The following is a 224,813-nucleotide window of genomic DNA, read 5'->3' as shown; positions in this document are numbered from 1 at the left end:
CGGGGGCGCGCCTCCCACCGGGGACTGTGCGGGCTGGCTGCTTTTGTGGGAGGCCCGACCTCGGGGCGAGGCTTTTGCTCTTCTGGCAGGCCTCACGGCCTGCTATCGCCGCGAGGGCGCGCCCACAGGGGACTGTGCGGGCTGGCTGCTTTTGTGGGAGGCCCGCCCTCGGGGCGAGGCTTTTGGCTTTTGAGGCAGGCCTCGCGGCCTGCTATCGCCGCGAAGGCGCGCCTCCCACAGGGACTGTGCGGGCTAGCTGCTTTTGTGGGAGGCCCGACCTCGGGGCGAGGCTTTTCGAGGCATTCTGTGAGGAGATTCATTTCCATTAGGCACGAGGTCGTACAGGCTTCGACCAAAGGTCAAGGGGATAAAAATGGGAACGGAAACTCATCCCACATCGAACCGGCTGCGCCTGGGGCGCTGGTCGGCGGTCGAACAGATTTACCTGATCACCACGGTCACCCGGCATAGAGCCAAAGTATTCGAGGAGTTCAGCGCAGCCCGCATGCTGATTCACACGATGCAAGAAGACGCACGACGCGGCTCGCATCTGACTTTGGCTTTCGTCGTGATGCCTGATCATTTGCACTGGCTTGTACAACTACGCCAGGGGGCGCTGTCGGGGCTGGTCGGAAGAGTCAAATCGATATCAGCCAAGCGTTTGGGCCGAAAAATCTGGCAGGACGGTTTCCATGACCATGCATTGCGTCATGAGGAAGATCTGGTGACAGTTGCTCGATACGTTGTTGCCAATCCGTTACGTGCAGGGCTGGTAAGGCGGATTGGGGACTACCCACACTGGGATGCTGTTTGGCTGTAGGCCGGAAGCAGGCCTGCGGCCTGCAATCGCCGCGAGGGCGTGCCCACAGGGGACTGTGCGGGCTGGCTGCTTTTGTGGGAGGCCCGACCTCGGGGCGAGGCTTTTGGCTTTTGAGGCAGGCCTCGCGGCCTGCTATCGCCGCGGGGGCGCGCCTCCCACAGGGAACTGTGCGGGGCTCGCTGCTTTTCGTGGGAGGCCCGACCTCGGGGCGAGGCTTTTGGTCTTCTGGCAGGCCTGCGGCCTGCATCGCCGCGGGGGCGCGCCTCCCACAGGGAACTGTGCGGGGCTCGCTGCTTTTCGTGGGAGGCCCGACCTCGGGGCGAGGCTTTTGGCTAAAAAAAAAGCGGGCTATCAAGCCCGCCTTCTTGTTACCCGCCTACCGATCAGTCTTCGCGATAGCGGCGCAGCTTGAGCTGTTTGCCACCGACGCGAGTGTCCTTGAGCTTGCCGAGCAGGCGATCGAGGCCATCTTCAGGCAGTTCGACCAGGCTGAAGCTGTCGCGCACCTGGATGCGGCCGATGGCTTCGCGGGCCAGGCCGCCTTCGTTGAGGATGGCGCCGAGCAGGTTGCGGGCGGCGATGCCGTCGCGCGCACCCAGCGGCGTACGGCAGCGGGCACGACCTTCGGCCAGCGGCATCGGCGCACGGCGCTCGCGGTCACCGCTGCGCTCCGAACGATCGGAGCGCTCACGCGGGCCACCGACCGGCACCAGCGGCTGCTCTTTTTCCACCTCGGCCAGGGTCAGCGCCTGGCCATTGGTGGCCTTGCGCAGCAGTGCGGCGGCCAGGGCGCGCGGGCTGCAGCCAATGTCGGCGACGAGCTTGTCGAGCAGTTCGCCATGGCTGGTTTCAGCATCGGCCACCAGCGGCGCGAGGCTGTTGGTGAGCTTCTTGATACGCGCATCCAGCACCTGCTGGGCGTTGGGCAGGCGCGCCTCGGCGACCTTCTGGTTGGTCACGCGCTCGATGACCTGCAGCATGCGGCGCTCGCGCGGGGTGACCAGCAGCAGGGCGCGGCCTTCACGGCCGGCGCGGCCGGTACGGCCGATACGATGCACGTAGGATTCCGGATCGTAGGGCATGTCCACGTTGAATACGTGGGTGATGCGTGCCACGTCCAGGCCGCGAGCGGCGACGTCGGTAGCGACGACGATGTCCAGGCGGCCATCCTTGAGCGATTCGATGACGCGCTCACGCTGGTTCTGGGCGATGTCACCGTTCAGCGCGGCGGCCTTGTAGCCCTTGGCTTCCAACGCCGCAGCCAGGTCCAGGGTGGCCTGCTTGGTGCGCACGAAGGCGATCAGCGCGTCGAAGTCCTCGACTTCCAGCAGGCGCAGCACGGCCGGGATCTTCTGGTCGGCATGCACCATCAGGTGTGCCTGCTCGATGCGGGCGACGGTCTGGGTCTTGGCCGCGATCTTGATGTGCTGCGGCTCGCGCAGGTGCTTTTCGGCAATGGCGCGGATGGAGTGCGGCAGCGTGGCGGAGAACAGCACGCTCTGGCGGCTCTCGGGCATGGCCTCGAAGATCACTTCCAGGTCGTCCATGAAGCCCAGCTTGAGCATTTCGTCGGCTTCGTCGAGCACCAGGAACTGGATGGTCGACAGCAGCGTGCTGTTGCGGCTCAGGTGATCGACCAGGCGGCCCGGGGTGGCAACGATGATCTGCGCGCCCTGGCGAATGGCCTTGAGCTGCGGGCCCATCGGCGCGCCACCGTAGATGGCGACGACGCCAACGCCGGGCAGCAGCTTGGAGTAGGTTTCGAAGGCCGTGGCGACCTGCAGGGCCAGCTCGCGGGTCGGCGCGAGGATCAGCGCCTGCGGCTCGCGCCGGGCGGGGTCGATCTTCGACAGGATCGGCAGCGCGAAGGCGGCGGTCTTGCCGGTACCGGTCTGGGCCTGGCCGATCATGTCGTGGCCACCGAGGATCACCGGGATCGCCTGGGCCTGGATGGGGGATGGTTCTTCGTAGCCGACTGCGCTGATGGCAGCCAGAACAGCGGAGTGAATACCGAGTGCGGCGAAGCCGCCGATTTCCTGGGTCATGGGTCTTGTCTCTGATGCTCCGCAAGACCCATTGTTCCGAAGCTGCGCATGCCGTGCAAAACCCGAAGGTCACCCTGGCAGCCTGGTCGGCGGGGTTGCGAAAACGTATGGATGATGAATCGTCAAGGATAGCCCGCTCGAAGCGGACAGCAGCCGAAGCGGTGCTTCGTGTATTGCAGTACCTGAACGCAGGCTGGGTTTCAGCCGGCGCGTACTATACCGGAATAACGTGAGCCTGTGCGCGTATTTTGCATATGCGACTGTAAGCACTGCTTTGGCTCCTCGGGCAGGCCTCGCGGCCTGCTATCGCCGCGGGGGCGCGCCTCCCACAGGGGGCTGTGCGGGACTTGTTGCTTTTGTGGGAGGCCCGACCTCGGGGCGATGCTTTTGCTTTTTGAGGCAGGCCTCGCGGCCTGCTATCGCCGCGGGGGCGCGCCTCCCACAGGGGGCTGTGCGGGACTTGTTGCTTTTGTGGGAGGCCCGACCTCGGGGCGATGCTTTTGGTTTTTGAGGCAGGCCTCGCGGCCTGCTATCGCCGCGGGGGCGCGCCTCCCACAGGGGGGCTGTGCAGGACTTGTTGCTTTTGTGGGAGGCCCGACCTCGGGGCGATGCTTTTGCTTTTTGAGGCAGGCCTCGCGGCCTGCTATCGCCGCGGGGGCGCGCCTCCCACAGGGGGCTGTGCAGGACTTGTTGCTTTTGTGGGAGGCCCGACCTCGGGGCGAGGCTTTTGGTCTTCTGGCAGCCCTCGTGGCCTGCGCCTCCCACAGGGGACTGTGCGGGGCTCGCTGCTTTTGTGGGAGGCCCGACCTCGGGGCGATGCTTTTGGCTTTTTAGGCAGGCCTCGCGGCCTGCTATCGCCGCGGGGGCGCGCCTCCCACAGGAGGTTCAGAGTGCACCGGCTGCTTTCGTGGGAGGCCCGACCTCGGGGCGATGCTTTTGAGCCTCGGGCAGTCCTGCGGCCTGCTATCGCCGCGAGGGCGCGCCTCCCACAGGGGCTGTGCGGGGCTTGTTGCTTTTATGGGAGGCCCGACCTCGGGGCGATGCTTATGGCTTTTGAGGCAGCCTCCCACAGATCCGGGGTTATTCAGGCAGCCTCGCCGTTGACGGCGCTGACGCGGAAACGCCCTACCAGTTGATGCAGTTTGCCGGCGGTGTGCCGGACCCGCTCGGCGCTGTCCTGCAGCACGCCCAGCGTCTGGCCCATTTCGCTGGAAGCCTGGTCGACGCCGCGAATGGTCTGGCCGTAGTGCAGGCTGCGTTCGTTCAGCTGCTTGATGATGTCGAACATGCGCTCGACGGTTCGATGCAGGTGCACGTTCTCCGAGGAGGCCTCTTCGGTCAGGCGCAAGCTGCTGTCGACGTTCTGCACGCCCCCCTCCATGAAGGACACCGCCTGGCGGGTCTCGGCCTGCAGGCTTTCGACCTTGTGCCGGATATCCTCGGCCGCCTTGGCGGTGCGCTGGGCCAGCGAGCGCACCTCGCCGGCGACCACGGCGAAACCGCGACCATGGTCGCCGGCGCGGGCGGCCTCGATCGCGGCATTCAGCGCCAGCAGGTTGGTCTGGGTGGTGATGTCGCTGATCAGGCCGACGATCTCGTCGATCTCGCCCATACGGCTGTCGAGCAACTGCACGCTCTGGGCGGAACGCTGCACCACGTCGCGGATGGATTCGGTGCCTTCGCGCACGGTGTCGAAACGTTCGCGGGCGCGGCTCATCACCTCGTCCATGGCAGCCTTCATTTCCTCGGCCGTCATCGACGCCTGCTGGATTTCGCCCAGTTGCTCCTCCACCAGCAGCAACAGCTGGTGGATCGATTCGGCGACGTCGCTGGTGGTCTGCCCCGCTTCGCTGCTGCGCGCGAGCATCAGCTCGTTGTCCTGACGGACATGCTTCGAGACCTGGATGACCTGGCCGACCACGCCATCCAGGCTGTCGATGAAGCTGTTGATCCAGCGGCCCATGTCCCCCGTCTCGTCACGCTGCATGGTGCTGGTGTCGACGCGCTGGCGCAGGTTGCCCTCGCCTTCGGCCAGGGTCCGGATCACCTCGGTCATTTCCTGCATCCGCGCCGCCAGCCGCCGCGGACCGAACGAGGCGAAGGACCAGGCACCGAGTACCAGCAGCAGGCCATTGAGCCCGTACTGCAGCGTTTGCGACAGGCCGCTAAACGCCTGCAGCAGGCTGCCCATGAGGAACAGCGTGGTCACGGTGAGCAGATAGGTCTTCATCAACCCCACGCTCAGCGAGCGGCGCCGATAGACCTCCTCCAGATCGGCTTCGCACATCATGCCCCAGCGATCCGGCGAGCCCTGCAGCTGGAAGGTGACGCCCTTGCCGATGACCGGAATATGCCGGTAATCGGAATAACCGGGATAGGTGACGAACAGGTTCGAGCCCTTGGCGATGGTCTCGCGCACGCCCGGGTGCAGCTGGCCGGTGGCCGGATCGGTGAAACGCAGCTCCAGCTCGGTGTGCTGCTGCACGCGCACCGTGCCCCAGCGGGTGTGCACGCCGTTCTTGAGGTTCTCGCCGTGGCTGAAGGTGGAATCCTCGAAGCGCGAGCGCGACAGGGCCGTGCCGGGCTGGATGGCGCTGTCGAAACGCGACTCGACCATGAACAGGTAGTTGTCGCCCGATTCGGGATAGACGTGCCCGGCCTCGCGCTGGATCAGGTCGCCGAGCACATCGTTGGGCACCCGCGCGCAGACGCAACCGAGGGTTTTCCCAGCCACCTGCACGGGCTGGTAGAACATCAGTGTCACCGCATCGTGGAAGCGCGAGGTGGTCGCGCCCAGGCGCTGGGTCAGCGGATCGCGATAAGGGCCATGCAGGAACGGCCTGAGCAGGCCCTGCGCCACGGCCTTGCCGTCGAGGTCCTGTTGCCCGACATGGGCGGCACAAGTGGAGGCCAGCACCCGGCCCTGCGGGTCGATGACGAACAGCTCGGACAGGTCCGGCAGCTGGATGCGCTTCTTCTCCAGGGTGTCGACGTCGACATGCGCGAGGCTCTCGCCCAGACTGTCGGCCAGGTCGGCGAGATGGTCCCAATGGGCGCCCACCCAGTTCTGCAGGATCCGCGCGCGGGATTGCGCGACGCCTTCGAAGACCTGCTCGATGACCGGATACACACCGCGATTCAGCCAGCATGACCAACGCATCGCCAGCTTGCCGGTCCCGCCGAACCAGGGGAGCCAAGCGCGCTCACGGGCGGAGAGGTGCATCTGTTTGCTTTGAAGATGGGTCACGGGCGATTCCTTACTGCCGACAAACATACTGGCCAAGTGCAATTAGCAGACCAGTGCAGCAGCCGTGCACCAATAATTTCCACGCGCAGCGCAATAGCCTTCGCGTCAGTGAAATCGTCCGTGCCGGGAAAAACAGAAAGCATCGCCCCGAGGGCGGGGCTCCCACAAAAACCACCAGCTCCACCAAACCCCGTGGGAGGCGCGCCCTCGCGGCGATTGCAGGCCGCAGGACTGCCTAAAAGACCAAAAGCATCGCCCGAGGGCGGGGCTCCCACAAAAGCCGCCAGCTCCACCAAACCCCGTGGGAGGCGCGCCCTCGCGGCGATTGCAGGCCACAGGACTGCCTAAAAGACCAAAAGCATCGCCCGAGGGCGGGGCTCCCACAAAAACCACCAACTCCACCAAACCCGGTGGGAGGCGCGCCCTCGCGGCGATAGCAGGCCGTAGGACTGCCGTCGGCCAAATCCTTATCAAATAGACGACGGCCTTATAGCGCGCACCAATTCGGAACACATGAAAGTCAACCGGCAGCAGACGCGCACCATTAGAGCGCAACACTCAGCTGGCTGGTCGCAGCGCGCCAATCAGCGAGTCGAGTGAATAGCCCAGGCACGGCGCCAGCGCTTCCGCGCGCCGGCGCAACCCGATCTCGTCCAGGTCCTGCTCGAGATCCGCCGGCACCAGCAGCACCACGTTGCCCTCCTTCACCGGGCATTCCCAGTAATGCCGGTGATACAGCCCACGTAGCAGCGCGGCGCCCAGCGGCTTGTCGTCGGAGGTGCCCCACTGGTTGATGACCAGCCAGCCGCCCGGGTTGAGCTTTTCCTGGCAGCGCTTGAGAAAACTCCAGGCCAGGTGGGCGGCGTCCGGCCCGGCATCGTTGTACAGGTCGACGAAGATCAGGTCGGAACGCTCGGCGGTCTCCAGCAGTTCGGCGGCGTCGCCGATGCGGATATACAGTCGCGGGTCGTTCTGCAGCCCCAGGTAGCGCATCGCCAACTCCGGCACCGCCGGGCGCAGCTCGATGACCTCGATATCCTCCAGGGGCAGGAACCGCAGGCAGGCCTGGGTCAGGTTGCCCGCCCCCAGGCCGAGGAACAACGCCGTCTCCGGCGCAGGGTGGCAGAGGCCACCCAGCAGCATGGCGCGGGTGTAGTCGTACTCCAGCCAGCTGGGGTCGGCCGTGAATACGCAGCTCTGCTCGACGGCCGCGCCGAATTCGAGAAAGCGGTAGTCGCCGACCTGCAAGACGCGAATCAGCCCGAACTCGTCGCGCACCTCGGCCAGCAGTTGCTCCTCTCGCTCCATCAAGACTCTCCGAAAATGGGCCCGGCTCCGCGATACCGGCAAGGGCGCATCTTAACAGGCCGATAGGTCATCGCTATCGGCGGCGCCAGAGCGCTTCGGGTAAAATCACCGCACTTTCTCGGAAATGGAACGGCCATGAACCACGCCTGGAGCCCCGCGAGCTGGAGAGACAAACCGATTCAGCAACAGCCTGAATATCCTGACGCCGCACATCTCGAGCACGTCGAGAAGACCCTCGCCGGTCTGCCGCCGCTGGTCTTCGCCGGGGAGGCGCGTGCGCTGCGCCGGCAATTCGCCGAGGTCACCCAGGGCCGTGCCTTCCTGCTGCAGGGTGGCGACTGCGCGGAGAGCTTCGCCGAGTTCTCGGCCACCAAGATTCGCGACACCTTCAAGGTGCTGCTGCAGATGGCCATCGTGATGACCTTCGCCGCCGGCTGCCCGGTGGTGAAGGTCGGGCGCATGGCCGGGCAGTTCGCCAAGCCGCGCTCGGCCGGCGACGAAACCATCGATGGCGTGACCCTGCCCGCCTACCGTGGCGATATCGTCAACGGCATCGACTTCAATGGCAAAAGCCGCGTGCCGGACCCGGAGCGCCTGCTGCAGGCCTACCACCAGTCCACCGCCAGCCTCAACCTGCTGCGCGCTTTCGCCCAGGGCGGTTTCGCCGACCTGCACCAGGTCCATCAGTGGAACCTGGATTTCATCGCCAATTCGCTCTTGGCCGAGAAATACCACCAGCTCGGCGCACGCATCGACGAGACGCTGCGCTTCATGCGTGCCTGCGGCCTGGACGGCGCGCCGCAATTGCGCGAGACCAGTTTCTTCACCGCCCATGAAGCCCTGCTGCTCAACTACGAACAGGCCTTCGTTCGCCAGGACAGCCTCAGCGGCGGCTGGTACGACTGCTCCGCGCATATGCTCTGGATCGGCGATCGCACCCGTCAGCTGGACGGCGCCCATGTGGAATTCCTGCGCGGCGTGGGCAACCCCATCGGCGTCAAGGTCGGCCCGAGCATGGACAGCGAAGAGCTGATCCGCCTGATCGACATCCTCAACCCGGAGAACGACCCGGGCCGCCTCAACCTGATCGTGCGCATGGGCGCCGACAAGGTGGAAGCCGGTCTGCCGCGCCTCGTGCGCGCGGTGCAGAACGAAGGCCGCCAGGTGCTGTGGAGTTCCGACCCGATGCACGGCAACACCATGAAGGCCTCCAGCGGCTACAAGACGCGGGATTTCGAGCGGGTACTGGCCGAAGTGCGGCAGTTCTTCGACGTGCACCGCGCCGAGGGCAGCTATCCGGGCGGCATCCACATCGAAATGACCGGGCAGAACGTCACCGAATGCATCGGCGGCTCGCGACCGATCACCGAAGCCAGCCTCAGCGATCGCTACCACACCCATTGCGACCCCCGGCTCAATGCCGATCAATCGCTGGAGATGGCTTTCATGATCGCCGAGACGCTGAAGCAATTGCGACCGAGCTGAAAAGCGCCGCCACCCCTCGTAGGGTGGATAACGCCGCCCTGCGGCTTATCCACCACGGGCCCAGCATGCCAATCAGACCAGACGACAGAAGGCCGACACGACGACGGGCCCTGCTGTCTAACCTTGCATTCCGGTTCGATGAAGCGGCCTTGAATAGCGCGCTAACAATTAGCAACAGCATTAATTCGTCAGCTAACTAATGACTGCTAGAATGCGCGCCGCGTTGGTCCGGCGCCCCTAACATCCTCTCGCGGCCGGGCCATGGTATAGAGGAAAACACGCCGTATGACCGACTCACCACAGAATAAAGGAGCCGCCCTGGCGGCCTCCATCGGCCTGATTCTCGGGCCACTGCTCTTGCTGTTGTGCATCCTCACCGACCCGCCGGCCGGTCTTTCGGAAACCGCCTGGCTGACGGTCGGCATGGCGGCACTGATGGCCGTCTGGTGGTCGACCGAAGCGATTCCGATCCCGGCCACTTCCTTGTTGCCGATTCTGCTGATCCCGATCCTGGGCATCGACACCCTGGCCAAGGCCACCGCCCCCTACGCCAATCCGACGATCTTCCTGTTCCTCGGTGGCTTCCTGCTCGGGCTGGCGATGCAACGCTGGAACCTGCACAAGCGCATCGCCCTGGCGACACTGCTGGCGGTGGGCAATGCACCGAGCCGGCAGGTCGCCGGATTCATGATCGCCACCGCCTTCATCAGCATGTGGGTGAGCAACACCGCCACCAGCATCATGATGCTGCCGATCGGCCTGTCGGTAATCAGCCTGCTGGTGGCGGGCAGCGACGAACGTGAAAGCGAGCGCTTCGCCGTCGCCCTGCTGCTCGGCATCGCCTACGCCGCCAGCGTCGGCGGTATCGCCACGCTGATCGGTACGCCGCCCAACGCGCTGCTGGCGGCCTTCCTGCGCGAGAACTACGACGTGCATATTGGCTTCGGTCAGTGGATGCTGCTCGGCCTGCCGGTCAGCATCGGCATGCTGCTGTTCATCTGGTGGTGGCTGACGCGCAGCGGCTTCACGTTGTCCGGCGGCGACAGCCGCGCCATGCTGGAAAAGGAAATGGCCGCGCTCGGGCCAATGTCCAAGGCCGAGAAGATGGTCGCGGTGGTGTTCGCCCTGGCCGCACTGGCCTGGATCTTCCAGCCGCTGCTGGCCAGCCATGTCGACGGCGTGAACGACACCAGCATCGCCATGGCGGCCGCGCTGTCGCTGTTCCTGATTCCGGTGAACCTGCGCCAGCGGGTCTTCCTGATGGATTGGGAACAGGCCAACAAGGCGCCCTGGGGCGTGCTGCTGCTGTTCGGCGGTGGCCTGTCGCTGGCCGGCGTGATCGGCGCGTCCGGCCTGGCCCAGTGGATCGCGCAGAACCTGGGTGCCTTCGGCGTGCTGCCGCTGATCCTGATGATCGGCCTGGTGGCGCTGGTGATCACCTTCCTCACCGAGATCACCTCCAATACCGCGACCGCCGCCGCCTTTCTGCCGCTGCTGGGGGCGCTGGCCGTCGCCCAGGGATTGCCTCCGGAAATGCTCGCGATTCCCGCCGCCATCGCCGCCAGTTGCGCCTTCATGATGCCGGTCGCGACGCCGCCGAACGCCATCGTCTTCGGCACCGGACAGATGCATATCCAGTCGATGATCAAGGCAGGATTTGCCATCAACCTGTTCGGTGTGGTGCTGGTAACCCTGCTCAGCTACCTGCTGATCGGCTGGATCTGGGTGAATTGAGCGCCGAGGCACAAGGTGCGACATGCACTGCCGGGGCGGCCTGAAAAGCATCGCCCCGAGGTCGGGCCTCCCACAAAAGCAGCAAGCCCCACCAAACCTGTGGGAGGCGCGCCCCCGCGGCGATAGCAGGCCGCGAGACCTGCCTCAAAAGCCAAAAGCATCGCCCCGTGGTCGGGCCTCCCACAAAAGCAACAAGCCCCACCAAACCTGTGGGAGGCGCGACCTCGCGGCGATTGCAGGCCGCGAGGCCTGCCTCAAAAGCCAAAAGCATCGCCCCGTGGTCGGGCCTCCCACAAAAGCAGCGAGCCCCACCAAACCTGTGGGAGGCGCGACCTCGCGACGATAGCAGGCCGCGAGGCCTGCCTCAAAAGCCAAAAGCATCGCCCCGTGGTCGGGCCTCCCACAAAAGCAACAAGCCCCACCAAACCTGTGGGAGGCGCGCCCTCGCGGCGATAGCAGGCCGCGAGGCCTGCCTCAAAAGCCAAAAGCATCGCCCCGTGGTCGGGCCTCCCACAAAAGCAGCAAGCCCCACCAAACCTGTGGCGCGCCCCCGCGGCGACTGCAGGCCGTAGGGCCTGCTACCGGCAAACCGTTACCGAGTGACTGAAGCGCCCCGGCAGCGGTCGCTGGATTAGCGGCGAAGCATGAGCACCCACCAAAGAAAAGCCCGGCATTAGGCCGGGCTTTTCTTTGTCAGTCTGCGAAACGGCTATCAGGCCTTGACGCGGGACTTGTACTCGCCGGTGCGGGTGTCGATCTCGATCGAGTCGCCAATTTCGCAGAAGGCGGAAACCTGCAGTTCGGCGCCGTTCTTCAGGCGGGCGGTCTTCATGACCTTGCCGGAAGTATCGCCACGCACGGACGGCTCGGTGTAGACGATTTCACGAACGATGGTGGTCGGCAGTTCGACCGAGATCACCTTGTCGTTGTAGAACACGGCTTCACAGACGTCGGTCATGCCGTCCTCGATGAAGGTCATCACGCCTTCGAGGTCGCCCTTCTCGATTTCGTACTGGTTGAACTCGTCGTCCATGAAGACGTACAGCGGGTCGGCGAAGTAGGAGTAGGTCACTTCCTTGCGCTCGAGAATTACCGGCTCCAGCTTGTCGTCGGCCTTGTACACGGTCTCGGTAGCGGAACCGTTGAGCAGGTTCTTCAGCTTCATCTTGACCACGGCACTGTTGCGGCCGGACTTGTTGAACTCGGCTTTCTGGATGACCCAGGGTGCGCCGTTGATGATGGCCACCTGGCCGGCACGGAACTCTTGTGCGGTTTTCATACGAATATCCGAAATGGAATGTGAGACAAAAAAACAGGCCGCGTATCATAGCCAATCTGTGTAAAAAAACACCAGCTTTCCGGCCAGATCGCCATTGGCGACCTGCCTGTGCGTCCAGGCTTCGGCATGCTCGAGCAATGCCGGATATTGGCCCAGCAAGGCCCTCCAGGCCTCGCCCGCCCCCTCCCCCGCATTCCAGGCGCGCCAGAAATCGCGCAGCGCGGTATTGCCCGCAGGCGCCAGGTCGTGGGTATAGAGGTCGAGGAAAGCATCGAGCTTGTCCCAGTGGGCGTCGTCTTCCTGAGGATAGATATGCCACACGAGCGGCCGCCCGGCCCACTGCGCACGGATGAAGGACTCCTCGCCACGTACGGCGTTGAAGTCGCAGCTCCATAACAGCAGGTCGTATTCGTCCTGGGTCATGAACGGCACGACCACCACCTGCAGGCTGCCGCGCTGATGATGGTCACCCACTCGCAGCGCCGGCACGTCCAACCAGGCGGCGACATCACCCAGCACCCGCCCCTCCGGCACCAGCAACTGGTTGGCACGGGCATCGTCCGCCAGGGCATTCAGCCAACCGGCCACCGCCGGATTCTCGTAGGCGAACAGCGAGAGCAGGCGCGCGCCGGGCTGACGCACCACGCCAAGCGTGGCGAGAAAATCCGCCTGGTGCGCGGCATCGCCCTGGTAAGCCGCGCGGCGCAGCAACAGATCGGCTTCGCGGATGAGGCCGCCGGTTTGCGCCTCGAAGCCGGGGAAGAAGAAATACTTCTGCAAGCCATTGGCCTGCAGCGAGGGCAAGGCATGGCAGCCGACGATCCAGTCCTCGGCGCTGAGGTATTCGAGGTTGAGCCAGAGAATGCGCCGCCCGCTCGCGGCCATGGCATTTATATAAGGCCGTGGCAGTTCGCAGGCGAACGCCTCGATGACCACGTCGGCAGGCTCCGCGCCAGGCCACTCCCTGGGCCAGCGCCGCACCTCCACCCCCTGATGCATCTGCTGCTCGGCATTGGCGCTGGCGGCAGGACAAAGCCGGGCAAAGGTCTCCAGGTCGTCCACCCACAGCCGTACCCGTTGCCCATGCTCGGCCACCAGCTGGCGCGCCAGACGCCAGGTCACGCCGATGTCGCCGAAGTTGTCCACGACGGCGCAGAAAATGTCCCAGCTTGCTTTGACAGACAAAACCCATGCTCCTTGAACGAGGTATCCCGGCCATTGCTGGCCGCGGGAATGCTTGCGCAGGATACAGGTTACCGGCCGGCCTTTTGGTATGCGGTCGCCGCAGACATGCCGTGGCAGGCACATGCATTCGCCGGAGCCCCGTCGGGAACCCGTGCGGCCGGAAACGAAGATAAAGGAGAGAAAAACAGAAGGTCGTTATGGAGGTGAACCCTACCAGCCACACCCCGGCACACAATGTCACCGCTGCGGCTGCTCCCTTCCGGGCCTGACCGGGTTCACGGCTGATCGTTGCGGGGGGACCGGCAGGGCCCACCATAACAAACCCGCCTGGTGGCGAGCGGCGCCATTGTACCGGCTTATCAGCAACTTACAACCATCGGTTGAGAACACGCTCGTGCTCGAAAAGCGGCAAGATGATTGCAGTGTATTTGCTGGGCGGGCACAAGGTTGACCGCCGACTACCGCCGGTCAGCAATATCGGCATCCGGGCACCCATTCGCCACATTGCGTCGAATCGGCCCTAGCCAAAGCCAGCAGTCTGTTCGAGGATGAAAGTAGATCGATAGCATCGAACGCTTGTCATGAAATTATGCTGCGCGACGCCGAACGGCCTGCGCAGTCGATGGCACCAGCATACGAGGTAATCATGAGCAAGGCTCCAATCGCCATCATCGGTACCGGTATCGCCGGGCTTTGCGCGGCCCGAACCCTCCATGACGCCGGACAGCCCGTGCATCTGTTCGACAAGAGTCGCGGCAGTGGCGGCCGCATGGCCAGCAAGCGCAGCGAGGCCGGCTCGCTCGACATGGGCACGCAATATTTCACCACCCGCGACCGCCGCTTCACCGAGGTCGTACGCCAGTGGCAGGCCGAAGGCTGGGCCGAACAATGGTCGCCCAACCTGTTCCAGGCCCGCGACGGCCAGCTGTCTCCCTCCGCCGACGAACAGGTGCGCTGGGTCGGCACCCCGACCATGGGGGCGATCGCCCATGGCTTGCTCGGCGAGCTGCCGGTCACCTTCAGTTGCCGCATCACCGAGGTTTTCCGGGGCGAGGAATACTGGACCCTGGTCGATGCCAGCGGGGCCAGCCACGGACCGTTCAGCCAGGTGATCATCGCCGTTCCCGCGCCGCAGGCCGCGGCACTGCTGGCCACCGCCCCCAAGCTGGCCGCCGTGGCCGCCAGCGTGGCGATGGAACCGACCTGGGCGGTCGCCCTGGGCTTCGCCACGCCGCTGAGCACCACGCTGGAAGCCTGTTTCGTGCAGGACGATGCGCTGGACTGGATCGCCCGCGACCGCAGCAAGCCAGGACGCGACGGTGTCCTCGACAGCTGGGTATTGCACGCCACCAGCAGTTGGAGCCGCCAGCATCTGGATCTTTCCAAGGAAGCCGTCTCCGAACACCTGCATGGCGCCTTCGCCGAGCTGATCGACTGCGTGGTCCCGGCACCGGAATTCACCCTGGCGCATCGCTGGCTGTATGCCCGGCCAACCCAGGCGCACGAATGGAGCGCCCTGGCCGACGCGCGGCTGGGCCTGTACGCATGTGGCGACTGGTGCCTGTCCGGTCGCGTGGAAGGCGCCTGGCTCAGCGGCCAGGAAGCCGCACGCAAGCTGCTGGAGAATCTCTGAGCGAGGGCGGCGGGCAGCACGCCCGCTTCGGGTCTTCCCGTCGATGGCTGCCGGGCGCGATAGCCAGGTGCTATCATCGCGCGCTTCCAAGCATCGCCATGAAACGGAGTTTCGATGAATCCTTCAACCCTGATCGGCATTATCGCGAGCATCGGGCTGTTGACCGTCGTGATGCTGTTCGCCGCGGAAGATCCATCACTGTTCATCGACCTGCCCAGCCTCGGCATCGTCCTGGTCGGCACCCTGGCCGCGACGTTCATCAGCTACCCGCTGCGGGAGGTCATGCGGGTGTTCGGGCTGATCTGGACCGTGCTACGCAACGAGCGGCTGTACACCCGCCAGGACCTCGAAGAACTGGTGCAGATTTCCCGGCTGTGGATCAGCGGCGACCTTCAGGCGGTCGAGCGCGCAGTGGAAAAGGTCAGCAATCCGTTCCTGCGCACCGGGGTGCAATTGGTGATCGACAACACCCCGGAAGAGGACATCCTCGACCTGCTGCAATGGCGCATCGCCCGGCTGCGCGCGCGGGAGAACGCCGAAGCGCAACTGTTCCGCGCCATGGCCAGCTATGCCCCGGCGTTCGGCATGATCGGCACCCTGGTCGGGCTGATCAACCTGATGTTCATGCTCGGCAGCGGTGACATGGAGCTGATCGGCCGCAGCCTCGCCGTGGCCCTGATGACCACCTTCTACGGCGTGCTGCTGGCCAACCTGATCCTCAAGCCCGTGGCGGTGAAACTCGAGCGCCGCACCGAACAGCGCGTCGCGCTGATGAATCTGGTGATGCAGGGCATCTCGATGATGTGCAACCGCCGCAGCCCGGCGTACATGCGCGAGACGCTGAAGTCCTTCATCGCCCACCACGATGACGAGATCCGCGACGGCAGCAACGGCGCCGCGCAGCGCATCAAGCCGCAGGACGCCTGAGATGAACGGCCAGGCGTCGCAGGGCGGCCACTTCGCCAAGTGGCATATCGAACCGCGCCAGGAAGAGGAACAGGAAGCCTGGCTGCTGACCTATCTCGACATGCTCACCCTGCTGCTGGTGATGCTGGTGGTCATGCTCGCCCTGGCCGGCAAGGGCGACGGCCAGAGCAACCAGCCCGCCGCCACCGACAGCATCGTCCAGACCTTCGGCGACATTTCACTGGAACCGGCGACACCGACCCAGCCGATCCCGCCGATCGTCGCCGAGGCAGCGATGAATACGCCGGCCGAAGCGGATACGCACGATACGCCGACGATGGACCTGGGAAAGGATATCGAGGTGATCGTCAACGATGGCAGCATCAGCTTTCGCATCAGCAGCGAGATTCTCTTCGGCTCTGGCCAGGCCGAGCTGGAAAATGCCGGCCTGGACGTGATCGACCGCCTGATTCCAACCCTGGCGGCGAACCATTACCGGATCCTCGTCGAGGGCCACACCGACAACCTGCCGATCCAGACCGAGCGTTTCCCATCCAACTGGGAGCTCTCGGCCAGCCGCGCCAGCAGCGTGGTGCGCTACCTGCAGCTCGCCGGCATCGACGCGACGCGCATGAGCGCCACCGGCTACGCCGACACCCGGCCGCTCGGCGACAATGCCAGCGACCAGGGCCGTGCCAGCAACCGTCGCGTCGAGTTGATCATGCAAACCCAACCGGACAAGCCGTAAGCGGAAGCTTGAAGCCAAAAGCATCGCCCCGGGGTCGGGCCTCCCACGAAAAGCACTTGGCGACACCGAACCCGTGGGAGGCGCGACCTCGCGGCGATTGCTGGCCGCAGGCCTACCAGAAGAGCCAAAAGCATCGCCCCGGGGTCGGGCCTCCCACGAAAAGCAGCTGGCGACACCGAACCCGTGGGAGGCGCGACCTCGCGGCGACTGCTGGCCGCGGGCCTGCCAGAAGATCCAAAAGCATCGCCCCGGGGTCGGGCCCCACGAAAAGCAGTTGGCGACACCGAACCCGTGGGAGGCGCGACCTCGCGGCGACTGCTGGCCGCAGGCCTGCCAGAAGTTCCAGAAGCATCGCCCGGGGGCGGGCCCCACGAAAAGCAGTTAGCGACACCGAACCCGTGGGAGGCGCGACCTCGCGGCGACTGCTGGCCGCAGGCCTGCCAGAAGCCCCGCCAGCGCACCGTCAGCCCAGCGCGGTATCCAGGAACATCATCACCGCGAACCCCACCATCAGGCCCAGCGTGGCAGGCGTCTGGTGACCGTTGCGGTGGGTTTCCGGGATGACTTCATGGGATACCACGAAGATCATCGCACCCGCCGCCAACCCCAGGCTGACCGGATAGGCGACGGCAAAACCGCTGGACATGCCAATCCCCACCAGCGCACCAACCGGCTCCATGAGCCCGGATGCCGCGGCCACCAGTGCCGAAGCCAGCGCGGACAGGCCGGTGGTCCGCAGCGCCAGCGCAACCGCCAGCCCTTCCGGGATGTCCTGGAGGGAAATGGCGGTGGTCAGCGGCAGCCCGACGCTCATGTCGCCATTGGCGAAGCTCACACCGATCGCCATCCCCTCCGGGATGTTGTGCAGGGCGATTGCCAGCACGAACAGCCATACTCGGTTGAGCCGCTCGCAGTCAGGGCCGCAAGGGCCGGTGCTCGCATGCTCGTGCGGGGTGAAATAATCCAGGCCGAGCATCAGCAGCACGCCGATTCCGAGCCCGACCACCACGGTCAAGGCCGCCGCCGGACCGTTGCCGAAGATCTCGCGACCGGCTTCCAGGCCGGGCAGAATCAGCGAGAACGCACTGGCCGCCAGCATCATGCCGGCAGCGAAGCCGAGCATGCTGTCCTGGGTGCGCGTGGAAATGTTGCGCAGGCCAATGGCCAGGAAAGCGCCGACGGTCGTGGCGATAAAACCGGCACTGCCACCCAGCATCGCATAGCGGATGTTGCCTGCCTGAGCGCCCTGGAAGGCGCTGACGCTGCCGACGACGAGCAACAGCACGACGATCAATGCCGTTGCAGCCAGCCCCAGGGCGATCCCGGGATAGGTCTGCGCCTGGGCGAGCCAGGCGGAGCGCAGGTTGACGACAGGACTTTGAGCGGTAGTAGCCATGGGTCGGGATCCGGAAAGCGGGCCACCATTGTACCCCGCCGCCGGCCAGGCCGAAGCTATGGCCCCGATAGATCGGAGCCATGGCCAGGCTCGCCGGCCCAACCGCGACGAAATGCCCACGCTGTACCATTGCCGAGTGTTTGTTCGTAAGCTTGAAAGCGTGTCGATGGCCGTCACGGGCCGTATCAGGGAGTGGTCCGTCTTGCCTGCCGCCAAATCTTTCCGCTCGCTGCTGTTGCTCGCCCTGCCGTTAGCGCTCGGTGCCTGGCTGCTCTGGCACCGCTGGCAGGGCCCCGAGCTGCCCGGCTATCGGCTGGAGGCACGGCCGCTGGTGCAGCGCGTGGTCGCCAGCGGCGAGGTCGACCACCTGTCGATCGCCCAGGTCGGCAGTGAGCTCACCGGTGTCGTCGCCATGCGGCATGTTCGCGAAGGTGACGCGGTGAAGGCCGGCGACCTGCTGCTGGAATTGCGTGACGAGGAACCGCGCGCCCGCCTCGGTGAAGCCGAAGCCGCCCTGCGCCAGCTGGCCGAATCCAGCCGGCCACAAGCCGAGGCGACCCTGCGTGATGCGCAGAGCGACTTCGAACAGGCCACGCGCGAACTGAAGCGGCGCGAAACGCTGTTCGAGCGCAAGCTGCTGGCCTCCGAGGCGCTCGAGCAGGCCCGACGAGCCGAACTGGCCGCGCGCGTGGTACGGGACCGCGCGCGCCTCGCTGCGGCCGCGCTGGCCGCTGGCGGCAGCGAGGAGCAGGTGTTGCGCCAGCGCCTGGAAGCAGCCCGCGCCGCGCTGGCGAAAACCCGTATTCATGCCCAGGTCGACGGCATCGTGCAGACACGCAACGTCGAGCCTGGCGACCTGGTCCAGCCGGGCCGCACGCTCCTGGAAATCGCCCGCTCGGGCAGCAGCGAGATCCTGCTGCCGCTGGACGAGAAGAACCTGGCGCCGGTCGAACTGGGGCAAGCGGCGCGGATCATCGCCGATGCCTACCCCGATCGCCTGCTGGAGGCCCGGGTCAGCTTCATCGCCCCCAGCGTCGATACATCACGCGGCACCATCGATGTCCATCTCGACCTGCTCGAGCCGGCCGACTTCCTGCGCCAAGGGATGACCGTCTCGGTGAATATCGAGACCGGCCGCCGCGACCGGGCGCTGGTGCTGCCCAACGACGCCTTGCGTGCGCGCAATGGCCAACGGGCCCAGGTGTTGCGCGTGCGCGACGGCATGGCCGAGCGCGTGGATATCCGCCTGGGCCTGCTCGGCACTGCGCTGAGCGAGGTGGTGGACGGCCTGCGGGCCGGTGACCGGGTGCTGATCGGCGAAGCTGAGGATGGCCAGCGGGTGCGCATGCGCGAGCAGCCGATTCCCAGCGGCATCCAGGACTGAACCCGATGCGCCTGGCCGATTCGCTGTGGACCGAATGGAAGATCGCACTGCGCTTCCTGCTGGACAATCGCATGCAGACCCTGCTGATCATCTTCGGCATCGCCGTCGGCTCGGCCGTGATCGTCTTCATCACCGCCCTGATCACCGGCCTGCAGGCCAACGTGATCGAGCGCACCCTGGGTACCCAGGCGCACATTCGTATTCTCCCGCCCGATGAGGTCAACCGGACGTTGCCGACGGACGGCGAGACGCTTGCACTCGTGCTGGAAAGCCCGCGCGCGCAGCGCCTGCGCTCGATCATCAACTGGCAGGATGTACGCGACGTTCTCGACGAGGACCCGCAGATCCTCGCCGTATCGCCGGTGGTCAGCGGCCCGGCGCTGGCCCGCCGCGGCGTTGCACGTGCCTCGGTGGCACTGCTCGGCATCGACCCGCAGCGCTATCAGCGCATCATTCCCCTGGCCCGGGACCTGATCGACGGCCGGTTGCTGGTCGGCGCCAGCCATGCGGTGATCGGCAAGGAGCTGGCCCGGGACCTGGGACTCGGCATCGGCGACAAGCTGCGCCTGGATGCCGGCGAGGGCCGCGAAGCGGTTGTCGACATCTCCGGCATCTTCGAACTGGGCGTACGCGAACTGGATGCGCGCTATGTATACCTCGACCTGAAACAGGCGCAGACGCTGCTCGACCTGCCCGGCGGCATCACCGTCATCGACACGACCGTGGCCGAAATCTTCCAGGCCGACCGCATCGCCCGGCGCCTGGCGCGGCTCACCGGCCTGCGCGCGGAAAGCTGGATGGAAACCAACGGCCAGTTGCTCAATGCCCTCAGCTCGCAGAGCATGACCACCGAGATGATCCGCGTATTCGTCGGCATCTCGGTGGCCTTCGGTATCGCCAGCGTGCTGGCGGTGAGCGTGGTCCAGCGAACCCGCGAGATCGGCATCCTGCGCGCCATGGGCAGCCCGCGCGGGCAGATCCTGCGGGTTTTCCTGCTGCAGGGCGGCCTGCTCGGGCTCCTCGGCTCGACCTGCGGAAGCGCCGCCGGCTGGGGGCTGGTGCAGGTCTTCAATACCCTGGGGCCAGGCTTGTTCTACATTCCCGTCGACCCGAGGCTGGTACCGCTGGCAATGCTGGTGGCGACCATCACCGGGGTCCTGGCCGCGGCGCTGCCGGCGCGGCGGGCAGCCCGTTACGACCCGGCGGTGGCGATCCGCTATGTCTGAATCCATTCCCTTCCAGGATGCCACCGAAGTACTGCGCCTGGATCAGGTGCGCAAGACGTTCAACACCGGCACCCCGCTGGAAACCGAGGTGCTGCACGGCATCGACCTGCGCCTGTGTCGCGGCGAGCTGGCCGCCCTGGTCGGCCCGTCCGGCTCCGGCAAGAGCACCCTGCTCAATATCATCGGCCTGCTCGACACGCCCAGCGCCGGCGAGCTGTATCTGCTCGGCCAGCCGACTCGCAACGGCGACGATGCGACACGCACCCACTTGCGCAACCAGGCCATCGGCTTCGTCTTCCAGTTCCATCACCTGATCTCCGCGTTCAGCGTGCTGGAGAACGTGCTGATGCCGTTGATGATCCGCCACGGCAAGCCTTCCGGCGACGACGTCGAACGGGCCCGCAACCTGCTCGAAGAAGTCGGCCTGGGCCCCTTCGCCGACAAGAAGCCGACCCAGATCTCCGGCGGCCAGCAACAGCGCGTCGCCATCGCCCGGGCACTGGTCACCCGCCCGCCGCTGCTGCTGGCCGACGAGCCGACCGGCAATCTCGACAGCCGCACGGCGCAAAGCGTGTTCGAGCTGTTCCACCGCATCAACGCCCAGTTCGGTTGCGCGGTGCTGGTGGTGACCCATGACCCGCGGCTGGCCGCCGATTGCGCACGTACCATTCAGTTGGTGGATGGCCGCATCGTCAGCGACGAAAGCAACCCGGCCGGAACCTGAATCCTCCCGCGCGCCATTCGCCCTCCCTGGTGGAGCGGTCGGCGAAGTGGTTCGGCATCGCTAATAACTATAAATTCTAAGCATATAACCAAAATCAGAGCTAAGATCGACTTGGAGCATACCCCCATGGGTATTAAACCCACCGACCAAGGAGTCGCCCATGAACGCCCATGTTGAAGCCTTCTTCGATCCCGCGACCTTCACCTATAGCTATGTGGTGAGCGATCCCGAAACACGCCAGTGCGCGCTGATCGACTCGGTGCTGGACTATGATCCGGCGTCCGGCCGCACATCCCATGCGACCGCCGAACGCCTGGTCGACTACGTGCGCCAGCATGACCTCAAGGTGCAATGGCTGCTGGAAACCCACGTCCATGCCGACCACCTGAGCGCCGCACCGTACCTGAAGCAACGGCTGGGCGGCCAGTTGGCCATCGGCGACCAGGTCACCGTGGTGCAGGACACCTTCGGCAAGCTGTTCAATGCCGGTGCCGGCTTCGCCACCGACGGGCGCCAGTTCGATCACCTGTTCCACGACGGCGATACCTTCCAGGTCGGCAGCGTCCAGGCGCGCGCCATCCACACCCCGGGCCATACGCCAGCCTGCATGACCTATGTGATCGGCGATGCCGCCTTCGTCGGCGACACCCTGTTCATGCCCGACTACGGCACCGCCCGCTGCGATTTCCCTGGCGGCGATGCGCGCACGCTGTACCGGTCGATCCAGAAACTGTTCGCGCTGCCGGACGAGACGCGTGTGTTCATGTGCCACGACTACAAGGCACCCGGCCGCGAGGAGTTCCTCTACGAAACCAGCATCGCAGCCGAACGCGAACACAACGTGCACGTACACGGCGGCATCGACGAAGAGCGCTTCGTCGCCATGCGCACCGCCCGGGACGCCACGCTGGCGATGCCTACCCTGATCCTGCCCTCGGTGCAGGTCAACATGCGCGGCGGTGAACTGCCCGAGCCGGAGAGCAATGGCATGCGCTATCTGAAGATCCCCCTGGACGTGCTGTAAACCCACTGAGTGGAGGATGTCCCATGCAAACAATAAAAAACCTGACCCCCTTCATCTCGGTCGCCGCACAGTTGCAACCGGCGGACATGGCGTCACTGGCCGCCAGCGGCTTTCGCTGCGTCATCAACAACCGCCCGGACAACGAAGGCGAAGGTCAGCCATCCAGCGCGGCGATGCGCACGGCCGCCGAAACATCCGGGCTCGACTACCATCACCTGCCGGTGGTCTCCGGGCAGATCAGCGACGCCGACGTCGCCGCCTTCCGGGCCCTGCTGGAGCGGATCAAGGGCCCGGCGCTGGCGTTCTGCCGGACCGGCACGCGTTCTGCCTCCCTCTGGGCGCTGGCCGAGGCGCACCACCTGGACCCGCAGGTGCTGCTGCGCACCGCCGGGCAGGCAAACTACGACCTGGGCGCCCTGCTGCCGCGCCTGCAGCAATACTGGCAAGCCACGGCCGATGAGCCACTGAGCCCAGCGCCCCGCTTCGCCGTCACGCCACGCTACGACGTCCTGGTGATCGGCGCAGGTGCGGCCGGTTGCGCGGTGACTGCCAGCCTGCTCAAGCGCGACCCGGGGCTGCGCATCGGGATCATCGAGCCGCGCGAGCAGCACTACTACCAGCCGGGCTGGACCCTGGTGGGCGCCGGGGTGTTCGAACGCACCGAGACCGAACGCGCCATGAGCCGCTGCATCCCGGCCAAGGCCCAATGGATACGCGCCGCCGCCGAGGCCTTCGAGCCGGAGCACCAGCAGGTGGTTTTGGAAGACGGCAGCCGCATCGGCTATCGGGCACTGGTGGTCTGCCCCGGGCTGAGCCTCGACTGGGATGCCATCGAAGGCGTGCGCGACAGCCTCGGCAAGTTCGGCGTGACCTCCAACTATGCCTTCGAACTGGCGCCCTATACCTGGCAACTGGTGCAGGGGCTACGCCGTGGCAAGGCCCTGTTCACCCAGCCACCGATGCCGATCAAGTGTGCCGGCGCACCGCAAAAGGCCATGTATCTGTCGTGCGACTACTGGCTCAGGCAGGGCGTACTGCCGGACATCCAGGTGGACTTCTGTTCCGCCGGCGCGGTGCTGTTCGGGGTGGCGGATTTCGTTCCCGGGCTGATGCGCTACGTCGAGCGCTACGGTGCCCAACTCGACTTCAACCACAGCCTGACCGCGGTCGACGGGCCAGCGCACAAGGCCTGGTTCAAGGTTACCGGCAGTGACGGCCAGAGCCGTACGGTCGAACGCGATTTCGACCTGCTGCACGTGGTACCGCCGCAGCATGCCCCGGACTTCATTCGCCAGAGCCCGCTGAGCAATGCCGACGGCTGGTTCGAAGCCGAGCATGAAACGCTGCGCCACCCGCGCTTCGGCAACATCTTCAGCCTCGGCGACGTCTGCTCCGCGCCCAACGCCAAGACCGCCGCTGCGGTGCGCAAGCAGGCGCCGGTGGTTGCCGAAAACGTCCTGAGCGTGCTGGGCGGCAGCGGGCCGCGCGCGATCTACGATGGCTACGGCTCCTGCCCGCTGACCGTCGAGCGCGGCAAGGTCATCCTTGCCGAGTTCGGTTATGGCGGCAAGCTGCTGCCGACCTTCCCCCTCGACCCCCGGGTGCCGAGGCGCCTGGCCTGGCAATTGAAGACCCAATGGATGCCGTCGATCTACTTCGACATGATGCTCAAGGGCCATGAATGGCTGGCCGAGCCGAAGCACCTGGACTTCGAACCGCGCCCGGCCGAGGCGCCGAACGCCTGCGATTTCACTCAGGAGAAGAAGTGATATGAAACAGCGGCTGGCCCGCTATCTGCCCTGCCTGGAATGGGCAAGCCGGTACGACCGCAGCGCCGCGGGGAAGGATGGCCTCGCGGCGCTGATCGTGACACTGATGCTGATCCCGCAGAGCCTGGCCTACGCCATGCTCGCGGGGCTGCCGCCGGTGACCGGCCTGTATGCCAGCATCCTGCCGCTCATCGCCTATACGCTCTTCGGCACCAGCCGCACCCTGGCGGTCGGGCCCGTCGCGGTGGTTTCGCTGATGACCGCCGCCGCCCTGGGCCCGCTGTTCGCGGCAGGCAGTGCCGAATATGCCGGCGCGGCGCTGCTTCTGGCGCTGCTCTCGGGCGCCGTATTGCTGCTGATGGCCCTGCTGCGCCTAGGCTTTCTCGCCAACTTCCTCAGCCATCCCGTCATCTCCGGCTTCATCAGCGCCTCGGGCATTCTCATCGCCCTCGGCCAGCTCAAGCACGTCCTCGGTATTTCGGTGGCCAGCGGCAACGCGCTCGAGTTGCTGCAAGGCCTGATCGCCGGCCTGCCGCAAACGCACCTGCCGACCCTGGCGATCGGCGCCTCCAGCCTGCTGTTTCTGTTCCTGGTGCGCAACCAGCTCAGCGGCTGGCTGGAACGACGCGGCGTCAGCCCGCTGCTCGCCGCCAACCTGACCAAGATCGGCCCGGTAGTCGCCCTGTTGCTGGCGGTCGCCGTGGTCAGCGCATTGCACCTGGCCGACAGCGGCGTCCGGGTGGTGGGCCAGGTACCCCAGGGGCTTCCATCATTCCGCCTGCCGCTGCTGGACCTGGCGCTGGCGCTGCAACTGCTACCCGCAGCGGTGCTGATCAGCCTGGTCGGCTTCGTCGAATCGGTATCGGTCGCGCAGACACTGGCGGCCAAGCGCCGCCAACGTATCGAACCAAATCAGGAACTGATCGCCCTAGGCAGCGCAAACGTCGCAGCCGCCCTGGGCGGCGGCTTTCCGGTGACCGGTGGCTTCGCCCGCTCGGTCGTCAACTTCGATGCCGGCGCGCAGACGCCGCTGGCCGGGGCGCTGACGGCCGTGGGCATCGCCATCACCGTCTTGTTCTTCACGCCCCTGTTCCACAACCTGCCGCATGCGGTGCTGGCGGCCACCATCATCGTCGCCGTGCTCAGCCTGGTGGACCTGGCCGCGCTCAAGCGGACCTGGCGCTACTCTCGCCAGGATGCCGCGGCAATGGCCGCGACCATGCTCGGCGTGCTGCTGATCGGCGTGGAAAGCGGGATCATCCTGGGCGTCGGTCTGTCGCTGCTGCTGTTCCTCTGGCGCACCAGCCAGCCGCATATCGCGGTGGTCGGCCAACTGCCCGGCAGCGAACACTTCCGCAACATCGAACGCTTCGCCGTCATACAGAGCCCCAGGGTACTGTCGGTTCGCGTCGATGAGAGCCTGTATTTCCCCAACGCCCGCTATCTCGAGGACCGCGTCGCCGAGCTGATCGGCTGGCACCCGCAGGCCGAGCACCTGGTGCTGATGTGCCCGGGTGTCAACCTGATCGATGCCAGCGCGCTGGAAAGCCTCGAAGCCATCACCACGCGCCTGCATGCCGCCGGCGTCCAGCTGCATCTGTCCGAGGTGAAGGGGCCGGTGATGGATCAGCTACGGCGCGCCGAGTTTCTCGATCATTTCGGCGGGCAGGTATTCCTCAGCCAGTACGAAGCGCTGCTCGCGCTGGATCCACAGACCACCCGCCACGCCTTGGGGCGCCAGCGCGCCCACGCCTGAACACTCATTTCTTGACCATGACTCACAGGAAAACCATAGGATGAAAACCGCTCACGACCTCGTCGAACAGGCCAAATCGCATATCCAGGAAGTATCGATTGCCGACGCCGGGCCGGCGATTCAGGCAGCCGATGTACTGATCGACGTGCGCGAAGCCGACGAGTACCACGAGGGGCATATCGACGGCGCGCTGAACATTCCGCGCGGCCTGCTCGAATTCAAGCTCAGCAACACTCCCGAACTTGGCGCCCGCGACCTGAGCATCCTGCTCTATTGCAAGACCAGTGGCCGTGCGGCCCTGGCCGCGGTCTCGCTGAAGGAGATGGGCTACCTGCAGGTGAAATCCATCGCCGGAGGATTCGATGCCTGGAACGAGGCCGGATTGCCGGTGGTGAAACCGAGCCTGCCGAGTTTCGAATGAAGCAAACGGACCGCGCGAGCGCCTGTGGCGCGGCAGGAATGAAAAAGGCCGACATCACTGTCGGCCTTCTGCCGCCAGCCCTCCGGCCGGCGGCGCATTGCGCTGCCGTCAGGCCTTGTCGTTACAGGCCTTGCAGGTCTTGATCCCGAGTAGCGTGTAGGCTGGGCAGAAGCGAAAGATGCCGGTGGCCAGCGGCAGCAGGCCGATCCAGCCCCAGACGCCGATCACCCCGCCCAGGGTCAGGCCGATCAGCACCAGGCCGACGATAATTCGCAGAACACGATCGATTGTTCCAACATTGGCTTTCATAACGACCTCCCGGTCAGCAAGCGCGCCGGCGTTCCAGCGCGGAGAACAGCAACATCCCGCCGAGCATGGCGAGCACGAAAAGCGCGATCTGCCAGTGGCCACTGAGCAGCACCGCAACCGCGGGGCCCGGGCAGATGCCGGCGATGCCCCAACCGATACCGAACACCAGGCTGCCGCCGATCAGTCGTCCATCGAGCTCACGCTTGTGCGGCAGTTGCATCGGTGCATCCAGCAACGCGCGGCTGCGCCGCTTGGCCCAGGCGAACGGCACCAGCGCCGTCCCGATCGCGCCGGCCATCACCAGTGCGAGCGAAGGGTCCCAGGCCCCTGCCAGGTCGAGAAAACCGATCACCTTGGCGGGGTTGGCCATCCCCGAGAGCAATAGCCCCAGCCCGAACAACAAGCCGGCGGCAAACGAAGTCAGCTTGCGCATGTTCAGCCCCCCAGAAGATGACGCAGAACAAATACGGTGGCGAAGCCGGCCAGCATGAACGCCAACGTGGCGACGATGGAGCGTGGCGACAGGCGCGAGATACCGCACACACCATGACCGCTGGTGCAGCCGGCGCCATAGCGCGTACCGACACCGACCAGCAGCCCCGCGATCAGCAGCCCGGGCCAGCCGGTCTGGAACGTCATGGCCGGCAGCCCATCGAACAGCAGCCAGGACAGGGGCGCCAGGAGCACGCCGAGAATGAACAGAAACTTCTCACCCCGCCCTTCCCCTCCCGGCTCCAGCATGCTCGCGAGCAGGCCGCTGATTCCGGCGATACGGCCGTTGAGGACGACGAACAAGCTGGCAGCCGTGCCAATCAGCACGCCGCCGGCCAAGGCCGTCCAGGGTGTGAAATTGCCCCAGTCGATGGTCATTGCGGGCCCCTCTCGCAAAACAGCCGATACAGGGTGGTAATCACCGCCAGGGCCTCCGGGCTGCTGATCCGGTAGTAGATCTGCTTGCCGTCGCGCCGGGTTTCCACCAGCCCCTCGCGTCGCAGCACCGCCAGTTGCTGCGACAGCGTCGGTTGCTGGATCCCCAGCAATGCCTCGAGTTCGCTGACGTTGCGTTCACCCTGGGATAGCTGGCAAAGCAGCAACAGGCGATCGGGATTGGCCAGCGTCTTGAGCAGCGCCCCGGCCGAAGCCGCATTGGCCCGCAGTTGCTGGATATCCAGCTCGGGAGGATTCGCGTTCATGCGTCACGCCGATAGTTAAGATATAAACAATATATTTATTTGTATATTGTCTTGCAAGCCATCGGTAGAAAGAATGTGGTCATCCGCTTTGCGCCCCGTTAGCATGCCCCTACCCGTATATCGAACAGGCGAATCCTGCCACCGGCCAAGTCGGGGCTGTTTGCCTATTCCCCCTGAGATCGAGGTAGCGCATGGACAACCAGACCACTCCCGTCGCCACGGACCTGCAGCATCAGCAGCAGGCCATGCTGAAACGGCTGGCGAGAGTCGAAGGACAGGTGCGCGGCATCCAGGCCATGATCAAGCGCGGCGAGGATTGCGAAGCGATTGCCCAGCAGTTCTCCGCGGCCCGCAGCGCACTGGACAAGGCCTATCGGCTGATGCTGACCTGCCTGCTGGAGGAGGCCCTGTACGATCACGAACAGGATACCGGCGAGGCGCTGGAGCGGGTCCGCGCCATCTTCACCAAGTACACCTGAAGCCTGTTCGGCGCGGGGGAAGCGTTGACCGGGCGCGCCGAATCGGCAGCCATCAGCGAATGAACAGTTTCAGGATCAGCCGCTGGATCGCCGTGCCGTAGGGCGGATAGATCAGTCGCGCGGCGTTGAAGCGCGACTTGATCAGCACGCCCTTGGCCTTGCTGAAGGCGAGGAAACCTTCATGCCCGTGGTAGTGGCCCATCCCCGAAGGCCCGATGCCACCGAACGGCATGTCGTCCTGCGCCACGTGCAGCAGGGTGTCGTTCAGGCACACGCCGCCCGAATGGGTCTCGTGCAGCACGCGTCGCTGCTCGCCCTTGTCGTAGCCGAAGTAGTACAGCGCCAGCGGGCGTGGACGCTCGTTGACATAGGCCAGGGCGTCGTCCAGACGCCGGTAAGGCACCACCGGCAGCAGCGGGCCGAAGATCTCCTCCTGCATCAGCTTCATCTCGTCGGTGACGTCCAGCACCAGGCTGTGGGCCAGGCGCCGTCCCTGGTCGCCGGGAAACAGCGGGACCAGCCGCGCGCCCCTGCTCTCGGCGTCGGCGATGTAGCCCCGGAGGCGGTTCAACTGGCGCTCGTTGATGATCGCGGTGTAGTCCGGGTTGTCTTCCAGGCCGGGATAGAAGCGCTGTACGGCGGCACGGTAGGCGGCGACGAATTCCTCGACCCGCGCCTCAGGCACCAGCACGTAGTCCGGCGCCACGCAGGTCTGCCCGGCATTCAGGGTCTTGCCGAAGGCGATGCGCTCGGCGGCGTCCGCCAGCGGTACGTCCGCCGAGACGATGGCCGGCGATTTGCCCCCCAGTTCCAGCGTCACCGGCACCAGGTTGTCGGCGGCGGCGCGCATCACCTGCTTGCCGATGCTGGTGGCGCCGGTGAACAGCAGATGATCGAAGGGCAGGCGCGAGAAGGCCTGGCCGACCTCCGCCTCACCCAGCACCACAGCCACCAGGTCCTCGGGGAAAACCCTGGCCAGCAGCTCCTTGACCAGCTGCGAGGTGACCGGGGTCGATTCGCTCATCTTGATCATCACCCGGTTGCCGGCGGCCAGTGCGCCGATCAGCGGACCGAAGGCCAGGTACAGCGGGTAATTCCACGGCACGATGATGCCGATCACGCCGAGCGGCTGGTACAGCACGTGCGCCGAAGCCGGCTGGAAGGCCAGGCCGACGCGGCGCCGCGATGGTTTCATCCACCGGTGCAAGCGCTTGGCGGCATGGTCGATGCCATGCAGGCTGGGCATGATCTCCGCCAGCAAGGTCTCGCTGTGGGCGCGATTGCCGAAATCGCTGGATACCGCTTCGACCAGCGCCTGCTTCTCGTCGAGGATCGCTTGGCGCAACGCCCGGAGCCAGGTGCGGCGTTGGTCGGCAGAGGGCATGGGATCGGCACGACAGGCGACGCGCTGGGCGGCCAGCAGCGGTTGCAGTGCATCGACCTCTCGTTGGCTTTGTGGGAGACAGGCGATATCGGCGACCATGGGTGGGCATTCTCTCGGGAAGCGATGGATAGACAGGAATGACTTCTAGAGCAATTACTCTAAATCGTCAAACGAGATGTGTGGCGGTCGTCAGGCTGGATGCTTCCCTGTACTTTCGCCCCTTTCCCGCGTGTTGAACCGAACCATGGCCCCGAAGAACAAGACCCGCGTACGCATCGTCGAAGCCAGCCTGGAGCTGTTCAATAGCCAGGGCGAGCGCAGCGTGACCACCAATCACATCGCCGCCCACCTGGGCATCTCGCCGGGCAACCTGTACTACCACTTCCGCAACAAGCAGGCGATCGTCGCCGAGCTGTTCGCCCAGTACGAGGATCGGGTCGGCGCCTTCCTGCGTCTGCCCGAGGGCCGCGCCTTGACGCTGGCGGACAAGACCTTCTACCTGGAAGCGCTGCTGGCAGCCATGTGGCACTACCGCTTCCTGCACCGCGACCTGGAACATCTGCTGGAAAGCGACAGCGAGCTGGCCGGGCGCTACCGGACCTTTGCCCAGCGCTGTCTGCGCGCCGCGGAGGATATCTATCGCGGCTTCGTCGCCGCCGGCATCCTGGCCATGGACGAGCGGCAGATCGAAGCGCTGGCGCTCAACAGCTGGATCGTCCTCACCTCCTGGGCGCGCTTCCTCTGCTCCGTCCGCGACAGCCCCGGCGACATCAGCGAGGAGCTGATGCGCCGCGGCGTATACCAGATCCTGGCGCTGGAGAGCGGCTACGTCACCGAGCAGGCACGCAACGCCGTTCAGGAGCTGCTGCAGCGCCTGTACGCGCCGATGGCCTAGTTTCGATCGAAGCACCCATGGCTCTGGGTAGCGAGGTTCGCGCTCTACGCAAAAGCTCCGTGTAGGAGCCGGCTTGCCGGCGATGGGACACGCCAGACACCCTGATCGCGAGCAAGCTCGCTCCTACGGAGAGGTGTTCCGGCTGACGCTAATCCCCACCCCGCTCCCGCCGCCACTGGGCCGGTGTGCGCCCCGTCCAACGCTTGAAGGCGCGCCAGAAGGTGCTCGGTTCCGCGAAGCCCAGGGACTGGCCGATATCGGCAAGCGAATGTTCGCCATGCGTCAGCGCATGCAGGGCGGCTTCATGCCGGACCTCGTCCACCAACCTCGAGAAATCCGACTGCTGGGCCTGCAGCCGTCGCGCCAGGGTCCGCGAACTCAGGCCGAAGGCCTGTGCGGCCTCGGTCCGGCTGGGCACCTGGCCATGCATCCGCGAGGCGATCCAGCGGCGTAGATCCTGCACCAGGGTGTCGACCGGGGAAAGCGCCGCCAGGCGTGCGGTCGCATGCTGCTGATGCAGCCTGGCCAGTTGCGCGTCGGCCTGTGGCAGCGGCGTATCCAGGATCGCATTGTCCAGCAGCAACCCGCTGAAGGCCTGCTCGAACTCGACCGGGCAGGCAAAGACCGCCTGGTAGCCCTCGGAAGGCCCCAGCGCCGGTTGGTTGAACTGCACTTTCAGGGGCTGCACGAGCGCTCCCGTAAGCCAGTGCGCGATGGCCATCACCGCAGCCAACACCGCCTCGATCTGGTGCGGGCTGAAGGGCAGCTCTCCTTGCCGGGGGTGATAGACCAGCCAACTCGCTCCGCTTCCGGCGATCATCTGCAAGCGCCCGCCGTCGCTGACCAGGCGCTGGTACTTCAGCACCACCGCGATGGACTCGCGCAGCGTCGGCGCTGATTGCAGCATGAAACCCACCAGATTCAGTCCGGCCGGCACCGCCAGCCTGCCGACCTTCAGGCCGAAGCCGGGGTCCGCGGTGAGCCGCGCGGCGGCCCACCACAGCCGGGTGATGTGATCGATCGGCCAGCGCTCCCGCTGCAACTCGGCTTCGGCCATGCCCGCGGCCGCCAGCAGGGTGGCGGTCTCCACACCCTGGCGTTGGGCCGCCAGCAGGACGGTATTCACCCAACTCATGGAAACGCTGGCCTGCAAAGTCAATCTTCCGTGGCCTCCTGGGTCAATCATGGCGCGATGGTATGCGGCTATGGTTCAGCTCTACAAGACGGGCGAAGCATACGCCCGCATGCACAAGGAGAATCCCGTTGACCACGGCAACCGTGCAATCCGACGTACTGGTGGCGGGGGGCGGCCTGGCCGGTCTCGTCACCGCCCTCGAAGCCCTGCGCGCAGGCAAGTGCGTGACCCTGGTCGACCGCGACACGCCCGAACGCCTAGGGGGCCTGGCCTTGTGGGCGTTCGGCGGCATGACCTTGGTCGGCACGCCCCTGCAGGCGCGGATGAAGATTCCGGACACGCCGGAAACGGCGCTGCGCGACTGGCTGCGCTTCGGCGAACTCGCACCGGATGACGAGCACGCGCGGCAGTGGGCCCGCTACTATGTCGAACGCAGCCGTGCCGAGGTCCACGACTGGTTGCTGGAACTGGGCGTGAAATTCATGCCCGCGGTGAACTGGGTGGAACGCGGCCGTTACGGCGAGGGCAACAGCCTGCCGCGCTATCACATCGTCTGGGGCACCGGCCGCGAACTCGTGCGGCGCCTGATCGCCGCCCTGCACGCCGCCGACAGCGGCGGTCGCCTGCAACTGCTGCACCAGCACCGCATCATCGGGCTCGACCGCCAGGCCGGACGGATCGATGGCGCCACGGCGATCTGCGAGCGGAGCGGCGCTCAGGTACGTCTGCAGGCGCCGGTAGTGGTGCTCGCCATGGGCGGTATCAACGGCAGCCACGAGCAGGTACGCGCCAACTGGCCCAAGGACCGGCCGATGCCGGCCGGCATGCTCAATGGCGCGCACCCCTTCGCCGATGGCCGGCTTCATCGGTGGGTGGCCAACGAGCTGGGCGGGCAGATCAGCCATGCCGGCGAGATGTGGAACTATGCCGCCGGCTTCCCCCACCCCTACCCACATTTCGCCGGGCACGGGCTTTCCACCATCCCCTGCAAATCCGCCCTGTGGCTCGATCACCGCGGTCGGCGCATCGGCCCCGAACCGCTGGTCACCGGCTTCGACACCCACTGGTTGTGTCAGCGGGTGGCGGAGCAGGAAAAACCCTGGACCTGGCATCTGCTCAACTGGCGGATCGCGGCCAAGGAATTCGCCCTGTCCGGGGCCGAACACAACCTGCGCATTCGCGACATGCAGTTTCCCGGCTTCCTCAAGGAAACCCTGCTGGGCAATCACCGCCTCGTACGCCAGATGCAGCGGGAAAGCCCGCATTTCCTGGTGGACGAAACCCTGGCCGGGCTGGCGGCGAAGATGAACGCGCTGACCTGCTCGCTGGACGTCGATCCCGCCGTGCTGCAGGCCACCGCGGATGCCTTCGATGCCAATTTCGTCCGCGGCGCGCGGCTGCACAACGACGAGCAGCTGCGGCGCATCCTGCACGCACGGCAATGGGGGCCGGACCGCCTGCGCACGTGCAAGCCGGCGCCCCTGCAGAAGCCCGGCGCCGGGCCGTTCATCGCCATCCAGGTCCAGCTGATCACCCGCAAGAGCCTGGGCGGACTGCGCACCGACCTGCACAGCCGGGCCCTGGATATCGCCGGGCGTCCTATCGACGGGCTCTACTGCGTGGGCGAAGCCGCCGGCTTCGGCGGTGGCGGTGCCAGTGGCAAGCGCTCGCTGGAAGGCACCTTCCTGCCCGGCTGCGTACTCACCGCGCGCGCCGCCGCCCGCTCGATCGACATCGGCTGACCGACAAGACCCAATAAAAAAGGAGAACCGCCATGGCCAATGGCGCCCAAGCCCTGATGAAAACCCTGGCCGATGCCGGCATCGAAGTCTGCTTCAGCAACCCGGGCACGAGCGAAATGCACTTCGTCGCCGCGCTCGACAGCGAGCCGCGCATGCGCGCCGTGCTGGCGCTGTTCGAGGGCGTGGCCACCGGCGCGGCCGATGGCTACGCGCGCATGGCCGGCAAACCGGCCGCCACCCTGCTGCATCTGGGCTGCGGCCTGGGCAATGGCCTGGCCAACCTGCACAACGCACGCAAGGGCAAGGTTCCCGTGGTCAACATCGTCGGCGATCATGCGACCTACCACACCCGCTACGACGCCCAGCTGCAGTCGGATATCGAGTCCGTGGCGCGCAACGTTTCCCCGGACTTCGTGCGCACCTCCGAAAGCACCGCACAGCTGTGCCAGGACGCGGTCGACGCCATTGCCGCCGCCCGCGGCTATCCGGGACGGGTCGCCACGCTGATCCTGCCGGCGGATGTCTCCTGGGGCGACGGCGGCATGCCCTGCCCACCGCCACCGGCGCCGGCCCCCGAATGCGCCGATGACGCCCGCGTGGCGGCCATCGCCGAGGCGATCCGCTCGGGGCGCAAGACCGCGCTCCTGCTGGGCGGGCGCGCGCTGCGCGAAGCGGACCTGCTGGCCGCCGCGCGTATCGCGGCGCATTGCGGCGTCAGGCTGCTGGCCGAGGTCTTCCCCACCCGCCTGCAACGCGGGGCCGGCCTGCCGGCGGTCGAGCGCATCGCCTACATGGCGGAAATGGCCGGAGTGCAGCTGGGGCAAATCGAGGAATTGATCCTGGTGGACGCCAAGGCGCCGGTGTCCTTCTTCGCCTATCCGGGCAAGCGGAGCGACCTGGTTCCCGACGGCTGCAACCTGCACGTCCTCGCCAGCCCGGCCGAGGACACCACCGCCAGTCTGGAAAAGCTCTGCGCCGCGCTCGGCGCGGAACAGGCCCAGCCCCTGTTGCAACCTGCCCTACGCCCCAACCGCCCGCGCGGCAAACTCACGGCCGCCAAGGTGTGCAAGGCCCTGGGCCATCTGCTGCCGGAAAATGCAATTCTGATCGACGAAGCCATCACCTCGGGGCTGATGCTCTCGGCCCTGACCGCCGGCGTCCCGAGGCACGACCTGCTCACCCTGACCGGCGGCGCCATCGGCCAAGGGCTGCCCAACGCCGTCGGCGCGGCCATCGCTTGCCCCGATCGCCCGGTGCTGGCACTGATCGGCGACGGTTCCGCGATGTACACCTTCCAGGCGCTCTGGACCATGGCTCGGGAGCGGCTCGATGTCACCTCGATCATCTTCAACAACGCGTCCTACTCGGTGCTCAATGTCGAGCTGGAGCGGGTCGGGGCCGAAGAGGCCGGGCCGAAGGCCAGGTCACAGCTGGATCTCAGCGATCCGGTGTTGAATTTTTCCCGCCTGGCCCAGGGCATGGGCGTTCACGCCGTGCGCGTGGAGACTGCCGAGGAATTGCTGCAGGCCATGGAATACGCCCTGGCCAACCCGGGTCCGCACCTGATCGAGGCGCTGGTTCCAGAGGCCCTGAACGCCACCAAGCGCAGGCTGCTGCCCTGGCTGCTGCGCGCCCTGCCCAACCTTCCCCCTTCGCTGGCCGGCGCCGTGAAGCGGAAAATCGCCCCCTGAGCGGCAAGGGACGCGTCCGATAGAATGCGTTTTCCTGAAGGAGACGGCGACTCTTCAGCCATATCGTGGAAAACGAACACGAGGCCGCAGACGATGGCAGGTAGTAGGGCTGTCGGGAACGGGGGAAGCAAATCAAATAAGGAAAAACGAAAAAAGGACCTTTCGGTCCTTTTTTCGATGATTCGCAAACCTCGATAAAGGTCTGCAAACCGACATTTGGAGCGGGAAACGAGACTCGAACTCGCGACCCCGACCTTGGCAAGGTCGTGCTCTACCAACTGAGCTATTCCCGCAAATATTGGCGTCCCCTAGGGGACTCGAACCCCTGTTACCGCCGTGAAAGGGCGGTGTCCTAGGCCACTAGACGAAGGGGACGCTGCCCGGAAACTACAGCTTTCTTCCGGCTTCCAGCGTTTCGCTTTGTGCTTCACGCTGCAAGTGGCGCGCATTCTATGGAGGCCTTCGGGAGCCGTCAAGCATTGATTCGAAAAAAGTTTTGCACGCGCTCGCCGGCGGCGGACAGAGCTATCGGTCGAACGGTCGAGCCACTACACTCAGGCCAAAACCAGCGGCTCGAGAGGTACAGTGAGTGTCTCCACTTATGATCACAGGATTGATCCTGGCCGGTGTGTTCCTCCTGGTCATCATCGTCTACACCATCCAGATCGTCGAAAAGAACAACCTGGAAAAGGCCCGCCGGCGTGCGGATCTCAATGATCGCTGCCGACGCTGTGCCGAGCTGTCGGACGGCCTTCCCGGCCAGATGATGACTCCCGCCCTCAAGCTGTTGCTCACCGGGCTCGAACTGAACCTGAGCGAACGTCTGCTGCCGCTCGACAAGGGCAACGACAAACTGGCAGCGCGCATCCACGCCTTGCGCACCGGGCTGGCCAAAGGCGAAGCGATCGAGGTGCGCAACCCGCCACGCCAGATCCTTACCGAAGCGCAGGCCAAGGAAGCCCGCTTCATGCTGGAGGATCTGCATGCGCAGATCGTTCGCGCCACCAAGGACGGTCAGCTGCAACAAGCCGAGGCCAAGCGCTGGCTCCAGGACATCCAGCGCATGCTGGCGATACTGCATATCGAGTTCTTCACCAGCCTGGGCAGGCAGGCATTGCAGCAGAACCTGCCACAACGTGCGCGCCTGGCCTTCGAGCGCGGCATCCAGCACATCCGCAAACAGGCTGCGCCCGCCAACTACCAGGCGCAGTTGAAGCAGCTCCAGGCCCTGCTGGATCATGCCAACAGCCTGGTGCTGAAAAACGAGCGGCCGCAAGTCGAAGAACCCAGCGAGCTGACCGAAGGCATGAAGGCCTTCGACGACGAAGACTTGTGGAAGAAGAAGAACGTCTACTGACGTGACGATACCGGGGCCATCCGGCTCCGGCTGCAACCAACTGTCCCGGCGGAGAACAACAATGAGCCTGACCGTTTATGGCGTGCCCCTTTCCCCTTTCGTACGCAAGGTGCGCCTGTGCCTGCTCGAGAAAGGCCTTGAGTATCAACTCGAAACCGTCATGCCCTTCACGCCACCGGAGTGGTACCTGCAATTGAACCCGCTCGGCCGCATCCCGGCGTTCAAGGACGATGATTGCACCCTCGCCGACTCCAGCGTGATCTGCCAGTACCTCGAAGAAGCCTATGCCGAAACGCCGGCCCTCTATGCCGAAGAAGCACGGCAACGCGGACGCGTCCGCTGGCTGGAAAAATACGCGGACTACGAGCTGGCGCCGCTGACCACCTTCACCATCTTCCGCAATCGCATCCTCAAGCCTTCCGCAGGCCACCCCTGCAACGAAGAAGCCGTGCGCGCAGCGCTGGAGGAGAAATTGCCGGCGCACTTCGATTACCTCGAAGCACAACTGGGGCAGCAGGAATACTTCGTCGGCGATGAGCTGTCCATGGCGGACATCGCCATCACCTCCCAGCTGATCAACATGGCACACGGCGGCGAGCAGGTCGACGCTCGGCGCTGGCCCGCGCTGGCAGCCCACTACCAGCGCATCCTCGTACGCCCCTCGGTTGCCAGCCTGTTGCCAGGGGAACAGCGAATGAATGCCAAGCTGCAGGAAATGGGCAAGGCCGCCACTGCCTGAGTAGCGGCTTACCCGGCAGGCCTGCGGCCCGCATCGCCGCGAGGGCGCCCCCCACCGATCCGGTACAGGCTGGGCTGCTTTTGTGGGAGGCCCGACCTCGGGGCGATGCTTCTCAGCTTCTGGCAGGCCAGTGGCCTGCATCGCCGCGAGGGCGCGCCTTGGGTTCGGGTGGGGCCTGCTGCCTTTGGCCCGCCCCGAGGCCTGAAAAATCAGGTCGCGGGCGCTCAGCGATGCACCTCCAGCAGGCGCCGACCGACCCACTGGCGGGCATATTGATAAGCACAACGGCCGTTGCGATTGCCGCGGCCGGGCGAGGGCGCGCTCCCACCGATCCGGTGCGGGCCGGGCTGCTTTTGTGGGAGGCCCGACCTCGGGGCGATGCTTTTCAGCTTCTGGCAGGCCAGTGGCCTGCATCGCCGCGAGGGCTCGCCTCCACTGGGTTCGGTGGGGCCTGCTGCCTTTGGCCCGCCCCGAGGCCTGAATAATCAGGTCGCGGGCGTTCAGCGATACGCCTCCAGCAGGCGCCGACCGACCCACTGGCGGGCATATTGATAAGCACAACGGCCGTTGCGATTGCCGCGGCCGGGCGAGGGCGCGCTCCCACCGATCCGGTGCGGGCCGGGCTGCTTTTGTGGGAGGCCCGACCTCGGGGCGATGCTTTTCAGCTTCTGGCAGGCCAGTGGCCCGCATCGCCGCGAGGGCTCGCCTCCACTGGGTTCGGTGGGGCCTGCTGCCTTTGGCCCGCCCCGAGGCCTGAAAAATCAGGTCGCGGGCGTTCGGCGATGCGCCTCCAGCAGGCGCCGACCGACCCACTGGCGGGCATATTGATAAGCACAACGACCGTTGCGATTGCCGCGGCCGGTAGCCCAGCGAATCGCATCCTTCTCCAGTTCCTCGTCCCAGCCCCACTCCAACCCGGCGCGCCGCGCCAGCGATGCGATCCAGTGGCGCACCACGCTGAGGTAATGCTGCTGGCTGAAGGGATAGAACGACAGCCACAGGCCGAAGCGGTCCGACAGGGCGATCTTGTCCTCCACGGCTTCGTTCGGATGCAGTTCGCCGTCGACCATCTGCCAGTTCTCGTTGTCGCTCTGGCGCTCCGGCACCAGATGCCGGCGGTTCGAGGTGGCGTACAGCAGCACGTTTTCCGGTGCGCGCTCCAGCGAGCCGTCGAGCACGCTCTTGAGCACGCGATAGTCGCCCTCCCCGGCCTCGAACGACAGGTCGTCGCAGAACAGCACGAACGCCTGCGGCAAGCCGACGAGCTGTTCGACCACCCGCGGCAGGTCGGCCAGATGGTCGCGCTCGATCTCGATCAGCCGCAGCCCGGACGGCGCGTACTCGGCCAGCAGCGCACGAATCAGCGACGACTTGCCGGTACCCCGCGCGCCCCACAGCAAGGTGTGGTTGGCCGGTAGACCGTCGACGAACTGGCGGGTGTTGGCCGCCAGCAGATCACGTTGGCGGTCGACACCGATCAGGTCGTCCAGGCTCAGGTCGAGGCTGACTTCGAGCGGCGCCAGATAGCCCGAGCGCGCATCGCGCTGCCAGCGTGCGGCCAGGGCCCGCCCCCAGTCGATGACCGGGGGCTGCTCCGGCAGCAGCGGTTCGATACGCGCCAGCAGACCCTCGGCACGCTGCAGAAAGGCTTTCAGCTCGACATCCATGAACGACTCCAGATACGAAGAAAAGCCCGGCCAACGCCGGGCATGAACCGAAAATGAACACGCGGGCCGATCATCCCGGGGGGGGAGCGGCGTGGCGGGCGCACCAGCCGCCACTCATAGCAGGGCTTCGATCTCGCCTGCAAGCGCCTGCGGCGCGGTGCTGGAGGAATAGCGCTTCACCTTGCGCCCCTGCTCGGCGATGAGAAACTTGGTGAAGTTCCACTTGATCGCCTTGCTGCCCAGCAGCCCCGGCGCGCGCTTCTTCAGCTCGACGAACAGCGGATGCGCGTCCCCGCCGTTGACCTCGACCTTGGCGAACAACGGAAAACTGACACCGAAGCGGCGCTCGCAGAACGCGGCGATCTGCTCCTCGCTGTCCGGCTCCTGCTTGCCAAACTGGTTGCAGGGAAAACCGAGCACCACCAGGCCGCGCTCGCCATAACGCTGCCACAGCTCCTCCAATCCCTTGTACTGCGGCGTGAAACCACATTGGCTGGCGGTATTGACCACCAACAGCACCTTGGCCGGATAGGCGGCGAGCGTCTTGCGCTGCCCGTCGATGGTGACGCAGGGGATGTCGAAAAGCGGATCGTGCATGCACGGCTCCTTGCGGCGCGGGTCAGGCCTCGCGCGGCACCAGATTGAGAGAGGCCGAATTGATGCAGTAGCGCAGCCCGGTCGGTCGAGGGCCATCGGGAAACACATGCCCCAGATGCGCATCGCAGCGCGCGCACCTGACCTCGATGCGGTGCATGCCATGACTGAAGTCGTCCAGGCTGGCGATCGCCGTGTCGCTGACCGGCTGGAAATAACTGGGCCAGCCGCAGCCGGAATCGAACTTGGCATCCGAGTCGAACAGCGGCGCGTTGCAACAGGCGCAATGGTAGATGCCCGGTGTCTTGGTGTCGTTGTACTTGCCGCTGAAGGGACGCTCGGTGGCGCCGAGCCTGCAGACCTGGAATTGCTCGTCGGAAAGCTCCTCGCGCCAGACGTCCAGCGGTTTTTCCAGCTTGTCCATCGATACACCTCCTCAGGGTCTGTTGCCGTTTCGTTGCGAACGCAGGAGAGAGGAACAGACCCCCTCTAAAAAAGGCCGATCTGTACCTTTCCCGGTGGTCGGGGCGCACGTATCATGCCTCCCTCTTCGACGCCTAGTCTGGCAGCGGGGTTTCCGACTGCCAAGGCGCCCGGGTTCATGCCAGGCGTGACCAGCCATTCCAGCGCTGGTGCGCTTTCACTTCGGGACACTCAGGATCATGCAGGTCAGTAAATCGAACAAGCTCGCCAATGTCTGCTACGACATCCGCGGGCCCGTGCTGCGGCACGCCAAACGCCTGGAAGAGGAAGGCCATCGCATCCTCAAGCTGAACATCGGCAACCCGGCACCGTTCGGTTTCGAGGCCCCGGAGGAGATCCTCCAGGACGTGATCCGCAACCTGCCCACCGCCCAGGGCTACAGCGACTCGAAAGGCCTGTTCAGCGCCCGCAAGGCGATCATGCAGTACTACCAGCAGAAGCAGGTGGAAGGCGTCGGCATCGAGGACATCTACCTCGGCAACGGCGTGTCCGAGCTGATCGTGATGTCCATGCAGGCGTTGCTCAATAACGGCGACGAGGTGCTGATCCCGGCGCCGGACTATCCGCTGTGGACCGCCGCAGTGAGCCTGGCTGGCGGCAAGCCGGTGCACTACCTGTGCGACGAGCAGGCCAACTGGTGGCCGGACCTGGCCGACATCAAGGCCAAGATCACGCCGAACACCAAGGCGCTGGTGCTGATCAACCCGAACAACCCCACCGGCGCGGTCTACCCGAAGGAAGTGCTGGAAGGCATGGTCGAGCTGGCACGCCAGCACCGGCTGGTGCTGTTCTCCGACGAGATCTACGACAAGATTCTCTACGACGACGCCGTGCATGTGTCCACCGCCTCGCTGGCGCCGGACGTGCTCTGCCTGACCTTCAACGGCCTGTCGAAGTCCTACCGCGTCGCCGGTTTCCGTTCCGGCTGGGTGGCGATCTCCGGTCCGAAGCAGAAGGCGCAGAGCTATATCGAAGGCCTGGATATCCTCGCCAACATGCGCCTGTGCGCCAACGTACCGGCGCAGCATGCCATCCAGACCGCGCTGGGCGGCTACCAGAGCATCAATGACCTGATATTGCCGCCAGGCCGCCTGCTCGAGCAGCGCAACCGCAGTTGGGAGCTGCTCAACGATATCCCCGGCATCAGCTGCGTCAAGCCGATGGGCGCGCTGTATGCATTCCCGCGGATCGACCCGAAGGTCTGCCCGATCCACAACGACGAGAAGTTCGTGCTCGACCTGCTGCTGGCCGAGAAACTGCTGATCGTCCAGGGCACCGCCTTCAACTGGCCCTGGCCGGATCATTTCCGCGTGGTCACCCTGCCCCGCGTCGACGATCTGGAGCAGGCCATCGGGCGTATCGGCAACTTCCTCAAGACGTACCAGCAGTAAACCGATGGACCTGCAGATCGACGACTTCTACAAGGATGCAGCCGGCGCCCTGCTGATGCTCTATCAGGCCTTCCCGCGCAGGATCGCACTGTACGTCGAGGACCTGATCGGGCATGAGGAGCCAGACGAATTCGGCCTGCCCAGCAAGCGCCACCAGAGCTGTCTCGGCGCCCTGCTCTGGCTGGCCGAGGAAGGCTACCTGCGCTTCGAGAGCACCATCCAGTTCCAGGCGCTGGACCAGGCGGTGCTCAGCGAAAAAGGTTTCCTGCGCCTGACCCGCGGCGTGCCCGGATCTCTCGACGGCGACCCGGGCCTGCCACCCAGCGTGCAGCGTATCCATGCCAGCCTTGCCCACCAGCTCCGCGAGGCATTGAAGAGCGGCCATGGCGAGCGCATCGCCCGCCTGACCCGCCTGCTATTCGAGAACGAGTCGGGCGCAGCGTTGCGCGACAGCCTGGCCGGGCAGGCGACATAGCTTGAAATAGTCGCTCGGTTGAATAGCTCAAGGGCGAGCCTTATATAGCCTATCGTTCTTCAATTCCTACCCTGGAGTCTGCCGCAACATGATGCGCATTTTCTTGTTCCTGGCCACCAACCTTGCGGTACTGGTCATCGCCAGCATCACCCTCAAGCTGCTCGGGGTCGATCGCTATACCGGCCAGAACTACGGCAGCCTGCTGGTCTTCTGCGCGGTCTTCGGTTTCGCCGGCTCGCTGGTGTCGCTGTTCATCTCCAAGTGGATGGCGAAGATGAGCACCCGCACCGAAATCATCAGCCAGCCGCGCACCCGCCACGAGCAATGGCTGCTGCAGACCGTCGAGCAGTTGTCGCGCGATGCCGGCATCAAGATGCCGGAAGTCGGCATCTTCCCCGCTTACGAAGCCAACGCCTTCGCCACCGGCTGGAATCGCAACGATGCTCTGGTCGCCGTCAGCCAGGGATTGCTGGAGCGCTTCTCGCCGGATGAAGTGAAGGCGGTCCTGGCCCACGAGATCGGCCACGTGGCCAATGGCGACATGGTCACCCTGGCACTGATCCAGGGCGTGGTGAACACCTTCGTGATGTTCTTCGCGCGGATCTTCGGCAATTTCGTCGACAAGGCGATCCTCAAGAACGAGGAAGGCCACGGCATCGGTTACTTCGTCGCGACCATCTTCGCCGAACTGGTACTGGGCATCCTCGCCAGCATCATCGTCATGTGGTTCTCGCGCAAACGCGAATACCGCGCCGACGAAGCCGGCGCCCAGCTGGCCGGCACCAGCGCCATGATCGGCGCCCTGCAGCGCCTGCGCGCCGAGCAGGGCCTGCCGGTGCACATGCCCGACAGCCTCAAGGCGTTCGGCATCAATGGCTCGCTGAAGCACGGCCTGGCCGGATTGCTCATGAGCCACCCGCCGCTGGAAGACCGTATCGAGGCGCTGCGCCAGCGCGGCTAAGCGGATACCGAGACAGCAAGGGCGACGCAAGTCGCCCTTTTCGTTTGTCTATGCTTTCGACTGCCCCGCATACAAGGAATAGCCATGCGCCGACTCATTCTCACCTGCTGCGCCCTGCTCGCCCTCGGCGGTTGCCAGAGTACCTATTACTCGGCGCTGGAAAAAGCCGGCATCCACAAGCGCGACATTCTCGTCGACCGGGTCGAGGATGCCCGCGATGCCCAGCAGGAGGCCAAGGAGCAGTTCAAGGATGCCCTGGAGCGTTATCGCAGCGTCGTCGAGGTACAGGGCGGCGATCTGGAGAAGCGCTACGATGCGCTCGATCGCGAATACGAGGCCAGCATGGCCAGCGCCCGCAACGTGCGCAGCCGCATCGAAGCGGTGGAGGATGTCGCCGACGCCCTGTTCAAGGAATGGGAAGGCGAGCTCAAGCAGTACAGCAACGCCAGCCTGAAGGCCGCCAGCGCCAAGGAACTGAGCCGCACCCGCGCCGAATACCGCACCCTGCTGCAACGCATGAAGGCCGCCGAACAGCGTATCGAGCCGGTGCTCAGCGTGCTGCGCGATCAGGTGCTGTTCCTCAAGCACAACCTCAACGCCCGCGCCATCGGCGCACTGCACGGCGAATACCGCGCGCTACAGAGCAACGTCGACCAGTTGGTGGCCGACATGCAACGCGCCATCGACGAGGCGGACATTTTCATCCGCCGCCTGCAGGCCGAAGGCTGATCGGCTTATCCACGTAGGTTGGGCTGAACGAAGCGAAGCCCAACGAGCGATACGCGAGGCCATCGCGCGGCCCGGGCTTCGATGAGACGGTGGGCTTCGCCGCTGAGCGGCTCAACCCAACCTACCGCCGCAGCCGGTAAAACCGCTCTTCCAGCCGCTGCAGCCCCCGCTCGCGCATCTTCGGGTTGCGCTCCAGGACCTCCTTGGCTTCGAGCTGCTCCACTTGCCAGCTGGGTGCATACAGCGCCTTCACTTCGGCCTCAGCGACGGCAAAAGGCGGCCCGTCCATCTGCTGCTGGTCGTAATCCAGGGTGACCAGCAACTGCTGGCAATCGGCCGGAAGGATCGTCGACAGGTGCGTCGCATAACGGCGGCGCATCGGCGGCGGTAGCGCGATCAGGGCCGCGCGGTCGTAGACGCCCTGGCAGGTCGCGACATCGGCGGCGCCAAGCGCGAAGAAATCGCCGCAACGAATCTCCAGGGCGCCCGAACGATAGACCCGGAAGGCGCCGGCCTGGGAAACCTCGGCTTCGAGCTGCTGCTCGGCGAAGAACGCCTCGACCGCCTTCTCGCTCAACTCCACGCCCAGCACGTTGAAGCCCTGCCCCGCGAGCCAGGCCAGATCCAGGCTCTTGCCGCACAGCGGCACCAGCACCCCAGCACCCTCCGGGAGCTCCAGCCGAGGCCAGTGACGGCGCAGCCCGGGATGGACCTGTTCGAGATGAAAACCGATTTCGTTACGGGCCCAACGCCCCTGCCAGAAGCCTGCATCCACTTTGGATTCTCCATCGTCGTGACGGCAGGCAGCTTAGCAGACCGGGCACGCGCCCAGGCGGGCTCAGCCGGCGTAGAGCGAAGCCTCCACGTCCATCCCGGCATCGCGCATCTGCGCCAGCTTGTAGCGCAGCGTGCGGGCACTGATACCCAGGCGGTCGGCAGTCTCCTTGCGCCGACCACGCTCGGCACGCAGGGTATCGATGATCAGCTGGAACTCGCGGCGCCGCAGGTCCTCGCCCAGCACCCCGCCCGCCTCGGCTATCGGTGCAGCCGGCATGGTCGCCGCAGGGGCTGGCGGCATGACCGTGGCCGGCATGCTCGCCAGGCCGATCGACGCGCCCAGGCAGAGGTCATGCGGCTGGATCTGGCCGCCCTGCTGGAGAATCAGCGCCCGCTGGATGGCATTGTCCAACTCACGCACATTACCGGGCCAGGCATGCTCCAGCAGGCAACGTTGCGCCTCGCTGGAAAGCCGTGGCGCAATCTGATGCATCTTCCTGGCGTGGCTGGCCAGCAGGCGCTCGGCCAGCGGCAGGATATCGGCCGGACGCTGGCGCAGCGGCGACCAGGCCAGGGGGAAGACGGAAAGACGGTAGAACAGATCCTCGCGGAAACGCCCGGCGGCCACCTCCCCGGCCAGATCGCGATTGGTGGTGGCCAGTACGCGGATGTCCAGCGTGATCGGTTTGCGCGCGCCAACCCGCTCGACTTCCCTCTCCTGCAATACGCGCAGCAACTTGGCCTGCAATGCCAGCGGCATCTCGGAAATCTCGTCGAGCAGCAGCGTGCCGCCGTCGGCCAGCTCGAACTTGCCCGGCTGGCTGGCGATGGCGCCGGTGAAGGCGCCCTTCTCGTGGCCGAACAGCGTGGCCTCCAGCATGTTGTCCGGGATCGCGGCACAGTTGATGGCGATGAACGGCCTGGCGGCTCGCGGCGACTGCTGGTGGATGTAGCGTGCCAGCACTTCCTTGCCGGTACCCGACTCGCCGGAAATCAGCACCGTCGAATCGCTTTGCGCAACGCGTGCGGCAAGGCCGAGCAACTGCTGGCTGGCCGGTTCACAGGCCACCGGCCCCTCCGGCTCGCCAGCGCCGAGGCGGCCATTGACATGCTGCGCGAGAAGATCGAGCAGGGTTTTCGGCTCGAACGGCTTGACCAGATAATCCGCGGCACCCTGGCGCATCGCGTCGACGGCCCTGGCCACCGCGCCGAAAGCGGTCATCAGCAGCACCGGCAGTTGCGGATGGCGCTGCCGGATCACCCCCAGCAGCGCATGGCCGTCCATGCCGGGCATGTTCACGTCGCTGATGACCAGGCCGAACGGTTCTTGCTGCAAGGCGGCCAGCGCCGCCTCGGCGCAATCGACGGCACGGTGCTCGTAGCCGCCCAGTTGCAGGGTGTCACCCAGGGCTTCGCGCAGCGAGCGGTCGTCTTCGACCAGCAGTATCTTGGCGGTCATGCAGGTCACTCCGGCTTCCGTTCGACGGTGATCAGTGGCAGCGTCAGCAAGGCGCAGGTCCCGCGGCCCGGGCGCGAGAACAGTTGCAATTCGCCTCGATGGGCCCTTGCCACCGCCTTGACCACTGCCAGCCCCAGCCCGGTGCCGGTGGCCTTGGTGGTGAAGAACGGCTCGCCGAGACGCGCCAGCGTGGCGCTATCGATCCCCTGGCCGTTGTCGCTGATGCACAAGCGCAGCATGGAACCACGGCGATAGCCATGGATTTTCAGGCGCAGGTCGCTGCCGGCAGCCTGCTGCGCATTTTCGAGCAGATTCAGCAATGCGCCGACCAGGGTGTCGCGGTTGCAGAGTAGTTCGGCGCCATGCACGTCGCACTGCCAACGCAAGGCCACGCCCCGCAACTGCGGCTCCGCCGCGCTCCGCAGCGCCGCCAGCAGCGCCGCCGGACTCACACGATCATCCAGCGGCAGGTCGCCACGAGCGAAAATCAGCATGTCGCGTACCTGGTGCTCCAGCTCGTGCAGGCGATCCTTCAGTCGGCCGGCGAAACGCTGCTGCTGCTCATCGGTAAGGCCGCCCTGCTCCAGATGACTGGCATAGAGCAGCGCGGTCGATAGCGGCGTGCGGATCTGATGGGCCAGGGAAGCCACCATGCGCCCCAGCGACGACAAGCGCTCATGGCGCGCCAGCTGGTCCTGCAGGCGCCGTGTTTCGGTGAGATCGGTCAGCAGCACCAGTTGGCCGGGCTCGCCGCTGAGCGAGCGCGTGGCGATCGACAGGCGCCGGCCGTTGCGCAACGAGATCTCGTGGCCATCGTCCTTGCGCGGGGCGAAGCTGCGGGCGATGACGTCACGCCATAGGGCGCCCTCCAGCGGCTCGCCGAGCAGTTCCAGCGCCACCGGATTGGCCTCACGCACGACCCCGTGTCCATCGATCACGATGACGCCGCCGGGCAGCAGGTCCAACACGTTCTGCAGCCGCTGGGCCAGCCTTTCCTTTTCTTCGAGTTCCTGCCGGCGCTGCGCGCTGGCCTCGGCAAGCTGCCCCTGGAGTTCGGCGACATGGGCCTGCAACAGCCCCTGGGACTCGTCCAGTTGCCCGGACACCTGGCGGAACAGCTCGAGGGACTGGCTCAGCTCGAGCGCGCTGGCGGGATCGAACGGCTCTGCGGATCGGCTGGTGACGGAATTCACTGTCTCACTCACGCCTGTCAAAAGATGGTCGGTCCCGTGACCGGAGCAATCTTCGTGCCGTCGCCAGATGCATGGAAACGCGTGAAAGCCACTGCGGCATGCAGCGGCAAGGACAGAAGTGGAAACCGATACGAAGCGAGGCCGCCTTCATGGCGGCCTCGCTGCAGAATCACCGCGAGAGTTATTCGCCGTTATCGTCGTCGCGCCGATTCATGCCGTACTTGCGCATCTTCTCCACCAGTGTGGTACGACGGATACGCAGCCGCTCGGCAGCCCGCGCCACCACGCCACCGGCATCCTCCAGGGCCTGGTGAATGAGGCCCTGCTCGAGGTTGCCGAGGTACTCCTTGAGATCGAGCCCCTCGATCGGCAGCATCGCCTGGGCTTCGGGAACCGCCATCGGCGCGCTGATCGCGGCACGCTCTTCCATTTCGTCATGCAGGCTGCTGGCGTACTGCTCGTCATCGTCATCGACATGGCGGAACTTCTTCGGCAGCTCCATCACCCCGATGACGCCGTAGGGATGCATGATCGCCATGCGCTCGACGAGGTTGGCCAGCTCGCGCACGTTGCCCGGCCAGTCATGGCGGCAGAGCGACATGATGGCGGCCGAGTTGAAGCGAATCGAACCGCGCTTCTCGTGCTCCATGCGCGAGATCAGCTCGTTCATCAGCAGGGGGATGTCCTCGACCCGCTCGCGCAATGGCGCCATCTCGATGGGGAAGACGTTCAGGCGATAGTAGAGATCTTCGCGGAAGGTCCCTTCCTCGATCATCTTCTCGAGGTCCTTGTGGGTCGCCGCGATGATCCGCACGTCGGCATTCTGCGTACGGTTGCTGCCGACACGCTCGAAGGTGCGCTCCTGCAGCACGCGCAACAGCTTGACCTGCATCGGCAGTGGCATGTCGCCGATTTCGTCGAGGAACAGGGTGCCACCTTCGGCCAGCTCGAAACGTCCCGAACGCGCCGTGATCGCACCGGTGAAGGCGCCCTTCTCATGGCCGAAGAGTTCGCTTTCCAGCAACTCGGCCGGAATCGCACCGCAGTTGACCGGCACGAACGGGCCCTGGCGGCGCTTGGAATGGTAATGCAGGTTGCGCGCGACCACTTCCTTGCCCGTGCCGGACTCGCCGAGGATCAACACGCTGGCTTCGGTGTCGGCCACCTGCTGCATCATCTGCCGCACGTGCTGCACGGCGCGGCTGGTGCCGACCAGGCTGCGGAACAGGTTGGGCTCGCGCTGCCGGCCGCGCGACTTGGCCTGGTCGTACATCTCGCGATAGATCTGCGCCCGGTGCAGGGAATCGAGCAGCTTGTTGTAGCTGGGCGGCATTTCCAGGCTGGTCAGCACGCGACGGCGCACATCTTCCGGCCAATCCGCCGGAGCGGGTTCGCCGATCAGCATCAGCGGCACGTTCTCGTCCCACTTGCCCATCTGCTTGATCAATTCGACGGCACCGCCTTTGGCGGTGATTTCGCCCAGCATCACCCCGATGACGGCGCGACTGGACTCCAGGGGAGCGACGGCGTCCTGCCATTCATTACTGGAACAGGCCAGATGATCTTCACTGAGGAAATTCAGGATGACCGCCAGGTCGCGACGGCGGTCACTATCATCGTCTATCAACAAAATCTTGGTTTCACGCCACATCTTGTTTATAGGGCTCTAAATAGGCTGAAAGAAAGCCTGCGCTCGCATCCATGGAAGAGAGACGATCACACCAACGGCAGATAACGAGTAGGTTAATGAAAAAAAATGAACTGAGTCAAATTTATGACGTGAATTAACGACTAAAGAAGAAGCAAAAAACCAACATATTGCGACATGCTCCGCTATTTCAATTCATGCATTGACGAGCAGATGGACCAAAAGCACGGGTATCGGCTCCCGCAGCACTATCGGCACAAATGCACAACAGACTGATGGCGCAATAATGCCACACTTCCGGCGATGATTTAATGCCGAATGAGCGCATGCCGGATCGGCAGCGGCAGATCAATCGGGGGAGGATGCAGCCGCAAGGTAGCGGCCGCGATGGTAGCTGGCGGCGACGATCGCGCTGTGGTTACGGGATCAACCGAACAGCTGGTAGACCTTGGCGCTTTGGCGAGAATGATTCAGCTGCAGCAATTCGTCAGCGATACGCCGTTGTTCGGTCTGGCAGGTGGTCACCAGCTCGCGATAGAGCCCCAGCAATTCCTGCAGGCGCTGGCGAATCATGACTTCGTCACGCGAAGATTCCCGCATGGCCTCTTCGACGGCTTGGCGGCATTCGCGGTCGAGCAGGCTGATGGCAGCCCAGTCCTGCTGAGCCAACGCATCGCGCAATGCACTGCCGGTTTCTTCGAGGCGCTTGACGGAAGCATTCATGATCGACTCCGGGGCAGAGGCCCGTTGCGGCGGCTGTCGCCGGCCCAGCTGAAATACCGCAGCATCAGATGCTGCTGTTCCTGTATCGGCAATACCCCCTGGGCCTTTAGTCAAGAGCGCGAAAAACTTCGCGGCGCGGCCGATCGATGCGGGCCGGAGTCGACAGCAGAGCGACAGAAACAGCGGATGCGGCGGCCAAACAGGCCACTAGTAGCGTTCGCGCAGCCCCGGTGGAACGCTGGGCGGCGCAACCGGCTCCCAGGGGCCGTCAGGGCGTCCCGAGCAGTACCAGTCGCCATCCCAGCGGTAGTACAGGCGCTCGCGATAGAACAGGTCACGCCCTTCCACGACGTAAACGCCCAGGCGATTGTCCCAGTGCGCAGCCACATGAGGCGGCGGCGCGTAGCGTGGATGGCTCTTCTGGGTCGCAGGTGGTCGCGGCGCCGGCGGTGTCTGGATGGGCGGTGGCGCAATGACCGGCCCGCTGGGTTCCGGCACGCGAGGTATCGGTTTGGCCGGCGGGACTTGCCTTGAGGAATCATAGGGCGTGCCCGCACAGGCACCGAGCAGGAGCGCCAGCCCCAGCATCGCAAGCGCCTTGAGCGAAAGTGCAACAGCAGGGGCCTTCACGTTCATCCTCACGTCCGTCAGATGCCGGGTTGTCAGGGCGTATCGGCCCGGTCGATGGTCAAGCGCACTTCGGTCTGGTCGCCGGCGGTATCCAGCGTTCCGCTTTGACCCAGCCACTCGCCTTTGGTTGCGTTGCCTTCACGGGATACCCGTGCCACCAGGGTAATCTGCCCGAAGTTGGAAAGCTTCAGCGAGGGCATCATCGCATCGGCATCGCCCAGGCTGACACGGGCAGGCAGATCGGCAACCGTCAGGCGTTTGGCTGCCAGCGGAATCGCCGGTCCCGATACCGCTCGCGCGAAGACGAAGACGCTGTCCCCGGGCGAAACCTGCTTTGCGACCTCGGGATCCAGTGCAACCTCTACCTGCAGCGTGACCGCAGCGGATTCCGCTTCGGACTGCCGTGGCGAGGCGGCTGCCGGCTCGCCCATTTGCTCGCGCGCCCGGGCGATACCGCCGCGGATGGCGTCACGGGAAGGGTCTTCCTCGGGCAGGGCCGCGACCAGCCGCTCCCAGAAGCGAACGGCATCCTGATAACGCTGATCCTCGAAGGCCGCGATGCCCAGCAGCCCGAGGCTGGTCGCCTCCTGTGGGTCGCCTTTGAGCGCCTCGTCGGTGAGCGCCTGCAGTTCGGCGGTCCACTGGCGGTCGCGCGCGAAATACAGCGCTTGCGCCCACTGCCCAAGCAGTTCCGGCTGGCGCCCGGCAAGCCCGACGACGCGCTCGAAAGCCTTGGCCGCATCGGCCGGACGCTCCTGATTCATGTAGGTACGGCCGAGGAAGTACCAGGCTTCGGCAGAATCCGGCTGCGCCTGCACAGCCTTCTCGAGGCGCGCGGTCATCTCTTCGATCGTGCGCGGCTGCTCGCTGAACTGCCGCGCCAGTTCCAGCTTGTCGCTGGAACCCCAGTGCATATAGAGCCCATAGGCGATGATCGGCACCAGCACCGCCACGGCCACAGGCACACTGCGCCCGAGCCTGGCGACACGCGGGGTATCGCTGCCTTCGGTATCGTCCAGCAGTTCCCGCGCAGCGTCGGCACGCCCCGCCTCCATCAGCTCGGCGCTCAGCGTGCCGGCCGCATGCTGGGCCGCCAGTTCGGCCAGCCGCTCTTCGTACAGGGCCACGTTCAACGCAGTACGGTCTTCCTCTGCCTGGGCACGACGGCCATGCAGGATGGGCAACAGCAGAAAAGCCAAGGCCACCAGCAGCAGCGCGCCGGCAGCGATCCAGAAATCGATCATGAGTCTTTTTTATCCAGCAGCTTGGCGAGGCGTTCGCGCTCGGCCTCGGAAAGAGTGTTCGAAGCCGGGGCATTCTCGATGCGGCGACGTCGAACCAGGATCGCCACGAGAATGCCGAAGCCCAGTACCAACAGCCCCGCCGGGCCATACCAGAGCAGAAGGGTCTTGGTGTTCACAGGCGGCTTGTAACGAACGAAATCGCCATACCGCGCGACCAGGTAGTCGACGATCTGGTCGTTGCTCTGCCCTTCCTCGAGCATACGGAAGATTTCCTGGCGCAGGTCCATGGCGATCGGCGCATTGGAATCGGCGATGTTCTGGTTCTGGCACTTCGGACAGCGCAGCTCTTCGGTCAGGGTGCGATAGCGTTCGCGCTCGGCCTCGTCCTTGAACTCGTAGGTATCGATGGCGGCATGAGCAGTCGCAGCGAGGAACAAGCCGAGCAGCGCAGCACGGGTCAGTCGTTTCATTCGTCCACCAGTTGCTGATAGAGCGCAGCCAGTTGCTCGCGCCAGACGCGATCATCGATCACGCCGACGAACTTGTGGCGAATGATGCCCTGCTTGTCGATGAGGAAGGTTTCCGGCGCACCGTAGACCCCCAGGTCCAACCCGAGGGTGCCCTGCTCGTCACGGATATTCAGCTGGTAGGGATCATGGAATTCGCGCAGCCACTTCTGTGCCGCGGCGTTGTCGTCCTTGTAGTTGACGCCGTAAATCAGCACCCCCTGCTCCGCCAGCCGGTTCAACACCGGATGCTCCACCTTGCAGGCGACACACCAGGTAGCCCAGACATTGACCAGCGCCGGCTTGCCCTTCAGGTCAGCGTCGCCGATCAGGCGCTGCTCATCCTCTACCGACGGCAACGAGAATGCCGGCAGCGGCTTGCCGATCAGCGCCGAAGGCAGCTCCGACGGATCGAGGAACAGGCCTCGATAGAGAAACACCGCCACGACCAGGAAGATCGCCAGCGGCAGCAACATCAACACTCTTCTCACATCAGGCTCCTTGCGCTGCCAGGCCCAGCACTTCGCGCACCCGGGTTTTGACCTTGACTCGATAACGGCGATCGCTGGCCGCCAGCACCCCGCCCAGAGCCATCATCAGGCCGCCCAGCCAGATCCAGCGAACGAACGGCTTGATATGCACCCGCACGGCCCAGGCACCATCGCCCAGCGGCTCGCCGAGCGCGACATAGAGGTCGCGGGTGAAGCCGGGATCGATGCCAGCCTCGGTCATCGGCATCTGCTGTACGGTGTACAGGCGCTTCTCCGGATGCAGCACGGCAATCTGCCTGTCGCCATCGAGCACGCGGATGGTCGCCCTGTCGGATGTGAAGTTCGGCCCTTCGTGATGCGCCGCCCCCTCGAAGACGAAGTGGTAGCCGCCCAGCTCCAGCGACTCACCCGGCGCCAGACGCAGGTCGCGCTCGGCACTCTGGTGGCTGGTGAGTACCACCCCCATGGCGCAGGCGGCCAGGCCCAGGTGTGCCAGGTGCATGCCCCAGTAACTCGGCGCCAGGCTCCGCACGCCTTTGAGCAAGCCCTTGTGGCGGGCCTTGTCGAGCAGGTCGCGGACACTGGCGAGCACCACCCAGGCTGCCAACAGGCACACGGCCAGCACCGCCCAGTTGAAGTCGCCGAAAACCAGGGATCCGAGACCGCCAAGGATCACGCTGGTGATCAGCACCGGCGTGAGCATGCCGATCAGCCACTTCAACGGCGTGTCCTTCCAGCGCACCAGGATGCCGACGCCCAGCGCCAGCATCAGCGCCCCCATCAGCGGGACGAACATCGCGTTGAAGTACGGTGGTCCCACCGACAGCTTGGCGCCGGAGAGCGCATCGAGCAGCAATGGATAGAGCGTGCCGAGCAGAATCATCGCCGTGGCGACCATCAGCAGCAGGTTGTTCACCAGCAGCAGCGTCTCACGCGACCACAGGCCGAAGCCTACCTGGCTCTTGACCACCGGCGCCCGCAGCGCGAACAGGGTCAGCGAGCCCCCTACCACGATCAGCAGGAAGACCAGGATGAACACCCCGCGCGCGGGATCGGTGGCGAAGGCGTGCACCGAGGTCAGCACCCCGGAACGCACCAGGAAAGTACCGAGCAGGCTCAGCGAAAAAGCGGCGATCGCCAGCAGCACGGTCCAGCTCTTGAACACCCCGCGCTTCTCGGTGACGGCCAGCGAATGGACCAGCGCGGTGCCGACCAGCCAGGGCATGAAGGAGGCGTTTTCCACCGGGTCCCAGAACCACCAGCCGCCCCAGCCCAGCTCGTAATAGGCCCACCAGGAGCCCAGGGAGATGCCGATGCCGAGGAACGACCATGCCACCAGCGTCCACGGCCGCGACCAGCGTGCCCAGGCAGCATCCAGGCGGCCGCCGAGCAAGGCGGCGATGGCGAAGGCGAAGGCCACGGAGAAACCGACGTAGCCCATGTAGAGCATGGGCGGATGCACGACCAGGCCGAAATCCTGCAGCAGCGGATTCAGGTCGCGGCCATCCATCGGCGATTGCGGCAGCAAGCGGTCGAATGGATTGGACGTGACAATGAGAAACAGCAGGAAACCGACGCTGATCAGCCCCATCACGCCCAGCACGCGGGCCAGCATGTCCTCGGGCAGTTGCCGGGAGAAGATCGCCACGGCGAAAGTCCAGCCAGAGAGAATGAAAGCCCAGAGCAGCAGCGACCCCTCATGGGCGCCCCAGACCGCACTGAACTTGTAGTACCAGGGCAGCGCGCTGTTGGAGTTCTGCGCAACGTAGGCCACGGAGAAGTCATCGGCCATGAACGCATAGGTCAGGCAGGCGAAGGCGAAGCCGAGAAAGGCGAACTGGCCCCAGGCCGCTGGCTGGGCCACCCCCATCCACTGCCTGTCGCCGCGCCAGGCGCCGATCAGCGGAAGCGTGGCCTGGACCGCCGCCAGGCACAGCGCCAGGATCATCGCCAGATGGCCGAGCTCGGGAATCATTTCGCGTACTCCTGCTTGCCGCCCTCGTAGTGCTTCATCATGCCGCTCTTCTCGAGCGCCTGGCTGACTTCCGGCGGCATGTAGTTCTCATCGTGCTTGGCCAGCACTTCGTCGGCGACCAGCACGCCGTCGGCATTGACCCGCCCCAGCGCGACGATGCCCTGCCCTTCGCGGAACAGGTCCGGGAGAATGCCCTGGTAGGTGATGGTCACCGTCTCGGCACCATCGGTGACGCGGAAGGATACGTTCAGCGAATCGTTGCTGCGCTGCACCGAACCTTGTTCGACCAAGCCGCCCGCGCGGATCCGGGTGCCCTCGGGGGCTTCACCGGCGGCGATCTGGCTCGGCGTGTAGAACAGGTTGATGTTCTGCTGCAGGGCAGACAACGCCAGCGCCACGGCGATACCGACACCGGCGAGAATCGCCAGCACGATGAAAAGACGCTTCTTGCGCACCGGATTCACTTCAACTCCTCCCGGCGCAAACGACGCGCCTCATCTTGCAGGTAACGCCGGCGAGCCAGGATCGGCAGTGCGACGTTGAGAACCAGTACCGCCAGGCTGATGCCATAGGAGGTCCAGACATACACGCCATGATTGCCCATGGCGATGAAATCGGCGAAGGATGAAAAGTTCACGCGTTATTCCCCACCAGAGACTTGACCTCGCTCTTCACCCAGCTGGCGCGCGACTCGCGGCGCAGGACTTCCAGGCGCATGCGCATCAACAGCACGGCGGCGAAGAAACAGTAGAAGCCGATCACCATCACCAGCAGCGGCAACCACATTTCCACCGGCATCGCGGGCTTCTCGGTGACCTTGAAGGTGGCTGGCTGGTGCAGGGTGTTCCACCACTCCACCGAGTACTTGATGATCGGTATGTTCACCACGCCGACGATGGCCAGCACCGCACAGGCCTTGGCGGCGCTGTCACGGTTGCTGATCGCCTGGCCCAGCGCGATCACACCGAAATACAGGAACAGCAGGATCAGCATCGAGGTCAGGCGCGCGTCCCAGACCCACCAGGCACCCCAGGTCGGCTTGCCCCAGACCGCGCCGGTGAGCAGCGCGATGAAAGTCATCCAGGCGCCGATCGGCGCGGCCTGCTGCAGCGCGACGTCGGCGAGCTTCATCTTCCATACCAGGCCGACCACGCCGGCGATCGCCAGCATCACGTAGACCGATTGGGCGAGGAACGCCGCGGGGACGTGGATGTAGATGATCCGGAAGCTGTTGCCCTGCTGGTAGTCCTCGGGGGCGAAGGCCAGTGCCCAGACCACGCCGACACCGACCAGCAGCGCCGCCGCCCAGGCCAGCCACGGCAGCCAACGGCCGCTGATCTCGTAGAACCACTTGGGGGAGCCCAGCTTGTGAAACCATGTCCAGTTCATCGGATGACTCATCATTCAGCGAAACCCGGCACGCCAGGCCTCGACGATCACTTCACCAGCCGGATGTGTTCCCCGGCCATCGTTATGTACCGCTACTCGCCAACGCTGATCTTCAGCCCGGCGGCTATCGCAAAAGGCGTAAGCGTAACCGCCAAAGCGGTCAGGCTGGCCAGCCATAATAGATGACCGGTCGCCGGCAGTCCCTGCAACGCTGCCTGCAGTGCTCCGCTGCCAAGGATGAGTACCGGGATGTAGAGCGGCAGGATCAACAGCGCCAGTAGCAGACCACCGCGTTTGAGCCCCACCGTCAGGGCTGCGCCGACCGCTCCCAGCAGACTCAGAATCGGTGTCCCCAGCAGCAGCGAGATCAGTAGCACCGGCAGGGTGCCCAGCGGCAGGCCGAGCATCAGCCCCAGCAACGGCGCCAGCAGAACCAGCGCCAGGCCGGAGAAAGCCCAGTGTGCCAGCACCTTGGCGAGCACCAGAAGCGCGAGGGGGTGCGGCGAAACGACCCACTGTTCGAGCGAGCCGTCCTCGAAATCACTGCGGAAAAGCCCGTCCAGCGAGAGCAGCACGGCCAGCAGCGCCGCCACCCAGACCAGCCCCGGGGAAATGGTTTGCAACAGTTTGCTTTCCGGCCCCACCGCCAACGGAAACAAAGCGATGACGATGGCGAAGAACACCAGCGGGTTGGCCAGTTCGGCCGGCCGGCGGAACAGCAGGCGCGCTTCACGTGCCAGCAAGAGAGTGAACACGCTGCTCATGCGGCCCGTTGTCCCAGATCCAGTTCACGATAGCCGGCGGGCTTTTCCGTCAGGCTGTGATGTGTGGTCAACACCACCAGGCCACCCTGTTCGCAATGGACGGCCAGGTGATGCTCCAGTTGGGCGACGCCATGCTTGTCGAGTGCGGTGAACGGCTCGTCGAGAATCCACAGCGGCGGCGGCGAGAGATAAAGGCGCGCCAGGCCGACGCGACGCTGCTGGCCGGCGGAGAGCGTATGGCACGGCACATCCTCGAAACCGCGCAGGCCTACGGCAGCGAGGGCCTGCCAGATGGCTTCGCGGCTGGCCGGCTGATGCAGCGCGCAGAGCCAGGTGAGGTTCTCCTCCGCGGTCAGCAGGCCCTTGATGCCCGCGGCATGGCCGATCCACAACAGGTTGCGTGCCAGTTCGCTGCGCTGGGCCTCGAGCGGCTGTCCCTTGAGCAGCACGTCGCCGGCGGTCGGCTGCATCAAGCCGGAAAGCAGGCGCAGCAGGCTGGTCTTGCCGCTGCCGTTGGGTCCGGCGATCTGCAGCATCTCCCCAGGATCGAGGCGCAGATCGAGCTTGTCGAAGAGCAGGCGCCAGTCCCGCTCGCAGGCGAGCGCCACAGCTTCGAGAAAGGGAGTTGACACGCTGGCGACACCTCAAGATGAAAAGAGCCCGGCCGCTATACTCAGCGACAGCACCGGGCGGGCGGAATTATACATGGCAACCCTTGCCGCCAAAGGCCGCAAACGCGAAAGGTTGTAAGAGCATTTGAGGAAAGATGACCGAGATCAAGAGTGCGCAACCTCTGCCCCCGGCCAGCGCGCCGCGCCAAACCGTCGCGGCCAGCGAGCTGGCGCTGAAGCTGCTGCAGCCCATGCAGGGGTTGCTCAGCGCCGGCGAGAGCGCCGAGGCCGAGATCGTCAGCTTCAAGGAGGCCAGCCAGGCATTCCAGCTGGTGCTGCGCCTGACCCTGGGCAACGGGCGCCAGGCCACGTTGGAGGCCAGCAGCAGCAAGGCGTTGGCACCCGGCACCACGTATGCCATCACCGCCCTCTCCGATAGCCGCCTGCTGGCCTCGCCGCAGCCAGCCGCACGCCAACCGGTTTCCTCGCTCGACCTGCAGCAACTGCCGATTGGCAGCGTGATCCAGGGCCGGGTGGTCGCAACCAGCCAACAGGCCGGGAGCGACGGCCAGGCAGTGTTCAAGGTCGTGCTCAGCCTGCTCAATTCGCCATTGGCGGGGCAGAAGCTGAACATCGAGTCGAACAACCCACTGCCCCTCGGCAGCCTGCTCACCGCCCAGGTCAAGGGCAGCCAGTCGCTGGCCTTCCTGCCGCTGAGCGGACGCCTCGACCAACTGCACCTCAGCGAGCAGCTCGGCGCCCAGCAGAACCGCCAGGCGTCTCTGGAAGGCGTGTTCAAAGCGCTGCTGGGTGCCGGCGGCACGTTACCCGAAGGGCTGCGCGGCGCCGCCGAGAAGCTGCTCGGCCTGATCCCGGACATGCAGCAACTGGGCGACGCCAAGAACCTGGCCGCCGCCCTGGCCAAGAGCGGAGTGTTTTTCGAAGCCCGCCTGCTCGCCGGGCAGACCGAGAGCCTGCATGGCGACCTGAAGGCGGCGCTGCTGCGCCTGCTGGCACAGATGCCCAACCTGCCCGGCAGCACACCACTGGCCAGCGCGCAAGCGGGTGGCGCCATCGGCCAGGCGTTGCCGGCCTTCGCCCGCAACGCCCTGGGCGCGCTGGGCCAGGGCGGCCCGCGGCAATTGGCGGTCGGCTTCCCCTTGCCCAGCAAACTACCGCCCGGCCTGGAAGACGAGGCCGACCTCGAACTCCTGCTCAAACTCGCCGCTGCGGCCGTGTCGCGGCTGCAGACCCACCAATTGTCCAGCCTGGCCCAGACCCAGGTCGGCCCGGACGGCGCCCTGCTCACCACCTGGCAACTGGAACTGCCGATGCGCGACCAGCACGATATCGTGCCGCTGCAGATCAAGCTGCAGCGCGAGGATCAACCCGCCCGGCAGGACAGGGAACCACCCGAAACCCTCTGGAAGATCGAGCTGGCCTTCGATGTATCCCCGCTCGGCCCGCTTCAGGTGCAGGCACAGCTGCTGCGCGGCACCCTGTCCAGCCAGCTATGGGCGGAGCGCGGCGCCACCGCCGAACTGATCTCGAGCGAACTCCCGCACCTGCGTGACCGCCTCCAGGCCGCCGGGCTCGACGTCGGCGAACTGAGCTGTCGCCAGGGTGTTCCGCCACAGGGGCCGCGCACGACGCTGGAACAACGTTTCGTGGATGAAACCGCATGAACGACCAGAACCCGCGCCAGGCAATCGCCCTCAGCTACGATGGCGTGAGCGCGCCAAGCCTGACCGCCAAGGGCGACGACGAGTTGGCCGAAGCCATCCTCGCCATCGCCCGCGAACACGAGGTACCGATCTACGAGAATGCCGAGCTGGTGAAACTGCTCGCGCGCCTGGAGCTGGGCGATGAAATTCCCGAGACGCTGTACCGGACCATCGCGGAGATCATCGCCTTCGCCTGGTATCTCAAGGGCAAATGCCCGCCCGGGTTCGACGCTGGCGGCGATACGTCGGTGGCGCCGTCGCTGCCCCTGCTCAATGGGCCCGGGCGTTGAGCGTGGTGAACGTGGTATCCGCCGCCGTCACCTGAGGGAAATCGTGCAGCTGCCAGGCGAAGTAGCCTTCGCGGAAATAGAACACCCGCTGATAACCCCAGGCAACGGCCATCCGCGCCGCCTGCGCGCTGCGCGGACAGACTTCGCTGTCGCAGTAGATCACCAACGGTAGCTCGCGCGGCCATTGCGCGTCGGCCAGGCTGGCGAAATCGCTGGCCAGGTCGAAGTGCACCGCGCCTTCGACGTGCCCCCACAACCATTCGCGGCCGGGACGCACGTCGATGAACACGGCCCCCAGCTCATGCAAGCGCTTGGCCTGGAAGACATTGACGGTCAACGCGCCGTCGACGTCCCGCGGCGCTTCCCCGGCCTGCAGCCCAAGCGGAACGATGAAAAGCATCAGGATCAGAACGCGCCGCATATCGCCCTCCTCGCCCCAAGGCGGAACCGGTCGGGCCCGGCGACGTCCGGTCCCTACTGGTTGGAAGGTGACAGCTGGCGGAGGTTCCGGCCGCAGGGGCCTGGATGGGCATTTTTGCGACGGAGCCGACAGCGGCTCGACGAGAGGCTCAGGGCTTCTTGCGCGCCTGGTGCAGCTTGCTCATCAGTTCGGCCTCCGATTGCGAGAGGCCGCAGGATTGCGTCAGATCGTCGACGCTGGCGCCCAGGCCCACCAGCTTGGCGGCCTGGGAAAAGGAGAAATTGTTGGGATCGCGCTGCTCCAGCAGGCTGAGCTTGTCCGGCAGCGGCGCGACCAGACGGCCCAGCTCGCGCAGCTCGTCGCCCATGCGCACGCTGCCTTCGAGATAGGTGTCCAGCCGGTTGCTTAGCTCCTTGAGGCGTTTGTCACGCACGGCATCGCGCTGGCTCTGCTGCTCCGCCAGCAACCGCTGCCGCTTGAGCAGCCACAGGCAGAAGCCCAGCAGCCCAAGGCAGCAGAAGGCCAGCGCAACCAGCGATGCGACCAGCGACGCGATCAGCATGTATCAGATGCTCTCAAGTTCCGCCCATTCTTCTTCGCTCATCATCTTGTCGAGTTCGACCAGAATCAGCAGCTCGCCGTTCTTGTTGCACACACCCTGGATGAACTTGGCCGACTCGTCGTTACCGACGTTCGGTGCGGTCTCGATCTCCGACTGACGAAGATAGACCACCTCGGCCACGCTATCGACCATGATGCCGACCACCTGGCGATCCGCCTCGATGATCACGATGCGGGTGTTGTCCGATACCGGCGCCGGCGCCAGGCCGAAGCGCTGGCGGGTATCGATCACCGTCACCACGTTGCCGCGCAGGTTGATGATGCCCAGCACATAGCTCGGCGCCCCCGGAACCGGCGCGATCTCGGTATAGCGCAACACTTCCTGAACCTGCATCACGTTGATGCCGTACGTCTCGTTGTCCAGACGGAAGGTTACCCATTGCAGGACAGGATCATCGGAACCCTGCGCAGACGTCATCTTCATAGCCCCACCTTCTTCAAATACCGCTATGGCGGTCGATTCCATCGTTCCGGATCGCGCCACCCGGCGCGCCCGTCGTTTATCTGGTTCAGTGTGCCTGGCGCGGCACGGCCTTCAATTGCCTGGTGGCGCCGCTGGCGATCAGTTCCGCCAGCGCCGTCACATCGACCAGCGCGCACATGTGCTCGATCACCGTGCCGGCGAGCCAGGGCCGCTGGCTACGCTGGGTGCGCCACTTGACCTCGCGCGGTTCGAGGCGGATCGAACGGCTGACCTGATGCACCGCCAGCCCCCACTCGTAGCCCTGTACCGAAATCACATATTGCAGCCCCTGGCGGAAATCGTCGCGGTAGCGATCGGGCATCACCCAGCGCGCGGTATCCAGCACCTTCAGGTTGCCGGCCTGGCTCGGCAGTATGCCGAGAAACCAGTCAGGCTGGCCGAACAGTGGCGTCAGCTCCTGTCCGGCCAGCGGATAAATCGAGCCCAGGCAGACCAGCGGTACCGCCAGCGTCAGGCCGGCCACGTCGAACAACAGGCACTCGAAGGGCTCCTCGCCCCACTCCGGCAGGGCTCCGGCCTTGAGCGGCGGCTCGCCGGCGCCGCGCGGCACGGCATCGAGCTCGACAACCGGCTCCACCAGCGCCACGGCAGGCGCCGCCAGCTTCTCGGGTTCGGCAGCCATGGCCACTTCGGGCTGGACCACTTCGAGCGGTGGCCGCGGCGCATCCCGGTGGGTATCACGCAGCCGCTCCTCGAGTACGGCCGCCTGGAACTCGTCCTGGCTGACCGATTCCGCCAGCTCGATGGCCGCATCCTGCAACAGCGCGTCGAGATAGGACTGCAGCGCCTGCTGGGATCGCGTTTCGGTTAGGACGCTACGACTCATGGAAGCAACTCGTGATGAAAATCTGAACAGGCTATCGGCTGCGTGGGCGACAAACTTGAGCCGCCGCCATCACCATCTCAAGCCACCTGCGGCGAGGGCTGCATCGCCAGCAGATGCTTGAGCAGCGCCCGGTAGGCGAGTACCGCGCGGCTCCCCGCATCGAACTGCGACGGCGTCAGGCCGGCGCGGCTGGCGTCGCGCAGGCGCGTGTCGATGGGAATGAAGGCGGGCCAGAGATTGTCCGCATAGCCTGCGCGCAGCACCTTCAGCGTATTCATCGAAGCCTGGGTCCGGCGGTCGAACAGCGTCGGCACGATGGCATAGGGCAGCGCCTGCTTGCGCGAACGATTGACCATCGCCAGCGTACCGACCATCCGCTCGAGGCCCTTCATCGCGAGGAACTCGGTCTGTACCGGAATGATCAGCTGCTGGCTGGCGGCCAGCGCATTGACCATCAGCACCCCCAGCAGCGGCGGGCTGTCGATGATCGCGTAGTCGAAGTCCTGCCACATCTGCGACAGGCTCTTGGCGATGACCAGGCCCAGACCGCTCTGCCCGGGCGACTGGCGCTCCAGGGTGGCCAGCACGGTACTCGAGGGCAGCAGCGAGATGCGCTCGTGGCTGGTGGACAGCAGCAGTTGCCACGGCAATCCCTCGGGGACGGTGCCCTGATGCTGGAACAGGTCGAAGACGCTGTGATCGAGGTTGTCCGGATCATGCCCGAAATAGCTGGTCATCGACCCATGCGGATCGAGATCCAGCACCACGACCCGCTTGCCGGCATCGGCGAGCAACCCTGCCAGCGCGATCGACGTGGTGGTCTTGCCTACCCCGCCCTTTTGATTGGCTACAGCCCAGACTCTCATTGCTCAGTTCCACCCGGCTCGAAGCTACCGGCTTTGTCGTGCCCGCGATGGCACGACGACGGTGTTTTGACGACTGCGCCCGCGGCGCCTACATGGCCGCAGCCGGTGCAGTTTGTGTGCCAGCCCGGCGCAAGGTCGCATCCGGCTTGGCATTGCTGCTGCCCACGCCGCTGACGCTGCGGCGCACGTCGAGGTTGCGCGACACCACCAGGACGACCCGGCGGTTGCGCGCCCGGCCCTCGGCGGTCGCGTTGTCCGCCACCGGCTGGTACTCGCCATAGCCCACCGCAGCGAGGCGCGAGGGATTCACCCCCTGTGCCGCGAGCATGCGCACCACGCTGCCGGCGCGCGCGGCGGAGAGTTCCCAGTTGGTCGGAAACTTGTCGGTGCTGATCGGCAGGTTGTCGGTGAAGCCCTCGACGTGGATCGGGTTGTCGAAGGGAGCCAGAATCCCGGCGACCTTCTCGATCAGCGCGAAGGCCTGATCGTTGGGCAAGGCATCGCCGCTGGGAAACAGCAGGCTGGAGTTGAGTTCGATCTCCACCCATAGCTCGTTGCCGCGCACGATCAGTTGCTCCTTGCCGATCAGGTCGCCGAAGGCCTCGCGCATGCTCCGGGCGATGCTTTCCAGCGGGTCGAGAACCAGCTCGCTGGTCGTCGATGCCTGTCCGGCGAGGTCGTCGGAAACATTCGGCTCGGTCGTCCGCGGTCGCTCCTCGCCTATCGGAATGGGTTTCACCGAGCGATCGACCTGATTGAAGACGCCGACCAGCGAGTCGGAAAGAATCTTGTACTTGCCTTCATTGATCGAGGAGATCGAATACATCACCACGAAAAAGGCGAACAGCAGCGTGATGAAGTCCGCGTAGGACACCAGCCAGCGTTCGTGGTTGTCGTGCTCTTCCGGCTGTCTGCGTCTGGCCATGGCCGGTCAGTCCATGAAGCCTTGCAGCTTCATCTCGATGGAACGCGGGTTCTCGCCCTCGGCGATGGACAGCACGCCCTCCAGCAGCATCTCGCGATAGGCCGTCTGGCGCTGCACGATGCTCTTGAGCTTGTTGCCCACCGGCAGCACCAGCAGGTTGGCGAACGCGACGCCGTAGATGGTGGCGACGAACGCCACGGCGATACCGTCGCCCAGCTGGCCGGGGTCGGCCAGGTTGCCCATGACGTGGATCAGCCCCATCACCGCGCCGATGATACCGATCGTCGGCGAGTAGCCGCCCATGCTCTCGTAGACCTTCGCCGCCCGCAGGTCGCGACTTTCCTGGGTGTAGAGATCCACCTCGAGGATGCTGCGGATCACCTCCGGCTCGGCACCGTCGACCAGCAGTTGCAGGCCCTTGCGCGCGTACGGATCGGGCTCGGTCTCGGCGACCGGCTCAAGCCCGAGCAGCCCTTCCTTGCGCGCGGTGTTGCTCCAGGCGGTCACCATGAGGATGCCGCGCGCCAGGTCGATGCGTGGCGGAAAGAAGATCCAGCGGATGATGTTCACCGCCCGGATGAACACCGAGATCGGCGTTTGCAACAGCACGGCGCCCAAGGTGCCGCCGAGCACGATGAGCGCCGCCGGCCCGTTGACCAGGGCCGATATGTGGCCGCCTTCGAGGAAATTGCCGCCGACGATGGCGACGAACGCCAGCACCAGCCCGATGAGGCTGAGCACATCCATCAGATACACGCCTCGGCCAGATTGCGGCCGATATCGTCGAGGCCGTAGACGGCGTCGCTGAGATTGGCCTTGACCACGGCCATGGGCATGCCATAGATCACGCAACTGGCCTCGTCCTGCGCCCACACCTGGCTGCCGCTCTGCTTGAGCAGACGCGCGCCCTCGCGGCCATCGGCACCCATGCCGGTCAGGACCACCGCCAGCACCTTGTCATGGAACGACTTGGCCGCCGAGCCGAAGGTGACATCGACACAGGGCTTGTAGTTGAGGCGGTCGTCGCCCGGCAGGATGCGCACGGCACCACGCCCGTCGATCATCATCTGCTTGCCACCCGGCGCCAGCAGCGCCAGGCCCGGACGCAGCACGTCACCGTCCTCGGCCTCCTTGACCCGGATGCGGCAGAGCTTGTCCAGGCGGTCGGCAAAGGCCTTGGTGAAGGCCGCGGGCATGTGCTGGATCAATACGATGGGCGCCGGAAAACTGGCCGGCAGTTGGGTCAGCACGCGCTGCAGCGCCACCGGCCCGCCGGTGGAGGTGCCAATGGCGACCAGCTTGTAGGCCTTGCGCTTGGGCGCGACGGCGCGCGCGGGTGCCGGTGCCGGTGCCGCCGCAGCACCCGGGCTGCGTGGGGTGGCCAGCGCCGCCCCGGGGCTGCGCGGCGACGTCGGCGCGGCACCGCCGCTCGAACCGCAGAAGGTGCTGTAGCGACGATTGCTGCGCGAAACGGTATGGACCTTCTCGCACAGCAGTTGCTTGACCTTGTCCGGATTGCGCGAGATGTCCTCGAAGTTCTTCGGCAGGTAGTCGACCGCACCGGCATCCAGCGCATCGAGCGTTACCCGCGCGCCCTCGTGGGTCAGCGAAGAGAACATCAAGACCGGCGTCGGGCAGCGCTGCATGATCTGCCGCACCGCCGTGATGCCATCCATCATGGGCATTTCGTAGTCCATGGTGATGACGTCCGGCTTGAGCGCCAGCACCTGGTCGATGGCCTCGCGCCCGTTGGTGGCGGTGCCGACGACCTGGATATTGGGATCAGAGGAAAGGATTTCCGAGACGCGCCGGCGGAAGAAGCCGGAATCGTCCACCACCAGGACCTTGACTGCCATAAACACTCCTAGCGGCAGCGCCCCCTCCGCGGGACGCTGCCTGACTGATCAAATCCTGCGTGCATAACGCTTGAGCATGCTGGGAACATCGAGAATCAGGGCGATGCGGCCGTCACCGGTGATGGTCGCACCGGACATGCCGGGAGTACCTTGCAGCATCTTGCCCAAGGGCTTGATCACCACTTCTTCCTGCCCCACCAACTGGTCGACGACGAAACCGATGCTCTGGTTGCCGACGCTGAGGATGACCACGTGGCCCTCGCGCTGCTCTTCCTGGGACGCGCCCTGAACCAGCCAGCGCTTGAGATAGAACAGCGGCAGCGCCTTGTCGCGCACCACGACCACTTCCTGGCCGTCCACCACGTTGGTGCGCGACAGGTCGAGGTGGAAGATCTCGTTGACGTTGACCAGCGGGAAGGCGAACGCCTGCTCGCCGAGCATGACCATCAGGGTCGGCATGATCGCCAGGGTCAGCGGCACCTTGATCACCACCTTCGAGCCCTGGCCCTTGGTGGAGAACACGTTGACCGTGCCGTTGAGCTGGGAAATCTTGGTCTTGACCACGTCCATGCCGACGCCGCGGCCGGAGACGTCGGAGATCTCGGTCTTGGTCGAGAAACCGGGCGCGAAGATCAGGTTGTAGCATTCCAGGTCGCTCAGGCGGTCGGCGGCGTCCTTCTCCAGCATGCCCTTCTCGACGGCCTTGGCGCGCAGGACGTTGGCGTCCATGCCCTTGCCGTCATCGCTGATGACCAGCAGGATGTGGTCGCCTTCCTGTTCGGCGGAAAGCACCACCCGGCCGGTGCGCGGCTTGCCGGCGGCCTCGCGCTCCTCGGGCATCTCGATACCGTGGTCGACGGCATTGCGTACCAGGTGCACCAGCGGATCGGCCAGGGCCTCGACGAGGTTCTTGTCGAGGTCGGTCTCTTCGCCGACCAGCTCCAGGTTGATCTCTTTCTTCAGGCTGCGCGCCAGGTCGCGGACCAGGCGCGGGAAGCGGCCGAAGACCTTCTTGATCGGCTGCATGCGGGTCTTCATCACCGCGCTCTGCAGGTCGGCGGTGACCACGTCGAGGTTGGACACGGCCTTGGCCATGGCCTCGTCGCCGCTGTTGGAGCCCAGGCGCACCAGGCGGTTACGCACCAGCACCAGTTCGCCGACCATGTTCATGATCTCGTCGAGGCGCGCGGTGTCCACCCGTACCGTCGTCTCGGTTTCGGCCGGGGCCGCAGCGGCGGGCGCCGCCGGTTTGCTCGGCGCTGCGGCCTTGGCCGCTGCTGTCGGAGCCGCCTTGGCGGGCGCGGACTTGGCTGCCACGGCGGGTTTGGCTGCGGCGACAGGCTTGGCCGGCGCAGCCGGAACAGGCGCGGCGGCCGCGACACTGGCGGGTTCGAACTTGCCCTTGCCATGCAGCTGGTCGAGCAGCGCCTCGAATTCGTCGTCGGTGATATGGTCGCCCGCGGGGCTGCCGGCCGGCTCTGCCGCAGGCTCCACTACCGTACTGGTCGCCGCAGGCTCGAACTTGCCTTTGCCATGCAACTGGTCGAGCAGCGCCTCGAACTCGTCGTCGGTGATCTCGTCGCTGGCCGGCGCCGAAGCGGGCTCCAGCTCGGCCGCCGGAGCCGCGCTCGGCGCGGCGGAGAACTGCCCCTTGCCATGCAGCTGGTCGAGCAGCAATTCGAATTCGTCGTCGGTGATCTCATCGGAGGAGGAATCCGGAGCAGCCGCCACAGCCGTCTCCTCGACGACCGGCTCGATCGCATCGAGCAGCTGCTCGAACTCGTCATCGGCGGCATCGGCAACCGGCTCCGGCACGGAAGCCGCTGCCGCTTGCTCGGCGGACGCCGGCTCGGCCAGGCGCGACAGGGCCGCGAGCAGTTCTGGCGAAGCCGGGGTCGGTTCGACGCGCTCGCGCACCTGGGCGAACATCGCATTCACCGCGTCCAGCGCCTGCAGGACGACGTCCATCAGTTCGGAATCGACGCGCCGCTCGCCCTTGCGCAGGATGTCGAAAACGTTTTCGGCGATGTGGCAGCACTCCACCAGCTCGTGAAGCTGGAGGAAACCTGCGCCGCCCTTGACCGTGTGAAAACCGCGAAAAATCGCATTGAGCAACGCCATGTCATCGGGGCTGCTCTCCAGCTCCACGAGTTGCTCTGACAATAGTTCGAGAATCTCGCCGGCTTCTACCAGGAAGTCCTGGAGGATTTCTTCATCGGCGTCGAAGCTCATATTCGCATCCCCTAAAAGCCCAGGCTTGAAAGCAGATCATCGACATCGTCCTGGCCGGAAACGACATCCTCACGCATATCGGCATGCATCTGCGGACCTTCACCCTTGGAAGGTTCTTTTTCTTCTTTTTGCTCTTTTTGCTTCAACTGCTCGGCACGCAACTGGGCATGGTCATGCTGGATGCCGGCGAAACGATCCACCTGCCCGGCCATCAGCACCAGGTTCAGCAGGTTGCTCTCCAGCTCGGTGATGAGCCGGGTAACCCGCTTGATCACCTGACCGGTGAGGTCCTGGAAATCCTGGGCCAGCATGATTTCGCGCAGGTTCTGCGACAGCTGGCTGCCGTCGTTCATGCTGCGCTTGAGAAACTGATCGATGCGCGGGACCAGCTCGCGGAACTCGTCGGCCTTCATGTCGCGACGCATGAAACGCTGCCAGTCGGCCGTCAGGCTCTGGGCCTCGTAGCTGACGTAGTTGACCAGCGGCACGCACTCCTCGACCAGATCCATGGTGCGATTGGCCGCTTTCTCGGTCATTTCCACCACATAGGACAGGCGATCGGTGGCGTCGGTGATCTGGGAAGACTCTCGCTCGCCCCCGCAGGTGTCGATCTCCAGCTTGACGATGGCGCTGTGCAGTTCGCGGGTCAGCTTGCCGACTTCCTGGTACAGGCCGCGGTCGCGCGCCTGGTTGAGCTGGTGGATCATCAGCACCGCCTCGTCGAAACGACCCTGCTCGAGGCAGTCGACCAGTTGGCGGGCGTGGGACTTAAGGGTCTGTTCGAACTCGCTCATGCTGTCATCTTGGTGCGCCATAGTGCCCTCGCGGCGTTACATCAGCCGTTGACGCGCTCGAAGATCTTTTCGATCTTTTCCTTCAGCACCTGGGCGGTGAAGGGCTTGACGACGTAGCCGTTGACCCCGGCCTGGGCCGCTTCGATGATCTGGTCGCGCTTGGCTTCGGCCGTCACCATCAGCACCGGCAGGTGCTTGAGGCGCTCGTCGGCGCGCACCGTGCGCAGCAGGTCGATGCCACTCATGCCGGGCATGTTCCAGTCGGTGACGAGAAAGTCGAAGCTGCCGCTCTTGAGCATCGGCAACGCGGTGGTGCCATCATCCGCCTCGGCGGTGTTGGTGAACCCCAGGTCACGCAAGAGGTTCTTGATGATCCGTCTCATCGTCGAGAAGTCATCGACGATGAGGATTTTCATGTTCTTGTCCAAGTCGACCTCCGTAAGTCCCAAAATGCCTCAGCAAACCGAGCACGTCGTACCGCAATAATCGTCAATGGGCGCGCCATTCGCCGAGGCGCGCCCGCAACCGCGCCGCACATTGGCTGTGCAGCTGGCTCACACGCGACTCGCTGACCCCGAGCACCTGACCGATTTCCTTCAAATTCAGCTCTTCGTCGTAATACAGCGACAACACCAGTTTCTCGCGCTCCGGCAGGTTGGCGATGGCATCGGCCAGGGCCTGCTGGAAACGTTCGTCTTCGAGATCGCGAAAAGGCTCCGGATGGGTGCTGCCGGCGTCTTCCTGGAGATCGCCGTGCTCCCCTTCCTGCAACAGATCGTCGAAGCTGAACAGGCGGCTGCCCAGCGTGTCGCCGAGGATGCCGTAATACTCATCGAGACTCAGCTTAAGTTCGGCCGCAACCTCATGATCTTTAGCGTCGCGCCCGGTTTTCGCCTCGATGGCGCGAATCGCCTCGCTGACCATGCGTGAATTGCGGTGCACCGAACGCGGCGCCCAGTCCCCCTTGCGCACCTCGTCGAGCATGGTGCCGCGGATGCGGATACCGGCGTAGGTCTCGAAACTGGCCCCCTTGCCGGCGTCGTATTTCTTGGCAGCCTCCAGCAGTCCGATCATCCCGGCCTGGATCAGATCGTCCACCTGCACGCTGGCGGGCAGACGCGCCAGCAGGTGGTAAGCGATTCGCTTGACCAGCGGGGCGTACTGATCGATCAGGCGGTACTGCGCATCCTTTGCCTGAGCCTTGCTGTAATACATAGCGAATCCGGCACCTGTCATTCTTGGGTTTCTGAGGCCGGCCTGATCAGGCGTTCGACGAAGAACTCGAGGTGGCCGCGCGGCGTCGCCGGCAGCGGCCAGGTGTCGATCTTCTGCGCGATAGCCTTGAAGGCCAATGCACACTTGGACCGCGGATAGGCCTCGTAGACTGCACGCTGCTTCTGCACGGCCTTGCGCATGGCCTCGTCGTAGGGAACGGCGCCGACGTACTGCAGCGCCACGTCGAGGAAGCGTTCGGTGACCTTGGTCAGCTTGGCGAACAGGTTGCGCCCTTCCTGCGGGGCGTGGGCCATGTTGGCCAGCACGCGGAAACGATTGATGCCGTAGTCGCGGTTGAGCAGCTTGATCAACGCATAGGCATCGGTGATCGAGGTCGGCTCGTCGGTAACCACCAGCAGCACTTCCTGGGCGGCGCGGACGAAGCTGACCACCGCATCGCCGATGCCCGCGGCCGTGTCGATGATCAGCACATCGAGATCGTCGCCGATCTCGCTGAACGCCTGGATCAACCCGGCGTGCTGCAGCGACGACAGCTGCACCATGCTCTGCGCACCGGAGGCGGCCGGCACGATGCGGATGCCACCGGGCCCCTGGATCAGCACGTCGCGCAGGTCGCACTCGCCGGCGATCACATCGGCCAGGGTACGCTTGCTGGTCAGGCCCAGCAGCACGTCGACGTTGGCCAGCCCCAGGTCGGCATCGAGCAACACCACGCGCCGGCCAAGGTCGGCCAGTGCCAGCGCCAGATTGACCGACACGTTGGTCTTGCCGACGCCACCCTTGCCGCCGGTCACCGCAATCACCTGTACGGGATGCATACCCATGTTCACACGCCTATATCTTGCTGGGGCCACACGGCCGGCGATGCGCCCGGATCGAACGCATCTGATTTATTCGAATACCGCTGTCTCACGCTTATCCAGCCCGCCGCGAGGAATCGTTGTACAAGCCGGCGAACATATCGGCCATCGCCTCCTCGCTCGGCTCCTCACCGGACTGCAGGCTCACCGCCCGACTGACCAGTTGATGACTGCGCGGCAGATGCAAGTCATCCGGAATACGCGGCCCGTCGGCGAGGTAGGCTATCGGCAGATGCTGGCTGATCGTTAGCCCGAGTACATCGCCCAGGCTGCCGGCCTCGTCCAGTTTGGTCAGGATACAACCTGCCAGGCCACAGCGCCGGTAGTTGTGCCAGGCGGCCTTGAGCACCTGGCTCTGGCTGGTCGCAGCCAGCACCAGATAATTCTTCGCTTTCACACCGCGGTCGGCCAGCGCCTCGAGCTGCATGCGCAGCGTCGGATCGCTGGCCGGCAGGCCGGCGGTATCGATCAGGACCACCCGCTTGCGCGCCAGGGGGGCCAAGGTCTTGCTCAACGGCTGGCTCGGATCCAGCTGCACCACCGGCACGTCGAGAATCCGGCCGAGGGTCTTGAGCTGTTCCTGGGCGCCGATGCGGTAGTTGTCCATGCTCGCCAGGGCGATGTTCTGCGCGCCGTACTTGAGTACGTAGCGCGCCGCCAGCTTGGCCAGCGTGGTGGTCTTGCCGACCCCGGCCGGGCCGACCAGGGCGATCACGCCACCCTCTTCCAGCGGCTCCTGCTTGCTGACCTTGATCGCCTGGGCCAGGTGCGCCAGCAGCATGCGCCAGGCCTGGCGCGGCTCGCTGATGGCGGCGACCTTGTCCAGCAGGCTGCGCGACAGCTCGGCCGGCAGGCCGAGGCGCTGCAGGCGCCGCCAGAGGCTGGCCTGCTGCGGCCGGCGGCTCTGCTCCTGGCCCCAGGCGATCGAACCGAGCTGCACCTCGATCAGTTCGCGCAGGCCGTGCAGTTCGGAATACATCGCCTCGACCGCGCGCGGATCGAGCGTCGCGGGAGCGGCGGCAACCGGCTCGGGTTGCGGCATGGCCGCTGCGGCGGGCTTCTCGTCAAGCAGTTGACGGCCCTGATCCTTTCCGCGCCCAGACGCGCCCAGCTCCGCATGCGCACTGGCGAGGCGCGCCTGGGTCTTGCGCAGCTCGGCTTCCAGGGCCGGGTTCGGCTGCTTGGCCGCCGGCGCCGATTGCATCGGGTAATCGAGCACAGCGGTCAGCTCGACGCCACCGGCGACCCGGCGATTGCCGATGATCACGGCATCGGCGCCCAGCTCGTCGCGCACCATTTTCATGGCGATGCGCATATCGGCGGCGAAGAAACGTTTGACCTGCATGGCCTGTACCCTCGATTAATTCTGACCCACCGTCGAAACGATGGTGACCTGCTTGTTGTCCGGTATTTCCTGGTAGGCCAGAACATGAATGTTCGGGACCGCCAGCCGGGCGAAGCGCGACAGCATCGCCCGGATCGGCCCGGCCACCAGCAGGACCGCCGGTTTGCCGAGCATTTCCTGGCGCTGTGCCGCTTCTACCAGGGACCGTTGCAGCTTCTCGGCCATGCCCGGCTCCAGCAAGACGCCATCTTCCGAACCCTGACCGGCCTTCTGCAGGCTATTGAGCAAGATCTGTTCCAACCTGGGCTCCAGAGTGATCACAGGCAGCTCCGGCTCTAGTCCCACAACGTTTTGCACGATTGCCCGGGACAAGGCGACGCGTACCGCGGCGACCATCGCGGCGGGATCTTGACTCTTGCCGGCGACATTGGCGATGGCCTCGGCAATGGTGCGGATGTCACGCACCGGCACCTGCTCCTGCAATAGCGCCTGCAGGATCTTCAGCAGCGTCGACAGCGAGACCATGCCCGGCACCAGCTCCTCGGCCAGCTTGGGAGAGCTCTTGGCCAGCAGTTGCAATAGTTGCTGGACCTCCTCGTGCCCCAACAGTTCGTGGGCGTGCTTGTGCAGTACCTGGTTGAGATGCGTGGCGACCACGGTGCTGGCATCCACCACGGTATAGCCCAGCGACTGCGCCTGATCGCGCTGGCTGCCCTCGATCCAGACCGCCTCCAGGCCGAACGCCGGGTCCCGGGCGGCAATACCGTTGAGCGGGCCGAACACCTGGCCGGGGTTGATCGCCAGTTCCCGGTCCGGATAGACCTCCGCCTCGGCCAGGCTCACGCCCATCAGGGTCAGACGGTAGGCATTGGGCAGCAGGTCGAGGTTGTCGCGGATGTGCACCGATGGCATGAGGAAGCCCAGGTCCTGCGACAGCTTCTTGCGTACCCCCTTGATCCGCGCCAGCAGTTGCCCGCCCTGGTTGCGGTCGACCAGCGGGATCAGCCGGTAACCGACCTCCAGGCCGACCATGTCCACCGGCGTGACGTCGTCCCAGCCCAGCTCCTTGGTTTCCGCCGCGCGCTGTGCCGGCAGCATGTCCTGCTGCTTCTGGACTTCCTGCTCGGCCTGCTGCTTGAGCTGCTTCTGGCGATGCCAGATCCAGTAGGCACCGGCGGCGGCCACGAAGCCCAGGCCGAGGAACGAAACGTGCGGCATGCCCGGCACCAGGCCCATGGCGATCAGGATCACCGCCGACACCGCCAGCGCCTTGGGCGAGGCGAACATCTGCCGCTGGACCTGCTTGCCCATGTCCTCGGAACTGGTGACACGCGTGACCATGATCGCCGCAGCGGTGGACAGCAGCAGCGAAGGAATCTGCGCCACCAGGCCATCGCCGATGGTCAGCAGCGCGTACACCTTGCCGGCATCGCTGAAGCTCATGCCGTGCTGCGCCATGCCGATGCCGATACCACCGAGCAGGTTGATGAACAGGATCAGCAGGCCGGCGATGGCATCGCCGCGCACGAACTTGCTGGCACCGTCCATGGAACCGTAGAAATCCGCCTCGGAAGAAACCTCGGCGCGGCGCTGCTTGGCCTCGGCCTGATCGATCAGGCCGGCATTGAGGTCGGCATCGATCGCCATCTGCTTGCCCGGCATCGCATCCAGGGTGAAGCGTGCGCTCACCTCGGAGATACGCCCGGCACCCTTGGTCACCACCACGAAGTTGATGATCATCAGGATCGCGAACACCACCACGCCGACCACGTAGTTGCCGCCGATGACCACCTCGCCGAACGCCTTGATCACCTGGCCGGCCGCATCGCCGCCATCGTGCCCGTGGATCAGCACCACCCGGGTCGAGGCCACGTTCAGTGCCAGGCGCATCAGCGTGGCCACCAGCAGGATGGTGGGGAACACCGCGAAATCCAGCGGGCGCAGCGCGTAGACGCTGACCAGCAGCACGACGATCGACAGCGCGATATTGAAGGTGAACAGCACGTCCAGCAGGAACGGCGGCACCGGCAGCATCATCATGCCCATCATCACGAGCAGCAGCAGCGGCACCCCGAGGTTGCCACGGCCCACGCCCGTCAGGCTGTTGCGCATATTGATGAGTTGCGTGCGATCCAACGTAGCCCCCGGCGATACAGAACGGATTCTTGACGCGAAACGCGCCCTGCCGGGGGTATAGCAAGAAGGGGTCCAACTTTTCCGGCGGCGGCAGCTGCAAGTCTCTGCTGCTAGGCAAGCAGGCCTACATAATCGAGAAACCGGAAGGGAATGAAGCTTTCGGATCTCCATGCCCGCACGAACCAAAAACCAATACCGCCTAACGCCTGAATTAAGCCGCGCCGCGAAGCGGCGTCGGCTTGAATGAATTGTTAGGCGACTCCTACTTGACTTCGATCCCGGCTGACCGTGCGAATGCAACGTAGTCTTGGGCGGTGTTTTGATCATGCACGATCCGCCATTTCCCATTTTGTAGCTGGAAAACATATACAAGCCACGTACTAAACGGCTCATCTTCCAGCTTGGCCTGGTACTGATACTTGATAAGCGCCATTGCCATATCCGTTCCAACCACCTTATGAACCACTTCTCCTTTCCAAATCCAGTTGGGGTCTTTGAACCATTGCTCATGGATTGCGATTAGCTCTGATCGCTTTGTAAAGGCGTGTCCATTTTGAACAACAGTGTAGAGGGTGTCGTCGAGGGTGAGATTTTCTTTGAAGGCACTAATATCACGGGATGCTATTGATGCAAGATGGCTTTGGAGTGCTTGATCAAAATCCGGTTTCATGGCTGTACGTTGCTCGCAGGAGGTGACTAAGAAGCTTAGGGCGGCTAAAAGCAAGCATGCCCCCGAGGATTTTCATGCGGTTGAGCCGTCTGACGAGTGCGTTCATATGTCTCCAAGAGTGCAAGAACACTTCAATTAGTCGCCTAACGCCAGCCATAACAGGCGCCCAAAAGTGCGACAGCGCTTTTGGGCGTCCTCGTTGATGGCTTTGTTGGGCGATCATTGCTCGCCACCTAAAACTCCGAAGCACGAATCGACTTTGTTCGAAGGTTTCCGTGAGTTTGTGGAATTAACTCTACCGTGTAACCCGAAACTCGGTTACCTTGAACGGAAAATTCAAACGTTGACTGCGCTTGACCATATGCTGTTCGCTCCCCGAACAACAACGACTCTCCACACCACACACTTCCATTAGCATACTTCAACCGATACGTACCGAGCGGAACATCAATCTCCAGAGGACGCCCTCCTATAACGTACATTGACATAACATCTGTATTTGTCACCGAATCCACCAGCTTTGCATAGTAATTCGATCCGTGTGGAGCGACGATTGTGAACGGAGCAATTCTTTCTTTGTTCGTGTACAGGCGGTGAATTCCCGCAGAAATCGCAATTGGAGTACAGCGCGGAGTGACGGGCGCAGATGCACTTCTGGAGGAACCACTATGGCTATTGGAGGCCGGAAGTGAACCTGCAATCCACGCTCCACCCGCGAGAGAAAGAAGAACAACCCACGCCCAGTTCTTAGTAAAGAAACGGAACGTTTTGATGTGCGCCGGCTCAGGCAACCTAGCCCCACACCGACCACAAATAGCAAGTTTCCCAGCGCGGTATCGGTCAATCTTGTTTTTGGCACCACATGAAGCGCACGTTACTATCGGCATGAATTACGATACCGTTTGATAGTATTTTTCGAGAATCGAATACGCCCCATTGAGTTTCTTCGCGGTCTCTTCGGCGTATCTGATTACCTCTGCCTGTTCGCCCGCGAATTTATCTGGGTGGTATTGAGCGATCTTTCTCCGATATGCCATCTTTACTGCATCAAAGCTCGTCGGTAACTCGGTTATTCCAAGCACCCGATGACTTTCCATGATTATCTGTTCAATTCTTGCCCGTTGCGCGGCGCCACTATCTCGAACGTTTTCTTCTTTTGTTCGGTTTTCTTGAGCTGGCTCATACTCAGGAAACGGGATTTTCCAACCGTTTTCCCTAGACACCCTGTTCGCAAAGACAAAGAGCGCTTCGCGTCTGAACTCTCCTTCAATCTCTCGAAAGCCATGAAGTGGGTACCATTTCCCTCCCGGCATCGAGCCATCAAACAAGAAGCTGATCTTTTCCGCCTCAGCCGGATCGATGGATACACCGAGATTGAGGCGAACATAAAGCCAAGAAGAACTCCACCAAGGAAGGACTGTTTTCGAGTAGATTAAAGGCGCGAACGCAAGCGTACCTATAAAGATGCCGATCCCAAGAATGATTTGCAGCCACTCCGGGATCCAATCAATAGCGCTATCCGGGATAGCATCCACGATAGTCAAAACCACTCCGAGAGCGACGAAGTTTCCGATTATCAGAACAACCTTGTATAGAAACTGGTATCCGTTTGTGTAGCTTATGACCACGATCGCTCCCTCGGCGCTTTTACGCCCAACTATTAATTAGGCGACACTGCTGTCGCGTTTACCCACGACACCTGTCGCATAATCTTCCTTGTCGTCTCGTGAGTCCTTGTCTAGCTTGAAGGTGGTCGCGGCAACCGCGACAGCACTCAGGGAGAAACGCGACATGGATGACGGCAAGCCCAAGCTGCTGGATCAGCTACGCCAGCAGATTCGAGTCAGAAACTATTCCATCCGTACCGAAACTGTCTATGCCGAGTGGGCAAAACGCTATATCCGCTTCCATCGCTATCGGCATCCAGCAGAGATGGGCGCAGCGGAGATCGAGGCCTTTCTGACGCATCTGGCGGTGAGGCGGGACGTGGCTGCTTCGACGCAGAACCAGGCCTTGGCTGCCTTGCTGTTTCTTTACAAAGAGGTGCTCAAGCTGGATCTGCCCTGGTTGCAAGGTATCGTGCGGGCGAAGCAGCCCATCTGCCGGTAGTGTTGACCCGTGCCGAGGTGGAGGCCTTGCTGACGCAATTGCAGGGCGTGGGCTGGATCGTCGCCAACCTGCTCTATGGCTCGGGCTTGCGTCTGCTGGAGGCACTCAGGCTGCGGGTCAAGGACGTGGACTTCGCCCGTCGCGAGATTCTGGTGCGCGATGGCAAGGGCCAGAAGGATCGGGTGACCATGCTGCCCATGCGTATCGTCGAGCCGTTGCAGGCTTACCTGGATAAGGTTCGACGGCTGCATCAGGAGGATTTGACGGACGGGTTTGGCGAGGCCAATTTACCCTTCGCCCTGGCGCGCAAGTATCCGAATGCGGCGAAGGAGTGGGGCTGGCAGCTCGTATTCCCATCGGTCAATCGTTCGCGGGACCCGCGCAGTCAGCGGATCTTTCGCCATCACCTGCACGAAAAGACCATTCAACGCGCCGTGCGCGAGGCGGCACGGCGTGCCGGTCTGATCAAGCATGCGACGCCCCATTCGCTGCGCCATTCCTTCGCCACCCACCTGCTGGAGGCGGGCCAGGATATCCGCACGGTGCAGGAGCTGCTCGGCCACGCCGACGTGAAAACCACCATGATCTACACCCACGTGCTCAACCGCGGCGGTTTGGCGGTGTTGAGTCCGCTGGATCGCTAGAGAAAATCTCCGAACCTCGAGTCCCCCGAACCCTCGCACCGCCGGGCAGTCAGATGGTGACCGGCGGCGGAATGCCGCTTTTTTCTCTATTAAGGGAAGGAGCTTCGACATGAAACAGTGGATCATCGCCGCGCTGGCCGGCTGCAGCGCCCTCGCCGTTCAGGCCGAAACGCTGAGCGTGAAGGTCAACGCCGTCAGCGCGCAGGGCATCGGCGAATCGGTGGGCAGTGTGAAGATCGACAGCAGCGAATACGGCCTGGTGTTTCGCCCCGAGCTGAGCGGCCTGCAGCCGGGCACGCACGGCTTCCACATCCACGCCAAGGGCAGCTGCGAGCCGGCGGAGGTCGACGGCAAACCCACCGCGGCAGCCGCCGCCACCGGCCACTGGGACCCGCAGAACACCGGCAAGCACGGCGAGCCCTGGGGCGACGGACACATGGGCGACCTGCCGGCGCTGTACGTCGACAGCGAGGGCAAGGCCAGCCAGCCGGTGCTGGCCCCACGGCTGAAGAGCCTCGGCGACATCAAGGGCCTGGCGCTGATGGTCCACCAGGGCGGCGACAACCACGCCGACCATCCGCAACCGCTGGGCGGTGGCGGCGCGCGGGTTGCCTGCGGGGTGATCGAATAGAAGCAGTTGGAAGCTGGAAGCTGATACTTTCTCTGGCTTCAAGCTTCAGAATTATTCATCCCTACGCAGATCCAGCGGGATCGGCAGGTCGTTCAGCGGATCGGGGCGACGGCCCTTGCCGGCGCGGTACTGGCGCAACTGGTAGACGTAGGCCAGTACCTGCGCCACGGCGAGGTAGAGGCCGGCGGGGATTTCCTGTTCCAGCTCGGTGGAGTAGTAGACCGCCCGCGCCAGTGCCGGGGACTCGAGCACGGTCACCTGATGCTCCTGGGCGATCTCGCGGATCTTCAGCGCCAGGAAATCGCTGCCCTTGGCCAGCAGCATCGGCGCCCCGCCCTTGGCGGCATCGTATTTCAGGGCGACGGCGAAGTGGGTCGGGTTGGTGATCACCACGTCCGCCTCGGGCACCGCCTGCATCATGCGCCGCTGGGCCGCCTCGCGCTGCAGTTGGCGGATGCGCGACTTGACCTCGGGCTTGCCTTCGGAATCCTTGTATTCGTCCTTGACCTCCTGCTTGGTCATCATCAGCTTCTGCTTGTTGTCCCAGAGCTGGAACGGCACGTCCACCGCCGCGATCAGGATCAGCCCGCAGGCCATCCACAAGGCGCACCAGCCGACGATCTCGGCGCTGTGCATGATGGCCAGGTCCAGCGGCTGCTTGGCGATCGAGCGCAGGTCGTCCTGATAGGACGAAAGCACTAGTAGCGCCACGCTCAACACCACCAGGAACTTGCCGAGCGCCTTGAGCAGCTCGACCAGCGCCTTGGTGGAGAACATTCGCTTGAGTCCGGCCAGCGGATTCATCCGGCCGAAATTGGGAGCCATGGCCTTGGCCGAGAACAGCCAGCCACCCAGGGCGATGGGGCCGAGAATCGAGGCGATCAGCAAGGCGATCAGCAACGGCAGGATTGCTTCCAGCGCGATCAGGCCACTGTTCATCAGCAGCGTCACCATGGAGCCCTCGTCGAACAGGGTTTCGCGGCTCAGCTCGAAGGTTCCCTGCATCATCGCCATCAGGCTCTGCGCCAGGCTCGCACCGGAGGCCAGCAGGCCGCCGATGCCGCCCAGCGTCACCGCCACCGTGTTGAGCTCGCGCGAGCGCGCCAGTTGGCCTTTCTCACGGGATTCGCGCAGGCGTTTCTCTGTGGGTTCCTCGCTTTTGTCGGCGCCGCTTTCGCTCTCAGCCATGGGCAATCTCCACCAGGTTCATCAGCGCGCGCCCACCAGCTCGCGCAGCATCGTCAGCGCCTCGCTGACGAAGACCTGGTACTGCGCGAAGATATCGGCCATGCCGATCCAGACGATGATCAGGCCGAGCACCAGGGTCAGCGGGAAGCCGATGGAAAAGATGTTCAGCTGCGGCGCCGCGCGGGTCATCAGGCCGAACGCCAGGTTGACCACCAGCAGCGCGGTGATCGCCGGCAGCACCAGCAACAGCCCGGCGCCCAGCACCCAGCCGAGCTTGCCGGCCACTTCCCAGAAGTGATTGGTCGACAGGCCACCGCCCACCGGCAAGGTGACGAAGCTCTCGGCCAGAATCTCCAGCACCACCAGATGGCCGTTCATCGCCAGGAACAGCAGGATCACCAGCATGTTGAAGAACTGGCCGAGCACCGGCACCGAAACGCCGTTGGACGGATCGACCATCGAGGCGAAGCCCAGGCCCATCTGCATCGCCAGCATCTGCCCGGAGACGATGAACACCTGGAAGAACAGCTGCAGGATGAAGCCCATCATCACGCCGATCAGCAACTGCTCGGCGATCAGCAGCAAGGCGCGCAGGCTCAGCGACTCCACCAGCGGCATCGGCGGCAGCGCCGGCACCAGCGCCAGGGCGATGGCCAGCGCCAGATACAGGCGCACCCGCATCGGCACCAGCTGGGCACCGATGATCGGCATGCTCATCAGCAGGGCCGCGATGCGAAACAGCGGCAGCAGGAACTGCCCTACCCAGCCGCCGATCTGCGCGTTGCTCAGCTCCAGCACGCCGGCTACCCGATCAACAGCGGAATGTTCTGCACGAGATTCTGGGTGAACTCCATCAACTGGCGCACCAGCCAGGGCCCGGCCCAGATCAGCGTCAGCAGCATCACCAGCAGGCGCGGCAGGAAGCTCAGGGTCTGCTCGTTGATCTGCGTGGCAGCCTGGAACATCGCCACCACCAGGCCGACCAGCAGACTCGGCACCACCAGCACGCCGACGATCATCGCGGTCATCCACAGCCCTTCGCGAAACAGGTCAACCGCAACTTCAGGGGTCATTCCGAGCGCCTCCCTAAAGCGTGCCGAAGCTGCCGGCCAGGGTGCCGATGATCAGCCCCCAGCCGTCCACCAGCACGAACAGCATGATCTTGAACGGCAGCGAGATGATCAGCGGCGAGAGCATCATCATGCCCATCGCCATCAGCACGCTGGCCACCACCATGTCGATGATCAGGAACGGAATGAAGATCATGAAGCCGATCTGGAACGCGGTCTTCAGCTCCGAGGTGACGAAGGCCGGCACCAGGATGGTCATCGGCGCGGCTTCCGGCGAGGCGATGTCGGTACGCCGCGACAGGCGCACGAACAGCTCCAGGTCGCTCTCGCGGGTCTGCGCCAGCATGAAGCCCTTCAACGGCACCTCGGCGCGGGCGATGGCTTCCTGCGCCGGTATCTGCTCGCTCAGGTAGGGCTGCAGGGCATCCTGGTTTATCCGGTCGAATACCGGCGCCATGATGAACAGCGTGAGGAACAGCGTCAGGCCGATGAGGATCTGGTTCGACGGCGTCTGCTGCAGGCCGAGCGCCTGGCGCAGGATGGAGAAGACGATGATGATCCGCGTGAAGCTGGTCATCAGCATGACGAACGCCGGGATGAAGCTCAGCGCCGTCATGATCAGCAGGATCTGCAGGCTGACCGAATACTCCTGCTGCCCCTCGGCGTCGGTGCTCAGGGTGATCGCCGGGATCGACAGCGGATTGTCGCCCCGGCTCAGCAGGCCAGCGCTCTCCTGCCCCAGGGCAAGAGGCGCGGCCAGCACCAGCAACAGCGCCAGCACGATACGCAACATCAGGGCTTGTCCTTGTGGTCCTTGCCGAGCAGCTCCATCAGGCGCTGGGCGAATTCCGGATTGGCCGGCTCGGCATCCGGCAGATGCACCGGCTCGCGCATGACGTGCAGCGGCGTGATGCGCCCGCCGCTGAGGCCGATGAGGATCTGCTCGCCGCCGACCTGCACCAGCACCAGCCGCTCGCGCGGGCCGAGCGCCTGGCTGGAGATCAGCTTGATCACCTGGGTACCGCGCGGGTTCATCTGCTGCACACGGCGCAGCAGCCAGGCGAGCAGGAAGATCAGCCCGATCACCAGCAGCAGGCCGAGCAGCAGCTTGCTCAGCTGTGTGCCCATGCCGGCACTGCTCATGCTCGTCGTCGCCGGTTCCGCAGCCATCACCGGCAGCGCCAGGAGCGCGACAAGGAATGCGAGGGCGCGCATGTCAGCGCAGCTTCTTGATACGTTCGGTGGGGCTGATCACGTCGGTCAGCCGGATGCCGAACTTCTCGTTGACCACCACCACCTCGCCATGGGCGATCAGCGTGCCGTTGACCAGCACGTCCAGCGGCTCGCCGGCCAGGCGGTCGAGTTCGACCACCGAGCCCTGGTTGAGCTGCAGCAGGTTGCGGATGCTGATCTCGGTACTGCCGACTTCCATGGAGATCGATACCGGAATATCCAGGATCACGTCCAGGTTCGGCCCATCCAGGCCCAGCTGCGCACCGCTGGCCTTCGGCGCGCTGGCGAAATCCTCCAGCGGCGCGCGCGGCGCCGGTGGCGGTTCCGCCGCGGCCGTGCCCTGGTTCAGCAGCGCATCGATATCGTCCTGGCTGGCGTCCCCCGCCTCGGCCAGGGCCGCGGCCCATTCGTCGGCCAGCGCCTGTTCCTCGGGAGAAGTGTTGTCGCGTTCGTCTGCCATCGCTAGTCCTCGACCGGCTCGAATTGAGTAAAGGGCTGGGTCAACGTGGACGGACCACGGGCTCCAGCACCTGCAGCGCCAGGTTGCCCTTGTGGGCCCCCAGCTTGACCTTGAAGGCCGGCATGCCATTGGCGCGCATGATCATGTCTTCCGGCATTTCCACCGGAATCACGTCGCCCGGCTGCATGTTGAGAATGTCGCGCAGCTTGAGCTGCCGACGCACCACCGTCGCGCCCAGCGGCACGTTGACGTCGAGGATGTCCTCGCGCAGGGCCTTGACCCAGCGCTCGTCCTGGTCGCTGACGTCCGACTGGAAGCCGGCGTCGAGCATCTCGCGGATCGGCTCGATCATCGAATAGGGCATGGTCACGTGCAGGTCGCCGCCGCCGCTGTCCAGCTCGATGTGGAAGGTGGAGACCACCACCACCTCGCTGGGGCTGACGATGTTGGCCAGCGCCGGGTTCACTTCCGAGTTGACGTACTCGAAGTTGACGTCCAGCACCGCGTGCCACGCTTCCTTGAGGTCGGCGAAGGCCTGGTCGAGCACCATGCGCACCACGCGCAGCTCGGTCGGAGTGAATTCGCGGCCCTCGATCTTGGCGTGCCGCCCGTCGCCGCCGAAGAAGTTGTCCACCAGCTTGAACACCAGCTTGGCATCGAGGATGAACAGCGCGGTGCCGCGCAGCGGCTTCATCTTCACCAGGTTGAGGCTGGTGGGCACGTAGAGCGAATGGACGTACTCGCCGAACTTCATCACCTGCACGCCGCCCACCGACACATCGGCCGAGCGCCGCAGCAGGTTGAACATGCTGATGCGGGTGTAGCGGGCGAAACGCTCGTTGATCATTTCCAGCGTGGGCATGCGCCCGCGGACGATACGGTCCTGGCTGGTCAGGTCGTAGCTCTTGATGGACCCCGGGTCGGAATCGCTTTCGGTATCCACCAGACCGTCGTCGACCCCATGCAGGAGCGCATCGATCTCGTCTTGCGAGAGCAGGTCTTGAACAGCCATCTGCGGCAGCCTTCTATTGCAATACGAAGTTGGTGAAAAGCACTTGCTCGACGGCAAGTTTGCCAATTTCCTTCTGCGCCAGCTCCTGCACGCTGGCAGTCGCCTGCTGACGCAGCATTTCCTTGCCTACCGGCGTCTTCAGCGCCTCGAAGTCCTGGCTGGAGAACAGCATCACCAGGCGGTTGCGCAGCAGCGGCATGTGCACCTTCAGCGCGTCCAGCGCCGACTGGTCCCGCGACATCAAGGCGATACCGACCTGCATGTAGCGCTGCCGTCCATTGTGGCTGAAATTGACCACGAAGGCCGGCATCAGCACCTCATAGATCGCCGGCTGCTTGCCCGCCGGCATGGACGCCGCGGCGTCGTCCGGCTTGCCGCCCTCCAGGCCCTCGCCCTTGTTCATGAAATACAGGGTACCGCCGATGGACAATCCGACGGCCAACAACATGGCGACCACGATCGCCAGGATGAGTTTCAGCCGGCTCTTGCCACCGCCTGCGTCTTCCGGGCCCGCCGAAGTCAGCGGCGGTGGAGCCTGTTTCTTAGCCATGCCAAATATCCGTCATCGTCTGCGTTTCTTCCCGCTTCAAGGAGTTAGGAGCAACAGCTGTGCCAAAGTATCGGGCAGCGGCCATCGGCAGTAAACGCGCGGAAGCCGTCACGAAAAAGCGTATAGTGAGGCAAAGACAGGATCGCTTCGGCGCAGCCGAACGGTCTGCAGCGAAGCGATCAGCGGCGGAAAACCGGCACGGGAGCCTGCCGGCCGTTCAGGCGATGGCTCCAATCAGGCGTAATAGTCCACCAGCCCGCGGTCGCCAGATGTCCGGTTGCCGGACACTTCCACCACACCCAGGCGCAGCTCCTCGTCGCCCGCATCGGCCGTCTCGCCCGAGAACCCGTTGCGTGAAGGCTGGCCCTCGCCGCCGCCCTGCCAGCCGCGCGCCAGCGACTGGTCGGAGACGTTGACGTCCACCAGGTTCATGCCCTGCTGGCTGAACATCTCGCGCAGGCGCACCATCTGCCCTTCCAGCGCGTCACGCACGCCGGCATGGGGGCTGAGGAAGGTGACCTGGGTCTGGTCCTTGTTCATCTCGATACGCACTTCCATGCGCCCGAGCTCCGCGGGATCGAGCTGGATCTCGGCGGACTTGAGGTTCTGGCTGGACAGCCACATCACCCGGTCGACCACCGCCTCGCTCCAACCCGTCTGCTGCATCTGCACCGGCTGCCCCGGGACCAGCGTCGGTCGCGCGGCCTGCTGCACCTGCTGGGCGATCGCCTGGCTCAGCGGATTGGGCCGTGCCGAAGGCGACTCGCCCATGTCGGCGGCGCGGCTGCCTTTGGAGGCCTCGATGCCCTCCAGCAGCTCCAGATCCAGTTCGAACTCAGGCTCGCCTTCTTCCGCCACCTCGACGCCAGCCAGCATGCTGGCGAAATCGTCACCGGCTTCCAACCGCTTCTGCTCGGAGGGTTGCGCCACCTCGGATTTCTGCGCAGCTTCCTGCAAGGCGAGCTGGGGATCGCTGGCCCGGCGCAACCCACCGAGCAAGTCGTCCGCTGCCGATTCTTCGCCCTCGACGCTGACCTGTTGCATGACCGACAGGCCCGAGAGCAGCGTCTCGCCCGGCACCTGACCATCCTGGGGAGGCTCTTCGGGCAGGAACTGCCCGCCCAGGCCGAACATCAGCAGCGGGTCGTCGCCCTGCGGCGCGTCGTCCGGCAGTTCTTCGGGCGGCAAGGCATTGCCACTTTCGGCAACCGCCGGCTTTTCGTCATCGACCGTTTCCGTCGCATCCCGTGGCGCCTTGTCGTCCACGGCCTTGTCGCGCCGGGCATCGTCCCGCGCCGCCGGCCGCTCGGCGGGCTTGGCCTGGCGCTCCCTGGCATAGACGTCGGAGAAGCTGGAGCCCGCGCCATCCCGCGCTTCGCGCGGAGCCTCCGGCGCCTTGGCCGCAGCCTTGGGGCGCACGTCGACAGAGGGAGTCTTCAACAGCAAATCGGGGGAAACAGCCATGGGTCATTCCACTGCGGATGAATCGTGACGATAGCTGAGCAAGTTCCGGGCCAGCGCCCGACGCCAAAGATTCGTCTGGGCCGTCTCCGCCTAGCCGTGGCGCTGTCGTTCGGCCCTGAAGAGGATGCCGATGATGGCGAATTCACGTTCGATGGATTCGATCAGAACCGGCGCGTGGTCCAGCTGTTCCCGCCGGGCGAGGTCTTCCAGCTCGCGACAGAGCTCGGCCAGCAGCGTGGCGCCCATGTTGCTGCAACTGCCCTTGAAGCTGTGGGCGGCCTGGCGCAGCGTCTCGGCCTCTCCGGCCCGCCAGGCGCGCTTGAGCAGACGGACGCGCTCTTCGGAATCCGCCAGGAAGGTATCCAGCAGCACCGGATACTCGCTCTCCATCACGTCCTGCAGCGTAGCTAGCACGGCACTGTCGAGATGAGCATTGGACACCGGACCACTCCTGGATCAAAGCGCTGGATTATGCCTCAGCCACCCACGCGAACTCCACGCTCAGGCCACGTCCGTCCGCCTGCCAGGCGAATTCGTCGCTCAATTGGCGCACCAGGTGCAGCCCCCGGCCGCTGAGGCACTGGCCGCAATGCCGCGCTTGCAGCGCGCGGGCCACGTCGAAACCGGTACCGCTGTCGCTGATGGCGATGCGCAGCCGCCCGCCTCCGGCGTTGGCCTTGATGCCCAGTTCCAGGCGGATGTAGCCATCGGCCAATTGCTGCAGACGTTGCCGGCGCAACTCGTAGTAGCGCTGGAAGCCCTCGGCATCGCACTTGAGCGCCGAATCGAGAGCGAGCACGCCATGCTCCAGCGCATTGGAATACAACTCGCCCAACACGGTGTAGATCGCCCCGGCACGCGGTCGCAGCGGGCTGACCTGCAACAGCAGCTGCAGCAGGAACGGCAATGGATTGCTGCAGCGCAGGCTTTCGGCACGCAATTCGAATTGCGCCGACCAGTCGATCGGGGGCGATCGGTGGGCGATCGCCGGAGCCGGCAACGCGGTGCCCGCCCCCGCTTCGTCCAGGCTCACCTCGATCAGGCTGAGGTCGTCCTGCGCCTGCCCGTGGAAAGCCAGCAGCGCCTGCTCGATCTCATCGAACAGCAGCGCCGGATCGTCATTGGCATCCAGCAGCGCCAACAGCCGCTGTTCGCCGAACAGCTCGTCCTGGGCGTTGCGGCTCTCGATCACGCCATCGGACAGCAACAGCAAGCGATCGCCAAGCACAAGCGGGAAGTGCTCGCAGGTGTCGTCGAAGATCGCCGCGGACAAGACCCCGAGGGGCAGGTGCCGGGACCCCAGCGGCGTGCGGCGGCCATCGGCGCTCAGCAGATAGCCGTCCGGCAGACCACCATTCCAGACCCGCAGCGCGCCCTGCAGGGGATCGATGTCCAGCAGCGTCGCGCAGCAGAACATTTCCACCGGCAGGATCTGCTTGAGCTTGGCATTCATCTCGCGAAGGATGTCGCTGCTCGAATGCCCCTTGGCGGCCATGCCGTAGAAGGTCTCCGCCAACGGCATGGCGCCGATCGCCGCCGGCAGGCCATGGCCGGTGAAATCGCCGAGCAGCACGAACGTCTGCCCCGCCGGCGCCTGCGCGGCCAGCAGCAGGTCGCCATTGAACAGCGCGCGCGGCGACTGCCGATAACGGATGTTCGGTGCGTTCAGGCAACCGGCATGGGCTACCTTGTCGAAGATCGCCTTCGCCGCGCTGTGCTCGTCGAGCAGTTGCTTGTTGCGTCGCGCGATCAGGTCGCGCTGCGCGAGCACCGTGGCCTGCAGGCGGCGCAGGCGATGCATCGCCTGGATCTTGGCCTCGAGGATGATCGGGTTGTAGGGCTTGGCGATGAAGTCGTCGCCCCCCGCCTCCAGGCAATCGACCAGCGCCTGGTTTTCGCTCAGCGAGGTGAGAAAGATGATCGGCACCAGCTCGTCGCCGGCCAGTTGCTTGATCCGCCGCGCGGCCTCCATGCCGTCCATCACCGGCATCAGGGCGTCCATCAGCACCAACTGCGGCCGCTCCTGGGTGAACAGCGCCACGGCCTGCATGCCGTCGGCCGCGGTGAGCACCCGATGGCCCTGGCGGGAGACGATGGTGGAGAGCAGCATCCGATCGACCGGGCTGTCCTCGGCGATCAGGATCGTCAGCCGTCTCGGCATCTCAGGCGATCGCGAACAACTGTTCGAAATTGGATACCGAGAGAATCTTGCGTACATCCGCATTGCAGTTGAGCAGGCGGATATCGGCCTCGTCGCCGCCGGCATGGTCACGCAGCAGGAGCAGCATGCCGAGTGCCGAACTGTCCAGATAGGTAGCGCCCTGCAGGTCGACCACGTAGCGCTGCGGCGTCACGTCCTGCCGCTGGTAGGCGTCGCGGAAGGCCTGGTGCGCATTGAAGTCGAAGCGCCCGCTGATGGCGATGGTCAGCTCCCGCCCATCCGCCGAAGGCTGCGAAGTAATGGTCATGTGGCACTCCCTGATCCGGAACGTCTTGAACGGTCGCCTGAACGGCAGGCATCGCGGACATGCGACGAGAACAGCCGCAACACCGGCTGAGCGACGGAAGAGCCTCGCTGGCGGACCGGGCGACCATTCAACAGCGTTGAAGTGGGTGAAGATTTAGCATTCAAGCAGCGGCGCGGCAAGCATTCAATCCGACCCGTAGCCGCCAGGGACCACTCAGGAATCCCGCGGCCGGCCGGCCAGACGCTGGGCGAATTCGTCGAGCAGCTTCTGCTCGCGCTTGTCGGCGGCGATCCGCGCCTCGCGCAGATAACCCTCCACCAGTTTGCTCAGCCCCTCCACCCGCGCATGGCGTTGGCGCCACTGCTCGCGCAGCTTGAGCAGGTTGTCGCGATACCAGTTGACGCTGCGCTGCTGCTGGCCGATGGCCGATTCGAGCTGGGAAAGAAAGCGCTGGTAGTTCATCAACCACTGGCCGGAGACGCCCTGGCTGCCTTGCTGCAGCCATTGTTGCTGGTAGTCGCTGAAATACTGTTCCAGCTCGCCGAGCTTGGCCTCGGCCTGGGCCAGCTGCATCTGACCCTGGCCGAGCAGCCGCGCCGCCTCGCGCTCGGCGCGTTCGGCCATCTCGATCACCGGCGCCAGGCGCGCGGCACGGCTGGGCGCCATCGCTTAGCCGCCTTGCCGGGGGGCGAACACCGCGGCCAGTTGCGCAGCGCTGTGGCCGAGGTCCTCGCTTTCGTCGAGGCCCTGGCGCAGGTAGCCGACCATCTCGGCCTGGCGGGCGATGGCCAGGTCGGTTTCCGGATCGCCGCCCGGCACATAGGCGCCGACACTGATCAGGTCGCGGCTCTGCTGGTAGCGCGACCAGAGCTGCTTGAAGCGCTGCGAGGCGCGTACGTGCTCGGCGCTGACCACTTGCGGCATGACCCGGCTGATGGACGCCTCGATGTCGATGGCCGGGTAGTGCCCCTCCTCGGCGAGGCGGCGCGACAACACGATATGGCCATCGAGCACGCCGCGGGCGGCATCGGCGATCGGGTCCTGCTGGTCGTCGCCCTCCGACAGCACGGTGTAGAAGGCGGTGATCGAGCCGCCGCCCTGCTCGGCGTTACCGGCACGCTCGACCAGCGCCGGCAGCTTGGCGAACACCGATGGAGGGTAGCCCTTGGTCGCCGGCGGCTCGCCGATGGCCAGGGCGATCTCGCGCTGGGCCTGGGCGAAGCGCGTCAGCGAATCCATCAGCAGCAGGACGTTCTTGCCCTTGTCGCGGAAATATTCGGCGATGCGCGTGCAGTACATCGCCGCACGCAGGCGCATCAGCGGCGCCTCGTCGGCCGGCGAGGCGACCACCACCGAGCGCTTGATGCTTTCCTCACCGAGGATGTGCTCGATGAATTCCTTGACCTCGCGGCCGCGCTCGCCGATCAGCCCGACGACGATGATGTCGGCCTCGGTGAAGCGCGTCATCATCCCCAGCAGCACCGACTTGCCGACGCCGGTGCCGGCGAACAGGCCCAGGCGCTGGCCGCGGCCGACGGTGAGCAGACCGTTGATGCTGCGGATACCCACGTCCAGCGGCTCGCTGATCGGATGGCGCTTGAGCGGGTTGATCACCGGCCCGTCCATCGGCACCCAGTCCTCGGCCCTCATCCCGCCCTTACCGTCCAGCGCCCGGCCGGCACCGTCGAGCACGCGACCGAGCATGGACATGCCCATCGGCAGCCGACCGGTATTGGGCAAGGGCACCACGCGAGCGCCGGGGGCGATGCCGGCCAGGCTGCCGACCGGCATCAGGTAAAGCTTGCCGCTGGCAAAGCCCATCACCTCGGCCTCGACCTGGGAGGGCTGATAGCTGTCGTCGTTGATCACCATGCAGCGGCTGCCGACGGCGGCGCGCAGCCCCTCGGCCTCCAGCGTCAGCCCGACCATGCGCAGCAGCCGGCCTTCGAGTATCGGCTGGCTGGGCAGCTTGATCGCCCCGCGGTAGGTTTCGAAACGCTTGGCGAAGCTGACCCGTTCAAGGCGCATCGGCGGCATCCAGGTCGATGTCCAGGTCAGCCGCCGGCGGATGGGTGGCGTTCTCGCGCTGCTGCTCGAACAGCTGCTTGATCGCCTGGTCGAGACGCGTCTCGATGCTGGCGTCGATACGGCTGTGTTCGGTCTCGATCCGGCAGCCGCCGGGCAGCAGGCTGGCGTCCTCGAGAATCCGCCAGGACTCTTCGTGACGCTCGCGCAGCGCCTTCACCAGCTCGAAATCCTGCGGATTGACATGGATATGGATATTGTCGGCGCCCATCGGCAAGAGCTTCAGCGCCTCGCGCAGCACCTGGCGAATCTGCCCGGAATCGATCAGCAGGTCGCGCTGGATCACCTCGCGGGCGATATGGCTGACCAGCGTGGCCATGGCATGTTCGAGGTTGCGATCCTGTTCGGCGATGGGGTCGAGCAGCTGACCCATCAGCCGTTCCAGGCTCTCCAGACGCGGCGCCAGCGCGGCGTCGGCCTCCTGCCGGGCCTTGAGCTGGCCGGCGTGGAAACCGTCCTTCTCGCCGGTGGCGAAGCCTTCGTTGTAGGCCTGCTGGCGGATCGCCTCGAGCTCGTCGAGCGTCAAGGGTTTGACTTCCTCGACCGGGACGTCCTCGCTGCGTGCCGGCTCCTCGGCCACCTCCTCCACGACGTCCGCGGGCGGCAGCGCCTGCTCCTCGCCTTGCGGGTCGAAACTGGGCAGGGCCCAGCGATCGAAGACGTTGACGTCCTTCGCGCGGATCACGTCGCTGGGGTTTTCCTTGGCCATGGGGCTCCTGAATTGAAGTCGTTGAAGAACCGGCAGGTGGATTCTATTGCCATGACAATTCATGGCAAGGCCAGGCGGTCGAAACGCAGGGCGGGTCCCGTTTCAGTTCTGCACATACGTAGGAGCGGGCCATGCCCGCGAAAAAGCAGCCATACCGATGAAGGGTCCTGTCCGCAGACATGGCCTGCTCCTACAAGGGAGAGTGCTGCAAGCTAAGCATCGGTGCTGGGGCAGAGCCTCAACAACGAGCTTTTCCTCATAGATCAATCGGTTAGAGAAAAAACGGCAACAGGTCCTCTAGATCATCTCTTCGCCGCCCTTGGAGCCCAGGACGATCTCCCCGGCCTCGGCCATGCGGCGGGCGATGGTGAGGATTTCCTTCTGCGCATTCTCGACATCGCTGACGCGCACCGGGCCCTTGGCTTCCAGGTCGTCGCGCAGCAATTCGCCGGCGCGCTTGGACATGTTCTTGAAGACCTTTTCCTTGATGGCCTCGTCGGCGCCCTTGAGCGCCAGCACCAGCACATCGGAGGACACTTCGCGCAGCAGGATCTGGATGCCGCGGTCGTCGATGTCGGCCAGGTTGTCGAAGACGAACATCAGGTCCTCGATCTGCCCGGAAAGGTCCTCGTCGACTTCGCGGATCGCGTCCATCAGCTGGCCTTCGATGGAGCTGTCGAGGTAGTTCATGATGTCCGCGGCGCGCTTGACCCCGCCGAGGCTGGCGCGGCTGGTATTGGTGCTGCCGGAGAACTGCTTCTCGAGGATCAGGTTCAGCTCCTTCAGCGCCGCCGGCTGCACGGTGTTGAGCGACGACACGCGCAGCACGATATCCAGCCGCACCTTGTGGTCGAAATGCGACAGCACCTCGCCGGCCTGGTCCGGATCGAGATAGGCCACCACGATGGCCTGGATCTGCGGGTGTTCGTAGCGGATCACATCGGCCACGGCGCGCGGCTCCATCCACTTCAGGCTGTCCAGGCCGCTGGTATTGCCGCCGAGCAGGATGCGATCGATCAGGCCGCCGGCCTTGTCCTCGCCCAGCGCCTGGGTGAGCATCTTGCGGATGTAGCCATCGGAGCCGACGCCGAGGCTGGTCTGGTCGCCAACGATCTCGACGAATTCGCTCATCACCCGCTCGACCTGCTCGCGGTGGATGTTGCGCATCTGCGCCATGGCGGTACCGACCCGCTGCACCTCCTTCGGGCCGAGGTGACGCAGCACCTGCGCCGCGTCGGTCTCGCCCAGCGACAGCAGGAGGATGGCGGCCTTGTCGACCTTGTTGAGCTTGGTCTGGACTCGATTGTCACTCATCGGCGTTGATCCACTCTTTCACCACCTGGGCTACCCGTCCCGGGTCATCGGCCACCAGGTTCTTGATCGCGTTCAGCTGGGCTTCATATCCCTCGCTGGGGCTTGGCAACAGGATGTTCTGCGGGCCACTCAGGCTGACCCGGTCATTGGCCAGGCCGGCATCCAGCCCGTCCTCCTCGCCCAGCTCGCCGGCACTGTCGGCGACCTGCAGCTCCTTGCCGCTGGAGGGATTGGTCAGGCTCTTGAGCACCGGCCGCAGCACGCCGAACACCAGCACCAGGATGAACAGCACGCCAAGCACCTGCTTGACCACGTCCCAGAACCAGGGCTGCGAGTAGAACGGAACATCCTCGAAAGCTTCACCGAAGCTGTCGGCGACGAAGGCGGTGTTGATCACGCTGACGCTGTCGCCGCGGCTGGCATCGAAGCCCACCGCGTCCTGCACCAGGCGGGTGAAGCGTGCCAGTTCGTCGGCGCTCCACGGCACCCGTACCGTCTCGCCGGCCGCGTTCAACGAGACCTGATCGTCGACCACCACGGCGACCGACAGGCGGCGCAGACGGCCCTGCTGCTGCTTGGTGTAGCTGATGGAGCGATCCAGCTCGTAGTTGCGGGTCGCCTGTTCGCGCTTGTCCGCCGGATAGGGCGCGAGCATCGGCTGGCCGGTCGCCGGGTCCATGACCTGCTGGCCATTGGCGTCGAGCAGCGGCTGGCCGGCGGCCACCGGGCCCGCCGCAGCAGCGGCGCCACCGGTCTGCTCGGGAGCGCTGGCCGGCCCCGGCGGCTGGTTGCTCAGCGCCCCCGGCACACCTTGCGGCGGCAGGCTGCTCTGGCGCTGTTCGTTGATGCTCTGCTCGCTGCGCAGTGCCGGCTGGTCGGGGTTGAAGGTTTCCGAGGTGGATTCCACCGCGCTGAAATCGACGTCGGCGGAGACTTCGGCCTTGTAGCGGCCGCTGCCCAGCACCGGCTGCAGGATGTTGTGCACGCGCTGGGTGTAGAGGCTTTCCATGCGACGGCTGTAGTCGAACTGCTTGCCGGCCATGGTCAGTTCGGACAGCTCCTGCTGGTCGGACAGCAGGTTGCCCTTCTGGTCCACCACGGTGATCTGCGACTTGTTCAGTTCCGGTACGCTAGTGGCGACCAGGTTGATGATCGCCATCACCTGGCTCGGCTCCAGCGCGCGGCCCGGATAGAGTTCGACCAGCACCGAGGCGCTGGGCTTGCGCTCGTCGCGGACGAACACCGAGCTCTTCGGGATCGCCAGGTGCACGCGGGCGCCCTTGACGTTGTTCAGGCTGGAAATGGTGCGCCCCAGCTCACCCTCGAGGCCGCGGCGATAACGGGTCGCCTCCATGAACTGGCTGGTGCCCAGGCCCTGGTCCTTGTCGAGGATCTCGAAGCCGACGTTGCTGTCGGCCGGCGCGATGCCGGCGCCGGCGAGCTTCAGCCGGGCGCGAGCGAGGTCGTTGGCCTTGACCAGCAGGGCGCCGGAGTTGGGTTCGACGGTGTAGGCGATATCCGCCGCGGCGAGGGTTTCCATCACCTGGTTGGCATCCATCCCGGCGAGGCTACCGAGCAATGGGCGGTAATCCGGCTGCTGCGACCAGAGCACCACGGCGAAGCCGATCGCCACGCTCGCCGCCAGCCCGACCAACAGGCCGATCTGCCGCAGCATCGACATTTCCGAAAGATTTTCCAGGAACGACAGCCCCAGGAAGGGCTTCTTGGCATCTCCCGACGCAGCCGGCACCGGAACGTTGCTCACCGCTTCAGCCATGATTCAATCCGCCTCACACCGGCATCTGCATGATGTCTTGGTAGGCCTGAACCAGCTTGTTGCGCACCTGGGTCATGGCCTGAAAGGAAACGCTGGCCTTCTGTGAGGCGATCATCACTTCGGTCAGGTCGACGCCGCCCTGCCCCATTTCGAAGGCAGAGGCCATCTGGTTGGAGACCTGCTGGGTTTCGTGCACCTTGTTCACCGCCTGGCCCAGCATGTCGGAGAAGCTCGGCGCACCGACTTCCTGCGCAGGCGCCTCCGGCTTGGCGCGCGCCATGGCCTCGGTCTGCATGGCCCGCATTTCCAGCATCAAGCGATTGAATTGCACACCCTGACTCATCTAATCCTCCAACAGCCGCGGTTTTTTTGACGCATCGCGACGAGCAATGACTAGATAGCAACAAGGGTGCCAGAACCATCGCAACGGCCCCGCAGCCCCGATGACCTGCATCGGCTTTCGCGCCAGCCTGTGGACTGTTCCGCCCATTGCGCATCTGACTGTACCGGGACGTTGCGCGGGCAGGGCCAATAGGCTAACGCGTTCAACCGAACCCCTGCGTCGATTAACAAGAAATGGAAAGCATGAATCCAATCGGCCGTACCGCCTTGCGCCCACTGAGCGACAGCTCGCCCTCGACCGTCGTCGCCGGCTTCATCGCCATGCTCACCGGCTATACCAGCTCGCTGGTGCTGATGTTCCAGGCCGGCCAGGCGGCAGGCCTGAGCGGGCAGCAGATATCGTCCTGGATCTGGGCGCTGTCGATCGGCATGGCGATCTGCAGCATCGGTCTGTCGCTGCGCTATCGCACGCCGGTGGTGGTCGCCTGGTCGACGCCCGGCGCGGCCCTGCTGATCACCAGCCTGCCCGGCGTGCCTTATGACGAGGCGATCGGCGCGTTCATCTTCGCCTCGGCGCTGATTCTCCTGTGCGGCCTGACCGGCAGCTTCGACCGGCTGATGCGCCGGGTGCCGGCCTCGCTGGCCGCCGCCCTGCTGGCCGGCGTGCTGTTCAACATCGGCATCGAGATCTTCCGCGCCGTGGAGGTGCAGCCGGTGCTGGTGCTCGGCATGTTCTTCAGCTACCTGCTGGCCAAGCGCCTGCAACCACGCTATGCGGTGCTCGTCGCGCTGCTGGTCGGCTGCCTGATCGCCGGACTGTCGGGCCTACTGGATTTCCAGCGCTTCAGCCTGCAGGTCGCGGTGCCGGTCTGGACCACCCCGGCGTTGTCCTTCGCGGCGATCTTCAGTATCGGCATCCCGCTGTTCGTCATCGCCATGGCGTCGCAGAACATGCCGGGGCTGGCCGTGCTGCGCGCCGAAGGCTATCAGGTGCCAGCCTCGCCACTGATCTCCACCACCGGCATCGCCTCGCTGCTGCTGGCGCCCTTCGGCTCGCACGGCATCCACCTGGCGGCGATCACCATGGCGATCTGCGCCGGCCCTGAAGCGCATCCCGATCCACACAAGCGCTATACCGCGGCCGTCTGGTGCGGTGTGTTCTACGGCATCGCCGGCATTTTCGGCGCCACCCTGGCGGCGCTGTTCGCGGCCTTTCCGGCGGCGCTGGTGCTGTCCATCGCGGCGCTGGCGCTGCTCGGCTCGATCGGTTCCGGCCTGACCCAGGCGATGCAGCAGCCGCACGAGCGCGAGGCGGCGCTGATCACCTTCATGGTCACCGCTTCCGGGCTGACGCTGTTCGGCATCGGGGCGGCGCTCTGGGGGTTGATCGCGGGGGCGCTTACGCTGGTGATCCTTAGCAGGCGGGCCTGAGCGGGGCGCGTAGCGTAGGTTGGGTCGGGGCGCGCAGCCTGAGGAGCGCAGCGACGAAGCCCAACAGGTTCATGCCGCCCCCTGTTGGGCTTCGCTGCGCTCAGCGCCAACCTACCCGCGAACGCCCGATCGCTCGAATATCGGCTGTTGCACGAAATCCGAACCCAAGGCTCGGCAACAGTGAAAGAAGCCAGCCCCTGTATCAATAACCCAAAGCACTCCCCCGAATACCAACAACCTAGATAGCCGTCGCCCCGCCATCCACCGCCAACGCATGGCCGGTAGTAAAAGCCGCACCATCGCTGCACAGATAGAGCACCGCCGCAGCGACCTCCTCCACCGTGCCCACCCGTCCGACCGGATGCATCGCGGCGGCGAACTCGGCCTTGCGCGGGTCCGCCTCGTAGGCGCGGCGGAACATGTCGGTGTCGATCACCGCCGGGCACACCGCATTCACCCGGATTCGCTTCTTGGCATATTCGATGGCCGCGGATTTGGTCAGGCCGATCACCGCATGCTTGGAGGCCGAATAGATGCTCATCTTCGGCGCCGCGCCGAGCCCTGCCACCGAGGCGGTGTTGACGATGGCGCCGCCACCCTGGGCCAGCATCACCGGCAACTGGTGCTTCATGCACAACCAGACGCCCTTGACGTTGACACCCATGATCGCGTCGAACTCCGCCTCGCTGCCCTCGGCCAGCCGGCCCTGCTCGATCTCGATGCCGGCATTGTTGAAGGCGTAGTCGAGCCGGCCGTACTGCGCCAGCGTCTGCTCGACCAGCGCCCTGACCTGCTCGTCGCGGGTCACGTCGCAGCGCACGGCAATCGCCTCGCCCCCCGCGTCACGGATGGCTGCGGCGCCCGCCTGGATGCCGTTCTCATCGACGTCCGCCAGCACGACCTTGAGTCCCTGCTCGGCAAAGGCCAGCGCAGTGGCGCGACCGATACCGGCGGCGGCGCCGGTAACCAAGGCGACCTGGCCGGAGAATTTCATGTTCATAGTGTCGTTCCCGAAGAATCCGATCTTGTCTTCTGCTCTTGAAATGACCACAGAAGGCCTCCCGGTCAGGTTTATACCGCTACGCACGCAGGCTTTTCACTGCCGGAGCGGTCATATCACCAGGCTGGATGCCTTTGCATTCCAGTGAGCGGCGTACCTTGCAGCACCGGCTGGCACGGGCTAAACCAAAGCACTCCAGTGACGAGGCTTCTTCCATGACCCTGCTCAATCAGCAATTCCTGCTCGCGCAGCGCCCGGTCGGCGCCCCGACCCGGGAAACCTTCGACTTCGTCGAGACACCGGTGGGCGAACCCGGCCCCAATCAGATCCTGGTGCAGGTCGAATACCTGTCAATCGATCCAGCCATGCGCGGCTGGATGAACGACGCCAAGTCCTATATCCCGCCAGTCGGCATCGGCGAAGTGATGCGTGCGCTGGGCGTCGGCAAGGTCATCGCCTCGCAACACCCGGGTTTCGCCGTGGGCGACTACGTCAACGGCGCGCTGGGCGTGCAGGCCTATTTTCTCGGCGAGCCGAAAGGCTTCTACAAGGTCGACCCGCAACAGGCGCCGCTGCCGCGCTATCTCTCCGCCCTGGGCATGACCGGCATGACCGCCTATTTCGCCCTGCTCGCCGTCGGCCAGCCCAAGGCCGGCGAAACCGTGGTGATCTCCGGCGCGGCGGGGGCCGTGGGCAGCGTTGCCGGGCAGATAGCCCGGATCAAGGGGTGCCGGGTGGTCGGCATCGCCGGCGGTGCCGACAAGTGCCGCTTCCTTACCGAGAAGCTGGGCTTCGACGGGGCCATCGACTACAAGAACGAAGACCTCGCGGCCGGCCTCAAGCGCGAGTGTCCGAAAGGCATCGACGTCTACTTCGACAACGTCGGCGGCGACATCCTGGATACCGTGCTGCCGCGCATCAACGTCGGCGCGCGCGTGGTGATCTGCGGCGCCATCAGCCAGTACAACAACAAGGAAGCCGTCAGAGGCCCGTCCAACTACCTGTCGTTGCTGGTCAACCGCGCACGCATGGAGGGCATGGTGGTCACCGATTATGTGTCACGCTATCCCGAAGCGATGCGCGACATGGCCGAATGGCTCGCCAGCGGCCAGCTCAAGAGCAAGGAAGACATCCTCGAGGGCCTGCAGACCTTTCCCGAGACGCTGATGAAGCTGTTCACCGGCGGCAACTTCGGCAAGCTGGTCCTCAAGGTGAGCTGAGCGCCACGGCAGGCGGGCCGATGGCGCAACCGGGATCGACTCAGGCGAGTTCGGCGACCACCGCCGCCAGCGCCTGCGCCGGATCGGAGGCCTGACTGATCGGCCGGCCGATCACCAGGTAATCGGAGCCGGCCGCCATGGCTTGTGCCGGCGTGAGAATGCGCCGCTGATCGTCCTCGGCGCTGCCGGCCGGACGGATGCCCGGGGTCACCAGTTGCAGTTGCGGGAACTGCGCCTTCAGCGAAACGGCCTCCTGCGCCGAGCAGACCAGTCCGTCGAGCCCTGCCTGCGCAGCCAGCCCGGCCAGGCGCAGGACCTGCTCCTGCGGCGTGATGTCCAGGCCGATACCGGCGAGGTCGGCCTGCTCCATGCTGGTCAGCACGGTGACGCCGATCAGCAGCGGCGAAGGCCCGGCGGCCTTGTCCAGCGTCTCGCGGCATGCCGCCATCATCCGCAGGCCGCCGGAGCAGTGCACGTTGACCATCCAGACACCGAACTCGGCCGCCGCCTTCACCGCCATCGCCGTGGTGTTGGGAATGTCGTGAAACTTGAGGTCGAGGAACACCTCGAAGCCCATGGCCTGCAGAGCCTCCACTATCGCCGGACCGCAGCGGGTGAACAGCTCCTTGCCGACCTTGACCCGGCACAACCTGGGATCGAGCCGCTGTGCCAGCGCCAGCGCGGCATCGCGGGAAGGAAAATCGAGCGCGACGATGATCGGGGTTTGGCAGGTCATGACAGCTCCTCGGCAAAATTCGGCGCGCATTGTCGCAGAAAAAACGCCCGACGACGAAAGCTTGCCGGGCCGGTCCAAATTCAGGGGGCGTGGCATTCGACCTGTCGCTCACGCCCACGTAAAGTGAGGCAGTCGCCGCGCCGCGCGGCCAGCCTTCACAACCGCCTGGAGAAAAGCATGCCCTGGTATTTCTGGCTCATTCTGGTCGTGGCCCTGGGGTCCATCGTCGGCAGCCTGCTGATGCTGCGCTCCACCGCGCGCAAGATACCGCTCACCGAGGAACAGAAGAAGCGCATCGCCGAACGCAATGCCGAGGCCGACGCCAAGGACGCACAGGACCGCTGAACCGACCTTGGCAGTACTGCCAGACCTGGCGACCGACGGAGAGCGATTTTTTCGCCGGCCGGTAGTAGCGCTATGCCTCCATTGCCGCGATCATTGCTGTTCTGGCAAGGACTCTCCTCATGCAAACCCCCTCTTCTGGCGACGACCAGGCACGCCCCAAGGCGCAGGCAATTTTCGCTCGCCGCATTCTTCCCGGCATGGTTGCGCTCTTGGTGGTCGCTCTCGCCGCCGCTGCCGTCGCAGTGGTGCATATCGCCAGACGGATCGACCACGACGCCCTGGAACAAAGCCACTTCCTGGCGGGAAAGGCGCTACAGGCGCAGCACGACTGGATGAACCGCTCCATCGTCGATTACGCGTTCTGGGGCGATGCCTATGTGCACCTCAACGGCCAGGTCGACGTCGACTGGGCCTATGTCCAGGCCAACCTGGGTCCGTCGCTCTACAGGGATTTCGGCTACGAAGCCGTCCTGGTGGTGAATCCGGCGGGCGAGACCCTGTATTCGGTGCTGCGCGGGAAGCTGCAACCGGTCGAGAGCCAGCAGTATCTGCAACATGGCTTGCCGGAGCTGCTGGCACGCGCCCATGCCGCCGTGGCTGACGACGCGGGCGTCTCCGCCCTGCTCTGGGTCGACGATCAGCCCGCCTTGGTCGCGGCCGCGGAGCTGACCCCCGGCGGCACCGGTATCGCAGCAGACGACGGCCCGGCATCCGTCCTGCTGTTCGTCGATCTGCTCGATGCCGAACGCCTGGAAGAAATCGGCACGCAATATGCCATCGACCAGCTGCGCCTCGATCCCGCCGGCCTCGGGGATGGCCCGCATATCCAGCATACCCTGGAGGACGGTTCGCCCCTGTCTTTCACCTGGACGGCTCCCCAGCCGGGGCAACTGCTGCTCTGGGTGACGCTGCCGATCCTCGCGGCGGTGGCACTCGGCCTCGGCCTGCTCGCCTGGCTGCTGATTCGCCAGGCCTTGCGCACGCTGCAACTACTGGACGACAGCTATGCGCGCCTGGCCAGCAGCCGGGGCGCGCTGGCGGCGAGCGAGGCACGTTTTCGCGACGTCGCCGAGGCGGCTTCCGACTGGATCTGGGAAAGCGACGAGCAGGCACGGCTGACCTTCCTGTCGAGCCGCTTCCGGCAGATTACCGGCCACGAGCCGGGCCTCTGGCTGGGGCGTCCGCTGCTCGAGCTGCTGATCAGCGACAGCGCCGCCCTGCAGAACTGGCTGCAGGCCCCGCAAGATGCGCCGCTGCGCTGCAGCTACAGGGCCGCCGATGGCTGCGAGCGCTATTGCCGTCTGGCCGCACGCGCCATCGAGCACGATGGCAAACTGCTCGGCTATCGCGGGACGGCCAGCGACATCACCGAAGAAACCAAGGCCCAGGCCCGCGTGCAATATCTGTCGCAACACGATGCACTGACCGGCCTGCCGAACCGCAGCCGCCTGCACGAGTATCTCGAGCGAAACCTGGAAGCGCTCAGAAGCGCCTCGACGCTGACGCTGCTCTACATCGACCTGGACCGCTTCAAGCCGGTGAACGATACCCTCGGGCATGCCGCCGGCGATGAGGTGCTGATCGGCGTGGCGAGCCGCCTGCGCCAGTGCACCCGCGAGGGAGACCTGGTCGCCCGGCTGGGCGGCGACGAATTCGTCATCGTGGTCCACCGGATGAGCGACGACACCGACATCGACAGGCTGTGCAGCCGGATCATCGAGGCGATCAGCGCGCCCTTCATCTACGAGGAGCACCGGATAAGCATCGGCGCCAGCATCGGTGTCGCCCTGGCGCCAGCCGACGCCACCCATGCCAACGAACTGCTGCGCTGTGCCGACATCGCGCTCTACCAGGCCAAGGATTCCGGCCGCGGCACCTGGCGCGCATACGGCCACGAGATGGACCAACGCCTGCATGAACGCCTGCGCCGCGAAGAAGAACTGCGCCTCGCGCTCGCCGAGCAGAAACTGGAAGTCCACTACCAGCCCCGCTACCTGAGCCAGGACATGCGGATCAACGGCGCCGAAGCGCTGCTGCGCTGGCCGCACCCCGAGCGTGGCATGCTGCTTCCCGAGGCCTTCATACCGCTGGCCGAGGACAGCGGGCTGATCATTCCCCTGGGGCGCTGGGTGCTGCACCAGGCCTGTCGGCAGGCAGCCCAATGGCCTGGGCAGACGGTGGTTTCCGTCAATCTCTCGCCACTGCAGCTGCACGACGACAAGCTGCTCGAGGAAATCACCCGGGCACTGCGGGAAAGCGGCCTGCCAGGCGAACGGCTGGAACTGGAAATCACCGAGAGCGCGCTGCTGCAGGAGGCTCGCGGCACGCTGGAGCTGCTCAACCGCATCAAGGCACTCGGCGTGCGCTTGGCCATGGACGATTTCGGCACCGGCTATTCGTCGCTGACCAACCTGCGCAACTACCCGTTCGACGTGATCAAGATCGACAACAGCTTCGTGGCCGGCATCGAACAGTCAATCGAGGATCACTCGATCGTGCGCGCACTGATCGAACTGGGCCGAGGCTTGCAGATGCAGGTCACCGCCGAAGGCGTGGAGACCGAAGAGCAGCTGCGTCTGCTGACCGACGATGGCTGCACCGAAGTCCAGGGCTTCCACATGTGCCAGCCGCTGCCGGCAGAGGCGCTACAGGCCTTGCTGGCGCAGGACGAAACGGACGACCGAAGCCGCTAGCACACCCGCTGGGCACAGGCCGGCCCGCGGGTTACTGCGCCTCCCGGCACAGCGCCGAAGCCAGCTGGCCGAGCGTACGCAACGCCCGCTCCGTCTCGTGGTTCCACGGCAGCCCGCAGTTGATCCGGATGCAGTGGTTGAACTGCTCGGTGTTGCTGAAGATCAGTCCCGGCGCGATGCTGATGCCCTGCTCCAGCGCGCGCACCTGCAGGTCCTTGGTGTTGACCCGCACCGGCAGGCTGACCCAGAGGATGAAGTTGCCCTTGGGCCGGGTCATCTGCGTGCCTTCCGGGAAATAGCGCTGCACCGCCAGCTGGAAGGCACTGAGGTTCTTCCGGTATTCCTGGCGGATGTAGCGCAGATGGCGGTCGTAGCCGCCGTTTTCCAGATAGGCGGCCACGCCCATCTGCGTCACGCTGCAGGCCGAGTGCGTGCTGAACGTCTGCAACCGCTCGATCTCCGGCTGATGGCGCCCGGCGATGATCCAGCCGATCCGCACGCCGGGCGACAGCGTCTTGGAGAAGCTGGAGCAGTAGATCACCCGCCCATCCTGGTCGTTCGACTTGAGCGCCTTGTACAGCCCCGGCTCGAACATCAGCTCGCCGTAGATATCGTCCTCGACGATCCGGATGTCGAACCGGGCCGCCAGACTCAGCAACTGGCGTTGCCGATGGTCCGGCATGCTCACACCCAGCGGGTTGCTCAGGCGCGCGGTCAGCACCAGTGCCTTGATCGGCCACTGGCTGGCGGCCAGCTGCAGCGCCTCCAGGCTCATGCCGGTATCCGGGTCGCTGGGGATCTCGATCACCTTCAGCCCCAGCAGGTCGGCCAGTTGCAGCAGGCCATAGTAGGTCGGCGACTCGGCGGCGATCAGATCGCCCGGCCTGGTCAGCACCCGCAACGCCATCTGCAACGCATCGACGCAGCCGTGGGTGATGACGATTTCGGCGGGATCGACCACCACCCCGGCATCGCGCATGCGGATCGCCACCTGGCGGCGCAGCGGCTCGTAGCCGGGGCTGAACATGTAGCTGAAGGCTCGTGGGCTGTGGAAGCGGGTGACCTTGGCCAGTTGCTGGTGCAATGCGCGCACCGGCAGGTAGTCCACATGGGGCACGGCCGCGCCCAGCGGGATCAGGCCCTCGCGGCGGGACTCGCTGAGCACTTGGTTGATGATGCTGCTGCGGGTGACCAGGGTCGGCCGCTCGACCCGGGCGATATCCGGCGTCGGCGCGGTGAGCACCGGCGTCTGGTGCACGTAGAAACCGGACTGAGGGCGCGCGCGGATCATCCCCTGGTCTTCGAGGTTGGCGTAGGCCTGCAAGACCGTGGCATGGCTGACGCTCAGCTGCCGGCTCATCTTGCGCACCGAAGGCACGCGTTCGCCGGGGCGATAGACGCCACGCCGGATATCCTCGGCGAGCTGCTGAGCGATACGCTGATAGAGCAACAGATTGGTCATTTCGCCGGTCTCCCGCCAACTGAACCGTAACAGTAGCGCATGAACGGGAGATGCGACCAATACAGTTACGCGATGTCTGGGCGAAACAGTCGGCCGCAGCGCTGCGGCCACGACAGCTCAGCGCTCGGGCGCGAAACCGCCTTCGGCATCGGAGAACAGGATTTCGACCCGCCGGTTCTGCGCGCGACCGTGCGCCGAAGCGTTCTCCGCGATGGGAAAACGATCGCCATAGCCGCGGGCCTCGACGCGGGCCGGCTCGATGCCCAGATCCACCAGCAGGTCGGCCACCGTCCGGGCACGCGCCTGCGAGAGCATCAGGTTTTCCTGTGCATCGCCGCTGCTGTCGCTATAGCCCTCGATGCGCACCTTGCGTTGCGGGTTGAGCTGAAGGAAATGCGCCAGTTTGAGCAGCGTACGGTTGGCCGTATTGCCCAGCTCGGCGCTGCCGGCCCGGAACAGCACATCGCCCAGGGTCATCACCAGCCCGCGGTCGGTTTCGCTGGCTGCCAGGCTCATCATCTGGTCCTCCAGCCAACGGCCCTGCTGTTCGGCCGTCATCAACCGGGCGTCCTGCAACATGCTCCGCAGGCGGTCGCGCTCCATTTCCAGACGCACGACCTGCTCCTGATGCTGCAACAGCATGCCCTGCTGCCGGGCGATCTCGCTGTAGCGCTGGCTCAGGTAGGCGTAATGCCGGGCGTCGGCCGCGCCGCCCCAGTAGTCCGCGAAACGCTCGGCACGCTGCAGGGTTTCCGCCGCGCGCTGCAGATCCTTGGGCGCACTACGCTGGGCCGCAGCGTCCAGCTGGACGCTGTGCAGCGTGGCCGCGGCCGCACTGAGCTGCCGCTCGGTCTCCTGCGTGGAACAGCCAGCCAATGCCAGTGCAATCATGGCTACCGCGAATCGACTTCTCACCGCGCTTCTCCCAACTGCTGACGCAGCCGCTCGATACGCCGCGTGAGATCGTCGATCTGCGCCTGACGCCTGTCGTTCAGCAATCGCACCTCGGCCAGGCGCGCATCCAGCTCCGCCTGCTCGGCCAGCATGCGGGCTTCACGATGGTCTTCGACGGCCATGGCCGCTTGCGCTGCGCGCAGCTTGTCCTCGGCCTGCAGCAACTCGGCAGGCGCTTCGGGCCCCATGGCACGCGCCTGGACCAGCGCCTGCTCGGTCAGCCGCAGCTGCTCGACGGGGGCGGGATCGTTGGCGCACCCGCCTACCATCGACAAGGCGGCCAGGACGCCAGGGAGAAGTCGTTTCAAAACGCTGAACCTACTTTTTCAGAGTGCCTGTCGGTGCCGACTGCTGGTTTTTCCAGACCGTCAGATTGTGCGCCACCAGTTGCTGCGGAACGCCGGCGGCGCGCAATTCTGTCATTTTCCGCGCCAGTTGTCCGCGCAGCCACGGGTCGTTGCAGGCCGAATCATGGGAGATGGCCAGATGCATGTCGCGGCTCATGAGCGGCGGCTCGAGACGCTGGATCCGGCCCAGCGTCCCCTGGGTATCGGCCGCAGCGATCATGCTGTAGCGCTCGTGCAGCAGGTAGTCGCTGCCGCCGGCGATGAGCGTCTGCAGACCTTGGTTGACATCGGCGACCTGCCGCAACTGCAGGTTGGCCTTCGCGAAGGCGTCGAACTCGCTGCCGAAGCGGCTGGTTGCAACGACGCTACCGGCGCGGCCGCGCAGGTCCTCGCGGCTGGAATAGAAGAACCCCGGCTCATTGCGCACCCAGGCCACCGTCTGTAATTGCACGATGCCCGGATGAATGAAATCCATCTCCTCGAGCCGTCGCAGCGACAGGGTCGCATCGGCCAGCACGTCGACGCGACCGCTACGCACCTCGTCGAGCGCCTTGGCCGCATCACCGGTGTAGAGCAGATCCAGCTTGAGGCCGAGCGCATCGGCGATCTGCCCGAGCAGATCGGCATTGGCACCGATCAGCCGCGCGGGATTCTGCGGGTCACGCCAGAGAAACGGCGGATTGTCCGCCGCACCGGTGGCTACCAGCCGATCGCACTTTCCCGCGGCCGTGGCCAGGATAGGCGTCGCCAGCAGCAGGGCGACCAAGGCCGATTTCAGCGGGAAGGCAAAACGCATGGAGGTCCCCTTATTGCGCAACGATGAGGTGCCGGACTCGGGCACGCCGATCTTATCACTGGCAGGACGGCCGAGCGCCCAGGAAAAAGGCTATTTCCCCGTTACGTGTTGCAGGATTTTGTTGGTAGTGTTTGCCCCGGATTTTGCGTGCGAAAGCCCGATGTTCGGGCAATCGGGCGTACGCCGGTAGGTTGGCGCTGAGCGCAGCGAAGCCCAACGGGGATCGGCACGAACCTGTTGGTTGGGCTTCGTCGCTGCGCTCCTCAACCCAACCTACGGCTGGAGTCATGGTGAAATAAAAAACCCGCTGCATGAGCGGGTTTCTTCGATGGCCAGTCAGGCTCAGACGAGCTTTTCCAGCTCCGGCACGATCTCGAACAGATCGCCCACCAGGCCGTAGTCGGCCACCTGGAAGATCGGCGCCTCCTCGTCCTTGTTGATCGCGACGATCACCTTGGAGTCCTTCATGCCCGCCAGGTGCTGGATGGCACCGGAGATGCCGACGGCGATGTACAGCTGCGGCGCGACGATCTTGCCGGTCTGGCCGACCTGCATGTCGTTCGGCACGAAGCCGGCATCGACCGCGGCGCGCGAGGCACCCACGGCAGCACCGAGCTTGTCGGCCAGCGAGTACAGGTGCTTGAAGTTCTCGCCGTTCTGCATGCCGCGGCCGCCGGACACGACAATCTTGGCAGCGGTCAGCTCGGGACGATCGGACTTGGCCAGCTCTTCGCCGACGAAGGCCGACTTGCCGGCATCGCCGGTACCGGCGATCTGCTCGACGCTGGCCGAGCCACCTTCGCCGTTGACCGCATCGAAACCAGTCGAACGCACGGTGATGACCTTGATCGGCGCGCTGGACTGCACGGTGGCAATGGCGTTGCCGGCGTAGATCGGGCGCTTGAAGGTATCCGGGCTTTCGACCGAGATGATCTCGGAGATCTGGTCGACATCCAGCAGCGCAGCGACGCGCGGCAGGAAGTTCTTGCCATTGGTGGTGGCAGCGGCCAGCACGTGGCTGTAGTTACCTGCCAGGCCCGCGATCAGCGGCGCGACGTTCTCGGGCAGCTGGTTGGCGTAGGCCGCGTCGTCGGCGACCAGCACCTTGGCCACGCCTTCGATCTTGGCAGCCGCTTCGCCGATGGCGCCGCAACCGCTGCCGGCCACCAGCACGTGGATGTCACCACCGATCTTGGCAGCAGCGGCAACGGTATTCAGGGTCGCGGCCGCGAGGACGGCATTGTTGTGTTCAGCGATAACCAGGATAGTCATTTAGATTACCTTCGCCTCGTTCTTCAGTTTCTCGACCAGTTCTTCCACGGACTTGACCTTGATGCCGGCGCTGCGCGCAGCCGGGGCTTCGACTTTCAGGGTCTTCACGGTGGAGGCGGTGGCGACGCCCAGCGCATCCGGCGTCAGCACTTCCAGCGGCTTCTTCTTGGCCTTCATGATGTTCGGCAGCGACGCGTAGCGCGGCTCGTTCAGGCGCAGGTCGGTGGTGACGATCGCCGGCAGGTTGAGCGCGACGGTCTGCAGGCCGCCGTCGATCTCACGGGTGACGTTGACCTTGTCGCCGGCCACTTCGACCTTGGAGGCGAAGGTGCCCTGGGCGTAGCCGGTCAAGGCGCCGAGCATCTGTCCGGTCTGGTTGTTGTCGCTGTCGATGGCCTGCTTGCCGAGGATCACCAGCTGCGGCTGCTCCTTGTCGACCACCGCCTTGAGCAGCTTGGCCACGGCCAGGGAATTCAGTTCCTCGCTGGACTCGACCAGCACGGCGCGGTCGGCGCCCAGCGCCAGCGCGGTACGCAACTGCTCCTGGGCAGCGGTCGGACCGATGGAGACGACAACGATTTCGCTCGCCACGCCCTTCTCTTTCAGACGCACGGCTTCTTCCACGGCGATTTCGCAGAAGGGGTTCATCGACATCTTGACGTTGGCGAGGTCAACGCCGGAGTTGTCCGCCTTGACGCGAACCTTGACGTTGTAGTCGACCACTCGTTTGACAGCTACAAGAACCTTCATGGATTCCTCGTTACTCTCCGGTGAATAGAATTTCGCCGAGGCGAACCGAGCCTTGCTCGTGGTTTTGGGTTGGATCAACCGTCTGCCCTGTTCGGCGAGCGCAAACTGCCCGTATCTTGACTGCACCCCGCAGACGGGGTCAACAACGCATATGACCCGTCATAAAAGTGGCAGCTGGGCGATTCTAGCAGGCTTCCGGAAAATTCAAACAAACGTTTGTATTGGACCGACTCGAGCGTCTATATATAATGCGCCGGCCCGGCTCGGTCAGGGAACGACCATAGCCCTCCATCTTATATAACAACCAAGCCCTGAGTAGGAGAAAGCCTATGGAACGCGAATACATGGAATTCGACGTCGTTATCGTCGGCGCCGGCCCCGCAGGCCTATCCGCAGCCTGCCGCCTGAAGCAGAAAGCCGCCGATGCCGGCCAGGAAATCAGCGTATGCGTCGTCGAAAAAGGTTCCGAAGTAGGCGCCCACATCCTTTCCGGCGCCGTCTTCGAGCCGCGCGCACTGAACGAACTCTTCCCCGATTGGAAGGAACTCGGTGCCCCGCTGAACGCCCCGGTCAAGCGTGACGACATCTACCTGCTCAAGAGCGCCGACACCGCCAGCAAACTGCCCAATGCCCTGGTCCCCAAGACCATGCACAACGAAGGCAACTACATCATTTCCCTCGGCAACCTGTGCCGCTGGCTGGCCCAGCAGGCGGAGAACCTCGGTGTCGAGATCTACCCCGGCTTCGCCGCCCAGGAAGCGCTGATCGACGACAATGGCGTGGTGCGCGGCATCGTCACCGGTGATCTCGGCGTCGATCGCGAAGGCAATCCGAAGGAAGGCATGTACACCCCGGGCATGGAACTGCGGGCCAAGTACACCCTGTTCGCCGAAGGCTGTCGCGGGCACATCGGCAAGCAACTGATCAACCGCTTCCAGCTCAACGCCAATGTCGATCCGCAGCACTACGGCATCGGCATCAAGGAGCTCTGGGACATCGATCCGGCCAAGCACGAGCAGGGCCTGGTGGTGCATACCGCGGGCTGGCCGCTGGACGACGAGAACACCGGCGGTTCCTTCCTCTATCACCTGGAGAACAACCAGGTCGTGGTGGGCCTGATCGTCGACCTGTCCTACAGCAACCCGCACCTGTCGCCGTTCGACGAGTTCCAGCGCTACAAGCACCATCCGGTGATCCGCCAGTACCTCGAAGGCGGCAAGCGTGTTTCCTACGGCGCGCGTGCCATCTCCAAGGGCGGCCTGAACTCGCTGCCGAAGATGGTCTTCAAGGGCGGCGCGCTGATCGGCTGCGACGCCGGCACGCTGAACTTCGCCAAGATCAAGGGCAGCCACACGGCCATGAAGTCCGGCATGCTGGCGGCCGAGGCGGTGGCCGATGCACTGTTCGCCGGACGCGAGGGTGGCGACGAATTGACGGCCTACGAGGAAGGCTTCAAGAACAGCTGGCTGTACGACGAGCTGTACAAGAGCCGCAACTTCGGCGCGGCGATCCACAAGTGGGGCGCGGTCATGGGTGGCGCGTTCAACTTCATCGACCAGAACATCTTCGGCGGCAAGATCCCCCTCACGCTGCACGACACCAAGCCGGATCATGCCTGCCTGAAGACCGCCGCCGAAGCGAAGAAGATCGACTATCCCAAACCCGACGGCAAGCTCAGCTTCGACAAGCTCAGCTCGGTCTTCCTCTCCAACACCAACCATGAAGAGGACCAGCCGGTCCACCTGAAGCTGACCGACCCGAGCATCCCGATCGAGAAGAACCTGCCGCTGTACGACGAGCCCGCGCAACGCTACTGCCCGGCCGGCGTCTACGAGGTCGTGAGCAACGACGACGGCAGCAAGCGCTTCCAGATCAATGCGCAGAACTGCGTGCACTGCAAGACCTGCGACATCAAGGACCCGGCGCAGAACATCACCTGGGTGGCGCCGGAAGGCACCGGCGGGCCGAACTACCCCAACATGTAAAACGAAAAAAGGCTCCTTCGGGAGCCTTTTTCATCTGGCGTGCAAACGAAACCGGGCCGTCACTCGGCCTGGCCGATGGGGAAGAACTCGCCACCGCTCCAGACGCCCAGCCATTCCTCGCCATCGATCCGGCGCGGCACCGCCAGCTCCACCAGTTGGTAGAACAGATTGCGATGGATCAGCGCCTCGAGATTGGCGCGCACATGCACGTAGGGTGCCGGCTCCCGGGTCTGCGGGTCGAACTCGACACGCAGCGGGTGCTCGCCGCCGGCCGCCACCTCGTCCTCGACGTTGGTGACGAAGCGCAGCGACTGCTCCTCGCCCTGCCCGCTCACCTCCAGGTGTATCGCCACGAAGGGCGCATCCTCGACCTGGATGCCCACCTTCTCCACCGGGGTAACCAGAAAATAATCGTCGCCATCGCGACGCAGCACCGAGGCAAACAAGCGGACCATGGCAGGCCGGCCGATCGGCGTGCCCTGGTAGTACCAGGTACCATCACGCGCGATGCGCATGTCCAGATCGCCGCAGAACGGCGGGTTCCACAGGTGCACCGGCGGCAACCCTTTCTTCTCGCCTCTGGGGATCTGTGCCAACAAATCCCCCGCCTTGCCTGCATCGCTCATTCGCTCGCCCTCGATCTATCCGGCAACGCTCACGCGATCCGCCAGTGCCTCGCCGCTCAGCGCGACAGTCCCAGCAGCCGGCGCGCATAATCCTGCAGCGGCGGCCTCAGCAACTCCTCGGGCCTGGCATCGTACAGGCCGACAAGCCCGCCGCGACTGCGGATACGAGCAGTATCGACCAGGTAGCGCGTGCCCGTTTCCACCAGCATAAGCTGGATCACCCCCGTATCGACGCCAAGCCGATCGAGTGCGCGCTGCTCATTCAACTCGTCGAAGCTGCCAATACGATCATCCGCGGCCGCAAATCGAGTGTAGAGCAGGTAATGAGCCCCGACGGCCGACGCCTGGGCCAGCGCCTCTTCCAGGCCCATCGGCTCGCGCGCACGCCTGACCATGGGGAAGTACTCGACGAAGCCGTTGAAAGCCTCCTCCGCCACGACGTTCGGACGTGGATAGACCTCGCCCGGCGGCACGAAATGCCCCTGGGCAATATAGATGAAGGAGTCCGGCTGCAGCCGCCACGAGCTGGAGCGGCGGGTGTCGCTGTAATCGAGAATGCCGGCATCGCGAAGGTGATAGCGAGTCCCTTCGGCCATGTCACTGACCTTCATGCAACCGCTCAGCACCAGCACCGCCAGCAACCAAGGCGCCCCGAACAGAAAACGCATCGTGTATCTCCCAGACCGGTGACGAAAAACCGGCGAACGAGCGCACGATGCAGCATCCACGCCAGGTTCGATTCCATTCACGAGCAAAATCCAGGACCTATCCCGTAGCGTTCGACGATGCAGCGCATGGGGTCCCGCCCGCCTCAATCGCGCTTGCGCTTGTTGCCCATGCGCACGCCGATATCCATCAGGAACTGGAAGAAGCCTTCCTGATCCTCCAGCACATTGCTCCAGAACGGCGAGTGATACAGCGCCACCGCGCCGTGCACCAGGGCCCAGGCGGCGCAATAGTGGAAGTACGGTGGCACATCTTCCAGCTTGCCCTCGGCGATACGGCCCTTGATCAACTGGGTGAGGTGCTCGAAGTTGGAGGCGCGAATCTTGTGCAGCTGCTCGACCATCTCCGGCACCTGGTTGCCCTTGACCACTTTTTCCTCGAGGCGGTCGAACAACCGGTAGCGCTGCGGATCGCGCATGCGAAACTCGAAATAGGCCCGCGACAAGGCTTCCTTGTCACGATCCACGTCGGGAGAATGCAACAACTGGTTCAAGTCACGTTCGTAATCGAGCATCAGCCGCAGATAGATCTCGGCCTTCGACTTGAAGTGCTTGTAGATGGTGCCTTTGCCGATGCCTACCGCATCGGCAATCATCTCGACGGTGACGCTGTCTTCACCCTGTTCGAGAAAGAGCTGCAACGCGGTATCGAGGATTTCCTGTTCGCGGCGACGAAATTCGCGGACCTTACGAGGTTCATTCTGCATAAGAGGCTGCTTGGGTGAAAAATCGAGGCAGACATTATGCCCAACCGGTCATGAAATGCACGGAACATCCACTCATGATTCAAATAAATGACGAATTTCCCCAAATAGTCGGTTTGCGATACCTGAACCATGCTGCCGTCGCGCCCTGGCCCCGCCGAGCGGCCAGAGCGGTCAGCGCTTTCGCCGAGCAGAACGTCAGCATCGGCGCACGCGACTATCCGCAATGGCTGACGGTGGAGCGCAGCCTGCGCCAGCGGCTGGCCCGCCTGCTCAATGCGCCGACCAGCGCCGACGTCGCACTGGTGAAGAACACCTCGGAAGCGCTGTCCTTCGTCGCCTTCGGCCTGGACTGGAAAAGCGGCGACCAGATCGTCATCAGCGACGAAGAGTTTCCGTCCAATCGAGTCGTCTGGGAGGCGTTGCGACCACTCGGTGTCGAGGTCATCCAGGTCGGCCTCAAGGGCGCCGACCCCGAGGGCGATCTCCTGGCGGCGTGTGGCCCGCGGGTGCGGCTGATGGCGATCAGCGCCGTGCAATACGCCAGCGGCATGCGCCTGGACCTTGCCCGCCTGGGCGAAGGCTGCGAGCGACGCGGTGTCCTCCTGTGCATCGATGCGATCCAGCAACTGGGCGCCCTGCCTTTCGACGTCCAGCAGAACCGCTGCGCCTTCGCCATGGCCGATGGCCATAAATGGATGCTCGGTCCGGAAGGACTCGGCGTCTTCTACTGCCGCAGCGATCTGCGTGAGCAGTTGAAGTTGCACGAATATGGCTGGCACATGCTGGAGCACGCCGGCGACTATGACCGCATCGACTGGGAGCCGGCACGTAGCGCTAGACGCTTCGAGTGCGGCAGCCCCAACCTGCTGGGCGCCATGGCGCTGGAGGCCAGCCTTTCGCTGCTGGAGGAGGTGGGCATGCAACGGGTCGCCGCGGCCCTGGCCGAGCGCATCGACTGGTTGTGCCAGGGGCTTGGCGGGCTGAACGGCGTCGAGATACTTTCGCCGGCCGAGCACGGGCGGCGCTCCGGCATTCTCACCTTTCGCCTCGCCGGCTGGGACAACACCGAGCTGTTCGAGCGACTCAAGGCGCAACAGGTGGTCTGCGCCTTGCGCGGCGGCGGTATCCGCTTCTCGCCGCATTTCTATACCGAGGCGCGGGTAATCGATGAAACCCTTGGCGTGCTTCGTGCCGTCACTGGCCACTGAAGCAATCAGCCACGGCCGGATGTATTCCAAATGCGTTTAAAAAGCACGGAAATCCGGCCTGCAAAGCCCTCTGATCGGGCTAATACTTGAGTAACTGGCTAGGCAATCCCCCCACTGCCTGTCAGATGAGGTCGCGAGGATTGCGATTTCATACTCCTAATGGTCTTGGCCCGGCTTCCCTGGAAACCGGGTTTTTTTTAGGTTCTTCGCATTTCATGGGGACAGGCTGCTTGACACCGGACAGGCAAGATTGGGTGTGCTGAATGAAAGTTTTGCTTTCACTGGCGTTTATCGAGCTGCTTGAATGCTTGGTTTCGCCCCGCTGGGCGAGTTCCTTTTGGCAGTCGCCCCAAAAGGAACCAAAAAGTCTTGCCCCTGCATACGGCCCTGCGCTTCGCTCCGGGTCCGTTCGCTCCATCGCCGCTCCAGGGGCACGCCGCGAAGGGACGTCCCTGTCCCTTCGCGTCTCTCGCGGCGTCCATGCCGCTCAACCCCCTACGCAACGATTCCGCTCACCCTCCTGAAGGGGCGTTGAGCGTCGCCTGATGGTTCGTGCAAAAAAAAGCTCAAAGCAAACATCAACGACCTTTCAGGCGGCTCGGACTCCATTCCCCCGTCAGAAGGCCGAGTGGAGGTGTCGTGCAGGGGGACGCGAGGCAGGACGCCGAGCGAGGAACGATGGACGGGGCCGCCGAGGTAGGGACGTCCCATCGTGACGGCCCCCGGAGCGGCACCGGAAGGAGGGAAGTCTGGGCGCGCAGCGGACAGACCCGGATGTCGGGTGCCCTTCTTCTTTGGTTACGTTCTCGGCAAGCAACGAGATACGGAGCGTAGCGGAGTAACAGCCGCAGGCTGGCCCGAAGGGCGAGCGAAGCGAGTCAAGTGACTCGGCCGAGGGGCCGAAACCAGAAGTGTCAGCACACTCGGTAAGCGCCCTGATCACCAAGGCGCAAGCCCAAACCAAATGGCAGCAACACACCCAAACTTGCCAGTCCGGTGTCAATCCTTGCTTCCCCAAGAAAGCGCGATGAACCTTTTTTACGCCACGCTCCACTGCTCGGCCTATGCCGTACGTGCCACCAGGCGTGCCTGGCGCAGACGGAAGCAAAGCCAGAGGAATCCGATCCAGAGCGGAATGGCAAACACCGACATGCGAATACCGGGAATCCACAGCATGATGACCAGGATCCCGGTCACGAAGGCCAGGCACAGGTAGTTGCTCAAGGGAAACCAGAACGCCTTGAAGCTCGGCTCCACGCCCTGGCGCTGCATCGCCCTGCGGAACTTCAGGTGGGCCAGGCTGATCATCGCCCAGTTGATCACCAGCGCCGCCACCACCAGCGACATCAGCAGCTCCAGCGCGTCACGCGGCAGCAGGTAGTTCACCACCACACACAGCAGCGTCACCAGCGCCGACACGCCGATGGCCAGCACCGGCACACCGCGGCGGTTCACCTTCATCAGCCCGCGCGGCGCGTCGCCCTGCTCGGCCAGGCCGTAGAGCATGCGGCTGTTGCAATACACGCCGCTGTTGTACACCGACAACGCCGCGGTGAGGACGACGAAGTTGAGCAGGTGCGCCGCCGTATCGCTGCCGATCAGCGAGAATATCTGCACGAAGGGGCTTCCGCTGTAGGGGTCGCCGGCCGCACCCAGGGTCTGCAACAGCGCATCCCACGGGTAGAGCGCCAGCAGCACGGTCAGCGCGCCGATGTAGAAGATCAGGATGCGGTAGACCACCTGGTTGATCGCCCTTGGAATCACCGTCTTCGGATCGGCCGCTTCCGCCGCCGTGATGCCGACCAGCTCCAGGCCGCCGAACGAGAACATGATGATCGCCAGCGCCATCACCATCCCGCTGAAGCCGTTGGGGAAGAAACCGCCGTGGCTCCATAGGTTGCTGATGCTCGCCTGTTCGCCTCCATGGCCGCTGAACAGCAGGAACAACCCCAGCAGGATCATGCCGATGATGGCCGCCACCTTGATGATGGCGAACCAGAACTCGGTTTCACCGAAGGCCTTCACATTGCTGAGGTTGATCAGGTTGATGAGCACGAAGAACGCCGCCGCCGTGGCCCAGGTGGGAATCTCCGGCCACCAGAACTGCACGTACTTGCCGACCGCGGTCAGCTCGGCCATGCCCACCAGCACGTAGAGCACCCAGTAGTTCCAGCCCGACAGGAAGCCCGCATAGCTGCCCCAGTACTGGTGTGCGAAGTGGCTGAAGGAACCGGCGACCGGCTCCTCGACGATCATCTCGCCGAGCTGGCGCATGATCAGGAAGGCGATGAAGCCACCGATGGCATAGCCGAGGATCATCGAGGGCCCGGCGCTTTTCAGCACCCCGGCCGAACCCAGGAACAGACCGGTGCCGATGGCGCCACCCAGGGCGATCAACTGGATATGGCGGTTCTTCAGGCCACGCTGGAGCGGGCCGGTGTGCAGCGTGTCGCGGGTCATTACATCACCTTGCAGGTCTATGCGACGGGGTAAGACCACGTGCCTGAACACGTGGGATGGACAATCGGTGCGCTCCGGCCCGGATCATGCCCGGCAAATCATCGACACCACCTGCCGAGCGGGCCAGGAGCGATCAGCCGGCCACTCTCGCCAATGGGAACAACCGCTTGAAGTTGCCGGTCGTCTGCTCGGCCAGTTCCTCGAGGGCGACGCCGCGCAGATCGGCGAGGAACTCGGCCACTTCGCGCACGTATTGCGGAAGGTTCGCCTTGCCACGGTACGGGATCGGCGCCAGGTAGGGCGAGTCGGTCTCGACCAGCAGACGGTCGGCCGGAACCTGGCGGGCGACCTCGCGCAAGGCGTCGGCATTGCGAAAGGTCACGATGCCGGAGAAGGAGATGTAAAAGCCGAGATCGAGCGCGGCCCTGGCCATGTCCCAGTCTTCGGTGAAGCAATGCAGCACACCGGCTTGCGGCAAAGCCGCCTCGCGCAGCAATGCCAGCGTGTCGCTGCGCGCCGCACGGGTATGGACGATCACCGGTTTGGCCGTCAGGCGGGCCGCCTCCAGATGCAGGCGGAAGGATTGCTGCTGCAGCTGCGCCGCCTCGGGCTCGTAATGGTAGTCCAGCCCGGTCTCGCCGATGGCCACGGCATGGGGATGCTGCAATTCGGCCAGCAGCCAGTCCAGCGCCGGCTGGCTGGTCGGCTCCAGGTCCAGCGGATGCACGCCGATCGAGCAATCGACATCGGCATAGCGCTCGCTCAGCGACTTGACCGCGGCGGCGTTGTCGGCGCTGACGCCGATGCACAGGAAATGCCCCACCCCCCGCATCCGGGCCGCATCGAGCGCCGCATCGAGCGAGCCGTCATGGGCCGTCAGGTCGAGTCGGTCGAGGTGACAGTGGGAATCTACCAACATGGAGGGCTGCTACTCGCCATCGCGAAAAAGGGGCGATTGTAGAGCAAAAGGCAGGAACCTGATAATCGCAACGGCGCGTAACGGGCCGCCGGCCTACATCGTATGGGTCGGCCGGTCCGATTTCAGCGCACCGGCCAGGTACGTCTCGATCTTGTTGCGCGCCGTGTTGTCGCCTTCGTTGAACTGCACGCCGATGCCGGCGGCGCGGCTGCCCTGGGCGCCCTTCGGCGTGATCCAGACCACCTTGCCGGCGACGGGGATCTTTTCCGGCTCGTCCATCAGGTTGAGCAGCATGAACACTTCGTCGCCCAGCTTGTAGCTCTTGTTGGTCGGAATGAACAACCCGCCGTGCTTGATGAAGGGCATGAACGCCGCATAGAGCACCGACTTGTCCTTGATGGTCAGGGACAGGATGCCGTTACGCGGACCGAGGTTTGCTGGCAGGCTCATGCGGTGTTCCTAGCGAAAAGTCTGCTCGATTCTAGCCCTTACCGGGCAGGCTTGCCCACTGCACCAGCAGCGCTTCGAGAAGCAAGACACGGTTGAGGTTGGCCTTGCCCAGCACTTTCTGCCGCTGTTCGAGCAGCCAGTCCTGCATGCCCAGGACCTTGTGCCGTGGCGCTTTCTGTGCCAGATACTGCACCACCTTCTGCATGTCCGCGGCGCCGAGCGCCGCTTCGTCGGAGGTCATCTGGTAGCGCAGGATCAGATGCGCCCATTCGCAGAACCAGTCGAACAGCAGGATCAGCGGCAGGGCATTCCAGCCCTCGGCCAACTGGCTGGGCGACTGCTGCTGTTTGTGCAGTTTCTTCACCCCTTCGACCACCAGCGCGCGCAGCTCCAGCACCTTCTGCTCGTGCAGCTTCAACGCAGCCAGCGGCGAGCCTGCGGCCAGGGTCAGCAGTTGTTCGCGCAACTCCGCTGCAACTTCCGGCAATTGCCCGGCGAGCCAGTCGAGACTCTGCTGGCGCCCCGGTAGCGGACAGGCCTGCTGCACGCAGCGGCTCTTGATGGTCGGCAGCAGGCGGCTGGGCTGGTGGCTGATGAGCAGCAGCACGGTATCACCGGAAGGCTCTTCGAGGCTCTTCAGCAGCGCATTGGCGGCATTCAGGTTCATCGCCTCGGCCGGCTCCAGCAGCACCACCTTGCGCCCGCCCAGTTGGGCGGTCTGGGTGACGAAGCCGACCAGGTCGCGAACCTGGTCGACCCGGATGGCCTTGTCCGCCTCCTCGGGTTCGAGAACGTAATGGTCCGGGTGCGTCTGCGCTGCCAGCAGTTGGCACGCCTTGCACTGTCCGCAGGCGGCGTTGCCCGACGGCCGCTGGCACAACAGCAGCGCCATCAGCTGCTCGGCCAGCAGGCGCTTGCCGATCCCGCCGGGGCCGTGCAGCAAATAGGCGTGTGCATGCTGCTGACGGCCCGCCAGCTGTTGCCAGAGATCGGCCTGCCAGGGGAGGACGTCAGCCATGCAGGCGCTCCAGCAATTCCGGGATCAGCGCCTCGATATCCTGCTGCACCGCCGCCAGCGGCTGGCCGGCATCGAGGATGCGGTAGCGCGCCGGTGCAGCCTGGGCACGCTCCAGATAGGCGCGGCGGACGGCCTCGAAGAAGCGCATGCCCTCCTGCTCGAATCGATCCAGCCGGCCCCGCGCCGCTGCGCGGGCCAGTCCCACGTCCACCGGCAGGTCGAAGATCAGCGTCAGGTCCGGGCGCAGGTCGCCCTGGACGAAGGTTTCCAGTTGCGCGATCCGCTCCAGCGAGAGGCCGCGGCCACCGCCCTGGTAGGCATAGGTGGCATCGGTGAAACGATCGCAGAGCACCACCGCGCCGCGCGCCAGCGCCGGCCGGATGACCTGCGCCAGATGCTGGGCGCGGGCGGCGAAGACCAGCAACAGTTCGGTATCCACGGCCATGGCTTCGTCGGCCGGGGTCAGCAGCAGCTCGCGAATGCGCTCGGCCAGCGGCGTCCCGCCCGGCTCGCGCGTCAGCACGACGTCCAGCCCGCGCGCGCGCAGACGCCCGGCGAGATACTCGCGGTTGGTGCTCTTGCCCGCGCCTTCGGGCCCTTCCAGGGTGATGAAGAGTCCGTTCATTGGGCATTCTCGCTGGTTGCCGGGGGCGCTTGCCGCGGCGGGGGGCTGGAGCGGTAGTCCACGCGCCGCTTGAGCTGGTACTGGCGCACCGCGCGGTTGTGCTCGTCGAGGGTATCGCTGAATACGTGGCTGCCATCGCCACGGGCGACGAAATAGAGGCTCTTGCCGGCGACCGGATGCAGCGCCGCATGAATCGCCTCGCGCCCGACCATGGCGATCGGCGTCGGCGGCAGTCCGGCGCTGGTGTAGGTGTTGTAGGGCGTCGGCGTACGCAAGTCGCTGCGCGAAATTCGTCCGCGATAGGCTTCGCCCATCCCGTAGATCACGGTCGGATCGGTCTGCAGCAACATGCCCCGCTCGAGCCGGCGGACGAAGACCCCGGCGATCTCGCCACGCTCGCCGGGCACACCGGTTTCCTTCTCGATGATCGAGGCCATGATCAATGCCTGGTAGGCGTCCTTGTACGGCAAGCCTTCCCCACGCTGCTGCCATTCCTCGTCGAGCACCTGCTCCAGCCGCGCGAAGGCCCGCTTGAGCAGGTCGAGGTCGCTGGTGCCACGGGTGAAGCGATAGGTATCGGGGAAGAAGCGCCCCTCGGGATGCAGTTCGGGCTGCCCGAGGCGCGCCATGACTTCCTGATCGGATAAGCCGACCAACGTCTGCTGCAGTTTGGGCTGGTTCTCCAGGGCGGCACGCAACTGGCGGAAATTCCAACCCTCGACCAGCGTCAGGCCGTACTGCACGACCTCGCCACGCTGCCACAGGCCGATCATGTCTCGCACCTTCATCCCCGGCGCCAGGCTGTATTCGCCGCTATGCAGGCTGAGCCCGGACAGGTTCAAACGCCAGTAGAGGCGCAACCAAAAGGAGCCCGTCAATGTTCCCTGGCTTTCGAGGCGCTGGAATACACCGCTGGGCGTATCGCCCGGCCGCACGTCGAGCAGCTGCGTCTCGGCCACGATCAGCGGCTGCTCCAGCGCAGCGTACTGCTTCCAGGCGACCAGCCCCAGCGTGATGAACGCCAGCAGCATGAGCGCCAGCAGCAGAATGAACAGTTTACGAATCACGAATTACTCAACAGATCGGCGACAACGGATTGCAGTTTACGGGTCAGCGCACCGACCGGCCAGGCGCGCTCGGCCAGGCCGATCACGGGCCAGACGCCATAGAGGCTATTACAGGCGAATACTTCATCCGCGCGCAGCAGCTCGTCGTAGGCAATGTCGCACTCGACAACCGGAATCGTCAGCCGTGAAGCCTGGGCGATGATCTCCGCACGCATCACACCGGCCACGCCGCAGCGCTGCAGCGAGGCGGTACGCAACTCGCCATCGGCAACCAGGAACAGGTTGCTGAACACGCCCTCGACCACCCGGCCGGACATGTCGCGCATCAGCCCCTCGGCATAGCGCGAATCCTGCCATTCGGCCCGCGCCAGAACCTGCTCGAGGCGGTTGAGATGCTTGATACCGGCCAGCAGCGGCTGCTCGGCCAGGCGTGTAGCACAAGGAAAGAGCCGCACTCCCGATTCGGCATGCTGCGCTGGATAGCCCGGCAAGGCTGAACCCAGCAGCAATCGCCGCGGCTGGCAGGGTTGCGGCGGTGCGTAGCCACGCTGCCCGGTGCCGCGCGTGAGGATCAACTTGGCTACACCCTGCCGGAGGTCCCGGCAAAAAGGCACAAGCTCCCCGCGCAACAGCTCTAGATCGATGGGTATGGCGAGGCGCCGGCAGCCTTCGTCCAGCCGTTGCAGGTGCCGTTCGAACAGCAACGGTCGGCCATCTACGACCCGGATCGTTTCGAACAGGCCGTCGCCATAGGCCAGTCCGCGGTCATGAACGGGCAACCCGTCGCCGGGTTGCCCATCCAGCCAGCTCGATATCACTCGGCGAACCGACGGAACACCAGCGAGCCGTTGGTGCCGCCAAAGCCGAAGGAATTGGAGATCGCAACGTCGATCGGCCTCGACTTGGCCTGATGCGGCACGAAATCGAGATCGCAACCTTCGTCCGGCTCGTCCAGGTTGATGGTCGGCGGCGCCACCTGGTCGCGAATCGCCAGCACGCTGAAGATCGCCTCGACTGCGCCGGCGGCGCCGAGCAGGTGGCCGACCATCGATTTGGTCGAGCTCACCGACAGCTCATAGGCATGGTCGCCGAACACATTGTGAATCGCCGCGGCCTCGGCCTTGTCGCCCGCCGGCGTGGAGGTACCGTGCGCATTGATGTACTGCACCTGGTCGGCATTCAGCCGGGCATCCTTCAGCGCATTGCGGATGCAGCGCGCCGCGCCCGCCCCGTCATCCGGCGGCGAGGTCATATGGAAGGCATCGGCGCTCATGCCGAAACCGATCAGCTCGGCATAGATGTGCGCGCCACGCGCCTTGGCATGCTCCAGCTCTTCGAGCACCAGCGCGCCGGCACCGTCGGACAACACGAACCCATCGCGCCCCTTGTCCCAGGGACGGCTGGCACCGGCCGGGTCGTCATTGCGCGTGGAGAGCGCCCGTGCTGCAGCGAAGCCACCGATGCCGAGGCCACTGGCGGCCATTTCGGAACCGCCGGCGATCATCACGTCGGCCTCGCCATAGGCAATGTTGCGTGCAGCCATGCCGATGCAGTGCGTGCCGGTGGTGCAGGCGGTGGCGATGGCATAGTTGGGGCCCTGCAATCCCAGATGGATCGACAGGAAGCCGGACACCATATTGATGATGGAGCCAGGCACGAAGAACGGCGAAATACGCCGCGGGCCCTGCTCGATCAGCGCCTTGCAGCTGTTCTCGATATTGGTCAGCCCGCCGATACCGGAGCCCATGGCCACCCCGATGCGCTCACGGTTGGCATCGGTGATCTCCAGGCCCGAATCGCGCACCGCCTGGAAGCTGGCGGCGAGGCCGTATTGAATGAACAGATCGAGCTTGCGCGCTTCTTTTGCGGGCAGATACTGCTCGACCTCGAAACCCTTGATCGACCCGCCAAAACGAGTGGAGTAGGCGGAAAGATCCATGTGTTCGATCAGGCCGATACCACTGCGGCCGGCCAGAATGCCTTGCCAGCTGCTCGGCACATCGTTACCCAGTGGCGATAGCATGCCCATCCCGGTGACCACGACGCGTCTACGCGACACAGCAATTACTCCTATACCTAAACGTACTTGGCTCGATTCCCATCGACCGACTCTTGCCGAGACAGGAACAGTCCTCGGTTCAGCTGCATGAAAGCTAGGTGACCGGGATGATTCCCTCTCTAAAGAAAAACCGCACTACCCCGTTCAAGGCAGTGCGGCTTTCCTGGTTCCGAAGCGGATTACAACTTATTGCGCGTGCGCGTTGATGTAATCGATGGCTTCCTGAACGGTGGTGATCTTCTCAGCTTGCTCGTCCGGGATTTCGGTCTCGAATTCCTCTTCCAGAGCCATCACCAGCTCGACGGTGTCAAGAGAGTCGGCACCCAGGTCTTCGACGAAGGAAGCGCTGTTGGTTACTTCCTCTTCTTTAACGCCAAGTTGCTCGGCAACGATTTTCTTGACGCGTTCTTCGATGGTGCTCATACCTTGTTTTCACTCCTATGGAAAAATCAGGCAGCTGGTCTGCGCGGTAGTGTATAGAAAGCGTTTTCCGCATTTCAAGTTGAAAGCAGGCAAGCATGAACCCGCTTCCAACCATCTGTCTATAAACCGGCTGCGGTTTTATAGCTAATTTAAGGCAGCCCTTATGACTGCCCTCCTGCGTTTGGCGTCACATTCAGCTCATGTACATGCCGCCATTCACCGGAACCGTGGCCCCGGTGACATAGGCAGCGCCGTCCGAAGCCAGGAAAGCGACGACCTTGGCAATTTCTTCGGCCTGACCGAGACGCCCCAGGGGAATCTGCCCCAGGAGAGCGTCACGCTGGGCTTCCGGCAACTCGCGAGTCATGTCGGTATCGATGAAACCCGGCGCCACGGCATTCACCGTGATGCCACGCGAGCCGACCTCACGAGCCAATGCACGACTGAAACCCTCCAGACCGGCCTTGGCTGCGGCGTAGTTTACCTGCCCGGCGTTGCCCATGGCACCAACCACCGAACCAATGTTGATGATTCGCCCCCAGCGGGCCTTGGTCATGCCGCGCAGCACCGCCTTGGACAGGCGATACAGGCTGTTGAGGTTGGTGTTGATGACGTCGTACCACTCGTCATCCTTCATCCGCAGCATCAGGTTGTCGCGGGTGATACCGGCATTGTTGACCAGGATGGCCGGCTGCCCGAGATGTTGCTGGATATGTTCCAGCGTGCTGCTGACCGACTCGTCATTGCCCACGTCGAGCACCAGGCCGGCACCTTCGATACCGTTGCTTTTCAGCGTCTCGGCGATGCGTTCGGCACCTGCCGGGCTGGTTGCCGTGCCGATGACGATTGCGCCCTGACGGCCCAGCTCGAGGGCAATGGCCTGCCCGATGCCGCGGCTCGCGCCGGTTACCAGCGCCACCTTGCCTTGCAAATTCATAGCGTTCTCCTTGTTCAAGCCAGCGCAGCGCGAGTCGCCGCGAAGGCTTCGGGGGTATCGAGATTGTAGGTGCTGACGCCCTTGACGCAGCGCTTGTTCAGCCCCGACAGGACCTTGCCGGGACCGCATTCGACCAGGCCCGTGACACCACGCTCGCCCAGGGCGACCATGGATTCGACCCAGCGCACCGGGCTGTAGAGCTGCGCCAGCAAGTCGCGCTTGAGGGTATCCAGATCCGCGACCACCGCCGCACTGACGTTCTGCACCAGCGGAATCTGCGGGGCTTGCCAGGCGATGGCCTCCACCGACGCGGCAAAACGCTCCGCGGCCGGACGCATCAGATCGCAGTGGGAGGGTACGCTGACCGGCAGCGCCATGGCGCGCTTGGCGCCCTTGGCCTTGCACGCCTCGATGGCACGCTCGACGGCCGCCGCGCTGCCGGCGATCACCACCTGGCCCGGCGCATTGAAATTGACCGCGCTGACCACCTCACCCTGCGCGGATTCGGCGCAGGCCGCCAGCACGTCGGCATCGTCCAGGCCAAGAATGGCCGCCATGCCGCCCTGCCCGGCCGGCACCGCCTGCTGCATCAGCTGGCCACGCAGCTCGACCAGCTTGACCGCATCGGCGAACGACAGGCTGCCGGCTGCCACCAGGGCCGAATATTCACCGAGACTGTGACCGGCGACGAACGCGGGCCGCGCGCCCCCCTCGGCCGCCCACAAACGCCACAGCGCAATGGAAGCGGCCAGAATGGCCGGCTGGGTCTTGTCGGTCTGGTTCAATTGCTCTTCGGGACCCTGCTGGGTCAGCGCCCAGAGATCGTAGCCCAGCGCCGAGGACGCCTCGGCGAAAGTGTCGAGGATCACGCGCTGCTGGGCGCCATGCTCGGCGAGCATGCCGAGGGACTGCGAGCCCTGGCCGGGAAAGACGAAAGCGAATGATGCAGACATGAAACGGCTCTCTTATGGTTCTGTTCGTCTTGAAGAACACGCCCGCGAGCGGACGCACCGAATTTCAGTTGGATGGCGGGCCATCCGCGGCAGTCACATCATCCGCCACTCCGGATAGCCGCCCCTCCGACAGGAAGCGCTCCAGCCTGCCGTGAAGCTGTCCAGGCAGATCATGCTCGACATCTTCGGCAGCCCGCCGGACCGCCGACCTGAAACCCTCCTTTCCGGCGCTGCCGTGGCTTTTGACCACGATCCCCTGGAGCCCGAGAAAGCTGGCGCCATTGTACTGAGCCGGATTGAGGTCCGCGCGCAGCCGCCGCAGCAGCGGCAGCGCCAGGGCGCCCACCAGCCGCGCGCCCAGCGAGCGCCTGAACAGCGCCTCGACCCGCGCCACCAGCATCTCGGCCAGCCCCTCGCTGGATTTGAGCAACACGTTGCCGACGAAGCCATCGCACACGACGACATCGGCCTCGCCACGGTAGAACCCGTCGCCCTCGATGAAGCCCTGGTAATTGAGATCACCGGCCTGCTGCAGGAGGCTCGCCGCCAGTTTCACCTGCTGGTTGCCCTTGATCTCTTCCGTGCCGACATTCAGCAAGGCGACCCGCGGTCGAGCCACCCCCAGGGACTCGACCACCACCGCCCCCATTACCGCGAACTGATAGAGCTGCTCGGCAGTACAGTCGACATTCGCCCCCAGATCCAGCAGCAGACAAGGCTTGCCTTGGGTGGGAAGCGCCGTGGCCATGGCCGGCCGATCGATTCCCGGCAGGGTTTTCAGCACTTGCCGCGCCAGCGCCATGAGCGCGCCCGTATTGCCGGCGCTGACGCAGGCGTGTGCATCGCCGTCGCGCACCAGCTCGAGCGCGACACGCATGGAGGAACGCGACTTACTGCGCAAGGCTTGCGTGGGGCGCTCGTCCATGCCGATCGTTTCAGGCGCATCGACGATGCGCAGGCGCGAGCGATCGAGCCGCGGATACCGGGCGGCGAGCTGTTCGAGCAGGGAGGATTGGCCGACGAGGACCAGATGCAGCGAGGGATTTTCAGCCAGGCAGGACAGACTGGCCGGAACAATGCAGCGGGGACCGAAGTCCCCACCCATTGCGTCGATCGCGATGACCGGAGCGGACAAGGATTACTCGTCAGCGCCCTTGTCGACCACTTTGCGACCACGGTAGAAACCGTCCGGGGAAACGTGGTGACGCAGGTGAACTTCACCAGTGCTCTTTTCCACGGACAGGGCGTTCGCCTCGAGGGCATCGTGGGAACGACGCATGTCGCGGGCGGAACGGGATTTTTTGTTCTGCTGAACAGCCATTTGGATCAACTCCTAAACGTTTGGGTCACGCTTTAACTGCGCCAGTACGCTGAACGGGTTGGACCGCGTTACCTCGTCCTCACTCGGCTCAGGCTCATCTGGCCCAACCGGCGGCTGGCAAATTTCAGGGTCATGGAGTGGAACAATCGGCAGAGCGAGCAACAGCTCGTCTTCGACCAGCGCCAGCAGATCCAGAGGATCCTCTCCCACTTCCAGCACGTCGTACCCCTTGGGCAGGTGCTGGCTGTTCGCCCCCTCATTCACAACCGCGTAATCGCATTCACTGTGAATCGGCAGAACAACCGGCTCCAGACAACGCTGGCAAATCATCTTGACCTCAACATCGAGCCGGCTGTGGATCACCACAGTACGCTGCTCGTCGCGCCCGAAGTCAAAACTGGCGCGCACCACACCCTGATCGCTCTCGAGAGGATCAGTGAGCCGCTCGAGCTGTGACAGCTGCAGCTCACCCTCGAGGGTGGCCGCCCGGTCAGCGAGCTTGCGCGGATCAACGTGCGGAGGTATCGGTCCTTTCAACATAAGCGCGGCATTCTAGGGACGCGTCCGCGGCCTGTCAAAGGAATTCCGCCCCGCCTCATCGTCGAACGCATACAATTTCACACCTATATATAAAGGAGGAATCATGCGCCGCCTGCTTCTCGCATCCAGTTCACGCTACCGCCAGGAACTGCTCTCGCGCCTGCATCTGCCGTTCGACAGCTGCGCACCGCAGATCGACGAAACCCCGCTGCCTGGCGAAGACGCCGAGCGACTGGTGCGCCGACTTGCCGAAAGCAAGGCCTGGGCACTGGCCGAACGCTATCCGGACCACCTGATCATCGGCTCCGACCAGGCCGCCGTACTCGGCGACAGCATCCTCGGCAAACCGCACACCTTCGAGCGCGCGAAGCAGCAACTGCGGGCCGCCAGCGGCACCAGCGTGAGTTTCCTCACCGGACTGGCCTTGCTGGACAGCGGCAGCGGCCGCATCCAGGTCGACTGCATCCCTTTTACCGTGCATTTTCGCGAACTGGACGACAGCCGCATCGAGCGCTACCTGGAACTCGAACAGCCCTACGACTGCGCCGGCAGTTTCAAGGCCGAAGGTCTGGGCATCAGCCTGTTCCGCGCCACCGAGGGCGAGGACGTCACCAGCCTGGTGGGCCTGCCGCTGATCCGCCTGGTGGACATGCTGCTCAACGAAGGTGTCGAGATCCCCTGACCGACCCGGTTATCGCAGCGCCGGCCCCTGCAGCCCGGACCAGAGCGCCAGGCGCTCGGCGACACCGGCCCCCAGCTTCTTGGTGAAACGATCGAGCGGCGATTCCTTGACCGTGAAGTCGACGATCTCCGGCTCGCCGATCACCTCACGGGCAACATGCGCGGTACCGCCCAGTCCATCGATCAGCCCCAGCTCCAGCGCCTGCTCGCCCGACCAGACCAGCCCGGAGAACAACTCCGGATGCTCGGCATCCTGCAGCCGGTCGCCACGCCCGCGCTTGACGCTGTCGATGAACTGCCGGTGCGTGGTGGCCAGCACATTGCGCCAGAATTCGGTTTCCTCGGGCTTCTCCGGCTGGAACGGATCGAGGAAGGCCTTGTGCTCGCCAGCGGTATACACCCGGCGCTCGACCCCGAGTTTTGCCATGCTGTCGACGAAGCCGAACGTCGCTGCCGTTACGCCGATGGAGCCCACCAGGCTGGATTTGTCCGCATAGATCTCGTCCGCGGCACTGGCGATATAGTAGGCCCCCGAGGCACCGAGATCGGTAATCACCGCATAGACCTTGATCGCCGGGTATTCGCCACGCAGGCGCCGGATCTCGTCGTAGATATAGCCGGACTGGACCGGGCTGCCACCAGGGCTGTTGATCCTGAGAACCACGCCCTTGGTATTGGCATCCTCGAATGCCGCCCGCAAGGCCCCGACCACGTTATCGGCACTGGCCGATTCCTCGTCGGCGATCATTCCGCGCACATTGATCACCGCCGTGTGGCTTTCCGAGGCGGACTTGCCCTTGCCCAGTTGCAGCGCAGGAGAGAACAGCGCCAGCGCACCGAACAGGTAGATGAATGTCAGCAGCTTGAAGAATATTCCCCAGCGTCTCGCACGCCGCTGCTCCTGAATACCGGCGAGCAGGGTCTTCTCCAGCAGCTTCCAGCTGTTGCGGTCCGCCTTGCCCTCGTCCACCGGCGCTTTCCATTCATCCGACATATGCATTCACCTCAGAACCAGCCGTGGAGCGCAACCAGGTGCCGAGCTCCGCAAAACGATTGATCGCCATCCGTGGACGGCATTGCCGCAGAACCTCCAGCGGCTGCGCGCCGTAAGCGACGGCCACGCTGTCCATGCCCGCGCGATGCGCCATCTGCAGATCGAACACCGAGTCGCCGATCATCAGCGCCTGCTCCGGACGCTTGCCGCAGTAGGCGAGAATCTCATGGAGCATCAGCGGGTCCGGCTTGCTCGCGGTTTCGTCCGCGCAGCGGGTGATATCGAAGAAATCCTCCCAGCCTTGCCCCGCCAGCACACGGTCCAGGCCGCGCCGACCCTTGCCGGTCGCGACCGCCAGCAGGTAACCCGCATCCCGGAACCCTTGCAGCGCCTGCGCAACGCCCGGATACAGCGCCGACGGCTGCGTCTCCAGCGCCAGGTAATGCTCGACGTAATGCTGGCGGAAGGCTTCCACCCGCGCAGCATCGGCCATCTGCGGATACAGCACGGCGATGGCCTCGGGCAAGGCCAGGCCGATGATGCCCTTGATCGCCGCATCGTCGCGCTGCGGCAGATCGCAACTCTGTGCGGCGACACGAATCGATTCGACGATGCGCGCGATGGAATCGACCAGCGTACCGTCCCAGTCGAATATCAGAACCTCGTACTTATTCACCCAACCGCTCCAGCGTCCGCGCCCAGACCTCATCGACCGGCGCCTCCAGCGACAGTTCGCCGCCATCGGGCAGCGGCACCCTCAAGGCATAGGCATGCAGGAACAGGCGCTTACCGCCGAGCTCACGGATCTCGCGAGTGAAATCCTCATCGCCATACTTGCTGTCGCCGGCGATGCAGTGCCCGGCATGCCGCGCATGCACACGGATCTGGTGTGTTCGCCCGGTTACCGGCTTCGCCTCGACCAGGGTGGCGAAATCGCCGAAACGCCGCAGCACACGAAACAGCGTCAACGCCTCCTTGCCATCCTCGGCGACTTCGACCATGCGCTCACCGGAACGCAGCGTATTCTTCAACAGCGGCGCATTCACCTGCTTCTTCGATGTTTCCCAACGCCCGCGTACCAGCGCCATGTAGCGCTTGTCCACGCCATCGCCACGCAACGCCTGGTGCAGATGACGCAGCATGCTGCGCTTCTTGGCGATCATCAGCAGACCGGAGGTGTCGCGATCCAGGCGATGGACCAGTTCAAGCTCCTTGGCATCCGGGCGCAACTGCCGCAACGCCTCGATGACCCCGTAACTGAGCCCGCTGCCGCCATGCACCGCGATACCGGCCGGCTTGTTCAGCACGATGAGCGCCTTGTCCTCATGGACGATGGCCTGCTCCAGCCGCTCGAGCAGCCCCTGCGCCAGCGGCTCCGGCTCATCGCGCTCAGCCAGGCGCAACGGCGGAACCCGCACCAGATCACCGGCCTGCAGCTTGTATTCAGGCTTGATCCGGCCCTTGTTCACCCGCACCTCGCCTTTGCGCAGGATGCGATAGATCAGCGTCTTGGGGACGCCTCTGAGCTGGGTACGAAGGAAATTGTCGATGCGCTGGCCGGCAAGTTCCGGCGCGACCTCGAGTATTTGCACACCAGAGGTCTGGGAGGGGGTATTGGTCATCGCGGCATCATACCAATTTTCATGGAATTGAAGCACTTAAACATTGCTGTTATAGTCGCGAACGCCGCCAAAAGCGGCCAGGTCCAGGGAGGCCAGTGATATCGCCGACCCTGACCGGCAAAAATGTTCGAGGACGTGAGGCCGTCCGACGGAGCTTCCCTCAAGTAGCGGTGAAGCTGCGAAACAAGCCTTGAAGACATGATGCGTGCCCCCATTGGGGAATCGCGATAATCGACAACCCGCTCCCCGGATTCTGCGAGCGGCACCCGATTTTCAAAGTATGCGTGTTGGGTGGAGATGCACAGAGCATCGGATTGCGTAGCAAAGGCTTTCACAGACGCGTCATTCCGTCCGCTACCGATGCCTGATTCCTCCTCCCGAACCATTGCTGCTGTTCCGACAGCAAGCAGGAGACGTCGTCGCGACGCCGGCCCATCTGGCCGCACATCGCTGGACACTGGAGTGCCTTACAACCATTCCTGACTCACCTGACACCGACCGCGAGAGTCGTGTGTGCCGAACGCCGTTTCCGGATGCCACGGAAACCGACGGTACTACATGAAAAGAATGCTAATTAACGCAACTCAGCCTGAAGAGTTGCGTGTCGCACTGGTCGACGGCCAACGCCTGTTCGACCTGGACATCGAATCGGGAGCCCGCGAGCAGAAGAAGGCCAACATCTACAAAGGCAAGATCACCCGCGTCGAGCCCAGCCTCGAAGCCGCCTTCGTCGACTTCGGCGCCGAGCGCCACGGCTTCCTCCCGCTCAAGGAAATCTCCCGCGAATACTTCAGCAAGGCCCCCGAAGGCCGCGTGAACATCAAGGATGTCCTGCGCGAAGGCCAGGAAGTCATCGTTCAGGTCGAGAAGGAAGAACGCGGCAACAAGGGCGCCGCCCTGACCACCTTCATCAGCCTCGCCGGGCGCTACCTGGTGCTGATGCCCAACAATCCCCGCGCCGGCGGCATCTCCCGCCGCATCGAAGGCGAAGAGCGCAACGAACTGCGCGAAGCCCTCAACGGCATCAACGTCCCTGCCGACATGGGCCTGATCGTTCGCACCGCCGGCCTCGGCCGCTCCAGCGAAGAACTGCAATGGGACCTGGACTACCTGCTGCAGCTGTGGACCGCGGTCAAGGAGGCCTCGCAGGATCGCGCCGCACCCTTCCTGATCTACCAGGAATCCAACGTTATCATCCGCGCCATCCGCGACTACCTGCGCCAGGACATCGGCGAGGTACTGATCGACAGCGTCGAGGCCCAGGACGAGGCACTGAGCTTCATCCAGCAGGTGATGCCGCAGTACGCCAGCAAGATCAAGCTCTACGAGGACAGCGTGCCGCTGTTCAACCGCTTCCAGATCGAAAGCCAGATCGAGACCGCCTTCCAGCGTGAAGTGAAGCTGCCGTCCGGCGGCTCCATCGTCATCGACCCGACCGAAGCGCTGGTGTCCATCGACATCAACTCGGCGCGCGCCACCAAGGGCGGCGACATCGAGGAAACCGCACTGCAGACCAACCTGGAAGCGGCCGAGGAAATCGCCCGCCAGCTGCGCCTGCGCGACATCGGCGGCCTGATCGTCATCGACTTCATCGACATGACCCCGGCGAAGAACCAGCGCGCCGTCGAAGAGAAGATGCGCGAAGCGCTGGAAGCCGACCGCGCGCGCATCCAGGTCGGTCGCATCTCGCGCTTCGGCCTGCTGGAGATGTCCCGCCAGCGTCTGCGTCCGTCCCTGGGCGAAACCAGCGGCATCGTCTGCCCGCGTTGCAACGGCCAGGGCATCATCCGCGACGTCGAGTCGCTGTCGCTGGCAATCCTGCGCCTGATCGAGGAAGAAGCGCTCAAGGACCGCACCGCCGAAGTACGCGCCCGCGTGCCCTTCCAGGTCGCCGCCTTCCTGCTCAACGAGAAGCGCAACGCCATCACCAAGATCGAGCTGCGCACCCGTGCACGCATCTTCATCCTGCCGGACGATCACCTGGAGACGCCGCACTTCGAAGTCCAGCGCCTGCGCGACGACAGCCCGGACATCATTGCCGGCCAGGCCAGCTACGAGATGAGCCAGAGCGAAGCCGAAGAAGCCCAGCCGATCAGCTCCACGCGCACCCTGGTGCGTCAGGAGGCAGCGGTCAAGACCGCGCCCCAGCGCACCGCGCCGACCCCGGTCGCTGCGGCACCCGCCGAAGCACCCGCTGCCGCCGCCCAGGAGCCCAGCCTGTTCAAGGGTCTGATCAAGTCGCTGGTCGGTCTGTTCGCCGGCAAGGCGGAAGAGCAGCCTGCCGCTCAGGTCGAGAAGAAGCCCGCCGCCCAGCGCCCGCAGCGCAACGACGAGCGTCGCAGCGGTCGCCAGCAGAACCGCCGTCGCGACTCGCGCAGCAACCGTGACGAAGAGCGCAAGCCGCGTGAGGAGCGTCAACCCCGCGAAGAGCGCCAGCCACGTCCGCCGCGTGAAGAGCGCAAGCCGCGCGAACAGGCTGAAGCCGGCGAAGCCCAGCCACGCCGCGAGCGCGCTCCGCGCGAGGAACGCAAGCCACGCGAGGAACGCAAGCGTGAACTGCGCGCGCCGCTCGACGAAGCGCCAGCCGTTGCAGCCGTTGCAGCCGTTGCAGCCGTAGCGACCGGCGAAGAGCAGGCAGAACGCCAGCCACGCGCGCCGCGCGAAGAGCGCAAGCCGCGCGCCGAGCAGGTTCCGACGCCCAGCGACGAGCTGCTGCAACAAGGCGAAGAAGCCGTCGAGGAAAACCAGGACGGCAATGACAGCGGCGAAGGCAGCGAAGGCGAGCGCCCCCGCCGCCGTTCCCGTGGCCAACGTCGTCGCAGCAACCGCCGCGAGCGCCAGCGCGATGCCAATGGCAACGAGATCGAGGAAGTGGACGAAGGCAACACCCCGGTGAAGACCGAGGAAATTGCCATCGCCGCCACTGCCGCCGCCCTGGCTGCCAACACCGCCGATACCGAAGTCGCTCAGCCGCAGCAGCCAGCCGATACCGTTCCGGCGCCTGTCAGCGCCGAAATCGTCGAAGTTGTCGCCGAGGAAGCGCCGACTGCCGTAGAGGTCGTCGAGGAGCCGATAGCACCGAAGGCTGTAGTCGAACCCGCAACGCAACAGGTCGAAGCCGCACCGGGCGCTGTCCAGGAAACCGCCCTGGCCGGCGAAGCCCCGGCGCCCGCCCCGGAACCGGTGATCGAAAAAATCGAAGCGCCCCCGGTATCGGCACTCACCCCGAGCGGCCGTGCACCCAACGATCCGCGCGAAGTCCGTCGCCGTCAGCGCGAAGCCGAGCGCCTGGCCAGGGAGGCTGCCGAAGCCGAAGCCGAGGCCAAGGCTGCGGCAGAGCAGCCGCTGACCAGCCCCGAGATCGTCGCCAGTGAGCCGGTGAGCGAAGCGCAACCCGAGCAAGTGGCTGAAGCGAGCATCGTCGAGAGCGTCCAGCAGCCGAGCGAGCCGAGCACCGAGCAGGAGGCACTGCCGCAGGAGCAGCCGACCGCAGCCGTTGAACCACAGGCGCAGCCGGAGCAGCAGCCGCTCGAAGCCATCGACCCCCAGGAGCAGCCGGACAGCAATGAGGAAGCGCCCCAGCAAGCGCCTCGTGAACCGATCGATGCCGATGAAGAAGGCAGCGAGCCGGACACTCGGGAAAAGCCTCAGAGCTGATTCCGGGCGGTAAGCCTGAGAAAGGGATGCTTCGGCATCCCTTTCTTTTTGGCTCAATTACGTGTTGTTCGAAGCGCGAAGCGGTTCTGGATATCCGTAGGGGCCATGCCCGCGAAGCTTTTGCGCGCTGAATATTCACGGGCATGGACTCGGCCCCGCCCTCTCCTACAGAAATACGCCCATCCACAACCGCCGGCTCAGACGACATAGCCTTCTTTTGGCCGCCGACGGGGTTTCAGGCAGTGCGCAGATCGTCGGGGTACGCAGCCTGAGGAGCAAAGCGACGAAGCCCAATGCGTTCATGCCGATCCCTATTGGGCTTCGCTGCGCTCAGCACCAACCTACCGCACCGATCGCCCGACGCATGCCCTTGCCCCCTGGAAATCGCCACGATAGACGAAGGCAGCGATTGCCATTAGCCAGCCAGCATCGGACCATTACGCCTTGCAGATCAGGCAAGGGAGCCGGAATGAACCTGTCGTTGATGAACCGTTATGCCTTCTTCACCCTCTGCGTACTGTTCACCCTGCTCAGCCTGCCGTGGCTGGAACACGTGTGGCCCATCAGCCTGGCCACGGCGGCACTCAGCGCCGTCGGCATCAACGATCTGCTCCAGCGCAAACAGGCGGTTCGCCGCAACTATCCGATCCTCGGCAACATCCGCTACCTGATAGAAACCATCCGCCCGGAAATACGCCAGTACCTGCTGGAGAACGACAGCGATCCGCTGCCCTTCTCCCGCGCGCAGCGCTCGCTGGTCTATGCCCGCGCCAAGAACCAGGTCGCCGACAAGGCCTTCGGTACGCTGACCGACGTCTACGGCACCGGCTTCGAATTCATCGGCCACTCGATCAGCACCGCGCCCCACGCCGACCCGCAGGGCTTTCGCATCACCATCGGCGGGCCGCAGTGCCGGCAGCCCTATTCGGCCTCGATCTTCAACATCTCGGCCATGAGCTTCGGCTCGCTCAGCGCCAATGCCATCCGCGCCCTCAATCGTGGCGCGAAGATGGGCGGCTTCGCCCACGACACCGGCGAAGGCAGCATCAGCCGCTACCACCGCGAGTACGGCGGCGACCTGATCTGGGAGCTGGGCAGCGGCTATTTCGGCTGTCGCGACGAAGAGGGCCGTTTCGACCCACAGCGCTTCGCCCAGCAGGCGAGCCACCCGCAGGTGAAGATGATCGAGATAAAGCTCAGCCAGGGCGCCAAGCCCGGACACGGCGGCATCCTGCCCAAGCACAAGATCACCGCCGAGATCTCCGCGACCCGCGGCGTACCCATGGATCGCGACTGCGTATCGCCGGCCAGCCACAGCAGCTTCTCGACCCCCCTGGAGCTGCTCGATTTCATCGCCCGATTGCGTGAGCTGAGCGACGGCAAGCCGGTCGGCTTCAAGCTCTGCCTGGGCCACCCCTGGGAATTCATGGCCATCGCCAAGGCCATGCTGCAGAGCGGCATCCTGCCGGACTTCATCGTCGTCGATGGCAAGGAAGGCGGCACCGGCGCGGCGCCTCTGGAGTTCACCAACCATATCGGCGTGCCGCTGCGCGAAGGCCTGCTGTTCGTGCACAACACCCTGGTGGGGCTGAACCTGCGCGAGCACATCAAGCTCGGCGCCAGCGGCAAGATCGTCAGCGCCTTCGACATCGCCTGCGTGCTGGCCATCGGCGCCGACTGGGCCAACGCGGCGCGCGGCTTCATGTTCGCCATCGGCTGCATCCAGTCGCAGTCGTGCCATACCAACAAGTGCCCCACCGGCGTCGCCACCCAGGACCCACTGCGCCAGCGCGCCCTGGTGGTGCCGGACAAGGCCGAGCGGGTCTACAACTACCACCGCAACACGCTCCAGGCGCTCTCCGAGATGCTTGCCGCGGCCGGCCTCGAACACCCGCAACAACTCGAAGCCAAGCATCTGGTACGGCGCATGTCCGCCACCGAGATCAAGCTGTTCTCGCAGCTGCACACCTTTCTCGAGCCCGGCGTGCTGCTCAACGACGACGTGCAGGGTGAATTCTACCGGCGGATGTGGGACATGACTCAGGCGGAGAGTTTCGCGCCCAGGCTCGACTGAACGTCAGAACACGTTCGGCTCGATCTCCAGCGATACACCGAAGCGCGCAAGGATATCCGCCTGGATACGCTGCGCCAGTTGCAGCAACTGGCTGCCGCTGGCCTGCCCGTGGTTGACCAGCACCAGCGCCTGCAGACGATGCACGCCGGCGTCGCCATCGCGGAAGCCTTTCCACCCGGCACGCTCGATCAGCCAGCCGGCCGCCAGCTTCACTTGCCCGTTACCCTGCGGATAGGCGACCAGATCGGGATAGCGCTCACGAAGCGCCTGCGCGGCGTCCTGGGACACCAGCGGGTTCTTGAAGAAACTGCCGGCGTTGCCCAGCTGGCGAGGGTCCGGCAGTTTCTCGCTGCGGATGGCGCAGACCGCGCGGCTGACATCCAGCGCGGTGGGCGTCGCGATCCCCTGCTCCGCCAGGCGCTGGCGGATCGGCCCGTATTCGAGGTGCAGGACCGCCTGGCGCCGCAGCGCGAAACGCACCCGCAGGATCAGGTAGCGCCCCGGCTGCCGCTTGAACAGGCTGTCGCGATAGCCGAACGCGCATTCGTCCAGCTCGAAATCACGCAACTGCCCGGTTTCGCTGTCCAGCGCGGTGAGCCCGGCGAAGACGTCCTTGAGCTCGACCCCATAGGCCCCGATGTTCTGGATCGGCGCAGCGCCCACCGTGCCCGGAATCAGGCTCAGGTTCTCCAGCCCGCAGAGCCCCTGTTCCAAGGTCCAGAGCACGAACGGATGCCAGGCCTCGCCGGCCTCCGCCTCGACCAGCACGCGACCGTCGCGCTCTTCCAGCAGGCACCGACCGCTGCTGGCCATGTGCAGCACCAGCGCAGCGACATCCTGCGTCAGCAGCAGGTTGCTGCCGCCACCGATGGGCAGCAGCGGCACATCGCGCCGCCGCGCCTGGGCAAGCGCTTCGCGGACGTCGGCATCGTCATGCGCGGTGGCGAAGAAAGCCGCGCGCTGCTCGACGGCGAAGGTATTGAACGGCTTGAGCGAGCGATTCGCTTCGATGATCAGGCTCACAGCCGCCCCTCGATTTCTTCGAGCAAGGCGTCGCATGCCCGCTCGATGAGATCCAGCACCGCCTCGAAGCCATCCTCGCCGCCATAGTAAGGGTCGGGCACGGCATCGCAGCCCAGGCCGTAGCGACGCAGCAGCAGGTCCAGCTCGGCGCCGCCCTGCTCGGGCTGCAGGGTGCGCAGCCGGGCGAGGTTGTCGTGGTCCATGGCCAGGATGAGGTCGAAGCGCTGGAAGTCTTCCCGCTGGACCTGGCGCGCCCGCAACGCGCCGAGCTCGTAGCCGCGCCGCCGCGCCGCACCGCAGGCGCGGTCATCCGGCGCCTTGCCGACGTGCCAGTCGCCGGTGCCGGCCGAATCGATCTCGACTCGCCCTTCCAGCCCCGCCGCGCGCACGCGCTGGCGCAATACCCCTTCGGCGGTGGGCGAGCGGCAGATGTTGCCCATGCAGACGAACAGCACCCGCATGCTCAGCTCCCCAGCAGCCGGCGAACCCGCTCGAGATCCTCTGGCGTATCCACCCCGGCCTGCGGTGCCTCGACGGCATCCTGCACATGGATGCGTCGGCCATGCCAGAGCGCGCGCAGCTGCTCCAGGCTCTCGGTGTTCTCCAGCCAGCACGGGCCCCAGGCGACGAAGTCGGCGAGGAAGCCTGCGCGATAGGCGTAGATGCCGATGTGCCGGCGATAGGGCACGCCCGCAGGCAACACGCTGCGATCGGCCGCGAAGGCATCGCGGGCCCAGGGCAAGGGGGCGCGGCTGAAGGTCAACGCCAGGCCGTCGCAGTCGGTCAGCACCTTGACCACGTTGGGATTGAACAGCGCCGTGGCATCGGCCAGCGGTTCGGCCAGCGTCGCCATGGCCGCCTCGCCGTGCGCGGCCAGGTTCACCGCGACCTGATCGATCACCGTCGGGGGAATCAGCGGCTCGTCGCCCTGCATGTTCACCACGATCGCATCGTCGGCCAGCCCCAGCTGCTCGGCCACTTCGGCCAGGCGATCGGTGCCGGAGTTGTGATCGGCGCGGGTAAGCAGGGCCTCGGCGCCGAATGCCACGCAGGCCTCGAGGATGCGCGCATCGTCGGTGGCGATCACCACCCGCTGCGCCGCGCTCTTGCGCGCCTGTTCCCAGACATGCTGGATCATTGGCTTACCAGCGATGTCCAGCAGCGGCTTGCCCGGCAGGCGGCTGGAGGAATAGCGTGCCGGGATCACGACGGTGTAGGCAGTGCTCATTTGTCCAGGCGCTCGTCCACATCGAGGGTTCGCGCCTCGCTTTCCAGCATCACCGGAATCCCGTCGCGCACGGGGAAGGCCAGGCCGTCGGCCTTGCAGATCAGTTCGGATTTGTCGTCGGCCAGCTTCAGCGGCCCCTTGCACAGCGGGCAGGCCAGAATATCGAGCAGTTTGGTATCCATGCGCAGTCCTTGGAAGCGGTCGACTGCGACAGCAGATCGAGCAGCTTTAAGAGTGGTCGGGCAGCAAGCGGGCCAGCTGACCGTCGAACCAGGCGACGAAGGCCGCCGAGGGCGACGCCTGCACCTGCAGGTAGGACCAGCCCGGTGGCGCGAAGGCCCGGCATTTCACCGCATCCTTTTCGGTCATCACCAGCGGCAGCTCGGGACTGAACTTCAGTCGCTCCGGGCTGTAGGCGGCATGATCGGCGAAGGCATGCGGAATCGGGCGCCAGTGTAGCGCCTCGAGCGTGGCGAAGAAACGCTGCGGGTTGCCGATTCCGGCCACCGCATGCAGTTGCTGCCCAACCGGGAAACGGTCGAGCGGCCAGCACTCGCCGGAGCACAGCTCGACCAACGCGCTGGGTTGCAGGGCGAAGGCATAGCCGCCGGCCGAGTCGGCGCTGGCGCCATTGAGTAGCACCGCGTCCACCGTATCCAGGCGCGCAGCCGGCTCGCGCAGGGGCCCGGCAGGCAGGCACCGGCCATTGCCCAGTCCGCGCGCCGCATCGATCAGCACCAGTTCGAGGTCACGCGCCAGCCGGTAGTGCTGCAGGCCATCGTCGGAAAGGATCAGGTCCAGCGGCTCGCTTTCCAGCAGCCGACGCACTGCACATGCACGATCCGGATCGATCATCAGCGGTACGCCGGTACGCTGGACGATCAGCAGCGGTTCGTCGCCGGACTGCTGCGCCGAATGCTCCGCCCGTACCCGCCACGGCAACGAGGGCGGACTGGCGCCGTAGCCACGGCTGACGACGCCGACCCGCAGCCCGCGCGCACGGCAATGTTCGATCAACCAGAGAATCAAGGGCGTCTTGCCGGTTCCGCCCACCGTGATGTTGCCGACCACGATGACCGGTACGGGCGCGCGATAGGTGTCGCGCGCACCTTCGAGGAAACGCCGACGCTTCGCCTCGACCACACGTCGGTACAGCCACTCCAGCGGCGCCAGCAGGCGCAGCGCCGGATGCCCCTGGTACCAGGCTCGTTGCAATCGTTCGGCGAGAGCCATCAGGGCGCGACCTGCGCCTCGACGGTGGTGATGCGCAAATGGGCGAAGCCGAGCTTGCCGGCCGCATCCATCGCAGTGATCACCGCCTGGTGCGGCGTCTTGCCGTCGGCGCTGATGATCATCGGCAGGCCGGTGTCGCCACCGGACTCCTTGTTCAGCGCGGCCATCAACGAATTCAGATCGCTTTTCAGCAACGCCTTGCCATTGAGCGAGTAGTTGCCGGCCACGTCGATCAAAACTTCCAGTTGCCGAACCTCGGTTTCCTGCGGCGGTGTGCCGCTGGCCGCCTCTGGCAGATCGACCTTGAGCTGCGTCTCACGGGTGAAGGTGGTGGTGACCACGAAGAACAGCAGCAGAATGAACACCACGTCGATCAGTGGCGCCAGGCCTATTTCCACGTTCTCGCGGGGTTTGCGCCGGAATTTCACGCCTTGTCCTCAGCGAGATCGACATCGCGGTCGCCCTGCAGCACTTCCACCAGTTTGATCGCCTCCTGCTCCATGCCTACGACCAGCTCGTCCACCCGACGCTGCAGGAAGCGATGGAAGAACAGCGCCGGAATGCCGACCATCAGCCCCGCGGCGGTGGTGATCAACGCCTTGGCGATACCGCCGGCAAGCAGCGGTGCATTGGCCATGCCCGAGCCCATGAATGCGCTGAAGATCTCGATCATGCCCAGTACCGTACCCAGCAGTCCCAGCAGCGGTGCGATGCCGGCGATGGTGCCCAGCGCATTGAGGTAACGCTCGAGATCGTGCACCACGCGGGCGGCGGCCTCCTCGATGCACTCTTTCATGATTTCGCGACCGCGCTTGGAATTGGCCAGGCCGGCGGCGAGGATCTCGCCCAGTGGCGAGTCGGCGCGCAACTCCTTGAGCTTCTGGTTGCTGAGCTTCTTGTCCTTGATCCACTTCCAGACCTGCCCCAGCAGATGCGGTGGCGTGACGCGGCTCGGCCGCAGCGTCCACAGGCGCTCGGCGATGATACCGGCGGCGGCGATGGAACACAGAATGATCGGCAGCATTATCCAGCCGCCCGCTTTGACCAGCTCCCACACGAGATGAATCCCCCTCGAAAAAGTGGCGCCACTCTAGCATAGGGTCGCCAGGCCGCCGACGGCCGCCGTTCTCATTTTTCCCGCCAGAAGCGTCGTTGCGCACGTGCGATATGGCCGCGGGAAAAGTCACCGAGATCGATCCGCACCGCGCCATGCAATGCGGTGTCGTAGGCGCGCACGCCGAGCGCCTGCAGCCGCGCCGTTACGCTCGGATGCGGATGGCCAAACGAATTGTGCAGGCTGCGCGAGATCAGCACCGCCTGCGGGGCCACGGCGCGCAGGAAGCGTTCCGACGAGGAACTACGGCTGCCATGATGCGGCAGCAGCAGCCATTGCGCCTGCACCGGCATCGGGCCTTCCAGCAACGCCTGCTCGGCCGCCTGGTCGATGTCGCCGGTCAGCAGCAGGCGTTCACCAGCCGCCTCGACCAGCAGCACACAGGAGGTCTGGTTGCTATCGCGTGCCTCCCGCCACTGCCACAGGCGAAAGCGCACGCCGTCCCACTGCCATTCGGCCCCGCTCCGGCAAGGCTCGGCAACCAGAGATGGCGCATGCCGCTGCGGCTGGCCACTGACGACGCGCGTCACCGGCATCAGCCGCCGGATCGCCTGGGCACCGCCGGAATGATCGTTGTCGGCATGGCTGAGCAAGAGCATGTCCAAGCCCGTCACACCCAACGTGCGCAAGGAAGGAAAGACCACCCGCTCCCCCGTATCGAACTCGCCATGGTTGGGCCCCGCGTCGTAGAGCAATGCATGCTCGCGGGTACGCACCAGCACGGAAAGCCCCTGCCCCACATCGAACAGCCACACCTGCGCCCGCCCATCGGGCGGGGCTTCCCGCGGCGGGAAGGCAAGCGGCAACAGCAGCACCAGCCCCAACCAGCGCACCGACACACCAGCGGGCATCAGCAGTAGCAGGACACCCAGCGCAACCGCCAGCCAGGCCCACCACGGCAGGCCGCTGGCCAGCCAGGCGGGCTGCCATGCCGAGACCACCGCCAGCAGATCGAACAGGGTCGCCAGCGACCAACCCACCGCCGACAACACCGCCTCGCCGAGGCCCCAGACAGGCAGGAGCAGCGTGCCAAGCAACGCAAAGGGCACCGTCAGGCTGATCCAGGGCACTGCCAGCAGGTTGGCCAGCGGCCCGCTGGCACTGATCGGCAACCCGAGCGCCAGCATCAATGGCAGCAGTCCCAGGGCCGCGGCCCACTGCGCACGCAACAGGGTCTTCCACCAGGGCCATGGCCCGAGGCGGCCGGCGAACACGAAAGCCAGCAGCGCCACGACGCCGAACGACAGCCAGAAACCGGGCTGCAGACTGACCAGCGGATCCAGCAGCAGAACCCCGTCCAGAGCCAGCAACAACGGCAGCCAGACACCCAGATGGCGAAAACGCAGGCGCCAGAGCAATACCACCGCGACCATCAGGCAGGCCCGGCGCACCGGCACATCGAACCCAGCCAGCCATCCGTAGGCCAGCGCCCCCGCCAATGCCAGGCCGCACGCCCAGGGCAACCAGGGCAGTTGCCGCGGCCACGCGCCCCAACGCGCGAGCAACGCCACCAGCCCGTACAGCAGGCCCGCCAGCATGCCGACGTGCTGCCCGGAGATCACCATCAGGTGCACCGTCCCGGTATCCTGCAGCACCTGCCAGTCGGCCCGACTCAACCCCGAATCGTCACCCACCACCAGGGCGGCAATCGCACCCTGCCGCTCGAATGCCGGAACGGCCATCAGCCGCGTCCTCAGGCGATCGCGCCAGGCAGCGGCGGTCGCCGACGACAGCAGTCGCTCCCCGGCCTTGACGCTTCCAGTCGCCCCGATCCGTCGTGCCAGCAACCAGGCTTCGTAGTCGAAGGCTTGCGGATTGACCAGGCCATGCGGGCGCTTCAGCCGCGCGGCCAGCCGCCAGCGTTCGCCGGCCCGCACCACCGGCCCGTCATACCAGGCCAGCCGCAGCCGGGTGGGCAGCCCGGCATGACGCGACGCGATATCGTCCAGTTCGAAGCGCACCACATCGCCGCGCACGGCGGGCAGCCCGACGACCGTCCCTTCCAGCCAGAAGGTGCGCCCGTCCATGGACGCCGGCAAGCGATCGTCGACGGCATGCTGGGCATGCTGGCAAGCCCAGGCCAGCCCGAGACAGAACAGCCCCAGCGCGCGCAGGCGCTTGCCCGGGACGAACAGCAGCCCCGCCACGACCAGGATCGGATAGGCCCAACCAGGCGGGAGTTCGGGTAAGAAACGTGGCAGGACGAGGCCTGCGGCCAGCGCCAGCATCCATGTGCGCATGGTTCTCGACTCCAGGAATCCATTCCGGAACCGCTATCGAGCGGATGGTCAATTTGTCGCAGTCGGAGACGTAATGTCACAAAAACTACTCTCAGCGCCGCTGCCCGATTCAAGGCATAATCGTCGGGCTAAGCCTGCCAGAGAAACTTCATGCCGCGTCGCTTATTCAAACGCTACATGCCGCACCCCGATCGCATCAAGGCTAACAAGTCCCTGCGTTTTCTAGGCGCGCTGATTCACGATCCCAACCTCTGGCACCTCAATCGCCATTCGGTGTCCCGGGCCATGGCGATCGGCCTGTTCTGGGCCATGATCCCCATGCCGCTGCAGATGCTGGCAGCGGCCATCTGCGCCCTGCCTGCGCGAGCCAACCTGCCGATCGCCGTGGGCCTGGTCTGGTTGACCAACCCGCTGACCATGCCACCAGTGTTCTACTGCAACTACAAGATCGGCACCTGGCTGCTGGATACCCCGGCCTCCGACATGCCGGCCGAGCTCAGCCTGGCCTGGGTGCGCCACATGCTGGAGAACAACTGGCAGCCGCTATACCTGGGTTCGCTGGTCGTCGCTACGGTGCTCGCAGTCCTCGGCTATGTCTTCACCCAGATGTACTGGCGCTGGTGGGTCGGGCGCAGCTGGCGCAAGCGGCGAAACGATCGCCGCTAGCGCCAGCTGCGCTCACTCGTAGCGCAGCACCTCGGCCGGCTGGGTCTGCGCCGCCCGCCAGGCGGGATAGAGAGTAGCCAGAAAACTCAGGGCAAGCGCCGTAATGGACACCAGCACGACATCCTCCAGGCGCAGCTCGGACGGCAGGGTACTGATGAAGTACACGTCGGAACTGAAGATATGCTGGCCCGACACCCTCTCGAGCCAGGCCACCAGCTCGCTCACGTTCAGCGCCCCGAGCACGCCCAGCACTGCGCCGATCAAGGTGCCGCTGAAGCCGATGATGCTGCCCTGAACCATGAAGATCGCCATGATCTGCCGCGGCGTGGCGCCCAGGGTGCGCAGGATGGCGATGTCGGCGCGCTTGTCGGAAACCACCATGATCAGCGTCGCGATGATGTTGAACGCGGCGACCGCGACGATCAGCATCAACAGCAGACCGATCATGGTCTTTTCCATCTTCATCGCGCTGAACAGGCTGCCCTGGGTATAGGACCAATCCTCGACGCGATAGCCCTCGCCGAGCACGCCCGCCAGCTGCGAAGCCACTTCCGGCGCACGGTACAGGTCCCTCAGCTTGAGCCGCACGCCCTGTACCTGCTGCGGCGTCCAGCGATGAATCTGCGCCGCATCGGCACGGTGGACCATGGCCATGCTGCCGTCCAGGTCGGCGCCGACCTTGAACACCCCGACCACGTTCAGGCGCTGCATGCGCGGCGTGACGCCACCGGGCGTCGAACTGACCTCCGGCACGATCAGCGTCAGCTTGTCGCCCAGCTTCAGGCCGAACCGCCGCGCCGTCATCAGGCCGATGATCACCCCATACTCGCCAGGCTTCAGGTCCTCCAGGCGGCCGGCGACCAGACGTTCGCCGACGATGGACACCTCCGCCTCGGCCTGCGGTTCGATACCGCTGACCTGGATCGGCTGCATGCTGCCCTTGAACGACAGCATGCCTTCCAGCTGGGTGATCGGCGCCATGCCGACGACCTGCGGCTGGGTCGCGAGGCGCGCCGCGACCGACTGCCAGTCATCCAGCGGCCGATCGCCGATGACCGTCGCGTGCGGCACCATGCCGAGAATCCGCGAACTCATCTCGCGCTGGAAGCCATTCATCACCGAGAGCACCAGGATCATCGCCAGCACCCCCAGCGACAGGCCGATCAGCGAGGTCAGGGAAATGAACGAGATGAAATGATTGCGCCGCTTGGCACGCGTATAGCGGCTGCCGATGAAAACACTCAGGGGCCTGAACATCATTCGGCCACCAGGCGTCCGTCTTCCAGACGCAGGACCTGATCCATCTGCGCGGCCAGTTGACGGTCGTGGGTGACCACCAGGAAGGCCGTGCGCAGCGAGCGGCTGAGCTCGAGCATCAGGTCCTGAATGCCCTGGGCGGTGTGGTGATCGAGATTGCCGGTAGGCTCGTCGAGCAGCACCAGCGCCGGCTCGTTGACCAGCGCCCGGGCGATGGCGACCCGCTGGCGCTCACCGCCCGAGAGTTCGGCCGGCTTGTGCTCCAGGCGATGGCCCAGGCCGACCCGCTCCAGCAGCGCGCTGGCCCGCCGGCGGGCCTCGGCGATCGGCGTGCGACCGATCAGCAGCGGCATGCAGACGTTTTCCAGCGCGGTGAATTCGGCGAGCAGGTGATGGAACTGGTAGACGAAACCCAGCGCCCGGTTGCGCAGCAGGCCGCGCTCCTTCTCGTTGAGCGCCGACAGTTCCTCGCCGGCCAGCCAGACGCTGCCCCCGCTCGGCGTGTCCAGGCCGCCGAGCAGGTTCAGCAGGGTACTCTTGCCGGAGCCCGAGCTGCCGACGATGGCCACCCGTTGCCCGGGAAACAGCTCCAGCTGCAGCCCGGCCAGGACTTCCACCGATTCCGGCCCCTGCTCGTAGCGCTTGCTCAGGTTGCGGCAGCTCAGCACCGCGTGCTCTTGCGAAGACAGCTCATTCATGGCCAGCTCACTCATAACGTAGCGCCTCCGCCGGCTGGGTGCGCGCGGCGCGCCAGGCCGGATACAGGGTGGCGAGGAAACTCAGGACCAGCGCCGCGAGGCAGACCTGGACGACGTCGGCGGCCATCAGCCGCGACGGCAGGTAGTCGATGAAATACACATCGGCGCTGAGGAACTTGTGCCCGATCAGGCGCTCCAGTGCCGCGATCCAGCTACTGACGTTCACGGCGGCGAACATGCCCAGCAACGCCCCGACCAGGGTGCCGACCACGCCGATCACGGTGCCCTGGACCATGAAGATCGCCATGATCTGCCGCGGCGTGGCGCCCAGGGTGCGCAGGATGGCGATGTCGCCGCGCTTGTCGGTGACCACCATGACCAGCGTGGAAATGATGTTGAACGCCGCGACGGCGACGATCAGCAGCAGCAACAGGCCGATCATCGCCTTCTCCATGCGGATCGCCTGGTAGAGATTGCCGTGGGTGCGCGTCCAGTCGCGCGAATAGAAATCGTCGCCCAGCTGGCCGGCCAGTTCCCAGGCGATGCGCGGCGCCTGGAACAGGTCGTCGAAGCGCAGACGCAGGCCCTGCACCTGATCCGGCTGCCAGCGCTGCAGGCGCGCCATGTCGGCGATATTGGCCAGGGCGACATAGCCGTCGATCTCACCGGCGCCGACATGGAAGATGCCGGTCACGGTGAAGCGCTTCATGCGCGGGAACATACCCGCCGGCGTCACGGTGACCTCCGGCGCGACGAAGGTGATCTTGTCGCCCACGCCGACCCCCAGCTTGGCAGCGGCCTTGTCGCCGATGACGATGCCGAAGCCGCCAGGGACGAGATCGTCCAGCGAACCTTCGCGGAAGAACCGATCGATGATCGAAACCTGCCGCTCGGCATCGGGTTGCACCGCATTGATCAGGATCTTGCTGACCTGACCCTGGTGGGTCAGCAGCCCCTGAGTCTGGATGAACGGCGCCGTGGCGAGCACCTGGGCATGACCTTCGAGGCGCTGGGCGAGCGCCTGCCAGTCATCGATCGGCACCGGGCTCTCGATGGTGGCATGGGGCACCATGCCCAGCACGCGGGTGCGCATCTCGTGATCGAAACCGTTCATCACCGACAGCACCACGATCATGACCAGCACGCCGAGGGCGAGCCCGATCATCGAGGTCAGGGAGATGAAGGAGACGAAGAGGCTGCGGCGTCTGGCGCGGGTGTAGCGCGCTCCGATGTACACGGACAGCGGTCTGAACATAGATCGACGGATTCGCTGGCGGGAAGAAACGAACATGCGGCTGACGCGGCCCCGGGGCCTGATACACTCTGGCCATCACTGCCGCCCCGGGTATCGTCATGCCGACACAAGACACAGAAGAACGCCGCGAATACTACCGTATCGAGGATCGCGTCGCACTGGAAATCATCCCCGCGGGCCAGGGCAAGGCCGCCGCGCAGGGCAGCCTCGCCCCGCTGTTCGGCCTGCTCGGCGAGCTGCATCAGCTCGACTTCGAGGCCCAGCATCTGCTGCGCCAGATCGCCGAGAACAACCGTACGCTGGCCAACTACCTGAAGGTACAGAACCGGCGGATCGAACTGCTGGGACAGGCGCTGGCGCAGGACCTGCTGAAGGATCTCGGCCCATCCCGATCGGTAATCCTGTCCGAAGGCGGCATCAGCTTCACCCATGACCAGGCGCTGGCCGAGAATATGCCACTCACCCTGAAACTGGTGCTGCTGCCCCAGGGGCTTGGCCTGCTGCTGGAAGCACGGGTCATTCGCTGCCAGGCCCAGGAAGACGGCCGCTATGAAATCAGCCTGGAGTTCGAAGCGTTGACTGATGCACAGCGGCAGTTGCTGGCGCGACATATCCTGCAGAAACAGGCGCTGGAGCGGCGCCTGGCCCGAGAAAACCTGCAAGGAGACTGACCCATGCGCCGCCTGGCGACCGTGCTGTTCATGCTGACATTCAGCCCTACCCTATTCGCCGAGGAAATCCGCATTCCCGTTGGCCAGCAGGGCCTGCCGGAAATGGCAATGCCGACCCGTGGCGGATCGAAGACCCGTGTGCTGGAACGCTTCGGCCTCGCCGACGAAGAGCGCCCGGCCGTGGGCCAGCCCCCGATCACCCGCTGGGATTATCGGGAATTCTCGGTATATTTCGAGGGCGACCGTGTCATCAGCAGCGTGCGCCACCACCAGCGCACCCAACCCCCGGCTCAGGAAGAATCGAAACCGTGACCCTCATCTACGGCCATCGCGGCGCCAAGGGCGAAGCCCCGGAAAATACCCTCGTGAGCTTCGAGCGCTGCCTGCAACATGGCGTGCGCCGTTGCGAGCTGGATTTGCACCTGTCCCGCGACGGCGAACTGATGGTCATCCACGACCCCACGCTCAAACGCACGACCGGCCGGCGCGGCAAGGTGGCCGAGCACGATGCCGCTGAACTCGTCGACTACGACGCCCGCTCGGGCGGCCCCGGCTGGAAGGTGCCCTGCCCCATCCCGCGGCTGAGCGAGTTGTTCGAAAAATGCGATTTCGAGCACTGGCAACTGGAGGTCAAGAGCGCCTCGCGCGTTCGGGCCGCGCGTACCGTACTGGCGATCAAGGAACTGGCCGCGCGCTACCAGTTGCTCGAGCGGATCACCGTCACTTCCAGCTCCCGCGAGGTGCTGCGCGCGTTGAAGCGGCTGGCGCCCGAGATTTCCCGCGGGCTGGTGGCCGAATACGCCTGGCTCGATCCGCTCAAGGTGGCCCGGCAGCATGGCTGTGAAATCCTGGCATTGAAGTGGACGCTGTGTACCCCCGAGCGCCTGGAAAAAGCACGCAAGCAGGGCCTGCATGTGTCCGTGTGGACGGTCAACGAGCCGGCCCTGATGCGCCGGCTCGCCGACTTCGGTGTCGACAGCCTGATCACCGATTTCCCTGGCGTGGCGGTGCAGACCCTGCGGGGTTGAGCATTGTCCGGCGCGCAGGACCGCCCGCTGGGGCTTCGTCGCATTGCGACTCAACCTACGGATGCCTGGCCGAAGGCATCCCGGGACCGGAATACCACCGCATCAGCGGATCGAAGCGAGCCCCGGACGACAAAAAACCGGCCCATGGGCCGGTTTTTTTGCTGTTGCCGCCTGAGACGCTAGAAACTCTCCCGATTGGGCCAATGCCACTCACGGGGATCGTCGAATTCTCCGGCCGGCTCAGGCCACCGGCCGGAGCCGCTCAAAAAAGCCGGTTGAGCCCGTCGAACGCAGCCACCCGGTAGGCTTCGGCCATGGTCGGGTAGTTGAAAGTGGTGTTGACGAAGTACTTGAGGCTGTTCGCCTCGCCCGTCTGGTTCATGATCGCCTGGCCAATGTGCACAATCTCCGAGGCCTGGTAGCCGAAGCAGTGTACGCCGAGCACTTCCAGCGTCTCGCGATGGAAGAGGATCTTCAGCATCCCGACCGGTTCGAAGGAAATCTGCGCCCGCGCCATGCTCTTGAAGAACGCCTTGCCCACTTCGTAGGGAATCTTCGCCTGAGTCAGCTCGCGTTCGTTCTTGCCGATGGAGCTGATCTCGGGAATGGTGTAGATGCCCGTCGGAACGTCGTCGACGAAACGCCAGGTGTCGTTGTCGACGATGCTGCCGGCCGCCGAGCGCCCCTGGTCGTAGGCCGCGCTGGCCAGCGAGGGCCAGCCGATCACGTCGCCAGCGGCGTAGATGTTGCCCACGGCAGTGCGATAGTGCTCGTCGACCTGCACCTGGCCACGGCTGTTGGCCTTCAGGCCGATGTTCTCCAGCCCCAGCTTGTCGGTATTGCCGGTGCGGCCGTTGCTCCAGAGGAAGGCGTCGGCCTTGATCTTCTTGCCCGACTTCAGGTGCAGGATCACCCCGTTCTCCAGGCCCTCGACCCGCTCGTACTCCTCGTTGTGACGAATCAGCACGTTGTTGTTGCGCAGGTGATAGCTGAGTGCATCGGAGATTTCGTCATCGAGGAAGCTCAGCAGCTGGTCGCGATTGTCGATCAGGTCCACCAGCACGCCGAGTCCGCTGAAGATCGAGGCATACTCGCAGCCGATGACCCCGGCTCCGTAGATAATCATCCGCCGCGGCGTGTGGCTCAGCGTGAGGATGGTGTCGCTGTCGTAGATACGCGGGTGATTGAAGTCGATATCCGCGGGGCGGTAGGGGCGCGAGCCGGTGGCGATGACGAACTGGCTGGCGACCAGCTTTTCCACCATGCCGTTCAGGCAGACCACTTCCACGCTCTGCTCGTCCGAGAAGCTGGCGGTGCCGAAGAAGGTATCGATGCGGTTGCGTGCGTAGTAACCCGTGCGCGAGGTCACCTGTTTGCTGATGACCTTCTCGGCGCTCTTCAGGACATCGGGGAAGGAGAACCAGCGCGGCTCGCCGATCTGGCGAAACAACGGATTGGTGTTGTACTGCATGATCTGCCGCACCGAGTGACGCAGCGCCTTGGACGGGATGGTGCCCAGGTGGGTGCAGTTGCCTCCGACCAGCGGACGGTTGTCTACCACGGCGACCTTGCGTCCCGCCTTGACGGCGTTCATCGCCGCGCCCTCCCCGGCCGGGCCGGAACCCAGTACCACCACATCGTAGTTATAGACAGCCATATACACTCCTGAAAACGCAGCGGACCACGCCGCTGCTGTCAACGAATTCGCCAAGGTTCGAGGAAAGCGACCGCACATCCACGCCCGCCAGGCACCACGCCTGGCGACGGAAATCCGCTACAGCCGCCAGCCAGGCCGGCGGCGAGCGCGGGGTTCGACGGTTTTGCCGAGTCGCGCTCAGCGTCTGCTCGCGTCGTAGGCAAGGTCGGTCTTGCCCAGCTTGTTCGCTTCGTTCACCTCTTCGCATTTCTCGCGGCTGCCGCCACAGATCGAGCATTCCTTCTCGATCCCCAGGTTGGCGATACCGCCGCAGGATCCCGCGATGGGCTTGCGCCCCATGATCACGCCGATCGCCATGCCGAAGACGACGAGCAGCATCACCAGAAAAACCAATAGCCAGGTCATTGCCCTACTCCCGCACCAAACAGCTCATCGAAGGCCTTGGTGCTTTTCGTTACGAAGCCTTGCCCTTCCCGAATCACGAAGAACGCGGCGATAGCCTCTTGCTCGGCAAACGCGAAACCCCGTTCGGGACCGAGCACCATCAATGCGGTAGACAACCCGTCAGCCCGCAGGGTCGATGCGTCGATCACCGTAACCGACGCCAGGGAATGCTCGATCGGCCGGCCACTCTGCGGGTCCAGCGTGTGCGAATAGCGCTTGCCGTCACGCTCGAAGTAGTTCCGGTAGTCTCCCGATGTGGAGACGCCCAGGCCATCGAGCTCGATGATCTTCTGCGCTACGCGCTCGTCGTCCCTCGGCGCCTCGATGGCGATACGCCAGGGCGCCCCATCCGGCTTGTGCCCCTGCGCCTTCAACTCACCGGTGATCTCCACCAGGTAGCTGCGCACGCCCAGTTCCTGCAGGCGCGCGATCACCCGGTCCACGGCGTAACCGGCGGCGATGCTGTTGAAATCCAGCTGCACGGCCGCGTCCTTGCATAGCCGCTCGCCATCGATACGCAAGTGCCGGTGGCCGGTGATCGCCCGTGCCGCTTCGATCTCCTGTACATCCGGCACGCGTTCGGCCCGGCCTTGCGGGCCGAAGCCCCAGAGGTTCAACAAGGGTTCGAGTGTAAGATCGAACGCTCCGCCGCTGTCGGCGGACAAGCGGTTTCCGGCTGCGACCAATTCACGCACCGCCGCGGGCACCGCTTCGCAGCTGCCGGCCGCCAAGGCATTGAAGCGCTCGACGTCGGAGTCGCTGCGATAGGTAGACAGCTGCCTGTCGAGCTCGCCGAGAATGGCCTCGGTCTCTTTCTGCAGTTGCTCCTTCGCGGCGACATCGCGGCTAGCCACGTACTTGACCGTATAGGTGCTGCCCATGGTCGGGCCGCCGAAGCTCTCGACCTCGTCCTGAAACAAGCAGCCCGTCAGGGCTGCCGCCAGGGCGACAGCGATGACGGGCTGGAGTGACGCACGGATCATGCGCTAGCCGCCGAAGTCGTCGAGCAGGATGTTCTCCGGTTCGACGCCCAGATCGGTCAGCATCTTGATCACCGAGGCGTTCATCATCGGCGGGCCGCACATGTAGAACTCGCAGTCTTCCGGCGCCGGATGGCTCTTCAGGTAGTTCTCGTACAGCACGTTGTGGATGAAGCCGGTCGGGCCTTGCCAGTTGTCTTCGGGCAGCGGATCGGACAGCGCCAGATGCCACTCGAAGTTCGGGTTCTCGGCCTGCAGCTGGTCGTACTCATCGACATAGAAGGCTTCGCGCATGGAACGGGCGCCATACCAGAAGCTCATCTTGCGCGTGGACTTCAGGCGCTTGAGCTGGTCGAAGATGTGCGAACGCATCGGCGCCATGCCGGCACCGCCGCCGATGAACACCATCTCGGCATCGGTATCCTTGGCGAAGAACTCGCCGAACGGCCCGTACACGGTGACCTTGTCGCCCGGCTTGAGGCTGAACACCCAGGAGGACATCTTGCCCGGCGGGATGTCGTCGCGCCCCGGCGGCGGCGACGCCACGCGGATGTTGAATTTCACCAGCCCGCGCTCTTCGGGGTAGTTGGCCATCGAATAGGCACGGATGGTGGTCTCGTCGACCTTGGAGACGTAGCGCCACAGGTCGAACTTGTCCCAGTCGGCGCGGAATTCCGGCTGGATGTCGAAATCCTTGTACTTCACCGTGTGCGGCGGGCACTCCAGCTGCACGTAGCCGCCGGCACGGAAGTCGACGTTCTCGCCTTCCGGCAGCTTGAGCGTCAGCTCCTTGATGAAGGTGGCGACGTTGGGGTTGGACTCGACGGTGCATTCCCACTTCTTCACGCCGAAGACTTCTTCCGGCACCTCGATCTTCATGTCCGCCTTGACCGGAGTCTGGCAGGACAGGCGCCAGCCCTCGCTCGCTTCGCGGCGAGTGAAGTGCGACTCCTCGGTGGGCAGCATCTCGCCGCCACCGCTCTCGACGATGCACTTGCACTGCGCGCAGGTGCCGCCGCCGCCACAGGCGGACGAGAGGAAGATGTTGTTGGCGGCCAGTGTCTGCAGCAGCTTGCCGCCCGCGGGTACGGTGATGGTCCGCTCACCGTTGATCTCGATGGACACGTCGCCGCTGGAAACCAGCTTGGCGCGCGCAGCCAGGATGATCACCACCAGCGCAAGCACGATGGCGGTGAACATACCGATGGCGAGGAAAATTTCGTAACTCATCAGTTCGTTCCGTCCTTACAGCTGTACGCCAGAGAAAGACATGAAGCCGAGCGACATCAGTCCGATGGTGATGAAGGTGATGCCCAGACCCTGCAACCCATCCGGAACGTCGCTGTACTTCAGCTTCTCGCGAATACCGGCCAGCAAGGCGATCGCCAGCGCCCAGGAGGCACCGGAGCCGAGGCCGTAGACGACGCTCTCGCCCAGGTTGTAGTCGCGCTCGACCATGAACAGCGTGCCACCCATGATGGCGCAGTTCACGGTGATCAGCGGCAGGAACACGCCGAGGGCGTTGTAGAGGCTGGGTACGTATTTATCCAGCAGCATCTCGAGAATCTGCACGATCGCCGCGATCACGCCGATGTAGCTCAGCAGGCCGAGGAAGCTCAGATCCACCTCCGGCAAGCCGGCCCAGGACAGCGCCCCGGCCTTGAGCAGGTAGGTATAGATCAGGTTGTTGGCCGGCACGGTGATGCTCTGCACCACGATGACCGCGATACCCAGGCCGATGGCGGTTTCCACCTTCTTGGAGATGGCGATGAAGGTACACATGCCGAGGAAGAACGCCAGGGCCATGTTCTCGATGAACACGGCGCGGACGAACAGGCTGATGTAATGCTCCATTAGTAAGCCTCCTTGTTCGAGACTTGCGGCGCCATTCTGAAGGCAGGCTTCTCGACCTGCTCCTTCTTCCAGCTACGAATGCCCCAGATGAACAGGCCGATGAGGAAGAACGCCGATGGCGGCAGCAGCAGCAGGCCATTGGGTTGATACCAGCCACCGTCGTTGACGACCGGCAGGATGGTGTAGCCCATCAGCTTGCCGGCGCCGAACAGCTCGCGGACGATGCCCAGCGCGATCAGCATGGCACTGTAGCCCAGACCGTTGCCGATACCGTCGAAGAACGACAGCAGCGGCGGGTTCTGCATGGCGAAGGCTTCGGCCCGGCCCATGACGATACAGTTGGTGATGATCAGGCCGACGAACACCGACAGCTGCTTGGACAGCGAGAAGGCATAGGCCTTGAGCACCTGGTCGACGACGATAACCAGCGACGCGATGATCACCATCTGCACGATCATGCGGATCGAGTTGGGGATCTGGCTGCGGATCATCGAGATGAACAGGTTGGAGAACGCAACCACCAGCGTCAGCGCGACGGACATCACCAGCGCGGTGTTGAGGTTGGAGGTTACCGCCAGCGCCGAACAGATACCGAGGATCTGCAGGCCGATGGGGTTGTTGTTGAAGACCGGATTGAACAGGACTTCTTTGACAGTGGGTTGCGACATGATCAAGCCTCCCCAGCGCGCAGGTTAGCGATAAATGGACCGAAGCCGTTCTCGCCCAGCCAGAAGTGCAACAGGTGGTTGACCCCGTTGCTGGTCAGGGTTGCACCGGCCAGGGCATCGACCTGATGGTCGGCCTTCGGACTCTGCGGGTCTACACCGCCCTTGACGATCTGCACGGCCAGCTTGCCGCTGTCGTCGAACAACTGCTTGCCCGGCCACATGCCGCGCCATTTCGGATTGTCGACCTCGCCGCCCAGGCCGGGAGTCTCGCCATGCTGGTAGAAACCGAAGCCAGCCACGGTGTTCAGGTCGCCCTTCACGGCCATGAAGCCATAGAGGGTGGACCACAGGCCGTAACCGCGAACGGGAAGGATCAGCGTATCGATCTCGCCCTCGCCCTGCCCTTCGACGATATAAACGGTGCTGTAGCGCTCGCGGCGCTTGATGGAAGCGATGTCCTGTTCAGCCGGAAGCACAGCGGACAGCGCGGGATCCTTGGCCGCCACCAGCGGATCGAAGGTCTTGGCATCGAGTTCATCGCTGAACTTGCCGGTTTCCAGATCGACCAGACGGGCAACGATGCGCTCGTTGAACAGTTGTTTGACCTGACGGCTGGACATACCCGCCTCGCCCAGGCCGGCGATGGCCAGGATGCTGCGCTGCTTGTCCAGCAGGCGGTTCTCTTGCTGGGTCGGACGCAGCGCCACGGCGGCACCGGCCACGAAGATGGAGCACACCAGGCAGACCAGCAGGGCTACCGTCAGCGTACGGACGGTGGATTCTTTCTGACTAGACATTACGTGCCAGCCTCCGCTTGATATTGGCCTGAATGACGAAATGGTCAATCAGCGGCGCACACAGGTTGGCGAACAGGATCGCCAGCATCATGCCTTCCGGGAAGGCGGGGTTGACCACACGGATCAGCACGACCATGACACCGATGAGAATGCCGAATACCCATTTGCCGGTGTTGGTCATCGAGGCCGAAACCGGATCGGTCGCCATGAAGATCATGCCGAAGGCGAAACCACCGACGACCATGTGCCAGTACCAAGGCATGCCGAACAGCGGATTGGTCTCCGAGCCGATCAGGTTGAACAGGTAGCTCAGGCCGATCATGCCGAGCATCACGCCGGCGACGATGCGCCAGGAGGCGATCTTGCTGACCAGCAGCACCGCGCCGCCGATGAAGATGGCCAGCGTGCTGGTTTCACCGATCGAGCCATGCATGGTGCCGATGAAGGCGTCCATCCAGGTGATGCCGTTGTTGATCACGTTCTCCATGCCACCGGCGAAGCCCAGGCTCAGCGCGGTCGCGCCGGCATAGCCATCGACGGCGGTCCAGACCGCGTCGCCGGACATCTGCGCCGGATAGGCGAAGAACAGGAACGCACGGGCGGTCAGCGCCGGGTTGAGGAAGTTCTTGCCGGTACCACCGAAGATTTCCTTGCCGATCACCACGCCGAAGCTGATGCCCAGCGCCACCTGCCACAACGGGATGGTCGGCGGCAGGATCAGCGCGAACAGCACGGAGGTGACGAAGAAGCCCTCGTTGACTTCATGCTTGCGGATCGAGGCGAACAGCACTTCCCAGAAACCACCGGCGATGAAGGTCACCGCATAGATCGGCAGGAAGTAGGCGGCGCCCTGGATGAAGTTGTCCCACAGGCTGTTCGGGTCGAAGCCGGCGAGCGCACCGACCAGGCCGAAGCGCCAGCCTTCCTGGGCAGCCAGGAGTTCCGGGCTCTGGGCGAAGATCAGGTTGGCCTGGTAGCCAGTGTTCCACATGCCGAAGAACATCGCCGGGAAGGTGCACAGCCAGACGGTGATCATCATGCGCTTGAGGTCGATGCCGTCGCGCACGTGAGCGGTGGTCTTGGTGACGCTACCGGGACGATAGAGGAAGGTGTCGGCCGCTTCGTACAGTGCATACCACTTTTCGTACTTGCCGCCCTTTTCGAAGTGATGCTCGATCTTGTCGAGGAATGCGCGGATGCCCATGCCTTAACCCTCCTTCTCGATGCGGGTCAGATTGTCCCGCAGGATCGGGCCGTATTCGTATTTGCCGGCACAGACATAGCTGCACAGTGCAAGGTCCTCTTCGTCGAGTTCCAGGCAGCCGAGCTTCTGCGCCACCTCGGTGTCGCCCACGATCAATGCGCGGAGCAACTGGGTCGGCAGGATGTCCAACGGCATCACTTCTTCGTAGTTGCCCACCGGCACCATGGCGCGCGGGCTGCCGTTGGTCGAAGTGGAGAAGGCGAACTTCTTGCCCGCCATCAGCTTGGAGATATAGATGTTGAGGATCGAGTGCTTGTCGACACCGGCACGCATGTAATGCAGCATCTCGCGCTCCTTGCCCTCACGCAGGCAGGACACCTGCTGGTGGTAGCGACCGAGATAGGCGAAGGCGCCATGAGCGGTGCGACCACCGAGCAGCGAACCGGAAACCACACGATTGGCGCCCGGCTGCAATTCGCCAGCGGTCAGCTCGTCCAGGTTGGCACCCAGCCGGGTGCGCAGCAACCGCGGATTTTCCACGACCGGACCAGCCAGGGACACCACGCGCTCGACCGCCAGACGGCCGCTGGTGAACAGCTTGCCAATGGCGATCACGTCCTGATAGCCGACGGTCCAGACGCTTTTGCTGGCACTCACCGGATCGAGGAAATGGATATGGGTGCCGGCCAGGCCCGCCGGATGCGGGCCATCGAAGGCTTCGACCTGCACCTTGGCGAGCGACTCGCCCGGCAGGGAGGCGCCCGGGGCTTTGCACAGGAACACCTTGGCCAGGTTGCCCAGCACCTTGAGGCCAGCCTCGAAGGCTTCGGCCTGTTCGGCGATGATGACCGCCGGATCGGCAGCCAGGGGATGGGTGTCGATCGCAGTCACGAAGATCGAGCGAGGCACCGCATCGATCGCCGGAACCTTGCTGAACGGCCGCGTGCGCAAGGCGGTCCACAGGCCGGATTGCTGGAGGTTCTCGCGAACCTGCTCGCTGCTCAGGCTGTCCAACTGAGCGGGCGAGTAGGAAGCAAAGGTGATTTCCTCATCGCCATCCAGGTCGATGACCACCGATTGCAGTACGCGCTTCTCGCCACGGTGAATGGCGCTGACGACGCCGGCCCCCGGGGCCGTGTAGTGGACGCCCGGAGACTTCTTGTCGGAAAAAACAATTTGCCCCAGCTTGACCCGATCACCGACCTGAACTGCCATGGTCGGCTTCATGGTCGGATAGTCGAAGCCAATTACGGCGACGCTGCGCACGGGCCTGCCGGCCTCGATACGCTGCGCCGGCCCACCGGCTATGGGCAAATCAAGCCCTCGTTTTATATTGATCATCGGTTTGCCTAACCACTGATTTTAGAAAGCTTTTTTTGCAGGCCCAGCGACATGGCGCAAAGTAGGATTGCGCCGTACGCGCCAATGAGATATTGGCGCGACACCATGTCGCGGACCCAGGTAAAAAATCCGTCCGATTATAGAGGTCGTATGCCTTGACTGGCCACCCAGGTATTGCGGATTTTTGACTCGAGACAAGAGAAGCAAAATTATCTGCGCCGCACCTCTTTCCCGATCCCGGGCCGCTCAACCTCGCCGGATAGCGCTCGAGCCGGCATGCCAGAAACGCGAAACGGGAGCCAAGGCTCCCGTTTCTGCTTGCCGCCGCGATGCTTAGCGCGGGAAGGCCGGCGGGTTGACCCCAGCCATGTCTTCCATCACGCGCACCACCTGGCAGCTGTAGCCGAACTCGTTGTCGTACCAGACGTAGAGCACGACGCGGTTGTCGTTGCAGATGGTCGCCTCGGCGTCCACCACGCCGGCATGGCGCGAACCGACGAAGTCGGTCGAGACCACTTCCTGCGAGTTGACGAAGTCGATCTGCTTCTGCAGGTCCGAGTGCATGGCCATCTGGCGCAGGTACTCGTTGATCTCCTCGCGGCTGGTGGCCTTCTCCAGGTTCAGGTTGAGGATGGCCATGGACACGTTCGGCGTCGGCACGCGGATGGCGTTGCCGGTCAGCTTGCCCTTCAACACCGGCAGCGCCTTGGCCGCCGCGGTGGCCGCGCCGGTCTCGGTGATCACCATGTTCAGCGCGGCGCTGCGGCCACGACGACTGCCCTTGTGGAAGTTGTCGATCAGGTTCTGGTCGTTGGTGTAAGAGTGCACGGTCTCGACGTGGCCGTTGACGATGCCGTACTGGTCGTTGACCGCCTTGAGCACCGGCACGATGGCGTTGGTGGTGCAGGACGCCGCGGAGATGATCTTGTCGTCGGCGGTGATGTCGCCGTGGTTGATGCCGTGGACGATGTTCTTCAGCTCGCCCTTGCCCGGTGCGGTCAGCACCACGCGAGCCACGCCCGGACACTTGAGGTGCTGGCCCAGGCCTTCGGCGTCGCGCCACTTGCCGGTGTTGTCGACCAGCAGGGCGTTCTCGATGCCGTACTGGGTGTAGTCCACCGAGGCCGGATCGTTGGAGTAGATCACCTGGATCAGGTTGCCATTGGCGGTGATGGTGCTGTTTTCCTCATCGATGGTGATGGTGCCGTCGAACGGTCCGTGCACCGAGTCGCGACGCAGCAGGCTGGCGCGCTTGACCAGGTCGTTGTCGGCGCCCTTGCGCACGACGATGGCGCGCAGGCGCAGGCCATCGCCACCACCGGTCTTCTCGATCAGGATGCGCGCCAGCAGGCGACCGATGCGACCGAAACCGTAGAGCACCACATCGGTGCCCTTGCGCGCGGAGGAGGCATGGCGCTTGTCGGCCACTTCGGCCAGTTCCTCACGCACGAACTGCTCGAGGTTGCGACCATTGCCGGCTTCCTTGTACTTGGCCACCAGCTTGCCCAGGTCCACCGAAGCGGCGCCCAGGTTCATCTCGCTCATGGTCTTGAGGATCTGGAAGGTGTCGTGCACCGACAGCTCGGCCTCATCGGCGATGCGATGGCGCGCGAAACGATGAGCCTTGAGGATGGCGATCACCGAGCGATTGATCAGGCCACGCCCGTAGATCGAAGTCACCACGTTGTTGTTACGGTACAGCTGACCAATCAGCGGAATCATCGCTTCGGCGAGGGCTTCGCGGTCAATCCATTCACCAAGACACTGGTCGGGCTTCTGAGTCACGGGCAGTTCCTTCCAACATGTAGGGGCTGAGAAAAGGGGCTACATTATGACGGCGCACCCTAGCGCCGGCAATCTGCAGCGGACGAAACACTGACAGCCGAGCGCCTCGATAGTTACAATCCCGGCGGCCTATTTTTTCGATCGGAGCCACGCCCACTCGTGTCCGTCTTGCGCCTTCCGCCTCTGCCTGCCGCCAGCGGCAAGCAACACTGGGGCAATCTTCCAGGAGCCGCGCTGAGCCTGGCGATTGCCGAAGCTGCCAGCAACGCCAAACGCTTCACCCTCCTGCTCACTGCCGACAGCCAGAGCGCCGAACGCCTGCAGGAGGAGCTCGCCTTCTTCGCCCCCGAGCTGCCGGTGCTGCACTTCCCCGACTGGGAAACGCTGCCCTACGACCTGTTCTCGCCGCACCAGGACATCGTCTCCCAGCGCATCGCCACGCTCTACCAGTTGCCCGAACTGAGCCACGGCGTGCTGGTAGTGCCGATCACCACGGCCCTACACCGGCTGGCGCCCAAGCGCTTCCTGCTCGGTTCGAGCCTGGTGCTGGACGTCGGCCAGAAGCTGGACGTCGAGCAGATGCGCCTGCGCCTGGAGGCGGCCGGCTACCGCTGCGTCGATACCGTCTACGAGCATGGCGAGTTCGCCGTGCGCGGCGCACTGATCGATCTTTATCCCATGGGCAGCGCCCTGCCCTATCGCATCGACCTGTTCGACGACGAGATCGAAACGCTGCGCACCTTCGATCCGGAGAACCAGCGCTCGATCGACAAGGTGGAGTCGATCCGCCTGCTGCCGGCGCGCGAATTCCCGCTGAAGAAGGAAGCGGTGACCGGCTTCCGCGCGCGCTTTCGCGAGCGCTTCGACGTCGACTTCCGCCGTTGCCCGATCTATCAGGACCTCTCCACCGGCATCACCCCGGCCGGTATCGAGTACTACCTGCCACTGTTCTATGAAGAGACCGCCACGCTCTTCGACTACCTGCCCGAAGACAGCCAGGTGTTCTCACTGCCCGGTATCGAACAGGCCGCCGAGCAGTTCTGGACCGATGTGCGCAACCGCTACGAGGAGCGCCGCGTCGATCCGGAGCGGCCACTGCTACCCCCCGCCGAGCTGTTCATGCCGGTGGAAGACTGCTTCGCACGGCTCAAGCGGTGGCCGCGCGTGGTCGCCAGCCAACAGGACGTCGAGCCGGGCATCGGCCGTGAGCGCTTCGCCGCGCAGCCGCTGCCGGAGCTGGCGATCGAGTCCAAGGCCAGCGAACCGCTGGGCAAGCTGCGCCAGTTCCTCGAGCACTACCCGGGCCGCGTGCTGTTCACCGCCGAGTCCGCCGGTCGCCGCGAAGTGCTGCTGGAGCTGCTGGCCCGCCTCAAGCTGCGCCCGCAGGAAGTCGAGGGCTGGCCCGAATTCCTGAGCAGCGACGAGCGCCTGGCGATCACCATCGCCCCGCTCGACGAGGGCCTGCAGCTGGACGCCGTGGCGCTGGTGGCGGAAAGCCCGCTGTTCGGCCAACGCGTCATGCAGCGCCGGCGCCGCGAGAAGGGCCGCGATGCTGGCGACAACGTCATCAAGAACCTCACCGAGCTGCGCGAAGGCGCGCCGGTGGTGCACATCGACCACGGCGTCGGCCGCTACCAGGGCCTGGTCACCCTGGAGATCGAGGGCCAGGCGCAGGAATTCCTCCTGCTGCAGTACGCCGACGAGGCCAAGCTCTACGTGCCGGTCGCCAGCCTGCACCTGATCGCCCGCTACACCGGCAGCGACGACGCCCTGGCGCCGCTGCACCGCCTCGGCTCCGAGCAGTGGCAGAAGGCCAAGCGCAAGGCTGCCGAGCAGGTACGCGACGTCGCCGCCGAGCTGCTCGACATCTACGCCCGCCGCGCCGCCCGCCAGGGCTATGCGTTCAGGGACCCGCAACTCGACTACGAGACCTTCAGCGCCGGCTTCCCCTTCGAGGAAACCCCGGACCAGCAGGCCGCCATCGACGCGGTGCGCGAGGACCTGCTCGCCGCCAAGCCGATGGACCGCCTGGTCTGCGGCGACGTCGGCTTCGGCAAGACCGAGGTCGCCATGCGCGCGGCCTTCATCGCGGTGCACAGCGGCAAGCAGGTGGCGGTGCTGGTGCCCACCACCCTGCTCGCCCAGCAGCACTACAACAGCTTCCGCGACCGCTTCGCCGACTGGCCGGTGCGGGTCGAGGTGATGAGCCGCTTCAAGTCGGCCAAGGACGTGCAGAGCGCCATCGCCGAGCTGGCCGAGGGCAAGATCGACATCCTCATCGGCACCCACAAGCTGCTGCAGGGCGACGTCAGGTTCAGCAACCTGGGTCTGGTGATCATCGACGAGGAACACCGTTTCGGCGTGCGCCAGAAGGAACAGCTCAAGGCCCTGCGCAGCGAGGTGGACATCCTCACCCTCACCGCCACGCCGATCCCGCGCACGCTGAACATGGCCGTGGCCGGCATGCGCGACCTGTCGATCATCGCTACCCCGCCGGCGCGGCGGTTGTCGGTGCGTACCTTCGTCATGGAGGCCAACAACCCGACCATCAAGGAAGCGCTGCTGCGTGAGCTGCTGCGCGGTGGCCAGGTGTACTACCTGCACAACGACGTCAAGACCATCGAGAAGTGCGCCGCCGACCTCAAGGAGCTGGTACCCGAAGCGCGCATTGCCGTCGGCCACGGGCAGATGCGCGAACGCGAGCTGGAACAGGTGATGAGCGACTTCTACCACAAGCGCTTCAACGTGCTGGTGGCCTCGACCATCATCGAGACCGGCATCGACGTGCCCAGCGCCAACACCATCATCATCGAGCGCGCCGACAAGTTCGGCCTGGCCCAGCTGCATCAGCTGCGCGGCCGCGTCGGGCGCAGCCACCACCAGGCCTACGCCTACCTGCTCACCCCGCCGCGCAAGGCGATGACACCGGATGCCGAGAAGCGCCTGGAAGCCATCGCCAACGCCCAGGACCTCGGCGCCGGCTTCGTCCTGGCCACTCACGACCTGGAGATCCGCGGCGCCGGCGAACTACTCGGCGAGGGCCAGAGCGGGCAGATCCAGGCGGTCGGCTTCACCCTCTACATGGAAATGCTGGAAAGAGCCGTGAAAGCCATCCAGAAAGGCGAACAGCCGAACCTGGAACAGCCGCTGGGCGGCGGTCCGGAGATCAACCTGCGGCTGCCGGCGCTGATCCCCGAGGACTACCTGCCGGACGTGCACGCGCGGCTGATCCTCTACAAGCGCATCGCCAACGCCGCCGACGAAGACGGGCTGAAGGAGCTGCAGGTGGAGATGATCGACCGCTTCGGCCTGCTGCCCGAGCCGACCAAGAACCTGGTGCGCCTGACCCAGCTCAAGCTGCAGGCCGAGAAGCTCGGCATCGTCAAGATCGACGCCGGGCCGCAGGGCGGACGCATCGAGTTCTCCGCCGACACTTCGGTCGACCCGATGGTGCTGATCAAGCTGATCCAGGGGCAGCCCAATCGCTACAAATTCGAAGGCGCCACGCTGTTCAAGTTCCAGGTGCCCATGGAACGCCCGGAGGAGCGCTTCAACACCCTCGAGGCCCTGCTGGAACGCCTCGCGCCCAACGAGTAAGGACGCCGCATGCCGTCGCTACGCCGTCTCGCCCTGCTGGCCATGCTGGCCATGCTGGCCATGCTGGTCGCACCCCCGGCATTGGCGGATACGCTGTACCGGGTCGAACTGCTCCTGTTTCGCCATGCCGCGCCGCTGGAAGCCAGCCAGCGTGCGCCCTACGACTGGATGCGTGACGCGCTCCCACTCGCGGCTGCGAACGAGCGGGTGCCGACTCTCGGCGAAGTGGCAGCCAGGCTGGAGGCCAGCGACGGCTATCGGGTGCTGCTGCACCGGGCGTGGCAGCAGCCGCTCGGCGAGCGCGGCGTGCGGCTTGCCTTCAGCCAGGGCGAGCCACATTTCGAGCATTTCCCTCTGCAGGGCGCCCTCGGCTTGCGCCAAGGCCGCTGGCTGGAGGTCGATGCACGCTTTTGGGTCAACCGCTTCGGCGAGTACGGTCAATTGCTCGGCAGCCAGTACCTGCGGCAGACGTTCCAGCTGCGGCCCGGGGAGCTGCGTTATATCGACCATGACAGCCTCGGCCTGCTGATCAAGGCGAGCCGCTGAAATGTCCGGCCGCTTTCTCGCCCATCTGCCGCCGACCTGGCGCCTGGCGTTTTCCGAGAACGCCCTGGCCCGGGGGCGGCAGTATGCCGAGGAGAATCGCGTCACCCTGGTGCGCGAAGACGAGCAGCTCGTCGAAGCGACCTGTCGCGGCTCGGGCGCCAAGCGCTATCGGCAGTCGCTGATGCTCGGCAAGGGCGACTGGCTCAGTTGCGTCTGCAGTTGCCCGGTCGGCCTGAACTGCAAGCATGCGGTGGCGGTCATCCTCCACCTCGAACGGCAGGCGCAGTATTCCCGCGACGAGGCTCCCGGGCAGGCCGGCGACCAGTTGCCGGACACCGTGCGCCACTGGCTTTCGCAATTGCCCCGCGCGCTGGGTGACGATGGCCCGCAGGCGCCGTCGCAATGCCTGCATTACCTGATCATGCCGGACGTGTATGTCGCGGTCTTCAAGGTACGCCTGCGCAAGGACGGCTCGATCGCCGCGCGCGAGCCATACCATGCCATGCGCGAGGCCGCCTTCCGCCAGCCGCGCTTCATGCAGCCGCTGGACCTGCACATCGCCGCGCTGCTGGCGCTCTCCCCCGGTAGCGGCAACGGCTTCAGCCTAGGCGGCGAAAACGGCGGCGAAGCCCTGCGCCTGCTGCTGGAAAGCGGCCGCGCCTTTCTCGACTGGAATCGCCCGCCGCTCCAGTCAGGAAGGAAGCGTACGGCTCGCTTCGACTGGAGGCAGCGGCACGGCGCCTTCCAGCCCAACCTGGAAATGGACGGCGCCGCGGCCGAGGCGCTCACGGCCGTGGACCCGCTGTACTACCTCGACGAGGCATCCAACGAGATCGGCCTGATCGATCATGGCCTGCCGCTGGCGCTGGCCCGTCACCTGCTCGAAGCGCCTTCGGTGCCGCCCAGCCAGGCGGGGCTGTTCAGCCTGTCGCTCAACGAGATCGCCCCGCAGCTGCCGGCTCCCGCCAAGGCCGAGGAGCAACGCATCGATGACCTGCAACCCATCGCCCGCCTGACGCTTGGCAGCCATCAGTCGCTCGTCTACCAGCCGGCCAGCGGGCGGATGGTCAACGAGCAGCAGCATCGCGCCGGGCTCAGCTTCGTCTACGGCAACCGCGCCACGCACGGCAAGCTCAAGGGCGAACAGCGCCTGCGCCAGGCCGAGGGCGGCCGTGTGCTCAGCATCACCCGCCAGCCGGAAACCGAACAGGCACTGCGCCAGCGCTTGCAGCAACTGGGCTTCCGCCCGGCCCTGCGCCAGAGCCAGGCCCTGCCCAAGGATTCGGCGGAAATGTTCGAGCTGCCGAGCGAAAGCGCCTGGCTGCACTTCGCCCAGGAGCAGTTGCCGGAACTGCGCCGGCAGGGCTGGCAGATCGCCATCCAGCCCGGTTTCGCCTACGACCTGGCGCCAGTGGACGACTGGTACGCCGAGCTGGACGAATCCCCCGAGCACAGTTGGTTCGACCTGCAACTAGGCATCATCGTCGAGGGCGAACGCATCAGCCTGCTGCCGGTCCTGCTCAACGTGATCCGCCGCAACCCCGCCCTGCTCGCCCCGCAGAACCTGGCCCAGCGGGCGGACGACGAAATGCTGCGGGTACCGCTCGGCAGGCACAGCGCGGTGGACGATCGCCCACTGCAGGTGCTGCTGCCCTTCGGCCGCCTGAAACCCATCCTCGCCACCCTCGGCGAACTCTACCTGCGCGACCAGCCGAGCGACGACAGCCTGCGCCTGCAGCGGCTCGATGCCGCGCGCCTGGGAACGCTCGAAGCGCTGCCGTTCGCCTGGCACGGCGGCGAGCAGTTGCGCGATTTCGCCCGCCGCCTGCGTGACTTCGCCCAGCAGCCCTGCGCGGCGCCGGAGGGCCTGAACGCCACGCTGCGGCCCTATCAGCAGGACGGCCTGAGCTGGATGCAGACCCTGCGCGCCCTCGGCGTGGGCGGCATCCTCGGCGACGACATGGGGCTGGGCAAGACCCTGCAGACCCTCGCCCACCTGCTGCTGGAAAAACAGGCCGGGCGCCTCGACCGCCCCTGCCTGGTGGTCATGCCCACCAGCCTGATCCCCAACTGGCAGGACGAGGCGGCGCGCTTCACGCCACAGCTGCGCGTGCTCACCCTGCACGGCAGCGCGCGCCAGCGGCACTTCGAGCGGCTCGCCGAGCATGACCTGCTGCTGACCACCTACGCCCTGCTGCCCCGGGACATCGAGCGGCTGGCCGAGCAACCGCTGCACCTGCTGGTGCTCGACGAGGCGCAGAACATCAAGAACGCCACCAGCAAGGCCGCCCAGGCCGCCGGCCGGCTCGATGCACGGCAGCGCCTGTGCCTGACCGGCACGCCGCTGGAAAACCATCTCGGCGAGCTGTGGTCGCTGTTCCACTTCCTCATGCCCGGCTGGCTGGGCGATGCCAAGGCGTTCAACCGGACCTATCGCACCCCCATCGAGAAACACGGCGACAGCGAGCGCCTGCAGCACCTGGTCGCCCGCATCAGGCCCTTCCTGCTGCGCCGGCGCAAGGAAGACGTGGCCCGCGAGCTGCCGTCCAAGAGCGAGATCGTCCATTGGGTCGAACTGAGCCCGGCGCAGCGCGACCTGTACGAGACGGTGCGCCTGGCGATGGACCGCAAGGTACGCGAAGAAATCGACCGCAAGGGCCTGGCACGCAGCCAGATCGTCATCCTCGAGGCCCTGCTCAAGCTGCGCCAGGTCTGCTGCGACCTGCGCCTGATCAAGCACGAGGCGAACCGGGCAGCGCGCGGCGGCAGCTCCGGCAAGCTGGAAAGCCTGCTGCAAATGCTCGAGGAGCTGCTGGCCGAAGGGCGGCGGGTGCTGCTGTTCTCGCAATTCACCTCGATGCTCGCGCTGATCGAGCAGGAACTGCAGCAGCGCGGCATTCCCTACGTGCAGATCACCGGCGAGACCCAGGACCGGCGCGACCCGGTGCGGCGCTTTCAGAGCGGCGAGGTGCCGCTGTTCCTGATCAGCCTCAAGGCCGGCGGCACCGGGCTCAACCTGACCGCGGCCGACACGGTGATCCACTACGATCCCTGGTGGAACCCGGCGGCGGAGAACCAGGCCACCGACCGCGCCCATCGCATCGGCCAGGACAAGCCGGTATTCGTCTACAAGCTCATCACCCGCGGCAGCGTCGAGGAAAAGATCCAGCAACTGCAGCAGCGCAAGGCCGAACTGGCCGCCGGCGTGCTGGACAGCGGCGAACAGGGCCGTTGGCAATTGCAGCCAAGCGACATCGACGCATTGCTCGCGCCGCTGCCGGGCTGACGGCTGGAAGCTGGAAGCTGGAAGCTGGAAGCTAGAAGCTAGAAGCTAGAAGCTAGAAGCTAGAAGCTAGAAGCCCAAAGAGCATCGCCCCGAGGTCGGGCCTCCCACAAGAGCAGCCTGTGCACGCCGTCCCCCTGTGGGAGGCGCGCCCTCGCGGCGATGCAGGCCGCAGGACTGCCAAAGGCCTGAAGCCTGAAGCCTGAAGCCTGAAGCCTGAAGCTCATGAATGGGACATGGCTCACTGGATGGCGGCAAGCTTTTCGGCCAAGCTTGCCCTGCCATTCCACCAGCCTGCCCGCGCAGCGAACAAGGACATTCCGATGAGCCTCTACGAGATCGCCTTTTCCGGCCAGTTGATCCCCGGCGCCAGGCTCGAACAGGTCGAAGCCAACCTGACCCGGCTGTTCCAGGCCGATGCCCAGCGCATCGCCCTGCTGTTCTCCGGGCGGCGGATCGTCATCAAGCAGAACCTCGACCATGCCGCCGTCGAGAAATACCGCCAGGCCATGGAGCGCGCCGGCGCCCAGGTCGAGGTGCGGCCGATGCCGGTCGACGTCGAGGAGATCGAGCTGGCGCCACCACCGGCCGCCGCAACCCCTGCCGCTACGGGCGCGCCGGAGCCGGCCGGCGATCCGGGCTCGGCCATCGGCAAGCTCCGGGTGGCGCCGCGCGATGAATACATGGCGGCCTTCGCCGATGTCGAGGCGCCGGACTTCGGCATCGCGCCGGTCGGCGCCGACCTGCAGGACGCCCGCCCCGAGCCGCAGGCACCTGCCGTCGACCTGACACAATTCAGCCTCGCGCCGGTGGGCAGCGACATGGGCGAGAAACCTCGCGACGCGGCCGCCGCCGTGCCAGACACCTCGCACCTCAAGCTGCAGGACTGATCTCCCCTCTCGCGACCACGCCCCGCGCGAGCCGGCCAGCGAACTCGCAGCGCCCCGGCGGGCTCCAAGACAGCAAGCCCTCATGCCAGCTGTCGCCATGGACCTCGTCGTCGCCCGCCCCGAAGGCCTGTACTGCCCGCCCGGTGATTTCTTCATCGATCCCTGGCGCCCGGTCGAGCGCGCCGTCATCACCCATGCCCACGGCGACCACGCGCGCTGGGGCATGGGCCATTACCTGGCGAGCCGCGACAGCGAGGGCATCCTGCGCGCGCGCATCGGCGGCGATATGCCCTTGCAGACCCTGGCCTACGGCGAGGCGCTGGAGCACCATGGCGTACGCCTGAGCTTCCACCCGGCCGGCCATGTGCTCGGCTCGGCGCAGGTGCGGCTGGAGTATCGCGGCGAGGTCTGGGTCGCATCCGGCGACTACAAGGTCGAGCCGGACGGCACCTGCGCGCCCTTCGAGCCGGTGCGCTGCCATACCTTCATCAGCGAATCCACCTTCGGCCTGCCGATCTACCGCTGGCCCGCGCAGAGCCAGGTCATGCGCGAAATCAACGACTGGTGGCGCGCCAACGCCGCCGTCGGCCGCCCCAGCGTGCTGTTCTGCTACGCCTTCGGCAAGGCCCAGCGGATTCTCCACGGCCTCGACGCCAGCATCGGGACGATCGTCGTGCACGGCGCGGTCGAGCCGCTCAACAGCGTCTATCGCGAGGCCGGCATCCGGCTGCCGCCGACGCTCTATGCCGGGGACCTGGCGCGCAACGACCCGCGGCTGAAGCAGGCCATCGTCATCGCCCCGCCTTCGGCCGGCGGCAGCAGTTGGATGCGCCGTTTCGGCAGCTATGCCGATGCCTTCGCCAGCGGCTGGATGATGCTGCGCGGCACGCGTCGGCGCCGCGGCGTCGACCGCGGTTTCGTGCTCTCCGACCATGCCGACTGGCCCGGTCTGCTCTGGGCCATCGGCGAGACCGGCGCCGAACGGGTGATGGTCACCCATGGCTCGGTCGCCCCGCTGGTGCGTTATCTGCGCGAGGAACGCGGGCTGGATGCGCAGGCGTTCGAGACCGAGTACGGCGAAGAGGACGACGTGGCCGCACAGGAGGCCGAATGACCCACCCCGCTTCGTTCCTATGTAGGAGCGAGCTTGCTCGCGATCGATCCCCCGTTGATCGCCAGCAAGGACTCGGCGTCCCCCCGGGCTCCTACAAAAAGGTCGCAACATGAAAGCCTTCGCCACGCTGTACAGCCGCCTCGACGCCACCACCTCGAGCAACGCCAAGCTCGCGGCGATGCGCGACTATTTCCGTGAGGCGCCCGCCGAAGACGCCGCCTGGGCGGTGTACTTCCTCGCCGGCGGCCGGCCACGCCAACTGGTGCCGACGCGCCTGCTGCGCGAGACGGCGATGCGCGCGGCCGGGCTGCCGGAATGGCTGTTCGAGGAAAGCTACCAGGCGGTCGGCGACCTGGCCGAGACGATCTCGCTGGTGGTGCCCGAAGCCGGACACAGCTCGGACGAAGGGCTGGCCGTCTGGATGCAGGACAAACTGCTGCCGCTGCGCGGCCTGCCACCGGAGGAGCTGGGCGCGCGGCTCCCGCCGCTCTGGGCGCAACTGGACCGGCGCAGCCTGATGGTCTGCATCAAGCTGATCACCGGGGCCTTCCGCGTCGGCGTATCGAAGCTGCTGGTCACCCGCGCGCTGGCCTCGCTGGCCGAAATCGATCCGAAGCGGGTGGCGCAGCGCCTGGTCGGCTACACCGATCTGTCCCATCGCCCCAGCGCCGAGGGCTATCGCGCGCTGATCGCCGCCGAATCGGACGCCGAGCACGCCCAGCGCGGTGGGCAGCCCTATCCGTTCTTCCTCGCCCATCCGCTGCAGGCGCCGCTCGAACGCTTCGACGAAGTGCTCGGCCCGCCGAGCGACTGGCACATCGAGTGGAAGTGGGATGGCATCCGCGCGCAGCTGGTCAAGCGCGAAGGGCAGATCTGGATCTGGTCGCGCGGCGAGGAACTGGTCAGCGACCGCTTCCCCGAACTCTGCGCGCTGGCCGGCTGCCTGCCGGACGGCACGGTGCTCGATGGCGAGATCGTGGTATGGAAGGCCGCCGAGGAGCCTCCCGCCCTGCTCTTGCCGGATGACGCCCAGAACGAGCCGGAACCGGCCGCGGCTTTCGGCGTGCAGCCGTTCGCCCTGTTGCAGCAGCGCATCGGCCGCAAGAACCTCACCGGCAAGGTGCTCGCCGAGGCGCCGGTGGCGGTGCTGGCCTACGACCTCGTGGAATGGCAGGGCGAGGACTGGCGCCAGCGCCCGCACCGGCAGCGCCGCCGCCAGCTCGAAGCCGTGCTGCACCAGTGCGATCATCCGACGCTGATGGCCTCGCCACTGATCGAGGGCGAGGACTGGAAAAGCCTCGCGCGCCTGCGCGAGCGCTCCCGTGCGCTCGGCGTCGAGGGCATGATGCTCAAGGCCCGCGCCTCGCAATACGGCGTCGGGCGGACCAAGGACGTCGGCGTCTGGTGGAAATGGAAGATCGATCCCTTCTCGGTGGACGCCGTGCTGATCTACGCCCAGCGCGGCCACGGCCGCCGCGCCAGCCTCTATACCGATTTCACCTTCGCCGTCTGGGATGGCGAGCCCGGCGACCCCGAGCGCAGACTGGTGCCCTTCGCCAAGGCCTATTCCGGGCTGACCGACGAGGAGATGCGCCGGGTCGATGCCATCGTGCGCAAGACCACCGTGGAGAAGTTCGGCCCGGTGCGCAGCGTGACGCCGACGCTGGTCTTCGAGCTCGGCTTCGAAGGTATCGCCGCCAGCAGCCGGCACAAGAGCGGCATTGCCGTACGCTTCCCGCGCATGCTGCGCTGGCGCCACGACAAGCCGGTGGACGAAGCCGACACCCTGCAGACCCTGAAAGCGCTGCTGGGATGACGCCCCACCACCGCCTTCCCGTAGGAGCCGGCTTGCCGGCGATCGCGACCCGCCCGGGCTCCACCGATCGCGAGCAAGCTCGCGCCTACACGAGCGGCGCGCCTCGGGACGGTGGCACATGAGCAAGCCAGCCCCCATGGAAACGGCCGAGCTGGCCGAAAGCTGACTCGCCGCCCGCGCCTGGCAACCCTGGCGCGGCTGGCCGAATGGCGCGCACGGCACGCGCAGCTGGCCGTCACCCTGGTGCGCAACCACGACCGCCGCGCCGGTGACCCACCCGCCGCGTTAGGCATCGCGGTCGTCGACGAGCCCCTGTTGCTGGGCCCCTTCGCGCTGCAGCACGACCGCCGCGCCGCACCCGACGCACCACGTCCTCGCCGGCCACCTGCATCCCGCCTTCCGCCTGCGAAGCCGCGGCCGGCAGAGCCTGCGCCTGCCGTGCTGCTGCATCGGCGAGCGGCTCAGCCTGCTACCGGCCTTCGGCGGTTTCACCGGGGCGATGGACATCGCCGCCGGGCACGGCTGGCGGATCTATCTGGTCGGTGATGGCAACGTCTGGCCGCTCAGGCCTGGGAAATCCCGGTGATGGTGATGCCGTAGCGCTCGGCCAGGCGTGTCGCCGGCGTGTTCTCCAGGTCGGGATCGTGCTCGTGCTCGATCTCCTGGTCGGCATAGAGCTCCTCGGCCTTGCGGGTCACCAGTTCGACCGCCTCGTCGATATCCGGCTGGTGTGCGGAATCGATCTTCAGCGTCGCAGTGTTGCCGTCTTTGTTGTAGGCGATGATCCAGGTTGTCATGACAGTGCCCCTCGTCTTGGTTTTACCGAAGCGTGTGCAAATAGCACCCGACAACGGCTGTTGTATTTTTTAGACCCCGGCGGCGCCGGCAGTTCGGCCCGAAAGAAAATGCTCATGCCTTTAGTCGTAGACCAAGGAACGCCCTCCGCGCCACCCGGTCCTCCGTAAACCCCCTTCGACAGGAGCCGAGATCATGACCGCATCGCGTCTGCATCGCTCTTGCGCGCTCGCCGAAGAGCAGCTGGTGGCCCTGCTGCGCCAGCATGCCGAGCCCCTTCCCGATCCGGACGATCCGCATTTCGCCGACCCTTTCGAGCGCTTCGCCGATGCGCGGGTGGTGCTGATCGGCGAAGCCAGCCATGGCACCTCGGAGTTCTATCGGGCCCGCGCGGCGATTACCCGGCGCCTGATCGAGCGCCACGGCTTTTCCATCGTCGCCGCCGAGGCGGACTGGCCGGATGCCGCGCAGATCGATCGCTATGCACGCCAGCGGCAGCCTCCGGCCTGGGTCGAGGACGCCTTCAAGCGCTTCCCCACCTGGATGTGGCGCAACCGCGAGGTCGCCGATTTCACCCGCTGGCTGCACGATCACAACGACCGCCTGCCCCCCGGGCAACGCGTGGAATTCCGCGGGCTCGACGTCTACAGCCTGGGCAACTCGATCGGCGAGGTACTGGCCTATCTCGACCGCACCGACCCGCAGGCGGCAGCCAGCGCGCGGCTGCGTTACGGTTGCCTGAGCCCCTGGCAGGAAGACCCGGCGGTCTACGGGCGCAACGTCATGCTCGGCCAGCCGTCCTGCGAAAACGCCGTGCTCGAGCAGTTGCAGGCATTGCTCGAACAGCGCCTGGATTACATCCAGCGGGACGGCGAGCGCTTCTTCGACGCCGAACGCAATGCCCGCGTGGTGCTTGCCGCGGAACACTACTACCGCGCCATGTACCGGGGCTCCAGCGAATCCTGGAACCTGCGCGATCGGCATATGTTCGACACCCTGCGCGCCCTGCTCGAGCACCGCGGCCCCGACGCCAAGGCCGTGGTCTGGGCGCACAACTCGCACATCGGCAATGCCGCGGCGACCTCGATGGGCTGGGGCGGCGAATTCAACATCGGCGAGCTCTGCCGTACGGCCTTCGGCCACGACGCGGTGCTGCTCGGCATGGCGACCGATCGCGGCGAGGTGGCGGCGGCGGACAACTGGGACGAGCCGATGCAGGTCAAGCAGGTGCTGCCGTCGCGCCCGGACAGCTGGGAACAGCTGTTCCTGCGCGCCGGCCACCCGGTCTCGCTGACCGACTGGCGCAACGGCCACCAGGAACTGCGCCAGGCGCTCGCGATCCCCCGGCTCGAGCGCGCCATCGGGGTGATCTACCGGCCTTTGACCGAGCGGCAGAGCCACTATTTCCGCGCCATACTGGCAGAGCAGTTCGATGCGCTGATCTGGCTGGAGCAGACCCGTGCGGTCACCCCCATCGGTCCACGGCGGATCGACGACAGCATCGTTCCGGATACCTACCCGTTCGGAGAGTGAGCCATGTCCATGTTCGCTCAGCAAACCCATCTGTTCAGGGACCGCCAGCACGCCGGCCAGGAACTGGCCGAGGCCCTGCTGCCGCTGGCGGACGAGCACCCGCTGGTGCTCGCCCTGCCGCGCGGCGGCGTGCCGGTGGCATTCGAGGTCGCCCGGCAGCTGAAGGCCCAGCTGGACCTGGTGCTGGTGCGCAAGATCGGCGCCCCCGGCAACGAAGAGCTGGCGCTGGGTGCAGTGGTCGACGGCGCCGAACCGCAGTGGGTCGTCAATCAGGGTCTGCTGCGCCAGCTCAATCCGCCGGAGAGCTGGTTCGACGAGGAAATGCAGCGCCAACTGGTGGAGCTGGAGCGCCGCCGCCGGCAGTATTGCGGCAATCGACCAGCGCCCAAGGTGGCGGAGCGTTGCGTGATCGTGGTGGACGACGGCATCGCCACCGGCGCCACCGCCCGTGCCGCGCTCAAGGGCCTCGCCCGCGCCGGTGCCAGGCATCTGGTCCTGGCGGTTCCGGTAGGGCCGCGGGACGTCATCGAAGCCCTGCGCGAGGAGGTGGACGAACTGATCTGCCTGGCGATGCCCGAGCCGTTCATCGGCGTCGGGCTGCACTACGCCAATTTCGAGCAGACCAGCGACGAGGCCGTCATCGACCTGCTGCAGCGCGCCGCCGGCTTCGCCGAAGCCAGCGACTGAAGATCAGGCGACCGGCGCAGGTGGCGGCTGGTCCGGCACGGTGGGTTCGCCCGGCTCGCTGGGCAGGTCCGGTACGCCCGGCTCCTCCGGGTCGCCCGGCACGCCGCCGGCGCGCCAGTATCCGCTTTGCGCCTGGCTGAATCGAATCGACAGGATGCTCATACATCGCCCTCCACAGCATCGCCCACGGTTGCGGGCAGGTCTGCAATAGAGGGCGAACGGCACGCTTTCTATCCGGCCTTCCGTCGGCTGTCGCCGGAATGACGCTCGGTGGGTGGGGCCGGCTTACCACATCAGGTCGTCGGGCACCTGGTAGGCGGCGTACGGATCGTCGGCATCCGGCTCTTGCACGCGGGTATTGAGCTGCACCACGCGTTTCGGATCGCGTTCCTGAATCTTCAGCGCGGCCTCGCGCGGGATCACCTCGTAGCTGCCGCCATGACGGACGATGGCCAGCGAGCCACTGGCCAGCTTGTCGCGCATCAGCTTGTTGACCGACAGGCGCTTGACCTTCTTGTCGTCGACGAAATTGTAGTAGTCCTCGGTGGTCAGCTTCGGCAGGCGACTGGTCTCGATCAGCTGCTTGATCTGCGCTGCACGGGCCTTCTGCTCGGCCTTTTGCTGCTGCTGGCGGTTCAGCTCCTGATCGCGGGCGACCTTCTCGGCCTGCGCCTGCAGCGCGGCTTCGCGCTGCGAATCGTCTTTCTCGACCTGGCCCTTCTTCTCCAGGCGCTGCTGCTTCTGCTTCTGCTTGACGGCCTGCTTGGCCTGCTTTTCGTTGACCAGCCCGGCTTTGAGCAACTGGTCACGGAGGGAAAGACTCATGTTTCGGCTCGTCTCGTCGTGAATTCGAATTGGGCGTAGGGTGGATCGCGCTTCATCGATCCACCGAGCGGGATTGTGGTGGATGTGAAAAGCGACATCCACCCTACGGGGCTTGAAGCGGCACAGCATACCGCCGCAACTCGCTGCTTTGGCTTCCAGCCTTCAGCTTCCAGCTTCCAGCTGCTTCTTGGCTTCCTCCCACAGCGCATCCAGCTCTTGCAGGTCGCAATCTTCGATGGGGCGCCCCGCTTCCCGCAAGGCCTGCTCGATGAAACGGAAGCGCCGCTCGAACTTGCCGTTGGCCGCACGCAGGGCGTTTTCCGGGTCGACCCTGAGGTGGCGCGCCAGATTGACCACCACGAACAGCAGGTCGCCGAGCTCCTCGGCGATGGCCTCGGGATCGCTCTCGCTCATGGCCACCAGCACTTCGTCCAGCTCCTCACGCACCTTGTCCACCACCGGCAGCGCCTCGGGCCAGTCGAAGCCGACCTGGGCGGCGCGCTTCTGCAGCTTGGCCGCGCGACTGAGCGCCGGCAGTGCACTGGGCACATCATCGAGCAGCGACAACTGCTCGGGCGCGGCGGCTTTCTCGGCGCGCTCCTCGGCCTTGATCTCCTCCCAGCGCCGCTTGATCGCCGCCTCGTCGAGGCGCGGCAGTTCGGGCGAGCCGTACAGGTCGCCATCGGGAAACACGTGCGGGTGGCGGCGGATCAGCTTGCGGGTGATGGCATCGACCACCGTGGCGAACTCGAAGCGCCCCTCCTCCCGGGCCAGCTGGCTGTAGTAGACGACCTGGAACAGCAGATCGCCCAGCTCGCCGGGCAGATGCTCGAAGTCGCCACTTTCGATGGCATCGGCCACCTCGTAGGCCTCCTCCAGCGTGTGCGGGACGATACTGGCATAGTCCTGCTGCAGGTCCCAGGGGCAGCCGTGCTGCGGATCGCGCAGCCGGGCCATCAGGTGCAGCAGGTCGTTGAGTTGGTACATGGGATTCCTCAAGCCGGGCTATCGCAGCGGCATTCCGGTGGATGTAAAAAGCGACATCCACCCTACGGATGTCAGGCGATTGTAGGATGGATCGGGGCGCGTAGCTGACGCTTCACCCATCCACCCTGACGCGACCGGCAACACCGCCGGCCTTGCGCCTTACGTAGCCCGTTGGCGCTTGGCCTCGATGATATTGGGCAGCTGCGAAATGCGGCTGAGCAGGCGACCCAGGGCGTTCAACCCGGGAATCTCGATGGTCAGCATCATCTGCGCGGTGCTGTCTTCCTTGTTCGAGCGGGTGTTCATCGACAGCACGTTGATGCGCTCGTTGAGCAGCATCTGCGAGATGTCGCGCAGCAGGCCGGCGCGGTCGTAGGCACGGATGCTGATTTCCACCGGGTAGGTCTTCTCCGGCACCGGGCCCCAGCTGACCTGGATGATCCGCTCCGGCTCGCGACCGGCCAGCTGCAGCACCGACGGGCAGTCCTGGCGGTGGATGCTGACGCCGCGGCCCTGGGTGATGTAGCCGACGATCGGGTCGCCCGGCAGCGGCTGGCAGCAGCCGGCCATCTGCGTCAGCAGGTTGCCGACGCCCTGGATCTGCACGTCGCCGCGCTTGCCCGGCTTGTGCGGCGCGGAACGCCGCGGGATCAGCTCCAGCTGGTCGTAGCCACGCTCCGGCTCGACCAGCTGCTGGGCCATGTTGACCAGGTGCGCCAGGCGCAGGTCGCCGGCGCCAAGGGCGGCGAACATGTCCTCGGCGTTCTTCAGGTTGGCCTTCTCGGCCAGCTTGTCGAAGTCCACCGGCGGCAGGTCCAGGCGGCCCAGCTCGCGTTCCAGCAGCGCCTTGCCGGCGGCGACGTTCTGGTCGCGTGCCTGCAGCTTGAACCAGTGAACGATCTTCGCCCGCGAGCGTGACGTGGTGATGTAGCCCAGGTTGGGGTTCAGCCAGTCGCGGCTCGGCGAGCCGTGCTTGCTGGTGATGATCTCCACCTGCTCGCCTGTCTGCAGGCTGTAGTTGAGCGGCACGATGCGGCCGTTGACCTTGGCGCCGCGGCAGTTGTGGCCGATCTCGGTGTGCACGCGGTAGGCGAAGTCCAGCGGTGTGGCGCCCTTGGGCAGGTCGATGGCATGGCCGTCCGGGGTGAACACGTAGACGCGGTCAGGCTCGATGTCGACGCGCAGCTGGTCGGCCAGGCCGCCGATGTCGCCGAGTTCCTCGTGCCATTCGAGCACTTGGCGCAGCCAGGCGATCTTCTCCTCGTAATGGTCGGAGCCGGAGTTGACGTCGGTGCCCTTGTAGCGCCAATGCGCACAGACACCCAGCTCGGCCTCCTCGTGCATGGCGTGGGTGCGGATCTGCACCTCCAGCACCTTGCCCTCGGGACCGATCACCGCGGTGTGCAGCGAGCGGTAGCCGTTCTCCTTGGGGTTGGCGATGTAATCGTCGAACTCCTTGGGAATGTGCCGCCACAGCGTATGCACGATACCCAGCGCGGTGTAGCAGTCGCGCACTTCCGGCACCAGCACGCGCACGGCGCGAACGTCGTAGATCTGGCTGAATTGCAGGCCCTTCTTCTGCATCTTCCGCCAGATGGAATAGATGTGCTTGGCGCGCCCGTCGATGTCGGCCTGGATGCCGGTGGCGGCCAGTTCGTCCTTGAGCTGCTGGACGACGTTGGTGATGTACTGCTCGCGGTCGAGCCGGCGCTCGTGCAGCAGCTGGGCGATCTGCTTGTACTGCTCGGGCTCGAGGTAGCGGAACGACAGGTCCTCCAGCTCCCACTTGATATGGCCGATGCCCAGCCGGTGGGCCAGCGGTGCGTAGATGTCGAACACCTCGCGGGCTACGCGCTGGCGTTTCTCGTCGTCGGCGTTCTTCACCGCGCGGATCGCGCAGGTGCGCTCGGCCAGCTTGATCAGCGCCACGCGCACGTCGTCGACCATCGCCACCAGCATCTTGCGCAGGTTCTCCACCTGCGCCTGGGAGCCGAGCACCAGGGATTCGCGGGGGTTGAGGCTGGCGCTGATCGCCGCCATGCGCAACACGCCCTCGATCAGCTTGGCCACCACCGGGCCGAAGCGCTGGTGCACATCGGCCAGCTTGATCTTGCCTTCGCGTACGCCGCGGTAGATGAGCGCCGCCACCAGGCTGTCCTGGTCGAGCTTGAGGTCGGCGAGGATTTCGGCGATCTCGAGCCCGATGTGATAGCTGGAGGTTCCTTCGCTCCAGAGATTCTGCGCCGCATTGGCCTGCTGCTCCGCTTCGCGGGCGAATTCGCAGGCATCTTTCAACGCTGCACGGTCGAGTGCCGGGTCCATGCCCAGCACATGATCGAGCCAGCCTTCCAGGTTGATACTGCCGTCGGTGTTGATCGGCTGAAGTGCTCTGACCTGTACCATCTAAAACCTTCCCTTCTGCGCAGCTACTGCGCCTGACGCCGGCATTTCTGCGTGCCGGTCGGTTGAACCACAGGCCGATTGCCTGTCAAAAAACGAAACCTCGAGGCGCCGACGCCAGGGTCTAGCCCCGTTCGAACAATGCCATCGCCTCGACATGCGCGGTCTGCGGGAACATGTCGAGCACACCGGCGCGCTTCAGCCGGTAGCCCTGCGCGACCAGTTCGGCCGCATCGCGTGCCAGGGTCGCCGGATTGCATGAAACATAGACCACCCGCCGGGCGTCGAGCATCGACATTTGTCGAACGATCTGCAGCGCGCCATCGCGCGGCGGATCGAGCAGCACCGCGGCGAAACCGCCGCGCGCCCAGGGTGCGCCGGCCAGCGGCTTCGACAAGTCGGCCCGATAAAAGTGCGCGTGCGCCAAGCCGTTGCGTCGTGCATTTTCACGGGCCCGCTCGACCATCGCCTCGACACCTTCCACGCCGACCACCTGAGCGCCCTGACGCGCCAGCGGCAGGCTGAAATTGCCCAGCCCGCAGAACAGGTCCAGCACCCGCTCGCCTTGCGCCGGCGCCAGCCACTCCAGGGCCTGCGCCACCATCGCCTCGTTCACCGGCGCGTTGACCTGGACGAAATCGCCGGGCTGCCAGGCCAGCTCCAGCTGCCACCGGGCGAGGCGATAGCCCAGGAACGGCGCCGGCTCCACCGCCTGCGGCTCGCCCTCGCCCTGTAGCCATAGCTGTGCCCGATACTCGTGGGCGAAGGCCAGTAGACGCGCCAGATCGCTGTCGGGCAAGGCCACGGTATGCCGCACCAGCAGCGCTTCGGTCGTACCGCTGAACACTTCCACGTGGCCGATGGCCTGCGGCTTGTCCAACCCACGCAACGTCGCCAACAGGCCCGGCAACAGCGATTGCAAAGGCTGTACCAGAACGGGGCACTGCTCGATGGAAACGATCTGCTGGCTGGCGGCGGCGCGGAAGCCGATATCCAGGTGCAGGGCCTTCGCGTCCCAGCGCACGGCCAGCCGGGCGCGGCGGCGATAGCCCAGTTCCGGGCCGGTCAATGGCGCGGCCCAGGCTTCCGGTTGCAAGCCGGCGAAGCGGGCCAACTGCTCGTTCAGGGTGCGTTGCTTCAATGCCAGTTGATCGTCGGCACCGGCATGCTGCAGATTGCAGCCGCCGCACTGGCGGGCATGGGGGCAAGGCTCGACGCGGCGCTGCGCGCTGCCGGCGAACACGCGCTCGCAGCGCGCCTCGACGATCTGGCTGCGGGCCGCCAGCACCCGCGCCTCGACCTCCTCGCCCGGCAGCGCGCCGGCGACGAACCAGGTACGCCCGTCGAGGAAGGCGATGCCGCGGCCATCGTGTGCCAGCCGCTCGATGCCCAGCCGCTGTTTCTTGCCCACCGGCACCTGCGCCTTGCGCTCGCCGCCGGCGGGTTGGAAGCGCAAAGCGCCGCTACGTTTGGCCATCGCTTGGGACCTGCAGAATTCCGAATGCGCAATGCGCGAGGCATGCCACGGCCGGGCCGCTGCCGGTCCGGCGCCTGGCCTGCTCAGTTGGGCGCGTCATACACGCCGGTGGAGAGATAACGGTCGCCGCGGTCGCAGATGATCGCGACGATCACGGCATTTTCCAGCTCCTGCGACAAGCGCAACGCAGCCGCCACGGCCCCGCCGGAGGACACGCCGCAGAAGATGCCTTCCTCGCGGGCCAGGCGGCGCATGGTCTGCTCCGCCTCGGCCTGGGACATGTCGACGATGCGATCGACCCGTTCGGCCTGGTAGATCTTCGGCAGGTACTCCTGCGGCCAGCGGCGGATACCCGGGATCGCCGAGCCTTCCATCGGCTGCAGACCAACGATCTGGATCTTCGGGTTCTGCTCCTTGAGGTAGCGCGACACGCCCATGATGGTGCCGGTGGTGCCCATGGAACTGACGAAGTGGGTGATGCTGCCCTGGGTCTGCCGCCAGATTTCCGGGCCGGTGCTGCTGTAGTGGGCCTCGGGGTTGTCGCCGTTGGCGAACTGGTCGAGCACCTTGCCGCGGCCCTCGGCCTGCATCTTCAGCGCCAGGTCGCGGGCACCTTCCATGCCGTCTTCCTTGCTCACCAGAATCAGCTCGGCACCGTAGGCGGTCATCGCCGACTTGCGCTCGGCGCTGGAGTTGTCCGGCATGATCAGGATCATCCGGTAGCCCTTGATCGCTGCCGCCATCGCCAGGGCGATGCCGGTGTTGCCGGAAGTGGCCTCGATCAGCGTGTCGCCCGGCTGGATGTCGCCACGCAGTTCGGCGCGATTGATCATCGACAGCGCCGGGCGATCCTTGACCGAACCGGCCGGGTTGTTGCCCTCGAGCTTGAGCAGGATGGTATTGCTGGTCTTCCCCGGCATCCGCTGCAGGCGAACCAGCGGCGTGTTGCCTATGCAATCGGCAATGGTCGGATAGTGAGTGGTCATGGCGGCGCACGGCTTCTGAAAAAGGCGACCATGATAACGGCAACCGCCGATGACGGGCAGACCGTGTAGCCGAAGCGGCCGCATGGATCGGTTCCAAGCTGCAGGCCAGACGCTGGTAGCTTGGGTTGAGCCGCATTGCGGCGAAGAGCAACGTGCATAACAAGAGCGTGCAGGGCAAGGCCGGGTATGCCGGCTTCCTGCTGCGGAAAGGCAACGCGGTGACGGATGCGTCGCCTGATGCATCGTTGCGTTGGGCTTCGCTGCGCTCAACCCAACCTACGGCCTGCCGAGAATCTTCGGCGCCGCCTCGACGATCTGTCGCGAAAGATGCTCCATGCGCGGCGACTGCACCTTCCAGGTGTGCCAGTACAGCGCGATGTCCAACGGTTCGTCCGGCGCCAGGTCGACCACCTCGCCCTGACGCAAGGCATCGTGCAGCAGCAGCTCGGGCACCATGCCGTAGCCCAGCCCATAGCGGATCGCACTGAAGTGCGGCTCGGCACCGGGCACGTAGTGGCAGGGATAGGCGCCTTCGGGCAGGCCCAGGCGGCGCAGCAGGAAGGACGACTGCAGGGTGTCCTTGCGCGTATAGGCGACCACCGGCGCCTTGCGCGCGGCATTGCGGGTCAGGCCATTGGCGAAGTGCTGCTGGCGAAAACCGGCCGAGGCCACCAGGCGATAGCGCATGCTGCCCAGCGGGCTGGCCGTGCAGCCACGCATCGGCTTCGGCTCGGTACTGATGCAACCGATCGCCAGCCCCGTCTCCAGCAGGCTGTAGGTGTGGTCCTGGTCCTCCACGGTCAGGTCCAGCAGCACCCGCTCGCGGATCAGCACCTCGGCCAGCGCAGGAAAGAACCAGGTGCCCAGGCTGTCGGCATTCAGCGCCGCGACCACCACCAACGGCGCATCGCTGCGCTCGGCCAGTTCGGCGAGCAGGTCGGCCTCCAGCAACGTGGCGCGCTTGAGGTACTGCAGCAGACGTTGCCCGGTTTCGGTCGGCCGGCACGGGCGGCTGCGCACCACCAGGGCGCTACCGAGGGCGCTTTCCAGGGCACGGACCCGCTGCGAAATCGCTGGCGGCGTCAGGTGCAGGCGCAAGGCGGCCTGCTCGAAGCTGCCGGTGCGAATGACGCAGCGAAAGGCTTCGGTCTGCTTCGGATCGAGGTTCATCGTAGCACTTCATTAAGAAAATATTTGGATGGCCTAAAAATACTTAGCCATATCAATTAAAGCCAGCGCTGCCCCATAATCGCGCACCCTTTCAGGCCCCTGCCCCAGGGGGTCGCGGGATACAGCCACACGCCGCGTTGCAGCGGCCCGTCCGGAGACCTGCCGTGGAATTGCTGCACACCATCTACCTGATCGCGATCACGGCCGAAGCCATGTCCGGTGCCATCATGGGCATGCGCCGCGGCATGGACCTGTTCGGCATCTGCCTGCTCGGCACCGTGACGGCGCTGGGTGGCGGCACCGCGCGCGACGTGCTGCTCGGGCACTACCCGGTCGGCTGGATCGCGCATCCGGAATACCTCACGTTCACCATCGGCGCGGCCATCGTCACCGGCTTCATCGCCCGCCACCTGCACCACCTGCGCATGGTGTTCCTGCTGGTGGACGGCCTCGGCCTGGTGGCCTTCACGGTGATCGGCTGCGACGTGGCGATGGGCGTTGGCGCGCATCCATCCATCGTGGTGCTGGCCGGGGTGATCACCGGCATCTTCGGCGGGCTGCTGCGCGACGTGCTGTGCAACCAGGTGCCGATGGTGCTGCAGCGCGAGCTGTACGCCACCGTGGCGCTGTTCACCGGGGTGTTCTACGTGGCGCTGCTCTGGCTGCACGTCAATACCGCGATTGCCACGCTGCTCGCCCTGGGCTGCGGCTTCCTGTTCCGCGTGCTGGCCATGACCTTCCGCTGGAGATTGCCGGACTTCGACGGCAAGGACATCCGCGGCCTGGACTGAGCCCTGCGGCGTCAGGACAGCCCACCGTTGCAGATTCCACCCCACTGAACCGCTACACTAGCGCGCTGGCCCATTACCTGCGTCCCGCGTCCGCGGAACGCCGCCCGGCCATGGCGCCATTGCCGCTGCGACGCGGCGCGCAACGAAACGGCAACAGACCCTCGGGGTATGGAACGTGCTGAAAGACATAGGAATTCGAGGCCGCGTGCTGATGCTGACGCTGCTGCCCAGCACCCTGCTGGCAGTGGTGCTGGGTGCCTATTTCACCTGGATGCAGCTGTCCGATCTGCGCCACCAGCTCGACGAACGCGGCCAGTTGATCGCCGAACAGCTGGCGCCCCTCGCCGCCCCCGCCATGAACCTGGGCTATGACAAGCGCCTGCAGCGCATCCTGACGCAGGTGCTGGACCAGGCCGACGTACGCGCGGTGACGATCCTCGACCCGGAGCGCAACGAGCGCGTACACGCCGGCCCGCGCATGCTCACGCCGCCGCCGCCCGGCGACCCGGAAGGCCTCACCCGCGTCAGCAGCCTGGACTACACGCGCATCCTGATGCCAGTGCTGAGCCGCCACCTGAACCTTGCCGACGAAACCCGCGGCGCCGAGGAGCAGTTGATCGGTTGGCTGGAGCTGGAACTCTCGCACCACGGCACGCTGCTGCGCGGCTACCGCAGCCTGCTGACCAGCCTGCTGCTGATCGGCACCGGCCTGATCATCACCGCGCTGCTGGCGCTGCGCATGAGCCGCACCATCAGCCAGCCGCTGCATCGCGTGAAAGGCGCCGTCGCCCAGCTCAAGGACGGCCACCTCGAGACCCGCCTGCCGCCGCTGGGCAGCCACGAGATGGACGAGCTGGCCTCCGGCATCAACCGCATGGCCGAAGCACTGCTCAGCGCCCGCGAGGAGTTGCAGCAGAGCATCGACCAGGCCACCGAGGACGTGCAACAGAACCTGGAGACCATCGAGATCCAGAACATCGAGCTGGACCTGGCGCGCAAGGAGGCCCTGGAGGCCAGCCGGATCAAGTCCGAGTTCCTCGCCAACATGAGCCACGAGATCCGCACTCCGCTCAACGGCATCCTCGGCTTCACCCAGCTGCTGCAGAAGAGCGACCTCACCCCGCGCCAGCAGGATTACCTGGGCACCATCGAGAAGTCCGCCGACAGCCTGCTCGGGATCATCAACGAGATCCTCGACTTCTCCAAGATCGAGGCCGGCAAGCTGGTGCTCGACAGCATTCCCTTCAACCTGCGCGACCTGATCGAGGACACCCTGACCATCCTCGCCCCGGCGGCGCACACCAAGCAGCTGGAACTGGTCAGCCTGGTCTATCGCGACACGCCGCTGTCGCTGGTGGGCGACCCGCTGCGGCTCAAGCAGGTGCTGACCAACCTGATCAGCAACGCCATCAAGTTCACCAACGAGGGCACCATCGCGGTGCGCGCCATGGTCGAGGACGACAGCGCCGAGCGTGCGCAACTGCGCATCAGCGTGCAGGACACCGGCATCGGCCTGACCGACCAGGACCTGCGCGCGCTGTTCCAGGCCTTCAGCCAGGCCGACAACTCGTTGTCGCGCCAGCCCGGCGGCACCGGCCTGGGGCTGGTCATCTCCAAGCGCCTGATCGAACAGATGGGCGGCGAGATCGGCGTCGACAGCATCCCCGACGAAGGCTCGGAGTTCTGGATCAGCCTGAACCTGCCCAAGGCCCGCGACGACATCGAAGACCACCCTCACCCGGCCCTGCTCGGCCGTCGCGTCGGCCTGCTGGAGCAGCACCCGCTGGCGCGCCAGGCCCTGCAGCACCAGCTGGAGAGCTGCGGCCTGCAGGTGCAGGCCTTCGACAGCCTCGAACAGATGCAACAGGTGATCGGCGCCGAGCGCCAGGGCAGCCAACTGATCGACCTGGCGGTGCTGGGTGTCACCCGTCGTGAAATCGAACCCGAGCAGCTCAGCCGCTACCTGGCGGAGATCGAGGCCCTCGGCTGCCAATGCGTGGTGCTCTGCCCGACGACCGAGCAGGCCCACTATCACGACGCCCTGCCCGGAGGGCATACGCACACCCAGCTGCAGGGCAAGCCGGCCTGCACCCGCAAGCTGCAGCGCGTGCTGCTCGAACTGGTGCGCCCGCAGCTGACCTATAACGAACCCGAGCAGCCCGCGCCCAGCCGCGCCGCGCGGGTGCTCTGCGTGGACGACAACCCGGCCAACCTGCTGCTGGTCAAGACCCTGCTCGACGACATGGGCGCCGACGTCATCGCGGTGGACAACGGCCCCGCGGCGCTGGAAGCGGTCAAGCAGCACCCGTTCGACCTGGTGCTGATGGACGTACAGATGCCAGGCATGGACGGACGGCAGACCACCGAAGCCATTCGCCAGTGGGAGAGCACCAGCGGCGCGGCGCCGTTGCCGATCATCGCGCTCACCGCCCATGCCCTGGCCAACGAAAAGCGCTCGCTGCTGCAGAGCGGTCTCGACGACTATCTGACCAAGCCGATCAGCGAACGCCAGCTGGCCCAGGTGGTGCTCAAGTGGACCGGCCTGGCCCTGCGCAGCCAGCCACAACGCACCGTGGAACTGCTGCCGCCGCCGGAGCAGGCCCTCGCCGTGCTCGACGCGGAAGAAGGCCTGCGCCTGGCCGCCGGCAAGGCCGATCTCGCCGCCGACATGCTCAGCATGCTGCTGCATTCGTTGGCCGCTGACCGCCAGACGATCCGCGAGGCGCGCCAGGCCGGCGATCGCCAGGCGCTGATCGAACGCGTCCACCGCCTGCACGGCGCCACCCGCTACTGCGGCGTGCCGCAACTGCGCAGCGCCTGCCAGCAGAGCGAAACCCTGCTCAAGCAGAACCACCCCGACAGCGAAGCCGCGCTCGACGAGCTGGACGCGGCCATCGGTCGACTGGAGCAACAAGCCCGGGTCGACAGCTGACGACAGAACCTGCGAGCCGCACGCCCGGCCCGCAGGTTGCCAACCGAGCCGCCCGTTCTATTCAGGATTCGCCCATGCATGACCGCCCTCCCTTCCAGCACGCCGAACTCGACTGGGACGAAAACGGCCTACCGCAATCGCGCCGCTACGGCGACGTGTACTTCTCCCGCGCCTCGGGCCTGGCGGAAACCGAGCACGTGTTCCTCGCCCAGAACGCGCTGGCGCAGCGCTTCGCCGCGCTGCAGCCGGGGCAACGGCTGGTGATCGGCGAAACCGGCTTCGGCACCGGCCTGAACTTCCTCTGCGCCTGGCAGCTGTTCGAGCGCGTTGCCGATGCGCGGGCGCAACTGCATTTCGTCAGCGTCGAGAAGCACCCCCTGACCCGCGAGGATCTCGCGCGGGCACTGGCGCTCTGGCCGGAACTGCAACCCCTGGCCGAACAGTTGCTGGAGCAGTACGTCGCGCTGCACCCGGGCTTTCAGCGCCTGCTTTTCGCCGACGGCCGGGTGGTGCTGACGCTGCTGGTCGGCGACGTGCTGGACTCCCTGCCGAGCCTCGATGCGACCATCGATGCCTGGTTCCTCGACGGCTTCGCTCCGGCGAAGAACCCGGACATGTGGCAGCCGGCGCTGTTCGCCGAACTGGCGCGGCTCTCGGCGCCGGGCGCAACCCTGGGCACCTTCACCAGCGCCGGCTTCGTGCGCCGCGGGCTGGCCGAGGCCGGCTTCGACATGCAGCGGGTAGCGGGCTTCGGCCACAAGCGGGAAATCCTCCGCGGCCGCTTCGTTGGCGAGCCCCGCAGCGAGGTCAAGCCCTGGTACGCCCGCCCGACCTTCGTGGCCCCGGCACGCCGCGCGCTGGTGATCGGCGCCGGCCTCGCCGGCTGTGCCACGGCGGCCTCCCTGGCCGCACGGGGCTGGCAGGTCACCCTGCTCGAACGCCAGGCCGAAGCGGCCCAGGAGGGTTCGGGCAACCCGCAGGGCGTGCTCTATCTCAAGCTCTCGGCCCACGGCACGGCGCTGTCGCGGCTGGTCGTCAGCGGTTTCGGCCATACCCGGCGCCTGCTCCAGCATCTGCAGCAGGGCCGCGACTGGCAGGCCTGCGGCGTGCTGCAGATCGCCTACGACGACAAGGAGCGGCAACGCCAGGCCGAACTGGCCGATGCCTTCCCGGCCGCCCTGGTGCATCCACTGGCGCGGGAGCAGGCCGAAGCCCTGGCGGGCGTCGCCCTGCCCGAGGGCGGCCTGTTCTATCCCGAAGCCGGCTGGGCACATCCGCCGGCGCTCTGTCGCTGGCTGCTGCAACGGCCGGGCATCGAACTGCTGCAGCACCATGAAGCCCTCGAACTGCGCCGCGACGGCGACCACTGGCAGGCCATGGCCGGCGAGCGGCTGCTGGCCCAGGCGCCAGTGGTGGTCCTGGCGGGCGCCGCCGATGCGGCCCGCTTCGAGCACAGCGCCTGGCTGCCGCTCAAGCGCATCCGCGGGCAGATCTCCTGCCTGCCGGCGACCCCGGCCAGCGCCGCGCTGCGCACCGTGCTCTGCGCCAAGGGCTACGTCGCCCCGCCGCGCGATGGCAGCCATACCCTCGGCGCCAGCTTCAACTTCCAGCAGACCGACAGCGCCCCCAGCGTGGCCGAGCACCAGGCCAACCTGGACATGCTCGAAGACATCTCCAGCGATCTCTATCGACGCCTGCAGGCCGACCCGCAACATACCGAGGCCCTGCAGGGGCGCGTGGCGTTCCGCTGCACCAGCCCGGACTACCTGCCGCTGATCGGCCCGCTGGCCGACCCGCAGCGCTTCGCCGAAACCTATGCGGCGCTGGGCAAGAATGCCCGACAGACGCCACAGGCCGCCTGTCCCTGGCTGGACGGGCTCTACGTCAATACCGCGCACGGCTCGCGGGGCATGATCAGCGCACCGCTGTCCGGCGAATTGCTGGCCGGCTGGATGGATGGCGAACCCTTGCCACTGCCGCGCGACGTCGCCGAAGCGTGCCACCCCAACCGTTTCCTGCTGCGCAAACTGATCCGCGGTAGCTGAGCGAACGCCCCGCCCGCGCCACGCCACGAGGCCAGCGGCTTGCATCGGGCTCCGCCAGAAGCGATATACTCCCCCCACTATATTTCCAGCCTGCGGAGACCCCATGAAAGCCCTGTCCCTGATCGCCTTAGCCACGCTCGCATGCGGCGTGCACGCCGCACCGATGCCCGACACCGAACAACTGCGCAGCGAAGCCGCCAGCCTGATTCCCGCCTTCCAGCAGCAGTTGCTGGGCACGGTCAAGCAAGCGATGGCCGACGGCGGTCCGAGCAAGGCCGTGGAAGCCTGCCAGTTGCTGGCACCGGGCATCGCCGAGCAGCACAGCAAGGCGCCGTGGCAGGTCGGCCGCACCGCACTCAAGATCCGTAATCCGGACAACGCCCCCGACGCCTGGGAGCGCCAGGTCCTCGAGCAGTTCGCCAGGCGCGCTGCCGCCGGCGAGCCGCTCGAAACACTCGCCCACGGCGAAATCGTCGGCGGCGAATACCGCTACATGAAGGCGATCGGCACCGCCGAGGCCTGCCTGGGCTGCCATGGCGAAAACATCAAGCCCGAGCTGCTCGGCTTGCTCGACCAGCATTATCCGCAGGACCAGGCCCGCGGTTTCCGCGAAGGCGAGCTGCGCGGTGCATTCACCCTCAGCCGTACCCTGGCGCCCTGATCGCGTTTACACTCCGTGCGGCGGGCCCTGCCCGCCAATCGTTCGCCATCACGGGCCGCCTCCGTGATCCGGGTCTAACCCGCCTGGGAGGACGATCCAGCCCTCGACGGAGTACAGCATGCGCCTCGCCTCTTCTCTGAGCCTCCCCGCCGGCAGCGACTACGGATCGCCAGGCAGGCGCTGATGGACGTCCTGTTGCTCGAAGCACTGGGCATCGGCCTGGTCCTTGGCCTGTTGCTCGGACTCACCGGCGCCGGCGGCTCGTTGGTCGCCCTGCCGCTGCTGCTCAGCCTGCATTTGCCCTTGCGCGACGCCATCGGCGTGAGCCTCGGCGCGGTCGCCATGTCGGCGCTGATCGGGGCGATTCCGCGCGCGCGCATGGGCCAGGTGGCCTGGCGCCCGCTGCTGTTGCTGGTCATCTTCGGCCTGCCGGGCAATGCCGCGGGGCAATGGCTGGGGCAGTTCATCCCCGAGCGCGGGCTGATTGTCGCCTTTTGCCTGCTGGTGCTCTGGTCGGCCTGGCGCATGTGGCGCGGTGCCGGCTTGCCGGCCAAGGAGAGCATCGAGGATCGTCACCTGGCGCTGCTCGGTATCGGCGTGGGCGTGGGGCTGCTGTCCGGGTTGATGGGGGTCGGCGGCGGCTTTCTCATCGTGCCGGCGCTGCTCTGGTTCACTTCGCTGTCGCTGCTCAGCGCCATGGCCACCTCGATGGCGGTGATCGCCCTGGTCAGCGGCGGCGGCTTCCTGCTCTACCTCACCGACGCCGAACCACCGCTGCCGTTGCTCGGCGGCCTGGCAGCCGGCGGCGCCTTCGGCGTACTCGCCGGCAACCGCCTGGCACAGTACCTCAACAGCAGCCTGCTGCAACGGCTGTTCGCGCTGATGCTGGTGATCGTCAGCCTGTCCCTGGGCATCCAGAAGCTGATACTGGGACAGTAACTTGAATCAACCAACTAACCGCACAGGCCACTAGGCCTCAATGCGGCTCGGGGTCGTCCCAGAACGGCCTGCCGGCTTCGAACTCGACATCGGCACGGCTGCGGCCGATGTCCTTGAGCATCGCGTCGCTGAGCCCGGCGAGCTGGCGGCGCTGACGCGACAGCTCGTTCCAGCGGCGCACCCTGGACCAGGCCCGCGCCAACAGCCCCGGCGCCGGCGCTTGCGTCATCCGCGGCAGGTGGATCAACCCGTGCATGGCACTTTTCTGCGCGTTCATCTCGTTTCCTCCGAATGGGATTGGCGCCAGTCTTGCGCCGGGCTTAAGATCAATCCAACGAATGTTCCTGATGCCTGCCATCTCGGAGATTGATGAATGGCCAACTATCCGAGTATCGATACCGAACTGCTGCGCAGCTTCGTCGCCATCGCCGACCATGGCGGCTTCACCCGCGCGGCCGACGTGGTGAACCGCACGCAATCGGCGGTGAGCATGCAGATGAAGCGTCTGGAGGAGGATGTGCTGCAGCGCCCGCTGTTCGAACGCAGCGGCCGCCAGGTGAGGCTCACCGCGGAGGGCCAGATCCTGCTGGGTTACGCCCGACGCATTCTCAAGCTGCACGGCGAGGTGATGACCACCCTGCGCCAACCGCACATGGTCGGTGTCGTGCGCATCGGTACGCCGGATGACTATGTCATGCGCTTTCTGCCCGGCATCCTGGCGCGCTTCGCCCAGGCCTACCCGTTGGTGCAGGTCGAGGTGCACTGCGAGCCATCCAGCCAGTTGCTGCAGCGCCACGATCTGGATCTCAGCATCGTCACCCGCGAGCCGGGGACCGAGATCGGTCAGTTGCTGCGCCAGGAGCACGTCGTCTGGGCCGCGGCGCCGGGCTTCAGCCTGCACGAACAACGGCCGCTGCCGCTGGCGACCTTCAATACCGACTGCTTCTGTCGTGCCTGGGTGTGCAACGCGCTGGACGCCGTGGAGATCGACTACCGGATCGCCTATACCAGCCCCAGCCTCTCGGCGATCATGGCCGTGGTCGGCGCCGGCCTGGCGATGACCGCCCAGTTGCAGAGCCTGATCACCCCGGAGCTGCAGATCCTCGGCGAGGCGGACGGCCTGCCCGGGCTGCCGCAGAGCAGCATCGTGCTACTGCGCAATCCGCAGCAGCGATCGCCGATCAGCGAAACCCTCGCCGACTACATCGTCGACGGCTTCCGCCTGTAGACCTCAGCCGCGGCCCGCCGCCAGTTCGTCGAAAATCTCAGGCACCAGCGCCGCCTCGCCCTTGTCCACCAGCCGCTGGCGCCGACCACCGTCGTCCCGGGGGCCGTCGAGTATGTCCAGCAGGCGCACGCCGCGCTCGGTGAGGATGAAATTCTCGCCGTTGCCACCCTGCTCTTCCGGCCGGCTAACGATGAAGCCGCCCTCGAACAGCAGGCTCTCGTAGTCCGCGGCTTCTGCACGCAGGCTGTCCAGGTTCGGCAGCGGCTGGCCTTCGCTTTCCAGCTGGGTTGCGTATTCCTCGGCATAGCGGCGGGGCTTGAAGCTGTCGTTGGCGCCGGCCTGGGCTTCATGCAGCAGGCGCTGGATCAGGTCCCATTTGTAGCTCATGGCGTTTTCTCCCGTCAGGTCATGGCCCCGCGAACGGGGCGCCTATGCATACCGACCGTAGCCCCTGCCCTGGGGTTCGCCGCTGAACTAAGGCGGCCGCGAGGCGATCCACCATTAAGAACGACTGAACGAGGATCGAGCCATGAGAGCGCTGATGATCACCCTGACCGCCGCCCTGCTGGCCAGCCCGGCGGCCCATGCGCAGTGCACCCCGGACGAGGTCACCGCCAAGGCCGAGCAACTGGCCGAGCGCATCAGCCAGCTGACCGAGCGCGACCCGCAGCGTGCCGAGGAGATCAACGAGCAAATCCGCCAGATGGAACTCAAGCGCAGCGCCGATCAGCTCGGCGACGAATGCGAGGCCTACGACAAACGCCTGAAACAGATCAAGGAGGCGGAAAAACAGGTCGGTGGCTAGCGGCCTGGATACAAGCCGGACGCGTCAATCCGCGGCCGGCTTCCTGCGCTTGAGCGGCGCCATGCCATCCTGGCTGACCACCGGCGACGGCTCGTGCCGGGCAGCCTTCGGCCGCTTGGCGACCGGCTTGGCCTTTTTCTCGGCCGCCTTCTTCTTCTCGATCTTTTTCTTCTTGGTCCCGGCGGCCTTGCCGGAGGCCTTCAGGTTCTTCGGCCCCTGATAGCTACCCTTCAGCCCCTTGATGACGCGACGCTCGAAGCGCTGCTTGAGGTAGCGCTCGATGCTCGACATCAGGTTCCAGTCGTTATGGCAGATCAGTGAAATGGCCAGGCCTTCGCCCCCGGCGCGCCCGGTGCGACCGACGCGGTGCACGTACTCGTCGCCGGAGCGCGGCATGTCGAAGTTGATCACCAGGTCCATGCCTTCGATGTCCAGCCCGCGCGCCGCCACGTCGGTGGCCACCAGCACCTTGACGCCGCCCTGCTTGAGGCGCTCGATCGCCAGTTTGCGCTCCTTCTGGTCCTTCTCGCCGTGCAACACGAAGACCTTCATGTCGCCAGCCACCAAGTGGCCGTACAGGCGATCGGCCTGGGCACGGGTATTGGTGAAGACCACCGCCTTCTGGTAGGTCTCGTTGGCCAGCAACCACTGCACCAGGCGTTCCTTGTGCGCCGGATCGTCGGCGGTGATGATCTGCTGGCGGGTGGCCTCGTTCAGCTCGCTGACACGGTTGAGCTGCAGGTGCAGCGGATCACGCAGGACCTTGCCGACCATCTCACGCAGGCCGGCGCCGCCGCTGGTGGCGGAGAACAGCAGGGCCTGCTGGCGCTTGGCGCACTCGCCGACCAGCCGCTGCACGTCCTCGGCGAAGCCCATGTCGAGCATGCGATCGGCCTCGTCGAGCACCACGATCTCGACATCCCCGAGGATCAGGTTGCCGGCGTTGAGGTGCTCGATCAGCCGCCCCGGCGTGCCGATCAGCACATCCGGCACCTTGCGCAGCATGGCCGCCTGGACCTTGAAGTCCTCGCCGCCGGTGATCAGCCCGGACTTGATGAAGGTGAACTGCGAGAAGCGCTCGACTTCCTTGAGCGTCTGCTGGGCCAGCTCGCGGGTCGGCAACAGGATCAATGCACGTACGTCGACGCGTGGCTGGGCATCGCCGATCAGCCGATTGAGCATCGGCAGCACGAACGCGGCGGTCTTGCCGCTGCCGGTCTGCGCCGTCACGCGCAGGTCGCGCCCCTCCAGCGCAGGCGGGATCGCCGCCACCTGCACCGGGGTCGGCTCGACGAATTTCAGTTCGGCGACGGCCTTGAGCAGGCGTTCGTGCAGGGCGAATTGGTCAAACAAGGGAGCTACCTCGGAGTCGAAAAACAGTGGCATAGGTTACCCCGTCTGCGAGGCAAAGGCGCGTTCTGTAACCGCCTGCGTGTTTTCCCTGCCGAACACACGCTAAGCTGATGGAAACGAAGCGGCTTAATGCCCGAGGAAACGTGCATGACCTCAACGAAACGAATGATCCCTTTGGCCGGCGCCCTGTCGCTGGCCCTGTGTGCCTCGGCCGGCGCCGCCCAACCGAACAACGACCGCCCCGGTCACCAGGGCAAGTCGGCGGCGGGCCATCAGCCTGCGCAACAACAGAACCTCCGCCTGCATGCTCCCTCGGTGGATATCGGCCAGGTCCGCATCACGCTGCGCAGTCATCGCGACCTGCTGGCCCCGGCCACCTCCCTGCCACCGGGTATCCGCAAGAACGTGGCGCGCGGCAAGCCGCTGCCGCCGGGCATCGCCAAGAACATGGACAGCCGCCTGCTGGCCCACCTGCCGCATTACGACGGTTATGAGTGGAAGCAGCTGGGCCGCGATGTGATCCTGGTCGCCATCGCCACCGGCATCGTCTACGAGATCCTGGAGAACGTCCTGGATTGAGGCGCGGCGGTGTGCGTACGCCTCTTGCCAAGGGCCGAACGGCCTACTTCGGCTCGCAGGTCAGCGTGATGCGCAGGCGGATCACATCCCGCTTGAACTTGGAAGTCAGCGCCTTGCGCTCACCCGCCTGCAACTCCACGCGACGCGTGCGCGGGGCCTCCGGGCCGTTGCGAAACACCGCCGTGCACACCGCCGGCGTCTGGCCGTAATTGAGCAGCAGCAGGCCGGCGAGATCGCGATCGATGGCCTCCGGGGTGGCATTGATCTCCGCGCCGTTGAGCTGCTGCTCGAGTTCCACCGGATAGGTGGCGGCAACCGCGGCGAGCGGCAACAAGGCAAAAAGCATGTAACTGAGTCTTCTCATCTGCGGCGGTCTCCTCGAGAGAACGGCCAGCGTAACAGACCCTGAGCGTACCAGCCCCTGGAGGAATCGAAGATGAAAGTGCCCCGTGTGACCCTCGATCAATGGCGCACCCTGCAGGCCGTTATCGATCATGGGGGCTTCGCCCAGGCCGCCGAGGCCCTGCATCGCTCGCAGTCTTCGGTCAGCTATACCGTCGCGCGCATGCAGGAGCAGCTCGGCGTTCCCCTGCTGCGCATCGACGGCCGCAAGGCCGTGCTCACCGAGGCCGGGGAGGTACTGCTACGCCGCTCGCGGCAGCTGGTCAGCCAGGCCAGCCAACTGGAGGAGCTGGCGCACCACATGGAGCAAGGCTGGGAAGCCGAGGTCAGGCTGGTGGTGGATGCCGCCTATCCCAGCGCCAAGCTGATCCGGGCCCTCACCGAATTCATGCCCCAGAGCCGCGGTTGCAGGGTCCGCCTGCGCGAGGAAGTGCTCTCCGGCGTCGAGGAAGTGCTCAAGGACGGCACTGCGGATCTGGCCATCAGCGGGCTGGATATCACCGGCTACCTGGGCAGCGAGCTCGGCACCGTGGAATTCGTCGCCGTGGCGCAGGCGCAGCACTCGCTGCATCAGCTCGGCCGCAAGCTGAGCGTCCAGGACCTGCAGAGCCAGATGCAGATCGTGGTGCGCGATACCGGCCTGCGCCAGCCACGCGATGCCGGTTGGCTGGGCGCGGAACAGCGCTGGACGGTCGGCAGCCTGGCCACCTCCGTGGCCTTCGTCAGCAGCGGCCTGGGCTTCGCCTGGCTGCCGCGGCACATGATCGGGCGCGAACTGGCCGAGGGCATCCTGAAGCCGCTGCCACTGGTCCAGGGCAGCATCCGCCGGCCGTTGTTCTATCTCTACACTAACCACGATAAACCGCTCGGCCCGGCGACCCGGATTCTCATCGAGCTGATCAAGACGTACGATGCAGGGCAGGCCAATGGCGGTCTGCCCGGCTAGCCAGCCGATACCCGCGCACCGCCGCCCGGCCGTACTGACCAGATTCCCTCAACACCAGGAAAGACACCATGTTGAAACGCATCGCCCTCGCCGCCTGCTCGCTACTACTGGCCGGCAACCTGCTGGCAGCGGAAAACCCCCACGTGCTGCTGACGACCAGCCTGGGTGAGATCGAGATCGAACTGGAGGCCGAGAAAGCCCCGATCAGCGTCGAGAACTTCCTCGGCTACGTGGACAGCGGCTTCTACGACGATACCGTGTTCCATCGCGTGATCCCGGGCTTCATGATCCAGGGCGGTGGCTTCGGCGAAGGACTGAACCAGAAGCCCACCAAGGCGCCGATCAAGAACGAGGCCGACAACGGCCTGCACAACGTGCGCGGCACCCTGGCCATGGCCCGCACTCAGAACGTCAACTCGGCGACCAGCCAGTTCTTCATCAACCATCGCGACAACGACTTCCTCGACCACGGCGCCCGCGACTTCGGCTACGCGGTGTTCGGCAAGGTAGTACGCGGCATGGAGGTGGTCGACCAGATCGCCCAAGTGCCCACCGGCAACCGCGCCATGATGCAGAACGTGCCGCTGACCCCGGTGAAGATCATCACCGCGAAGAAGCTCTGATCCCCGAGGGGCCGGTTCACCGGCCCTTTTCATTTATGGCGGCACGTACCCAGCTGCCGCCAGCGTGCGAAACCCTCGACCGATAGGAGATCGCGACATGACCGAACCACAAAGCCCACTGAACGCCCCGGAAGGCGAAGCCCAGCTGCTGCAGGACCTGCTCAGCGCGGAGCGCGCCGGAGCCAAGGTGGCCGGCGACTCGTTGCAACAACCCTGCACACCGGAGCAACGGCAACTGCTCGAGCAGGTCCGCCAGGGCGAAATCGAAAGCTGCAAGTTGCTGCTCAACTGCCTGCAGCATCTGGGGCTGGAACCCAACAAGGACACCGGCGCCTTCTACGGCAAGGCGATGGCTATCGAATCGCTGGACGAGCGTCTGCCCTTCATCGACAGGGGTCAGCAGTGGGTGATCCGCAAACTGCGCGAGTACCTGCCGGGATGCCAAGACCCGCTGCTGCGTAGCGAACTGCAACGCATGCTGCTGATCCACGAGGAGAACAGCGCCGCCTCCCACGCCTGAGACAAACGACTAGCTGCCGGCCTGCCGGTACGGCAGCGCCTGGCGCGCCGCCTCGGCGTACGCCAGCACCCCCGCACGTTCCTGCTGGAGGAAATCCGCTACCGCGGCGCGCAAACCGGGGTGCTGCAGATAGTGCCAGGAGCGCGTGATCACCGGCTCGAAGCCACGAATGAGCTTGTGCTCACCCTGCGCCCCGGCATCGAACCGCTCCAGGCCGCCCGCGATGGCCTGATCGATACCCTGGTAGAAGCACGTCTCGAAGTGCAGCCGGTCAAACTCCGCCAGACAGCCCCAGTAACGACCGTACAGGCCAGACGCACTGCGCAGGCTGAAGGCCATCGCCACCGGCCTCGAACCCTGTAATGCCAGCACCACGCGAATCGCCTGCGGCATGCGCTCGGCCAACAGGCTGAAGAATTGCCGAGTCAGATAGGGCGTCTGACCGCGGACCTGATAGGTGTTGGCGTAGCAGGCATAGACGAAATCCCATTCCGCCTCGCTGAGTTCGTGCCCATCGCGCCACTCGAAGCTGATGCCCTGCCCCGCCACCTGTTCGCGTTCCTTGCGCAACTGTTTGCGCTTGCGCGAGGTCAGTGCATCGAGAAAGTCCTGAAAATCCCGGTAACCACGGTTGTGCCAATGAAACTGGCAGCCGATGCGCTCCAGCCAGCCATCCCGCCCCGCCAGCAGCTGATCGGCCCGCGGCTCGCTGAAATTCACGTGTAGCCCCGACAGTTCCTGCCTTTCAAGCCCAGCGGTGAGTACATCGAGCAGCTCACCGGCAGCCTGTACGTCGCCCAGCAGGCGACTGCCGGTGACCGGGGTGAAAGGCACCGCGCAAAGCAGCTTGGGGTAGTAGGCGATGCCGGCCCGCTGGCAGGCATCCGCCCACGCCCAGTCGAACACGTACTCACCGTACGAATGAAACTTGCGATACAGCGGCAAGGCTGCCTGCAACGCGCCCTGCGGGTCGCGCAGCAGGAGATGGGCAGGTTGCCAGCCGCTACGCCCACCCACGCTGCCGCTGTCTTCCAGCGCGTAGAGGAAGGCGTGACGAAGGAAGGGCTGATCATCGCTCAGCAGCGCGTCCCATTCGGCGGGGGGCAGTTCGGCGAGGCGGTACAGGGTCTGGATAGGCATGCGCGCAGTCTGGCCTGTCCCGCAGGCGAAAAAAAGCCCCGCCAGGGCGGGGCTCAATGGAGCATCACGGATGAGGTGATGTTTTAGAACACGTACTGGGCGCGCAGGCTGATGGCGTCGCCATCGTCGTCGCCATTGGCGCTGACCACGTCGTCCACGCTGGTCTTCAGGTAGTTGGCCGAGAGCTTGACCGACTCGTTGGCGTACCAGTTGACACCGATGGTGTGGGTCTTCGCACCAGCTTCTGCGCTATCCAGGGCACCGACATAACCGCTCGGTGCAACACCGGTTTCATCGACGGTGATGTCGTCGAAGCGGTAGAAAACTTCCCAGGCACCGATCTGCTTGTTCTCCGGCTTGATCTTGTCGAACTTGCCGCCATCGAGCTTGTAGGAGCGCGACTCACCGGTGAGGGTGTACGCCAGCTGGACGTTGTAGCCGGTGGCTTCGAGGTCTTCGAAACCTTCCATGGCGTCGACGGTACGGGTCAGGTATTCGCCCTGCACCGAGAACGGGCCGATCATGTAGGCCGCCTCCAGGCCCCAGGCCTGATCGGTGCCGTCGGTGCGAGTGCCGCCGAAGGTGGCGCGGTTGCCGTTGGCACTGTCTTCGGTGGTGCCACGCACGGACAGGCGCGGACGGATGCGTTCCAGGTAACCTTCTTCCACGTCACGCTGACCGAAGCTCGCGCCCAAGTGCAGCACCTGGTCCTTCTCGACGATCGGGGCGATCACGCCACGCAGCACGAAGCTGGTGTTGTTGGCGCCATCTTCGTCCTCGAGCATGTCGACGCCGTCGCCACCATCCTGACGATAGGCACCGGCCTCGCCGTGGAACATGCCGACAGTGGTACGCACGCGGATGCCTTCGCCGTCTTCGTGGTCGTTCAGCCAGGGCGCCAGGTCATAGATCGCCGAGCGCTCGATGGCGGTGATCCACTTGGAGCTGACGGCTTCTTCCAGGCCGAACGTCGGGTTGATACGACCAACCGAAACCTGGACCGGCTTCCAGCCGTTGTAGTGGATGGCCAGCTCGTGCCAATCGCTGGAATCGTTGCCAAAGTTGCGGTGGAAGGTGTAGCCCCAATCGGTGAAGGCAACACCGGAAATCTCCAGACGCGCACGACGGAAGTAGGTCTCATCTGCGCGCTCGCCGTTCTGGGTGTAGAAACCATCGAAGCTGTCGGCATCAGCCTGCAGACGGCCATTGATCTTGAACGAGAACTCCTTGTCGGTGGTTCCGACCTCCAGGCCGCCCTTGGTCTTGATAACGAGATCGGCGCCATCGGTGGTGACGGTACCGGCGAAAGCCTGGGCGGAAACGGCCAGAGCGAGGGCGCTGGCGGCGAAACCGGCGAAGTGCTTACGGATCATCCAAAATTCCCCTTTATGTTTAGCGTCGGAAACACACGAGATGGGCTCTTTGTGTTGGGGGGAATCTTGGCGGCGGCGTATGTCAGCCAAATGGCTGATATGTAAAGCTTTTGTGACAGCGGAACTTTCCGTGGAGCCGCATCACAGAGCGGCTGCGGCACTTTTTCGTCAGCTGCGAACGTTGCGCTCGCTGGGGCGTCGGGCTCCGGCGACCAGCTTGTCGACGGCCCTGGCGGCTGCAACCATGCCGAAACTGGCGGTCACCATGGTCACCGCGCCGAAGCCTCCGGCGCAGTCGAGCTTGACCCCCTCGCCAACGAAGCTCTTGCTCTGGCACACGCCGCCGTCCGGCTTCGGGTAGCGCAACTGCTCCGTGGAGAACACACAGGGCACGCTGTAGCTGCGCCCCGGCGTGCGGGAGAAACCGTAGTCGCGGCGCAGCGTCGAGCGCACCTTGGCCGCCAGCGGGTCGTTGTAGGTCTTGTTGAGGTCCGCGACCTGGATCTGCGTCGGGTCGATCTGCCCGCCGGCACCGCCGGTGGCGATGATCTGGATCTTGCGACGCTTGCACCAGGCGATCAGCGCAGCCTTGGCCAGCACGCTGTCGATGCAATCGATGACGCAATCCATGTCTTGGGTGATGTAGTCGGCCATGGTGTCGCGGGTGACGAAATCGGGTACCGCATGAACCCGGCAGGCCGGATTGATGGTGCGGATGCGCGCGGCCATCTCGTCCACCTTGGGCTTGCCCACCGCGCCCTCCAGCGCATGGATCTGCCGGTTGGTGTTGGTGATGCAGACATCGTCCAGGTCGAACAGGCTGATCTCGCCGACCCCGCTGCGCGCCAGGGCCTCGGCCGCCCACGAGCCCACCCCACCGATACCGACCACCGCCACGTGGGCCGCCATGAGCCGCTCGAGACCAACCCGGCCATACAGGCGGGCTATGCCGCCGAAACGCTGATCATCGATAGACATGCCTGCTCCCCGAAAAAACCTGGCGATTATAGGACCTCGGCGCCTGTCGAGCACTGCAACCGGCCGTCACCGCAGCCATGCGCTTTGCTTTAATATGGCGCCCTTTCCCGCTGCACCGGAGCCGTGATGACCGCCCCCGCCCTTTCCCCGACGCTCGCACTCGCGTGCGAGCTGATCAATCGCCCGTCGGTCACACCGCTGGATGAAGGCTGCCAGCAGCTCATGGGCCAGCGCCTCGCCGCCTGCGGTTTCACCGTCGAGCCGATGCATATCGAGGAAGTGGAAAACTTCTGGGCCATCCGCGGCAGCGAAGGCCCAGTGCTGTGCTTCGCCGGGCATACCGACGTGGTGCCGACCGGTCCGCTGCAGGCCTGGCGGAACCCGCCGTTCGCCGCCCGCATCGACGAGCAGGGCATGCTCCACGGGCGTGGCGCGGCGGACATGAAGGGCAGCCTCGCGTCCATGATTATCGCGGTGGAACGCTTCACCGCCGACTACCCCGACCACAAGGGCCAGATCGCCTTTCTCATCACCAGCGACGAGGAAGGCCCGGCGCAGCACGGCACCAAGGCGGTGGTCGAGCGCCTGCGCGAACGCGGCCAGCGCCTGGACTGGTGCATCGTCGGCGAGCCGTCGAGCACCACCCTGGTCGGCGACGTGGTGAAGAACGGCCGTCGTGGCTCACTCGGCGGCACCCTCAGCGTGCGCGGCCAGCAGGGCCATGTGGCCTACCCGCACCTGGCGAGGAACCCGATCCACCTCGCCGCGCCGGCACTGGCCGAACTCGCCGCCGAGCACTGGGACGACGGCAACGCCTTCTTCCCGCCGACCAGCTTCCAGATCTCCAACCTGAATGCCGGCACCGGCGCCACCAACGTGATTCCCGGCACGCTGGAGGCGGTGTTCAACTTCCGCTTCTCCACCGAATCCACCGTCGAGCAATTGCAACAGCGCACCGCGGCAATCCTCGACCGGCACGGCCTGGACTGGAGCATCGACTGGGCGCTGTCCGGCCTGCCCTTCCTCACCGAACCCGGCGACCTGCTCGACGGCGTGGCCAGGGCGATCCGCAGCGTCACCGGCCGCGAAACCACGCCATCCACCAGCGGCGGCACCTCGGACGGACGCTTCATCGCCACCCTTGGTACCCAGGTGGTCGAACTCGGCCCGGTCAACGCCACCATCCACCAGGTCGACGAACATATCCTCGCCAGCGACCTCGACCTGCTGACCGAGATCTACTACCAGACCCTGGTGAACCTGCTCGCATGTTGATCTGCCCGATCTGCCAGGCGCCGCTGAGCGCCGTCGACAACGGCGTCGCCTGCCCGGCTAATCACCGCTTCGACCGTGCACGCCAGGGCTACCTGAACCTGCTGCCGGTGCAGCACAAGAACAGCCGCGACCCCGGCGACAACCAGGCCATGGTCGAGGCCCGCCGACGCTTTCTCGACGCTGGCCATTACGCGCCGCTGGCCAAGCGCCTGGCCGAACTGGCCACCGAGCGCGCACCGCAGCGCTGGCTGGATATCGGCTGTGGCGAGGGCTACTACACCGCGCAACTCGCCCAGGCGCTACCGAATGCCGAGGGCTACGCGCTGGACATCTCCCGCGAGGCGGTCAAGCGCGCCTGCAAACGCGCGCCGCAGCTCGAATGGCTGGTGGCGAGCATGGCCCGCGTGCCGCTGGCCGACGCCAGCTGCGACCTGCTGGCCAGCGTGTTCAGCCCATTGGACTGGCAGGAAGCCCGGCGCCTGCTTGCCCCCGGCGGCGGCCTGCTGCGCATGGGCCCGACCCGCGAGCACCTGTGGGAACTACGTGCCCGACTCTACGACGAAGTGCGCGATTACGACGACCGGAAACACCTGTCGCTGATCCCGGACGGCATGCATCTGGCCCATAGCGAAACCCTCACCTACGAGCTACAGCTGAACGATACCCAGGCCCGCGCCGACCTGCTGGCCATGACCCCGCACGGCTGGCGCGCCAGCGCCGAACGCCGCGCGGCGGTAATCGATGCGCCCCTCAACGTGCGGGTTGCGATACGCTACGACTGGATTCAGCGCGACGCCTGATCGCCACATGACAGCTCCAGACTCATCACCAGAAGGCAGCCGCCCCATGCGTCAACCGGACATCGAGATCTACCTCAGGGACGCCAGCCAGCAGGCCGTCGGCGAATGGCTGGCACAGGCCATCGGCCCCTGCTCTCCCTGGCAGCAGAAAGGCCAGACCTTCAAGTGCAGCGCCGCCGGGATACCGGTGACCTGGCTGCCGAAGGCGGTGGGCAAATGGCATTGTCTGCTGCTGGAAAGCGATGCCACGCCCTGGGAAGACGACCTCGCCTGCGCCCGCGCCGCCCACCAGGCGCTGGGCGTGGAAATCCGCTGCGCGCCGGGCGGTTGGCAGGAAGAAGAGGCCGAGGAAGAAGCCGACCGCTGGATGCGTGTCAGTGAAGATGGCGAGCAGGAGATCGTCTGGCGGACGGGCTAAAAACTGCAAAAAATTCGTATGGACGGCGATAGGCACCGCCTTGGTGTCCCCGCTGCGCCGGGATGCACAAGCCGCTTTTCGTGGGAGGCCCGCCCCGGGGCGATGCTTTTAGCGCCGTCGGACCTCGCCTGACGCAGCCGCACGGGAACCGGCCACCCCCGCCAAAAGCCCACAAGAAACCGCGCCGGCGATCACCGAGCGGTGCGACACAAGAAAGCCCGTCTCGAGGACGGGCTTTGTCGTCTCGTCAGAGCCCCGCGACGTCTTCGGCCTGCAGGCCCTTCTGGCCCTGGATCACCGAAAACTCCACCTGCTGGCCCTCGGCCAGGGAGCGGTGCCCTTCGCCGCGAATCGCGCGGTAGTGCACGAAGACGTCCGCGCCGTTACCCCGCTGAATGAATCCATAGCCTTTAGCATCGTTGAACCACTTGACGGTTCCGGTCTCGCGTTCAGCCATTACCACTTCTCCAACTCGCTTTTTGTTATTCCTCGGAAAGAGGAGCTCGACGGCTAGGCCCTCACGCCATCCGCTGCCTGGCGGCGGGACGTTGCGCTTGGAACCGACCGTCGCCGGAGTATAAAACAACGAAAATCGCTGTCAGCCTCTTTTTCGTTACCGCTTTGCCAACGGGTTCGCCCGTGCCGAACGCCGTCGGCACGGAGCTCGCTCATCAGGCAGACTTGCGCCGCCGCCACAGCCACAACACCAGCACCACAACGGTCAGCAGCAACGGCACCAGGGCGATATTGGCGAACTTCAGCATCCGCCCCAGCGCCTCGATATCGGCATTGAGCTGGTAGCGCACCTCGCGCAGCTCCTTGCGGATGCGCACCTTCTCCTGCAGGAACTGCTGCAGCGTCCGCTCCTGCTCGGCAGTCAGTTCCAGCGATCGCTCGGGATCGGGACTCTGCAACTCGGCCAACTGTTGCTCGGTATCGGCCAGGCGCTGCTGCAGCACCTCCTCCTTCTCGCGGAAGCGGTTCTCGGCCTGGCGCTGCAGCGCCTCGACCATCACGAACGGGCGGGTGAAACGGCCACGGGAGCGCACGCTGATCAGCGCATCGGTGCCCGAGAGGTTGTCCAGCGCGTTGATCACGAAAGCACCATTGTCCGCCCACGGCTGTGGAACGCGCTGGCCGAAGAAGTCCTGCACCTGCACCCACATGCGGTCGCTGAGCAGGTCGCTATCGGCCACGGCGATCACATTGATGTGCTCGCTTTCCTTGATGCCCTCCTCGCGGCCTTCGATGCCGTCCGGGAAGGCCGTCTGCGCCGGCCCCTGGATGCGCGCCGCCAGCACGTAGCGCTCGCCGGTGGGCTCCAGGCCACGTAGCAACGCCTGCGGATCGTCCAATGTGGCGAAGCGCTGGGCGTCGACCGGCATCGCGTAGGCGGAGCTGCGCAGCAGCGGCGTGAAGCGCGTCGTGGCGTTCTCCAGCGGTTCGAGGATGCCGCCGCTGGCGATGGTGAGATTCTCCAGCGCCGCGGTGGTGACGTCGTCCCGGTCCATGGCCGCCTGCGGCAGGCTCAGCCAGCCGGCATGCCGCACCGGGCGGCGCTCGGCGCCCATACCCACGGACATCGCATAGGACGCATCGGCGATCACCTTCTCGGGCACCATGCGCACGCCCCAGGCCTTGAACAGCGGTTCGAGATCCGACGCGCGCTGCTCATCGAACTCGCCCGGGCCGAAGCCCATGCCCGGATCGGCTTCGCTGAACGGATCGAGGAACACCAGCAGCTTGCCGCCGCGCAGGACGAACTGGTCGATGGCGTACAGCGTCTGCTCGGACAGCTCCTTGGGATGGATCAGCAGCAGCACCGAGACGTTGGTCGGGATCATGTCGACGTCGCGCTTGAGGCTCTCGATGTGGAACAGCTGGCGGACCTCCTCCAGCACCATCCACGGTGGCGTCGCCTGCTGCGTGCGCATGTCGAAGCCGCCCGTCAGCTGCAGCCCGGAGAGCACGCCGACCACCGGCAGCTCGGCCGTCGCCAGGCTCTGCACCAGGCGGCTGATCTCGTATTCGAGGAATTCCTCCTGATCCAGCGGGAAGAACGGGATGATCTGCGTCGCGCCCTCGGCATTGGTGCCGGCCAGGCCGAAGTAGACCTTGTCGCCGCTCTGGTTCAACGGCACCGCCTGCAGGCCGAACTCGGCGGCACGGTCCTCCTCCTCGGAGAACGGCTGCGGGTCGATGATGTGCAGTTTGAGCTTGCCGCCGGAGGCGCGCTGGTAGGCCTTGAGCATCTCCTCGACGCGGCGCGCGTAGTTGCGCAGCGCCACCAGCTCCTTGGCCGCCCCGTCGGAATAGAAGAAATGCAGCTCCAGCGGCTCCTGCAGGCCGGCGAGGATGCGCTCGGTGCCTGCCGAAACCGTGTAGAGCTTCTGCTCGGTGAGGTCCAGCCGGGCATTGGTGAACAGCAGGCTGGAGGCCATGTTGAAGGCCAGGAACCCCAGCGCGATCAGCAGCAGCCCGGCCCCGGAATAGATGACTCGTTTCATGTCCGTTCCCTCAGGCGACTTTCTTCAGGTCGACGACCACGGCGGTGGCCGCCAGCCAGGCGACGATCAGCGTGACGAAATACAGCAGGTCACGCAGGTCGATCACGCCCTTGCTGATGGAATCGAAACGGATCAGGAAGCTCAGCGAAGCCACCGCATCGATCAGCCACTGCGGCGCCCAGGCGAAGGCGTCCAGCACCATCGGCAGGCCGCTGACGATGAACAGGAAGCACACCGCCACCGAGAGGATGAAGGCGATCACCTGGTTCTTCGCCAGCGCCGACATGCACGAACCGATCGCCAGGAAGGCGCCGGCCAGCAGCCAGCTGCCGAGATAGCCGGCGACGATCACACCGTTGTCCGGCTCGCCCAGGTAGTTGACGGTGACGACCATCGGGAAGGTCAGCAGCAGCGCGATGCCGGCGAACACCCAGGCGGCGAGGAACTTGCCGGTGACCGCCTCGAAGCGGGTGATCGGCAGCGTCATCAGCAGCTCGATGGAGCCGGACTTGCGCTCCTCGGCCCACAGGCGCATGGCGATCGCCGGCACCAGGAACAGGTAGAGCCAGGTGTGGAAGCTGAAGAACGGCGTCAGGTCGGCCTGGCCGCGCTCGTAGAAGCCCCCCAGGTAGAAGGTGAACACCCCGGACAGCACCAGGAAGATCACGATGAAGACATAGGCGAGCGGCGTGGCGAAATAGCTGGCCAGTTCGCGCTTGAAGATCACCGGCAACTGGCTCATAGCGCCTCCCCGCGGGTCAGGGTTCGGAACACCTCGTCCAGCCGGCCGCGCTCCACGTCCAGCTCCGTCACCACCCAGCCGCGCTGGCTGATCAATGCGTTGATCTGCGGGAAGATCACCTGCCCCGGCTGCGCCAGCACGGTCAGGCTGTTCTCGCGCTCGTTGAGCTCGACCCCGGCCACGCCCGGCAATGCGGCCAGGGCGATGTCGTCCAGCGGGTTGTCGCTGACCAGGGTGACCGCCTGGTGGTACTTCGAACGGCTCTCCAGCTCCAGCGGCGTGCCGTCGGCGACCAGCTTGCCGCCGGCGATCACCACCGCGCGGGTACACACGGCGGTGACTTCCTCGAGGATATGGGTGGAGATGATCACGATCTTGTCGTGGGCCAGGCCCTGGATCAGCTGGCGCACCTGATGCTTCTGGTTAGGGTCAAGGCCATCGGTGGGCTCGTCGAGGATCAGCACCTTGGGATCGTGCAGGATCGCCTGGGCCAGACCAACGCGGCGCTTGAAGCCCTTGGACAGCGTCTCGATGGACTGCCCGAGCACCTTCTCCAGTTCCACCTGCGCCACGGCGGCCTCGACCCGCTGACGCTTGTCCGCACCGCGAAAACCGCGCACCTCGGCGATGAACTCGAGGAAGCCGCGCACCGTCATGTCGCCATAGCAGGGCGCACCTTCGGGCAGGTAGCCGATCTGCCGCTGGGCCTGCAGGGTCTGGCTCTGGATGTCATGGCCGAGGATGCTGGCGGTGCCGGAGCTCGGCGCGAGAAAACCGGTCAGCATCTTCATGGTGGTGGACTTGCCCGCGCCGTTCGGGCCGAGAAAACCCAGCACCTCACCCGGCCGGACGCTGAATGACAGCGCATCCACTGCCGTGTGCTGGGCGAATCGCTTGGTCAGACTTTTTAATTCGATCATTCACTCACCAGTACGCTCAGAGGCCTGGCGCGCCGCCGCGCGACCCGAGCCAGGCCCTGCAAAAATGCCGGCGGAACTATAAGAACAGCTACTGGACGAATGCAACCGCGCGGCTTGGCAGCAACGTTTGCCGGACGTTGCCGCCAAGCCTCCAAGCGATGCAATGGACCCCGCACAGCGCTTGGAGTACGTTCTCGAATCCATGGACAGCGGCGATCGATCTGCCTGGTCACGCCGCCTCTCAAGGTGGTTACCGACACATGTCCCTACGCTTCGGAGAAATTCCTGCCTCGCTGGCGCCAATGGAGCTGTTGCTGCTCGCCGATCCTTCGCCGAGCAAGGTGCGCTCGTATCTGGCGGACTCGACGTGCTTCGCCGCATCGCTCGACGGAACGGTCGTCGGCATCGGTGTCGTGCGGCCGATCGGCGAAGGCGCGCATGAGCTGATGAATATCGCGGTACGACCCACCCGGCAGAAAGCGGGCCACGGCACCGCACTGCTGGAATGGATCATCGAGCACTACCGCAGGCTGGGCGCCGGCCGGCTCGAAGTGGGCACGGGGTCGTTCGGCTATCAACTGACGTTCTATCAACGCCAGGGCTTTCGCGTAACGCGGATAGAACGAGACTTCTTCGTCGAGCACTACCCCGAGCCGATCATCGAGGACGGGATCCGCCACATGGACATGCTGCGCCTCACGCTCAGCTATTCAGGTGATTCCGGTTAGCCGCGGCCAAGTCGCCGCCCTTGCTGCAAACGGAGCTGCGAGCAACAGCCTCCTCCTTTGATCAGAGAACACTGCAATGCCGAACCCGATCGAATTCGAAACCGAACGCCTGTTCATGCGGCAATGGCGCCCGAGCGACCGGGCGCCCTTTGCCGAACTGAACGCAGACCCGCGGGTCATGGAGTATTTCCCTGCCCCGCTCGAGCGCGACGAGAGCGATGCGCTGGCCGATCGCTGCCAGGCGCTGATCGAGCAGCGAGGATGGGGCTTCTGGGCCGTGGAGCTGAAGGCATCCGCCGAGTTCATCGGCTTCCTCGGCCTGCATGTACCAATCGCCGAGCTGCCCTTTTCGCCGTGCGTGGAGATCGGCTGGCGCCTGGCCGTCCAGCACTGGCACAAAGGTTTGGCAACGGAGGCCGCGCGCGGTGCGCTCGCGGTGGGTTTCGACAGGCTGGATTTGGCGGAAATCGTCTCTTTCACCACACTCGGCAATCAACGTTCGCGTGCGGTCATGCAGCGAATCGGCATGCGCGAGGCGAGCCGCTTCGAGCATCCGAGCATACCCATCGGTCATCCACTTCGCGCACACTGCCTGTACCGTCTTTCGCAGGTGGACTATCGGGCGCAGCAGATTGCAGGCGACTGAGCCCCGTCCGAACCGTCCGAACACGCTCCCGCCTACAACCTGGTCCTGGTCATGCCCGTCCTGTTGCTCTCCCTGTTGCTGCTCGCTGCTTCCGGCTTCGCCCATGCGGAGGACGGGGCAATTGCCCGTCTGTTCGAACGCGCGGGGGTCGAGGGGACACTGGTGATCGAGTCCGTCGCCACGGGCCAGCGCTTCATCCACGACGATGAACGCGCCGGCACGGCTTTTCCCGCAGCGTCCACGTTCAAGGTGCTGAACACTCTGATCGCACTGGAGGAAGGTGCCATCGCCGGGGCGGACGAGATCATCCCCTGGGACGGCACCCGTTACGAGATCGAGGACTGGAACCGCGACCAGACCTTGAAGAGCGCATTCAGGGTCAGCTGCGTCTGGTGCTACCAGTGGCTGGCCCGGCGGGTGGGCGCGGCGGCCTATCTGCGCCACATCCGCCAGGCGCATTACGGGCAGCTGCACGAACCTGTCAACGTCACCGAGTTCTGGCTCGATGGCTCGCTGCGCGTCAGCGCCGAACAACAGGTGGGCCTGCTGCGCCAGGTGGTCGCGCGCAGCCTGCCGTACCGGGCGAGCAGCTACGACACCCTCAGGACCATCATGCGCGTCGACAGCACGCCGGCTTATCGCCTGTATGCCAAGACCGGCTGGGCGGCTCGCGACAATCCTGGCATCGGCTGGTACATCGGCTATGTTGAAGCCGGCGCCGACACCTGGCTGTTCGCGCTGAATCTGGACACCCGCGATGCGACCGATCTGCCCTTGCGCCAGCGGATCGCGCTGGATGCGCTGCGGGCGAAGGACATACTCCCGGCCCAGTGATTCTTCCAATGGTCCGCGGCAGCAACCCGGCGACGCCGCGTTCCACACCACACCAAACGGAGCCGCCATGCGCAGCGACGAGATCAAAGCGGTATTCGATCAACAGGCCGCCAGCTACGACGAGCGCTGGGCCAGAACCGCGCCCATTCGCAATGCCCTGCATTTTCTTCTGGAGGCGGTGTTCGCACCGCTGCCGGCCGAGGCGCGGGTACTGTGCATCGGCGCCGGCACCGGCGAGGAAATTCTGCACCTGGCCCAGTGCCGACCCGGTTGGACCTTCACCGCGGTGGAGCCATCGGGCGCGATGCTGCAAGTCCTTCGCGACAAGGCAACCCGAGCCGGAATCGAACAGCGCTGCCAGTTCCATGAGGGCTACCTGGAGACCCTGCCTGAGCAGGCCCCCTTCGACGCGGCAACCTCCCTGCTGGTATCCCAGTTCATTCTCGAGCGCGACGCACGCATCGGCTTCTTTCGTGACATAGCCGCCCGACTCGGCCCGGGAGCACTATTGGCCAGCTCTGACCTGGCTGCGGACGTCACCACGCCGGCGTATGCCGCGCTGCTGGAAACCTGGCTGAACATGATGACCATCGCCGGCATTCCCGCGGCGGGCCTGGAGCAGATGCGTGCCGCCTATGACCGTGACGTGGCAATACTGCCCCCCGAGCAGGTCGCGTCCATCATCGAGGCCGGCGGCTTTGCCTGCCCCGTGCCCTTCTACCAGGCCGGGCTGATCCATGCGTGGCACGCGCGGCGAGCCGATGCGCCCTAGCGCCCGGCCGGTTGTGCAGGCGCTGCTGATCGCCTCCCTCGCCGGCGCTTTCATCTGGGCATTGTCGCCCTGGGCCAGTGGTCAGGCCGAACCCTGGGACGGCGACGGCCTGTACTACAGTGGTGCGCTGTTTACGGCCGGCGTGCTGGCAGGCTTCATCGTGCCGCGACCACTCTGGGCACTGTACCTGGGGGTCGTCGTCGGCCAAGTGCTGTACCTGCTCCTGTTGCTGCCGCTCAGCCCGTTGCTGGCCGTGGGCCTCGCGTTTCTGCTGCTCTGGTCGCTGCTGTTTGCGGCCGGGGCCTATGCCGGCGCTCGCCTTCGTACCCGTTGACGCGCCGGCGTGGCTGATCCGGGCACCCCACGTGTCGAACGGGACCCGGAGTCCCGCAACGGAGGCTTTCCATGACCCCGCCAGAGCTGGCCAACCTTTACCGCGCTTATATCGCCTGCCTCAATGCCCGGGACTGGCTTGAGCTCGGACGTTTAAAAAGCAAAGAGGACAGATTTATTTATTGGCCAGCACACCATCAGCCAGAAAAATAAATCTGCTCCCTTTCGCTCCATGAATACAAAGATCTATCTCGGCTGACTTTCTCGCACTACCAACATTAGACGCCCCTATCAGATTCCCGTGATAAGCAAATCAAGAGCCGCAATGATTTCATCGCGTTGCGCGGAGAGATCGGCAACTTGATTGCCGAGTTGTTTTCTGGCGATACCAGCCAGTTGCGGAGTCACCATTACGTATGGTTTTCCCTCAATTTCAAATATTGGCGTGAGCGTTTTGAGAATTTTCCCTTTCATGGCTGCTGCCGTATAAAGAGGCACTACAACCCGCGTGCCGAGTTCGGCAATCAGGTCGCTTTGCACATCGAGCAGGAAGGGCACGGCCGCCTTGGTGGCTGCGTTGGAGTTCTCGTACACGGCGAACTGAGGCATCAGAACCCCCGCAGACCGTCGCTGAACACGCCGTGGGCTTCCACGTGTTCGTTGTAGGCGCTGATGGCTTTGCGGTTCTCTGCCAGCCATTGCTCGCGCTGTTTCTTCTTCAGGGCCTCGATCAGAGCCTGCTCCAGCGTCGCGGAGAGATTGATATCCAGGTCCTTGGCTTTATTGAGCAAGTCACCGTTGACGCTGAGGTTGGCAGCCCGCTTTGGGGCATTAGGGTTGTAGGCGGCGCGCATGGGATTCATTCCTGAGCTGTGTGCGCATACGTTATGCGCATTATGGCTATGCAGTCAAAGGCGCATCGAACAACTGATGCAATCGTTCGCCTCGCTCAACTGGAATGGGCGAAGGCCCTTTCCTTGGCCAAGCGCCAGATGATGGCCACATTGTCGCCCCGGCTCAGCTCCTGGCCTCCACGTAGCGGCCGAAGTTGTCCAGGATGGCCTGCCAGCCTAGACGCTGGAGTTCGGGCGGGTTCTCGGTTTCCGCGTCGAACCTGACGGTCACCAGGACGCCGTCGGGGTGCTCGGTGAACGCGACTTCGGCTTCGCGGCCATCACTCATCCGGTATCCGATGGCCTGCTTCGGTACGACGCGGGTGTAGGTGCCTTCGAAGTCGAACCCTTCGCTGCCGTCCTTCGCTTCCATGCGCGACAGGAACTTGCCGCCTTCGCGCAGATCGACGGTACTCCTGGTCGTGTGCCAGTCTTCCTGAGCGGCATTCCATTGCTCGATGTCCGCGGGATTGTTGTAGGCATCCCAGACCGTGCCCAGGTCAGCCTTTACATAAGTTTCTACGGTGATTTTCATGGTCGTTTCCTTTCGGCTTGGCAGTTGCCTGTGGTCGAACGGGGAAATGGAAATTCGACACTGGCTACGACAGCTGCCACGGCAGATATGCAAAAGGAGGACGTACGATGGTGAAATCAATCAAGCCGAATACGACCCGGAAACCGCCCGTGCCAGCGGATGATCACAGCGATATCGAGGATTGGATCGGGCAGGTGATGCCGGCCCTGCAGCCCATCGTCAAGCATCTGGATGAGCTGATCCGCGCGTCAATTCCCAACCTCCACTACGCCATCAAGTGGAAGAAGGCGTACTACGGGCTGCCAGAGCTCGGCTGGATCATCGAGATGGTCGCCTACGATGTCTCGGTAAACGTGGTCTTCTTCGGCGGGGCGAAATTCGATTCCCCACCGCCGCTGGGAGAGGTCTCTCGCTATGCGAAGGTGAAGACCCTGGAGGAAGCGCAGGGACCGCAGATGCGCGAGTGGATCAAGCAAGCGGGACGTGTCCCGGGATGGACATGAAGCCTGCGAGGAATTACCGGTGCCTGCCGCCTGGAACGGCCAGGGTTCCAGGCTCGCGCCGAAGCATCGTCTGGCACCTCGTCCGTTGGGCTTCGCTGCGCTCAACCCAACCTACGTGAACCAGACATTTTTGCCCGCCATCGCTGCTTACGGCACACTTGCCGCCTTCGAGGGCATCGTCCCTTTCATAGCCGAACCCGCCGTATGACCCGCTCCCCCATTCGCCGTCTGATCTTTTCCCTGCTGCGCCGTGTGCTCTACGTCTGGGTGCGCTCGGAGACCATCAACCAGTCCGCCTTCACCCTCAGGCTGGATCGCAGCAAGCCGGTGTTCTATGTGCTGCAGCAACCCTCGCTGAGCGACCTCGCGGTGCTCGATGCCGAGTGCAGCAAGGCCGGGCTGCCGCGACCGGTGGCCGATGTGGCAGTGGGTGAACATGTCGAGCCGGCGGCGTTCTTCTTCCTCAATCCGGCGGCGAGCTGGTTCGGCCGGCGTACGCGGCTGGTGGCGCCGCCGGCGCTGGTGCGACTGGTCGGCGCGCTGGAGCACAACGCCGTGGAAAACGCGCAGATCGTCCCGGTCAGCGTGTTCTGGGGACAGTCGCCGAATCGCGAGACCAGCGCCTGGAAGCTGCTGTTCGCCGACAGCTGGGCAGTCACCGGGCGGCTGCGCAAGTTGCTCAGCATCCTGGTGCTGGGGCGCAAGACCCGCGTGCAGTTCTCCGCGCCGATCCAGCTCAACGAGCTGGTGGCGCTGAACAAGGGCCACGAGCGCACCCTGCGCATGGTCCATCGCATGCTGCGGGTGCATTTCCGCAACCAGAAGACCGCGGTGATCGGCCCCGACCTGTCGCACCGGCGCAACCTGGTCAAGGGGCTGGTGCATGCACCGCAGGTCCGCCAGGCGATCCGCGAGGAAGCCGAGCGCGAGAACATCGCCCTCGAGAAGGCCGAGGCCAAGGCGCTGCGCTACGGCAACGAGATCGCCTCGGACTACGCCTACACCGCGGTGCGCTTTCTCGAAGTGGCGCTGTCCTGGTTCTGGAACAAGATCTACGACGGCATCCGCGTCAACCATATCGAGCCGCTGCAGGACGCCGTGCGCGGCTACGAGGTGATCTACGTCCCCTGCCACCGCAGCCATATCGACTACCTGCTGCTGTCCTACCTGCTGTTCCGCAACGGCCTGACGCCGCCGCACATCGCCGCCGGCATCAACCTCAACATGCCGGTCATCGGCGGCCTGCTGCGCCGTGGCGGCGCCTTCTTCATGCGCCGCTCGTTCAAGGGCAACCCGCTGTATACGGCGGTATTCAACGAATACCTGCACAGCCTGTTCAGCCGCGGCTTCCCGGTCGAATACTTCGTCGAGGGCGGCCGCTCGCGCACCGGGCGCATGCTGCGGCCGAAGACCGGCATGCTGGCGCTGACCCTGCGCAGCTACGTGCGCTCCTCGCGCCTGCCGATCCTCTTCGTGCCGGTGTACATCGGCTACGAGCGCGTGCTGGAAGGCCGCACCTACCTCGGCGAGCTGCGCGGCGCGGCGAAGAAGAAGGAGTCGATCTTCGACATCTTCAAGGTCATCGGCGCGCTCAAGCAGCGCTTCGGTCAGGTCTGGGTCAACTTCGGCGAGCCGCTCAAGCTCAACGAGTTCCTCGAGCAGGAGCAACCCGGCTGGCGCCAGCAGACCTACGCGCCCGACTATCGCCCGCAGTGGCTGAACGAGGCCACCAACCGGCTGGCCGGGCGCATCGCCGAGCGCCTCAACGAGGCGGCGGCGGTCAACCCGGTCAACCTGGTGGCGCTGGCGATGCTCTCCACCAGCCGCCAGGCGCTCGATCACGACGCGCTGGCGCGAATCCTCGACCTCTACCAGGCCCTGCTGCGCGCGGTGCCCTACTCGCCGCACACCACCCTGCCGGAAGGCGACGGCGAAGCGCTGATCGCCTACGTGAAGGACCTCGACCTGCTCGCCGAACAGAAGGATGCGCTGGGCAACATCCTCTATCTGGACGAGCAGAACGCGGTGCTGATGACCTACTACCGCAACAACGTGATGCACATCTTCGCCCTGCCGGCGCTGCTGGCGAGCTTCTTCCAGAGCAGTTCGCGGATGAGCCGCGAGCAGATCCAGCGGTTCACCGAGGCGCTGTATCCCTATCTGCGCGCGGAGCTGTTCATTCGCTGGGAGGAACACGAGCTAGAGGCGGTGATCGACCAGTGGCTGGCCGCCTTCGTCGAACACGGCCTGCTCAGGCAGGACGGCGACAGCTACGTGCGCCCGGCGCCCAGTTCGCGGCAGTTCGTGCGGCTCACGCTGCTGGCGCGGGTGGTCATGCAGACCCTGCAGCGCTTCTACATGGCGACCTCGCTGCTGCTCAACAGCGGCCAGCACAGCCTGAGCGCCGAGGAGCTGGAAGAGCTCTGCACGGTGATGGCCCAGCGCCTGTCGATCCTGCACGGGCTGAACGCGCCGGAATTCTTCGACAAGAGCCTGTTCCGCCACTTCATCCAGAGCCTGCAGGACCAGGGTGTGCTCTGCGCGGATGCCGACGGCAAGCTCGGCTACCACGACAAGCTCGGCGAACTGGCCGAAGGCGTGGCCAAGCGCGTGCTGCCGGCGGAGATTCGCCTGTCGATCCGCCAGGTGGCACTGGAACGGCACGAGGATGCATCACAAACGGATTTGAATTAATAGAGCCAGCCGGATTTCCCAATTGCAACCAACAACATCAAAGCGCTAAAAGACACCACGCGCTCCACTGCAATACTACTAGTTTGCTTTAAGGCGGGATGGAAAATCTTCTAATTCTTTTATATTTATCGCTCCTTTTTTCAGATAAAAACCAGGGAACGTGATAATTCCTGATATCCCTCCCACCAATAGTATTTTCCCCCATGGACCTCCGTGCCTGAGAGGAGCGCGCACCGTGACAGCAGTGGATTTTTTTAGGTGCTCCAAAATCGTATCTATCTGCCTATAAGCCATATGCAATGCAACGCCAATCCAAATTAGCAGAAAAAAATCACCAAACCGCATAGATAGCCGATAACAAACTCAGCGGTGCTCATTTAGAACTCTCATAGATCACATCCCCTGCCATTTCGCCACCAACTCCTCCAAGGATGCTCTGAAATAGCCGCTCATTTCTGGCTGACTTCAGACTCCGCTGATATTTCAAAGCAGAAGCTGATCAAAAAGCGATCAGTTCGTCTGTCCGCTGTTGTGTTTCAACCGCTGCGAGCACGCCGCAGCGGTTATTCCCTGCATCACAGACGCACCTCTCCTGCGCTCATCATTAAATGTCGGCGAGCCATCCACAGATTCGACAGAGCAAACAGCGTGACCATCTGCGCCGTATTTTTCGCCAGGCCCCGGAAGCGCACCTTGGTGTAGTCGAACTGGCGCTTGATCACTCGGAACGGATGTTCGACCTTCGCGCGCACCTGGGCCTTGGCCTTCTCGATCTTGCGCTTGGCTTTGTACAGCGCGCTGCGCTTATCGAGCTTCTTGTAGGTGCTGCGCCGTGCCGCAACCTGCCAGATCACCGGGCGGCCTTCATGTACGCTTTTCCACTCCGGTGTAACCTGCGTCGGCACAGACTACGTTCTCGTCGCCGTGCAGCAATTTGTCGACCTGCGTGACATCCGCCACGTTGGCCGCCGTGACCACCACGCTGTGCACCAAGCCCGACTCATCGTCGACACCAATGTGTGCCTTGGCCCCGAAGTAATATTGGTTTCCCTTCTTGGTCTGGTGCATCTCTGGGTCGCGTTTGCCGTCCTTGTTCTTGGTCGAACTCGGCGCGTTAATCAGCGTGGCGTCGACAATGGTGCCCTGGCGCAGCGACAGGCCGCGGTCGCCCAGGTAGCCATTGATCACGGCCAGGATGCCCGCCGCCAACTCGTGTTTCTCCAGCAGGCGCCGGAAGTTGAGGATGGTCGTTTCGTCTGGGATGCGCTCCAGACTCAGCCCCGCAAACTGGCGAAGGATCGTGGTCTCGTACAGCGCCTCCTCCATGGCCGGGTCGCTATAGCCGAACCAGTTCTGCATCAGATGAACCCGCAGCACCGCCATCAGCGGATAAGCCGGACGGCCACCTTCACCCTTGGGGTAGTGGGGCTCAATCAAGGCAATCAACCCCTTCCACGGCACCACCTGATCCATCTCGATCAGGAACAACTCCTTGCGGGTCTGCTTGCGCTTGCCGGCGTACTCGGCGTCGGCGAAGGTCATCTGCTTCATCAGGAACCTCGGCGGGTGGGGTCGGGCTATTTTGCCAAAGCAGGGAGCCTTCTTCAGAGTGTCCCCAAGAGCGTCTATTACTAAAGAGCCTGTCCCGACCACCACCAAGCCACATACAAGAGTTCCTACTCCACCAGTAGGCACACCCAGTGCGGCACAGACACTGCCTACTGCTGGGGCCGTTAAAATGGCGGCACTCCCTGCGCCGCCCGCGCCGCTGCCGGCAAAACGCCCAGTCTCGGTGTATTTAACTTTTTCACAAGCCTTGGCATTGCCAGCCATACATCTTGCACCGGCCTGCTGCTGCGCTAGGGCAAGTGGTAGCAGGTAGGCTGACAGCTATCTGCGGTCAAGTGTCATGGATCGATTGGTCACTTTCAAAGTCGGCAGGTGCTGAAGTCAGCTAGAAACTCATGAATACTTCAGACTATCCACCACACTCATACAAGCCGTGTAATTGCCTGCCGCGCACATCCTGCACCGGAATATGCTGGATTCGGCGGCCAACTTCCGTACGCCCGATTACACAAGATCAAGCTCAGCTACCGCCGCAATGACGAACATTAAAAGCAGAGCTCCACAGCTACCCCAGTACAAAATCGCCAATTTGCGCTTAAGGTGAATTGGAAGCCCCTTTAGATCCTCCGCGCTTAGCTCGCCTTTTTTCAGATAAAAGTTTGGAAGGGTAACGATCCCAGCAATTCCTCCGATGAGTAACAGTTTGCCCCATGGACCACCGTGCCTGAGAGGAGCACGAGCCGTTATGGCAGTACAGTTTTTTAAATACTCCAGCATCTCGTCTGTTTTGGTATAGGCCATATGCAATGCAGTTCCAATCAAGAGGAACGCCAGCCCAAAGTCGATTAAACCTACACAGAGAAATATTTTCTCAGCTGTATTCAAACTCACTTAACTGCCTCGTAAATTATTTCTCCCATTGCTTCTCCTCCTCTGCCTCCGACGGCTCCTGCAGCCAAAGATCCCGCCCCAACTACCAAAAGACCACACGTCAACGTACCCACACCGCCAGTAGGGACCCCGAGAGCGGCACAAATAACACCTACTGTCGAGCCAGTTAAGGCTATACTGGCCAGCGCACCGCCAGCGACTCCCCCAGCAAAGCCTCCGCCCTCGGTAAATTTAACCTTTTCACAAGCTTCAGCATCACCAGCCATACACACATCCTGCACCTTCATATAAGAAGCCCCGCCACCAACGGCCGTGCCGATCCAGCCGCCATATCTGATGTATTTCGCGGCCTTGGCCACACCGTCGATATGCGTGGCATAGCCGGGAATCTGCTCGGGAGCGCCGGCTTTCGTCCAGCGGTGTACGACGCTGCGACTGGAAATACCCAAGGCGCTCTTGAGGTTGGGATGATCAGGTATTCCCGTGCCTTTTCTGGTCAGCGAAGTGAGTTGCACATCCAACTGGCTGAACAGGCGCTTGCGCTCGGCAAAGAATTCCGGGGAACGCAGGTGACCGTGCTGCTGGAAGGTTCGCTGGTGCAAGGCCTCGATGCTGCGTAGCGAGTTGCTCACACCTTCCAGATGCTTGGAAAACACGGACGAGCCGACACCCACGGAGGCGGCGCCGTAGGTGAGAAAGGATTCGATTTCGTCCCGGTGCCGGACCATGAAATCGGCTTCTTCGGGTGACAGCGCCTCCAGCGCCGCATTGACCTTGCCCGCAGCCTCCATCAGCAGAGCTTCTTCGCGGGTGCATTGCTGGTTGTCGGGATCGCTGAGCACGATCATCTGTCCGGCCTTCACCTGGCTCAGGCTCGGGTTCAGGGCTTTGAATTTATCGATGACGGCGGGGCTGGGCGACGTGAATAGCTGTGCCTCCAGTTTCTCGAGCGTGGTGCTCCTGGGCACGATGTAAAAGCCCGGCTCCTGTGGCTGGGTCTTCGCTATAGGCTCGGCCTCAGGTAGCGAGGCTTTCGGCTGGCGCGAACGCTCCGTATGGAAGCTGCCTACCCAGCCCTTGCCGGTGATGTGGGAATACTTACCGAAGGTGTCATTGCTCAACGGTCTGAATGGGTCATCCATGACCAGCAGCCAGTCGCCGCGCTCCACTGCGGCGAGGATGAGCTGCCTGTCTGCGCCGCAGGATCGGCTCAGTTCGCTGAGGCCCGGTATCTCGTGGTGCCAACAGGTCAGTTCGTTGTCAACCTTGGGCACCGCGAAGAACGGCGCTTCGATGTTTCTCAGGCTGATGCCGTTACGATGCTCGCGACGAATCAGACGCATGACGAATCCTCCTTGAATGTCTGGACAACGGACAGCCCTTCTAACAGAGGAGGGCATCGTTTTCGAGGTCGCCGAGGGGGAACTGCTAGCCAGTTGGCATACTGTCGGCCTCTTGAGCAGGCTCGCTAGCGCTGATCTTCCCCGCTATGCTCGGCCTATCGGCCCCGGCCACATTCCTCTGAGGTTTGCCATGATCCGCATCACCGCCTTTATCGCCAGCTTGATGCTGTCTGCCGCCGCCCATGCCCTGTCGCTTACCGACCTGACCCAGGGCGACGCCAGCGCCGGCCTCAAGGATGCGCTCAGCCAGGGCGCCAAGGTGGCGGTGCAGCAGCTCGGGCGGCCCGGCGGATTCAGCAGCGATCCGGACGTGCGCATCGAGCTGCCGGGCAACATCGGCAAGGCCTCGCGCATGCTGAAGATGCTGGGCATGGGCAGCCAGGTCGAGCAGTTGGAGAACAGCATGAACCAGGCCGCCGAGGCGGCCGTGCCGCAAGCCCAGCAACTGCTGCTGGACGCCGTGCGCAACATGACCGTGGAGGACGCCAAGGGAATTCTCGCCGGTGGCGACGATTCGGCCACCCAGTACCTGGACAAGTCCAGCCGCGAGCAGATCCGCGCGAAGTTCCTGCCCATCGTCAAGCAGGCCACCGACCAGGTCGGCCTGGCGCAGCAGTACAACGCCGTGGCGGCCAAGGTGCCGACGGGCCTCTCCGGTGGCTACGCCAATATCGAAGGCTATGTCACCGAGCAGGCCCTGAATGGCCTGTTCAGCGTCATCGCCGAGCAGGAAGCGAGCATCCGCAAGAACCCGGCGGCAGCGGCCACCAGCCTGGCGAAGAAGGTGTTCGGCGTGCTCTGACGAGCCGCGTCTGGTGGCTTCGGCCATCCACCTTGCGTTTAGCGCGGGCCCATGATCAGGTCCAGGGCATCCGGTCGCGGCGCGCCCTGGTGCTGCTGCAGGCGGCCGTTGTCGTCGAGGTAGAAGATCGCCGGCGTGGCCTGGGCACCCAGTTCGCCCATCAGCATCAGGTTGTCGGTGAGCTGCCGTTCCAGTTCGGCAGGAATCTTATCCAGCGGCTTGAGCTTGCTCGCCTTGCCGGCTGCCTCGTGCGCGTTGAGCGCCGCCTCCGGCTCCTTGGCGCCGAGCAGCGCGGCGGACTTGCCGGCACTGTCCGCACGCAGCATGCCGACCATGATGTGGCGCAGCTGCACCTTGCCGGCCTCGACCCAGGGCCGCGCCTGTTTCCAGAACAGGTTGCAGTAGGGGCAGTTCGGGTCGCTGAACAGGTAGACGATGCGTGGCGCGTCGGCGCGTCCGTCGGCGATCCAGCTGCTGCCCTCCATGCGCGCCCACATCTCCTTGCCCAGCGGTTCGTAGACCAGCTTCTCCAGGTGCCCGCGGGTCAGGTCTTCGCCCTTGGCGTCGAGCAGGCTGCCGACCAGCACATGCTCGCCGTCGGGGGTGAGGTACAGCGCCATGCCCTGGCCGTTGTAGCGTGCGGCATAGCCCTGCAGCCCGCCGGGCGCATCGAAGCGGCCGACGACCTCGGCACCACGCGCTTCCACGGCCTTGATCGCCGCCGGCAGTTCCTCGGCCTGGGCCACGGGCAGGGCCAGCAGGCCGATGCCAGCCAGCAGATACGGTAACGGCTTGAGTTGAATCACTGCGCATCCTCTTTCAGTTTTGCCAACGCACGCGCCAGGCTGGCGTGCGAGAGTTCGCCGAGATGGCTGCCGACCTGGCGGCCCTCGGCGTCGTAGAACAGCGTCGTGGGCAGGGCCCTGGAGCCGACATGCTGGCCGAGGCGTCCACCGCCGTCGAGCAGTACGTTCTCCAGCCCCAGGTCCATCGCTTGCAGGAAGCGGTTGATCTCGCCCGCCCCCTCGCCTTGGTTGACGAAGAGGAACAGCGTATCGCGCTCGCGCGCCTGCGCTTCGGCCAGCACCGGCATCTCGCGACGGCACGGCGGGCACCAGGTGGCCCAGAGATTGATCACCAGGGGCTGGCCGACGTATGCCTCCAGCGCCACCGGCCGCCCCTGGCTATCGCGCAGGGCCATGTTCGGCAGGCGCGTGCCCTGCTCGAAGGAATGCCATGCCAGGCTGCCGAGGCCCCAACTCGCCACGCCGACCGCCAGCGCAATCCCCAGGGGCTTGCGCAGCGCCCGCTCGCGCCAGCACCAGCTGGCGCCCAGCGCCAGCGCGGCGAGCACGCCGGGCCAGGCGATGAAGCCGCCGTCGCGGATATCGATGAGCCGCCACCACGCCCCACGGTAATGCTCGAAATAGACGATCACGAAGGCCAGCCGCGCGACCAGCAGCGCCACCAGCAGCAGGCGGAACAGCTGCCGCTCCGGATTGCAGGCACTACGCCGGCCGACCCACCAGCCGCTCAGGGTCGCCAGCAGCAGGCTGCCCAGCAACAGCACATGGGGCACAGCAAGGGCCAGCGGCCCGATATTCACGGTCAGCATTCAGTCCTCTCGCACCTGTGTCATCTCAACGGCCCCGGAGCTCATGCGGGGAACTCCAGCCTGAACGTCGTGAGGCCCGCCGCCGACGAACAGCCGATCCGCCCGTGATGCGCCTCGACGATGGAGCGGGTGATGGCCAGCCCCAGCCCGGCATTGCTCGGGCCGCCTTCGCGCCGCGCCGGGTCGCCCCGGTAGAAGCGGTCGAACAGCCGGCCCAGATGCTCGGGGGCGATGGTCGCCCCGGGGTTGGCGACGCTCAGCGCCACCCCGTCGGCATCCTGCTCGATCAGCACCCGGATCGTCCCGCCATCCGGTGTGTAGCGCAGCGCGTTGGACAACAGGTTGGACAATGCCCGGCGCAGCATCGATCGATCCCCCGCCAGCGTCCCGGCCCCGGACTGCTCGAGATGGATGCCGCGCTCGTCGGCCGAGAGCTGGTAATAGTCCAGCAGCTGTTCGCACAGCTCGTGCAGCTCCACCGGCCGCGCATCGGGGATGATCAGCCCATTGTCGGCCTTGGCCAGGAACAGCATGTCATCGATCATCCGCGACATGCGCTGCAGCTCTTCCAGGTTGGAATGCAGGTTGTCCTGGTATTGCTCCACCGTTCTGGCCCGGGTCAGTGCCACCTCGGTGTGGGTCATCAGATTGCTCAGCGGCGTGCGCAACTCATGGGCGATGTCGGCGGAAAAGTTCGACAGCCGCACGAAGGCATCCTCCAGCCGCGCCAACATCGCGTTGAAGGCCTGCACCAGCTGTTCCAGCTCCGCCGGGATCGACTCGCCGGGGATGCGCTCGCGCAGGGATTTTGCCGAAACCGAGGCCGCCACCTGCGTGACCTCGCGCAACGGCCGCAAGCCGCTGCGCACCAGCAACCAGCCGAGCAGGGCGCTGACCAGCGCACAGAGCACCAGCGCGCTCCACAGCCAGCCGCTGAAGGTATGGAAGAACGCCCTGTGCACCGTGACGTCGAGCAGGATCAGCAGGGTCAGGCGCTGCCCGGCAACCTCGACGTGCCCCGCCTCGCCACGCCAGACCCGGCCGTCGACCTGCAGCTCGCCGCCCCCCTGCCCCGCCAGTTGCAACAGCCGGGTATCGAAGGGCGCGGGCCCAGGCGCCGGAAACAGCTGCCGGCCGCGATCGTCGAAAATGAACGCGGCCAGTCCGCCATGGCCGCCGAGCAGTGCCTGCAGCTGCGGGCGCAGCTCATCGAAGCGGCGCAGATCGTCCAGTCCACCGAGCAGGCCGCGGCCGGCCTCGAGTTTCTCGTGCAGCGTATGGCGGTCCAGCTCGTCGAAATGGTGCACGCTGAGCTGGTTGAAGAAGTAGCCGGCCGCGGCCAGCACACCGGTCACGGCGAGCATGAACATCAGGCTCAGGCGCGCCGTCAGCGACAGACGTTTCATGGTGCATCCGGCTCATCGAGCATGTAGCCCATGCCACGTGCGGTGTGGATCAGCTTGGGCTCGAAGCCGTCGTCGATCTTCGCCCGCAAACGACGAATCGCCACTTCGATGACGTTGGTGTCGCTGTCGAAATTCATGTCCCACACCTGCGAGGCGATCAGCGACTTGGGCAGCACCTCGCCACGCCGGCGCAGCAGCAGTTCCAGCAGGGCGAATTCCTTGGCGGTGAGGTCGATGCGCTGCCCGGCACGCATGGCCCGGCGCTTGAGCAGATCGACCTGCAAATCGGCGATCTTCAGCTGCGTCTGCAGGGCCGCCGCGTTGCCGCGGCGCAACAGCGTGCGCACCCGCGCCAGCAGTTCGGAGAAGGCGAACGGCTTGACCAGGTAATCGTCGGCGCCCAGTTCCAGCCCCTTGACCCGATCCTCGACGCGGTCGCGCGCGGTGAGGAACAGCACCGGCACCTCGCTGCCCGAAGCGCGCACCAGCCGCAGCACTTCCCAGCCGTCCAACCCCGGCATCATCACGTCGAGGATCAACAGATCGTACGGCGTGCTCAGTGCATGCTGCAGGGCGTCGGTGCCGCTGGTCACGCGGTCGACCGTGAAGCCCGCCTCGCTGAGCCCCTGTTGCAGGTAGGTCCCGGTCTTCGGTTCGTCTTCGGCAACCAGCAGTTTCATCGCATCGCCCTCATCCGGAGTTGCCCGAGTGTGACAGCCTCTGCGGCAAACCAACCAGAACGTTACAGAAAAGTAATGTTTCGATCAGCCTGGCGTAAGGCTGCCGGGGCTATGGTGGGGCCGCGATCACCTCAGCCACTTCGGAGGCTCGTCATGCCTGCTCGCCCCTCACCGCGCGACTCCCGGGAACCCGACCAGCGGCAGGCCGGCGAACAGCGCGTGCAGCACGATCCCGTCTGTGGCATGCCCGTGGAAAACGGCGGCCCGTTGCACGCCGTCCACGCGCGGCGCGACTACTACTTCTGCAGCCAGCGTTGCCTGGACCGGTTCGTTGCCGAGCCGCAGCGCTATGTGGCTGGCGCCATGGCGGCCGACGAGGCCTCGCTGGCCAGCGCGGAAGCGGCCGATCCCGGAGCCGAATACACCTGCCCGATGCACCCGGAAATCCGCCAGATCGGCCCCGGCACCTGCCCCAAGTGCGGCATGGCCCTGGAGCCGGTGATGCCGGAGCTGGAGGAACGGGAAAACCCCGAACTGCGCGATTTCAGCCAGCGCTTCTGGTGGACCCTGCCGCTGACGCTGATCGTCACCGTGCTGGCGATGGCCGGGCACTCGCTGGCCCTGTTCCATGGCGCCACGCAGAACTGGGTCGAGCTGGTATTGGCGACGCCGGTGGTGCTGTGGGCCGGCTGGCCGTTCTTCGTGCGCGGCGTACGTTCGGTCAGCCAGCGCAGTCCGAACATGTGGACGCTGATCGGCCTCGGCACGGCGGCGGCCTATCTCTACAGCCTGGTGGCGACCCTGGCACCCGAACTCTTTCCCGCGACCTTCGTGCAGGATGGGCGCATCGGCGTGTACTTCGAGGCCGCCGCGGTGATCATCTCGCTGACGCTGCTCGGCCAGATGCTCGAACTCAGGGCGCGCTCGCAGACCTCGGCGGCGATCAAATCCCTGCTCGGCCTGGCGCCGAAAACCGCGCGGCGCATCGCGGCCGACGGCAGCGAGCAGGACATTCCGCTGACCCACGTGCACAGCGGCGATCGCCTGCGCGTGCGCCCCGGCGAGAAGGTGCCGGTGGACGGCCGGGTGCTCGAGGGCGAAAGCGCGGTGGACGAGTCGATGCTCACCGGCGAGCCGCTGCCGGTGATGAAACACGCCGGCGACAGCCTGATCGGTGCCACGCTCAATACCCATGGCAGCCTGGTGATGGAGGCGCAGAAAGTCGGTTCGGCGACCATGCTCGCGCAGATCGTGCAGATGGTCGCCCAGGCCCAGCGCAGCAAGGCGCCCATGCAGCGCCTGGCCGATGTGATCGCCGGCTACTTCGTGATGGTGGTGATCCTGGTCGCCGTGCTGACCTTCCTCGGCTGGGGCCTGTTCGGCCCGCAGCCGAGCTGGGTGTTCGGTCTGATCAATGCGGTGGCGGTGCTGATCATCGCCTGTCCCTGCGCGCTCGGCCTGGCGACGCCGATGTCGGTGATGGTCGCCACCGGCAAGGCCGCCGGCAGCGGCGTGCTGTTCCGCGATGCCAGCGCCATCGAGAACCTGCGCAAGGTCGACGTGCTGATCGTCGACAAGACCGGCACCCTCACCGAAGGCCGGCCGGCGTTCCATAGCGTGGTCGCCGCCTCCGGCTTCGACGAGGAACAGGTGCTGCAACTGGCGGCCAGCCTCGACCAGGGCAGCGAACACCCGCTGGCGCACGCCATCGTCGAGCGCGCGCGACAAGCCGGCGTCACGCTCAGCCCGACCGAGACCTTCGAATCCGCCTCGGGCATCGGAGTACGTGGCCGGGTCGACGGCCGGCAACTGCTGCTGGGCAACACCACCCTGCTGGACGAAGCCGGCGTCGATGCCACGCCGTTGCAGGCCCGCTCCGAAGAGCTGCGCGCCGAGGGCGTGAGCATCATGTACTTGGCGGTGGATGGCAGGCTGGCCGGGCTTCTCGCGGTGGCCGATCCGATCAAGCCCACCTCCAGGCAGGCGGTCGAGCACCTGCAGGCGGCCGGCGTGAAGGTCATCATGGCCACCGGCGACGGGCTCACCACGGCACGCGCGGTGGCGCGCCAGATGGGCATCGAAGAAGTCCACGGCGAAGTCAAGCCGCAGGACAAGGAGCGCCTCGCCGCCACCCTGCAACAGGCCGGGCACCGCGTGGCGATGGCCGGCGACGGCATCAACGACGCTCCCGCGCTGGCCCGTGCCGATGTCGGCATCGCCATGGGCACCGGCACCGACGTGGCGATGAACAGCGCCCAGGTCACCCTGGTCAAGGGCGACCTGCTGGGCATCCTGCGCGCCCGCAGCCTGTCGATGGCCACGGTGCGCAACATGCACCAGAACCTGACCTTCGCCTTCCTCTACAACAGCCTGGGCATTCCGTTGGCCGCCGGCCTGTTCTATCCGCTGACCGAGCACCTGCTGTCGCCGCTGATCGCCGCCCTGGCGATGAGCGTGAGTTCGGCCTCGGTGGTGTTCAACGCACTGCGCTTGCGCAAGGCGGGCATTGACTGAATGCTTGACATTGACACCATGTCAAGGTTGAGCATTCAGCCAGGTCGCAAGGGTATCGGCCATGGGAGAACGAACAGCATGAACACGAGCACGTTGAAGATTTCCGGCATGAGCTGCGGCGCCTGCGCCAGGCACGTCAGCGAGGCACTCGAGCCGCTGGCCGGCGTCACCACGGTGGATGTGGACCTGGCCGCCGGCCTCGTCCGCATCGCTGGCACGGCCACCCGCGATGCGTTGATCGCGGCACTCGATGCCGCCGGCTACCCGGCCGAAGCCGTCGCGGATGCGCCTCCCCGGAAAACCGCTTGCGGCGCCAGCGCTGGCTGCTGCTGCCACTGAAACAAACCTCGACCTGGAGAACAGCATGAAACCTTACCTCACCGCCGTCGCCGCCCTGCTGATGAGCGGCGTGGCCCACGCCGCCGACGTCATCGACGTGCACCGGGACGCCAACTGCGGCTGCTGCAAGGACTGGATCAAGTACCTCGAGGCCAACGGTTTCGAAGTGCGCGACCATGTCGAAAGCGACATGCCGGCGGTCAAGCAGCGCCTCGGTGTCGTGCCGCGCCTGGGCTCGTGCCATACCGGGGTGATCGACGGCAAGTTCATCGAAGGCCATGTGCCGGTGGCCCAGATCCGCGAGCTGAAGACCCGTGACGACCTCGCCGGCATCGCCGTACCCGGTATGCCGGCCGGCTCGCCAGGCATGAACTACGGCCAGCCGCACCAGCGTTACCAGGTGATCGCCCTGACCGTCGAAGGCCGCGATCAGGTGCTGGCCGACTACCTGGGCCCCCAGCCGGTCCGCTGAGTTCGGTCGAGCGTACATGGCGGCGCCCGGAGGGACTGGCCACCCGGCCGCCGCCGTGATGAGTCGCCAGTTAATCCGGAGCCGGTCGCCCGCCATGGGAGAAATCTCCCTCCCGAAGAGCTGCCGGCTGGCCTTTTCCTCCCCCTCGAAAAGAGGAAAGGGCTCCCATATACGAAACGCAGCGCAACGCTAGCTTTAGATTCACCCGGGCAATCAGTCGACTAGCCAACCGACGGCCCGATGCAGCCGGGCAACCATCCGGCGGACAGCATGTTTCACCCCACCGCGGGGCGGGGCGTGAAACGAACGCAGCAATGCTCCGCAACCTGGCAAGGAGATGAAGATGGACACCAAGCGGAAAACCCTGGCCACCGCAGTTGCGCTGGCCGGATTACTGGGTGCAGGTGCAGCGCTGGCCGACGGACCGATGCGCCTGACCGAACCGCAAATGGATCAGATGGTTGCAGGGGCACTCGTGTCCGAGAGCACCACCTACGAGTATTTCCATGGCTATTCCAACAACCCGGCAAGCGAGGCGAGCAACGGCACCAGCACTTACGCCACCACCACGCAGGTATGGTGCCCCGGCGCATCGGTGACCTGTGCAACCCCGGCCCAAACCACCATGGTAGGAGACCCCGTCCTGATCGACGGCCCCGGCAACAGCTTCCCCTGACCGTGCCCGGGCCCTGGCGGCTGTGCTGAGACGGGCGCGGCAGCGAGGGCCTTGTCATCCAGATGCTCCACCTCAGGCCATGCCGTTCACAGGTTCCTGTGAACGGCATTGTTGCGACTGGCATATGGATCGTGACGACCTTGCGCCTGTCCGCCAGCGGCCCGGCCGGCATTCATACTGGCACAATGCAGGCCATGGTTTCCCGGTCTAAGCTTGATACACAGACGCTTTGGCCCCGATCGTCCTGACCCCTCAGCGTGGGAAAGGATACGTTCGCCAGGCAGCTCGAGGGGATGTAACCGGTGCCTGGCCTTGCCCGAGCCGGGCATCGAAAGGCAGGGATCACAGGGAGTCGACGCCGCCATGAGTTCGTTGCCCGACCGCTTGCCCGAGGCGCTCCAGGCGATGGCAATCGCCATCCTCACCGCCGCGACACTTGCTCCCTGCGCCAGCCTCGCGGACACCCCCGCCTTGCGCATCGAATCGCTCAAGGAAATGCGGGAGAAAGCGGTGGTCATGCAGCAATGGGAGACCAGCTGCGCAGCCGCCTCGCTGGCCACCGTGCTGACCTACGGCTTCCAGGACCCGGTGAGCGAGCGCTACGTCGCCGCGACCATGCTCAAGGGAACCGAGCCGGCCAAGGTGCGTGCGCGTGGCGGCTTCTCGCTATTGGACATGAAGCGCTTCGTCGAACAGCGGGGCTACGCCGGCGATGCCTACCGGAACCTGGCCCTCGAGGACCTGAAACTGTTCCACGCGCCGATCGTCCCGATCCAGATCCGTGGTTTCAATCACTACGTCGTGCTGAATGCGGTTACCGAGCGTGAGGTACTGCTCGCCGACCCGGCCTTCGGCAATCGCCGCATGTCGCTGGCACGCTTCAATGAAGTCTGGCTGCAAGGCCTGGCTTTTGTCGTATCCCCCCAGTTGAGGTCAGCGCCATGAGCCATTCAGTTCGCCTGTCGACCATCGCCCTGGCTATGGCGGTAGCGGCGCCAGTATGCGCCGAGACCGCCGATGAACTGCGCCAGCAGCTCGAGGCGCAGAAGGCCCTCAACGCGCAGCTGCGCCAGCGGGTTGCCGCCCTCGAAAGCCAGCTCGCCGGGGCGCAGCCGCAACCGGCCTTGCGTGCGCCCGAAAGCAGGGCCCCGGTGATCGAGCCGGACAGCCCGGAGGCCACCACGGCCATCGAGGAGGCGCTGGTATCGCGGGGGCTGATCCTGCTGCCATCCGGCGCCTTCCGCGTGACGCCCAGGTTCACCTGGGTACATTCGGGCTCGGACAACTATCGGGACCGTAGCGACAGCTACATCGGTAGCCTGGGCGGCCAGGCGGGCTTGCCCTGGGGCATGGCGTTCAGCGCCTCCATACCCTATACGCACCGCAATACCTCGATCGGATCGAACAGCGGGGTAGGCGACCTGGTACTGGAACTTGCCAAGAAACTGAACAACGAGACGCAGCACCTGCCCTCGTTCGTCGCCGCCCTGAGCTACTCGCATGACAACGGCGACGATGCCTTCGAACCGGTTCCGATCAGCTATGGCTTCCGCAGCGTGGCGGGCTCGCTTTCGGCGCTCAAGCGTCTCGACCCGGTAGCGCTCTACGGCGGGTTGGCGTACAGCCATGCATATTCGAAGCATGTCAGGGCCGACAACCTGCTCGGGGAGCGTCCCTTCTCCGGACGTATCGCTCCCGGCGACAGCTGGGCCTATCGCCTGGGCGCATCCTTGGCCGCCACGCCGGACATTAGCCTGGACGCTTCGCTGTCAGGAGCCTTCATCGAAGGGGCCGATATCCACTCCAGCGCTACCGGCAAGCGTACGCTTTCCCGGGCGACCATCGCGTCGCTGAACCTGGGGGCCACCTTCATGCTCAGCCGGGACCTGGCGCTGCAACTGTCCGCGTCGGCAGGCGCGACCGACGATTCGCCGGACTACAGCTTCTCCGTGGCCCTGCCCTACCGCTTCTGAGCAAGGCCGGGCCTTCCTATCGAAGCTTCGGCGGGGCTGGAGGCATGTCCAGCCCGTGGCGCTGGGCAAAGACGAACAACCCCAGCCGGCTGGTGACTCCGAGCTTGCCGTAGATAGAGGTCAGATGATTGCGCAGCGTGTGTTCGCTGATATGCAGTTTCTGCGCGACCTGAACCGCAGACATCG

The 224,813-nt window shown here is 65.1% G+C and carries 220 protein-coding genes, 2 tRNA genes, 1 other RNA gene and 3 pseudogenes (1 of these 226 only partly in view); 79 read left to right on the top strand and 147 right to left on the bottom strand.

The features are described from left to right. Window positions 1-373: 373 nt before the first annotated feature. On the top strand, window positions 374-820 hold the full coding sequence (locus CXK94_RS05905) for an REP-associated tyrosine transposase (RefSeq protein WP_037045451.1): 447 nt from the start codon (window positions 374-376) through the stop codon (window positions 818-820). 383 nt (window positions 821-1,203) lie between these two features. Here the strand turns inward: CXK94_RS05905 and CXK94_RS05900 are convergent, their stop codons facing one another. The 3 genes from CXK94_RS05900 to CXK94_RS05890 all read right to left on the bottom strand — a co-directional run bounded on the left by CXK94_RS05900 (window position 1,204) and on the right by CXK94_RS05890 (window position 7,420). After that, window positions 1,204-2,865 (bottom strand): DEAD/DEAH box helicase, encoded by a 1,662-nt coding sequence (locus CXK94_RS05900; protein ID WP_102893607.1) that lies wholly within the window; start codon window positions 2,863-2,865, stop codon window positions 1,204-1,206. Between the two features lie 1,084 nt (window positions 2,866-3,949). Beyond that, a complete protein-coding gene (locus CXK94_RS05895; RefSeq protein ID WP_102893606.1) occupies window positions 3,950-6,112 on the bottom strand; it encodes a methyl-accepting chemotaxis protein in 2,163 nt (720 codons plus the stop codon). Between the two features lie 558 nt (window positions 6,113-6,670). Next, window positions 6,671-7,420 (bottom strand): spermidine synthase, encoded by a 750-nt coding sequence (locus tag CXK94_RS05890; RefSeq protein WP_102893605.1) that lies wholly within the window; start codon window positions 7,418-7,420, stop codon window positions 6,671-6,673. A gap of 135 nt (window positions 7,421-7,555) precedes the next feature. On the opposite strand from CXK94_RS05890, the gene CXK94_RS05885 reads away from it, so the two are divergent. Next, window positions 7,556-8,905: a class II 3-deoxy-7-phosphoheptulonate synthase gene (locus CXK94_RS05885; RefSeq protein ID WP_037044742.1), complete on the top strand. Its 1,350-nt coding sequence runs from the start codon at window positions 7,556-7,558 to the stop codon at window positions 8,903-8,905. A 285-nt stretch (window positions 8,906-9,190) separates the two neighbouring features. Then, window positions 9,191-10,639, top strand: a complete 1,449-nt coding sequence (locus tag CXK94_RS05880) for an SLC13 family permease (protein ID WP_037044744.1) — start codon at window positions 9,191-9,193, stop codon at window positions 10,637-10,639. A gap of 712 nt (window positions 10,640-11,351) precedes the next feature. Here CXK94_RS05880 and efp read toward each other — a convergent pair. The 3 genes from efp to ffs form a co-directional block, all read right to left on the bottom strand. Continuing rightward, a complete protein-coding gene (gene efp, locus CXK94_RS05875) occupies window positions 11,352-11,918 on the bottom strand; it encodes an elongation factor P (protein WP_037045080.1) in 567 nt (188 codons plus the stop codon). A gap of 45 nt (window positions 11,919-11,963) precedes the next feature. Then, window positions 11,964-13,103 (bottom strand): elongation factor P maturation arginine rhamnosyltransferase EarP, encoded by a 1,140-nt coding sequence (gene earP / locus CXK94_RS05870; protein ID WP_102893604.1) that lies wholly within the window; start codon window positions 13,101-13,103, stop codon window positions 11,964-11,966. A gap of 208 nt (window positions 13,104-13,311) precedes the next feature. Continuing rightward, an RNA gene (ffs, locus tag CXK94_RS05865) (signal recognition particle sRNA small type) lies at window positions 13,312-13,408 on the bottom strand. A gap of 341 nt (window positions 13,409-13,749) precedes the next feature. On the opposite strand from ffs, the gene CXK94_RS05860 reads away from it, so the two are divergent. The 3 genes from CXK94_RS05860 (at window position 13,750) to CXK94_RS05850 (ending at window position 16,390) form a co-directional block, all read left to right on the top strand. Then, complete coding sequence (locus CXK94_RS05860) at window positions 13,750-14,736, top strand: NAD(P)/FAD-dependent oxidoreductase (protein ID WP_037045081.1); 987 nt, start codon at window positions 13,750-13,752, stop codon at window positions 14,734-14,736. A 114-nt stretch (window positions 14,737-14,850) separates the two neighbouring features. Next, entirely contained in the window at window positions 14,851-15,663 is an 813-nt protein-coding gene (locus tag CXK94_RS05855; RefSeq protein WP_102893603.1) for a motility protein A, read from the top strand. A 1-nt stretch (window position 15,664) separates the two neighbouring features. Beyond that, on the top strand, window positions 15,665-16,390 hold the full coding sequence (locus CXK94_RS05850) for an OmpA/MotB family protein (protein WP_102893602.1): 726 nt from the start codon (window positions 15,665-15,667) through the stop codon (window positions 16,388-16,390). 463 nt (window positions 16,391-16,853) lie between these two features. Here CXK94_RS05850 and CXK94_RS05845 read toward each other — a convergent pair whose 3' ends face one another. Then, on the bottom strand, window positions 16,854-17,786 hold the full coding sequence (locus CXK94_RS05845; RefSeq protein WP_102893601.1) for a ZIP family metal transporter: 933 nt from the start codon (window positions 17,784-17,786) through the stop codon (window positions 16,854-16,856). A 202-nt stretch (window positions 17,787-17,988) separates the two neighbouring features. On the opposite strand from CXK94_RS05845, the gene CXK94_RS05840 reads away from it, so the two are divergent. The 7 genes from CXK94_RS05840 (at window position 17,989) to CXK94_RS05810 (ending at window position 26,090) form a co-directional block, all read left to right on the top strand. Then, the gene (locus CXK94_RS05840) at window positions 17,989-19,170 is read left to right on the top strand and encodes an efflux RND transporter periplasmic adaptor subunit (RefSeq protein WP_102893600.1); all 1,182 of its coding nucleotides are present in this window, start codon (window positions 17,989-17,991) and stop codon (window positions 19,168-19,170) included. Window positions 19,171-19,175: 5 nt separating this feature from the next. Further along, window positions 19,176-20,396 carry an ABC transporter permease gene (locus CXK94_RS05835; protein ID WP_102893599.1) on the top strand — a complete coding sequence of 407 codons (1,221 nt, stop codon included), beginning with the start codon at window positions 19,176-19,178 and terminating at the stop codon, window positions 20,394-20,396. Beyond that, complete coding sequence (locus CXK94_RS05830; protein ID WP_037043892.1) at window positions 20,389-21,120, top strand: ABC transporter ATP-binding protein; 732 nt, start codon at window positions 20,389-20,391, stop codon at window positions 21,118-21,120. Before CXK94_RS05835 ends, CXK94_RS05830 begins: the two co-directional genes overlap by 8 nt. Window positions 21,121-21,280: 160 nt before the next feature. Continuing rightward, window positions 21,281-22,144 carry an MBL fold metallo-hydrolase gene (locus tag CXK94_RS05825; protein WP_037043890.1) on the top strand — a complete coding sequence of 288 codons (864 nt, stop codon included), beginning with the start codon at window positions 21,281-21,283 and terminating at the stop codon, window positions 22,142-22,144. A gap of 23 nt (window positions 22,145-22,167) precedes the next feature. After that, window positions 22,168-23,913: a bifunctional protein tyrosine phosphatase family protein/NAD(P)/FAD-dependent oxidoreductase gene (locus CXK94_RS05820; protein WP_102893598.1), complete on the top strand. Its 1,746-nt coding sequence runs from the start codon at window positions 22,168-22,170 to the stop codon at window positions 23,911-23,913. 1 nt (window position 23,914) lies between these two features. Next, window positions 23,915-25,669, top strand: coding sequence for a SulP family inorganic anion transporter (locus tag CXK94_RS05815; RefSeq protein WP_102893597.1), 1,755 nt, complete (start codon window positions 23,915-23,917; stop codon window positions 25,667-25,669). Between the two features lie 40 nt (window positions 25,670-25,709). Further along, window positions 25,710-26,090 carry a rhodanese-like domain-containing protein gene (locus tag CXK94_RS05810; protein ID WP_037043886.1) on the top strand — a complete coding sequence of 127 codons (381 nt, stop codon included), beginning with the start codon at window positions 25,710-25,712 and terminating at the stop codon, window positions 26,088-26,090. 108 nt (window positions 26,091-26,198) lie between these two features. Here CXK94_RS05810 and CXK94_RS05805 read toward each other — a convergent pair whose 3' ends face one another. From CXK94_RS05805 to CXK94_RS05790, 4 genes are read right to left on the bottom strand one after another with little or no spacing between them, the layout of a single operon-like run. Further along, window positions 26,199-26,399, bottom strand: coding sequence for a YgaP family membrane protein (locus CXK94_RS05805; protein WP_037043883.1), 201 nt, complete (start codon window positions 26,397-26,399; stop codon window positions 26,199-26,201). A 13-nt stretch (window positions 26,400-26,412) separates the two neighbouring features. After that, entirely contained in the window at window positions 26,413-26,832 is a 420-nt protein-coding gene (locus CXK94_RS05800) for a YeeE/YedE family protein (protein ID WP_037043882.1), read from the bottom strand. 2 nt (window positions 26,833-26,834) lie between these two features. After that, window positions 26,835-27,269 carry a YeeE/YedE family protein gene (locus tag CXK94_RS05795; RefSeq protein ID WP_102893596.1) on the bottom strand — a complete coding sequence of 145 codons (435 nt, stop codon included), beginning with the start codon at window positions 27,267-27,269 and terminating at the stop codon, window positions 26,835-26,837. Then, the gene (locus tag CXK94_RS05790; protein ID WP_102893595.1) at window positions 27,266-27,592 is read right to left on the bottom strand and encodes an ArsR/SmtB family transcription factor; all 327 of its coding nucleotides are present in this window, start codon (window positions 27,590-27,592) and stop codon (window positions 27,266-27,268) included. The genes CXK94_RS05795 and CXK94_RS05790 overlap by 4 nt, the downstream gene beginning before the upstream one ends. A 191-nt stretch (window positions 27,593-27,783) precedes the next feature. Here CXK94_RS05790 and CXK94_RS05785 point away from each other — a divergent pair, with 191 nt between their 5' ends. Continuing rightward, window positions 27,784-28,071 carry a metal-sensing transcriptional repressor gene (locus CXK94_RS05785; protein ID WP_037043878.1) on the top strand — a complete coding sequence of 96 codons (288 nt, stop codon included), beginning with the start codon at window positions 27,784-27,786 and terminating at the stop codon, window positions 28,069-28,071. 52 nt (window positions 28,072-28,123) lie between these two features. Here CXK94_RS05785 and CXK94_RS05780 read toward each other — a convergent pair whose 3' ends face one another. Then, entirely contained in the window at window positions 28,124-29,554 is a 1,431-nt protein-coding gene (locus CXK94_RS05780; protein WP_102893594.1) for a coniferyl aldehyde dehydrogenase, read from the bottom strand. A gap of 145 nt (window positions 29,555-29,699) precedes the next feature. On the opposite strand from CXK94_RS05780, the gene CXK94_RS05775 reads away from it, so the two are divergent. Next, window positions 29,700-30,350, top strand: coding sequence for a TetR/AcrR family transcriptional regulator (locus tag CXK94_RS05775; protein ID WP_102893593.1), 651 nt, complete (start codon window positions 29,700-29,702; stop codon window positions 30,348-30,350). A gap of 148 nt (window positions 30,351-30,498) precedes the next feature. Here CXK94_RS05775 and CXK94_RS05770 read toward each other — a convergent pair whose 3' ends face one another. Beyond that, a complete protein-coding gene (locus CXK94_RS05770; protein WP_256046246.1) occupies window positions 30,499-31,485 on the bottom strand; it encodes an AraC family transcriptional regulator in 987 nt (328 codons plus the stop codon). A 128-nt stretch (window positions 31,486-31,613) separates the two neighbouring features. Between CXK94_RS05770 and CXK94_RS05765 the strand changes: the two genes are divergently transcribed. Both CXK94_RS05765 and CXK94_RS05760 read left to right on the top strand, forming a co-directional pair. After that, window positions 31,614-33,227, top strand: a complete 1,614-nt coding sequence (locus CXK94_RS05765) for an FAD-dependent oxidoreductase (protein ID WP_256046245.1) — start codon at window positions 31,614-31,616, stop codon at window positions 33,225-33,227. A gap of 32 nt (window positions 33,228-33,259) precedes the next feature. Next, window positions 33,260-34,918 carry an acetolactate synthase large subunit gene (locus tag CXK94_RS05760; RefSeq protein ID WP_102893590.1) on the top strand — a complete coding sequence of 553 codons (1,659 nt, stop codon included), beginning with the start codon at window positions 33,260-33,262 and terminating at the stop codon, window positions 34,916-34,918. A 217-nt stretch (window positions 34,919-35,135) separates the two neighbouring features. Here the strand turns inward: CXK94_RS05760 and CXK94_RS05755 are convergent. Both CXK94_RS05755 and CXK94_RS05750 read right to left on the bottom strand, forming a co-directional pair. Beyond that, window positions 35,136-35,211: transfer RNA gene (locus CXK94_RS05755), tRNA-Gly, on the bottom strand. Between the two features lie 6 nt (window positions 35,212-35,217). Then, window positions 35,218-35,293: transfer RNA gene (locus CXK94_RS05750), tRNA-Glu, on the bottom strand. Between the two features lie 226 nt (window positions 35,294-35,519). On the opposite strand from CXK94_RS05750, the gene CXK94_RS05745 reads away from it, so the two are divergent. Both CXK94_RS05745 and CXK94_RS05740 read left to right on the top strand, forming a co-directional pair. After that, entirely contained in the window at window positions 35,520-36,275 is a 756-nt protein-coding gene (locus CXK94_RS05745) for a hypothetical protein (RefSeq protein WP_102893589.1), read from the top strand. A gap of 61 nt (window positions 36,276-36,336) precedes the next feature. After that, a complete protein-coding gene (locus tag CXK94_RS05740; protein WP_102893588.1) occupies window positions 36,337-37,014 on the top strand; it encodes a glutathione S-transferase family protein in 678 nt (225 codons plus the stop codon). 761 nt (window positions 37,015-37,775) lie between these two features. Here the strand turns inward: CXK94_RS05740 and CXK94_RS05735 are convergent. The 3 genes from CXK94_RS05735 to msrB form a co-directional block, all read right to left on the bottom strand. Beyond that, window positions 37,776-38,681 carry an ATP-binding protein gene (locus CXK94_RS05735; protein ID WP_102893587.1) on the bottom strand — a complete coding sequence of 302 codons (906 nt, stop codon included), beginning with the start codon at window positions 38,679-38,681 and terminating at the stop codon, window positions 37,776-37,778. Between the two features lie 114 nt (window positions 38,682-38,795). Beyond that, on the bottom strand, window positions 38,796-39,278 hold the full coding sequence (locus CXK94_RS05730) for a glutathione peroxidase (protein WP_037042817.1): 483 nt from the start codon (window positions 39,276-39,278) through the stop codon (window positions 38,796-38,798). Window positions 39,279-39,300: 22 nt separating this feature from the next. Beyond that, entirely contained in the window at window positions 39,301-39,699 is a 399-nt protein-coding gene (gene msrB, locus CXK94_RS05725; protein WP_037042815.1) for a peptide-methionine (R)-S-oxide reductase MsrB, read from the bottom strand. A 238-nt stretch (window positions 39,700-39,937) separates the two neighbouring features. On the opposite strand from msrB, the gene CXK94_RS05720 reads away from it, so the two are divergent. The 4 genes from CXK94_RS05720 (at window position 39,938) to CXK94_RS05705 (ending at window position 43,314) form a co-directional block, all read left to right on the top strand. Next, window positions 39,938-41,149, top strand: coding sequence for a pyridoxal phosphate-dependent aminotransferase (locus CXK94_RS05720; RefSeq protein ID WP_037042812.1), 1,212 nt, complete (start codon window positions 39,938-39,940; stop codon window positions 41,147-41,149). Window positions 41,150-41,153: 4 nt separating this feature from the next. After that, window positions 41,154-41,624, top strand: a complete 471-nt coding sequence (locus CXK94_RS05715) for a hypothetical protein (RefSeq protein ID WP_037042809.1) — start codon at window positions 41,154-41,156, stop codon at window positions 41,622-41,624. Between the two features lie 88 nt (window positions 41,625-41,712). After that, window positions 41,713-42,585 carry a protease HtpX gene (gene htpX, locus CXK94_RS05710; RefSeq protein ID WP_037042807.1) on the top strand — a complete coding sequence of 291 codons (873 nt, stop codon included), beginning with the start codon at window positions 41,713-41,715 and terminating at the stop codon, window positions 42,583-42,585. Between the two features lie 84 nt (window positions 42,586-42,669). Beyond that, window positions 42,670-43,314, top strand: a complete 645-nt coding sequence (locus CXK94_RS05705; protein WP_102893586.1) for a DUF2959 domain-containing protein — start codon at window positions 42,670-42,672, stop codon at window positions 43,312-43,314. Window positions 43,315-43,435: 121 nt separating this feature from the next. Here the strand turns inward: CXK94_RS05705 and CXK94_RS05700 are convergent, their stop codons facing one another. The 15 genes from CXK94_RS05700 to ccmA form a co-directional block, all read right to left on the bottom strand. Beyond that, entirely contained in the window at window positions 43,436-44,089 is a 654-nt protein-coding gene (locus CXK94_RS05700) for a thiopurine S-methyltransferase (RefSeq protein WP_102893585.1), read from the bottom strand. Window positions 44,090-44,152: 63 nt separating this feature from the next. After that, the gene (locus tag CXK94_RS05695; RefSeq protein WP_102893796.1) at window positions 44,153-45,550 is read right to left on the bottom strand and encodes a sigma-54-dependent transcriptional regulator; all 1,398 of its coding nucleotides are present in this window, start codon (window positions 45,548-45,550) and stop codon (window positions 44,153-44,155) included. Between the two features lie 5 nt (window positions 45,551-45,555). Further along, entirely contained in the window at window positions 45,556-46,743 is a 1,188-nt protein-coding gene (locus CXK94_RS05690) for a sensor histidine kinase (protein WP_102893584.1), read from the bottom strand. Between the two features lie 181 nt (window positions 46,744-46,924). Beyond that, the gene (locus tag CXK94_RS05685; protein WP_037042803.1) at window positions 46,925-48,394 is read right to left on the bottom strand and encodes a sigma-54 dependent transcriptional regulator; all 1,470 of its coding nucleotides are present in this window, start codon (window positions 48,392-48,394) and stop codon (window positions 46,925-46,927) included. A gap of 423 nt (window positions 48,395-48,817) precedes the next feature. Further along, the gene (gene fliT, locus CXK94_RS05680) at window positions 48,818-49,114 is read right to left on the bottom strand and encodes a flagellar protein FliT (RefSeq protein WP_037042800.1); all 297 of its coding nucleotides are present in this window, start codon (window positions 49,112-49,114) and stop codon (window positions 48,818-48,820) included. A 207-nt stretch (window positions 49,115-49,321) separates the two neighbouring features. Next, complete coding sequence (locus CXK94_RS05675) at window positions 49,322-49,750, bottom strand: hypothetical protein (RefSeq protein WP_102893583.1); 429 nt, start codon at window positions 49,748-49,750, stop codon at window positions 49,322-49,324. A gap of 26 nt (window positions 49,751-49,776) precedes the next feature. Then, window positions 49,777-50,988 (bottom strand): c-type cytochrome biogenesis protein CcmI, encoded by a 1,212-nt coding sequence (ccmI, locus tag CXK94_RS05670; protein WP_102893582.1) that lies wholly within the window; start codon window positions 50,986-50,988, stop codon window positions 49,777-49,779. Beyond that, window positions 50,985-51,458 carry a cytochrome c-type biogenesis protein gene (locus tag CXK94_RS05665; protein WP_037042796.1) on the bottom strand — a complete coding sequence of 158 codons (474 nt, stop codon included), beginning with the start codon at window positions 51,456-51,458 and terminating at the stop codon, window positions 50,985-50,987. The genes ccmI and CXK94_RS05665 overlap by 4 nt, the downstream gene beginning before the upstream one ends. Then, a complete protein-coding gene (locus tag CXK94_RS05660; RefSeq protein ID WP_272888737.1) occupies window positions 51,455-51,970 on the bottom strand; it encodes a DsbE family thiol:disulfide interchange protein in 516 nt (171 codons plus the stop codon). Before CXK94_RS05660 ends, CXK94_RS05665 begins: the two co-directional genes overlap by 4 nt. Window positions 51,971-51,986: 16 nt before the next feature. Then, on the bottom strand, window positions 51,987-53,960 hold the full coding sequence (locus CXK94_RS05655; protein ID WP_102893581.1) for a heme lyase CcmF/NrfE family subunit: 1,974 nt from the start codon (window positions 53,958-53,960) through the stop codon (window positions 51,987-51,989). Further along, the gene (gene ccmE, locus CXK94_RS05650) at window positions 53,957-54,424 is read right to left on the bottom strand and encodes a cytochrome c maturation protein CcmE (protein ID WP_102893580.1); all 468 of its coding nucleotides are present in this window, start codon (window positions 54,422-54,424) and stop codon (window positions 53,957-53,959) included. The genes CXK94_RS05655 and ccmE overlap by 4 nt, the downstream gene beginning before the upstream one ends. After that, complete coding sequence (gene ccmD / locus CXK94_RS05645; RefSeq protein ID WP_037042792.1) at window positions 54,421-54,597, bottom strand: heme exporter protein CcmD; 177 nt, start codon at window positions 54,595-54,597, stop codon at window positions 54,421-54,423. The genes ccmE and ccmD overlap by 4 nt, the downstream gene beginning before the upstream one ends. Continuing rightward, window positions 54,594-55,349, bottom strand: coding sequence for a heme ABC transporter permease (locus CXK94_RS05640; protein ID WP_037042790.1), 756 nt, complete (start codon window positions 55,347-55,349; stop codon window positions 54,594-54,596). The genes ccmD and CXK94_RS05640 overlap by 4 nt, the downstream gene beginning before the upstream one ends. Before the next feature lie 92 nt (window positions 55,350-55,441). Then, entirely contained in the window at window positions 55,442-56,113 is a 672-nt protein-coding gene (gene ccmB / locus CXK94_RS05635) for a heme exporter protein CcmB (protein WP_102893579.1), read from the bottom strand. Then, window positions 56,110-56,745 carry a cytochrome c biogenesis heme-transporting ATPase CcmA gene (gene ccmA, locus CXK94_RS05630; RefSeq protein ID WP_102893578.1) on the bottom strand — a complete coding sequence of 212 codons (636 nt, stop codon included), beginning with the start codon at window positions 56,743-56,745 and terminating at the stop codon, window positions 56,110-56,112. The genes ccmB and ccmA overlap by 4 nt, the downstream gene beginning before the upstream one ends. Window positions 56,746-56,879: 134 nt before the next feature. Here ccmA and CXK94_RS05625 point away from each other — a divergent pair, with 134 nt between their 5' ends. Continuing rightward, complete coding sequence (locus tag CXK94_RS05625) at window positions 56,880-58,409, top strand: flagellar hook-length control protein FliK (protein ID WP_102893577.1); 1,530 nt, start codon at window positions 56,880-56,882, stop codon at window positions 58,407-58,409. Beyond that, the gene (locus CXK94_RS05620; RefSeq protein WP_037042783.1) at window positions 58,406-58,738 is read left to right on the top strand and encodes an EscU/YscU/HrcU family type III secretion system export apparatus switch protein; all 333 of its coding nucleotides are present in this window, start codon (window positions 58,406-58,408) and stop codon (window positions 58,736-58,738) included. Before CXK94_RS05625 ends, CXK94_RS05620 begins: the two co-directional genes overlap by 4 nt. Here CXK94_RS05620 and CXK94_RS05615 read toward each other — a convergent pair. The 17 genes from CXK94_RS05615 to CXK94_RS05535 form a co-directional block, all read right to left on the bottom strand. Further along, a complete protein-coding gene (locus CXK94_RS05615; RefSeq protein ID WP_037042781.1) occupies window positions 58,719-59,159 on the bottom strand; it encodes a rhodanese-like domain-containing protein in 441 nt (146 codons plus the stop codon). The genes CXK94_RS05620 and CXK94_RS05615 overlap by 20 nt on opposite strands. 148 nt (window positions 59,160-59,307) lie before the next feature. Further along, window positions 59,308-59,721 (bottom strand): DUF2802 domain-containing protein, encoded by a 414-nt coding sequence (locus CXK94_RS05610; RefSeq protein WP_102893576.1) that lies wholly within the window; start codon window positions 59,719-59,721, stop codon window positions 59,308-59,310. Window positions 59,722-59,724: 3 nt separating this feature from the next. Beyond that, on the bottom strand, window positions 59,725-60,204 hold the full coding sequence (locus CXK94_RS05605; RefSeq protein WP_037042777.1) for a chemotaxis protein CheW: 480 nt from the start codon (window positions 60,202-60,204) through the stop codon (window positions 59,725-59,727). 85 nt (window positions 60,205-60,289) lie between these two features. Beyond that, window positions 60,290-61,090 carry a CheW domain-containing protein gene (locus CXK94_RS05600; protein ID WP_037042775.1) on the bottom strand — a complete coding sequence of 267 codons (801 nt, stop codon included), beginning with the start codon at window positions 61,088-61,090 and terminating at the stop codon, window positions 60,290-60,292. A gap of 77 nt (window positions 61,091-61,167) precedes the next feature. Continuing rightward, entirely contained in the window at window positions 61,168-61,956 is a 789-nt protein-coding gene (locus CXK94_RS05595; RefSeq protein WP_037042773.1) for a ParA family protein, read from the bottom strand. Between the two features lie 88 nt (window positions 61,957-62,044). Next, window positions 62,045-62,881: a flagellar motor protein MotD gene (gene motD / locus CXK94_RS05590; protein WP_037042771.1), complete on the bottom strand. Its 837-nt coding sequence runs from the start codon at window positions 62,879-62,881 to the stop codon at window positions 62,045-62,047. Between the two features lie 6 nt (window positions 62,882-62,887). Continuing rightward, window positions 62,888-63,628 (bottom strand): flagellar motor protein, encoded by a 741-nt coding sequence (locus CXK94_RS05585; protein ID WP_037042769.1) that lies wholly within the window; start codon window positions 63,626-63,628, stop codon window positions 62,888-62,890. After that, on the bottom strand, window positions 63,628-64,737 hold the full coding sequence (locus CXK94_RS05580) for a protein-glutamate methylesterase/protein-glutamine glutaminase (RefSeq protein ID WP_102893575.1): 1,110 nt from the start codon (window positions 64,735-64,737) through the stop codon (window positions 63,628-63,630). Before CXK94_RS05580 ends, CXK94_RS05585 begins: the two co-directional genes overlap by 1 nt. A 48-nt stretch (window positions 64,738-64,785) precedes the next feature. Beyond that, the gene (locus CXK94_RS05575) at window positions 64,786-66,969 is read right to left on the bottom strand and encodes a chemotaxis protein CheA (RefSeq protein ID WP_102893574.1); all 2,184 of its coding nucleotides are present in this window, start codon (window positions 66,967-66,969) and stop codon (window positions 64,786-64,788) included. 11 nt (window positions 66,970-66,980) lie between these two features. Further along, window positions 66,981-67,784, bottom strand: a complete 804-nt coding sequence (locus CXK94_RS05570; protein ID WP_037042755.1) for a protein phosphatase CheZ — start codon at window positions 67,782-67,784, stop codon at window positions 66,981-66,983. Between the two features lie 20 nt (window positions 67,785-67,804). Further along, window positions 67,805-68,179, bottom strand: a complete 375-nt coding sequence (locus CXK94_RS05565) for a chemotaxis response regulator CheY (RefSeq protein ID WP_011913679.1) — start codon at window positions 68,177-68,179, stop codon at window positions 67,805-67,807. A 73-nt stretch (window positions 68,180-68,252) separates the two neighbouring features. Then, on the bottom strand, window positions 68,253-68,978 hold the full coding sequence (fliA, locus tag CXK94_RS05560) for an RNA polymerase sigma factor FliA (RefSeq protein ID WP_011913680.1): 726 nt from the start codon (window positions 68,976-68,978) through the stop codon (window positions 68,253-68,255). Between the two features lie 17 nt (window positions 68,979-68,995). Beyond that, entirely contained in the window at window positions 68,996-69,823 is an 828-nt protein-coding gene (gene fleN / locus CXK94_RS05555) for a flagellar synthesis regulator FleN (RefSeq protein ID WP_011913681.1), read from the bottom strand. Window positions 69,824-69,914: 91 nt separating this feature from the next. Then, entirely contained in the window at window positions 69,915-71,204 is a 1,290-nt protein-coding gene (gene flhF / locus CXK94_RS05550) for a flagellar biosynthesis protein FlhF (protein WP_102893573.1), read from the bottom strand. Window positions 71,205-71,219: 15 nt separating this feature from the next. Then, on the bottom strand, window positions 71,220-73,340 hold the full coding sequence (gene flhA, locus CXK94_RS05545; protein ID WP_102893572.1) for a flagellar biosynthesis protein FlhA: 2,121 nt from the start codon (window positions 73,338-73,340) through the stop codon (window positions 71,220-71,222). Window positions 73,341-73,602: 262 nt separating this feature from the next. Continuing rightward, window positions 73,603-74,010, bottom strand: coding sequence for a YybH family protein (locus CXK94_RS05540; protein WP_102893571.1), 408 nt, complete (start codon window positions 74,008-74,010; stop codon window positions 73,603-73,605). A gap of 890 nt (window positions 74,011-74,900) precedes the next feature. Beyond that, on the bottom strand, window positions 74,901-75,545 hold the full coding sequence (locus CXK94_RS05535; protein ID WP_256046143.1) for a J domain-containing protein: 645 nt from the start codon (window positions 75,543-75,545) through the stop codon (window positions 74,901-74,903). 256 nt (window positions 75,546-75,801) lie between these two features. Here CXK94_RS05535 and CXK94_RS22215 point away from each other — a divergent pair. Both CXK94_RS22215 and sodC read left to right on the top strand, forming a co-directional pair. Further along, window positions 75,802-76,763, top strand: a pseudogene (locus tag CXK94_RS22215) (integron integrase). A gap of 109 nt (window positions 76,764-76,872) precedes the next feature. Next, entirely contained in the window at window positions 76,873-77,394 is a 522-nt protein-coding gene (gene sodC, locus CXK94_RS05525) for a superoxide dismutase family protein (RefSeq protein WP_102893569.1), read from the top strand. 51 nt (window positions 77,395-77,445) lie between these two features. On the opposite strand, the gene flhB is transcribed toward sodC, so the two are convergent. The 18 genes from flhB to fliE form a co-directional block, all read right to left on the bottom strand. Beyond that, window positions 77,446-78,582, bottom strand: coding sequence for a flagellar biosynthesis protein FlhB (gene flhB, locus CXK94_RS05520; protein WP_102893568.1), 1,137 nt, complete (start codon window positions 78,580-78,582; stop codon window positions 77,446-77,448). A gap of 21 nt (window positions 78,583-78,603) precedes the next feature. Further along, complete coding sequence (gene fliR, locus CXK94_RS05515) at window positions 78,604-79,380, bottom strand: flagellar biosynthetic protein FliR (RefSeq protein ID WP_037042736.1); 777 nt, start codon at window positions 79,378-79,380, stop codon at window positions 78,604-78,606. Window positions 79,381-79,385: 5 nt separating this feature from the next. Next, entirely contained in the window at window positions 79,386-79,655 is a 270-nt protein-coding gene (gene fliQ / locus CXK94_RS05510; RefSeq protein ID WP_037042734.1) for a flagellar biosynthesis protein FliQ, read from the bottom strand. A gap of 13 nt (window positions 79,656-79,668) precedes the next feature. Next, window positions 79,669-80,445 carry a flagellar type III secretion system pore protein FliP gene (fliP, locus tag CXK94_RS05505; protein ID WP_102893567.1) on the bottom strand — a complete coding sequence of 259 codons (777 nt, stop codon included), beginning with the start codon at window positions 80,443-80,445 and terminating at the stop codon, window positions 79,669-79,671. Continuing rightward, window positions 80,445-80,867, bottom strand: a complete 423-nt coding sequence (gene fliO / locus CXK94_RS05500; protein ID WP_102893566.1) for a flagellar biosynthetic protein FliO — start codon at window positions 80,865-80,867, stop codon at window positions 80,445-80,447. Before fliO ends, fliP begins: the two co-directional genes overlap by 1 nt. A 1-nt stretch (window position 80,868) precedes the next feature. Further along, on the bottom strand, window positions 80,869-81,345 hold the full coding sequence (gene fliN / locus CXK94_RS05495) for a flagellar motor switch protein FliN (RefSeq protein WP_102893565.1): 477 nt from the start codon (window positions 81,343-81,345) through the stop codon (window positions 80,869-80,871). A 40-nt stretch (window positions 81,346-81,385) separates the two neighbouring features. Then, the gene (gene fliM / locus CXK94_RS05490) at window positions 81,386-82,357 is read right to left on the bottom strand and encodes a flagellar motor switch protein FliM (protein ID WP_037042728.1); all 972 of its coding nucleotides are present in this window, start codon (window positions 82,355-82,357) and stop codon (window positions 81,386-81,388) included. A gap of 13 nt (window positions 82,358-82,370) precedes the next feature. Further along, window positions 82,371-82,907, bottom strand: a complete 537-nt coding sequence (gene fliL / locus CXK94_RS05485; protein WP_102893564.1) for a flagellar basal body-associated protein FliL — start codon at window positions 82,905-82,907, stop codon at window positions 82,371-82,373. 234 nt (window positions 82,908-83,141) lie between these two features. Next, window positions 83,142-84,371 carry a flagellar hook-length control protein FliK gene (locus tag CXK94_RS05480; RefSeq protein ID WP_102893563.1) on the bottom strand — a complete coding sequence of 410 codons (1,230 nt, stop codon included), beginning with the start codon at window positions 84,369-84,371 and terminating at the stop codon, window positions 83,142-83,144. A gap of 90 nt (window positions 84,372-84,461) precedes the next feature. Further along, the gene (locus CXK94_RS05475) at window positions 84,462-84,812 is read right to left on the bottom strand and encodes an Hpt domain-containing protein (RefSeq protein ID WP_037042725.1); all 351 of its coding nucleotides are present in this window, start codon (window positions 84,810-84,812) and stop codon (window positions 84,462-84,464) included. A 28-nt stretch (window positions 84,813-84,840) separates the two neighbouring features. Continuing rightward, window positions 84,841-86,532, bottom strand: coding sequence for a fused response regulator/phosphatase (locus tag CXK94_RS05470; protein WP_102893562.1), 1,692 nt, complete (start codon window positions 86,530-86,532; stop codon window positions 84,841-84,843). A gap of 1 nt (window position 86,533) precedes the next feature. Next, entirely contained in the window at window positions 86,534-86,839 is a 306-nt protein-coding gene (locus CXK94_RS05465) for an STAS domain-containing protein (protein WP_102893561.1), read from the bottom strand. A 213-nt stretch (window positions 86,840-87,052) separates the two neighbouring features. Beyond that, window positions 87,053-87,505 (bottom strand): flagellar export protein FliJ, encoded by a 453-nt coding sequence (gene fliJ / locus CXK94_RS05460; protein WP_102893560.1) that lies wholly within the window; start codon window positions 87,503-87,505, stop codon window positions 87,053-87,055. A gap of 3 nt (window positions 87,506-87,508) precedes the next feature. Further along, entirely contained in the window at window positions 87,509-88,867 is a 1,359-nt protein-coding gene (gene fliI / locus CXK94_RS05455) for a flagellar protein export ATPase FliI (protein ID WP_102893559.1), read from the bottom strand. Beyond that, a complete protein-coding gene (fliH, locus tag CXK94_RS05450) occupies window positions 88,857-89,633 on the bottom strand; it encodes a flagellar assembly protein FliH (RefSeq protein ID WP_102893558.1) in 777 nt (258 codons plus the stop codon). Before fliH ends, fliI begins: the two co-directional genes overlap by 11 nt. Before the next feature lie 297 nt (window positions 89,634-89,930). After that, window positions 89,931-90,947 carry a flagellar motor switch protein FliG gene (fliG, locus tag CXK94_RS05445; protein WP_037042717.1) on the bottom strand — a complete coding sequence of 339 codons (1,017 nt, stop codon included), beginning with the start codon at window positions 90,945-90,947 and terminating at the stop codon, window positions 89,931-89,933. After that, the gene (gene fliF / locus CXK94_RS05440) at window positions 90,940-92,724 is read right to left on the bottom strand and encodes a flagellar basal-body MS-ring/collar protein FliF (protein WP_102893557.1); all 1,785 of its coding nucleotides are present in this window, start codon (window positions 92,722-92,724) and stop codon (window positions 90,940-90,942) included. The genes fliG and fliF overlap by 8 nt, the downstream gene beginning before the upstream one ends. Before the next feature lie 13 nt (window positions 92,725-92,737). Further along, window positions 92,738-93,067 (bottom strand): flagellar hook-basal body complex protein FliE, encoded by a 330-nt coding sequence (fliE, locus tag CXK94_RS05435; RefSeq protein ID WP_037043383.1) that lies wholly within the window; start codon window positions 93,065-93,067, stop codon window positions 92,738-92,740. Between the two features lie 242 nt (window positions 93,068-93,309). On the opposite strand from fliE, the gene CXK94_RS05430 reads away from it, so the two are divergent. Beyond that, complete coding sequence (locus CXK94_RS05430) at window positions 93,310-94,497, top strand: benzoate/H(+) symporter BenE family transporter (protein WP_102893556.1); 1,188 nt, start codon at window positions 93,310-93,312, stop codon at window positions 94,495-94,497. 238 nt (window positions 94,498-94,735) lie between these two features. Here CXK94_RS05430 and CXK94_RS05425 read toward each other — a convergent pair whose 3' ends face one another. After that, window positions 94,736-95,497, bottom strand: coding sequence for an SDR family oxidoreductase (locus CXK94_RS05425; protein WP_102893555.1), 762 nt, complete (start codon window positions 95,495-95,497; stop codon window positions 94,736-94,738). Window positions 95,498-95,712: 215 nt separating this feature from the next. Here CXK94_RS05425 and CXK94_RS05420 point away from each other — a divergent pair, with 215 nt between their 5' ends. Next, window positions 95,713-96,717 (top strand): NADP-dependent oxidoreductase, encoded by a 1,005-nt coding sequence (locus CXK94_RS05420; RefSeq protein ID WP_102893554.1) that lies wholly within the window; start codon window positions 95,713-95,715, stop codon window positions 96,715-96,717. 40 nt (window positions 96,718-96,757) lie between these two features. Here CXK94_RS05420 and pyrF read toward each other — a convergent pair whose 3' ends face one another. Next, window positions 96,758-97,453 carry an orotidine-5'-phosphate decarboxylase gene (gene pyrF / locus CXK94_RS05415; protein ID WP_102893553.1) on the bottom strand — a complete coding sequence of 232 codons (696 nt, stop codon included), beginning with the start codon at window positions 97,451-97,453 and terminating at the stop codon, window positions 96,758-96,760. Window positions 97,454-97,630: 177 nt separating this feature from the next. Between pyrF and CXK94_RS05410 the strand changes: the two genes are divergently transcribed. Further along, on the top strand, window positions 97,631-97,798 hold the full coding sequence (locus tag CXK94_RS05410) for a DUF2897 family protein (protein WP_102893552.1): 168 nt from the start codon (window positions 97,631-97,633) through the stop codon (window positions 97,796-97,798). Between the two features lie 119 nt (window positions 97,799-97,917). After that, window positions 97,918-100,491, top strand: coding sequence for a bifunctional diguanylate cyclase/phosphodiesterase (locus CXK94_RS05405; RefSeq protein ID WP_102893551.1), 2,574 nt, complete (start codon window positions 97,918-97,920; stop codon window positions 100,489-100,491). A 31-nt stretch (window positions 100,492-100,522) separates the two neighbouring features. On the opposite strand, the gene CXK94_RS05400 is transcribed toward CXK94_RS05405, so the two are convergent. From CXK94_RS05400 to CXK94_RS05375, 6 genes are all read right to left on the bottom strand, one after another. Then, window positions 100,523-101,953, bottom strand: coding sequence for a PLP-dependent aminotransferase family protein (locus CXK94_RS05400; protein ID WP_102893550.1), 1,431 nt, complete (start codon window positions 101,951-101,953; stop codon window positions 100,523-100,525). 117 nt (window positions 101,954-102,070) lie between these two features. Beyond that, the gene (locus tag CXK94_RS05395) at window positions 102,071-102,844 is read right to left on the bottom strand and encodes an OmpA family protein (protein WP_272888735.1); all 774 of its coding nucleotides are present in this window, start codon (window positions 102,842-102,844) and stop codon (window positions 102,071-102,073) included. Window positions 102,845-102,864: 20 nt separating this feature from the next. Then, entirely contained in the window at window positions 102,865-103,215 is a 351-nt protein-coding gene (locus CXK94_RS05390) for a DUF4398 domain-containing protein (protein ID WP_037043366.1), read from the bottom strand. 10 nt (window positions 103,216-103,225) lie between these two features. Further along, window positions 103,226-104,050 (bottom strand): substrate-binding periplasmic protein, encoded by an 825-nt coding sequence (locus CXK94_RS05385; RefSeq protein WP_102893548.1) that lies wholly within the window; start codon window positions 104,048-104,050, stop codon window positions 103,226-103,228. A gap of 342 nt (window positions 104,051-104,392) precedes the next feature. Beyond that, window positions 104,393-105,322 (bottom strand): electron transfer flavoprotein subunit alpha/FixB family protein, encoded by a 930-nt coding sequence (locus CXK94_RS05380; RefSeq protein WP_102893547.1) that lies wholly within the window; start codon window positions 105,320-105,322, stop codon window positions 104,393-104,395. Further along, window positions 105,323-106,072, bottom strand: coding sequence for an electron transfer flavoprotein subunit beta/FixA family protein (locus tag CXK94_RS05375; RefSeq protein WP_102893546.1), 750 nt, complete (start codon window positions 106,070-106,072; stop codon window positions 105,323-105,325). Window positions 106,073-106,401: 329 nt separating this feature from the next. Between CXK94_RS05375 and CXK94_RS05370 the strand changes: the two genes are divergently transcribed. Next, on the top strand, window positions 106,402-108,057 hold the full coding sequence (locus CXK94_RS05370) for an electron transfer flavoprotein-ubiquinone oxidoreductase (protein WP_102893545.1): 1,656 nt from the start codon (window positions 106,402-106,404) through the stop codon (window positions 108,055-108,057). Window positions 108,058-108,116: 59 nt separating this feature from the next. Here the strand turns inward: CXK94_RS05370 and CXK94_RS05365 are convergent, their stop codons facing one another. The 3 genes from CXK94_RS05365 to CXK94_RS05355 all read right to left on the bottom strand — a co-directional run bounded on the left by CXK94_RS05365 (window position 108,117) and on the right by CXK94_RS05355 (window position 110,115). Next, window positions 108,117-108,683 carry a DUF1285 domain-containing protein gene (locus CXK94_RS05365; protein ID WP_102893544.1) on the bottom strand — a complete coding sequence of 189 codons (567 nt, stop codon included), beginning with the start codon at window positions 108,681-108,683 and terminating at the stop codon, window positions 108,117-108,119. 56 nt (window positions 108,684-108,739) lie between these two features. Beyond that, on the bottom strand, window positions 108,740-109,351 hold the full coding sequence (locus tag CXK94_RS05360) for a DUF4823 domain-containing protein (protein ID WP_037043350.1): 612 nt from the start codon (window positions 109,349-109,351) through the stop codon (window positions 108,740-108,742). Window positions 109,352-109,494: 143 nt separating this feature from the next. Then, complete coding sequence (locus tag CXK94_RS05355; RefSeq protein WP_037043348.1) at window positions 109,495-110,115, bottom strand: TetR/AcrR family transcriptional regulator; 621 nt, start codon at window positions 110,113-110,115, stop codon at window positions 109,495-109,497. A 74-nt stretch (window positions 110,116-110,189) separates the two neighbouring features. Here CXK94_RS05355 and CXK94_RS05350 point away from each other — a divergent pair, with 74 nt between their 5' ends. Then, complete coding sequence (locus CXK94_RS05350) at window positions 110,190-111,323, top strand: aminotransferase class V-fold PLP-dependent enzyme (protein WP_102893543.1); 1,134 nt, start codon at window positions 110,190-110,192, stop codon at window positions 111,321-111,323. 1,062 nt (window positions 111,324-112,385) lie between these two features. Here the strand turns inward: CXK94_RS05350 and CXK94_RS05345 are convergent. From CXK94_RS05345 to CXK94_RS05280, 14 genes are all read right to left on the bottom strand, one after another. Continuing rightward, complete coding sequence (locus CXK94_RS05345) at window positions 112,386-113,783, bottom strand: amino acid permease (protein ID WP_037043109.1); 1,398 nt, start codon at window positions 113,781-113,783, stop codon at window positions 112,386-112,388. 133 nt (window positions 113,784-113,916) lie between these two features. Further along, window positions 113,917-114,702, bottom strand: a complete 786-nt coding sequence (locus tag CXK94_RS05340; protein ID WP_037043111.1) for a TatD family hydrolase — start codon at window positions 114,700-114,702, stop codon at window positions 113,917-113,919. A gap of 93 nt (window positions 114,703-114,795) precedes the next feature. Further along, window positions 114,796-115,152, bottom strand: a complete 357-nt coding sequence (locus CXK94_RS05335) for a PilZ domain-containing protein (protein WP_037043113.1) — start codon at window positions 115,150-115,152, stop codon at window positions 114,796-114,798. Between the two features lie 31 nt (window positions 115,153-115,183). Then, on the bottom strand, window positions 115,184-116,170 hold the full coding sequence (locus tag CXK94_RS05330; RefSeq protein WP_037043115.1) for a DNA polymerase III subunit delta': 987 nt from the start codon (window positions 116,168-116,170) through the stop codon (window positions 115,184-115,186). Beyond that, window positions 116,163-116,795, bottom strand: a complete 633-nt coding sequence (gene tmk, locus CXK94_RS05325; RefSeq protein WP_102893542.1) for a dTMP kinase — start codon at window positions 116,793-116,795, stop codon at window positions 116,163-116,165. The genes CXK94_RS05330 and tmk overlap by 8 nt, the downstream gene beginning before the upstream one ends. After that, complete coding sequence (gene mltG, locus CXK94_RS05320) at window positions 116,792-117,862, bottom strand: endolytic transglycosylase MltG (protein WP_037043119.1); 1,071 nt, start codon at window positions 117,860-117,862, stop codon at window positions 116,792-116,794. The genes tmk and mltG overlap by 4 nt, the downstream gene beginning before the upstream one ends. Further along, on the bottom strand, window positions 117,859-118,677 hold the full coding sequence (gene pabC, locus CXK94_RS05315) for an aminodeoxychorismate lyase (RefSeq protein ID WP_102893795.1): 819 nt from the start codon (window positions 118,675-118,677) through the stop codon (window positions 117,859-117,861). Before pabC ends, mltG begins: the two co-directional genes overlap by 4 nt. Then, the gene (gene fabF / locus CXK94_RS05310; protein ID WP_037043122.1) at window positions 118,677-119,921 is read right to left on the bottom strand and encodes a beta-ketoacyl-ACP synthase II; all 1,245 of its coding nucleotides are present in this window, start codon (window positions 119,919-119,921) and stop codon (window positions 118,677-118,679) included. Before fabF ends, pabC begins: the two co-directional genes overlap by 1 nt. A 186-nt stretch (window positions 119,922-120,107) precedes the next feature. Continuing rightward, on the bottom strand, window positions 120,108-120,344 hold the full coding sequence (gene acpP, locus CXK94_RS05305; RefSeq protein ID WP_003283670.1) for an acyl carrier protein: 237 nt from the start codon (window positions 120,342-120,344) through the stop codon (window positions 120,108-120,110). A gap of 193 nt (window positions 120,345-120,537) precedes the next feature. Further along, the gene (fabG, locus tag CXK94_RS05300) at window positions 120,538-121,281 is read right to left on the bottom strand and encodes a 3-oxoacyl-ACP reductase FabG (RefSeq protein ID WP_037043124.1); all 744 of its coding nucleotides are present in this window, start codon (window positions 121,279-121,281) and stop codon (window positions 120,538-120,540) included. Between the two features lie 14 nt (window positions 121,282-121,295). Then, window positions 121,296-122,234, bottom strand: a complete 939-nt coding sequence (fabD, locus tag CXK94_RS05295; RefSeq protein ID WP_102893541.1) for an ACP S-malonyltransferase — start codon at window positions 122,232-122,234, stop codon at window positions 121,296-121,298. A 64-nt stretch (window positions 122,235-122,298) separates the two neighbouring features. Next, the gene (gene plsX, locus CXK94_RS05290; RefSeq protein ID WP_037043128.1) at window positions 122,299-123,369 is read right to left on the bottom strand and encodes a phosphate acyltransferase PlsX; all 1,071 of its coding nucleotides are present in this window, start codon (window positions 123,367-123,369) and stop codon (window positions 122,299-122,301) included. A 3-nt stretch (window positions 123,370-123,372) separates the two neighbouring features. Further along, entirely contained in the window at window positions 123,373-123,555 is a 183-nt protein-coding gene (rpmF, locus tag CXK94_RS05285) for a 50S ribosomal protein L32 (RefSeq protein ID WP_037043129.1), read from the bottom strand. A gap of 12 nt (window positions 123,556-123,567) precedes the next feature. Further along, window positions 123,568-124,095, bottom strand: a complete 528-nt coding sequence (locus CXK94_RS05280) for a YceD family protein (RefSeq protein WP_102893540.1) — start codon at window positions 124,093-124,095, stop codon at window positions 123,568-123,570. Window positions 124,096-124,198: 103 nt separating this feature from the next. Between CXK94_RS05280 and CXK94_RS05275 the strand changes: the two genes are divergently transcribed. Next, complete coding sequence (locus tag CXK94_RS05275) at window positions 124,199-124,777, top strand: Maf family protein (RefSeq protein ID WP_037043133.1); 579 nt, start codon at window positions 124,199-124,201, stop codon at window positions 124,775-124,777. A gap of 9 nt (window positions 124,778-124,786) precedes the next feature. Here CXK94_RS05275 and CXK94_RS05270 read toward each other — a convergent pair whose 3' ends face one another. From CXK94_RS05270 to rluC, 3 genes are read right to left on the bottom strand one after another with little or no spacing between them, the layout of a single operon-like run. Further along, a complete protein-coding gene (locus CXK94_RS05270) occupies window positions 124,787-125,770 on the bottom strand; it encodes a S49 family peptidase (RefSeq protein ID WP_037043135.1) in 984 nt (327 codons plus the stop codon). Beyond that, complete coding sequence (locus tag CXK94_RS05265; RefSeq protein WP_037043137.1) at window positions 125,760-126,446, bottom strand: HAD-IA family hydrolase; 687 nt, start codon at window positions 126,444-126,446, stop codon at window positions 125,760-125,762. The genes CXK94_RS05270 and CXK94_RS05265 overlap by 11 nt, the downstream gene beginning before the upstream one ends. After that, on the bottom strand, window positions 126,439-127,392 hold the full coding sequence (gene rluC / locus CXK94_RS05260; protein ID WP_102893539.1) for a 23S rRNA pseudouridine(955/2504/2580) synthase RluC: 954 nt from the start codon (window positions 127,390-127,392) through the stop codon (window positions 126,439-126,441). The genes CXK94_RS05265 and rluC overlap by 8 nt, the downstream gene beginning before the upstream one ends. A gap of 558 nt (window positions 127,393-127,950) precedes the next feature. Here rluC and rne point away from each other — a divergent pair. Both rne and CXK94_RS05245 read left to right on the top strand, forming a co-directional pair. Continuing rightward, window positions 127,951-131,049, top strand: coding sequence for a ribonuclease E (gene rne, locus CXK94_RS05250; protein ID WP_219726484.1), 3,099 nt, complete (start codon window positions 127,951-127,953; stop codon window positions 131,047-131,049). Between the two features lie 469 nt (window positions 131,050-131,518). Beyond that, the gene (locus tag CXK94_RS05245; protein ID WP_102893536.1) at window positions 131,519-133,123 is read left to right on the top strand and encodes an FMN-binding glutamate synthase family protein; all 1,605 of its coding nucleotides are present in this window, start codon (window positions 131,519-131,521) and stop codon (window positions 133,121-133,123) included. 3 nt (window positions 133,124-133,126) lie between these two features. Here the strand turns inward: CXK94_RS05245 and murB are convergent, their stop codons facing one another. The 8 genes from murB to CXK94_RS05205 form a co-directional block, all read right to left on the bottom strand. Beyond that, window positions 133,127-134,146 (bottom strand): UDP-N-acetylmuramate dehydrogenase, encoded by a 1,020-nt coding sequence (murB, locus tag CXK94_RS05240; RefSeq protein WP_037043152.1) that lies wholly within the window; start codon window positions 134,144-134,146, stop codon window positions 133,127-133,129. After that, window positions 134,143-134,607: a low molecular weight protein-tyrosine-phosphatase gene (locus tag CXK94_RS05235; RefSeq protein WP_102893535.1), complete on the bottom strand. Its 465-nt coding sequence runs from the start codon at window positions 134,605-134,607 to the stop codon at window positions 134,143-134,145. Before CXK94_RS05235 ends, murB begins: the two co-directional genes overlap by 4 nt. 2 nt (window positions 134,608-134,609) lie before the next feature. After that, complete coding sequence (gene kdsB / locus CXK94_RS05230) at window positions 134,610-135,374, bottom strand: 3-deoxy-manno-octulosonate cytidylyltransferase (protein WP_102893534.1); 765 nt, start codon at window positions 135,372-135,374, stop codon at window positions 134,610-134,612. After that, entirely contained in the window at window positions 135,371-135,556 is a 186-nt protein-coding gene (locus CXK94_RS05225; RefSeq protein WP_003293506.1) for a Trm112 family protein, read from the bottom strand. Before CXK94_RS05225 ends, kdsB begins: the two co-directional genes overlap by 4 nt. A gap of 46 nt (window positions 135,557-135,602) precedes the next feature. Then, a complete protein-coding gene (gene lpxK / locus CXK94_RS05220; protein WP_102893533.1) occupies window positions 135,603-136,607 on the bottom strand; it encodes a tetraacyldisaccharide 4'-kinase in 1,005 nt (334 codons plus the stop codon). Beyond that, window positions 136,607-137,035 carry an ExbD/TolR family protein gene (locus tag CXK94_RS05215; protein ID WP_037042382.1) on the bottom strand — a complete coding sequence of 143 codons (429 nt, stop codon included), beginning with the start codon at window positions 137,033-137,035 and terminating at the stop codon, window positions 136,607-136,609. Before CXK94_RS05215 ends, lpxK begins: the two co-directional genes overlap by 1 nt. Further along, complete coding sequence (locus CXK94_RS05210; protein ID WP_037042379.1) at window positions 137,032-137,664, bottom strand: MotA/TolQ/ExbB proton channel family protein; 633 nt, start codon at window positions 137,662-137,664, stop codon at window positions 137,032-137,034. The genes CXK94_RS05215 and CXK94_RS05210 overlap by 4 nt, the downstream gene beginning before the upstream one ends. Window positions 137,665-137,735: 71 nt before the next feature. Further along, window positions 137,736-139,961 (bottom strand): DNA internalization-related competence protein ComEC/Rec2, encoded by a 2,226-nt coding sequence (locus tag CXK94_RS05205; RefSeq protein WP_180984386.1) that lies wholly within the window; start codon window positions 139,959-139,961, stop codon window positions 137,736-137,738. Between the two features lie 150 nt (window positions 139,962-140,111). Between CXK94_RS05205 and CXK94_RS05200 the strand changes: the two genes are divergently transcribed. Further along, a complete protein-coding gene (locus tag CXK94_RS05200; protein WP_037042378.1) occupies window positions 140,112-140,627 on the top strand; it encodes a DUF2062 domain-containing protein in 516 nt (171 codons plus the stop codon). A gap of 12 nt (window positions 140,628-140,639) precedes the next feature. Here CXK94_RS05200 and CXK94_RS05195 read toward each other — a convergent pair whose 3' ends face one another. Genes CXK94_RS05195 through CXK94_RS05185 form a run of 3 tightly spaced genes read right to left on the bottom strand, consistent with a single transcriptional unit; the run spans window position 140,640 to window position 143,837 of the window. Further along, window positions 140,640-141,884 carry a lipoprotein-releasing ABC transporter permease subunit gene (locus CXK94_RS05195; protein WP_102893793.1) on the bottom strand — a complete coding sequence of 415 codons (1,245 nt, stop codon included), beginning with the start codon at window positions 141,882-141,884 and terminating at the stop codon, window positions 140,640-140,642. After that, window positions 141,884-142,582, bottom strand: a complete 699-nt coding sequence (gene lolD, locus CXK94_RS05190) for a lipoprotein-releasing ABC transporter ATP-binding protein LolD (RefSeq protein WP_102893792.1) — start codon at window positions 142,580-142,582, stop codon at window positions 141,884-141,886. The genes CXK94_RS05195 and lolD overlap by 1 nt, the downstream gene beginning before the upstream one ends. 7 nt (window positions 142,583-142,589) lie before the next feature. After that, window positions 142,590-143,837, bottom strand: coding sequence for a lipoprotein-releasing ABC transporter permease subunit (locus CXK94_RS05185; protein WP_102893532.1), 1,248 nt, complete (start codon window positions 143,835-143,837; stop codon window positions 142,590-142,592). A 98-nt stretch (window positions 143,838-143,935) separates the two neighbouring features. On the opposite strand from CXK94_RS05185, the gene CXK94_RS05180 reads away from it, so the two are divergent. From CXK94_RS05180 to CXK94_RS05170, 3 genes are read left to right on the top strand one after another with little or no spacing between them, the layout of a single operon-like run. Continuing rightward, complete coding sequence (locus CXK94_RS05180) at window positions 143,936-144,508, top strand: PilZ domain-containing protein (protein ID WP_037042376.1); 573 nt, start codon at window positions 143,936-143,938, stop codon at window positions 144,506-144,508. A gap of 3 nt (window positions 144,509-144,511) precedes the next feature. Next, entirely contained in the window at window positions 144,512-144,820 is a 309-nt protein-coding gene (locus CXK94_RS05175) for a phosphodiesterase (protein WP_102893531.1), read from the top strand. Further along, complete coding sequence (locus CXK94_RS05170; protein ID WP_102893530.1) at window positions 144,817-145,536, top strand: glycerophosphodiester phosphodiesterase; 720 nt, start codon at window positions 144,817-144,819, stop codon at window positions 145,534-145,536. The genes CXK94_RS05175 and CXK94_RS05170 overlap by 4 nt, the downstream gene beginning before the upstream one ends. Window positions 145,537-145,798: 262 nt before the next feature. Here the strand turns inward: CXK94_RS05170 and sthA are convergent, their stop codons facing one another. The 10 genes from sthA to CXK94_RS05120 all read right to left on the bottom strand — a co-directional run bounded on the left by sthA (window position 145,799) and on the right by CXK94_RS05120 (window position 156,266). Then, the gene (gene sthA / locus CXK94_RS05165) at window positions 145,799-147,193 is read right to left on the bottom strand and encodes a Si-specific NAD(P)(+) transhydrogenase (protein WP_102893529.1); all 1,395 of its coding nucleotides are present in this window, start codon (window positions 147,191-147,193) and stop codon (window positions 145,799-145,801) included. A gap of 177 nt (window positions 147,194-147,370) precedes the next feature. Further along, window positions 147,371-147,598 carry a (Na+)-NQR maturation NqrM gene (nqrM, locus tag CXK94_RS05160; protein WP_037042369.1) on the bottom strand — a complete coding sequence of 76 codons (228 nt, stop codon included), beginning with the start codon at window positions 147,596-147,598 and terminating at the stop codon, window positions 147,371-147,373. Beyond that, the gene (locus CXK94_RS05155) at window positions 147,595-148,518 is read right to left on the bottom strand and encodes an FAD:protein FMN transferase (protein WP_102893791.1); all 924 of its coding nucleotides are present in this window, start codon (window positions 148,516-148,518) and stop codon (window positions 147,595-147,597) included. Before CXK94_RS05155 ends, nqrM begins: the two co-directional genes overlap by 4 nt. A 105-nt stretch (window positions 148,519-148,623) precedes the next feature. Then, entirely contained in the window at window positions 148,624-149,850 is a 1,227-nt protein-coding gene (gene nqrF, locus CXK94_RS05150; RefSeq protein WP_180984391.1) for an NADH:ubiquinone reductase (Na(+)-transporting) subunit F, read from the bottom strand. Between the two features lie 12 nt (window positions 149,851-149,862). Continuing rightward, window positions 149,863-150,471 (bottom strand): NADH:ubiquinone reductase (Na(+)-transporting) subunit E, encoded by a 609-nt coding sequence (gene nqrE, locus CXK94_RS05145; RefSeq protein ID WP_037042363.1) that lies wholly within the window; start codon window positions 150,469-150,471, stop codon window positions 149,863-149,865. Next, on the bottom strand, window positions 150,471-151,145 hold the full coding sequence (locus tag CXK94_RS05140) for an NADH:ubiquinone reductase (Na(+)-transporting) subunit D (RefSeq protein ID WP_177325813.1): 675 nt from the start codon (window positions 151,143-151,145) through the stop codon (window positions 150,471-150,473). Before CXK94_RS05140 ends, nqrE begins: the two co-directional genes overlap by 1 nt. After that, the gene (locus tag CXK94_RS05135; protein ID WP_102893527.1) at window positions 151,142-151,936 is read right to left on the bottom strand and encodes a Na(+)-translocating NADH-quinone reductase subunit C; all 795 of its coding nucleotides are present in this window, start codon (window positions 151,934-151,936) and stop codon (window positions 151,142-151,144) included. Before CXK94_RS05135 ends, CXK94_RS05140 begins: the two co-directional genes overlap by 4 nt. After that, window positions 151,929-153,140 carry an NADH:ubiquinone reductase (Na(+)-transporting) subunit B gene (locus CXK94_RS05130; RefSeq protein ID WP_102893526.1) on the bottom strand — a complete coding sequence of 404 codons (1,212 nt, stop codon included), beginning with the start codon at window positions 153,138-153,140 and terminating at the stop codon, window positions 151,929-151,931. Before CXK94_RS05130 ends, CXK94_RS05135 begins: the two co-directional genes overlap by 8 nt. A gap of 3 nt (window positions 153,141-153,143) precedes the next feature. Further along, window positions 153,144-154,481 (bottom strand): Na(+)-translocating NADH-quinone reductase subunit A, encoded by a 1,338-nt coding sequence (locus CXK94_RS05125; protein ID WP_102893525.1) that lies wholly within the window; start codon window positions 154,479-154,481, stop codon window positions 153,144-153,146. 333 nt (window positions 154,482-154,814) lie between these two features. Then, entirely contained in the window at window positions 154,815-156,266 is a 1,452-nt protein-coding gene (locus CXK94_RS05120; protein WP_102893524.1) for a glyceraldehyde-3-phosphate dehydrogenase, read from the bottom strand. Between the two features lie 159 nt (window positions 156,267-156,425). Between CXK94_RS05120 and mfd the strand changes: the two genes are divergently transcribed. The 7 genes and pseudogenes from mfd to CXK94_RS22590 all read left to right on the top strand — a co-directional run. Beyond that, window positions 156,426-159,863, top strand: coding sequence for a transcription-repair coupling factor (gene mfd / locus CXK94_RS05115; RefSeq protein WP_102893523.1), 3,438 nt, complete (start codon window positions 156,426-156,428; stop codon window positions 159,861-159,863). Window positions 159,864-159,872: 9 nt separating this feature from the next. Beyond that, window positions 159,873-160,409 (top strand): CsiV family protein, encoded by a 537-nt coding sequence (locus CXK94_RS05110; protein ID WP_102893522.1) that lies wholly within the window; start codon window positions 159,873-159,875, stop codon window positions 160,407-160,409. A 1-nt stretch (window position 160,410) separates the two neighbouring features. Continuing rightward, entirely contained in the window at window positions 160,411-163,695 is a 3,285-nt protein-coding gene (locus CXK94_RS05105) for a DEAD/DEAH box helicase (protein ID WP_180984384.1), read from the top strand. Between the two features lie 320 nt (window positions 163,696-164,015). Next, window positions 164,016-164,582 (top strand): hypothetical protein, encoded by a 567-nt coding sequence (locus CXK94_RS05100; protein WP_102893789.1) that lies wholly within the window; start codon window positions 164,016-164,018, stop codon window positions 164,580-164,582. A 97-nt stretch (window positions 164,583-164,679) separates the two neighbouring features. Beyond that, a complete protein-coding gene (locus CXK94_RS05095; protein WP_037044451.1) occupies window positions 164,680-165,696 on the top strand; it encodes a ligase-associated DNA damage response exonuclease in 1,017 nt (338 codons plus the stop codon). A 109-nt stretch (window positions 165,697-165,805) separates the two neighbouring features. Further along, window positions 165,806-167,512: an ATP-dependent DNA ligase gene (locus tag CXK94_RS05090; RefSeq protein WP_037044449.1), complete on the top strand. Its 1,707-nt coding sequence runs from the start codon at window positions 165,806-165,808 to the stop codon at window positions 167,510-167,512. A 183-nt stretch (window positions 167,513-167,695) separates the two neighbouring features. Continuing rightward, window positions 167,696-168,098: pseudogene (locus tag CXK94_RS22590) on the top strand (ligase-associated DNA damage response endonuclease PdeM); the annotation flags it as partial. Here CXK94_RS22590 and CXK94_RS05080 read toward each other — a convergent pair. Next, window positions 168,076-168,309, bottom strand: coding sequence for a hypothetical protein (locus CXK94_RS05080; RefSeq protein WP_037044446.1), 234 nt, complete (start codon window positions 168,307-168,309; stop codon window positions 168,076-168,078). The pseudogene CXK94_RS22590 and the gene CXK94_RS05080 overlap by 23 nt on opposite strands. Before the next feature lie 193 nt (window positions 168,310-168,502). Here CXK94_RS05080 and CXK94_RS05075 point away from each other — a divergent pair, with 193 nt between their 5' ends. After that, window positions 168,503-169,840: an erythromycin esterase family protein gene (locus CXK94_RS05075; protein ID WP_102893521.1), complete on the top strand. Its 1,338-nt coding sequence runs from the start codon at window positions 168,503-168,505 to the stop codon at window positions 169,838-169,840. 3 nt (window positions 169,841-169,843) lie between these two features. Continuing rightward, window positions 169,844-170,527: a phosphoribosyltransferase gene (locus tag CXK94_RS05070; protein WP_037044432.1), complete on the top strand. Its 684-nt coding sequence runs from the start codon at window positions 169,844-169,846 to the stop codon at window positions 170,525-170,527. A gap of 3 nt (window positions 170,528-170,530) precedes the next feature. Here the strand turns inward: CXK94_RS05070 and CXK94_RS22385 are convergent, their stop codons facing one another. From CXK94_RS22385 to CXK94_RS05040, 7 genes are all read right to left on the bottom strand, one after another. Then, complete coding sequence (locus tag CXK94_RS22385; RefSeq protein ID WP_164838481.1) at window positions 170,531-170,689, bottom strand: hypothetical protein; 159 nt, start codon at window positions 170,687-170,689, stop codon at window positions 170,531-170,533. 123 nt (window positions 170,690-170,812) lie between these two features. Further along, window positions 170,813-171,352: a DUF2058 domain-containing protein gene (locus CXK94_RS05065; protein ID WP_037044430.1), complete on the bottom strand. Its 540-nt coding sequence runs from the start codon at window positions 171,350-171,352 to the stop codon at window positions 170,813-170,815. 162 nt (window positions 171,353-171,514) lie between these two features. Continuing rightward, window positions 171,515-172,339 (bottom strand): nucleoside triphosphate pyrophosphohydrolase, encoded by an 825-nt coding sequence (gene mazG, locus CXK94_RS05060; RefSeq protein ID WP_037044428.1) that lies wholly within the window; start codon window positions 172,337-172,339, stop codon window positions 171,515-171,517. A 159-nt stretch (window positions 172,340-172,498) separates the two neighbouring features. Then, on the bottom strand, window positions 172,499-174,742 hold the full coding sequence (gene relA / locus CXK94_RS05055) for a GTP diphosphokinase (protein ID WP_102893520.1): 2,244 nt from the start codon (window positions 174,740-174,742) through the stop codon (window positions 172,499-172,501). Window positions 174,743-174,863: 121 nt separating this feature from the next. After that, window positions 174,864-176,216: a 23S rRNA (uracil(1939)-C(5))-methyltransferase RlmD gene (rlmD, locus tag CXK94_RS05050; protein WP_102893519.1), complete on the bottom strand. Its 1,353-nt coding sequence runs from the start codon at window positions 176,214-176,216 to the stop codon at window positions 174,864-174,866. A gap of 83 nt (window positions 176,217-176,299) precedes the next feature. Then, on the bottom strand, window positions 176,300-177,202 hold the full coding sequence (gene cysM, locus CXK94_RS05045; RefSeq protein ID WP_037041830.1) for a cysteine synthase CysM: 903 nt from the start codon (window positions 177,200-177,202) through the stop codon (window positions 176,300-176,302). Window positions 177,203-177,478: 276 nt separating this feature from the next. After that, window positions 177,479-178,372, bottom strand: a complete 894-nt coding sequence (locus CXK94_RS05040; RefSeq protein WP_102893518.1) for an HTH-type transcriptional regulator ArgP — start codon at window positions 178,370-178,372, stop codon at window positions 177,479-177,481. A gap of 164 nt (window positions 178,373-178,536) precedes the next feature. On the opposite strand from CXK94_RS05040, the gene CXK94_RS05035 reads away from it, so the two are divergent. The 5 genes from CXK94_RS05035 (at window position 178,537) to CXK94_RS05015 (ending at window position 185,740) form a co-directional block, all read left to right on the top strand. Continuing rightward, window positions 178,537-179,163: a trimeric intracellular cation channel family protein gene (locus CXK94_RS05035; RefSeq protein WP_037041829.1), complete on the top strand. Its 627-nt coding sequence runs from the start codon at window positions 178,537-178,539 to the stop codon at window positions 179,161-179,163. 175 nt (window positions 179,164-179,338) lie between these two features. After that, on the top strand, window positions 179,339-182,095 hold the full coding sequence (locus CXK94_RS05030) for a response regulator (RefSeq protein ID WP_180984383.1): 2,757 nt from the start codon (window positions 179,339-179,341) through the stop codon (window positions 182,093-182,095). Window positions 182,096-182,169: 74 nt separating this feature from the next. Next, a complete protein-coding gene (gene mnmC / locus CXK94_RS05025; protein ID WP_102893517.1) occupies window positions 182,170-184,140 on the top strand; it encodes a bifunctional tRNA (5-methylaminomethyl-2-thiouridine)(34)-methyltransferase MnmD/FAD-dependent 5-carboxymethylaminomethyl-2-thiouridine(34) oxidoreductase MnmC in 1,971 nt (656 codons plus the stop codon). Between the two features lie 103 nt (window positions 184,141-184,243). Further along, window positions 184,244-184,801, top strand: coding sequence for a Tll0287-like domain-containing protein (locus CXK94_RS05020; RefSeq protein ID WP_102893516.1), 558 nt, complete (start codon window positions 184,244-184,246; stop codon window positions 184,799-184,801). A gap of 183 nt (window positions 184,802-184,984) precedes the next feature. After that, on the top strand, window positions 184,985-185,740 hold the full coding sequence (locus CXK94_RS05015) for a sulfite exporter TauE/SafE family protein (RefSeq protein WP_037041826.1): 756 nt from the start codon (window positions 184,985-184,987) through the stop codon (window positions 185,738-185,740). Between the two features lie 37 nt (window positions 185,741-185,777). Here the strand turns inward: CXK94_RS05015 and CXK94_RS05010 are convergent, their stop codons facing one another. Then, on the bottom strand, window positions 185,778-186,017 hold the full coding sequence (locus CXK94_RS05010) for a DUF1127 domain-containing protein (protein ID WP_102893515.1): 240 nt from the start codon (window positions 186,015-186,017) through the stop codon (window positions 185,778-185,780). Between the two features lie 96 nt (window positions 186,018-186,113). Here CXK94_RS05010 and CXK94_RS05005 point away from each other — a divergent pair, with 96 nt between their 5' ends. Further along, entirely contained in the window at window positions 186,114-186,968 is an 855-nt protein-coding gene (locus CXK94_RS05005) for a LysR substrate-binding domain-containing protein (protein ID WP_102893514.1), read from the top strand. Window positions 186,969-186,971: 3 nt separating this feature from the next. Here CXK94_RS05005 and CXK94_RS05000 read toward each other — a convergent pair whose 3' ends face one another. Then, window positions 186,972-187,355, bottom strand: a complete 384-nt coding sequence (locus tag CXK94_RS05000) for a transcriptional regulator (protein ID WP_102893513.1) — start codon at window positions 187,353-187,355, stop codon at window positions 186,972-186,974. Between the two features lie 142 nt (window positions 187,356-187,497). On the opposite strand from CXK94_RS05000, the gene CXK94_RS04995 reads away from it, so the two are divergent. Next, a complete protein-coding gene (locus CXK94_RS04995) occupies window positions 187,498-187,773 on the top strand; it encodes a hypothetical protein (RefSeq protein WP_102893512.1) in 276 nt (91 codons plus the stop codon). Between the two features lie 24 nt (window positions 187,774-187,797). Here CXK94_RS04995 and CXK94_RS04990 read toward each other — a convergent pair whose 3' ends face one another. Beyond that, window positions 187,798-189,126: a DEAD/DEAH box helicase gene (locus tag CXK94_RS04990; RefSeq protein WP_102893787.1), complete on the bottom strand. Its 1,329-nt coding sequence runs from the start codon at window positions 189,124-189,126 to the stop codon at window positions 187,798-187,800. A gap of 147 nt (window positions 189,127-189,273) precedes the next feature. Here CXK94_RS04990 and CXK94_RS04985 point away from each other — a divergent pair, with 147 nt between their 5' ends. Further along, window positions 189,274-189,705: an anti-virulence regulator CigR family protein gene (locus tag CXK94_RS04985; protein ID WP_037041821.1), complete on the top strand. Its 432-nt coding sequence runs from the start codon at window positions 189,274-189,276 to the stop codon at window positions 189,703-189,705. A 43-nt stretch (window positions 189,706-189,748) separates the two neighbouring features. On the opposite strand, the gene CXK94_RS04980 is transcribed toward CXK94_RS04985, so the two are convergent. Next, complete coding sequence (locus tag CXK94_RS04980) at window positions 189,749-190,069, bottom strand: hypothetical protein (RefSeq protein ID WP_037041820.1); 321 nt, start codon at window positions 190,067-190,069, stop codon at window positions 189,749-189,751. Between the two features lie 72 nt (window positions 190,070-190,141). Between CXK94_RS04980 and CXK94_RS04975 the strand changes: the two genes are divergently transcribed. The 3 genes from CXK94_RS04975 (at window position 190,142) to CXK94_RS04965 (ending at window position 192,196) form a co-directional block, all read left to right on the top strand. Then, entirely contained in the window at window positions 190,142-191,053 is a 912-nt protein-coding gene (locus tag CXK94_RS04975; RefSeq protein WP_037041819.1) for a LysR family transcriptional regulator, read from the top strand. 68 nt (window positions 191,054-191,121) lie between these two features. Further along, window positions 191,122-191,676 (top strand): peptidylprolyl isomerase, encoded by a 555-nt coding sequence (locus CXK94_RS04970; RefSeq protein WP_102893511.1) that lies wholly within the window; start codon window positions 191,122-191,124, stop codon window positions 191,674-191,676. 97 nt (window positions 191,677-191,773) lie between these two features. Then, complete coding sequence (locus CXK94_RS04965) at window positions 191,774-192,196, top strand: DUF6306 domain-containing protein (RefSeq protein WP_003303959.1); 423 nt, start codon at window positions 191,774-191,776, stop codon at window positions 192,194-192,196. 9 nt (window positions 192,197-192,205) lie between these two features. Here the strand turns inward: CXK94_RS04965 and CXK94_RS04960 are convergent, their stop codons facing one another. The 3 genes from CXK94_RS04960 to tcdA all read right to left on the bottom strand — a co-directional run bounded on the left by CXK94_RS04960 (window position 192,206) and on the right by tcdA (window position 195,687). Further along, window positions 192,206-193,336: a GNAT family N-acetyltransferase gene (locus CXK94_RS04960; protein ID WP_003303956.1), complete on the bottom strand. Its 1,131-nt coding sequence runs from the start codon at window positions 193,334-193,336 to the stop codon at window positions 192,206-192,208. A gap of 83 nt (window positions 193,337-193,419) precedes the next feature. After that, window positions 193,420-194,709: an OprO/OprP family phosphate-selective porin gene (locus CXK94_RS04955; RefSeq protein ID WP_102893510.1), complete on the bottom strand. Its 1,290-nt coding sequence runs from the start codon at window positions 194,707-194,709 to the stop codon at window positions 193,420-193,422. A gap of 168 nt (window positions 194,710-194,877) precedes the next feature. Beyond that, window positions 194,878-195,687, bottom strand: a complete 810-nt coding sequence (tcdA, locus tag CXK94_RS04950; protein ID WP_102893509.1) for a tRNA cyclic N6-threonylcarbamoyladenosine(37) synthase TcdA — start codon at window positions 195,685-195,687, stop codon at window positions 194,878-194,880. A gap of 126 nt (window positions 195,688-195,813) precedes the next feature. On the opposite strand from tcdA, the gene dapE reads away from it, so the two are divergent. The 3 genes from dapE to CXK94_RS04935 are packed head-to-tail and all read left to right on the top strand — an operon-like array spanning window position 195,814 to window position 198,180. Then, window positions 195,814-196,962 (top strand): succinyl-diaminopimelate desuccinylase, encoded by a 1,149-nt coding sequence (dapE, locus tag CXK94_RS04945; protein ID WP_037041803.1) that lies wholly within the window; start codon window positions 195,814-195,816, stop codon window positions 196,960-196,962. Further along, window positions 196,956-197,762, top strand: coding sequence for a putative RNA methyltransferase (locus CXK94_RS04940; RefSeq protein ID WP_037041800.1), 807 nt, complete (start codon window positions 196,956-196,958; stop codon window positions 197,760-197,762). Before dapE ends, CXK94_RS04940 begins: the two co-directional genes overlap by 7 nt. A 46-nt stretch (window positions 197,763-197,808) precedes the next feature. After that, window positions 197,809-198,180, top strand: coding sequence for a hypothetical protein (locus tag CXK94_RS04935; RefSeq protein WP_037041798.1), 372 nt, complete (start codon window positions 197,809-197,811; stop codon window positions 198,178-198,180). 247 nt (window positions 198,181-198,427) lie between these two features. On the opposite strand, the gene CXK94_RS04930 is transcribed toward CXK94_RS04935, so the two are convergent. From CXK94_RS04930 to CXK94_RS04915, 4 genes are all read right to left on the bottom strand, one after another. Next, a complete protein-coding gene (locus CXK94_RS04930; protein WP_003293422.1) occupies window positions 198,428-198,637 on the bottom strand; it encodes a cold-shock protein in 210 nt (69 codons plus the stop codon). A gap of 214 nt (window positions 198,638-198,851) precedes the next feature. Beyond that, complete coding sequence (locus CXK94_RS04925) at window positions 198,852-200,687, bottom strand: GldG family protein (RefSeq protein WP_102893508.1); 1,836 nt, start codon at window positions 200,685-200,687, stop codon at window positions 198,852-198,854. Window positions 200,688-200,697: 10 nt separating this feature from the next. After that, the gene (locus CXK94_RS04920; protein WP_102893507.1) at window positions 200,698-201,429 is read right to left on the bottom strand and encodes an ABC transporter permease subunit; all 732 of its coding nucleotides are present in this window, start codon (window positions 201,427-201,429) and stop codon (window positions 200,698-200,700) included. After that, window positions 201,426-202,349, bottom strand: coding sequence for an ABC transporter ATP-binding protein (locus tag CXK94_RS04915; protein WP_037041792.1), 924 nt, complete (start codon window positions 202,347-202,349; stop codon window positions 201,426-201,428). The genes CXK94_RS04920 and CXK94_RS04915 overlap by 4 nt, the downstream gene beginning before the upstream one ends. Window positions 202,350-202,651: 302 nt before the next feature. Here CXK94_RS04915 and CXK94_RS04910 point away from each other — a divergent pair, with 302 nt between their 5' ends. From CXK94_RS04910 to CXK94_RS22585, 6 genes are all read left to right on the top strand, one after another. Next, a complete protein-coding gene (locus CXK94_RS04910; RefSeq protein WP_045632522.1) occupies window positions 202,652-203,077 on the top strand; it encodes a GNAT family N-acetyltransferase in 426 nt (141 codons plus the stop codon). Window positions 203,078-203,153: 76 nt separating this feature from the next. Then, window positions 203,154-203,723 carry a GNAT family N-acetyltransferase gene (locus CXK94_RS04905; RefSeq protein ID WP_037041790.1) on the top strand — a complete coding sequence of 190 codons (570 nt, stop codon included), beginning with the start codon at window positions 203,154-203,156 and terminating at the stop codon, window positions 203,721-203,723. A gap of 45 nt (window positions 203,724-203,768) precedes the next feature. Further along, a complete protein-coding gene (blaOXA, locus tag CXK94_RS04900; protein ID WP_371257624.1) occupies window positions 203,769-204,557 on the top strand; it encodes a class D beta-lactamase in 789 nt (262 codons plus the stop codon). Between the two features lie 67 nt (window positions 204,558-204,624). Then, on the top strand, window positions 204,625-205,329 hold the full coding sequence (locus CXK94_RS04895; protein ID WP_037041786.1) for a class I SAM-dependent methyltransferase: 705 nt from the start codon (window positions 204,625-204,627) through the stop codon (window positions 205,327-205,329). Continuing rightward, a complete protein-coding gene (locus tag CXK94_RS04890; protein ID WP_037041784.1) occupies window positions 205,295-205,663 on the top strand; it encodes a hypothetical protein in 369 nt (122 codons plus the stop codon). The genes CXK94_RS04895 and CXK94_RS04890 overlap by 35 nt, the downstream gene beginning before the upstream one ends. Before the next feature lie 71 nt (window positions 205,664-205,734). Further along, complete coding sequence (locus CXK94_RS22585) at window positions 205,735-205,875, top strand: hypothetical protein (RefSeq protein ID WP_256045988.1); 141 nt, start codon at window positions 205,735-205,737, stop codon at window positions 205,873-205,875. 78 nt (window positions 205,876-205,953) lie between these two features. Here the strand turns inward: CXK94_RS22585 and CXK94_RS04880 are convergent, their stop codons facing one another. From CXK94_RS04880 to CXK94_RS04870, 3 genes are all read right to left on the bottom strand, one after another. Then, window positions 205,954-206,271, bottom strand: coding sequence for a CcdB family protein (locus CXK94_RS04880; RefSeq protein ID WP_037041782.1), 318 nt, complete (start codon window positions 206,269-206,271; stop codon window positions 205,954-205,956). After that, a complete protein-coding gene (locus CXK94_RS04875; protein WP_037041780.1) occupies window positions 206,271-206,516 on the bottom strand; it encodes a type II toxin-antitoxin system CcdA family antitoxin in 246 nt (81 codons plus the stop codon). Before CXK94_RS04875 ends, CXK94_RS04880 begins: the two co-directional genes overlap by 1 nt. A 163-nt stretch (window positions 206,517-206,679) precedes the next feature. Then, entirely contained in the window at window positions 206,680-207,090 is a 411-nt protein-coding gene (locus tag CXK94_RS04870) for an SRPBCC family protein (RefSeq protein ID WP_102893506.1), read from the bottom strand. A gap of 107 nt (window positions 207,091-207,197) precedes the next feature. Between CXK94_RS04870 and CXK94_RS04865 the strand changes: the two genes are divergently transcribed. Genes CXK94_RS04865 through plsB form a run of 3 tightly spaced genes read left to right on the top strand, consistent with a single transcriptional unit; the run spans window position 207,198 to window position 210,287 of the window. Next, window positions 207,198-207,593, top strand: coding sequence for a DUF1801 domain-containing protein (locus tag CXK94_RS04865; protein WP_037041777.1), 396 nt, complete (start codon window positions 207,198-207,200; stop codon window positions 207,591-207,593). Between the two features lie 19 nt (window positions 207,594-207,612). Next, a complete protein-coding gene (locus CXK94_RS22210) occupies window positions 207,613-207,801 on the top strand; it encodes a hypothetical protein (RefSeq protein ID WP_146032297.1) in 189 nt (62 codons plus the stop codon). Beyond that, window positions 207,798-210,287, top strand: coding sequence for a glycerol-3-phosphate 1-O-acyltransferase PlsB (plsB, locus tag CXK94_RS04860; protein WP_102893505.1), 2,490 nt, complete (start codon window positions 207,798-207,800; stop codon window positions 210,285-210,287). The genes CXK94_RS22210 and plsB overlap by 4 nt, the downstream gene beginning before the upstream one ends. Before the next feature lie 575 nt (window positions 210,288-210,862). Here plsB and CXK94_RS04850 read toward each other — a convergent pair. The 3 genes and pseudogenes from CXK94_RS04850 to CXK94_RS04840 all read right to left on the bottom strand — a co-directional run bounded on the left by CXK94_RS04850 (window position 210,863) and on the right by CXK94_RS04840 (window position 214,090). After that, a pseudogene (locus CXK94_RS04850) lies at window positions 210,863-211,838 on the bottom strand (IS5 family transposase). A 522-nt stretch (window positions 211,839-212,360) separates the two neighbouring features. Next, complete coding sequence (locus CXK94_RS04845; RefSeq protein ID WP_102893504.1) at window positions 212,361-212,747, bottom strand: hypothetical protein; 387 nt, start codon at window positions 212,745-212,747, stop codon at window positions 212,361-212,363. Further along, entirely contained in the window at window positions 212,744-214,090 is a 1,347-nt protein-coding gene (locus tag CXK94_RS04840; protein ID WP_102893503.1) for a hypothetical protein, read from the bottom strand. Before CXK94_RS04840 ends, CXK94_RS04845 begins: the two co-directional genes overlap by 4 nt. 190 nt (window positions 214,091-214,280) lie before the next feature. On the opposite strand from CXK94_RS04840, the gene CXK94_RS04835 reads away from it, so the two are divergent. After that, complete coding sequence (locus CXK94_RS04835; protein ID WP_102893502.1) at window positions 214,281-214,952, top strand: DUF4197 domain-containing protein; 672 nt, start codon at window positions 214,281-214,283, stop codon at window positions 214,950-214,952. A gap of 38 nt (window positions 214,953-214,990) precedes the next feature. Here CXK94_RS04835 and dsbG read toward each other — a convergent pair whose 3' ends face one another. The 4 genes from dsbG to CXK94_RS04815 are packed head-to-tail and all read right to left on the bottom strand — an operon-like array spanning window position 214,991 to window position 218,653. Continuing rightward, entirely contained in the window at window positions 214,991-215,758 is a 768-nt protein-coding gene (gene dsbG / locus CXK94_RS04830) for a thiol:disulfide interchange protein DsbG (RefSeq protein WP_102893501.1), read from the bottom strand. Then, window positions 215,755-216,567 (bottom strand): TlpA family protein disulfide reductase, encoded by an 813-nt coding sequence (locus CXK94_RS04825; protein WP_102893500.1) that lies wholly within the window; start codon window positions 216,565-216,567, stop codon window positions 215,755-215,757. The genes dsbG and CXK94_RS04825 overlap by 4 nt, the downstream gene beginning before the upstream one ends. 41 nt (window positions 216,568-216,608) lie before the next feature. Continuing rightward, window positions 216,609-217,973 carry a heavy metal sensor histidine kinase gene (locus tag CXK94_RS04820; protein WP_102893499.1) on the bottom strand — a complete coding sequence of 455 codons (1,365 nt, stop codon included), beginning with the start codon at window positions 217,971-217,973 and terminating at the stop codon, window positions 216,609-216,611. Then, a complete protein-coding gene (locus CXK94_RS04815) occupies window positions 217,970-218,653 on the bottom strand; it encodes a heavy metal response regulator transcription factor (RefSeq protein WP_037041548.1) in 684 nt (227 codons plus the stop codon). Before CXK94_RS04815 ends, CXK94_RS04820 begins: the two co-directional genes overlap by 4 nt. Before the next feature lie 153 nt (window positions 218,654-218,806). On the opposite strand from CXK94_RS04815, the gene CXK94_RS04810 reads away from it, so the two are divergent. The 6 genes from CXK94_RS04810 (at window position 218,807) to CXK94_RS04785 (ending at window position 224,627) form a co-directional block, all read left to right on the top strand. Next, window positions 218,807-221,167 carry a heavy metal translocating P-type ATPase gene (locus tag CXK94_RS04810; protein WP_256045987.1) on the top strand — a complete coding sequence of 787 codons (2,361 nt, stop codon included), beginning with the start codon at window positions 218,807-218,809 and terminating at the stop codon, window positions 221,165-221,167. 78 nt (window positions 221,168-221,245) lie between these two features. Continuing rightward, entirely contained in the window at window positions 221,246-221,506 is a 261-nt protein-coding gene (locus tag CXK94_RS04805; protein WP_102893498.1) for a heavy-metal-associated domain-containing protein, read from the top strand. Between the two features lie 25 nt (window positions 221,507-221,531). Next, the gene (locus tag CXK94_RS04800; protein ID WP_102893497.1) at window positions 221,532-221,978 is read left to right on the top strand and encodes a DUF411 domain-containing protein; all 447 of its coding nucleotides are present in this window, start codon (window positions 221,532-221,534) and stop codon (window positions 221,976-221,978) included. 343 nt (window positions 221,979-222,321) lie between these two features. Further along, window positions 222,322-222,654: a hypothetical protein gene (locus CXK94_RS04795; protein WP_102893496.1), complete on the top strand. Its 333-nt coding sequence runs from the start codon at window positions 222,322-222,324 to the stop codon at window positions 222,652-222,654. Window positions 222,655-223,017: 363 nt separating this feature from the next. Further along, window positions 223,018-223,599, top strand: coding sequence for a C39 family peptidase (locus CXK94_RS04790; protein ID WP_219726483.1), 582 nt, complete (start codon window positions 223,018-223,020; stop codon window positions 223,597-223,599). Next, a complete protein-coding gene (locus tag CXK94_RS04785; protein WP_102893494.1) occupies window positions 223,596-224,627 on the top strand; it encodes a hypothetical protein in 1,032 nt (343 codons plus the stop codon). The genes CXK94_RS04790 and CXK94_RS04785 overlap by 4 nt, the downstream gene beginning before the upstream one ends. Before the next feature lie 16 nt (window positions 224,628-224,643). Here CXK94_RS04785 and CXK94_RS04780 read toward each other — a convergent pair whose 3' ends face one another. Continuing rightward, a protein-coding gene (locus CXK94_RS04780) for a response regulator transcription factor (protein ID WP_102893493.1) crosses the window boundary here: on the bottom strand, window positions 224,644-224,813 show its final stretch. The gene runs 535 nt beyond the window's last position; 170 of the gene's 705 nt are visible here — the last part of the coding sequence; the start codon falls outside the window, past its right edge; it ends in the stop codon at window positions 224,644-224,646.

Source organism: Stutzerimonas stutzeri, from assembly GCF_002890915.1.
GTDB classification, from domain to species: domain Bacteria; phylum Pseudomonadota; class Gammaproteobacteria; order Pseudomonadales; family Pseudomonadaceae; genus Stutzerimonas; species Stutzerimonas stutzeri_AF.
The sequence above is the reverse complement of the archived record's forward strand: the minus strand, read 5'-3'. Positions and strand labels throughout refer to the sequence as shown.

Bases quoted from the DNA above. Each gene is read 5' to 3' on its own strand.
- CXK94_RS05905 (WP_037045451.1), top strand. From the start codon at position 374: ATGGGAACGGAAACTCATCCCACATCGAACCGGCTGCGCCTGGGGCGC.
- CXK94_RS05900 (WP_102893607.1), bottom strand. From the start codon at position 2,865: ATGACCCAGGAAATCGGCGGCTTCGCCGCACTCGGTATTCACTCCGCT.
- CXK94_RS05890 (WP_102893605.1), bottom strand. From the start codon at position 7,420: ATGGAGCGAGAGGAGCAACTGCTGGCCGAGGTGCGCGACGAGTTCGGG.
- CXK94_RS05885 (WP_037044742.1), top strand. From the start codon at position 7,556: ATGAACCACGCCTGGAGCCCCGCGAGCTGGAGAGACAAACCGATTCAG.
- CXK94_RS05880 (WP_037044744.1), top strand. From the start codon at position 9,191: ATGACCGACTCACCACAGAATAAAGGAGCCGCCCTGGCGGCCTCCATC.
- efp (WP_037045080.1), bottom strand. From the start codon at position 11,918: ATGAAAACCGCACAAGAGTTCCGTGCCGGCCAGGTGGCCATCATCAAC.
- CXK94_RS05860 (WP_037045081.1), top strand. From the start codon at position 13,750: ATGAGCAAGGCTCCAATCGCCATCATCGGTACCGGTATCGCCGGGCTT.
- CXK94_RS05855 (WP_102893603.1), top strand. From the start codon at position 14,851: ATGAATCCTTCAACCCTGATCGGCATTATCGCGAGCATCGGGCTGTTG.
- CXK94_RS05850 (WP_102893602.1), top strand. From the start codon at position 15,665: ATGAACGGCCAGGCGTCGCAGGGCGGCCACTTCGCCAAGTGGCATATC.
- CXK94_RS05845 (WP_102893601.1), bottom strand. From the start codon at position 17,786: ATGGCTACTACCGCTCAAAGTCCTGTCGTCAACCTGCGCTCCGCCTGG.
- CXK94_RS05835 (WP_102893599.1), top strand. From the start codon at position 19,176: ATGCGCCTGGCCGATTCGCTGTGGACCGAATGGAAGATCGCACTGCGC.
- CXK94_RS05830 (WP_037043892.1), top strand. From the start codon at position 20,389: ATGTCTGAATCCATTCCCTTCCAGGATGCCACCGAAGTACTGCGCCTG.
- CXK94_RS05825 (WP_037043890.1), top strand. From the start codon at position 21,281: ATGAACGCCCATGTTGAAGCCTTCTTCGATCCCGCGACCTTCACCTAT.
- CXK94_RS05820 (WP_102893598.1), top strand. From the start codon at position 22,168: ATGCAAACAATAAAAAACCTGACCCCCTTCATCTCGGTCGCCGCACAG.
- CXK94_RS05815 (WP_102893597.1), top strand. From the start codon at position 23,915: ATGAAACAGCGGCTGGCCCGCTATCTGCCCTGCCTGGAATGGGCAAGC.
- CXK94_RS05810 (WP_037043886.1), top strand. From the start codon at position 25,710: ATGAAAACCGCTCACGACCTCGTCGAACAGGCCAAATCGCATATCCAG.
- CXK94_RS05805 (WP_037043883.1), bottom strand. From the start codon at position 26,399: ATGAAAGCCAATGTTGGAACAATCGATCGTGTTCTGCGAATTATCGTC.
- CXK94_RS05800 (WP_037043882.1), bottom strand. From the start codon at position 26,832: ATGCGCAAGCTGACTTCGTTTGCCGCCGGCTTGTTGTTCGGGCTGGGG.
- CXK94_RS05795 (WP_102893596.1), bottom strand. From the start codon at position 27,269: ATGACCATCGACTGGGGCAATTTCACACCCTGGACGGCCTTGGCCGGC.
- CXK94_RS05790 (WP_102893595.1), bottom strand. From the start codon at position 27,592: ATGAACGCGAATCCTCCCGAGCTGGATATCCAGCAACTGCGGGCCAAT.
- CXK94_RS05785 (WP_037043878.1), top strand. From the start codon at position 27,784: ATGGACAACCAGACCACTCCCGTCGCCACGGACCTGCAGCATCAGCAG.
- CXK94_RS05780 (WP_102893594.1), bottom strand. From the start codon at position 29,554: ATGGTCGCCGATATCGCCTGTCTCCCACAAAGCCAACGAGAGGTCGAT.
- CXK94_RS05775 (WP_102893593.1), top strand. From the start codon at position 29,700: ATGGCCCCGAAGAACAAGACCCGCGTACGCATCGTCGAAGCCAGCCTG.
- CXK94_RS05770 (WP_256046246.1), bottom strand. From the start codon at position 31,485: ATGAGTTGGGTGAATACCGTCCTGCTGGCGGCCCAACGCCAGGGTGTG.
- CXK94_RS05760 (WP_102893590.1), top strand. From the start codon at position 33,260: ATGGCCAATGGCGCCCAAGCCCTGATGAAAACCCTGGCCGATGCCGGC.
- CXK94_RS05745 (WP_102893589.1), top strand. From the start codon at position 35,520: ATGATCACAGGATTGATCCTGGCCGGTGTGTTCCTCCTGGTCATCATC.
- CXK94_RS05740 (WP_102893588.1), top strand. From the start codon at position 36,337: ATGAGCCTGACCGTTTATGGCGTGCCCCTTTCCCCTTTCGTACGCAAG.
- CXK94_RS05735 (WP_102893587.1), bottom strand. From the start codon at position 38,681: ATGGATGTCGAGCTGAAAGCCTTTCTGCAGCGTGCCGAGGGTCTGCTG.
- CXK94_RS05730 (WP_037042817.1), bottom strand. From the start codon at position 39,278: ATGCACGATCCGCTTTTCGACATCCCCTGCGTCACCATCGACGGGCAG.
- msrB (WP_037042815.1), bottom strand. From the start codon at position 39,699: ATGGACAAGCTGGAAAAACCGCTGGACGTCTGGCGCGAGGAGCTTTCC.
- CXK94_RS05720 (WP_037042812.1), top strand. From the start codon at position 39,938: ATGCAGGTCAGTAAATCGAACAAGCTCGCCAATGTCTGCTACGACATC.
- CXK94_RS05715 (WP_037042809.1), top strand. From the start codon at position 41,154: ATGGACCTGCAGATCGACGACTTCTACAAGGATGCAGCCGGCGCCCTG.
- htpX (WP_037042807.1), top strand. From the start codon at position 41,713: ATGATGCGCATTTTCTTGTTCCTGGCCACCAACCTTGCGGTACTGGTC.
- CXK94_RS05705 (WP_102893586.1), top strand. From the start codon at position 42,670: ATGCGCCGACTCATTCTCACCTGCTGCGCCCTGCTCGCCCTCGGCGGT.
- CXK94_RS05695 (WP_102893796.1), bottom strand. From the start codon at position 45,550: ATGACCGCCAAGATACTGCTGGTCGAAGACGACCGCTCGCTGCGCGAA.
- CXK94_RS05685 (WP_037042803.1), bottom strand. From the start codon at position 48,394: ATGTGGCGTGAAACCAAGATTTTGTTGATAGACGATGATAGTGACCGC.
- fliT (WP_037042800.1), bottom strand. From the start codon at position 49,114: ATGAATGCTTCCGTCAAGCGCCTCGAAGAAACCGGCAGTGCATTGCGC.
- CXK94_RS05675 (WP_102893583.1), bottom strand. From the start codon at position 49,750: ATGAACGTGAAGGCCCCTGCTGTTGCACTTTCGCTCAAGGCGCTTGCG.
- ccmI (WP_102893582.1), bottom strand. From the start codon at position 50,988: ATGATCGATTTCTGGATCGCTGCCGGCGCGCTGCTGCTGGTGGCCTTG.
- CXK94_RS05665 (WP_037042796.1), bottom strand. From the start codon at position 51,458: ATGAAACGACTGACCCGTGCTGCGCTGCTCGGCTTGTTCCTCGCTGCG.
- CXK94_RS05660 (WP_272888737.1), bottom strand. From the start codon at position 51,970: ATGTTGCTGCCGCTGGCGATCTTCCTGGTCGTGGCGGTGTTTCTCTAT.
- CXK94_RS05655 (WP_102893581.1), bottom strand. From the start codon at position 53,960: ATGATTCCCGAGCTCGGCCATCTGGCGATGATCCTGGCGCTGTGCCTG.
- CXK94_RS05640 (WP_037042790.1), bottom strand. From the start codon at position 55,349: ATGAACTGGACATGGTTTCACAAGCTGGGCTCCCCCAAGTGGTTCTAC.
- ccmB (WP_102893579.1), bottom strand. From the start codon at position 56,113: ATGAGCAGCGTGTTCACTCTCTTGCTGGCACGTGAAGCGCGCCTGCTG.
- CXK94_RS05625 (WP_102893577.1), top strand. From the start codon at position 56,880: ATGACCGAGATCAAGAGTGCGCAACCTCTGCCCCCGGCCAGCGCGCCG.
- CXK94_RS05620 (WP_037042783.1), top strand. From the start codon at position 58,406: ATGAACGACCAGAACCCGCGCCAGGCAATCGCCCTCAGCTACGATGGC.
- CXK94_RS05615 (WP_037042781.1), bottom strand. From the start codon at position 59,159: ATGCGGCGCGTTCTGATCCTGATGCTTTTCATCGTTCCGCTTGGGCTG.
- CXK94_RS05610 (WP_102893576.1), bottom strand. From the start codon at position 59,721: ATGCTGATCGCGTCGCTGGTCGCATCGCTGGTTGCGCTGGCCTTCTGC.
- CXK94_RS05605 (WP_037042777.1), bottom strand. From the start codon at position 60,204: ATGAAGATGACGTCTGCGCAGGGTTCCGATGATCCTGTCCTGCAATGG.
- CXK94_RS05600 (WP_037042775.1), bottom strand. From the start codon at position 61,090: ATGAGTCGTAGCGTCCTAACCGAAACGCGATCCCAGCAGGCGCTGCAG.
- CXK94_RS05595 (WP_037042773.1), bottom strand. From the start codon at position 61,956: ATGAGAGTCTGGGCTGTAGCCAATCAAAAGGGCGGGGTAGGCAAGACC.
- motD (WP_037042771.1), bottom strand. From the start codon at position 62,881: ATGGCCAGACGCAGACAGCCGGAAGAGCACGACAACCACGAACGCTGG.
- CXK94_RS05585 (WP_037042769.1), bottom strand. From the start codon at position 63,628: ATGGATGTGCTCAGCCTCATCGGGCTGGTGCTGGCGTTCGTCGCCATC.
- CXK94_RS05580 (WP_102893575.1), bottom strand. From the start codon at position 64,737: ATGGCAGTCAAGGTCCTGGTGGTGGACGATTCCGGCTTCTTCCGCCGG.
- CXK94_RS05575 (WP_102893574.1), bottom strand. From the start codon at position 66,969: ATGAGCTTCGACGCCGATGAAGAAATCCTCCAGGACTTCCTGGTAGAA.
- CXK94_RS05570 (WP_037042755.1), bottom strand. From the start codon at position 67,784: ATGGCGCACCAAGATGACAGCATGAGCGAGTTCGAACAGACCCTTAAG.
- CXK94_RS05565 (WP_011913679.1), bottom strand. From the start codon at position 68,179: ATGAAAATCCTCATCGTCGATGACTTCTCGACGATGAGACGGATCATC.
- fliA (WP_011913680.1), bottom strand. From the start codon at position 68,978: ATGTATTACAGCAAGGCTCAGGCAAAGGATGCGCAGTACCGCCTGATC.
- fleN (WP_011913681.1), bottom strand. From the start codon at position 69,823: ATGGGTATGCATCCCGTACAGGTGATTGCGGTGACCGGCGGCAAGGGT.
- flhF (WP_102893573.1), bottom strand. From the start codon at position 71,204: ATGCAGGTCAAACGTTTCTTCGCCGCCGATATGCGCATCGCCATGAAA.
- CXK94_RS05540 (WP_102893571.1), bottom strand. From the start codon at position 74,010: ATGAAACCGGATTTTGATCAAGCACTCCAAAGCCATCTTGCATCAATA.
- sodC (WP_102893569.1), top strand. From the start codon at position 76,873: ATGAAACAGTGGATCATCGCCGCGCTGGCCGGCTGCAGCGCCCTCGCC.
- flhB (WP_102893568.1), bottom strand. From the start codon at position 78,582: ATGGCTGAGAGCGAAAGCGGCGCCGACAAAAGCGAGGAACCCACAGAG.
- fliQ (WP_037042734.1), bottom strand. From the start codon at position 79,655: ATGACCCCTGAAGTTGCGGTTGACCTGTTTCGCGAAGGGCTGTGGATG.
- fliP (WP_102893567.1), bottom strand. From the start codon at position 80,445: ATGTTGCGTATCGTGCTGGCGCTGTTGCTGGTGCTGGCCGCGCCTCTT.
- fliO (WP_102893566.1), bottom strand. From the start codon at position 80,867: ATGCGCGCCCTCGCATTCCTTGTCGCGCTCCTGGCGCTGCCGGTGATG.
- fliN (WP_102893565.1), bottom strand. From the start codon at position 81,345: ATGGCAGACGAACGCGACAACACTTCTCCCGAGGAACAGGCGCTGGCC.
- fliM (WP_037042728.1), bottom strand. From the start codon at position 82,357: ATGGCTGTTCAAGACCTGCTCTCGCAAGACGAGATCGATGCGCTCCTG.
- fliL (WP_102893564.1), bottom strand. From the start codon at position 82,907: ATGGCTAAGAAACAGGCTCCACCGCCGCTGACTTCGGCGGGCCCGGAA.
- CXK94_RS05480 (WP_102893563.1), bottom strand. From the start codon at position 84,371: ATGGCTGTTTCCCCCGATTTGCTGTTGAAGACTCCCTCTGTCGACGTG.
- CXK94_RS05470 (WP_102893562.1), bottom strand. From the start codon at position 86,532: ATGCCGAGACGGCTGACGATCCTGATCGCCGAGGACAGCCCGGTCGAT.
- CXK94_RS05465 (WP_102893561.1), bottom strand. From the start codon at position 86,839: ATGACCATTACTTCGCAGCCTTCGGCGGATGGGCGGGAGCTGACCATC.
- fliJ (WP_102893560.1), bottom strand. From the start codon at position 87,505: ATGGCGCCCAGCCGTGCCGCGCGCCTGGCGCCGGTGATCGAGATGGCC.
- fliI (WP_102893559.1), bottom strand. From the start codon at position 88,867: ATGCGCCTTGAACGGGTCAGCTTCGCCAAGCGTTTCGAAACCTACCGC.
- fliH (WP_102893558.1), bottom strand. From the start codon at position 89,633: ATGGCCAAGGAAAACCCCAGCGACGTGATCCGCGCGAAGGACGTCAAC.
- fliG (WP_037042717.1), bottom strand. From the start codon at position 90,947: ATGAGTGACAATCGAGTCCAGACCAAGCTCAACAAGGTCGACAAGGCC.
- fliF (WP_102893557.1), bottom strand. From the start codon at position 92,724: ATGGCTGAAGCGGTGAGCAACGTTCCGGTGCCGGCTGCGTCGGGAGAT.
- fliE (WP_037043383.1), bottom strand. From the start codon at position 93,067: ATGAGTCAGGGTGTGCAATTCAATCGCTTGATGCTGGAAATGCGGGCC.
- CXK94_RS05430 (WP_102893556.1), top strand. From the start codon at position 93,310: ATGAATCCAATCGGCCGTACCGCCTTGCGCCCACTGAGCGACAGCTCG.
- CXK94_RS05425 (WP_102893555.1), bottom strand. From the start codon at position 95,497: ATGAACATGAAATTCTCCGGCCAGGTCGCCTTGGTTACCGGCGCCGCC.
- CXK94_RS05420 (WP_102893554.1), top strand. From the start codon at position 95,713: ATGACCCTGCTCAATCAGCAATTCCTGCTCGCGCAGCGCCCGGTCGGC.
- pyrF (WP_102893553.1), bottom strand. From the start codon at position 97,453: ATGACCTGCCAAACCCCGATCATCGTCGCGCTCGATTTTCCTTCCCGC.
- CXK94_RS05410 (WP_102893552.1), top strand. From the start codon at position 97,631: ATGCCCTGGTATTTCTGGCTCATTCTGGTCGTGGCCCTGGGGTCCATC.
- CXK94_RS05405 (WP_102893551.1), top strand. From the start codon at position 97,918: ATGCAAACCCCCTCTTCTGGCGACGACCAGGCACGCCCCAAGGCGCAG.
- CXK94_RS05400 (WP_102893550.1), bottom strand. From the start codon at position 101,953: ATGACCAATCTGTTGCTCTATCAGCGTATCGCTCAGCAGCTCGCCGAG.
- CXK94_RS05395 (WP_272888735.1), bottom strand. From the start codon at position 102,844: ATGATTGCACTGGCATTGGCTGGCTGTTCCACGCAGGAGACCGAGCGG.
- CXK94_RS05385 (WP_102893548.1), bottom strand. From the start codon at position 104,050: ATGCGTTTTGCCTTCCCGCTGAAATCGGCCTTGGTCGCCCTGCTGCTG.
- CXK94_RS05380 (WP_102893547.1), bottom strand. From the start codon at position 105,322: ATGACTATCCTGGTTATCGCTGAACACAACAATGCCGTCCTCGCGGCC.
- CXK94_RS05375 (WP_102893546.1), bottom strand. From the start codon at position 106,072: ATGAAGGTTCTTGTAGCTGTCAAACGAGTGGTCGACTACAACGTCAAG.
- CXK94_RS05370 (WP_102893545.1), top strand. From the start codon at position 106,402: ATGGAACGCGAATACATGGAATTCGACGTCGTTATCGTCGGCGCCGGC.
- CXK94_RS05365 (WP_102893544.1), bottom strand. From the start codon at position 108,683: ATGAGCGATGCAGGCAAGGCGGGGGATTTGTTGGCACAGATCCCCAGA.
- CXK94_RS05360 (WP_037043350.1), bottom strand. From the start codon at position 109,351: ATGCGTTTTCTGTTCGGGGCGCCTTGGTTGCTGGCGGTGCTGGTGCTG.
- CXK94_RS05355 (WP_037043348.1), bottom strand. From the start codon at position 110,115: ATGCAGAATGAACCTCGTAAGGTCCGCGAATTTCGTCGCCGCGAACAG.
- CXK94_RS05350 (WP_102893543.1), top strand. From the start codon at position 110,190: ATGATTCAAATAAATGACGAATTTCCCCAAATAGTCGGTTTGCGATAC.
- CXK94_RS05345 (WP_037043109.1), bottom strand. From the start codon at position 113,783: ATGACCCGCGACACGCTGCACACCGGCCCGCTCCAGCGTGGCCTGAAG.
- CXK94_RS05340 (WP_037043111.1), bottom strand. From the start codon at position 114,702: ATGTTGGTAGATTCCCACTGTCACCTCGACCGACTCGACCTGACGGCC.
- CXK94_RS05335 (WP_037043113.1), bottom strand. From the start codon at position 115,152: ATGAGCCTGCCAGCAAACCTCGGTCCGCGTAACGGCATCCTGTCCCTG.
- CXK94_RS05330 (WP_037043115.1), bottom strand. From the start codon at position 116,170: ATGGCTGACGTCCTCCCCTGGCAGGCCGATCTCTGGCAACAGCTGGCG.
- tmk (WP_102893542.1), bottom strand. From the start codon at position 116,795: ATGAACGGACTCTTCATCACCCTGGAAGGGCCCGAAGGCGCGGGCAAG.
- acpP (WP_003283670.1), bottom strand. From the start codon at position 120,344: ATGAGCACCATCGAAGAACGCGTCAAGAAAATCGTTGCCGAGCAACTT.
- fabG (WP_037043124.1), bottom strand. From the start codon at position 121,281: ATGAATTTGCAAGGCAAGGTGGCGCTGGTAACCGGCGCGAGCCGCGGC.
- fabD (WP_102893541.1), bottom strand. From the start codon at position 122,234: ATGTCTGCATCATTCGCTTTCGTCTTTCCCGGCCAGGGCTCGCAGTCC.
- rpmF (WP_037043129.1), bottom strand. From the start codon at position 123,555: ATGGCTGTTCAGCAGAACAAAAAATCCCGTTCCGCCCGCGACATGCGT.
- CXK94_RS05280 (WP_102893540.1), bottom strand. From the start codon at position 124,095: ATGTTGAAAGGACCGATACCTCCGCACGTTGATCCGCGCAAGCTCGCT.
- CXK94_RS05275 (WP_037043133.1), top strand. From the start codon at position 124,199: ATGCGCCGCCTGCTTCTCGCATCCAGTTCACGCTACCGCCAGGAACTG.
- CXK94_RS05270 (WP_037043135.1), bottom strand. From the start codon at position 125,770: ATGTCGGATGAATGGAAAGCGCCGGTGGACGAGGGCAAGGCGGACCGC.
- rluC (WP_102893539.1), bottom strand. From the start codon at position 127,392: ATGACCAATACCCCCTCCCAGACCTCTGGTGTGCAAATACTCGAGGTC.
- rne (WP_219726484.1), top strand. From the start codon at position 127,951: ATGAAAAGAATGCTAATTAACGCAACTCAGCCTGAAGAGTTGCGTGTC.
- CXK94_RS05245 (WP_102893536.1), top strand. From the start codon at position 131,519: ATGAACCTGTCGTTGATGAACCGTTATGCCTTCTTCACCCTCTGCGTA.
- CXK94_RS05235 (WP_102893535.1), bottom strand. From the start codon at position 134,607: ATGCGGGTGCTGTTCGTCTGCATGGGCAACATCTGCCGCTCGCCCACC.
- kdsB (WP_102893534.1), bottom strand. From the start codon at position 135,374: ATGAGCACTGCCTACACCGTCGTGATCCCGGCACGCTATTCCTCCAGC.
- CXK94_RS05225 (WP_003293506.1), bottom strand. From the start codon at position 135,556: ATGGATACCAAACTGCTCGATATTCTGGCCTGCCCGCTGTGCAAGGGG.
- lpxK (WP_102893533.1), bottom strand. From the start codon at position 136,607: ATGGCTCTCGCCGAACGATTGCAACGAGCCTGGTACCAGGGGCATCCG.
- CXK94_RS05205 (WP_180984386.1), bottom strand. From the start codon at position 139,961: ATGCGCACATGGATGCTGGCGCTGGCCGCAGGCCTCGTCCTGCCACGT.
- CXK94_RS05200 (WP_037042378.1), top strand. From the start codon at position 140,112: ATGCCGCGTCGCTTATTCAAACGCTACATGCCGCACCCCGATCGCATC.
- CXK94_RS05195 (WP_102893793.1), bottom strand. From the start codon at position 141,884: ATGTTCAGGCCCCTGAGTGTTTTCATCGGCAGCCGCTATACGCGTGCC.
- lolD (WP_102893792.1), bottom strand. From the start codon at position 142,582: ATGAATGAGCTGTCTTCGCAAGAGCACGCGGTGCTGAGCTGCCGCAAC.
- CXK94_RS05185 (WP_102893532.1), bottom strand. From the start codon at position 143,837: ATGTTCAGACCGCTGTCCGTGTACATCGGAGCGCGCTACACCCGCGCC.
- CXK94_RS05180 (WP_037042376.1), top strand. From the start codon at position 143,936: ATGCCGACACAAGACACAGAAGAACGCCGCGAATACTACCGTATCGAG.
- CXK94_RS05175 (WP_102893531.1), top strand. From the start codon at position 144,512: ATGCGCCGCCTGGCGACCGTGCTGTTCATGCTGACATTCAGCCCTACC.
- sthA (WP_102893529.1), bottom strand. From the start codon at position 147,193: ATGGCTGTCTATAACTACGATGTGGTGGTACTGGGTTCCGGCCCGGCC.
- nqrM (WP_037042369.1), bottom strand. From the start codon at position 147,598: ATGACCTGGCTATTGGTTTTTCTGGTGATGCTGCTCGTCGTCTTCGGC.
- CXK94_RS05155 (WP_102893791.1), bottom strand. From the start codon at position 148,518: ATGGGCAGCACCTATACGGTCAAGTACGTGGCTAGCCGCGATGTCGCC.
- nqrE (WP_037042363.1), bottom strand. From the start codon at position 150,471: ATGGAGCATTACATCAGCCTGTTCGTCCGCGCCGTGTTCATCGAGAAC.
- CXK94_RS05135 (WP_102893527.1), bottom strand. From the start codon at position 151,936: ATGTCTAGTCAGAAAGAATCCACCGTCCGTACGCTGACGGTAGCCCTG.
- CXK94_RS05130 (WP_102893526.1), bottom strand. From the start codon at position 153,140: ATGGGCATCCGCGCATTCCTCGACAAGATCGAGCATCACTTCGAAAAG.
- CXK94_RS05125 (WP_102893525.1), bottom strand. From the start codon at position 154,481: ATGATCAATATAAAACGAGGGCTTGATTTGCCCATAGCCGGTGGGCCG.
- CXK94_RS05110 (WP_102893522.1), top strand. From the start codon at position 159,873: ATGCCGTCGCTACGCCGTCTCGCCCTGCTGGCCATGCTGGCCATGCTG.
- CXK94_RS05105 (WP_180984384.1), top strand. From the start codon at position 160,411: ATGTCCGGCCGCTTTCTCGCCCATCTGCCGCCGACCTGGCGCCTGGCG.
- CXK94_RS05100 (WP_102893789.1), top strand. From the start codon at position 164,016: ATGAGCCTCTACGAGATCGCCTTTTCCGGCCAGTTGATCCCCGGCGCC.
- CXK94_RS05095 (WP_037044451.1), top strand. From the start codon at position 164,680: ATGGACCTCGTCGTCGCCCGCCCCGAAGGCCTGTACTGCCCGCCCGGT.
- CXK94_RS05090 (WP_037044449.1), top strand. From the start codon at position 165,806: ATGAAAGCCTTCGCCACGCTGTACAGCCGCCTCGACGCCACCACCTCG.
- CXK94_RS05080 (WP_037044446.1), bottom strand. From the start codon at position 168,309: ATGACAACCTGGATCATCGCCTACAACAAAGACGGCAACACTGCGACG.
- CXK94_RS05075 (WP_102893521.1), top strand. From the start codon at position 168,503: ATGACCGCATCGCGTCTGCATCGCTCTTGCGCGCTCGCCGAAGAGCAG.
- CXK94_RS05070 (WP_037044432.1), top strand. From the start codon at position 169,844: ATGTCCATGTTCGCTCAGCAAACCCATCTGTTCAGGGACCGCCAGCAC.
- CXK94_RS22385 (WP_164838481.1), bottom strand. From the start codon at position 170,689: ATGAGCATCCTGTCGATTCGATTCAGCCAGGCGCAAAGCGGATACTGG.
- CXK94_RS05065 (WP_037044430.1), bottom strand. From the start codon at position 171,352: ATGAGTCTTTCCCTCCGTGACCAGTTGCTCAAAGCCGGGCTGGTCAAC.
- mazG (WP_037044428.1), bottom strand. From the start codon at position 172,339: ATGTACCAACTCAACGACCTGCTGCACCTGATGGCCCGGCTGCGCGAT.
- relA (WP_102893520.1), bottom strand. From the start codon at position 174,742: ATGGTACAGGTCAGAGCACTTCAGCCGATCAACACCGACGGCAGTATC.
- rlmD (WP_102893519.1), bottom strand. From the start codon at position 176,216: ATGGCCAAACGTAGCGGCGCTTTGCGCTTCCAACCCGCCGGCGGCGAG.
- cysM (WP_037041830.1), bottom strand. From the start codon at position 177,202: ATGACCACTCACTATCCGACCATTGCCGATTGCATAGGCAACACGCCG.
- CXK94_RS05040 (WP_102893518.1), bottom strand. From the start codon at position 178,372: ATGAACCTCGATCCGAAGCAGACCGAAGCCTTTCGCTGCGTCATTCGC.
- mnmC (WP_102893517.1), top strand. From the start codon at position 182,170: ATGCATGACCGCCCTCCCTTCCAGCACGCCGAACTCGACTGGGACGAA.
- CXK94_RS05020 (WP_102893516.1), top strand. From the start codon at position 184,244: ATGAAAGCCCTGTCCCTGATCGCCTTAGCCACGCTCGCATGCGGCGTG.
- CXK94_RS05015 (WP_037041826.1), top strand. From the start codon at position 184,985: ATGGACGTCCTGTTGCTCGAAGCACTGGGCATCGGCCTGGTCCTTGGC.
- CXK94_RS05010 (WP_102893515.1), bottom strand. From the start codon at position 186,017: ATGAACGCGCAGAAAAGTGCCATGCACGGGTTGATCCACCTGCCGCGG.
- CXK94_RS05005 (WP_102893514.1), top strand. From the start codon at position 186,114: ATGGCCAACTATCCGAGTATCGATACCGAACTGCTGCGCAGCTTCGTC.
- CXK94_RS05000 (WP_102893513.1), bottom strand. From the start codon at position 187,355: ATGAGCTACAAATGGGACCTGATCCAGCGCCTGCTGCATGAAGCCCAG.
- CXK94_RS04995 (WP_102893512.1), top strand. From the start codon at position 187,498: ATGAGAGCGCTGATGATCACCCTGACCGCCGCCCTGCTGGCCAGCCCG.
- CXK94_RS04985 (WP_037041821.1), top strand. From the start codon at position 189,274: ATGACCTCAACGAAACGAATGATCCCTTTGGCCGGCGCCCTGTCGCTG.
- CXK94_RS04980 (WP_037041820.1), bottom strand. From the start codon at position 190,069: ATGAGAAGACTCAGTTACATGCTTTTTGCCTTGTTGCCGCTCGCCGCG.
- CXK94_RS04975 (WP_037041819.1), top strand. From the start codon at position 190,142: ATGAAAGTGCCCCGTGTGACCCTCGATCAATGGCGCACCCTGCAGGCC.
- CXK94_RS04970 (WP_102893511.1), top strand. From the start codon at position 191,122: ATGTTGAAACGCATCGCCCTCGCCGCCTGCTCGCTACTACTGGCCGGC.
- CXK94_RS04965 (WP_003303959.1), top strand. From the start codon at position 191,774: ATGACCGAACCACAAAGCCCACTGAACGCCCCGGAAGGCGAAGCCCAG.
- CXK94_RS04960 (WP_003303956.1), bottom strand. From the start codon at position 193,336: ATGCCTATCCAGACCCTGTACCGCCTCGCCGAACTGCCCCCCGCCGAA.
- CXK94_RS04955 (WP_102893510.1), bottom strand. From the start codon at position 194,709: ATGATCCGTAAGCACTTCGCCGGTTTCGCCGCCAGCGCCCTCGCTCTG.
- tcdA (WP_102893509.1), bottom strand. From the start codon at position 195,687: ATGTCTATCGATGATCAGCGTTTCGGCGGCATAGCCCGCCTGTATGGC.
- dapE (WP_037041803.1), top strand. From the start codon at position 195,814: ATGACCGCCCCCGCCCTTTCCCCGACGCTCGCACTCGCGTGCGAGCTG.
- CXK94_RS04940 (WP_037041800.1), top strand. From the start codon at position 196,956: ATGTTGATCTGCCCGATCTGCCAGGCGCCGCTGAGCGCCGTCGACAAC.
- CXK94_RS04935 (WP_037041798.1), top strand. From the start codon at position 197,809: ATGCGTCAACCGGACATCGAGATCTACCTCAGGGACGCCAGCCAGCAG.
- CXK94_RS04930 (WP_003293422.1), bottom strand. From the start codon at position 198,637: ATGGCTGAACGCGAGACCGGAACCGTCAAGTGGTTCAACGATGCTAAA.
- CXK94_RS04925 (WP_102893508.1), bottom strand. From the start codon at position 200,687: ATGAAACGAGTCATCTATTCCGGGGCCGGGCTGCTGCTGATCGCGCTG.
- CXK94_RS04920 (WP_102893507.1), bottom strand. From the start codon at position 201,429: ATGAGCCAGTTGCCGGTGATCTTCAAGCGCGAACTGGCCAGCTATTTC.
- CXK94_RS04915 (WP_037041792.1), bottom strand. From the start codon at position 202,349: ATGATCGAATTAAAAAGTCTGACCAAGCGATTCGCCCAGCACACGGCA.
- CXK94_RS04910 (WP_045632522.1), top strand. From the start codon at position 202,652: ATGGAGCTGTTGCTGCTCGCCGATCCTTCGCCGAGCAAGGTGCGCTCG.
- CXK94_RS04905 (WP_037041790.1), top strand. From the start codon at position 203,154: ATGCCGAACCCGATCGAATTCGAAACCGAACGCCTGTTCATGCGGCAA.
- CXK94_RS04895 (WP_037041786.1), top strand. From the start codon at position 204,625: ATGCGCAGCGACGAGATCAAAGCGGTATTCGATCAACAGGCCGCCAGC.
- CXK94_RS04890 (WP_037041784.1), top strand. From the start codon at position 205,295: ATGCGTGGCACGCGCGGCGAGCCGATGCGCCCTAGCGCCCGGCCGGTT.
- CXK94_RS22585 (WP_256045988.1), top strand. From the start codon at position 205,735: ATGACCCCGCCAGAGCTGGCCAACCTTTACCGCGCTTATATCGCCTGC.
- CXK94_RS04880 (WP_037041782.1), bottom strand. From the start codon at position 206,271: ATGCCTCAGTTCGCCGTGTACGAGAACTCCAACGCAGCCACCAAGGCG.
- CXK94_RS04875 (WP_037041780.1), bottom strand. From the start codon at position 206,516: ATGCGCGCCGCCTACAACCCTAATGCCCCAAAGCGGGCTGCCAACCTC.
- CXK94_RS04870 (WP_102893506.1), bottom strand. From the start codon at position 207,090: ATGAAAATCACCGTAGAAACTTATGTAAAGGCTGACCTGGGCACGGTC.
- CXK94_RS04865 (WP_037041777.1), top strand. From the start codon at position 207,198: ATGGTGAAATCAATCAAGCCGAATACGACCCGGAAACCGCCCGTGCCA.
- plsB (WP_102893505.1), top strand. From the start codon at position 207,798: ATGACCCGCTCCCCCATTCGCCGTCTGATCTTTTCCCTGCTGCGCCGT.
- CXK94_RS04840 (WP_102893503.1), bottom strand. From the start codon at position 214,090: ATGCGTCTGATTCGTCGCGAGCATCGTAACGGCATCAGCCTGAGAAAC.
- CXK94_RS04835 (WP_102893502.1), top strand. From the start codon at position 214,281: ATGATCCGCATCACCGCCTTTATCGCCAGCTTGATGCTGTCTGCCGCC.
- CXK94_RS04825 (WP_102893500.1), bottom strand. From the start codon at position 216,567: ATGCTGACCGTGAATATCGGGCCGCTGGCCCTTGCTGTGCCCCATGTG.
- CXK94_RS04820 (WP_102893499.1), bottom strand. From the start codon at position 217,973: ATGAAACGTCTGTCGCTGACGGCGCGCCTGAGCCTGATGTTCATGCTC.
- CXK94_RS04815 (WP_037041548.1), bottom strand. From the start codon at position 218,653: ATGAAACTGCTGGTTGCCGAAGACGAACCGAAGACCGGGACCTACCTG.
- CXK94_RS04810 (WP_256045987.1), top strand. From the start codon at position 218,807: ATGCCTGCTCGCCCCTCACCGCGCGACTCCCGGGAACCCGACCAGCGG.
- CXK94_RS04805 (WP_102893498.1), top strand. From the start codon at position 221,246: ATGAACACGAGCACGTTGAAGATTTCCGGCATGAGCTGCGGCGCCTGC.
- CXK94_RS04800 (WP_102893497.1), top strand. From the start codon at position 221,532: ATGAAACCTTACCTCACCGCCGTCGCCGCCCTGCTGATGAGCGGCGTG.
- CXK94_RS04795 (WP_102893496.1), top strand. From the start codon at position 222,322: ATGGACACCAAGCGGAAAACCCTGGCCACCGCAGTTGCGCTGGCCGGA.
- CXK94_RS04790 (WP_219726483.1), top strand. From the start codon at position 223,018: ATGAGTTCGTTGCCCGACCGCTTGCCCGAGGCGCTCCAGGCGATGGCA.
- CXK94_RS04785 (WP_102893494.1), top strand. From the start codon at position 223,596: ATGAGCCATTCAGTTCGCCTGTCGACCATCGCCCTGGCTATGGCGGTA.